Raw genomic sequence first — 224917 nt, 5'->3', positions numbered from 1 at the left:
GCAGAGGTCGACCCCGGCGGCCACCCCGGCCGAGGTGAGGACGTCCCCGTCGTCGACGAAGAGCACCTCCTCGTCGAGCTGGACGCGGGGGTACGCCCGCCGGAACTCGGGGGCCAGGTTCCAGTGGGTGGTGGCCGGGCGCCCGTCCAGCAGACCGGCGGCGGCGAGCACGTAGGACCCGGTGCAGATGGACACCAGGCGGGTGCCGGGCCGGATCCCGGCGATGGCCCGCGCCACCTCGGGCGGCAGCGGGCCGCCCTGCCCGAGCTCCGGCATGGCGTGCGTCGGCGGGACGACGACGGTGTCGGCGGCGACGAGCGCCTCGGGGCCCGCCGCGGGCTGCACGACGAAACCGGCGTCGCTGAGGACCGGCTCACCGTCCGCGGTGCAGACGGTCACCTCGTACAGGGGGCGGCCCCGGTCGTCCTCGGCGCTGCCGAAGACGCGCGAGGGGATGCCGAGCTCGAAGGGCGGCACGCCGGGCAGCGCGAGGACCGCGACGCGGTGGGGGCGGAGGGCCGCCGGGTGCGGGGTCGTCTCGTCCATGGCCAAATCCTGACACATAGTGGCCCGAGGGCCAACACCGTGGAGGACCGCGGGACGGGAGGGTGAACGGGTCGACGTCGGAGAGGTTCCGGCGGACACCGGTCGAGAAGGAAGAAGGCGGAGAACATGCGCGCGGTGGTCGTGGAGCAGTGGGGCGGTCCCGAGAAGCTCGTCGAGCGCGAGGTGGAGCGCCCGGAGCCGGGCCTGAACGAGGTCCTCGTGCGGGTCCACGCCGCCGGGGTGAACCCGGTGGACTGGAAGACCCGGGCGAGCGGCGGGCTCATCGAGTGGGGCGCTCCGGCCGTGGTCGGCTGGGACGTGTCCGGCACGGTCGAGGCGGTGGGGCCGGGCGTGGGCGGTCTCCGCCCGGGGGACGAGGTCTTCGGGATGCCGCTGTTCCCCCGCCAGGCGGGCGGATACGCCGAGTACGTCGTGGCACCGGCCCGTCACCTGGCCCCCAAGCCGGCGTCCCTCAGCCACGTGGAGGCCGCGGCGCTCCCGCTGGCCGCGCTCACCGCCTGGCAGGCCCTGGTCGACGCGGCGGACGTACGGCCCGGCGAGCGGGTCCTCGTGCACGCGGCGGCCGGCGGCGTGGGCCACTTCGCCGTCCAGATCGCCAAGGCGCGCGGCGCGTACGTCATCGGCACGGCCAGCGCGGCCAAGCACGGGCTGCTGCGGGAGCTCGGCGCGGACGAGGTGATCGACTACCGCGAGGCCCCGTTCGAGGACGTCGTCTCCGAGGTCGACGTCGTCCTCGACGGGCTCGGCGGCGAGACGGCCGAGCGCTCCCTGAAGGTGCTGCGGAGCGGCGGGCGGCTCATCACGCTGCCCGGCCCGGACGACGTGCCGGCCGCCCCCGACGGCGTGCGGGCCGTCTGGGTCCTGGTCGAGCCGGACCACCTCGGTCTGCGCGAGATCGCCGCCCTGGTCGAGAGCGGCGCGCTGCGTCCCGTGGTGGACACCGTCCTGCCGCTGTCCGAGGCGGCGAAGGCCCATGAGCTCGGCGAGCGCGGCCGCACGACCGGCAAGATCGTCCTGTCGGTCGTCTGACGCCGCGCCGGCCGGTCTCCCGCCCGTCGGCCGCCTCCTCGGGGAAGGCGGCCGACGGGGATCCCCCTCGGGAGCGTCAGGCGACGTTGACCGCGGTCCAGGCCTTCGCCACGGTGGCGTACTCGGTGCCGGTGGCGCCGTACAGGTCCTTCGCCGCGCTCAGGGTCGCCGCCCGCGCGCCCTTGTAGTCGGTGGTGGAGGTCATGTAGACGGTCAGCGCCCGGTACCAGATGGCGGAGGCCTTCTTGTTGCCGATGCCGGTGACGGTGGAGCCGTTGTACGTGGGGCTGTTGTAGGCGACGCCGTTGATGGTCTTGCTGCCGCTGCCCTCGCTGGCGAGGTAGAACCAGTGGTTGCCGACGCCCGAGGAGTTGTGCACGTCGAGCCGGCCCACGGACTTCGACCAGTAGTCGGCCGAGCGGCCGTCCAGGGAGGGCTTGTCCATGCGGCGCAGCCACGGCGGGGTGGACTGGTCGCTGAAGAGGTAGTCCGGGGTGTCGACCGTGTTGTTCGCGTACCACTCGACCATCGTGCCGAAGATGTCGCTGGTGGCCTCGTTGAGGCCGCCGGACTCCCCGCTGTAGCGGAGGTTGGCGGTGGCCGAGGTGACGCCGTGGGTCATCTCGTGGCCCATGGTGTCGAGGTCGACCTGCTCGGGGTCGACGCTGCCGTCGCCGTCACCGGTCATCATGCAGAAGCAGGCGTCCGACCACTGGGCGTTGTCCCAGTTGGTGCCGACGTGGACGAAGACGGTGGCGCCCCGGCCGTCGTTCTTGATGCCGCTGCGGCCGAAGGTGGACTTGTAGTAGTCGTACGTCTTCGCGGTGTTGGCGTGCGCGTCGACGGCGGCGGTGGCGCGGTCGGTGGAGAACTTCCGGCCGTCTCCCCAGATGTTGTCGGCGTCGGTGAACAGGGTGCCCGAGGAGCTGTTCAGGGACGAGGACGAGACGTTGCGCGCGTCCTTGGTGACGTGGCCGCGCACCGGGTCGATCAGGGCGAAGGTGCCGTTGGCCTGCTGGGTGGTGTCGAGGGTGATGTCCCCGGTGTACTCGGAGTGGCCGGTGGCCGTCGCCTCGCGCTCGGTGTCGTAGTTCTCGATGGAGGCGCCGGTGGTGGCGTCGGTGACGAAGACCTCGCCGTGCGGCTGGCCCTTGTCGCCCAGCCCCTGCACCGTGGTGCGCCAGGCGAGGCGCGGGGTGCCGTCGGCGGCCCACACGATCAGCTCGGGGGTGGACCGGGCCTCGTCGACGACTCCCTCGGAGCGCTTCAGGGCGCCGGCGGCGGTGCCCCTGGCGTCGATCCCGGGGGTGACGGAGGCGACGGCGACCCGGTGCGCCCTGGCGTGGGTGGAGCCCTTGAGGGAGCCGTCGGCCTTCTGGTGGACGACGAAGTCGCCGCCGACGACCGGGAGGCCGCGGTAGGTCCGCTCGAAGCGGACGTGCTGGGTGCCGTCGGCGTCGAGCACGACGTCCTTGACGTGGAGCTTCTGGCCGGCGCCGAAACCGAAGGTGGCGGCGTGCCGGTTCACGTTCGCCTCGGCCCGGGATATCGCCGTGTCGCGGGCGGAGGTGCTCCGCCGGGCCGCGTCGGGCTGCGACCAGGCCGGCACGGCCAGGGCGCCCGTGGTGATGACGGCCGCGGCGACCATCGTGGAGAGAGCAAGGAGAGGACGGGACATGACGGGGTGTTCCTTCGCTCGTCGTGGGGGGGTGACGACGTCCTGGGACGTTGACGCGAAGTGTTCACCAGGTGACATGTTCCTGACGTGATCCCAGGTGGGATACAACCGCGGGGTTATAGGGGGCGGCGCACGGGCGCACGGAAGACCGAGGAGGCGGTACGGACGGGCGGCCGGAGACCCGGGCCGGAGGGGGTCAGCCGTCCGTGCCCAGCGCGAACTCCGCTCCGCCGTCCTCCCACCAGGCGAGGTACCGGGGCCGCTCGCGCACCAGCGACAGGTACGCCGCCGACAGCCGCTCGCCGACCGCCTCGGCGAGTGCGGGCGGCACCGAGGCCGGGTTCCAGGCCAGTTGGAGCCGGCGGTGGAAGGGCACGTCCACCAGGGGCCGCTGCACGGTGCCCTGGGCGGGGACGTCGGCGCTCGGCCACACGCCGCAGACGGCGCGACGGCCGGCGACCAGGATCCGCGCCACGGAGAGGTCCGTCGTCACGTGCGCGACGCGCGGGGTGAACCCCGCCGCCTGGCACGTGAGATGGAGGTACGCGTGCACCCCGCTCTCGTCCGCCTCCGGCATGACCCACTCCTCGTCGCGCAGGTCACCCAGCCGGACCCGCTCCCGGCCCGCCAGCGGATGGTCCTCGGCGAGGAGGACGAAGACCGGCTCGCGCAGCAGCGTGCGGGTCACCACCGACTCGCCGACCGGCAGGGGGAAGCCCGGGAACTCCCCGTAGACCGCGATGTCGCACTTCGACCGGCTCAGGGCCTTCACCAGGGTGTGCACGGAACGCCTGGCGTCGATCGTGAGCCGGCTCTCCGGGACGAGTTCGAAGAGGGCCGACACCAGCAGCGAGACCAGGGGTCCGGCGGTGCCGCCCGCCCGCAGCGGCGCGACGGTCCCCGGGTCCGCCTCCGCGGCGGACCGCGCGTGCTCGCGCAGCCGGTCGAAGCCGACCACCAGGTCGCGCGCGCAGCGGAGCACGTACTGCCCGTTCTCGTTCGGCTTCACGCCCTCGGCGCTGCGGACGAAGAGCGGGCCGCCCAGCTCGTGCTCGATCCGCTTCAACTGCGCGCTCGTGGCGGGCTGCGAGAGCTGGAGGCGTGCGGCGGCCTTCCGGATGCTGCCGGCCTCGGCGACGGCGAGCAGGACACGGAGGTGCCGGAACTCGAGCTGCATGAACATTCCCCGCTCAGGGCGCAGGGCCCCTGCGCACCCCCCGTGACCAGCAGAACCAGCTGCCCGAAAGCATGGTGACCAAGATCCGACGGGGCTCTCGACGCGGCAACCACGGGCGGGCAAAATCTGCCGGCCCGGCGCCCGGTCCCCTCCGGCGTGACCGGGCCCTGCCCGTGATCAGAGGAGTCAGAGGCGTACGAGTGCCTCGCGGGTGAGGTCCGACAGCGCCGGATAGCCGTCCACGGCCATGATCAGGTCGGCCTCGGCGAGCAGCGACCGCAGGACGTGGACGACGCCGTCCGTACCGCCGAGCGCGAGCCCGTAGGCGTACGGGCGGCCGACGCCGACGGCGGTGGCGCCGAGGGCGAGGGCCTTGACCACGTCCGCGCCGCTGCGGACACCGGAGTCGAAGAGGACGGGCAGGCCGTCGGCCGCGTCGACCACGGCGGGCAGCGCGTCCAGCGCGGGCAGACCGCCGTCGGCCTGGCGGCCGCCGTGGTTGGAGCAGTAGATCCCGTCGACCCCGCCGTCCCTGGCGCGGCGGACGTCCTCCGGGTGGCAGAGGCCCTTCAGGATGATCGGGAGGTCCGTCAGGGACCGGAGCCAGGGCAGGTCGTCCCAGGTCAGCGGGTTCCCGAAGACGCTCACCCACTCCAGGACCGCCGCGCCCGGGTCCTCCTCGGGCGCCTTCGCGAGGCGGGCCCGGAAGACCGGGTCGCTGAGGTAGTTGGCGAGGCAGTGGCCGCGCAGCTGCGGGAAGTTGCTCGCGGCCAGGTCGCGCGGGCGCCAGCCGGTGACCCAGGTGTCGAGGGTGACGACGACGCCCTTGAATCCGGCCGCCTCCGCGCGGTGGACCAGGCTGGCGGCCAGGTCCCGGTCGGTGGGCGTGTAGAGCTGGAAGAAGCCGGGGGTGTCACCGAACTCGGCGGCCACCCGCTCCAGCGGATCGACGGTCAGCGTGGAGGCCACCATCGGCACGCCGGTGCGGGCGGCGGCCCGGGCGGTGGCCAGGTCGCCGTGGCCGTCCTGGGCACAGAGCCCGATCACCCCCACGGGCGCCATGAAGAGCGGCGAGGGCAGGGTGAGGCCGAAGAGGTCCACCGTCATGTCCCGGCGGCTCGCGCCGACCATCATCCGCGGGTACAGGCCCCACCGCTCGAAGGCCCGGACGTTGGCGCGCTGGGTGAACTCGTCCCCGGCGCCCCCGGCCACGTAGGAGAGGACCGACGGCGGGAGCGCGCCCCGGGCCTTCGCCTCCAGGTCCGCGTAGGTCATCGGCAGGTCGGGGGTCACCCCGCCGAGGCCGTTGAGGTAGATCTCGTTCTGGTAGTCGCCGAACTGCGGGTGCGTCATGGCGTGTCTTCCTGTGAGGAGGGTCGGCCCACGGGGGCGTGCCTCCGGCGGAACCGCTCGGCGACCCCGACGGAGATCCGCGTCGCGCAGGCTACCCCGGGGCGGGGTCGCCCGGACGGCTGAACCGGGACCGGGGGTCCGGACGCCCCGAGGTGGACGCCCGGACGGCGGGGACCGCGCGCGGGCGGCGCGGGACCGGCGCGCGGGCGGGCGGATCCGCGGGCGGGCACGGCGGGATCCGGGCACGGGTTCCGCGGCCCGCGCGCCGACCTGCGCCGGGACCGGCCGGAGGCGGGCCGGGAGCGGCTCGTTACAGTGGGTGGCATGCCTCGTACCTCTCCTGCCGTCGCCCTCGACGCCCTGCTGTCCGGCAACAAGCGCTTCGTCGCCGGGACGCCCGAACACCCCAACCAGGACGCCGCGCGCCGCGCGCAGCTCGCACCCGGGCAGGAGCCGTTCGCGGTCATCCTCGGGTGCTCCGACTCGCGGCTCGCGGCGGAGATCATCTTCGACCAGGGACTCGGTGACCTGTTCGTCGTGCGCACCGCGGGTCACGTGCTGGGCGCCGAGGTGCTGGGCAGCGTCGAGTACGCCACGAGCGTGCTCGGCTGCCGGCTGGTCGTCGTCCTCGGCCACGACTCGTGCGGCGCCGTCGCCGCCGCCCGCAGCGCGGTGGAGGACGGTCTTCCGGCGGTCGGCTTCGTCCGGGACGTGGTGGAGCGCGTGACGCCGAGCGTGCTGGCGGCCCGCGCGGCCGGCCTGACCGAGGACAGCGACATCATCGACGAGCACATAAGGCACACGGTGCAGCTGCTCATGGACCGCTCCCGGGTCCTGTCGGATCAGGTGCAGGGGGGCGAGGTGGCGGTCGTCGGACTGGCGTACCAGCTCGCCGAGGGCAGCGCCCGCCTGGTGACCTCGCACGGCGTCGAGGACGCCACGTGAGCGGCCCCGCGGCGCGCCGCTTCGACTGCGCGGACGCGGCGGAGCGGTCGGCCGGCATCGAGGCGGCGGTGGCGGCCCTCGGGGAGGGGCGTCTCGTCGTCCTCCCGACCGACACCGTCTACGGCATCGGCGCGGACGCGTTCGATCCCCGGGCCGTGGCCGGTCTGCTGGCCGCGAAGGGGCGCGGGCGGCACAAGCCGTCCCCCGTGCTCGTCGGCTCCAAGGAGGCGCTCGACGACCTGGTCGCCGAGCTGCCGAAGACGGCGGAGGACCTGATCGGGGCGTTCTGGCCGGGCGGTCTGACACTGGTGCTCCGGCACCGGCCCTCCCTGGCCTGGGACCTGGGCGAGACCGGCGGCACGGTGGCCGTCCGGATGCCCGACCACGCCCTCGCCCTGGACCTGCTGGCCTCGGCCGGTCCGATGGCCGTCTCCAGCGCGAACCTCACGGACCGGCCGTCGCCCGAGGACTGCAACGCGGCCCTCGGGATGCTCGGCGACTCGGTGGCCGTGTACCTCGACGGCGGGCGGACCGCCGGGCCGCTGTCCTCGTCGATCGTCGACCTGACGGGCGACGTCCCGGTCCTCGTCCGGGAGGGCGTCCTGTCCGCCGAGGTGCTCCGCACGGTCGTGCCCGCGCTCGTCGCGCGCTGACCGCCCTGCCGACCGCTCCCGGCCCCTGAGGGGTCGGGAGCGGTCGCGCGTCCGGCCGACGCACGTCCCCGGGCGGCCGCTCCCGCGTCTCCGGGGTCAGGAGCGGTCGCGCTTCCGGGCGCTGGGCACGTCCAGGCGGTCGCCGGGGAACGGCTCCGGGCCCAGGAGCAAGTCGCGCCTCCGGTCGGCGTGGATGTCCGGACGGCCGCTCCCGCGCCTCCGGAGTCAGGAGCGGTCCCGCCGCCGGGCGCTGGGCACGTCCACGCGGTCGCCGGGGAACCACTCCGGGCCCGGGGGCAAGGCACGTCGCGCCTCCGGCCGTCGTGGATCTTCGGACGGCCGCTCCCGCGTCTCCGGGGTCAGGAGCGGTCGCGCGTCCGGCCGCTGCGCACGTCCACGCGGTCGCAGGGAGACCTGTGCGGGATCAGGAGCGGTCGCGCCTCCGGCCGGCGTGGATCTCCAGGCGGTCGCCGGGGAACCTCTCGCGGAAGCCCCGGTCGTGGGAGACCGCGACGACCGCTCCCGGATAGCCTGCGAGCGCCGTCTCCAGGTCCTCGACGAGGTCCGGCGCGATGTGGTTCGTCGGCTCGTCGAGGACCAGGAGGTCCGCGGGCCGGGTCACCAGCCGGGCGATCTGGAGGCGCCGCCGCTGGCCGACGGACAGCGCCTCGACCCGGACCTCCAGGTCCTGCTCGCGGAACAGGCCCAGGGCGAGGAGCTGTGCGGTGTGCTCCTCCGGCGGTCCCGGACGGCCGGCCGCGAAGGCGGCGAGCAGCGGGAGCCGGAGGGAGTGCGCGGGCAGCTCCTGCGCGAGGTAACCGATCCGCGCGGGGCGGCGGACCGTGCCCGCGTCCGGTTCGAGATCGCCCGCGAGGACCCGTAGCAGGGTGGTCTTGCCCGCACCGTTCCCGCCCGTGACCAGCAGCCGCTGACCCGGGTCGACGGCCAGCGGGCCGTCCAGGCGCAGCCGGTCGCCGACGGTGACCCCGTGCAGCTCGGCGAGGGGACCGTCGCCGGGGTCCGTGCCGTCCGCCGTGAGCGGTGTCGCGGTGAACCGCAGCGGTTCGGGGGGCGCCGCCACCGGCTCGCGCCGCAGGAGGGCGAGGCGCTCCCGGACCGCCCGGACCTGTCCGCCGAGCTTCGCCTCGTGGGAGCGGCGGTGCTTGCCGAAGCCCTGCCCCGGGTCCTTTCCGGTCGTGGCGAGCCGCCGCCCGGCGGCTTCGAGCAGCTCCTCGGTGCGGGCCGTCTCCAGGAGCCAGGCCGCGTGCTCCTGCTCGGCGCGGCGGCGGGCCGCGGCCTTCGCCGCCCGGTAGCCGGCCCAGCCGTCCCCGTACCGCCGCACGGTCCTCGTGTCCCGGTCCACCTCCAGGACGGTGGTGGCGACGCGCTCCAGGAAGCCCCGGTCGTGCGTGACGGCGACGACGGTGCCTCGGTGGGCGCGCAGCCGTTCCTCCAGCCAGCGCACGGCCGACGCGTCGAGGTGGTTGGTCGGCTCGTCCAGGAGCAGGAGCTCCGGGGCGGCGGCGAGGACCCCGGCGAGCGCGAGGCGGGACCGCTCGCCGCCGGAGAGCGAGCCGAGCTCGCGGTCGCGGCCGATCCCGGCGAGCCCCAGGCCGTGCAGGGCGGCGTCGACGCGGGCGTCCGCCTCGTATCCGCCGCGCTCCTCGTAGGCGGTGAGCAGTTCGCCGTACGCGGTGAGCTCCTCCGGCGACGCCGTGCCGAGGCCCTCCTCCGCACGGCGCAGCCGGTCCTCCATGGCGCGGAGTTCGTGGAGGGCGAGGTCGACGGCGTCCTGCACGGTGCGGTCCGCCGCGAGGTCGAGGGTCTGGCCGAGATGACCGGTGCCGCCGGGGAATTCGACGGTGACCTCCCCGGTGTCCGGGGTCTCGGCGGCGGCGAGCAGCCGCAGGAGGGTGGATTTTCCGGAGCCGTTCTCACCGACGACGGCAGCCCTCTCGCCCGGGCGGACGGTGAAGGTGACCTGGTCGAGGACGGTTCGGAGGCTGTAGGACTTGGTGACGTCCTTGACGGCGAGTTGTGCGCGTGCACGCATGGCGGAACTTCCTGAGTCGGGGTGTCGAGGGACAGCGGGTACGGCGGCGACGGCCGTGCCCGGACTCAGAGGAAGTAGTGGTGGCGCATGGCCCCACCGTAGAAGACGAGACGTTTCGTCTGCATCCCCTTTTCCGTACAGGGGGGCCCGGAAATCCGTGGACGTGCCCGAGGAAGATCGCCTACGGTGTGGCTTCACGCCCTGACACCTCAGGAAGGAGGCGAGTGCCGTGCAGTCCACACCTTTCCCGCGCTCCCTCTTCCGCTGTCCCGGCGTGGTCCGACCGTTCTGACCGGGAGCGCTCCGCACAGCCTTTCCCGGAGGAATCCATGACCGGTCCGGTCATCCGCACGCTCTCCGCGAGCGACGCCCCGCTCTTCGACGCACTGCCCGACCCCCTGGGCGCCCGCGAGGGCCATCGGCTCACCCGCTTCCGTCCCGACTGGAAGCGCGTCGCCCTGCGCGACGGCCGGGTCGTCGCGCGCGGCGCCTGGTGGGGCGGCCCCGACGACGCGGAGCCCGTCAACATCAACTGGTTCGACGTGGCCGAGGGCGAGGAGGAGGCCGGGGCCGCCCTCCTGCGGTCCGCCCCCTGGCAGGTCGAACTGGAGATCAACCTGCCCGCCGACTGGCGGGAGACGCCCGGCCTGCGCGCCGCCGCCGAGGCGCGTTTCGCCGCCGCGCGCGCCGCGGGGTACGCACCCCTCGTGGAACGCCTCCTGTACCGCTGGACCCCGGAGCGGGGTCTGCCGGAGCGGCCCGGACGCCTGCGCTTCTCCGCCGAACCCGACGACGGCGTGTTCTTCGACGCCCTGCGCCGCATCCACTCCGCCACCCTGGACGCCCACGCGCTCCGGGCCGTCGCGGAGGGCGGTCTCGACCAGGCCGCCCGGGAGGAACTCGCCTTCTTCCACTGGTGCCCCTCCCCCCGGGAGTGGTGGCAGACCGCGCACACGCCGGAGGGCGACCTGGTGGGCATCCACATCCCGGCCCACAACCCCTCGGGCCCGGTGATCGGCTTCATCGGGGTCGTCCCGGAGCACCGCGGCCGGGGCTACGCCTTCGACCTCCTCGTGGAGTGCGCCCACGTCCTCGTCGCGGAGGGCGCGGAGTCCATCGGCGCGGCCACCGACCGGGGCAACGTCCCCATGGCCGCGAACTTCGCGCGGGCCGGCTTCCCGGTGGTCAGGGAACGCGTCAACCTCCACCCGGCGGGCCGAACGGTCTAGCCACGCGCGGTACTTGGTGAGCGAGCAGCCCGGTCCTCGGTGAGGGGCGGGCCGCTCGTCCGCGCCCGGGGCCCCGCTCGCGAGTGCCCCGCAGGCTGCTCCCACTCCCACTCCCAAGAATTGACGTCACCTTCCCGGTGAGCGGGAATCGGCCCCTGCGCCCGGACCTCCCTCCCTGACAGGCTCCGATCCGCTGTGGTTCCACCGCCCGCGCCCCGCCGGGGGACGGGGCAGCAGGGAGGACGTGACAGATCATGAGGGGCGCGCAGACCATCGCCCGGCTCGCGGACTGGGCCGCGGAGCGGTACGGGGATGAGGAGGCCCTCGTCTTCGGCGAGGAGCGCTGGACGTTCGCGGACCTGCGCGAGCGGGTCGACCGGGCGGCCCGCGCGGTGATCGCGCGGGGGGTGCGCCCGGGCGAGTCGGTCGCGGTGTGGGCGCCCAACAGCGCGCGCTGGGTGGTGGCCGCGCTCGGCGCGGTGGCGGCCGGAGCGGTGCTGGTCCCGGTGAACACGCGCTACAAGGCGGCCGAGGCCGCCGACATCCTGCGCCGGTCCCGCACCCGGCTGCTGTTCACCGAGCACGACTTCCTGGGGACGGACTACCGGGCGCTGCTCGCGGAGTCGGGTGAGGAACTCCCGCTCCTGGCGGGGACGGTGACCCTGCACTCCGCCGACTGGCCGGCGTTCCTGTCGGGCGCGGACGGGGTGAGCGCCGAGGAACGGCTGGCCCGCACGGCCGCCGTGGACCCCGACGACACCGCCGACATCCTCTTCACCTCCGGCACCACCGGCCGCCCCAAAGGCGTGCCCACCACCCACGGGCAGAACCTGCGCGTGTACGACGCCTGGGCCCGCACGGTCACGCTCCGGCGCGGCGACCGCTACCTGCTCGTCAATCCCTTCTTCCACACCTTCGGCTACAAGGCCGGCGTCCTCGCCTGTCTGCTGCACGGGGCCACGATCCTGCCGGAGCGGGTGTTCCACGCGGACACCGTGCTCCGCCGGATGGAGGAGGAGCGGATCTCCGTCCTGACCGGCGCGCCGACGGTCTTCACCTCGCTCATCCACCATCCCCGGCGCGCGGCGCACGACCTGAGCGCGATGCGGATGGCGGTCACGGGCGCGGCCAACATCCCGACCGCGCTGATCGAGGAGATCAGGGCGAACCTCGGTGCGCGGAGCGTCAGTACGGCCTACGGACTGACCGAGTCCACGGGCGTGGTCGCGATCTGCCCGCCGCACGAGTCGCCCCGGACGCTGGCACGGACCTCCGGGAAGGCGCTGGAGGGCACGGAGCTGCGCATCGACGCGCCGCCCGGGGAGCCGGGCGAGATCCTCACCCGCGGCGGGCACGTGATGCGGGGCTACCTCGACGACCCGGAGGCCACCGCGCGGGCCGTCGACGCGGACGGCTGGCTGCACACGGGGGATGTCGGGGTGCTCGACGAGCGCGGCTTCCTGAGGATCACCGACCGGCTGAAGGACATGTTCGTGGTGGGCGGGTTCAACGTGTACCCGGCCGAGGTGGAGCAGGTGCTGCGCGGTCACCCCGACGTCCTGGAGGCGGCGGTCGTCGGCGCGCCCGACCCCCGGCTCGGGGAGGTCGGCGTCGCGTACGTCGTGGCGGCGGCCGGGGCCCCGGTCGACGCGGCGGGGCTGACCTCGTACACGCGCGAGCGGCTGGCCAACTTCAAGGTCCCGCGCGCCTTCCACACCCTTGCCGCCCTCCCCCACAACGCGGCGGGCAAGGTCGACAAGAAGGCGCTGCGGCGGTCGGCGGAGAACACCACCACCCGATGAGGAGAGTACGAACGTGAACGACAGCAAGATCCAGTCCGGCGGTGCCGTCGATGCCGTCGGTGTTGTCGATGTGGTCGATGTGGTCGATGTGGTCGTCGTCGGAGCGGGCGTCACCGGCCTGTACGCCGTGCACCGGCTGCGCGGTCTCGGTCTCGCCGTGCGCGGCTTCGAGCGGGGCGAGGACGTGGGCGGCGTCTGGTACTGGAACCGCTACCCCGGCGCCCGCTGCGACGTGGAGTCCGTGGACTACTCGTACTCCTTCGACGAGGAGCTCCAGCAGGAATGGGACTGGAGCGAGAAGTACGCGACGCAGCCGGAGATCGTCCGCTATCTGCGCCATGTCGCCGACCGCTTCGACCTGCGCCGCAGCTACTCCTTCGGCACCTCCGTGACCTCGGCCGAGCTGGACGAGGAGACCCTGCGCTGGACCGTCCGCACGGACGCCGGAGAGGTGGTGTCGGCCCGGTTCTGCGTGTTCGCCGTCGGGTGCCTCTCCAGCGCCCACGTGCCGGACATCCCGGGGGCCGGCGACTTCGCCGGCGCGATCCACCACACCGGCGCCTGGCCGCACGGGGGCGTAGACTTCGCGGGACAGCGCGTCGGCGTGATCGGCACCGGCTCCTCCGGCATCCAGGCGATCCCGCTGATCGCCGAGCAGGCGGCGCACCTCACCGTCTTCCAGCGCAGCGCCAACTTCAGCATCCCCGCGGGCAACAGCCCTCTGGACGACGAGACGCGCCGGCGGCAGAAGGCCGGCTACGCCGAGCGGCGGCGCCTGTCGCGGCTGAGCGGCGGCGGCTCGCCGCACGCGGCGCACCCGTCTCCCACCTTCGCGGTCTCCCCCGAGGAGCGGCGGGCCGCGTTCGAGGAGCGGTGGGAGCTCGGTGGGGTCCTGTACTCGAAGACCTTCCCGGACCAGCTCACCGACCGCGCGGCCAACGCCGAGGCGCGGGCGTTCTGGGAGGAGAAGGTCCGCGCGCTCATCGAGGACCCGGCGGACGCCGACCTGCTGGTGCCCACGGACCACCCGATCGGCACGAAGCGGATCGTCACGGACTCGGACTACTACGAGACCTTCAACCGTGACGACGTGCGGCTCGTGGGCCTGCGGGAGAATCCGATCGAACGGATCGACGGTGGCGGGGTCGTGCTGTCCGACGGGACCCGGGTGGAGCTGGACGCGATCGTGTTCGCGACCGGGTTCGACGCGATGACCGGCGCGCTCGACCGGGTGGACGTCCGGGGGCGCGGCGGGCGGAGCCTGAAGGAGGCCTGGAGCGGCGGTCCCCGCACCTATCTGGGTCTGGGCGTCGACGGCTTCCCGAACCTGTTCAGCCTGACGGGCGCGGGCAGCCCGTCCGTCATGGCCAACGTCGTGCTCTGCGCCGAGCAGCACGGCGACTGGCTGGGCGACTGCCTGCGCCATCTCGACGAGCACGGCTACCGGGCGATCGAGGCGAGCGCGGAGGCCGTCGAGCAGTGGGTGGCGCAGTGCCGCGACCGGGCGGCGGCCACGCTGTTCCCGGAGGCCGACTCCTGGTACCTGGGGGCCAACATCCCGGGGAAGCCGCGGGTGTTCATGCCGTTCATCGGTGGCTTCGGGCTGTACGGGGAGATCATCGCGGACGTCGCGGCCTCGGGATACAAGGGGTTCGAGCTGATACGCGGCTGACCCGGGCCGCCGCGCGCGTACGCCCCGCCCCTCACGCGATCGGTGAGGGGCGGGGCGTACGCGCGCGTGGCGGCGGATCAGGGCGCGGCGAGGGCCCGGCGCAGGGCGGCGAAGGCGGTCGCGCGGGCCTCGGCCGCCTCGGGCAGGGCGCCCGCCATGGAGAGGAAGCCGTGGAACATCCCGGCGTGGTGCCGGGCCTCCACGGGGACTCCGGCGGCGGCGAGGACCTCCGCGTACGCCAGGCCGTCGTCGCGCAGCGGGTCGAAGCCGGCGGTGACGAGCTGGGCCGGCGGGAGCCCGGAGAGGTCGCCGCCCGCGAGGGGTGCCGCGTAGGGGCTGGTGCGGTCGACGGGGGACGACAGATAGCCGTCCCAGTACCAGCGCAGGTGGTCGGCGGTGAGGAAGTACCCCTGGGCGTTCTCGCGGTGCGAGGGGCGCGAGCGGGTGGGGTCGAGCATCGGGTAGTAGAGCGCCTGGCAGACGATCTCGGGGCCTCCCCGGTCGCGGGAGAGCAGCGTGAGGACGGTGGCGAGGTTCGCGCCCGCGCTGTCCCCGGCGACGGCGAGGCGGCGCCCGGGGAACGTCGCCGCCGTCCAGAGGAGGGCCGTGTAGGCGTCCTCGGGGGCGGCGGGGAAGGGGTGTTCGGGGGCGCGGCGGTAGTCGACGGAGACGACCGTCGCGTCCGTGGCGAGGGCGAGGGAGCGGCAGAAGGCGTCGTGGCTGTCGAGGTCGCAGAGGACGAAGCCGCCCCCGTGACAGAAGACGATCACGGGGGCGGTCTCGTGGACGCCCGGGTCGTAGACGCGGACGGGCACGCCGTCGGCGTCCTCGTCCGTGACGCGTGCGACGGGCGGCGGGGCGGCGGCCGGTCCGGAGCGGGCGGCGAAGAAGGCGCGCACCTCGGCGATGTCCGTCATCTCGGTCGCCAGCGGCGGGAATCCGGCGGTGGCCAGGTCGATGACGGCCTGGACGTCGGGGGCGGGCCGGTTCACGCGCCGGCTCCCTTCGGGGTGCGGTTCACTGGTGCTCTCCCTTCGGTGCGAGGGCCGGCATGCGGCCCGCCGACGCGCCGCCGTCCACGGCGAGTTCGGCGCCGGACAGGTACGAGGACTCGTCGGAGGCGAGGAAGGCGACGAGGCGGGCGACCTCCTCGGGCTCCCCGACCCGGCCGAGCGGCGCGGCGGGATGGTCCTTGGTGCCCAGGTGGGCGGTCATGGCCGTGGCGATGGCGCCGGGGTGGACGGAGTTGACCCGGATGCCGTCCCCGCCGAGTTCCAGGGCGGCCGTCCTGGTGAGGCCGCGCAGGCCCCACTTGGCTGCCCCGTAGGCGCCGTGGCCCCAGATGCCCTGGAGGCCGGCCTGCGAGGAGATGTTGACCACGGACCCCCCGCCGCCCGCCCGCATCGCGGGGGCGACGGCGCGGATCCCGAGGAACGGGCCGACGAGGTTGACCCGGAGGATCGTCTCCAGGCGGGCGGGGTCCTCCTCGGTGATGAGCGCGGTGGAGTAGACGGCGGCGTTGTTGACGAGGACGTCGAGCCGTCCGAAGGCGTCCAGGGCGGTGTCCACGGCGGCCGCCCAGGACGTCTCGTCGGTGACGTCGTGCCGTACGAAGCGGGCCGCGGCGCCGAGGGAGGCGGCCGTCGCCTCGCCCTCCGCCGCCAGGACGTCGGTGAGGACGACCTTCGCGCCGAGGGCGGCGAAGAGCCGGGCCTCGGCCTCGCCCATGCCGCGTGCCGCGCCGGTGACCAGCGCGACCTTTCCTGTCAGGTCGACGGGCATCAGAGCGTCTCCTTCTTCGGTCGCGGGACCGGGCCGGCCGTCCAGCCGCCGTCGACGGCCAGTTCGGCGCCCGTGACATACGAGGCGGCGTCGGAGAGCAGGAAGGCGACGGCCCGCGCGATCTCCAGGGGCTCGCCGACCCGGCCCATGGGTGTGTCCGGGTACTTTCCCTCTCCCCGCTCGATGCCCACGTGGGCCGTCATCGGGGTGTGGATCATGCCGGGGTGGACGGAGTTGACGCGGATCCGGTCGGCCGCGAGCTCCACGGCGCCGAGTCTGGTGAGCCCGCGCACCCCCCACTTGGCCGCGCCGTACCCAGCGGTCCCGGCCAGGCCCATGAGGCCGGCGGCGGAGGAGACGTTGACGACGGAGCCGCCGCCGTTCTCCCGCATCGCCGGGATCACGGCCCGCAGGCCGAGGAACACGCCCGTGAGGTCGATGTCGAGGACGCGGCGGAAGTCCTCGGGCGTCTGCTCCTCCAGGCGGTGGGAACCGCCGGAGATCCCGGCGTTGTTGACGAGCCCGTCCACCCGTCCGAAGGCGGTCGCGGTGAAGTCGACGACCGCGCGCCAGTCGTCCTCGGAGGTCACGTCGTGGCGCAGGAACCGGGCGCGGTCGCCGAAGCGCTCCGCCGCGGCCCGGCCCTCGTCCTCCCGTACGTCGGTGAGGACGACCCGGGCGCCGCACTCGACGGCGACCCGGCCGGCCTCCGCGCCGATGCCCCGGGCCCCACCGGTGATGATCACCGTCCTGCCGCGCAGGTCCGTCACGGGGGCGTTCACCGCGCCCCGGCGGAGCGCGTGCGGGAGATGTGGTCGGCCGCGAGCCAGCTGAAGGTCATGGCGGGGCCGATGGTCGCGCCGGGGCCGGGGTAGGTCTCGCCCATGACGGCGGAGGAGACGTTGCCGGAGGCGTACAGGCCGTCGATGGCGCTGCCGTCCTCCCGCAGGACGCGGGCCGTGGCGTCGGTGACCAGTCCGCCCTTGGTGCCGATGTCGCCGGGGTGCACGGGGATCGCGTAGTACGGGCCCTTGTCGAGCGGGGCCAGGTTCGGGTTGGGCAGCGTCGGGTCCCCGTAGTAGCGGTCGTAGACGCTCTCGCCGCGGTGGAAGTCCTCGTCGCGGCCGGTGCGGGCGAAGCCGTTGAACCGTTCGACGGTGGCGCGGAGCCGCTCGGGGGCGGCGCCGATGCGGGCGGCCAGCTCCTCGACGGTCGCCGCCCGCTTCACGAAGCCGCTCTCCAGCCAGGCCTTGGGGAAGGACTGGCCCGGGAAGAGGCCCATGAAGAGGTAGCGGGACTTCGCGGTGGCGTCGAGGATCAGCCAGGACGGCACCGTGCCCGCCCCGGGCCGGTCGTGCGCGTACATGGCGTCGACGAACTCGTGGTAGGGCGCCGCCTCGTTGGCGTACCGCTCCCCCGCCTCGTCGACGATGATCATGCCGGGGATGCCCCGGTCGGCGACCAGGAAGAAGGGCCTCCCCTCCGGGGGCACCACCGACGGCGCGCCCCAGACCTTGTCCATCAGGTCGGTCGCGGCGCCGAGGGCGACGGCCGGTTCGAGGGCGTCGCCGGTCTGTCCTTCGGAGGCGGAGCTCCACGCGGTGGAGGTGGGCGCGGGCAGGTACTTCTCGCGGAGCCGCTGGTCGTGGGAGAAGCCGCCGGAGGCGAGGACGACGCCGCCGGCCGCCCGGACGGTCAGCTCCCGCCCGTCCCGGGTGACGCGGACGCCGGTGACCCGGCCGTCCTCCTCGACGAGCCCGGTCAGCGGGGCGGAGAGCCACAGGTCGGCGCCGAGGGCGTCGAGGGAGTGGCGCATGCGGGCGATCAGCGCCTCGCCGAGGGACAGTGGCTCCCGTCCGGAGAGCCGGGCCCGGACCGCCCGGGCGCCCACCGTGACGGCGGTGCGGCGGCCGGCCCAGGTGCGTCCCACCATGTTCAGCTGCCGGAAGTCCTTGGAGGTGATGGTGAGGCCGTACGTGGGGAGCCCGGCGCGCCGCATGGTGGCGCGGTGCTCGGGGCCGAGCGTGCGGAAGTCGAAGACCTGCGGTTCGATCGAGCGGCCCTGCGGGTAGCCGCCGAGCCGCTCGGGGTAGTAGTCGGAGTAGCCCGGCGTGTAGACGAAGCGCACGGCGGTGCGGTCGTGCAGTTCGCGGACCATCCGGGGGCCGTGGGTGAGGTAGGCGTCCTTGCGGGCGGCGGGGACCCGGTCGCCGACGGTGGCGTCCAGGTAGGCGCGGGCCTTCTCGGGGGTGTCGCCGAGCCCGGCCTCGTCGAGGTGGAAGTTGTCCGGGACCCATATCGCGCCGCCGGACAGGGCGGTCGAGCCGCCGTAGACCTCGGTCTTCTCCACGACCAGGGCGGTCAGGCCGCGCAGCCGTGCGGTGAGGGCCGCGGCCATGCCGGCGGCGCCGGAGCCGACGACCACCACGTCGTACGTGTGGTCCCACGTGTCGTTCATCGTGTTCTCCCTGGTCGTGACGGGGCCTGTCCGGCAGGCCCCGGGTGGGTCGACGGCCGGGGCGGACCGTCCTCCGCCCCGGCCGCCGGGTCATCGGGCGGTGATCCGCGCGTCGGTGAGGACCGGCGCGTCACCCCGGTCGGCCGACGTGGCGGTCAGCCGGTGGCCGTCGGGGGTGTCCCAGACGCGCAGCCGCAGGGTCTCGCCGGGGAAGAAGACCCCGGCGAAGCGGGTGCGGCAGGAGGCGACCGCGCTCGCGTCGCCGCCGAGCAGGCGGTCGGTGACCGCCTTGACCGCCATCCCGAAGGAGCAGAGCCCGTGCAGGATCGGCCGGTCGTGGCCCGCCCGGCGGGCGGTGGCCGGGTCGGCGTGCAGCGGGTTCCAGTCCCCGGTGAGCCGGTAGAGCAGGGCCTGCTGACGGAGCGTCGGGATCTCGACCACCAGGTCGGGGGCCCGGTCGGGCGCGGGGAGCCGCTCGGAGGGTCCCCGGTCGCCGCCGAAGCCTCCCTCGCCGTGGACGAAGATCTGGTTGCGCTGGGTGATCAGCGGCTCCTCGTCCTCGCCGAGCAGGGTGGACTCCTGGACGAGGACCGCGGCCCCGCCCTTGTCGTACACGGCCGTGGCGCGGGTGACGGCGGTCGCCCGCGCCGCGGCGGGCAGCGGGCGGTGCACGGTGATCTCCTGGCCGCCGTGCAGCACGTGCGCAAGGTCGATGTCGACGCCCGGCAGGTCGAAGACCTGGAAGCCGACGCCGCCGGTGCCGCCCGCGACCACGCCGAAGGTGGGCAGGACCTGGAGGCCCCGCGCGTGCCCTTCGTAGACGTAGCGCAGTTCGCGCGGATCGGTCTCGGGGGCGCCGGCGCCGAGCGCCAGGTGGTAGAGCCGTACGTCGCGCTCGTCCCAGGCGACCTCCGTGCGGACCGGCGGAGCGGAGGTCGCCTTCTCGGGGTCGAGCGGCATCAGAAGGCTCCCACGGCGTAGCGGCTGCGGAAGAAGAGCAGCGGCCTGCCGTCCTCGCCGGCGTCGAGCGCCACCACCTGGGCGGTCACCAGGTGGTGGTCGCCCGCCTCGTACACGGCGTCGAGCTCGCACTCCACGTGGGCCAGGGCCCCTTCGACGCGTACGGTGCCGTGTTCGCCGGTGCTCCAGGGCACCCCGGCGAACTTGTCGGGGCCGCTGCGGCCCAGCGCGGCGCAGGTGGCCTGCTGGTCCTCGGCGAGGATGTTGACGCAGAAGCGGCCGGCCCGTTCGATCCTCGGCCAGCTGCTGGAGTGCTTGCCGACGGCCAGCATGACCAGCGGAGGGTCGAGGGAGAGCGAGGCGAAGGACTGGCAGGCGAAGCCGACGGGCTCCGCGGTGTCGGCGTCGAGCGTCGCGACGACGGTGATGCCGCTGGCGAAGCGTCCGAGGACGTCCCGGAACTCGGCGGGCGGGATCAGCCGTTCCACTGGTGGCCCCAGAAGCTGTCGGCGGTGATCTCCTTCGCGACCCAGGTGGCGGGGTCGACGACGAGTCCGTCCCAGCCGTACTCGACCTGGAAGCCGCCGGGGGCCTGGGCGTAGAAGGAGACCATGCGGTCGTTGGTGTGGCGGCCGAGGCTGGAGGCGATGGGGATGCCCGCCGCGTGCATGCGGTCGAGGCCGCGGCCCACGTCGTCGAGGGTCTCCAGCTCGACCATGAAGTGCACGATGCCGGGCGGCAGGGAGCCCGGGTAGAGGCCGAGGCTGTGGTGGCGGCGGTTGGGGCTGAGGAAGTGCATCCAGTGGAAGTCCCGCTGCTCGGTGGCGGTCGGGACGGCCTGCGGGGGCAGCTTCATGGAGTCGCGCAGCTGGAAGCCGAGCAGGTTCTCGTAGAAGTCGAGGGCGGCCTCGATGTCCGGCACCGGGAGGACGACGTGCCCGAGGCCGAGGTCGCCGGTGACGAAGCGGTTGCCGTACGGGGTGCCGAGCGCGCTGTGGTCCTGGGCCTGGCCCCAGTAGATCTCCAGCGGGTTGCCGCCCGGGTCCGTGACGTGGATCAGGCCCTGGACGCGGCGCTCGGCGAGCACGGCGGGGTCGGCGGCCTTGACGGCGACGCCGGCCTCCTCCAGCTCCTCGGTGACGCGGGCCAGGGCGGCGGCGTTCGCCACCTCCCAGCCGGCGGCGAGGAGCCGGTCGCTCTCGCCGGCCTGGACGACGAGGCGGTAGGCGCGGTCGTCCAGACGGAGGCAGAGGGTGTCCTCGGTGGTGCCGGTCGCCTCCACCATGCCGAGGACGTCGAGCGCGTAGCGGCGCCACTCGTCCAGGGTGGTGGTCTCCAGGCGGAGGTAGCCGAGAGCACGGATGTCCATGGTGTGCACCTCTTCGGTGGAAGGTTCAGGACGTTCAGTGGGAGAAGAAGTCGACGGCGAGGCGGTTGAACTCGTCCGCCTGCTCGGTCTGGGCCCAGTGGCCGCAGTGCGGGAAGACGTGCAGCCGCGCGTCGGGGATGGTCTTGAGGGCGACCAGGGCGCCGTCGAGGGGATTGACGCGGTCCTCGCGGCCCCAGGTGAGCAGCACCGGCTGGGTGATGCGGTGGGCCTCGCGCCAGAGCATCGTGGCCTCGGCCCAGGCGGGGTTCGCGAAGGAGGCGCCCATCCGGGCGCTGCCGAGCCGGGTGTCGGGGTCGGTGGCCGAGGCGAAGCGTTCCTCGACGAGCGCGTCGGAGACGATCGACTGGTCGTACGCCATGACGCCGAGGAAGCCGCGCATCTGCTCCCTGGTGGGCGCCGGCGAGGCGTTGAACTCGAAGAGCCGCTTGATGCCCTCGGTCGGGTCGGGCGCGAAGAGGTTGACGGAGACCCCGCCGGGTCCCATCAGGAGGAGCTTGCCGGCCTTGTCCGGGTGGTTCAGCGCGATGCGGACGGCCGTGCCGCCGCCGAGCGAGTTGCCGATGAAGTGGGCGCGCTCGATGCCCAGTTCGTCCATCAGGGCGGCGACCGCACGGGCGCTGAAGCTGAAGTAGTCCCGGTCGAGCTCCGGCTTGTCCGAGCGGCCGAAGCAGGGCTGGTCGACGAGGATCGTGCGGAACTGCTCCGCGAAGACGGGGAGGTTGCGGCCGAAGTTGCTCCAGCCGGAGGCTCCGGGGCCGCCGCCGTGGAGCATGATCACGACGGGGGCGTCGTCCTGGCCGGCGGGAGCGGCCTCGTGGTAGTGGAGGGTCAGCCCGGCCGCCTCGACGGTGCGGGAGGTCGACTCGTGGGTGAGCTCTGCCATCGTCAACGCCTCTCAGGCCATGGTGTCTTGGATGTCGATGCCGAGCGCGGCCTGGCCGTACATGACCAGGGCCCGCTCGGGGTCGTTGGCGGCGTGCCCCCGGCCGGTGTGGGCGTCGCGCCAGGCGCGCTGGACGAGGCCCGGGCCGGTGCGCATGGCGTTGCCGCCGGAGTTCTCCATGAGCAGGTCGACCGCGGCGACGGAGCGTTCCGTGGCGAGGACCTGGTCGCGGCGGGTGCGGGTGCGCAGCTCCATCGGGATCTCGTCGCCGCGCTCGGCGAGGGCGTACATCTCGCCCATGTTGCGGCTCAGTTGCAGCCAGCTCGCGTCGATGTCGCTCGCGGCGCGGGCGATCCGGACCTGCGCGAAGGGGTCCTCGGCGACCTTCTGCCCGTACGAGACGCGGATCCGCTCCCGGGTGGCCTCGGCGTACGACGCGAAGGCGCCCTCGGCGATGCCGACGATCGGGGTCGAGATGGTGGTGGTGAACACCCCCGCGTAGGGCAGCCGGTAGACCGGCTCGGGGTTGATCTCGTGGCCGGGCACCTGGAGGGAGGTGACGGGACCGAAGCTCAGGGCGCGGTGCTCGGGGACGAAGACGTCCTCGACGACGACGTCGTTGCTGCCGGTGCCGCGCAGGCCGACCGTGTCCCACACGTCGTCGACGCGGTACTCGGACCGGGGGACGAGGAAGGTGCGCATGTCGACGGGGTTGCCCTCGCCGTCGGTGATGATGCAGCCGAGGAGCGCCCACCGGGCGTGGTCGCAGCCGGAGGAGAAGTGCCACCGGCCGGAGAGCCGGAAGCCGCCGTCGACGGCGGTGGCCTTGCCGGTGGGGGCGTACGAGGAGGCGATGCGGGTCTTGGGGTCCTCGCCCCAGACCTCCTGCTGGGCGCGGGGGTCGAACAGGGCGACGTGCCAGGGGTGGACGCCGACCACGGAGGCGACCCAGCCGGTCGAGCCGCACGCCTTGGCGATCTCCTTGACCGCCGTGTAGAAGAGCACCGGGTCGGCGGCGCGGCCGCCGAAGGCCCTGGGCTGGAGCAGCTGGAAGAAGCCGGTGTCCTCCAGCTCCTTGACGGAGGTGTCGGGCACGCGGCGCAGCGTCTCGGCCTCGGCCGCGCGGTCGCGCAGGGCGGGGGCGAGGTCACGGATCGCTGCCAGGACGTCATCGGCCATGGGGCATCCCCTTTCGGGTCGTGGTGGGGGAATGCCAGGACCGTACGGCGTGCGGTACGGCGGCGAAATGCGCTGCTCCCACTGAGCGGGAACCCCCGCCGGGCGGCTCCGCCGGGGGTCGCGAGGGGGGCGGGACGCCGGGAGCGGGAGCGGGGCGCCTGGGGCGGGAGAGGCGGGCCTGTACGTCGGTGCCGGGCCTGTGCGCCGGGGGCGGGGCGGTCCTGCGTCGGGCGGGGCCGGGGCCGCGCCGGTGTGCCGGGGGCCGCGCGGGGGCGGGTTGCCCGCGGGGCGGAGCAGTGGCGGTCGGCCCGGCCGGTCAGAGCATCGGGTCGTGGACGTCCATGCCGAGGGCGTCCTGGGCGTAGAGGACCAGGGCCCGTTCCACGTCGTTGGCGGCCTGGCCCCGGCCGGTGTGCAGGTCGCGCCAGGCCCGCTGGAGGACGTCGTCGCCGACGCGCAGCGGGCCCCGGCCCGCGTTCTCCATGAGCAGGTCCACGGCGGTGATGGCCCGTTCGGTGGCGAGCGCCTGGTCCCGGCGGGCGCGGGCGCGCAGTTCCTTCGGGATCTCGGCGCCGTCGCGGGCGGCCGCGTAGAGGTCGGCCGTGGTGCGGGCCAGCTGGAGCCGGGCCGCGTCGATCTCGCCGGCGGCGCGGGCGACGCGTACCTGCGCGAAGGGGTCCTCGGCGGCCGGGCGGCCCGGGGCGGTCCGCAGGCGGGCGCGGGCCGAGCCGAGCTGGTCCTCGTGGGCGCCCTCGGCGATGCCGACCATCGCCGTCGAGATGGCGGTCGTGAAGAGGGCCGCGTAGGGCAGCCGGTAGAGCGGCTCGGGGTTGGTCTCCTGGCCGGGGCAGCGCAGCTGGGTCACCGGGCCGTAGCCGAGCGTCCGGTGGGCGGGGACGAAGGCGTCCTCGACGACGATGTCGTTGCCGCCGCTGCCGCGCAGCCCGACGGTGTCCCACACGTCGTCGACGCGGTACGCGGACCGGGGGACCAGGAAGGTGCGCATGTCCACCGGGCGGCCGTCCACGTCGTCGACGACTCCGCCGAGCAGCGCCCACCGGGCGTGGTCGCAGCCCGCGGAGAAGTGCCAGCGGCCGGAGAGCCGGTAGCCGCCGTCGACGACGGCGACCTCCCCGGTGGGCGCGTGGGAGGAGCAGATCAGGGTGGAGCCGTCCGCGCCCCAGACCTCCTCCTGGGCCCGTGGGTCGAGCTGGGCCACGTACCAGGGGTGGACGCCGAGGACGGAGGCGGCCCAGCCGGTCGAGCCGCACGCCTTGGCGATCTCGTGCACGGCGGCGTAGAAGACGGCCGGGTCGGCGGCGAACCCGCCGTACGCCCGGGGCTGGAGCAGCCGGAAGAAGCCGGCGTCCGCCAGCTCCTCGACGGAGGCGTCGGGGAGGCGGCACAGCGCCTCCGCGTGGGGCGCGCGGGCGCGCAGGACGGGGGCGAGGGCGCGGACCGCCGTGAGGACGTCCTCGTCGCGCATGGGTGCCCCTCCCGGAATCCGGTCTCGTCCTGCCGTGACGACAGGGAACCTACGCTTTACTGATCCGAGACGGAACTCCCTCTTCACAGCGCTGTCATCCTCTGGCAATCTCCACGCAATACCGGAGATTACGGGCCCAGCCAGGGACGGTCGGCTGTGCTGTCCGTGTGGGAGGTGCCGATGACGACCACCGCTGTCGAGGCTGTCGAGGCCGGGATGCCGCCGCTGTCCCTGTTGGAGAAGGCGGCGAAGGTGCTGAGCGCCTTCGAGAGCGCGGGGCCGAGACTCACCCTGACCGAGGTCGTGCAGCGCTCGGGCATCCGCAGGTCCTCCGCGCACCGGATCCTCGATCAGCTGGTGCAGCTGCGCTGGCTGGAGCGCGAGGGCCGTGACTACCGGCTGGGCATGGGCATGCTGGAGCTCGGTGCCATGGCCTCGCACCACAACCGGCTCCGCAGGGCCGCGCTGCCCCATCTGCACGCGCTGCACGAGTCCACCGGCCACCTGGTGCACCTCACCGTGCTCGACGGGTCCGAGGTGGTCTACCTGGAGCGGATCGGCGGCTCGGACGACTCCGTGGTGCCCTCGCGCATGGGCGGGCGCCAGCCGGCGTACTGCACGGCCTCGGGCAAGGCGATCCTGGCGTTCGGCGACGGCGCGCCGGTGGAGCGGGTGATCCGGGACGGGCTGCGGCCGCGCACCCCGCGGACCCTCACCCGGCCCGAGTCCTTCCGCCGCGAGCTGGCGGTGACGCGGGAGCGCGGTGTGGCCTTCGACCACGAGGAGGGGTACCGCGGGGTCTTCTGCGTGGCCGCTCCGCTGCGCGGTTCGGGCCGGGCGATCGCGGCGATCTCGGTGAGCGGCCACGGCGTCCACCGGGAGATGGAGCGGCTCGCCCCGGCCGTGCGCGGCTGCGCGCGGTCGGTGTGGCAGTCGATGTTCGGTCCGGGACGGCAGCCGGAGAAGCGGGACCCGGCCGGTCAGGGGTCCCCCGAGCCCCTGCCGCAGCCGTCCATGGACAACATGATGGCCTGGCTGCGGTTCAGCGACTGGATGTGAAGCGCGTCCGCAGGGCGGCCAGGCCGGTGCCGTAGGTGCCGTCCCCGAAGACCGCCTCCACCCGGGCGGCGACGTCGTCCGTGCTCCGGTAGGCGGCCGTCCAGCGGACCTCGGCGCCGTCGGGGTGCGGACGCACCTCCAGGGTCGCCACGTAGGCGTCGACCGGGAGCGGGACGGGGTCGAGGAGGGTGTAGCGGTACGAGCGTCCGGCCGGGTCGCGGTCGAGCAGCCGCTCGCGGGCGACGGGCACGCCGTCGACGGCGAAGACCCGGACGGCGCCGGGCGCGTCGGGGGCCGCGCCGTCCTCCAGGCCGCACGGCGGCAGATGGGGGTGCCAGTCGGCGAGGGCCCCGAAGTCGCCGACGACCGCCCACACGGCGTCGGGAGTGGCCGGGAGGACGGCGGAGCGTTCGAGCGTACGGGGATTCACGGGCGTCTCCTCGTGAGGGTGCGGACAAGGGGGGTACGGGCGCGGGGTGGGGATGTGCCGTCAGGGGCACCCGCGTGGGTGCCCCTGACGTTGCGGTCCCGGTGGGCTCACCAGACCTGGTCGCCCCTCAGGACCGCGTCGGCGCCCCCGTCCACGAAGACCACCTGCCCGGTGACGAGGGCGTTCTCGGGCGAGGCGAGCCAGGCGATCAGCGGGGCGATCTGTTCGGGGCGGGCGTGGCCGTGCAGGGGCATGGGCACGCTCCGCTCGACGAGCCCCCGCATCTCGGGGTCGTCGAGCAGCGGCCGGGTCAGGGGCGTGACGACCACGCCCGGGGCCACGGCGTTGAGCGGGACGCCCGCGCCGGCCCAGGCGCCGGAGGGGGCGGCGCGGCGGACCCAGCGGGAGATCGCCGCCTTGGACGAGGAGTAGAGGAGGTGTCCCTCACCGCGTTCGACGGCGGCGCGGGACGCGGCCACGGCCGCCTCCTCGTCCCCGGCCAGCGCGGCGTCCACGATCGCGGGGTCGGTCGGATGGACGGAGTCGACCGACCCGACGACCACGGCCCGCGGGTCGGTGCCGGCCGTGAGGAGCGGGAGCAGACCGTCGAGCGTGGCCACGGCCCCGAAGTGGTTGACCTTGACCGTGAGCGGGTCGAAGTGGGCGACGCCCGCGCAGGAGACGACGGCGTCGAGCCGGCCTCCGGTCAGTTCGCGCGCTCGGTCGACGAGTTCGGCCCGGCCCTCGGGCGTGGACAGGTCGGCGTGGATGTCGGCGTCGGCGAGGTCCGCGCCGATGACGGTGTGGCCCCGCTCGCGCAGGAGCGCGGCGGTGGCCCGGCCGATGCCGGAGGCCGCTCCGGTGACCAGACTGGTTCGGGACATGGCGGGTTCCTCGTCAGGAGTAGGTGATCTCGACCCGGTCGGTGAGCGGCAGGGCCTGGCAGGCGAGGACGTACCCCTCGGCGATGTCCTGGTCGTCCAGGACGTCGTTGCGGAGCATCTTCACCTCGCCCGCCACGACCCGGCAGGTGCAGGCGCTACAGGCGCCCTCCCGGCAGGAGTACGGGGCGTCCACGCCGGCGGCCAGGAGCACGTCCAGCAGGGGTGCCGTCGCGGGCCAGGCGACGGTGCGGGTCTCGCCGTCGAGCTCGACCTCGGCCGAGGCGCCGCCCTCCGCCGCCGTGTCCGCCGGCACGGCGGGGGCGTCGAAGACGTCCGCGCCGAGGGAGAAGAAGCGTTCCCGGTGGATGCGGTCGCCGGGCGCGCCGAGCGTGCGCAGGGCCTGCTCGACGGCGTCCATGAGCGGCTGTGGTCCGCACACGAAGGCCTCGCGGCCGGCGTACGGGGCGAGCGCGGCGGCCAGCCGGTCCACGGAGGGCAGGCCCTGGAGCGACTCCAGCCAGTGGAGCACCAGCAGCCGGTGCGGGTGGTCCTGGGAGAGGGCCCGCAGTTCGTCGCGGAAGACGACCGAGGACTCGTCGCGGTTGGCGTACAGCAGCACCAGCCTGCCCCGGCCCTCGGCCAGCGCCGACTTGGCGATCGACAGGACGGGGGTGATGCCGCTCCCCCCGGCGACGAGCAGCAGGTCGCCGTCGAGGGAGTCGGGGGTGAAGGTGCCGGCCGGGGGCAGCACCTCCAGTTCGTCGCCCGCCGCGAGCCGGTCGCAGACCCAGTTGGAGCCGTACCCGCCGGCGACGCGCTTGACGGTGATCTTCAGGGGCTCGCCGGTGTGCGGCGAGCTGGCGAGGGAGTAGCAGCGGGCGGCCGGTCTCCCGTCCGCCCCGGGCAGCCTCAGGGTGAGGAACTGCCCGGGGCGGTACGTGAAGCGGTCGGCGCTCTCCGGCGGTGCCTGGAGCACCAGGGAGTGCGCGTCGGCCGTCTCGGCGATGACCTCGACGACGCGCAGCCGGTGGGTGCGGGCCCCGGTGCCGGGCTCAGACATCGAGGGCCTCCGGGGTCCCGGACTCCAGGGTGCTCACCGTCAGGCCCCCGTCCTCGACGGCGCGGGCGATGCTCGCCCGCAGGGACCCGCAGGTCCGCATCCGGGCGGTGGTCCCGCCCGGCCCCACCCGGTCGCGGAACTCCGCGCAGGCGACGGCCGCGTCGGCCGTCCACTGCACGGAGGTGTGGGCGACGCTGTACTTCTCGCACAGGACCTGGTTGCCGCAGGCCGCGCACTCCACCGCTCGCATGTCAGGCTCCGGCTTCCGTCTCCGCCGCGCGGCGCGCGAGGTTCTCCTCGACCTCGGCGCGCCAGGCCGTGTTGGCGCGCTCGGTGTCGATCTCGAACTCGAAGCGGCGGGTCATCTCGTCCTTGACGTCGGCGACGTCGACGTAGAACTGCTCGTACCAGCGGCGCAGCTGGTAGACCGGGCCGTCCTCCTCGGTGAGCAGGGGGTTGTCGATCCGGGTCTTGTTCCGCCAGATCTCCACGTCCTGCTCGAAGCCCACGGCGGCGCCCTCCGCGGCGAGCCGCGCGGCCTCGGCGGCCTGTTCCTCCGTCATCCCCGGCAGCCGCCGGACGATGGCCCCGTACTGGAGCAGGAAGCTGTTCGCGTCGATCGGGTAGTGGCAGTTGATCAGGACGATCTCCATCTCCACGCCGCCGCCGACGTCGCTGTAGAGCTGGTCGATCATGTAGGAGGGGCCGAAGTAGGAGGCGTCGGAGCGCAGGCGGCCGGAGCTGAGGGTGCCCAGTTCCATGTCCGGGCGGGGGCTGCTCTCCATGTACTGCGTGGCGACGTGGCCGTCGAAGACGTTCTTGAAGTACTCGGGGAACCCGTAGTGGACGTAGTAGAAGTGCGCCATGTCCACGACGTTGTCCACGATCTCGCGGCAGTGGGAGCCCTCGACACGGAGGGTCTTCCAGGTCCAGTCGCTCCACTCGGCCGCGTCCGGGCCGTGGACGCCCGCGATCTCGGGGACGGTGACCCCGGGGGGCGGCGGGTTGCCCTCGGGGTCGTGCCAGACGAAGAGCTGCCCGTTCCGCTCCAGGGAGACCCAGGCACGGGTCCTGGCGCGGGGCGGGACCCGGCGGGCGTACGGGATGCCGGCGCAGCGGCCGTCGCCCGACCAGCGCCAGTCGTGGAACGGACAGGCGACGGCGTCGCCCTTGACGGTGCCCTGGGCGAGGTTTCCGCCCATGTGGGGGCAGTAGGCGTTCAGGACGTGCAGCTGTCCGTCGTCCTGGCCCCGGAAGACCACCAGCTTGGTGCCGAAGGCCTCGATCTCGTGCGGGGTGCCGTCCTCGAAGGTCTCGGCGAGGCCGAGGCAGTGCCAGCCCCGGGCGAACCGCGTCGGCGGCGTGCCCGCGTCGATGACCCGGACCTCGTCGTTGAGAGCAGTCATCTCGTCCCTCCTGATTTCTGTCGTGTCGGTTCAGCGCTGTGCGGCGAGTTCGACGGCGATGTCGATGAGCTGGTCCTCCTGGCCTCCGACCAGGCGGCGTTCGCCCGCGCGCAGGAGGATCTCGGCGCCGGAGACGCCGTAGCGCTCGGCCTGCCGGTAGGCGTGCTTGAGGAAGCTGGAGTAGACGCCGGCGTGGCCCATCAGCAGGGCGAGCCGGTCGAGCCGGCACTCGTCGTCCATGACCGGGCGGACCGCGTCCTCGGCCGCGTCGATGATCTTCAGTACGTCGATGCCGGTGCGGATGCCCATCTTGGCGCAGACGGCGACCAGCGCCTCGACGGCGGTGTTGCCCGCGCCCGCGCCGAGGCGGCGGGTGGAGCCGTCGATCTGGAGGGCTCCGGCCTTGATCGCGGCGATGGAGTTGCCGGTGCCGAGGGCCAGGTTCTCGTGGCCGTGGAAGCCGACCTGGGCGTCGTCGCCGAGCTCGGCGACGAGAGCCTGGACACGGTCGGTGACGTCGTCCATGACCATGGCGCCGGCCGAGTCGACCACGTACACGCACTGGCAGCCGGCGTCGGCCATGATCCGGCCCTGCCGGGCCAGCTTCTCGGGGGTGGTGGAGTGGGCCATCATCAGGAACCCGACGGTCTCCAGGCCCCTTTCCCGGGCGAGTCCGAAGTGCTGGTCGGCGATGTCGGCCTCGGTGCAGTGGGTGGCGATGCGGCAGATGCCCGCGCCGTTGCCGTGGGCGGCGCGGATGTCGTCCTTGACGCCGAGCCCGGGGAGCATCAGGAAGGCGATCGTGGCCTGTCGGGCCGTGTCGACCGCGGTCTTGATGAGGTCCTGTTCGGGCGTCCTGGAGAAGCCGTAGTTGAACGAGGATCCGCCGAGTCCGTCGCCGTGCGTCACCTCGATCACCGGGACGCCGGCGTCGTCGAGGGCGGCCACGACGGACCGCACGTCCTCGATGGTGAACTGGTGGCGCTTGGCGTGCGAGCCGTCGCGCAGCGAGGAGTCGGTGACGCGGATGTCGAGGGTGTCCGAGTAGGGCATGCGGTGTGCTCCTTACGCGCCCGGGGCGAGGATCGCCCGGGCGAACTCCTCGCCGACCTTGGTGGCGGCGGCGGTCATGATGTCGAGGTTTCCGGCGTAGGGCGGCAGGTAGTCGCCCGCGCCCTCCACCTCCAGGAAGATCGCCACGCGGGCCATTCCGCCGTTCTCGGGGCTCGGGTCGTCGAACTGCGGCTCCGCGCGCAGCCGGTAGCCGGGCACGTAGGTGGCGACCTGCTCGGCGATCTCCTTGACGGAGAGGGCGACGGCGGCCCGGTCGGCGTCCTCGGGGACGGCGCAGAAGACGGTGTCCCGCATCATCACGGGCGGCTCGGCCGGGTTGAGGATGATGATGGCCTTGCCCCGCTCGGCGCCGCCGATGGTCTCGATGCCGCGCGAGGTGGTGCGGGTGAACTCGTCGATGTTCGCGCGGGTTCCGGGTCCGGCCGAGACGGACGCCACCGAGGCGACGATCTCCGCGTAGGCCACGGGGACGACACGGGAGACCGCGTACACCATGGGGATGGTGGCCTGCCCGCCGCAGGTGATCATGTTGACGTTGGGCCGGTCCAGGTGCTCGCGGAGGTTGGCGGGCGGGACGACGGCGGGGCCGACGGCCGCCGGTGTCAGGTCGACGGCCTTGATGCCGAGCTCGGCGTAGCGGGGGGCGTTGGCCCGGTGGACGGAGGCGCTGGTGGCCTCGAAGACGATGTCGGGCCGCTCGTCCTGGGCGAGGAGCCAGTCGACGCCCTCGGGGCTGGCCTCCAGGCCGGCCCGGGCGGCGCGGGCGAGGCCCTCGCTGTCGGGGTCGACGCCGATCATCCAGCGGGGTTCGACGTGTTCGGAGCGCAGCAGCTTGTAGAGCAGGTCGGTGCCGATGTTGCCGGATCCGACGATGGCGGCGGTCGCCTTGGTCTTGATGGTCATGATCACCTCAGATGAACGAGAGCGAGACGGAGCCGAGGCCGTCGAACCCGGCGGTGAAGGTCGAACCGGCGGCCACGTCGACGGCCCGGGTGCACGAACCCGGCAGCACCACGTGCCCCTTCCGCAGCGGCACGCCGAAGCGGGCGACGGTCCGGGCGAGCCAGGCGACGGAGCGGGCCGGGTCGCCGAGCACGGCGTCGCTGCGGCCCTCGGCGAGGAGTGCGCCGCCGCTGCTGAGCCGGGCGTCGATGGCCTTCAGGTCGAGCTCGCGGGGGTCCCGGCCCTCACCGATGACGTATCCGGCGGAGGAGGCGTTGTCCGCGATGGTGTCGGCGATGGTGATCCGCCAGTCGCGGATCCTGCTGTCGATCAGCTCCAGCGCGGGTACGACGCGTTCGGTGGCCGCGAGGACGTCCTCGGGGGTGCAGCCCTCGCCGGGCAGGTCGGCGCCGAGGACGAAGCCGACCTCCACCTCGACGCGCGGCCGGCAGAAGCGGGCGGCGACGACGGGGACGTCGGGGCGCAGCTCCATGTCGTGGAGGAGATGGCCGTAGTCCGGTTCGTCCACGCCCATCATCCGCTGCATGACCGGGGAGGACAGGCCGACCTTGTGACCGCGCACCTCCGCGCCGGCCGCGAGGCGGTGCCGGATGTTGAGGAGCTGGATCTCGTACGCGTCCTCGGTGTCGATGCCGGGGAAGGACTCGGTCAGCGGGTCGATCGGCGTGACGGCGTGTTCGGCGGAGCGGAGCAGCTCGGCCGCCTCGAGCCTCTGGCGGTCCGTGAGCATGGCGGGTCCCTCCTGCGGGCGGTTGGGGCTGTGCGGCGAGGCTAGGACGGGGCGGGGGGCGGGAGGGAGCGCGCGTTCCCGGTGAGCGGGAAACCTTGCCGGGGGCTGCGGGTCGGGGGCGGGCCCACCGACTGGGGCCGGGCCGTCGTGAGCGGCGCGGTCGGCGGTTTGGACCCGCGCCCCGCCGTTGTGGGCGGCGCCCCCGCCGGGCCCCGTTGTGGGCATGCGTTCCGCCGGGGCGGAACGGGTGGGCACAACGGACGGCGCCCTTGCCGGCGCCAGAGGCTCCCGCGCCCCGACCCGCACCACCGGTGACGGCACCCGGGCGGCGCGGGCCCAGGCACAGGACGCGGAGGCGCCGCTTGAGGGCGCCGTCCCGTGTGCCCACCCGTCCCGCCCAGCGGGACGATTGCCCACACGGCGGGCGGGGCACCGTCCCGCCTGGGCGCGGGCCCCGTGCGGCTCGGGCGCGCGTGGCAGAGCCCGTACGGGCAGGGGCCAAGGGCCCGCACGGGTCCGGGCGGAGCCGTACGGGCCGGGCGCCAAGGCCCGTACGGGTAGCGGGTGGAGGCCCCGTGACGCGCCCCGGGTCAGCGCGTGCCGTACACCGGGTGCGGGGGCTCCGAGGTCGCCAGGAGTTTCAGGGTCGTCTCGCCCGCTTCCCTCGGGGTCCAGCGGCCCCCCTTGTCGGCCGTCGGGCCCGGTCGCCAGCCCTCCATGACCGTGATCCGGCCCGCCTCGGTCTCGAAGACCCGGCCGGTGACGCCGGCCGAGGCCGCGGAGCCCAGCCAGACCACGAGGGGCGAGACGTTCTCCGGGGCCATCGCGTCGAAGGCGGCCCCCGTGGGCGCGGCCATGGTCTCGGCGAACGTCTGCTCGGTCATCCGGGTGCGGGCCGCGGGGGCGATGGCGTTGACCTGGACCCCGTACCGGCCCATCTCGGCGGAGGCGACGAGCGTGAGGCCGACGATCCCGGCCTTGGCGGCGGCGTAGTTGCCCTGGCCGACGCTGCCGAGGAGGCCCGCGCCGGAGCTGGTGTTGATCACGCGGGCGACGGGCTCGCGCCCCGCCCTGGCCTCCGCTCGCCAGTGCGCGGCGGCGTGCTTGAGCGGCAGGAAGTGGCCCTTGAGGTGGACGCGCATGACGGCGTCCCAGTCGTCCTCCCCGAGGTTGACGAGCATGCGGTCGCGCAGGAAGCCGGCGTTGTTGACGAGGGTGTCGAGCCGTCCGAAGGCGTCGAGGGCGGTGGCGACGAGCGAGGCCGCGCCGTCGGTGGTGGCGATGTCGCCGCCGTGGGCGACCGCCTCGCCGCCCGCCGCCGTGATCTCGTCGACGACCTGCTGGGCGGGGCCCGCGCCGCCCCCGGTGCCGTCGAGGCCGACGCCGAGGTCATTGACGACGACCTTGGCGCCCTCGGCGGCGAAGGCGAGCGCGTGCGCGCGGCCGAGGCCGCGCCCGGCGCCGGTGACGATGACGACGCGTCCGTTGCACAGTCCGGTCATGGTGGGTGCCTTTCGGTGAGGGGTTCAGTGATTGACGGTGGCCGCGTCCAGGAAGGCGGGGCGTTCCCCGCCTCCGTGCACGAGCAGGCTGGCGCCGCTGATGTAGGCGGCCCGTCCGGAGGCCAGGAAGACGCAGGCGTCGCCGATGTCCCCGGGCTCGGCGAGCCGGCCGAGCGGCACGGTGCGGCCGACGGAGGCGACGCCGTCCTCGTCCCCGTAGTGCAGGTGGGAGAGTTCGGTGCGGACCATGCCGGGGACGAGCGTGTTGACCCGCACCAGCGGCGCCCATTCGACCGCCATGGACCGGGCGAGGTTGTCCAGGCCGGCCTTGGCGGCCCCGTAGGCCGCGCTGCCGGGTGAGGGGCGGGTGCCGCTGACGCTGCCGATCATGATGACGGACCCTCCCCGGGGCTGGTGCCGCATCACCTCGTACGCGGCGAGGGAGGCGGTCAGGGGGGCCACGAGGTTCAGTTCGAGGACCCGGGCCTGCTGCTCGGCCGATCCCTCGCCGAGCATCCGGAAGGGCGTACCGCCCGCGTTGTTGACCAGGACGTCCAGCCGTCCGTGGTCCTCGCGGACCCGTGCGAAGAATCCGGCGACGGCGGCCGGGTCGCGCAGGTCGACGGGGAGGAAGCGGGCCGTGCGCCCGCCGGCCTCGACGGGCTCGTCCGGGGCACGCCGCGCGCAGGTCACGACCTCCGCTCCGGCGTCGAGCAGGGACCGGGCGATCCCGGCGCCGACGCCCCGCGTGCCGCCGGTGACGACGGCGACGGATCCCGTCAGATCGATGGTGACTGGCAAGGGACACCTCCCGCAGCGTGCGAACCGCTGCTATCTTCCACCTAACAAACGTTTGGTGGAAAGGTAGCTGATCTGCTCATGGGTGTCTCCACCTCCGCCCCGGACAAGGGCATCGCCGTCGTCACCGTCGACTTCCCACCGGTCAACGCCCTCCCCGTACAGGGCTGGTACGACCTCGCCGCCGCGGTCCGCGCCGCCGGCGCCGATCCCGGGGTGCGCTGCGTCGTGCTCGCCGCGGAGGGCCGCGGCTTCAACGCCGGCGTCGACATCAAGGAGATCCAGCGCACCACGGGGCACGACGCCCTGCTGGGCGCCAACCGCGGCTGCTTCGAGGCCTTCGCCGCCGTCTACGACTGCGAGGTGCCGGTGATCGCCGCGGTGCACGGCTTCTGCCTCGGCGGCGGCATCGGGCTCGTCGGCAACGCCGACGCGATCGTCGCCTCCGAGGACGCCACCTTCGGCCTGCCCGAGCTCGACCGGGGAGCCCTCGGCGCGGCCACGCACCTGGCCCGGCTCGTCCCGCAGCAGCTGATGCGGACCCTCTACTACACCTCGCGCACCGTCACCGCCGAGGAACTGCACCGGCACGGCTCGGTCTGGCGGGTCGTCCCGCGCGAGCGGCTGCGCGACGCGGCGCTCGCACTCGCGCGGGAGATCGCCGCGAAGGACGGACAGCTGATCCGGCTCGCCAAGGCCGCGATCAACGGCATCGACCCGGTGGACGTCCACCGCAGCTACCGCTTCGAACAGGGCTTCACCTTCGAGGCCAACCTCAGCGGTGTCGCCGACCGGGTCCGCGACACCTTCGGCACGCACCCCGAGGACGAGAAGGAGCAGCAGTCGTGAGCAGGGACAAGACGATGACCGCCGAGGAGGTCGTGGGCCGCCTCCGGAGCGGGATGACGATCGGCATCGGCGGCTGGGGATCACGGCGCAAGCCGATGGCCCTGGTCCGGGCGCTGCTGCGCTCGGACCTCACCGACCTGACCGTCGTCTCGTACGGCGGACCCGACGTCGGGCTCCTCGCCGCGGCCGGGAAGATCCGCAAGCTGGTCGCGGCCTTCGCCACGCTCGACTCCGTCCCGCTGGAGCCGCACTTCGGCGCGGCCCGGCAGCGCGGCGAGTTCGAACTGGTCGAGCTGGACGAGGCGATGGTCATGTGGGGCCTGACCGCCGCCGTGCACCGGCTGCCGTTCATGCCGATCCGCGCCGGGCTCGCCTCGGACGTGATGACCGTCAACCCCTCGCTGCGGACGATCACCTCCCCGTACGAGGACCGGGAGGAGCTCGTCGCCGTCCCCGCGCTGCGCCTGGACGCCGCGCTCGTCCACGTCAACCGCGCCGACGCGCACGGCAACGGCCAGTACCTGGGCCCCGACCCGTACTTCGACGACCTCTTCTGCGAGGCCGCCGACACCGCGTACGTCTCCTGCGAGCGGATCGTGGAGACCCAGGAGCTGCTCAAGGACGCGGGGCCGCAGTCGCTGCTGCTCAAGCGGGCCTTCGTCGACGGGGTCGTCGAGACCCCGAACGGCGCGCACTTCACCTCCTGCGCCCCCGACCACGACCGGGACGAGGCCTTCCAGCGCGCCTACGTCACGGCGGCCCGGGACCCGGAGGGCTGGCGGGAGTTCACCGCCCGGTTCCTGTCCGGGGACGAGGACGCCTACCAGGCCGCCGTCGCGGCGTTCCACGAGGAGGAAGCATGAGCGGCACCGGCACGTCCACGACGGCCACCCGCGCCGAGTACTGCGTCGTCGCCTGCGCCGAGGCGTGGCGGGACGCCGGCGAGGTCCTCGCCAGCCCGATGGGCACCGTGCCGACGATCGGCGCCCGGCTCGCGAAGCTCACCTTCGCCCCCGAGCTGCTGCTGACCGACGGGGAGGCCCTGCTCATCGCCGACGTCCCGGCGGTCGGCGCGGCGCCCCGGGTGGTGGAGGGCTGGCTGCCCTACCGGCAGCACCTGGCCATGGTCACCACCGGCCGCCGGCACGTGATGATGGGCGCGAGCCAGATCGACCGGTACGGCAACCAGAACATCAGCTGCATCGGGGACTGGGCGCGCCCGAGGCGCCAGCTCCTGGGCGTGCGCGGCGCACCGGTCAACACCCTGAACAACCCGACCAGTTACTGGGTGCCGAAGCACTCGACGCGGGTCTTCGTCGAGCGGGTCGACATGGTCTGCGGCGTCGGCCACGACCGGGCCGCCGCGGCCGGCCCCTCCGCGACCCGGTACCACCGGATCCCGGACGTCATCAGCGACCTGGGCGTCTTCGACTTCGAGACCCCGGACCGCACCCTGCGGCTCCGCTCGCTGCACCCCGGCGTCACCGTCGACCAGGTCCGGGAGGCCACCGGCTTCGCGCTGACCGTCCCCGACGAGGTGCCGTACACCCGCGAGCCCACGGCCGGGGAACTGCGGCTGATCCGCGAGGAGATCGACCCGAAGGGGCTGCGCGACCGGGAGGTCCCCTCGTGAGCGACGCCGTCATCGCCACCCGGCTCACCGAACTCGTCGGGGTGCGCCACCCCGTCGTGCAGACCGGCATGGGCTGGGTCGCGGGCCCCCGCCTGGTCTCGGCCACCGCCGAGGCCGGGGCGCTCGGCATCCTGGCCTCGGCGACGATGACCGTCGACCAGCTCCGGTCGGCCGTACGCGAGGTGAAGTCCCGTACCGACGCGCCCTTCGGCGTGAACCTGCGCGCCGACGCCGGGGACGCGGCCGAGCGGGCCCGGATCATCATCGACGAGGGCGTGCGGGTCGCCTCCTTCGCGCTCGCCCCGTCCCGCGAGCTGATCGCCCGGCTCAAGGACGCGGGGGTCGTCGTCATCCCCTCCATCGGGGCCAGACGGCACGCCGAGAAGGTCGCGGCCTGGGGCGCCGACGCGGTGATCGTGCAGGGCGGGGAGGGCGGCGGCCACACCGGCAGTGTCGCCACCACCGTCCTGCTCCCCCAGGTCGTGGACGCCGTGGACATCCCGGTCGTCGCGGCGGGCGGCTTCCACGACGGGCGCGGCCTGGTCGCGGCCCTCGCCTACGGCGCGGCCGGCGTCGCCATGGGCACGCGCTTCCTGCTCACCTCCGACAGCACGGTCCCCGACGCGGTGAAGGCCCGCTACCTCGACGCGGCGGTCACCGACATCACGGTCACCACCAAGGTGGACGGGCTGCCGCACCGGATGCTCCGCACCGAGCTGGTCGACGCGCTGGAGCGGTCGGGCCGGGCCGCCTCGCTGCTGCGGGCGGTCCGGCACGCGGCGGCCTTCCGGCGCGAGTCCGGCATGAGCTGGCCGCAGATGGTCCGCGACGGCCTGGCGATGAAGCACGGCAAGGACCTGACGTGGAGCCAGATCCTGCTCGCCGCGAACACGCCGATGCTGCTCAAGGCGTCCATGGTCGAGGGCCGCACCGACCTCGGCGTGATGGCCTCCGGGCAGGTCGCCGGACTGATCGACGACCTGCCCTCCTGCGCCGAGCTCGTCGACCGGCTGATGCGGGAGGCCCACGCCACGCTCCGGGCGCTGACCGCCTGGGACTGACCGCGCCCCCGCCGGGGGCCGACCGCGGCACGCACAGGTCCGCCGGGGTGCTTTCACCCCGGCGGACCTGAGTCGCTCCACCCGAACCGAACCGAACCGAACCGCACCGCACCACACCTGACCGAACGGAACCGCCATGCCCATCCAGCGGCTGAACCACGCCGTCCTCTTCGTCTCCGACCTGGAGCGGAGTCTCGCCTTCTACCGTGACGTCCTGGAGTTCCGGCCGCTGCCGCAGGCGTTCCCCGGGGCGGCCTTCCTCCAGGCGGCGGGCTCCGCGAACGACCACGACCTCGGGCTGTTCCGGTCCCCCGGGGGCGGCGCCGGGTCCGCCACGGGGCGGGTGGGCCTCTACCACCTGGCCTGGGAGGTGGACACCCTCGCCGAACTACGGCGGACGCGGACGCGGCTGGCGGAGGCGGGAGCCCTGACGGGGGCGAGCGACCACGCCTCCACGAAGGCCCTGTACGCCCGGGACCCGGACGGCATCGAGTTCGAGGTGTGCTGGCTGGTGCCCGACCACGCGGTGGCCGGGGAGCTGACGACGATGACCTCTCCCACGCTCCCTCTGGACATCGAGGCGGAGATCGAGGTGTACGGCGCGGAGACCCCGGGAGGCCCCCGCACCGATCACACGGTCTGGCAGCGGGTCTTCGGCGGCGGCGTCACGGACGCCGGATGACCGCTCCGGCGCGCGGCCCGTGGGGCGTCACAGCCGCTCGATGATCGTCACGTTCGCCTGACCACCGCCCTCGCACATCGTCTGGAGGCCGTACCGGCCGCCGGTGCGCTCCAGTTCGTGGAGGAGGGTGGTGGTCAGCTTGGTTCCGGTGGCGCCGAGCGGGTGGCCCAGCGCGATGGCGCCGCCGTTGACGTTGACCTTCTCCGGGTCGGCTCCGGTCTCCTTGAGCCAGGCCAGGACGACCGAGGCGAAGGCCTCGTTGATCTCCACCAGGTCGATCTCGTCGAGCGTCATCCCGGCCTTCTTCAGGGCGTACGCCGTCGCCGGTATCGGGGCGGACAGCATGCGGATCGGGTCCTCGCCCCGCACCGACAGGTGGTGGACGCGGGCGCGGGGCGTCAGACCGTGCTCGCGTACGGCGCGCTCCGAGGCGATCAGCATCGCCGAGGCCCCGTCGGAGACCTGCGAGGAGACCGCGGCGGTCAGCCGGCCGCCCTCGACCAGCGCCTTCAGACCGGCCATCTTCTCCAGGGTGGTGTCCCGGCGCGGGCCCTCGTCGGTGGTGACGTCGCCGTAGGGGACGATCTCGCGCGCGAAGCGGCCCTCGTCGATCGCGCGGGCGGCCCGCTGGTGCGAGCGGAGGGCGAACTCCTCCATGTCGCGGCGGGAGATGTCCCACTTGGCGGCGATCAGTTCGGCGCCGTGGAACTGGTTGACGGGCTGGTCGCCGTAGCGGGCGCGCCAGCCCTCCGAGCCGAGGTACGGGCCGTCGGTGAGGCCGAGCGGGTCGGCGGCCTGACGGCTGGCGAAGGCGATCGGGATCATCGACATGTTCTGCACGCCGCCCGCGACGACCAGGTCCTGGGTGCCGGACAGGACGCCCTGCGCGGCGAAGTGCAGGGCCTGCTGCGAGGAGCCGCACTGCCGGTCCACGGTGGTGCCGGGGACCTCCTCGGGCAGTCCGGCGGCCAGCCAGCTGGTGCGGGCGATGTCGCCGGCCTGCGGGCCGACGGTGTCCAGGCAGCCGAAGACGACGTCCTCCACGGCGGCCGGGTCGGCGCCCGAGCGTTCCATCAGCGCCTTCAGGACGTGTGCTCCGAGATCAGCCGGGTGGACGGCGGACAGTCCGCCGTTCCGCCGCCCGACCGGGGTGCGTACCGCTTCGACGATGTAGGCCTCGGCCATGGTCACTCCTTGTTCGTACGTCATTCGTCCGTCCGATGTCCGTCACGGAGGGCGACGCCCTCCAGCACCATGGACAGGTACTGGCGGGCGATCTCCTCCGGGCTGTGCTGTCCGCCCGGCCGGTACCAGGACGCGGCGACCCAGACGGTGTCGCGCACGAAGCGGTAGGTGAGCCGGACGTCGAGGTCGGCGCGGAAGACCCCGGCGGCCACGCCGCGCTCCAGGGTCCTGAGCCAGGCCTCCTCGAACCTCCGCTGCGAGCCCGCGAGATAGCCGAAGCGCGGCTGCTCCCGCAGGTGCCGGGACTCCTTCTGGTAGATGGCGACGGCGGCGCGGTGCCGGTCGATCTCCCGGAACGACTCGGTGACGAGGGCCTCCAGGGTCTCCCGGGGGCCGAGCAGCGCGGCGAGCACGGCGTCGTACCGGGCCCACAGCCCGTCCAGGAAGGCGCGGAGGATCTCGTCGAGCATCGACTCCTTGGAGTCGAAGTGGTAGTAGAGGCTGCCCGCGAGCAGGCCGGCGGCGTCGGCGATGCGGCGGACGGTGGTGGCGTCGTACCCCTGGGCGGCGAAGACCTCGGCCGCCGTGTCCAGGATCTCGCGGCGCCGCTCCGGCGCCGGTCTCACGGGTGCTGGCTGCTGACGGAGAGGACCTCGCCCGTCAGGTACGAGGAGTAGCCGCTGGCCAGGAAGACGATGACGTTGGCCACCTCCCACGGCTCCGCGTGGCGTCCGAAGGCCTCGCGGGAGGTGAGTTCCTCCAGGAGTTCGGGGGTGGTGACCTTCACGAGGTGCGGGTGCATCGCCAGGCTCGGCGAGACGGCGTTGACCCGTACGCCGTAGGCCGCGGCCTCCAGGGCGGCGCAGCGGGTGAGGGCCATCACTCCGGCCTTGGCGGCGGCGTAGTGCGCCTGTCCCCGCTGGGCCCGCCAGCCGACGACCGAGGCGTTGTTGACGACGACGCCGCCGGCGCCCTCGGCCTTCATGCGGCGCAGGGCGGCGCGGGTGCAGCGGAAGGTGCCGTTGAGGGTGACGTCGAGGACCTTGTCCCACTGGGCGTCGGTCATGTCGACCAGGTCGGCGGTGCCGCCGAGGCCGGCGTTGTTGACGACGATGTCGAGCCGCCCGTGGCGGTCGACGGCGAGGTCGAACAGGGCGGCGACCTGGGTCTCGTCCGTGACGTCGCAGGGCAGGGCGGCGACGCGGTCGGGGCCGAACTCGGCGGCGAGTTCGGCCTCGGACTCCTTCAGCCGGCGGGCGTGGGCGTCGGAGAGGACCACGCGGGCGCCTTCCTCCAGGAGCCGTCGGGCGGTCGCTCCTCCGATGCCGGCGCCGGCGGCGGCGGTGACGACGGCGGTGCGGCCGGCGAGCAGACCGTGGCCCGGCAGGTAGGGGGGTGGGGCGCCGGTCATGGGCGGACCTCCTTGGGCAGGCCGAGGACGCGCTCGGCGATGATGTTCCGCTGGATCTCGTTGGAGCCGGCGTAGATGGTGTCGGAGCGGGAGAAGAGGTAGAGCCGCTGCCAGTCGGTCAGGTCGTACGGCGCGCCGTCGGCCAGCATGCCCGCGGCGCCGCAGACGTCCATGGCGAGTTCGCCCAGCTCCCGGTGCCAGGTGGCCCAGAAGATCTTCCCGATGGAGGCCTCGGGGCCGGGGGCTCCGGCGGCGGCGCCGTCGAGCATCCGCAGGGCGTTGAAGCGGATGGTCTCCAGGCCGATCCAGGCGCGGGCGATGCGGTCGCGGACGAGCGGGTCGGCGGCGGCGCCGTTGCGCCGGGCCAGCTCGACGACGGCCTCCAGTTCGCGGCGGAAGCCGACCTGCTGGCCGAGGGTGGACACGCCCCGCTCGAAGCCGAGGGTGGCCATGGCCACCCGCCAGCCGTCGCCGGGGGCGCCGACGACGTGGGAGGCGTGTGTGCGGGCGCCGTCGAAGAAGACCTCGTTGAACTCCGAGGTCCCGGTGAGCTGGACGATGGGTCGGATCTCGACGCCGGGCTGGTCCAGGGGGACGAGCAGGTAGGACAGGCCGTGGTGGCGGGTCGATCCCGGCTCGGTGCGGGCGACGACGAAGCACCAGTCTGCCTCGTGGGCGAGTGAGGTCCACACCTTCTGGCCGGTGACGACCCAGTCGTCGCCGTCGCGCTCGGCGCGGGTGCGGACGTTCGCCAGGTCGGAGCCGGCGTCCGGCTCCGAGTAGCCCTGGCACCACTGCTCCGTGACGGTGACGATCCCCGGCAGGAAGCGGGCGCGCTGCTCGGGGGTGCCGAAGGCGATGAGGGTGGGTCCCAGGAGCTGTTCGCCGATGTGGCTGACGCGGGCGGGGGCGTCGGCGAGGGCGTACTCCTCGTGGAAGGCGACCTGCTGTTCGAGGGTCGCGCCCCGTCCGCCGTACTCCTCGGGCCAGCCGACGCAGGTCCATCCCGCGGTGGCCATGTGTCGTTCCCAGGCGAGGCGTTCGGCGTGCGCCTCGTGTTCCCGTCCGGGGCCGCCGCGGCCGCGCAGGGCGGCGAACTCGCCCGTGAGGTTGGCGCTCAGCCAGCCGCGGACCTCTCTGCGGAACTCCTCGACGTTGCTCATGGCCGTACGTTAACCTACCAAACACTTGTTAGGGAAGGAGGGCGGATGTCCGCTGCCCGCACCGCATCCACGGAGCCGGTCCGCTACGAACGCCTCGGCCCGGTGGCCGTCGTCACGATGGACCGGCCCGATTACCGCAACGCCCAGAACTCCGCGATGACGTACGCCCTCGACCGCGCCTTCTACCGCGCGGCCGAGGACGACGAGGTCAAGGTCGTCGTGCTCGCCGGAGCGGGGAAGCACTTCTCCGCCGGCCACGACATCGGCACCCCCGAGCGGGACGCCCACCTGCCGTTCGACCGGAAGGCCGGACTCTGGTGGGACCACTCGGACAAGCGGGGCGCGGAGAGCCGCTTCGCCCGCGAGTCCGAGGTCTACCTGGGCATGTGCCGACGCTGGCGCGAACTGCCCAAGCCCATGGTCGCCTCGGTCCAGGGCGCCTGCGTCGCGGGCGGGCTGATGCTCGCCTGGGTCTGCGACCTCATCGTCGCCGCCGAGGACGCGTTCTTCGCCGACCCCGTCGTCCGCATGGGCATCCCCGGCGTCGAGTACTTCGCCCACCCGTGGGTGATGCCCCCGCGCGTCGCCAAGGAGTTCCTCTTCACCGGCGACCGGATGGGCGCCCGGCGCGCCTACGAGCTCGGCATGGTCAACCGGGTCGTACCGCCCGGGGAACTCACCGAGCGGACCATGGAACTGGCCCACCGGATCGCCGAGATGCCCCGCATAGGCCTGGCCCTGACCAAGCGCGCCGTCAACCAGGCCGAGGACCTCCAGGGCCTGCACACCGGCATGGACTCGGTCTTCGGACTGCACCACCTCGCCCACGCGCACAACGCCGAGACCGCCCCCGACGCGCTGGGCGGCATGGACATCGCCTCGATGAAGGCGGCGGGAGCCTGATGGACCTCGACTTCTCCGCGGCGGACGACGCCTTCCGGGCCGAGGCCCGGACCTGGCTCGCCGCCCATGTGCCCGACACGCCCCTGCCCTCCCTGGAGACGGAGGAGGGCTTCGCCGCCCACCGGCTCTGGGAGCGGACCCTGTCCGACGCCCGCTGGTCGGTGGTCTCCTGGCCCGAGGAGTACGGCGGCCGGGGCGCCTCGCTCCTGCGGTGGCTGGTCTTCGAGGAGGAGTACTACGCGGCCGGCGCCCCCGGCCGGGTCAGCCAGAACGGCATCAACCTCCTGGCGCCCACGCTCTTCGAGCACGGCACCGACGAGCAGCGCGCCCGCGTCCTGCCCTCGATGGCGAGCGGCGAGGTCATCTGGGCCCAGGCCTGGTCCGAGCCCGAGTCCGGTTCCGACCTCGCCTCGCTGCGCTCCACGGCCCGGCGGACCGACGGCGGCTGGCTGCTGAGCGGCCAGAAGACCTGGTCCTCCCGGGCGGCCTTCGCCGACCGCGCCTTCGGACTCTTCCGCAGCGAACCCGGCACCCCGAAGCCCCACCAGGGCCTCACCTACCTGATGTTCCCGCTGGACGCCGACGGCGTGACCGTCCGGCCCATCGGGCGCCTCGACGGCAAGCCCGCCTTCGCCGAGCTCTTCCTCGACGAGGTGTTCGTGCCCGACGAGGACGTGATCGGCGCGCCGGGACAGGGCTGGCGGGTCGCCATGAGCACCGCGGGCAACGAGCGCGGGCTCACCCTGCGCAGCCCCGGCCGGTTCACCGCCGCCGCCGAGCGGCTCACGGCGCTGTGGCGGGAGTCCGCCGACCCCTCCGACACCGCTTTGCGCGACCGGGTCGCCGACGCCGTCATCGGGGCGCGCGCCTACCGGCTGTCCGCCTACGGAGGCGTCTCGCGGCTCGCCGCCGGGGGCGCGATCGGCGCCGAGTCCAGCCTCAACAAGGTCTTCTGGTCCGAGCTCGACATCGCGCTCCACGAGACCGCGCTCGACCTGCTCGGACCCTACGGCGAACTGTCCGACGCGGCCGGGGACGCGCCCGCGCACGGCGGCTGGGCCGAGGGCCACACCTTCTCCCTCGCCGGACCCGTCTACGCCGGAACCAACGAGATCCAGCGCGACATCATCGCCGAGCGGCTGCTCGGCCTCCCGAAGGGACGCCGGTGATGCGGTTCCTCCTCGACGACGAGCAGCGGGAGTTCGCCCGCTCGCTCGACGCCATGCTCGCCTCGGCCGACACCCCCGCGGCCGTACGGGCCTGGGCCGGGGGCGACCCGGTGCCCGGCCGCGCGCTCTGGTCACGGCTCGCCGAGGCGGGGGTGTTCGCCCTCGCCGTGCCGGAGCGGCACGAAGGACTCGGCCCGCTGCCGGTCGAACTCGCCGTCGCCTTCACCGAGCTGGGCCGCCACGCCGTGCCCGGACCGGTGGTGGAGACCGTCGCCGCGGCGGCGCTCCTGGACCGGCTCGGCGACGGCGCCTGCGCGGCGCTGCTGCCACAGATCGCCTCGGGAAAGACGGTCGTGTCCCTGTGCGTGCCGGACGCGGGAAGCCCCTACGCCCTGGACGCGGACACCGCCGACGCCGTGCTCGTCGTCGAGGGCGACACGGTGCGCCTGGCGGAGCGGGCCGGCCCCGTCCAGCCCTCGGCCGACCCCGCGCGCCGTCTGGCCCGGCCGCTCGGCGGCGGTGTCCTGGCGCGCGGCCCGGCGGTGGCCGCCGCCGCCTCGCACGCCGCCGAGGTGGCGTCCCTGGCCACCGCGGCCCAGTGCCTGGGCCTCGGCCGGGCCCTGCTCGACCGGACCGTCGCGTACGTGCGGCAGCGCACCCAGTTCGGCGTGGCCATCGGCTCCTTCCAGGCCGTGAAGCACCGCCTCGCCGACACGCTGATCGCGCTGGAGTTCGCCCAGCCGCTGCTCCACGCGGCGGCGCTGGCCCTGGCCGAGGGGTCGGGCCGTGCCTCCGTCGAGGTCGCCGCGGCGAAGGTCACGGCGGGTGAGGCCGCGTACGCCGCCGCCCGCACGGCCCTCCAGCTCCACGGGGCCGTCGGCTACACGGAGGAGCTCGACCTCGCCCTGTGGATCCGCAAGGCACGCCCCCTCCGCGACGCCTGGGGCACCCCCGCGGCCTGCCGCGCCCGGGTCCTCGCCCCTTGACCGACCGCCCCGCGCGGTGCCCGACGATCCGGGCCGGGCATCCCCGCCCGGCCCGCTCGCCGTCGAGTGCGGTCCGGTGACCGCGCTCGCCGTGTGGCGCACCGCCGGGACCCGGGGCCGGGACCTCTCCGTGGAGGACCCGACGCCCGAGCACTCCCCCACCCGTACCGCATCGAGAGGAGCAGAGGCATGAGGCCGACGGAGGAACAGGAGGAACTGCGGTCCGCCGTACGGGCCGTGCTCGCCCGCCACCAGGGGGAGGCGGCCTGGCGGCCGCTGACCGAGCAGGTCGGCGTCGCGGGGCTCGCCGTCCCCGAGGAGTACGGCGGCGCCGGGTACGGGGCCGGGGAGGTCCACGTGGTGATGGAGGAGCTGGGGCGGGGGCTGAGTCCCGTCCCGTACCTCGGCTCCGCCGTCCTCGTGGTGCCCGCGCTGCTCGCGTCGGACGATCCGGAGGCGTGCGCGCGGCTGCTGCCGGAGCTGGCCTCGGGCACCGGGGTGGGGGCGCTGGCCTGGGCGGAGAACGGTTCCTGGGATCCCTCGGCCGTACGCGCGGAGGCGACGGCGGGGCCCGGCAGAGAGTGGCGGATCACCGGGACCAAGGAGCACGTCCTCGGCGGTGCGGAGGCCGGGTTGCTGCTCGTGGCGGCCCGTACGGAAGCGGGGGTCTCGCTCTTCGAGGTGCCCGTGGACGGCGACGGCGTGACCCGCTCGCCGAGGGTGACGATGGACTCCACCCGGGCGCAGGCGCGGGTGGAGCTCACGGGGGCGCGGGCGCGGCTCGTCGGCGCGGAGGGCGCGGGCGGCCGGGTCCTCGCGCACGTCCTCGACCTGGCCTGCGCGGCGCTCGCCGCCGAGCAGGTCGGCGCCGCCGCGCGCTGCCTCGACCTCACGCTGGCCTATGCCCGGGAGCGGGTCCAGTTCGGCCGGCCGATCGGCTCCTTCCAGGCGGTCAAGCACCGTCTCGCGGACGCCTACGTCCTGGTCGAGTCGGCCCGCTCGGCGGCGCTCGGCGCCTCCTTCGCCGCGGCGGCGGGCGATCCGGGCCTCACCCGGCTCGCGGCGGCGGCCAAGTCGGCCTGCTCGGAGGCGTTCTCGTCGGTGGCGGGCGAGATGATCCAGCTGCACGGCGGCATCGGCATCACCTGGGAGCACGACGCCCACCGCTACTTCAAGCGGGCGCACGGCGCGGCGCAGCTCTTCGGCCCACCCGCCTGGCACCGCGCCCGTCTCGCGGCGGACCTGGGCCTGACCGCGGCCTGAGGAGCGGGGGGGCCGGCTTTCACGCAGGCACCCCCGCCCTCCGCCACTCCAGGCTTGACCTCGACTTAACTTCAGGTTCTACGGTCTTCGTCATCGCCCACAACACCCCCGAGGAGCACCGGACATGACGACTTCCCCGCTCACCGACACCCAGCTCGCCACCCAGCCGGCCGCGTACTGGACCGGACTGGCCTACGAGGCCCTCATCGCCTTCACCCGCGAGCGCCAGGCCGAACACGGCTTCACCCAGCCCCAGTTCTGGCTCCTGCGCAACCTGTCGGCGAACGACCTGTCGGCCGACGGCCGGGGCATGACCGTCCCCGAGCTGCGGGAGGCGATGCGCTCCTACCTCAGGCCGGAGGACGACCTCACCACCGCGGCGCACACGCTCGTCGAGCAGGGCAGACTCCGCCTCGACGACGAGGGCCTGCTGTGGATCACCGAGGCGGGCGAGGCGGCCCGCCTCGAACTGAAGCGGTACGGTCCGGCGATCCGCGCCCGCATCCACGAGGGCATCGACGACGCCGACTACGTCACCACGCTGAAGGTCCTCCGCCAGATGCTGCGGAACACCGGCCGGCCCGTGGACTAGGTCGGGTGGCCGCCCCGGCCCGCGCGTTCGGGCCCCCGTCGGTCAGGCCAGTCTCGCGAGGTGGGCGAGCACCGCGCCCGCGCCGTCCTCCGCGGTGATGCCCCGGGCGAGTTCGGCCGCGCGGTGGCGCAGGGACGGTTCGGACACGCAGGCCGTGATCGCGTCCCCGAGGGACCGCGCGGTCAGGTCCCCGAACGGTACGGGCCGGGGGGCGACTCCCAGGTGGTGCAGCCGGGCCGCCCAGAAGGGCTGGTCGGCCATGACGGGGACGGGCACGGCGGGGACGCCGGCCCGCAGCGCGGCCCCGGTGGTGCCCGCGCCGGCGTGGTGGACGACGGCCGCCGTGCGCGGGAACAGCCAGTCGTGCGGCACGTCGCCGATGGACAGCACGTCGGCGCCCGCGCCGCCCAGCTCCGCCCAGCCCGCCTGCACGACGGCGCGCACGCCCGCCCGCCGTACCGCCTCGGCCACGACGGCGCTGAGCCGCTCCCCTTCTCCCGGCGCCATGCTGCCGAAGCCGAGGAACACCGGCGGCGGACCGGCCTGGAGGAAGTCGGCCAGCTCGGCGGGGGGCCGCCAGCCGTCCGGCCGGGCCGGCCACCAGTAGCCCGACACCTCGACCCCGGCGGGCCAGTCGTCGGGGCGGGGCAGCACCAGCGGGCTGTAGCCGTGGAAGGCCGGCCGGATGTCCGCGGCCGCCGAGGGCGTGTCCTCGGGCAGCCCGAGGCGGTCGCGCAGCCGGGTCACGGCGCCCGCGACGACGTTCTCGGCGCGCCTGAGGACGTCGCGGCCCTCGGCGAGGTTGCCCTCCGGCCCCGGTTCCTCGGTGCCCCGGGAGTTGGGCAGCGGGAACCTCCGGGTGGCGAACGACGGGACCAGGAAGGTGCCGAGGACGGGGAGGCCGTAGGCCTCTCCGGCGGTACGGCTCAGCGGCGCCGGGCCGTGGGCGGTGAGCAGCAGGTCGGCTCCGGCCGCCACCGCGTCGGCCACGCCGTCGGCGAGCCCGTCCGCGTACGCCCTCGTCAGCGCCCCTCTCTCGGCCGGGGACGCGGCCCGTGCCCAGCCCCGGATCAGCGCCTGCGGGTCCCCGGGGACGGTGCGGTGTTCGAGTCCGCACCCTCGGACGAGCGGGGCGAAGGAGGCGTGGGCCGCCACCGCGACCTGATGGCCCGCGTCGAGCAGCCGCCGCCCCAGGCCCGTGAAGGGCGCGACGTCGCCCCGGGAACCGGCGGTGATGATCAGAATGCGCATGGCCGTGATTCTCCTCGCCGGGGGCCGCCGCGTCTCACGGAAGGGCGGCCTGCCCCCGCACGGCCGCCGCCGACCGTGTCCTCAGGAGGGGCGTCGCGCCATGACCACCACGCCCGGGCCGGTGTGTTCGTCGGCGGGGACGCGGAGTTCGGCGACCGGACGCAGGCCGGCCTCCTCGATCAGGGCGACGAGTTGCTCCGGACGCCACTTGTGGGTGGTCCAGCGGACGGGGACGCCGCCGTAGGCCTCGGTGCGCCGGAAGTCCTCGTCGCCCACGTGGGTCGCGGTGATGAAGTGGCCGCCCGGCTTCAGGGCGCGCGCGAACATCGCGAGGACCTGGGGGAGCACCTCCCTCGGCAGGTTGAACAGCGACCACCAGCCGAGCACGCCGGCGAGGGACTCCTCGGCGAGGTCGAGTTCGGTGACGGAGGCGACGTCGAAGCGGCACCCGGGGTGGAGCCGGCGCGCGTTCTCGATCATGCGGGGGGAGAGGTCGACCCCGGTCACGTCGAGTCCGCGCGCGGCGAGGTACGCGGTCACGGTGCCGGGTCCGCAGCCGGCGTCCAGGACGGGCCCGGAGTCGCCGACGCTGTCGGCGAAGGCGTCGACGGCCGCCTTGAACCACGGATGGCGGCGGATGTCGCCCACCCCCGTCGTCAGCACCATCTCCACGTAGTTGTCGGCCACGCGGTCGTAGGAGTCACGGACCACGTCGAGATCTGACGGACGGTCGATTCGGTGGGCGCACATCAGTCCATCATAGGAGCGCGCCGCCCCTCGCCGACGCGGTGTGGATCGTGTGGGGATCGACGGCAGGTCTTGCGCCCGGGGACCTCCCGAAGAGGCGATTTCACCCCAACCGCCCCGCCCATAGCGGGCATTGGCGACGCCCCGGCCGGGTGGCCTTCCGCTCCGGCGTTCTGGAACGCTCCGTTCGCACTTGTTCGACACACGACCGACGGAGGCAACCCCGCATGCCCTCAAGGCGAATACGCCGCGCCTGGCTCACGGCGGCCGTCGCGGCCTCGCTCGCGCTCACCGCCCTGGTCTCCCCGGCCCGGGCCCAGGACGTCCCGGCGGGCTCCTCGGACCCGACGGTCCAGGAGCCGCTGGCGACCGAGGCGCCGCCCGCCGCGTTCACGGCCGCCGCGAGCGTGCCCGGCGGCCCGGCCTCGCCCGGCGACTTCACCCTGTCGCCCGGCGCCCTCAACGCCGAGACCACCTCCCGCGTCGCCCGCCTGGACTCGGTCCTCCCGAAGTCGGGCGTGCAGAACCTGCTGACCGGGGCGAACCGCACCGTGCAGCCGTGGTGCTCGCGCGACCCGTTCGGCACGGCACCGGACCCGGACATCAAGTACTGCCTTCAGAACGACGACTCCGTCTCGCGGGAGTGGGTCCCCCAGGGCCTCACGGGCGTCTCCGACGCGCAGGACGACGAGCTGTGGGGCTCGGCCGGGAACATCCAGCTCTTCGCCTCGTACGACGGCTGGGACCCGGGCCGGGAGGACGACCCGGACCCAGCGACCGGTGACTGCACCGAGGCGGAGCTGGAGGCCGACGACGCCTGCAACCAGAAGGGCGTCCGGATCACCTTCGTGCAGAGCCGGGTCAACCCGGCCTCGGGCGTGTCGGAAGTCAGGTACCGGCACGTCCTGCTGGGCTGGACCTACGTGAACTCCGCCGACCACGTCTCCTTCGACGGCCTGCACGCCTCCGAGTACCCGATCCAGAAGGGCGTCCACGCCGGCGGGATCGTCTGGTACGGCAACTACCTGTACGTCGCCGACACCCGCAACGGCCTGCGCGTCTTCGACCTGCGCACCATCATGGACCTCGACCCCGACGGCGACCCCACCACGCACGACGCGATGGGGAGCGACACCGACGGGGTGAGGACGACCGCGAACACGGAGGACAAGACCAAGGTCGGGCGGCACGACAACGTCTGGTACAGCTTCGGCTACCGCTACGTCATGCCGCAGGTCGCCGCGTGGAAGTTCAAGGCGAAGCAGGGCAATCCGGCGGGTTCGTACGCCTGCGTCGACACCGGCGCGCCCAAGGCCTCGTACATCTCGCTCGACCGCAGCACCACGCCGGACCGTCTGCTCATGGGCGAATACTGCCGTCCGCAGGGCGACCTGAAGTCCACCGGCCGCATCGCCTCGTATCCCGTCGCGGACCTGGAGGGACGCTCCGCCGACGTGACCGCGCAGGGCTGGGCGAACTACCTGCCGCTCTCCGGCGGCGGCGCCCAGGGCGCGGCGGCCCAGGACGGCACGCTGTACGTGAACGAGTCGAAGGGCACGGACGAGCCGGGCAACCTCTGGCGGTTCAACTGGAGCGGCGGCTCGCTGGTCGCGAAGGGGGCGGCCGTCAAGACGGCCCGGGGCGCCGAGGACCTCTACGTGGAGCGCGGCACGGGCCGGTTGTGGTCGCTCTCCGAGCACCGCCCGGCGTCGGCCTCCGACTGCACGGCGAACCGTGACTCCGCCGACCCGGCGGGCACGGACTACTGCCAGCGCGTGCTGTACGGACACAAGCTGAGCTGGCTCGACGCCCGCCCGTAGCGGCGGCGGGCGGAGCGCGGCGCCCTGTCGGCCGTCTCCGTGCTCCGTACCCGGGACGACACCCGCCCCGCCGGCCGTTTCCGTACCCGGGACGACACCCGTCCCCGGTACGGAAACGGCCAAGAGGAAGGGCGCGCTCCCCCGCCCGGACGCGGGTCCGCGAAAAGCCCGTGGGGACTGCCCCGGGCACGGTCCGAGGGACCCTCCGTCGCGCAAGGATCGCCCCGCCGTCATGGTCCGGTCACACTCCCATCGTGGCCCCATCGCACGCGGGCCTCGCACGGTGGCCGGAAACCATGGGAATCAACGCCCCGCTCCCCCACCCGCGTTGATCACGCCTTCCGGTCCTCACATACTGCGCTGACCGGTGACGGGCGCCCTCGCGGCCCCGGCCGGAACACCTCACCCGACCTCATCCCAAGCTCCTGGGGGAGACTTGCGCGCACAGGTGCAGAGAGCACGCGCCTTCACCGTCGCGGCGGCCACATCGGTGGCCCTCGTGGCAGGCATGACAGGCCCCGCGACGGCGGTCGCCGTCGCCACGGCGACCCCGCCCGGCGACACCGCACGCCCCGGCGGGACGGAGCGGATCCCGCTCGTCACCGGCGACCGCGTGGTGGTGGACGCCGCCGGCCGGATGGTGGGCTTCGAGGCCGCCAAGGGCCGCGAACGCATACCCGTCCAGGTGCAGCGCACCGGGGACCACACGCTCGTCGTACCCGCCGACGCGCGGCGGCTGATCTCCACGGGCCGCCTCGACCAGCGGCTCTTCGACCTCGACGTGCTCACCGATCCGCGCCTGCGCAGGAGCCACCGCGCCGGGCTCAAGCTGATCGTGCAGTACGAGGGGGGCGCCGGAGCGGCACGCGCCGGGGTCCGCTCGGCCGGGGACACCCAGCTGCGCCGTACCTTCCCGACGCTCGGCGCCGACGCCGTCCGCACCTCCCCGGCGGACGTGGCCCGGGTGTGGGAGGCGCTGACCGACCCGCGGCCCGGCGGGCTGCGGGCCACCGCCTCCGGCATCGCCAAGGTGTGGCTGGACGGGGTGCGCGGCGCGAGCCTCGACCGCAGCGTCCGGCAGATCGGCGCCGACAAGGCGTGGGCGTCCGGCTTCGACGGCACGGGCGTGAAGATCGCCGTCCTCGACACCGGGGTCGACCGGACCCACGAGGACCTGAGGACCCAGGTGGTGGGCGAGAAGAACTTCTCCGCCTCCGCCGACGCCGTGGACCGCGTCGGCCACGGCACGCACGTCGCGTCGATCGCCGTCGGCACCGGCGCCCTGTCCGGCGGCCGGTTCAAGGGGGTCGCCCCCGGCGCCAGGGTGATCAGCGGCAAGGTCCTCGACGACGACGGCTTCGGGGACGACTCGGCCGTCATCGCGGGCATGGAGTGGGCCGCCGCCGAGGGCGCGGACGTGGTCAACCTCAGCCTCGGCAGCCCCGACAGCCCCGGCGTCGACCCGCTGGAGGCGACGGTCGACCGGCTGTCCGCCGAGAAGGGCATCCTGTTCGCCGTCGCGGCGGGCAACGAGGGCGAGATGGGGTCGTCCACCGTGGGTTCCCCGGGCAGTGCGGACTCCGCGCTGACCGTCGGCGCCGTGGACGCGGACGACCGTCTGGCCCCCTTCTCCAGCACCGGTCCGCGCGTCGGCGACGGCGCCGTCAAGCCGGACCTGACCGCGCCCGGGGTCGGCATCACCGCGGCCGCCGCCCCCGGCAGCGCCATCGACACGCGCCCCGGCACGCCGCACCCCGCTCCGGGCTACCTCGCGATCGACGGCACCTCCATGGCCACCCCTCACGTCGCGGGCGCCGCCGCCCTCCTGAAGCAGCGGCACCCGGACTGGAAGTCCGGCGAGCTCAAGGGCGCCCTGACCGGCTCCACGAAGGGCGGCGCCTACACGGCCTTCCAGCAGGGCACGGGCCGCGTCCAGGTCGATCAGGCGCTGAACGTGGACGTCATCGCCGAGCCGGTGTCGCTGAACTACGGCACGGCGCTCTGGCCGCACCAGGACGACAAGCCCGTCGCCAAGAAGGTCGCCTACCGCAACCTCGGGGACACGAACGTCACCCTGGACCTCTCGGTGTCCACCGTGGACCCGTCGGGCAAGCCCGCCCCGGCCGGGTTCTTCACGCTGGGCGCCTCGAAGGTGACCGTGCCCGCGGGCGGCACCGCCGAGGTGGACCTCGTCGCCGACACCCGCGTCGGCGAGGCCGACGGCACCTACTCGGGCTACGTCACGGCGACCGGCGCGGGCCGGTCCGTGCGCACGGCCGCGGTGGCGGTCCGGGAGGCGGAGTCGTACGACCTCACGGTCCGGACCCTCGGCCGCGACGGCGCCGACGCGCGGAACTTCGCCACCACGCTGACCGGCGTCGGCGGTCCCGCGGCGCAGTTCCAGGCCCGTGTCGACGACGAGCCGGGCGCCCACACGATCCGGGTGCCCAAGGGCTCGTACACCCTGAACACGGCCGTCTACCAGGACCCGTCGGACTACACGGCGGGCACCGACTGGATCGCGCAGCCGAAGCTGGAGATCACCGGCGACACCACCGTCATCTCCGACGCGCGCACCACCAGGCCGGTGGACCTGACCGTGCCCGGCATCGCCAAGGCCGACTACGCGGGCACCTACTACGAGGTCGCGACCGCCGCCGGCCGCGTCGGCAACGGCTGGGTCCTGCGGGGCTTCACCGGCTTCCGCACCGCGCACATGGGGCCGGCGGTCACCGACGGCTCGATGCTCCAGACCTGGGACGCGCACTTCCTGAAGGACGCCACCAGTCAGTACTCGGTGGCCTACGGCGGAAAGACGAGCACGGTCGCGACCGGCTACACGAAGCACGTGAAGGCGAGCGAGCTGGCCACGCTCAAGGTCGGGCTCGGTGCCTCCGCGCCCGGCAAGACCGCGCTGGCCTCCCCGTACGCCCATCTGCCGGGCGCGCCGGAGGGCAACGGGTTCTCCGCGCCGCAGCCGGCGCCGGGCACGCGCACCTTCTACGTCTCCACCGGTGACGGCGCGAGGTGGCTCACCCGGTACAACCAGCTGGGCGACAAGGACGAGTGGGGCTACCCGGCCTTCGAGGGCGCCTGGGAGATGGTCGCGCCGAAGCGCTACGAGGCCGGCCGGACGTACCGCGAGACCTTCGGCACCGGTGTCGTGGGCCCGCTCCTGGGCGAGGGCATGGGCGTCTTCCGTACGGTCGACCCGGTGACGGGCGCGCAGCGGATCGTCGGCGCCGTGCCGCTCTCCTCCGACGGCGCGGGCCACGCCGGGACCGTCCCGTACACCTCGTCCACCTCGACGCTGTACCGCGACGGGATGAAGGTCGCCGAGAGCACCGACCCGCTCAGCGGCTACGAGCCGTTCGCGGTGGACGCCGCGGACGCCGAGTACCGGCTGACGACCTCCGTGGAGCGTCCGGCGAAGGCGAGCGCGGTCTCCACCCGGATCGAGACCGGCTTCACGTTCCGTTCGGGGCAGGTCGCGTCCACCACGGCGCTGCCGGTGTCCACGGTCCGCTTCGCGGCCCCCGTCGACCTGGGCTCGCGGCTTCCCGAGCGCGTCCCGGTCCTGGTCCCGGTGACCGTGCAGGGCGCGGCGGCCGGAGCGAACCTCACGTCGCTCGCCGTAGCGGTGAGTTACGACGACGGGAAGACCTGGCAGTCCGTGAAGGTCGTGGGCGGTCTGATCTCCGTGAAGAGCCCGGCCAAGGACAGCGGCATCGCGCTGTCCGCCAAGGTCACGGACAAGCGGGGCAACACGTCGACGGTGACCGTCCACCACGCGTGGCTCGGGAAGTGACGTCCGGCCGGTGACCCCGGTCGCCGGGAGCGGCGCCCCCACCTCAGGGTGGGGGCGCCGCTCCTCCGTGGGGCGTCAGGCCCGGCGGAGCGCCGCGCCGCCCGCGTAGCGCGCCGCCTCGCCCAGCTCCTCCTCGATCCGGATCAGCTGGTTGTACTTGGCCGTGCGGTCGGAGCGGGACAGCGAGCCGGTCTTGATCTGGCCGCAGCCGGTCGCCACCGCGAGGTCGGCGATGGTGGTGTCCTCCGTCTCGCCCGAACGGTGGGACATGACGGCGGTCCAGCCGGCCCGGTGCGCCGTGGCCACGGTGGCGAGCGCCTCGGTGAGGGTGCCGATCTGGTTGACCTTGACGAGGACCGAGTTGCCGACGCCGGTGCGGATGCCCTCGCCGAGCAGCTTCTCGTCGGTGCAGAACACGTCGTCGCCGGTGAGCTGGCAGCGGTCGCCGACGCGGGCGGTGAGCTCGCGCCAGCCGTCGAGGTCGTCCTCCGCCATCGGGTCCTCGATGGAGACGATCGGGTAGGCGTCGATCAGCTCGGCCAGGTAGTCGGCGTTCTCGGAGGGGGTGCGGCGCACCCCTTCTCCGGCGTAGTCGTACACCCCGTCGCGGAAGAACTCCGACGAGGCCGGGTCCATGATGAGGCCGATGTCCGTGCCGGGGCGGTAGCCGGTGCGCTCGATGGCGGACACCACGAAGTCGAGCGCCTCCTCGGCGGTGCGCAGCGCGGGCGCGAAGCCGCCCTCGTCGCCGACCGCCGTGGAGTGCCCGGCGGCCAGCAGGTCCCGGCGCAGGGTGTGGAAGACCTCGCTGCCCATGCGGACGGCTTCGGCGAAGCTGTCCGCCCCGACGGGCGCGATCATGAACTCCTGGAAGTCCAGCGGGTTGTCGGCGTGGGCGCCGCCGTTGACGATGTTCATCATCGGCAGCGGCAGGAGGTGGGCGTCGGGCCCGCCGAGGTAGCGGTAGAGCGGCAGCCGGTGGGCCGCGGCGGCGGCCTTGGCGGCGGCGAGGGAGACGCCGAGGATCGCGTTCGCGCCGAGGCGGGACTTGCCGGGCGTGCCGTCGAGGGCGATCAGGGCGGCGTCGAGACCCGCCTGGTCCGCCGCGTCCCGGCCGCGCACGGCCGCCGCGATCTCGCCGGCGACGTGGGCCACAGCGCGGTCGACGCCCTTGCCGTGCCAGCGCGCCGCGTCACCGTCCCGCAGCTCCAGGGCCTCCCGCGCGCCGGTGGAGGCGCCGGAGGGGACGGCCGCCCGCCCCAGGGAGCCGTCCGTGAGGACGACGTCGACCTCGACGGTGGGGTTGCCCCGGCTGTCGAGGACGCTGCGGGCGGTGACGGTCTCGACGGTGGCGTCGACGGTCGTGGATTCCGTGCTGGGCATGGTGGTTCCTCCCCGTGGTCGTGTGCCGCGGCCCCGGTGGCGTCCGTGTCGGCGCCGGGCCCGGCAGCACCAGACTCTACAGCAATGCTGTTCAGTTTCTCTGTTCAGTTCTGCTGTACATCATGTCGGTGCAGGTCAGCCGCACCGGGGGCGCGAACCCCGGGGTAAAGTGCCGTATGCCCACCCCGGACGCCGCCGCCATCGCCACCGAACTGCGCACCGCGATGGGCAAGCTCACCCGACGCGTCAAGGACGAGGACCGCATTCCGCTCGGCCAGGCCGCCGTGCTCGGCGCGCTCGACCGGAACGGCGCCATGACCACCAGCGACCTCGCCGCCGATCAGCGCGTGCGGCCCCAGTCGATGGCCCGCGCGGTGGGACTCCTGATGGAGCAGCACCTGGTCACGCGCCGCGCGCACCCCACGGACGGCCGCAAGGCGCTGGTCGAGCTGTCGGACGCGGGGCGCGCCGCGCTGGAGGCCGAGCGGAGCCGGCGGGCCGGCTGGCTCGCGCAGGCCATCGAGGCCGAACTCAGCGACGAGGAGAGGGCCCTGCTGGCCCGGAGCACCACGCTCCTGGAGCGGCTCGCCGGACGCTAGGGGGTATCGGTCGAGCCCGGCGCCCCTTCGGCCGGACGCTAGTGGGTGTCCGGTCGAGCCCGGCGCCCCTTCGACACGGCATTCCCTACTCCGCGGTTCGCCCGCCGAGCACGCGTACGGCCTCCACGATCAGGTCCCAGAAGGCCTCCGTGTCGACCTCCATGCCGACCTCGGTGAGCGCCGGGCGGTCCGTGACCCCGTGCAGGTCCACCACGGTCGCGCCCCTGGTGTGGGTGCCGTTCAGCTCCACGGTCACCGCGGCCCGTACCAGGCTGACCAGCGAAGGGTTGATCAGGTGGGCGACGGTGAGCGGATCGTGCAGCGGGGGCGCGTCGAAGCCGTACACCTCGCGGTAGGTGGACGCGAAGTAGGTCAGCAGGTCGACGCAGAGCGCGCTCAGCGGGGTGCCGAGCGCGGCGATGCGGGCGACGACCTCGGTGGTGGCCCGGACCTGGTGGGTCGCGTTGAGGCCGAACATGGTCACCGGGAGACCGCTGCGGAAGACGATGTCGGCGGCCTCCGGATCGCAGAGGACGTTGAACTCGGCGGCGGGCGTGGTGTTCCCCCGGCCCGTCGAGCCGCCCATGAGCACGATCCGCTCGATCCGTCCGGCGAGCTCGGGATGGGCGAGCAGGAGGACGGCGATGTTCGTGAGGGGACCGGTGGGGACGAGCGTGACCGGTGCCGGGTGTGCCAGGAGGGTGTCCCGCACGAGGGTGAGGGCGTCCCGCGGGTCGAGCGGCACGTCGGGCTCGTCCCGCGCGAAGCCGGGCCCGTCCAGACCGGACTCGCCGTGGATGTTCCCGGCGACCCGGGGCGGGCCGTGCAGCGGCCGGTCGCGTCCCGCCGCGACGGGCACGCCCCGGATCCCGGCCACCGAACAGACCCGGCGGGCGTTGAGCGTGGTCTTCTCCAGCGTCTGGTTGCCCGCGACGGTGGTGATCGCGAGCAGGTCGATCGCGGGGTGCGCGGCGGCCAGGAGGATGTTGAACGCGTCGTCGTGACCGGGATCGCAGTCGAGGATCACGGGAACCGGCATGTCCTCACCGTGCCACATCGGGACCGGCAGGCGAAGGACCCGGGACCGGGACGAGCCACGGCCGCCCCGGCGACGCGCCACGGACCCGCCGACGCGCCACGGACCGGGCGGCGCCCGCCCGCCGGCCCGGGCGTGCGCGGAACACGCCCGTCCGGCCGTGCGGGCGTCCTAGCGTGCTCGGCATGACCTCGCTCAGGAACTGGCGGGCGCCGCTGCTCGCCCTCGTGGCCGTCCTGTCGCTCTCCTCCCCGGCCCCCGCGGCGCAGGAACCCGTGAGTGACCGCGCCGCCGGGCCCGCGGCGCAGGAACCCGTGGGCGACCGCGCCGCCGGACCCGCGGCGACGCCGGACCGCCCCTCCTACGACGTACGGCTGCGCGCGGACGCGGACGGCTCGCACTGGACGGGCCGCCAGACGGTGTCGTTCCGCAACGCCTCCCGGACCGCGCTGCGTTCGGTGGACGTACGGCTGTGGGGCAACGGCACCGACGGCTGCGGGGCGCCGGGCGCGCCGTCCCCGGTCCGGGTGAGCCGGGTCGCCGGCGGCACCCCCCGGCCGCCGGCCGTCGGCTGCACCGCGCTGCGGATCGACCTCCCCGAGCCGCTGCCGCGGGGGGCGCGGGCGCGCGTCTCGTTCGACCTCGCGATCGCCGTCCCGGACCGCGTCCACCGCTTCGGCCGGGACGGCGCGTACCGCTTCCTGGGCAACGCGCTGCCGCTGCTGGCCGTGCGGGACGCGCGGGGACGGCACCTGGACCCGGACGTCGGCTTCGGGGAGAGCTTCCACAGCCTCGCCGGTGACTTCCGGGTCGTACTGGACCACCCGGCCGCGCTCGTCGTCCCCGCGACGGGCACCACGGCCCGGCGCGCGGGCGCGCCGGGCCGCACCGTCAGCACCAGCGTCGCCCGCGGGGTGCGCGACTTCGCCTGGGCGGCGGGCCCCTTCCGGTCGAAGCGGGTGACCACGCCGGGCGGGGTGCGGCTGAACGCGTACTGGACCGCCACCACGTCCCCGGCGGGCGTCGCCGCCGGGCTGAGGGACGGCGCCGGGGCGGTCGACTCCTTCGGGAAGCGGTTCGGGCGCTATCCGTACGGCGAGCTGGACCTCGTCATGAGCGACCACCTCGACGACTTCGGCAGCATGGAGTTCCCCGGTCTGGTCCTGCTGTGGACCGAGCCGGACGGATCGGCCGTGGTGCACGAGATCGCCCACCAGTGGTTCTACGGCATCGTCGGCAACGACCAGTTCACGGCGCCGTGGCTGGACGAGTCCTTCGCGCAGTACGCGAACCAGTCGTACGCCGGGGAGGACACCGCGGGCTGCTGGGAGGACCAGGGCATGTGGCCCAGCGACACGGCGGGCCTCACCCGGACCATGGGCTACTACGCGGACGGTCACCGTGCGGAGTACGTCCGGGTCGTCTACGGCCGTGGCGCCTGCGCCCTGCACGACCTGGAGCGCGTCCTGGGCGGCCCGGGGATGGCCGCCGTGCTGCGCGGGTACGTGCGGGACCACTGGCTGGGCGTCGCGACCACCGCGGACTTCCGGCGCGCGGCGCAGGCGGCGACCGCGACGGACCTCGGTCCGTTCTGGGCGGAGCACCGGATCGGCTGACGGCCGTCAGGCGTCCCAGGTGACCGGGAGGCTCTTCACCCCGAAGATGTCGGCGGTCTCCGGGCGCAGCGGGACGTCCTCGGCCGGGACGGCCAGGCGCAGCGTGGGGAAGCGCGCGAGGAGCGCGGCGAACGCGACCCGCATCTCGACGCGGGCCAGTTGGGCGCCGAGGCAGAGGTGGATGCCGTGGCCGAAGGCGAGGTGCCCGCCGGCGTCCCTCCGCAGGTCGAGCGCGTGGGGGTCGGCGTAGCGCTCGGGGTCGCGGTCGGCGGTGTGGTACGAGAGGACGACCGTGGTGCCGGCCTCGACGACGACGCCCCCGATCTCGACGTCCTCGAGGGCGGTCCGCATGAAGGTCTTGGCGACGGTGAGATAGCGCAGGAGCTCCTCGACGGCCCGGTCGACGAGTGCGGGGTCGGCGCGCAGCGCGGCGAGCTGGTCCGGGTTCCGCAGGAGGGCGAAGGTGCCGAGGGAGAGCATGTTGGCCGTGGTGTCGAAGCCGGCCGCGAGCAGGATCAGGCTGATCCCCTTGAGCTCCTCGTCGGTCAGGTCGCTGTCGGTGAGTTCGCTGAGCACGTCGTCGGTGGGGTTCGCGCGCTTGGCGGCGACCAGCCGGGCGAGGTACTCCTGGGTGGCGGTGTAGGCCGCGATCAGCTCCTCGTCGCTCGTGCCCCCGCTCATGAACGTGTCGATCTGCTCCTGGAAGGAGTCCCGGTCCTCGTACGGCACGCCGAGGATCTCGCAGATGACGATGGTGGGGATGGGCTTGGCGAAGGCGGTGACCAGGTCCGCCGAGGGGCCGGCCGCCTCCATGGCGTCCAGGCACGCGGCGGTGATCTGCTCGACGCGCTCCGTGAGCAGACGCATCCGCCGGGCGGTGAACCTGCCGACGAGCGGCTTGCGGTAGCGCGAGTGCTCCGGTTCGTCCATGAGGAGGAACTCGCCGGGCGGAGCCGGCGGCAGCTCGAAGTCCACCACGTTCATGAGGTCCTTGCGGGAGCTGAAGCGCGGGTCGGCCAGGATCGAGCGGACCTGCTCGTGTCCGGTGACGATCCAGCCCGGCTTGCCGCCGGGGTGGGTGTAGCGGCTGATCGGGCCGTGCGCGTGGGCCTCGGTCAGCCGCGCCGGCGGGTCGAAGGGGCAGCCGGCGGGGCGCTCGGTGGGCAGATCGGTGACGGTGTGGACGGTCTCGCTCATGGCCATTCCCTCGATCTCGCGGCATCGGTTGTTCGAAGCATCACGAAAGCTACGTTGCGTTCATGGTCCGGTCAATCAAGATGAAGCCGTAACTGCACTTCAGAGCGGCATTTTTGATGCAATGACACTGCCCCTTAACGCAATGCCACGTTGCAATGGGTCGTTGCTTCAGGGTCCGTCGGGCGGTCGGCGCCCGGGGTGACCGCTCTTGACCGCCGTGATCGCCGGGCATTAATTTGCGGGTCTGCGTCGACCCACGACGACCGAGAGGAGGCGACCGGCGGATGAACACCAGCTCCGACCTGACCCGCCTCGCCCACATCACGGTCTGGGTTCCGGGACGCATCGCCCACGGCTGCTGACCACGCCGTCCCCCGCGCCCCTCTCGGGGCGCGCCGAGCGTTTCCCCACACCTTTCCCGGCACGCCACCGTCGCGTGCCGTTCCGCGCCCGACCCTGTCCCGCGGCGCGTCCGAGCACAGAAAGCTGCCCGACCTTGGCGAACATGAGCAATCGACCCATCGCGCACCGAATCGAGGGCCCGTCATGGTAGAGGCGCGGATCACCGTCAACGGCGAGGAGACACCCCTCGCACCGGCCGCACCCCACACCACGGTGCTGGACTTCCTGCGCGAGCGCGGCCTCACCGGCACCAAGGAGGGCTGCGCGGAGGGCGAGTGCGGCGCCTGCTCGGTCCTGGTGGCCCGCCCCGGGGTGGACGCGCCCACCGACTGGGTCGCGGTCAACGCCTGCCTCGTCCCGGCCGCCTCGCTCGACGGCCAGGAGATCGTCACCTCCGAGGGCCTCGCCACCGCCGGCGCACCGGGCACCCCGCCCACCCTGCACCCCGTGCAGGAGGAGATGGCGGTCCGCGGCGGATCCCAGTGCGGCTACTGCACCCCGGGGTTCGTGTGCAGCATGGCCGCCGAGTACTACCGGCCCGGCCGCCGCCCCCACCCGGAGACGGACGGCGGAAACGGCTCGGATCACGCCGAGCACGCCGAGCACGGCCCGAACGGCTTCGACCTGCACGCGCTGAGCGGCAACCTGTGCCGCTGCACGGGCTACCGCCCGATCCGCGACGCGGCCTTCGCCGTCGGCACGCCCACCGACGAGGACCCCCTCGCGCGCCGCCGCGAACTGGCCCCGCCCGCACCGGTCGCCACCCGGTACGCCCGCGGCGACGCCGAGTTCGTCCGCGCGCAGACCCTGCCGGAGACGCTGCGGCTGCTCCGCGAGCGGCCCGACGCGGTGGTGGTGGCCGGCTCCACCGACTGGGGCGTGGAGGTGAACATCCGCTCCCGGCGCGCCGGCTGCGTGGTCGCCGTCGACCGCCTCCCCGAACTGCGCGACCTGCGCGTCGGCCCCGACCACGTCGAGATCGGCGCCGCCCTGACCCTCACCGAGATCGAGCGCCGCCTCGACGGCGAAGTACCGCTGCTCGCCGAGTTGTTCCCCCAGTTCGCCTCGCGGCTCATCCGCAACGGCGCCACCCTCGGCGGCAATCTGGGCACCGGCTCCCCGATCGGGGACAGTCCGCCGGCGCTGCTCGCGCTCGACGCGTCGGTGGTGCTCGCCGACGCCGACGGCGAGCGGGAGGTCCCGCTGTCCGCGTACTTCACCGGCTACCGGCAGAGCGTGCGCCGGCCCGGGGAGCTGATCCGCGCCGTGCGCGTGCCGCTTCCCCTGGCGCGTGTCACGGCCTTCCACAAGATCGCCAAGCGGCGCTTCGACGACATCTCCAGCGTCGCCGTCGCGTTCGCCCTCGACGTCGAGGACGGGATCGTCCGCACGGCGCGGATCGGGCTCGGCGGCGTGGCCGCCACCCCGATCCGCGCGCTCGCCACCGAGGCGGCCCTGGAGGGCCGGCCGTGGACGGCCGGGACCGTCGAGGCCGCGGCCGCGGTGCTGCGGGAGGAGGGCACGCCGATGGACGACCACCGGGCCAGTGCCGCCTACCGCTCCGCGATGCTCGGCCAGAGCCTGCTGAAGCTGTACGCGCGAACCACCGAGGCGGTGTCGTCATGAGCCAGTTGTCCGAACGTCCCGAGAAGCCTGTCGTCGGCCTCTCCGTGCCGCACGAGAGCGCCACCCAGCACGTCACCGGCACCGCGCTCTACACCGACGACCTGGTGCACCGCACCAAGGACGTGCTGCACGCCCACCCGGTCCAGGTCATGAAGGCCCACGGCCGGATCACCGCGCTGCGCACCGCGCCCGCGCTGGCCGTGCCCGGCGTGGTGCGGGTGCTGACCGGTGCCGACGTGCCCGGCGTCAACGACGCCGGGATGAAGCACGACGAGCCGCTCTTCCCCGACGAGGTCATGTTCCACGGACACGCCGTCGCCTGGGTCCTCGGCGAGACGCTGGAGGCGGCGCGGCTCGGAGCGGCGGCCGTCGAGGTGGACCTGGAGGAACGGCCCTCCGTGATCACCCTGGCGGAGGCGATCGCCGCCGACAGCTTCCACGGCGCCCGGCCGGTGATGGAGACCGGCGACGTCGACGCCGGCTTCGCCGACTCCGCCCACGTCTTCACCGGCGAGCTCCAGTTCTCCGACCAGGAGCACTTCTACCTGGAGACGCACGCGGCACTCGCCCACATCGACGAGTCCGGCCAGGTGTTCGTCCAGAGCAGCACCCAGCACCCCTCCGAGACCCAGGAGATCGTCGCGCACGTGCTCGGCCTGCACAGTCACGAGGTGACCGTGCAGTGTCTGCGGATGGGCGGCGGCTTCGGCGGCAAGGAGATGCAGCCGCACGGCTTCGCCGCCGTCGCCGCGCTCGGCGCGCTGCTGACCGGCCGGCCCGTCCGGGTCCGGCTCAACCGCACCCAGGACCTGACGATGTCCGGCAAGCGGCACGGCTTCCACGCCGCGTGGCGGATCGGCTTCGACACCGAGGGCCGCATCCAGGCCCTCGACGCGACGCTGACCGCCGACGGCGGCTGGAGCCTGGACCTGTCCGAGCCGGTGGTGGCCCGCGCGCTGTGCCACATCGACAACACGTACTGGCTGCCGCACGCCCGCGTCACCGGCCGGATCGCCCGGACCAACAAGGTCTCCAACACGGCCTTCCGGGGCTTCGGCGGCCCCCAGGGCATGCTGGTGATCGAGGACATCATGGGCCGGTGCGCACCGCTGCTCGGCCTCGATCCGGCGGAGCTGCGGGAGCGCAACTTCTACCGTCCGGGCCAGACGACGCCGTACGGACAGCCGGTCGTCCAGCCGGAGCGGATCTCCGCCGTCTGGGAGCAGGTCAAGACCAGCGGCGGCCTCGCCGACCGTCGGCGGGAGATCGCCGCGTTCAACGCCGCGCATCCGCACACCAAGCGGGCCCTGGCGCTGACCGGCCTCAAGTTCGGCATCTCCTTCAACCTCACCGCCTTCAACCAGGGCGGCGCGCTGGTGCTGATCTACAAGGACGGCTCCGTCCTGATCAACCATGGCGGCACCGAGATGGGCCAGGGCCTGCACACCAAGATGCTCCAGGTGGCGGCGACCACCTTGGGCATCCCGCTGCACAAGGTCCGCCTCGCCCCGACCCGTACCGACAAGGTGCCCAACACCTCCGCCACCGCCGCCAGCGCGGGCACGGACCTCAACGGCGCGGCGGTGAAGAACGCCTGCGAGCAGCTGCGCGACCGGCTGCTCCAGGTGGCCGCGACGCGGCTGGGCACCAACGCCTCGGACGTGCGCATCGTCGAGGGCGTCGCCCGCGGCCTGGGCGGTGACGCGGAGCTGGGCTGGGACGAGCTGGTGCGCACCGCGTACTTCCAGCGCGTGCAGCTGTCGGCGGCCGGCTTCTACCGGACCGAGGGGCTGCACTGGGACGCGAAGTCGTTCCACGGCTCGCCGTTCAAGTACTTCGCGCACGGCGCCGCCGCCGCCGAGGTGGAGGTGGACGGCTTCACCGGCGCGTACCGCGTGCGACGGGTGGACATCGTGCACGACGTCGGCGACAGCCTGTCCCCGATGATCGACATCGGTCAGGTCGAGGGCGGTTTCGTGCAGGGCGCGGGGTGGCTGACGCTGGAGGACCTGCGCTGGGACGCCGGCGACGGGCCGCACCGGGGGCGCCTCCTCACGCAGGCGGCGAGCACGTACAAGCTGCCCAGCTTCTCCGAGATGCCCGAGGAGTTCCACGTCACGCTCCTCCAGAACGCCCGCGAGGAGGGCGCGGTCTACGGCTCCAAGGCGGTGGGCGAGCCCCCGCTGATGCTGGCCTTCTCCGTGCGGGAGGCGCTGCGCCAGGCCGCCGCCGCCTTCGGACCGGGCGGGATCAGTGTCGAACTCGCCTCGCCCGCGACGCCGGAGGCCGTCTACTGGGCGATCGAGGCCGCCCGCCGGAGCGGCGGAGCGGCCACCGTCGGGGCCGGTGCGGAAGCGCTCAGCAGTGCCTGACATGACGTGGTTCGCCGCGGTCGCGCGGCTGCGGGCACGCCGGGAGGCCGGCGTGCTCGTGACCGTCGCGGCCGTGCGCGGACACGCCCCGCGCGACGCCGGCGCGAAGCTCGTGGTCGGGCGGACCGAGACCTGGGGATCGATCGGCGGCGGCAACGTGGAGGCCGTCTCGATCGACCGGGCCCGGGAGATGATCGCCGCGACCGCGGCGGAGCCCGAGCTCATCGACTTCGCCCTCAACGACAAGGTGACCAACCGCCACGGAGTCCAGTGCTGCGGCGGCACGGTGTCGGTGCTGCTCGAACCCCTGCCGGTGGTACGGGCGGTGGCGATCTTCGGCGTCGGGCACGTCGGTCTGGAACTGGCACGGATCCTGGCCCGGCACGACCTCGATCTCCATCTGGTCGACAGCCGCGCCGACACCCTGGCCGAGGAGCGGCTCGGCGTCCTCGCGGACGCGGTGGCCCAGGTGCGGGTGCACCACACGCCGCTGCTGCCCGAGGAGGTCCTGGACGAACTGCCGCTCGGCACCCACGTCCTGATCATGACCCATGACCACGCCGAGGACGCGGCGCTGTGCGACGCCGCGCTGCGCACGAGCCACCTCGGCTCGATCGGGCTGATCGGGTCGGCGGCGAAGTGGTCGCGGTTCCGCAGGCGGCTTGCCACCGAGGGCGGTCACGACGAGGCCGTCATCGACCGGATCAAGACCCCGATCGGCCTGGCCGACATCACCGGCAAGGAGCCCGCGACGATCGCCGTGAGCGTGGCGGCCGATCTGCTGCGCACCTTCGAGTCCGCCGTCTAGCGGCCGGAATCGGCATCCCCGCCCGGGCCGCCGGGCTCGCTCCCGCGCCCCGGCTCGTGACCGGGGCGCGGGGGCGTGCGTGCCTCCGGGTGGTCCTCTACAGGCCGTCGGTGAACAGGAGCCGGTCGGGCGATTCCGCTGCGACTCCGCTCAGGACTCCCTCCGTCGCGTGCGCGTCGATCCACGCGGCGACCTCGTCCGGGCCCGCCGTGGGGTGCTCGGCCTCGTAGAGCGCGGCGACGCCGGTGACGTGCGGGGCGGCCATGGAGGTGCCGCTCTCGGTGAGGGAGCCGCCGCCGAGGCGTGCCGAGACGATGTCCTGGCCGGGCGCGAAGATCTCCACGCAGGGGCCGTGGTTGGAGAAGGACGCCTGCCGGTCCCCGATGTCGGAGGCCGCGACGGTCAGCACCCCGTCGGCCGAGGCGGGGGACACCTCGCAGGCGTCCTTCGCCGAGTTGCCCGCCGCCATGACGGGCAGCACGCCGGCGGCCCGGAGCACGGTGGCGGCGTCGTTCAGGGCCGCGGACCTGTCGCCGCCGAGGGAGGCGTTCAGGACGGCGGGGTGACGGGCGTTCCTGGCGACCCAGTCGAGTCCGGCGATGATGCCGGAGTACGTGCCGCGCCCGTCGCAGCCGAGCACGCGGACGCTGACCAGGGCGGCCTCCCGGGCCACCCCGTAGGTGGCGCCGGCGACGGTGCCCGCGACGTGCGTGCCGTGGCCGTTGCAGTCCTGGCCGAGGCGTCCGTCGCCCACGGCGTCGAAGCCGGCCTCGGCACGGCCGCCGAACTCGGTGTGGCCGTAGTCGATGCCGGTGTCGAGGATGTACGCGGTGACGCCGGCGCCGGTGCCCCGGGTGGTGAAGTCCTGATCGAGCGGAAGCTGCCGCTGGTCGATCCGGTCCAGGCCCCAGCCGGCGGCGGGACCCCGGGAGGCGGAGGGCGTGACCGGCCGGGGCGGTGCGGCGGCCACCGCGTCCTCCTCCACCGAGGTCACGCCCGGGGTGCTCCGGACGGCCGCCAGCTGATCGCCGGTCAGTGGGGCCGCGAAGCCGGTGAGGGCGCTGTCGTAGACGAACGTGGGCCGCAGGCCCAGCTCCCCGGCCACCGCTTCGGCGTCGGCGGTCGCGTCGAGGGTCACGATGTACTGGCCGGGCACCGCGTCGGCGGCGGTGACGAGTGGCGCCGGGGTCGGCTCGGGGCCTGCGGCGGACGCGGACGGCGCCGTCGGGGCGGTGGCGGCGAGGGCGGTCAGGGCGGCGCTCGCGAGCGCGAGTCCGGTACGTGTGTTCATGCCCGCGAGGTCATCATGCGGAAACGATCAGAGCCCACGACATCTCCGTGCGATTCCGCTCGATTCCCACGGATACCGCACAGATCATCGGGCCGGATCCGGCCGCGGCCGGGACGGGGCTGACGCTCCCCTTGAGCGGAACCGCCTCCGCGTCGTCCTGGCCGAACCCGTCTCGTCGGAGGTCAGAGACTCCAGCAGTAGAGGCCACCCCCCGTGTTCACCGCGGACGCGGCGAGCCGGGCCACTCCCCGCAGGACCGCCAGGAGATCATCGTCGGTCATGTCGTCCCCGTCCTCGGACCGGAGGCGCGCGGTCCAGCGGGCCGTGAGCTCTTCCAGCTCGGCGGTGGTCGCGCCGGCCAGCGCCCGGGTCAATCGCCGCGGCACAGCGAACACCTCGATGCCGTCGTTCAGGGGCGCGGTGACCCACTCCGGCCACGGCCGCCAGGCATGGATCCGCTCAGGAGGCGGGACCTCGGCCGAAGGCTCCTCGAAGTACATGTCCCACGGACGCCGACGAGATCGCCGAACCTTCAGTGCGACAGTAGAGCTGTGGGTCAACTCTCCCGCCGCTGAATCGAGTTCATGGTCTCCGGAGCGCTTCGGCGGCATCGTCGGCATCCGGCGACCGGGGCGGAGCCGGGGGCACCGCGCGGGCGGGAGGTACTGGCGCCGTGCGGCGGAGGTGTGTTCTCCTGGGCGCATGAGCCTTCTCGTGACGCGCCGACACGTGGACTACGTGCGCGTCACGACCATGGCGTGTTCCCGCTGACACCGAGGCCCCGACCCGGCGTCCGGACATCGACGCGCTCGCCCCGGTGGCTCCCGGGCGCCCCCTGACGGCCTCGTCCTGCCCCGCGCTCCCCCGTGCCCTCCGCTCCTGGCGGACCTCGCACGACCGCGCGCCCATCCCTCACCATCCACTCCCGCAGGAGGAGACGCATGAGCGTCCGTGACCTTTCCGCCGTCCCCGAGACGACCGACGCCGACCCCGGGCTGTTCGCCGCCGCGTGGGAGAAGTGGCACCTGGAGAAGGACGCCCGGCTCGCCTCGGAGCACGGCTTCCTCGCCATCACCGGTCTGCACTGGCTCTCCGACGAGCCGCAGACCTTCCCCGGCGCGCCCGGGGCCTGGACGACGGGGCCCGAGGGCGTCGTCGTGGAGCTCGGCGAGGGGGAGGAACTCGTCGTCGGCGGCGCGCCGGTCCGCGGACGGCACGTCTTCGGCGTCATCCCCGAGCGCGGCGGCGTCGACGCCGTCTGGGGCGACACCGTGATCGAGGTCGCCAAGCGCGGCGGCAACGACGTGATCCGCCCGCGCGACCCCGGCCACGCGCTGCGCGTCGCCTTCTCCGGGACGCCCGCCTACGAGCCCGATCCGCGCTGGGTCGTCACCGGCCGGTACGAGGCCTTCGACGAGCCCCGGCCGACGACGGTCGGCGCCTCCGTCGAGGGGCTCCAGCACGTGTACGACGCTCCCGGCCGGGTCGTCTTCCGGCTCGACGGGCAGGAGCTGAGCCTGACCGCGTTCAACGGACACGCGCCCGGCAGCCTCACCCTGCTGTTCACCGACGAGACCTCCGGCGTCACCACGTACGCGGCGAACCGGAACCTCACGGTGGAGAGCCCGGGGTCCGGCGACGAGGTCGTGCTCGACTTCAACCGGGCGACCAATCTGCCCTGCGCCTACACGGACTTCGCGACCTGCCCGCTGCCACCGGCCGAGAACCGGCTGCCCGTCGCGGTCGAGGCCGGTGAGCGGATCCCGCACGAGCGCGGACCAGTCTCCTAGACCCCTCCCTGCCGCCATGTGGCGGCTGCGTGGCCACCCCGTGGCGCGCACGTCCGGATCCGTCCCGTCCGGCGGGACTCCCCCGGGCATCCCCTGAGCCGGCCCCGTGGCCACCGCGGGGCCGGCTCCCCCACCGTGCAAGGACAGGTTCCCCATGACTGCTTCCCTCGACGTCGACGACGCCCTGAGACGGCTGCCCGAGCTGTACGTGGTCGACGTCCGGACCCCCGGAGAGTTCGCCTCCGGACGGCTTCCGGGCGCCGTCAACGTCCCGCTGGACCGCATCGGCGACGGCCTGGCGGACCTGCGCCGGGCCGCCGGGTCCGGCACGCTGCTCCTGGTGTGCGCCTCCGGCGCCCGCTCCGACCGGGGCGCCGCGGTCCTCGCCGCCCACGGGATCGCCGCCGCGAGCCTCACCGGCGGCACCCGGGCCTGGGCCGCCGCCGGACACGGGCTCGAACGTCCGCCGGGGCCGGTCCGGTCGGTCTGGGGCATGGAGCGTCAGGTGCGGTTGGCCGCCGGGACGCTGGTGCTGCTCGGGCTCGTCCTCGGGCTCTTCGTGCACCCGGCGTTCCCGCTGCTGTCGGCGGCGGTCGCCGGGGGCCTGGTGTTCTCCGCCCTGACCGACACCTGCGGCATGGCGGTGGCCCTCGGCCGGCTCCCCTTCAACCGGCGGGGCCCGGCCCCCCTCCGCTGACCGCCGGGGTCCTCACTCCCGTGGGGGCGTCCCCGGCGCGGAGGGGGCGCCGCTCCCCCGGCCGACCAGGCCCAGCAGCGCCGTCAGGACCACCGCCGTCAGGGTTCCCGCGACGACGCCGCTGCCCAGGATCGTGCGGGCCCAGCCGGGGAAGCCCGCGTACAGGTCCGGGGTGAGCAGCGGCAGCAGACCCGCGGTGAGCGCGAGCGCCGCCGTCAGCGAGCCCGGCCCTGTGCCGGACAGATCGGCCCGGCGGAGCATCTCGACGCCCATGACCGCGATCACCGCGTACACGACGAGCGCCGACCCGCCCACGACGGCCTCCGGGATGCCGGCCAGCAGCCGTGACACCGGCGCGGCCAGGCCCAGGACGACCAGGAGCGCTCCGGCCCCGGCGGTCACGAACCGGCTGCGGACCCCGGTGAGGCGGCCGATGCCGATGTTCTCGGCGCTGGTGACCATGAGCGAGGTGCCGAAGAGGCCGCCGGCCAGGGACACCAGGGCGTCGGCGCGGGCCACGCGCGGGACGTCGCGCTCGGGGGCGGGAGTCCGCCCGACGGTCTCGCTGTTGAGCACGGTCTGCCCGGTGATCTCGGCGAGCGTGGTCAGGCTGAAGACGAGCAGCGGCAGCGCGGCGACGAGGTCGAACCGCGGAGCGCCGAAGGGCAGGAGGACGGGCAGGGCGAAGCCGCTGCCGGCGGCGGGGGCGAAGGAGCCCAGGCCGGTGACCACCGCGACGAGCGTTCCCGCCGCCATGCCCAGGAGGACGGACGTCTGCCGCCAGACCCCGCGCAGGAACACGTACGCGGCGAGGGTGGCCGCCACGGTGAGCGCGGCGAGGAGCACCGCGCGCGGCTCGCCCGTGCCGTCGGGGCCGGTGACGAGCCGGGCCGCGACTCGGATCATCGCGATGCCGATCAGCAGCACGGTCACGCCCATGACCAGGGGCGGGAAGAGCCGTACGACACGGGCGTAGAGGGGCAGGACGGCGAGCAGCAGCGCGGCCGCCAGGAGGACGGCGCCGGTGGCGGTCGCCGGGCCGTGCTCCTGGGCGATCTGGAGGAACAGCGCGGTCGCGGCGCCGCCGGGCAGCATGACGAACGGCAGCCGTCCGCCGATCCGCCACACGCCGAGGGACTGGAGCAGGGCGCCCGCCCCGCACAGCAGCAGGACGGTGCTGAGCAGCGAGGCCGTCGCGCCGGGCGACATCTTCAGGCTGCCGGCGACGAGGAAGACGGTGGAGACGGGGGCGGCGATCATCGCGAGGACGTGCTGGGTCGCGAGGGGGATCAGGCGCCGCCACGGGACGGGGGCGTCGACGGCCTCGGCGGGTTCGGCCACGGGCGCCTCGGCGGGTGTGGTCGTCATGCCGTCGCCTCCAGCCACGGGATCTCGGCGGCGGTGTAGCGGTAGGCGCGGAAGACGGCGTTGGGCTCGGACGGGAAAAGGCCGCGGACCTCGCTCTCGCCGTACCCGGCGAAGTACGGGACGACGTACTCCCAGCACAGGTAGCCGTCCTTCGTCACCTCGAAGAGCCGGCCGGACGGGGAGTCGGTGACGAGCGTGTTGCCGTTCGGCAGGCGCTGCGCGGAGCCCATGAAGGGCGCGAAGAAGAACTCGCGGGCCGGGTCGTGGTACTCCCAGACGATCTCGCCGTCCGTCCGGTCGATCTCGATCACGCGGGAGTAGGGGACGTCGCTCCCGGGCCGGAAGACGCCGTTGTCGAAGACGAGGAGGCGGCCGTCGTCGAGTTCGGTGGGGGCGTGCTGCTGGCTGACCGTGCCGGGGCGGCTCCGCCAGAGGATCTCCCCGGTCTCGCGGCTGATGACGACGACGGCGGAGACGCTGCGGAGGCTGGCGAGGATGTTGCCGTCCCGCAGGGGCGTCACGCTGTTGATCAGCGGCCAGTGCTCGCGGGCGTAGGCCTCGTGGAGGGGGAAGGCGTCGCGGTCGAGGTGCTCCGCGGCGCGCCAGGACCAGAGGAGCTCGCCGTCGGGGCCGACCTCCTTGATGGTGTCGGCCCAGACGAGGCCGTCGGCGGCCTCGGAGCCGGGCACTCCGCCCCGGACCGCCGCGGCCTCGTCCCCGGCGAGGGCCTCCAGGGCGGTGTAGAGGATGCGGCCGTCGTCGAGGTGGTGGGCGTCGTGGTGCTGGAGGGGGTCGCGGTGCTCGCTCAGCACGGTGCCGTCGGGTGCCGCGCGGAGCATGACGCCGCCCCGGTACTTGTGCCACATCGGGAAGAGGGCCTTCTCGCCGGGGAGGACGCCGTTGTAGGCGAGGGTCCCGTCGGCGAGGAGCCGGGCGTGGCGGCCGGGGCGGTAGGGGAGGTTCCACCGGTGGACGGTGCGTCCGTGGAGGTCGACGAGGTGGACCTCGCCGGTGCCGGTGAGCGGGGCGTAGAGGGTGTAGCCCTCGGACGCGGCCGTCTCGTCGAGGGCGATGAGGCCGGTGGGACGGCGGCGGCGTGAGTTCTGGTCGATCGTGGGCACGTCGGAGCTCCTCCTTCAAACTTTCTTTGATGAGAACAACCGACTTTGACGTTAGGGCCGTTGTGTGACGGGCGTGTGTCGGGAGTACGAAACCGTCTCCGGTCCCGGAACGCGCGCCGCGTAGGGTGCGGTCATGCGCCGTGGAACAGGACGAACGGCGCCACGGGGCGGGAAGGGACGGGACCGACCATGGAGACCGCGAACACACCGCGGGTGGGCGCCGCCGTGCGCCGCCGGCGACGGGCACTGGACCTGACGCTCGCCGAGGTGGCGAAGGTCAGCGGGCTCTCGTCCCCGTTCCTGAGCCAGATCGAGAACGACCGGGCGCGCCCCAGCATGCGCTCGCTCCAGCGGATCGCGGACGCGCTCGGGACGACGGCGGTCCAGCTGCTGGCCGCCTCCGACGAGACCCGCACGGTCGACGTGGTGCGCGCGGACGACGACAGCGGCCTCGACCGCGAGGCGCGCGTCCGGCCGGTGGTCCGCGGCCGGCACCAGCTGCACGCGCTGGAGTTCGTCGGCGCGCACGAGGCGGACCGCGAGTTCCGGCACCGGAACGACGAGCTGCTGTACGTGGCGGACGGCTCCGTGGAGGTGGAGGCCGACGGCCGCGTCCACCGGCTCGGCCGCGGGGACACCCTGCTGCTGTCCGGCGGCGTCCGGCACCGCTGGCGCACCACGGAACCGGGCTCACGGGTCCTCGCGGTCGCGATCGGCGACCACGTGGAGGTGCTGGAGACGTGACGTGGACGGCACCGCGGGTCGTGCGGGCACGAGGGCTGGGCGAGCTGGGAACCGTGACGGAGCGCGGGATGCTGGAGGGCTGGCTGACCTGGCACCGGGAGACGCTGCTCGCCAAGTGCGCCGGTCTCGGCCCGGAGGCGCTGGCGCGGGCGGCGGTCGAGCCCTCGGGCCTCACCCTCCTGGGCCTGGTCCGGCACATGGCGGAGGTGGAGCGGTCGTGGTTCCGGCGCGGCTTCGCCGGTGAGGACGTCGGCGAGGTGTTCACCGGTCCGGCGGACGGCGACGAGGGACTCTCCGGTGTCCGGGCGGCCGACGCGGAGAGGGACTTCGGGGTGTACCGGGCCGAGGTCGAGGCGTGCGACGCCGCCGTGGCCGGGCGCGGCCTCGACGAGACGTTCACGTCCTCGCGCGGGGTCGCGCTCAGTCTGCGCTGGGTCTACCTGGTGATGATCCAGGAGTACGCCCGCCACAACGGCCACGCCGACTTCCTGCGGGAGCGGACGGACGGGGTGACCGGGGACGCGTGATGTCCGGTACGGCTCCGGGAGGGCCGTACCGGACGGGCCGGGGCGGGGCTGGGGCGAGGCCGGGCAAGGCCTGGGTGAGGCGCGAGCGAGGCCGGGCAAGACCGGGGCGAGGCCTGGGCCAGGCCGGGCAAGCCCTGGGCGCGGCCCGGGGGTTCAGGCCTCGCGGGCTCCCTCGTACATCGCCTCCACGGCCTCGGCGTAGGCGCGTTCCACGACCGGGCGCTTCACCTTGAGGCTCGGGGTGAGTTCGCCGTGCTCGATGTCGAGGTCGCGCGGCAGCAGCGCGAACTTCTTGATCGTCTGCCAGCGTTGCAGGTCGCCGTTGACGCGCCGGACGAAGCCGTCGATCAGCGCGCGCACCTCCGGCGCGGAGACGACCTCGGCGTATGCCCGGTCCCCGAGGCCGTGCGAGGCGGCCCAGGGCATGATCGCGGCCTCGTCGAGCGCGATCAGGGCGGTGCAGTAGTTGCGGCCGTCGCCGATGACCAGGATGTTGCTGACGAAGGGGCAGACGGCCTTGAACCGGCTCTCGATCTCCGTGGGCGCGACGTACTTGCCGCCCGAGGTCTTGAACAGGTCCTTCTTCCGGTCGGTGATCCGGAGGAAGCCCTCCTCGTCGAGCTCGCCGATGTCCCCGGTGCGGAACCAGCCGTCGTCCTCCAGGACTTCGGCGGTCTTCTCCGGGAGGTTGTGGTAGCCGCGCATGATCCCGGGGCCGCGCAGGAGGACCTCACCGTCCCCGGCGATGCGCACCTCGGTGCCGGGCAGCGGCCGGCCGACGGTGCCCACCCGGAAGTCGTCGGCGGGGTTGACGGTGCAGCCGGCGCTGGTCTCCGTCAGGCCGTAGCCCTCCAGGACCGGCACGCCCGCGCCGGCGAAGAAGTAGGCGATGTCGGGCGCGAGGGCGGCGCTGCCCGAGGCGCTGCCCCGGAGCGCGCCGCCGAAGGCCGCCCGGATCTTCCCGTAGACCAGCCGGTCGGCGAGGGCGTGCTGCACCGTCAGCCGCAGCGGCACGGTCCGGGTCCCCGTCGCGACCAGGCTCTCCTGACCGGTCCTGGCGTGCTCGCGGGCGACCTTCGCCGCCCACCGGAAGATCCGGTACCGCGCGCCGCCCTCGGCCCGCGCCCTCGCGGCGATGCCGTTGTAGACCTTCTCGAAGACCCGCGGCGCCGAGGCCATCACGGTGGGCCGGACGACGGGCAGGTTGGCGACGATGCGGTCCAGGCGGCCGTCCACCGCGATCACGTGGCCGGTGCGGATCTGGCCCGAGATCAGGGCCTTGCCGAAGACGTGGGACAGCGGCAGCCACAGGAACTGCACGTCGTCGGGTTCGAGGAGTCCGCTGACCTCCTGGGCGACGCCCTGGTAGGCCCAGCAGTCGTGGACCAGGCGCACGCCCTTGGGGCGGCCGGTGGTCCCGGAGGTGTAGATGAGGGTGGCGAGCTGCTCCCGTTCGATGGCGCCGACGGCCTCCCGGACCGCATCCGGATGCTCCTGGAGGTACGCCGTGCCGCGCTCCTCAAGACCGGCGAGGCTCAGCACCTCCAGGCCTTCGACGCGCGGGAGTTCGTCCTCCGCGTCGAAGAGGATCGCGTGACCGAGCCCCGGCAGCCGGTCCGCGTGCGCGGCGACCTTGGCCAGCTGGGCGGCGTTCTCGACGAAGACCGCCCGGCTGTCGGAGTCGGCGAGGATGTACGCCGTCTCGTCGGCGTTGGTGCTCGGATAGACGGCGGTGGCGGCGGCGCCCGCGCACATCACGCCCAGGTCGGCGAGGATCCACTCCATCCGGGTCGAGGAGGAGATGGCCACCCGCTCCTCGGTCCGCAGCCCGAGGGCGAGCAGGCCGGCCGCGATCGCCGTCACGCGCTCGGCCGTCCGGGCCCAGGTCAGGGAGCGCCACTCCTCGGCGCCGGACGCGCCCGCGCCCGGTGCCACGGGGTAGCGGTAGGCCTCGCGGTCGGGCGTGGCCGCGACCCGTTCGAGGAGGAGGTGCGCCACCGAGCGCGGCCGGTTGTCGAGCTGGTACTGCGCGGAACTCATGGCGACCTCCGGGCCCGTGCGGCCGCCCACGTTGTTGACCGGCCGGTAACTTGTGCGCAGAGGTGAGGGTAAGGGGAAACCCGTCACGGCGTAAGGGGGCGGCCGGCGGCGGTTTCGTCGCGGGGCGGACGGGAGGGTGACGACGCTCCCTGTGACGACACGCCCTAGGAGTGCGGCTTCCCCTGCCCCGGACGCCGGTCGTCGAGGAGGGCGCAGACGAACTGCTCCTCGACCGCGCGCAGTCGGGCCAGGAGGGCGGGGTCCAGCGGGACCTGGCTGGTGACGGAGACCGTGATCGTGCGCCGGCCGTCCCGGGTGGACGCGGCGAACTGCGTGTAGCCCGGGGTGTTGCCGGTGTGGCCGAGGACCGTGCCGCACCGGGTGGTGTAGCGGAAGAGCGCCAGACCCGCCGCGTTGGCCCCGGGACCGGCCGGCTCGGAGGCGCCGCCGGGGAGGAAGTCCTGCTGCGCGCGCCGGGTGGCCGGGGTCAGCAGCTCCGGTCCCGCGTAGCCCCCGATGAACCGGCTCAGGTCGGCGGGGGTGGAGACGATGCCGCCGGAGGCCCAGGCCCCGGAGGCGCTGATCGCCTCGCTCACGTCCTCGGGCGGCTCTCCCGGAGTGGTGTCGTAGCCGTGCAGGAAGGGGCGGGGCAGCAGGTAGCCCTGGGGAAGGCTGGTCCCGGTCAGGTCGAGCGGGCGGTACACGAGCCGGCGCAGCAGCGACTCGTAGGGGCGCCCGGTGGCCTGTTCGGCCATCAGGGCGACCGCGATGTTGTCCGAGTTGGAGTAGGCGTACCGGCTGCCGGGCGGGAAGGCGAGCGGCCGGTCCGCCACGAAGTCGAGCAGCCGCCGGGAGTCGAAGTGGTGGCGCGGGTCGGCCCGGACGATGTCCTGGAAGGCCTGGCTCCTGCTGTAGTCGGGGAGTCCGCTGGTGTGCTGGAGCAGCTGACGTAGAGTCACGGCATGCCAGGCGGCGGGGAGTCGCGGCAGGCGGCGACCGATCGTGTCGTCCAGGTCGAGGGCTCCGCGGTCCACCAGGCTCAGCGCGACCGCGCCGCTGAAGGCCTTGGCCGCACTGGCGATCCGCATGTGGTCGTCGGGCCGGGGCGGGCGTCCCGTGCCGATCTCGGCGGTGCCGGCCCGGTAGACCTGGCGCGCGCCGTCCCGGGTCAGGATCGCGATCGCCCCGGGCGGACCGCCCGTCGCCGCGACGAGACCGGCGAGCGCGCGCTGGAGGGCCGGGTCGCCGTGGCCGGAGTCGTACGGCACCGGGCCGGCCGGGGCCGCCGCCGCGGGCACCGTCGCGGCGCCGCCCAGGACGGCGGCGGCCGTGACCGCGCCGACGGCCGCCGCGCGCAGCCGGCGGCCGGGGCGAGGTGCGGTGCGGCCGGGGTCGGAGCTCGTGGCACTCCGGCCGCCGTGCGCGGCGGGGACACGTCGGGGCATGCGCTACCTCCTCGGTTGTGGGACGGAGGAACGGCGCGCGGTCCGGGGGCGGTCGCACGACCGGGCGTCCGGGTGCTCCTCGGCCACGGGGCCGTGTCGTCCCGGGGTCCGGCCACGATCTCGCGGGGCGGGTCACGCCGCGCGGCGCCTGCGCCATCCGGCCCACACCTCCGCCCGGTCGGCGCCCTCAGGCGCCGGTGGCGGTCCGCCTCCCGGCCGCCGCGCCCCGGTACCCGAGGACGACCAGGACCGTGGCGGCCAGGACGACCGTGCCCGCCGTGCGCAGCGCCGGGCTCATCGCGTCGGCGAAGGTCCCGGCGACGGCGTCGCTCCGGTGCGCGGCGAGCACGGTGCCGGTGACGGCCACGCCGAGGGCGGCGCCGATCTCGCGTGCCGAGGTGCCGAGGCCGGAGCCGAGGCCCGCCTGGTCCGTGGGGAGGGAGGTGACGACGCCGACGGTCAGGACGGGCATGCACAGGCCGGTGCCGGCCTATATGACGAGCAGCCAGCAGGCGTACAGCGCGTACGGGGTGTGCGCTCCGGCGGTGGAGACCCCCAGGAGTCCGGCGCCGATGAGCAGGAGTCCGGTGGCGACGGCGGGGCGCGGTCCCGAGCCGGCCTGCCAGCGGGTCGCCACCTTGGGGAAGAGCGCCATGCCGAGGGTGAGCGGCACGATGGCGAGCCCGGTCAGCGCGGGGCCGTACCCCTTGACGTACTGGAGGTACTGCGCGTTGGCGTAGAAGAGCGAGAAGAGGCCGAAGAACCCGGTGGCGGTGCCCAGGACGGCGGCGCGCAGCGGGCGGGAGCGGAAGACCCGCGGGTCGAAGAGGGCGGCGGGCGAGCGGAGCGCGTACCAGGTGAAGAGGCCGGCCAGGGCCGCGCCCACCGTGAAGAGGACCAGGATGCGGAGGGAGGTCCAGCCGTGCGTCGGGCCCTCGATGATCCCGGCGAGGAGGGCGACCAGGGCCGCGACGAGCAGCAGCGTGCCACGGGGGTCGGGGCGTCCGTGCGGGGAGCGCTCGGTGCGCGGGACGGTGACCGCGACGGCCCAGGCCAGGAGCGCGGCGAGCGGGACCATCAGCCAGAAGAGGGCGCGCCAGGAGAGGAACTGGCCGACCGCTCCCCCGCCGACGTTGCCCGCCAGACCGCCCAGGCCGACCGCGAGGGTCCAGGAGGCGAGGGCCCCGGCCCGGCGCTCCGGTCCGGCCAGCCGCACGAGGATCGACATGGTGGCGGGCATGACGCAGGCGGCCCCCGCCCCGGACACGCCTCGGCCCGCGATCAGCAGCGCCGGTGTGGTCGCCAGGGCGCTGGTCGCCGCCCCGGCCGCGAACAGCGCGAGTCCGGCGAGCAGCACGCCCTTGCGGCCCCGGCGGTCGCCCAGCGCCCCGGCGGGGACGAGCAGTCCGGCGAAGACGATGACGTAGGCGTCGACGGTCCACAGCAGTTCGGTGGCGGACGGATGGAGGGCGGAGGCGGCCAGTTGCGGGATGAGGAGGTTGATGGCGGCGACCATGCTCTGCGCGACGAGGACGCAGGCGCAGAGGGCGAGCAGCGTCGACCGCGTGAGCGGGCCGGGCGCGGGACCGGCCGGGGCGGCGGGCGGCGGTGCGAGGGCAGGCGAGGGCATGGCTCCTCCGGGGAGCGTCGTGGTGAGGGGATCTGCGCCCACCGTAGGCTCGGCCCGTGGATTACTTCCAGTGCATCTTTCGCAAGGGGTGAGTGCGTGTGACGCAATCCGTGGAGGCAGGCGGTCTCGACCTCAATCTTCTGCTCGCGCTCGACGTGCTCCTGGAGGAGCAGAGCGTCCGGGGAGCGGCGCGGCGGCTGCATCTGTCCGAACCGGCCACCAGCCGCACGCTGGGCCGGATCCGCAAGGCGCTCGGCGATCCGATCCTGGTGCGCGCCGGGCGGGCGATGGTGCCGACGCCGTACGCCCTGTCCGTGCGGGCCGAGGTCGGCGCGGTCGTGGAGCGGGCCCGGGCGCTCTTCGCGGCCTCGGGTCCCTCCGATCTCCGCACGGTGGCGCGGACGTTCACGGTGCTGGGCCAGGACGCGCACGCCGCGCAACTGGGCCCCGCCCTGCTCGCCCGGGCGGCGCGCGAGGCGCCGCTGACGCGGCTGCGGTTCCTGAACGAGAGCCACGTCGACGCGCCGACGCTCCGGGAGGGCGTCGCCGACCTGGAGATCGGCGTCATCGGCGCCGTGCATCCCGAGGTGCGCACCGAGCACGTCCTGGACGACCGCATGCTCGGCGTCGTCCGGGCCGGACACCCGCTCCTGCGCGGGCGGCTGACGCGGCGGAGGTTCGCGACGGAGGCGGACCACCTGGTCGTCTCGCGCCGGGGGCGGCTGCACGGTCCGGTCGACACCACGCTGGCCGAGCACGGGCTGCGGCGCCGGGTCGTCGCGGGCGTCGGCACGTACACGGCGTCGCTCTTCGTCCTGCGGGACACCGACCTCGTCGGGCTGGTCGGCGCGCGGAGCCGGGTGCTCGCCGAGTCCCTCGGCCTGGTGACCTTCGACGTCCCCCTCGGCCTGCCGCCGCTGTCGCTGGGCCTCGCCTGGCATCCGCGTCACGACGCCGACCCGGCGCACGCCTGGCTGCGCGGGTGCGTGCGGGACCTGCTGCTGGACCGGTCCGGGTGACAGCGCGGGAGTGATCCGCCGCCGGACCGGTCCCGCTGAGCGCGGGACCGGTCCGGCGGCGGGCGCGTCAGGACGCGCGGTCGGCGGCGAGCCGCGCGGCGAGGGCGGGGATGCCGAGGGCCTGCTCCTGGGCCGGTGTCGCCTGGTACAGCTTGTTGGTCAGCTGGTACGGGTCGTTCACCAGGTCGTAGTACTCGCGGAACTTGACCTGGCCGGTGCCGGTCACGGTGCCGCTCCCGTCGGTGGTCAGGTCGTAGTACTCCGTGTACTGCTCGTCCTTGGCCACGTACGAGGACCAGGTGGGGGCGCCGCCGGCGCCGGTGCCCTGCTTCCACCACTCCACCAGGAGGTGGTCCCGGCTGTGGCCGGAGAGCAGCGACCGGCCGTCCTGCGGGGCGGCGGGGGTGATGCCGGCGGCGTCGAGGATGGTCGGCGCGATGTCGATGTTCGCGACGATGCGGTCGTCCTGGGTCCCGGCGCCGAGGCCGCCGGCCGGCCAGGAGAGGTAGAACGGCACCTCGTGCGCCGGGCGGTAGGGCACCGACTTCGCCGTCCAGCCGTGGTCGCCCCAGCTGAAGCCGTTGTCGCCGATGTAGATGACCAGGGTGTTCTCGAGCTGGCCGAGGGCCTGGAGCTTGTCCTTGAAGGCCTGGACGGCGTCGTCGACGGAGAGCAGGGTGCGCAGCTGTTCGGCGCGGATCCTGCGGCCGTCGGCGAGGGTGCCGGTGGCGTCCTTGATGTAGCCCGGCTTGTCGGCGCGGTCGCCCTCGGGGACGGACGGGCGGCCGTTCCAGGCCGGGACCTCGGTGCCGGCGTACTTCGCCTCGGGGGTGCGCGGGCCGTGGGACGCGTAGGGCGTGACGTAGGCGAACCAGGGCCGGGGGTCGGCGGCGGCCTTGTCGAGGAACCTCAGGGTGCGGTTCTTGACGATGGTGGTGGTGTAGCCCTCGATCGTCTGGACGGTGCCGTCGACGTTCCAGCGGGCGTCGACGTACCCGGGCTGGAGGAGGGCGAACTCCTCGAAGTGCGGCGGGTTGTCGGCCAGGGTCCAGGAGTTGAGGTACTTGCCGAAGAGGCCGGTGCGGTAGCCGGCCTGCTTGAGGTACTTCTGGACGGTGGTGCTCTGGTCGAGGGAGTACGAGGCCTTGTTGTTGCGCACCCCGTGGTGGTGGGCGTGACGCCCGGAGAACACGCTGGAGCGCGAGGGCGCGCAGAGCGGGGTGGTGACGTGGCCGTCGGTGAACCGCACGCCCTGCCCGGCGAGCCAGGCGACGGTCTTGGGCAGGGCCCACTCGGTGTGCTTGGGCTGGTCGTCGGTGACGATCAGCAGGATGTTCGGCCGGGCGGCGGCAGCGGCGGGGGAGGCCGCGGCGGCGTGCGCGACGGTGGGCACGGCGGTCGCGGCCGCGACGGCGGCGGCGCCGCCGATGAAGCCTCGCCGGCTCACCTGCGGGCGTCGGTTCTCGCTCATGATGTCCGTTCCTCTGGGTGCGGGGCACAGGGGGACGCCCGCGCGCGAGCGGCCGTGCGGTCCGCCGGTCGGCGCGGTGCGGGAGGGGAAGAGACGGGAGTCGGGCGGAGGCCGCCGGGTGGGGATCCCGTGGGGGAAGGGGGCGCGGTCAGCGCGCCGGGGCGACCGTACACAGGGCGCTCGCCACGTGTCCCTGGTCGACGTGGCGGCGCACGGTGAGGATTCCTGCTGCCATGGCCACGACAATAGGCGGAGGGGGTCCCCGGTTCCATGTACGGCGGATGAAATGACCCGCGAGGCGGCGGCCGACGGGCAGGCGGCGGTGTCCGGTGCCAGGCTGGGCCGTACTGGATCCGCGAAAGGGAATCACCATGCTCACCACCGCCTTCGTACCGGGCTCCCCCTGCTGGCTGGACCTCGGCGCCCCCGACGTGCGGGCCGCCGCCGCCTTCTACGGGGCCGTGCTCGGCTGGGAGTACGAGCCGATGGGAGAGGGGGAGGACGCGGAGGGCGGGATGTTCCGCAAGGACGGGAAGGTCGTCGCCGGTCTCGGGAAGCTGACCGAACCCGGCGCGCGCCCGGCCTGGATGATCTACTACTCCGTCACCGACGCCGACGCCACGACCCGGGCCGTGGAGGACGCCGGCGGCACGGTCCGGGTGGCGCCGAAGAGCTTCGGCGACCAGGGCCGGATGGCCCAGTACACCGACCCGCTGGGGGCGCAGTTCGCGGTCTGGCAGGGCGGGGAGATCAAGGGCGCCGATCTGGTGGACGAGCCGGGCTCGCTGAGCTGGACCGAGCTGTACACGACGGACGCGGCCGCCGCGAAGGAGTTCTACGGCGGGGTCCTCGGCTGGTGGTTCGGGGAGATGGAACTGCCGGAGGGCGCGGGCACGTACAGCCTCATCACCCCCGCGGGGCTTCCCGCGGAGCGCATGCACGGCGGCCTCATGCAGCTGACCGAGGAGGACCTCGACGTCGCGGGCGGACGGCCGTACTGGCACCCCGTCTTCGCCGTCGCCGACTGCGACGCCACGGTGGCCGAGGTCGCCCGGAGGGGCGGCAGCGTGCAGATGGGCCCGGTGGACATGGAGGGGGTCGGCCGGCTCGCCGTCTGCCTCGACCCCTCGGGCGCCGACTTCGTGGTCCTCACGCCGCCCGCCGGCTGACCCCGGTCTGGAAACGGGGCCGCCGCGCCCCGAGAATGCCCCCATGACCGATGCAGCAGCGACACCGGACGCGCGGGACGCCGTCCGCGTCGAGCGCGACGGACCCGTCACCACGGTGATCCTCTCCAGGCCCGCCGCCCGGAACGCCGTGGACGGGCCGACCGCGGAACGCCTGGCGGACGCCTTCCGCTCGTTCGAGGCCGACGAGGACGCCTCCGTCGCGGTGCTGTGGGGCGAGGGCGGGTCGTTCTGCGCGGGCGCCGACCTCAAGGCCGTCGGGACCCCGCGCGGGAACCGGGTGGCGCCCGACGGCGACGGTCCGATGGGGCCGACCCGGCTGCGGCTGACCAAGCCGGTCATCGCGGCCGTGAGCGGCCACGCCGTGGCCGGCGGCCTCGAACTGGCCCTCTGGTGCGACCTGCGCGTGGTCGAGGAGGACGCCGTCCTCGGGGTGTTCTGCCGCCGGTGGGGCGTGCCCCTGATCGACGGGGGCACGGTCCGGCTGCCCCGGCTGATCGGCGAGAGCCGGGCGATGGACCTGATCCTGACCGGCCGGCCGGTCCCGGCCTCCGAGGCGTACGGGATCGGGCTCGCCAACCGTCTCGTGCCGGTGGGCCGGGCCCGGGAGGCGGCTGAGGAACTGGCCCGGGAGATCGCCGGCTTCCCCCAGCTGTGCCTGCGCCACGACCGTCTTTCCGTCCGCGAGCAGCACGGCCTGCCCGAACCGGAGGCGCTCGCGTCCGAGTTGCGACACGGCATGGTGCCGCTGACGGCGGGTGAGACCCTGTCCGGCGCCGCGCGCTTCGCGGCCGGCGCGGGCCGGCACGGAACCTTCGGCTCCTGAGGCTACGGCCGTACGGTCACTTCGACATGATGAAGTCCAGGGCGACGCCGGACGCGGTCGTCCAGTACGTGACCAGCTGGCCGTCGTCCGCGTAGAGCCTGGCGACGGGCAGCGGGACGTCGACCGGGCCGCCCGCGCGGCTCCCGGGCGCGCGGCCCTGGAGGGTGAGGGTGATGCTCGTGGCCTCGTACTCGTCCCGGCCGCCGCCGCTGACGAGCAGCGCCGCGTAGGCCTCCTCGCCCCGGCCGAGGACGACGGGCCGCCCGGGGTCCGGGTCGCTCTCCTCGATGACGGGGACCATGGTCCGGGCGGTGGCCCCGAGCTTCACGTGGGGGTAGCGGTAGAGCTTGCACGGGGCGTCGCCGGCGTTCTGGACGCCGAGGAGCAGATGCCGGTTCTCCTTGCTGTCCGCGGGCTCCTTCACGGCGGAGACGGCGAGCTGTTCCGTGGTGCAGTCGGCGACGGCCCGGGTCCCTCCGGTGGCACTCGGGGAGCCGCCGGGCTTCGCCGGTGCCTTCGTCCCGCCCGGCTTCTCGCTCGGCGTCGCGCTCGGCGTCCCGCTCTTCGCCGGAGGCGTCGCGGTCGCCGTGGGCGTGGCGGGCGCGCCGGTGCTCGGGCGGGCCGTGGGGGCGGCCCCGCCCCCGTCCGACCGGCACGCCGTGGACGTGAGGAGCGCGGCGACCACCGCCGCCCCCGCGGCACAGGACTTCCAGCCCCTGGTGCTCCCCCGGTCCCGGCAGGCAGACGTGTCCATGATGATTCCCCCGTGCCCGGCCGTACGAGGCCGCTGTCGGCTGATTCTGGCGAGACGGTTCTGCTCGGGCGGCCGCGCCGGAACGCCCGCCTCCCGTGTCTGTTACCGAGGAGGGACAAGGAGGGGTCGGTTCCGCCGGTAACCGTCCGCTGAGCGCACCTCCACCGCCTCTGACCGGCACACACCCCCTGGTGGATCCTCCAGCCCCCGGCGCGCGCGGGCGGCGATTTCCGGCCTCCGCACCAGTCGTCCGGCCTCCCTCCGGCGGGCTTCACTGGCTGGAATGCAGTGACCGGGAGGCGTTGGGGAGACATGGACCTGAACACGGTGACGGACGTACGGGACGCACGGCTGCGCGAGCCGTGGCGCCCGGGCGACGCGTGGCTCGGCGGGGGCACCTACCTGTTCTCGGAACCGCAGCCGCACCTGCGCCGGCTGATCGATCTGAGCCGGATGGGCTGGGAACCGCTCACGCCGCACCCGGACGGTTCCCTGGAGATCGCCGCGACCTGTACGGTCGCCCGGCTGTCCCGGTACGGGCGGACGCTGGACGCGCCGGCGGCGCCGCTGTTCGAGCAGTGCTGCCGGGCCTTCCTCGCCTCCTTCAAGATCTGGAACATGGCGACCGTCGGCGGGAACCTCTGCAACGGGCTTCCCGCCGGGCCGCTGATCTCGCTGACCGCGGCCCTCGACGGCACCTGTCTGCTCCGCGCGCAGGACGGCTCGTCGCGCCGGGTGAAGGTGGTCGACTTCATCACCGGCGCCGGCCGCAAGGACCTCGCGGACGGCGAGCTGCTGCGTTCGGTGACGCTCCCGGCGCGCGCCCTGGGCTTCCGCACCGCCTTCCGGCAGGCCTCGTTGTACGGGCTCGGCCGCTCGGGCGCGCTGGTCATCGGCACGCTGGACCCGGTCGACGGCTCGATGGCGGTCAACATCAGCGCGGCGACGGTGCGGCCGTTCCGGTTCTGGTTCCCGCTGCCGCCGACCCGCGAGGAGCTGCGGTCGACGATCGCCGACGCCGTCCGGGACGACGAGTGGTTCGACGACATCCACGGACTGCCCGAGTGGCGGCGGCACATGGGCTTCCGCCTCGCCGGGGAAGTCCGCGACGCACTGGTCCGCACCGCCGAGGAGGACGCCCGATGAGCTTCGAGATCCGTGTCAACGACCGTTCCTTCGCCGAGGAGCCGCGCGCCGGCCAGTGCCTGCGCACCTATCTGCGCGAGCGGGGCTGGTTCGGCGTGAAGAAGGGCTGCGACGCCGGGGACTGCGGCGCCTGCACCGTCCACGTCGACGGGGAGCCGGTGCACAGCTGCCTGTACCCGGCGGTGCGGGCGGAGGGGCGGGCCGTGACGACCGTCGAGGGGCTCTGCTCCCCGGACGGCGAACTCCACCCGGTGCAGAAGAAGTTCCTGGAGGCCCAGGGCTACCAGTGCGGCTTCTGCACGGCCGGCTTCCTCATGACGACGGCCGCCCTGGAGGCGGAGCGGGGCACCGCCCACGACGACGGCAAGCTCGACGACCTGCCGCGCGCCTTCAAGGGCAACATCTGCCGCTGCACCGGCTACCGCGCGATCGAGGACGCGGTCCGGGGCGTGAAGCACACCGAGCGTCCCTGCGCGGGCAAGGCGGTCGGGCGGAACGTCGGCGCTCCGGCCGGTCCGGACGTCGTCACGGGGCGGGCCCGCTACACCTTCGACGTCACGGTCCCGGGTCTGCTGCACATGAAGCTGCTGCGTTCCCCGCACCCGCACGCCCGGATCGTCGCGATCGACACCTCGGCCGCGCTCCGGGTGCCGGGGGTCCACGCCGTGCTCACCCACGAGGACGCCCCGGCGACCCTGTACTCCAGCGCCCGGCACGAGCACCCGACGGAGGACCCCGACGACACCCGGGTCCTGGACGACGTCGTCCGGTACGTGGGCCAGCGGGTCGCCGCCGTGGTCGCCGACAGCGAGCAGGCCGCCGAGGAGGGCTGCCGCCGGATCGAGGTGACGTACCGGGAACTGCCCCACGTCACCGACCCCGAGGCCGCCATGCGGCCCGGCGCCCCCGTGCTGCACGCCGGCAAGGGGCCCGAGGTGCGCATCGCCCGGGTCGAGAACAACGTCGCGGGCGAGGTGCACGGCGAGATCGGCGACGTCGCGCGGGGGTTCGCCGAGGCGGCGGTCGTGTACGAGGAGACCTTCCGGACCCAGCGGGTGCAGCACGCCAGCCTGGAGACGCACGGCTGCGTCGCGTACTTCGAGCCCAAGGAGGACGGCACCGGCGAGCGGCTGACCGTCCGCTCCTCCACGCAGACCCCGTTCCTGACCCGGCGGGCGCTGTGCGCGCTGTACGGCCTGCCGGAGGACGAGGTGCGGGTGGTCGCGGGCCGGGTGGGCGGCGGGTTCGGCGGCAAGCAGGAGATGCTCACCGAGGACATCGTCACGCTGGCCGCGCTGAAGCTGCGGCGGCCGGTGAAGCTGGAGTACACCCGCGCCGAGCAGTTCTACGGTGCCACCACCCGGCACCCGTTCACCATCCGCATCAAGGTCGGGGCCCGCTCCGACGGCGTCCTGACGGCCGTGCAGATGCGGGTCGTGTCCAACACCGGGGCGTACGGCAACCACGGGCCGGCCGTGATGTTCCACAGTGTCGGCGAGTCCTTCGCCGTCTACCGCGCCCCGAACAAGAAGGTCGACGCCTTCTCGGTCTACACGAACGTGGTCCCGGCCGGCGCGTTCCGGGGCTACGGGCTCGGGCAGGTGACCTTCGCGGTCGAGTCCGTCATGGACGAGCTGGCCCGGCGGCTGGGCATGGACCCGCTCGTCTTCCGCGAGAAGAACATCATCGGCCCGGGCGAGGGCATGCACAGCCCGATCGGCGAGGAGGAGGACCTCCACATCGCGTCCTACGGCCTCGACCAGTGCCTGTCCGTCGTGCGCAGGGCCCTCGCCGAGGACCGGAGCGCCGAGGACGCCCCGGAGGGGTGGCTCGTCGGCCAGGGCACCGCGATGGCGATGATCGCGACCGGGCCGCCCGGCGGCCACTACGCCGACGCCCGGGTGTCCCTGCTGGACGACGGGACGTACGACATCGCCGTCGGCACCGCCGAGTTCGGCAACGGCACCACCACCGTGCACAAGCAGATCACCGCGGGCGCCCTGAACACCACCGAGGACCGCCTGACGGTCCGGCAGTCCGACACGGACGTGGTCCGGCACGACACGGGCGCCTTCGGCTCGGCCGGCACGGTCGTCGCGGGCAAGGCGGTGCTCCTCGCCGCCACCTCGCTGGCCGAGCGGCTGCGCACCCTCGCCGCCCGGCACACCGGCGTGGCCCGGCACCTGTGCGTGCTCGGCGCCGAGGCCTTCGACTGCGCGGGCCGCACGGTGCCCCTGAAGGAGCTGTACGAGGCGGGGCACGCGATGGGCGCGGCGGAGGAGCTGCGGGCGGACGGGCACTGGGGCGGCTCGCCGCGGTCGGTGGCCTTCAACGCCCAGTGGTTCCGGCTCGCGGTCGATCCGGACACCGGGGAGATCCGCATCCTGCGGAGCGTGCACGCGGCCGACGCCGGCAAGGTCATGAACCCGATGCAGTGCCGCGGCCAGGTCGAGGGCGGCGTCGCGCAGGCGCTCGGCGCGACGCTCTTCGAGAACGTGCGGATCGACGGGAGGGGCGAGGTCACCACGGCCGCGTTCCGCCGCTACCGGCTCCCCCAGTACGCCGACATCCCGCGGACCGAGGTCCACTTCACGGAGACGACCGACGCCATCGGGCCACTCGGCGCCAAGTCCATGAGCGAGAGCCCGTTCAACCCCGTCGGCCCCGCCTTCGCCAACGCCCTGCGCGACGCCACCGGGATCCGCTTCACGGAGATGCCCCTCACCCGGGACCGGGTGTGGAGCGCGCTCGACCGACAGGCCCGCGCCCTTGGTCGATGAGCCTGGCGTCTGCGTACGGTGATCTCGTAGCAAGCTCACAATTGCGGGGACGAGAGACCGATTCACCCGGCAATCACGGTTCCGGCCCCGCGCGGTCGGGTATCACTGGGCGCAGTCACCGCACCGAGCGTCCGAGGGAGATTGACCATGAGTCGCCGCACCGGAGCCTTCGCCATCTGGGGGGACGTCGCCCTCCCGACCTCGCTCACCGTCGCGGACCTGCGCGGGGAGTGGGCCCAGCACCGGGCCGAGGTGGTGTTCGACTGCGCGACGAACGGTCCGCAGCGCCACACCTTCGAGGGGCCGCTGCTGCGGGACGTCGTGGCGGCGGCGCGTCCGGGGTTCGACCCGGCGCGCCGCAAGGAGCGGTCGCGGTTCCTGCTGCACGTCAGTGGCGGCGACGGGCACCACGCGCTGATGTCGTGGGCGGAGATCGACCCCGACTTCGGGGGCGCTCCGGTGCTGCTCGCGACCCGGATGGACGAGCGGTGGCTCGACACGCCGGGCACGCAGCTCGTCGTCCCCTCGGACCGCTGCGGCGCCCGGTACGTGAGCGCGGTGACCGGCATCTGGATCGGCGGCTTCCGGGCGCCGGTCGCCCCGGAGCCCGGTCTCACCCACGCGGCGGGTAGAGCCTGATGCCGCCGTTCACGAAGAGGTGGACGTAGCCGCACGTCCAGCAGATCAGGCCGGTGGCGGACTCGTTCGCCCAGGCCAGGTTGAAGAACTCCATGCCGGTGCTGTTCAGTTTCACCTCCCGTTCGCGGAAGGTGTCGTGGTCGCACATCTGGCAGCGGATCGGCCTGTCACCGATCGCCGCGTGCACCGGCTTCGCCATGCGGGGTCTCGCTCTCTCCGCCGGTCGCGGCGGTCCTCGGGTGCGGGTGGCGTGCCTCGGTGGCACGGAGGATGGCGGTCTCGACGGCCGTGACGCGGTCGGCGAGGAGGCCGAGGGCGGCGACCGCCCGGGTCAGGGCGTCGTCGCCCGGGACCCCGAGGGCGCGGGCCCGGGCGGCGGTCAGCTCGGCCCGGCGCGCGGCCTGCGCCGGGGTGAGGGTGCCGCGCAGGGCGGCGAGCCCGAGCAGGTTGGCCTCGGCCTCGGTGGTGAGCGTCTGGGCCTCGGCCGTGTAGTGGTCGTCGAGCAGGGCGGAGAGTTCGGCGGCGTCCATGACCGGCGAGAGGCGGGCGGCGATCCTGTTCATCGTGCGGTAGGACCCCTGGAGCCGGAACGGCGGTTCCGTGCGGGCCTCGTCGGCGGTGGCGGCGGAGGCGATGTACGCCTCGTTGACGGCGAGGACCGTCGAGCGGGCGGTGAGGAGGTGCCGCAGGACGGCGAGGACCTCGTCGAGTTCGGCCGGGGCGTAGGGGTGGACGAGCCGGTCGCGCCGGGCGGCCGGGTCCCCAGCCGCGAGCCGGGTCAGCAGCTCCAGGTCGGCGCGGTCCCGGCCGGCGAGCGGGGCGAGCACCGGGTGGGAGGTGAGGGCGTTCTCGACGAAGCTGAACGCGAAGGCCTCCTCCTTGCCGGTCAGGACGTCGCCGAGGTTCCACACGTCGGCCCGGTTGGCGAGCATGTCCGGGACGCGGAAGGCCCGTCCGGACTCGGTGTACGGGTTCCCGGCCATGCAGACGGCGAAGCGCTTGCCGCGCAGGTCGTGCCCGTCGAGGGTGCGGGTGGCGTCGCAGAGCGGGATGAACTTCTGGAGGAACTCCGGCGAGGTGTGCTGGATGTCGTCGACGTACAGCAGGACGTTGTTGGCGGCGGTCAGGGCGAACGCGATCTTCTCCAGCTCCCGGCGGGCGGCCGTGTCGGGGGCCGCCGCGGGGTCGAGGGAGGTCGTGCGGGGGCCGAGGGCGGGTCCGTCGACCTTGACGAGGAGCAGGCCGAGGCGCTCGGCGACGTACTCGACGAGGGTCGTCTTGCCGTAGCCGGGCGGGGACAGGAGCAGCAGCAGTCCGTGGGAGTCGGCGCGCTTGGCGTCCCCGGCCGCGCCGAGCTGCTTGGCGAGGTTGTCGCCGACGAGCGGGAGGTAGACCTCGTCCACGAGCCGGTTGCGGACGAAGGACGGCATGACCCGGGGGCGGTACGCGTCCACGCGGAGCCGGGTGCGCTCGCGGACGAGGAGTTCGGTCCGCTGCCGCTGGTAGGCGCGGAAGGCGGGGGCGTCGTGCGCCGCGAACTCCCGGGTCCTGGACAGGAACTCGTCGAGCCGCAGCTCCATCGAGCGGGCCCGCACGCGGGGATGGGAGCCGAGCAGTCCGGTGACCGTCGTGGTGGTCGGGGCGGTGACCTCGTAGCGGTCGAGCCCGGGGCACAGTTCGACGGCGACGGCCTCGGCGAGGACGCCGGGGTCGTGCGGTTCCCCGGACGCGGAGGCGTACGAGGTGAGCCAGGCCTCGGCGAGCTGGCGGCGCGCGTCGGTGCCGGTCAGGGCGGCGAGGGCGTCGTCGTAGACGGAGGAGCCGACGGTGCGCCGGAACTTCTCCAGCAGGGTGCGGGCCGCGCCGGAGACGGCGAAGCCCTCCGGTCCCGAGGCGAGTTCGGCGGTGAGGTACGCGGCCGCTGCGGGGTCTCCGATCGCCCGGGCCAGCTCCTCGCGGAGCCCGTCGAGGGCGGACTCGGTGCCGAAGAGGTCGCGGGCCCGGGTCAGGGCGACCGCGCGGTGGGTCCACTGCTCGCGGTCCTCGGCGGTGGTGGCGTGGGCCCAGAAGAGCTGGGCGGCGGCGCGGGCCGCCCCGGTGTGGCCGAGCGGTCCCGCTGCCTCGCCGAGCGCCAGGACGGCCGCCAGGATCAGGGCCGCGTCGTGGTCGTGGACGCCGCGCTCGTGGCCCTCGTCGGGGGCGGCCTCGGCGGCCCGGCGGGCGAGCTCCCCGAGGTCCGCGCCGGCCAGGCCGTCGGTGCCGTGCTCGGCCAGGAGACGGGCGGCCAGGTGTTCGGCGCGGTAGACCTCCGGCGACTCGGAGGGCAGGGTCCTGCCCCAGAGCGGGCGGGTCGCGGCGAAGACCGGGTCGGTGACGGGCGCGCGGTAGTCGGTGCCGGTCAGGGCGAGGACGAGCGTGTCGTCGTGCGGGACGAGCGTCAGCTCGGGCGCCTGCCGGGTGACGGCGAACCGGTGCCGGCCGAGCCGGATGGTGTCCCCGCCGTCGGAGAAGAGCTCGGTGCGGTCCCTCAGGGCGCGTCCGGCCTCCTGCCGGGCGGCGGCGAGCCGGCTCTCCAGCTCCTCCGCCCGTACGGGATCGCCGAGTTCCCGCAGCTCGGCCGTGGTGCGGCGGATCCTGGCGACCATGGGGTCGGAGGAGAAGTACGTGTGCACCTCGTCCAGGCCCGGCAGGCTCACGGCCCGCCGGGCGACGGCGTCCAGGACGCGGGCGGCCGAGCCGGCGAGGCGTTCGGCTCGGCGGGAGCGGTCGTCCTGGAGGGACTGGCGGCGCCCGGTGAAGGCGTCCTGGATCTCGGCGCGCCGCTCGGCGAGGCCGTCGAGGAAGCCGTCGTGCTCGGCGAACCGGGACTCCAGGTTCTCCAGCTGGAGCAGGATCCGGCCGAACTGGTCGTCGCAGCGCTCGGGGGTGTCGGCGGCGGCCAGCGCGCCCGTGACGGCCTGGCCGAGCAGGGCGAGCTCGGCGGCGAACTCGGCCCGGCCCTCCTGGTCCAGGAGCTCGGCGCGACGGGCGGCGAGGAGGGCCCGGGCGCGGTTGAGCGCGCCGAGGACGTCGGCGATCCGGGCCAGGACGGAGGCGCGGACCGTCGCGTCGCCGATGTCGAGCCCGGTGACGACCTCGCTGAGGGTGCGCAGCTCCTGGGTGCGTCCGTCGATCCGGTCGGCGACCGGGCCGGTGCCGGCGACGGTGGTCACGGCCCCGGCCTCGGCGGCGAGCCGTTCCGCCTCGACGTGGTGGTCGGTGAAGGCCTCGTCGCCCTGGAGGAAGGCGACGGCCCGGCGGGCGGCCGAGACGATGTCGGCCTCGACGTCGGCGGCGAGGGCGTCGATGGCCTCCGTGTCGGCGTACCGCAGGTCCCGCAGGGTCACCAGGTGGCCCTGGGCCCGGCGGAGTTCGGTGATCCGGGAGGTCCACTCCCCCGCCGTGGCGGGTGCCTCGCCGCGGATGCGGCGGACCAGGCGGCCGATGTCCTCGGCGGACGCGGCGAGGGCCTCGGCGGCCTGCCGGCTGAGCGCGGAGACGGTCCCGAACTCGTCGAGGACCTGGGCGGCGGTGGCCCGCAGTTCGGCTAGCGGCGTGCCCAGGTCTCCGGCCTCGGGGTCCCCGAGCCAGTGATGGGTGTCGCCGGCGCGCACGCAGGCGGCGACGAGTGCCTCGTAGACGGCGGTGGCGGGGGTCTGTTCGGCGGCCTGCCGGGCGATCGCCAGGCAGTCGGCGATGCCCCGGACGAGATCGGCGTTGCCGATGCGGGTCAGCGGGCCGGTCCCGGCGGGGCGCGCCCGGGTGTCGGAGACGTACGGGGTGCGCCAGATCTGGACCGGGTGGACCCGGCCGGGCTCGTCGGGCCCGTCGCGGAGCACGGCCATCGTCCCGTCGTCGAGCAGCGCGTAGCCGCGGCAGACGACGGGGCTCGCGATCTCCTTGCCGATCAGGTCGTACGGAAGGAGCAGGGTCCGTCCCTCGGTCCGGGCGCGGAAGACGAAGAGGAGGTGCCCCCCGTCGGGGGAGCGGACCGTCCGGTCGAAGGCGAGTCCGTCCGTGTCGGTGTCGAAGGTGCGCACGGTTCCGGAGGCCAGGCAGGAGCCGCCGGGGAAGACGATCCCCTCGTCGTCGGGGAGCCGCAGGCAGGCCTGTCCGATGCCGTCGAGCCGGACGACGGTGCCGGTCAGGGTGTTGAAGACGAGGTGGCGGCGGACCTCCTCCTTGTAGGGGCGGATCCGCGCGAGGACGAGGGCTCCGACGGTGGCGTACGCCACCTCGGCGTCGGCGAGGGACTGCAACGGCTCGTCGACGGGTTCGGTGTGCACGGCCCCGGCCGTGTCGGTGTCGTCGTCGGTCCGGACGGTCAGCGTCCCGCCGGCCGTGGAGACGTAGAGGAGGCCGCCGAGGGAGATGCGGGGGTGCCGGCCGGGCAGGTGGTCGTCGCGGGTCGTCTCCACCCAGCCGATGTCGTCGGAGGGCGGCAGGACGTGGTCGCGCTCGCCGCGCGCGTCCAGGAAGCGCGTCTCTCCGGCGGGGCCGAGCGACCAGCGCAGCACCCGCAGGTCGTCGGCCTGCTCCCCGGTCCGGAAGACGGCGAGGATCCGGCCCTCCGTCCTGCGCAGCCGGACCAGCCGCGCGCCCCGGTAGTAGCGGTGCAGCGCGGAGAACTCCCGGACGAAGTCCGGATCGTCGAGGAGTCCGGGGAGCGCGTCCGCCGGGAGCGGGTTCAGCTCGCGGTCGTGGACGGTGAGGACGTCGGCGATCGCGACCTCGGAGAGCGCCGCGCCGGACGGGCGGCAGCCGAGGAGCAGCAGGCCGTCGCCGACCGCGACGAGGTCCTGGGGTACGCGGGGCCGCTCGCTGCCGAGGTGCCGCGTCTCGGCGAGGGCGAGCTCGCCGGAGCCGAAGGCGGCGATCCGGGCCTCGTTGAGGGCTCCGGCGCGGCGGGCCAGTTCGGCGGCGCGGGCGGTGAGCCGGTCGCGCAGCACCGTGTACGTGTCCTGGTCGATTCCGGCACCCATCTCGTCCCGCTCCTAGTACCGTGGTGAATACGGGTCCGGTGCCGCCAACTCCCCCGTTTGCCGGCGCCGGACCCTCTGTGACCGCTCCCCCGTGGCGGTCAGTTCTGGGCGGCCCCGTTCAGCGCGGCCGATTCGGCCGGTGCCGGGCCGGGGACGGGCCCGTCGAGCAGGCCGGACTTCATGACCTTCGCGAGGAGCGCGGAGACGCCGAGGTTCTGCACGTCGGCCGTGGACAGCGAGCCGAGCACCTTGGTCAGGTCCTCCGTGAAGGACTCCGTACCGTCCAGCCACGGTCCGGCCAGCGTCCGCGCGGTGGCGGAGTGGTCCATGAAGCCGTCGACCGAGCGGCCGAGGGCGACCGACTCCACCAGCCGGTCGAGGAAGACCGACTCCCCGCCCACGATGTTGATGTCGGCGTTCTCCAGGCCGGTCGCGAGGACCGTGGCCTGGGCCTCCGCGACCGCGCGCTGGACGTCGAGGCCGGCGAGCCGGATCTCCTTCTCGGCGGCGAGGCGGAGCCGGTACTCCTCGTGGGTGCGGGACGCCTCGTCCAGGGCCGCCATCGCCGCGGCCTTCTCGGTAAGACCGGCCGCCTCGGCCTTCAGCTTCTCGCCGATCGCCGTGGCGTCGGCGAGCGCCTTCTCCCGCGTGCCCTCGGCCTCGGCGAGGGCCTTCTCGCGGGCGCCCGCCGCCTCGGCGCGCAGCCGTGCCTCGGTGGCCTCGGCCTCCGCGCGGCCCTCCTTCCCGATGACGTCCGCCTCCATGTCGCGCACCCGCACGGCCGCGAGGCCCTCGGCGGCCGCCTCGGCCTGGACCCCCTCGGCGAGCCGGATCTTGGCGCGGGCGTCCATCTCGGCCGCCCGGTTGCGCGCCTCGGCCAGGGTCAGTTCCTCGGCGGCCCGGTGGACGGCGGCCTGCTCGGCGGCCTCCGCCGCCTTGATGTCCTTGACGAGCCGCTCCTGCGCCTCCGCCTCGGCGGCGATGACGACGGCCTGCCGGGTGCGCTCGGCCTCCTCGACCACGCGGAGCCGCTTGATGGACTCCTCCTGCTCGGCGACCGTGCGGTCCACGGCGACCCGCTCGCGGATCACCTCGGCGATCTCCCGGCGCTCGGCCTCGACCTCCTTGTCGGCCGCGATGCGGGTGAGTTCGGTCTCCCGGTCGCGGGCGATGACCTCCAGGAGGCGGTCCTTCTCGATGCGCTCGTTCTCGACGGCGATGACCCGCTCGCGGTTCTTCTGCGCGACGGCGACCTCGCGGGCCTGGTTCTCGCGCTGGACGCCGAGCTGCTCCTCGGTCCTGAGGAAGGCGCTCTGGGCCCGCAGCCGCTCCTCCTCCACGACGCGCGCGGTCTCCGCCTCCTCGCGGGCCCGGGCGGTGTCGATCTCCCGCTTCTGCTTGATCTCGGCGTCAGCCTGGCGCCGCTCCAGCTCCAGGATGGCCTCGCGGGCGTCGACGTTCTGCCGGGTGATCTCCTTCTGCTCGTTCTGGCGGTACTCGTTCGTCCGGACGTTCTCGACGGCCGTCAGCTCGGTGATCTTGCGGATGCCCTGGGCGTCGAGGATGTTGCCGGGGTCGAGCTGGCTCAGCGGCGTCTGCTCGACGTGGTCGATGGCGGCGTCCTCCAGGTGGTACCCGTTGAGGTCGATGCCGATGAGCTCGATGATCCGGAAGCGCAGTTCCTCGCGCTTGGTGTAGAGGTCGGTGAAGTCGAGCTGCTTGCCGACGGTCTTGACGGCCTCGGAGAACTTGGCGTGGAACAGCTCCTGGAGCGTCGCCTTGTCGCTGGCCCGGGCGGTGCCGATGGCCTGCGCGACCTTGATGACGTCGTCGACGGTCTTGTTGACCCGGACGAAGAACGAGATCCGGATGTCGGCGCGGATGTTGTCCCGGCAGATCAGTCCGTCGCGGCCGGTCCGGGAGATCTCGATGGTCTTCACCGAGATGTCCATGACCTCGGCCTTGTGCAGGACGGGCAGGACGATCTGGCCCGTGAAGGTGACGTCGACCTTCCGCGTCCGGGAGACGATCAGGGCCTTGCCCTGCTCCACCTTGCGGAACAGCCGTCCGACGAGCAGGAGCACGGCGACGGCGATGATCAGGCCGACGGCGACCAGCACGCCGATGCCTCCGGTGATGGCATCCATGAGAAACCCCCGTGTCACTGTGTCGTGGCTCGACGGAAGCGGGACGCTCGCTGTTTCCGTCCCCCGGCACCGGGTCCCCGCCCGTGCCCTCCCGTGCGGCCATCCTGCGCCACGGCCGCCTGGAGATCATTGCCGGGATCCGGCAGTCTTTGACGTGTTCTTGATGCCGGTGACGAACCCGGGCGAACGGCATGTCACCCTAGGTCATCGCGTGGTCGGGAACGCGCGGGATGAGGGGGAAGCGTGTCGGAGCAGGGGCCGGCCGAGGAGTACCTGGAGGGGTACGCCGCGATCCTGACGGGGGTGTGCGCGACGCGGCGCAGGCTCACCCGGGAGGAGCGCGAGGCGCTGGGCGCGCTCGGGGAGCGGGCGGCGGAGGCCGGGCTCGGCCTGCGGGGCCTGGTGCGGGCCCATCTCGCGGCCGCCGAGCGGCTGCGCCCCGGCCTGCCGCAGTCCGCGGCCGACCACCTGCTGACCGCCGTCGAGCAGGCCGTGGACGCCTTCGCGGAGGGCCACGAGCGGGCCCAGCGGCTGGCGGTGCGCCAGGAGGAGGCCGCGCGGCGCGAGTTCATCGACGACCTGCTGTACGGCCGGAGCGACCTCGGCCGTCTCGCGGAGCGGGCCGAGCGCTTCGGGCTGCTCCTCTCGCACGCCCACGCGGTGGCGGTCGCCCAGGGCCCGGAGCCGTACAGCGACGGCTACGCGGTCACCCGCGCCGTCGAGTCCTCGCTCGTCGCCCGGTTCGGCGACCGCCGGATCCTGCTCACGACCAAGGACGGGCGGCTGATCTGCGTCGCCCCGGCGGACGAGCCCGAGGTGCTCGCCCACTTCGCCAAGCAGGCGTACGCGGCGACCGACGGCGGCCGGGTGGCCGTCGGGCGCCCGCACGCGGGCGCGGGCGGGGTCGTCCACTCGTACGAGGAGGCCCTCAACGCCCTCGCGCTGGCGGCCCGCATGGACCTGACCGAACCGGTCCTGTACGCGGCCGACCTGCTCGTCTATCCGGTCCTGACCCGGGACCGGCAGGCCATGGCCGACCTCGTCCGGACGGTGCTCGGCCCGCTCAGGGACGCCCGGGGCGGCGCGAAGCCCCTCCTGGACACCCTCACGGCGTACTTCGACACCGGCTGCGTCACCGCCCAGGCGGCCCGCAGCCTCAGCCTGAGCGTGCGGGCCATGACCTACCGGCTCGACCGGATCCACCGGCTGACCGGCGCGGACCCCGGTGATCCCGTCCAGCGCTACACCCTCCAGACGGCCGTGATCGGCGCCCGCCTCCTGGACTGGCCGGACCAGCCCCTGTGATCCGGCCCCGCACGCACCAGAAGGATCGTTCCTTTACGCCTGTGATCCCGAACTGATCGACAGCGATGGCCAGTTGTCGGTTTCCGGTCGTCCCTGGCGGGCAGGTTTGGAGAGCCGTAGGGCGGGCAGCGACCCGCCTCGCGGCACACCGGCGCGGGCCGAGGACACAAGGAGGTCGGTCCCCATGTCAGTGCGTGCCGTCGAAGTCCCCCTGCTGTGGATGCCCTACGCGCTGCGGGTCAACCCGCATCTGTCCGCCCTGCACCGGGAGAACGAGTCCTGGGCCCGCTCCATGGGCATGCTGGAGGGTCACCAGGATCCCTCGAACCGCCCCGCGATTTGGACCCTGGCCGCCTTCCGTGCCATGACCGTCGACCAGCTGACGGCCTGGACCCTTCCCGACGCCTCGCTCGCCGACCTCCGGCTCAACCACCGCTTCAACATCTGGGCCCTGGCCTGGGACGACCACTTCGCCTCCGCCTTCAAGCGGACCGGCGACCTCGCCGGGGCGCACTCCTTCACGCTCCGGCTGCACGCCTTCCTCGGGCCCGAGCGCGGCGCCCGGGCGCCCGAGCCGGCGAACGCCGTCGAGCGGGGGCTCGCCGATCTCCAGCAGCAGCTCTTCCCGCCGCGGCTGGCGCACTGGCGGACGGAGTTCAACCGGGCGCTGGCCCGCTACATCGACGCGGGCGTCGAGGAACTGGCCAACAGCCGCAGCGGCCGCATCCCCCATCTGATCGACTACGCGCCGTTCCGCCGGGAGAGCTTCGCCGCCTACACGGCCCCCTACTCCGTCGAACTGGCCACCGGCGCACGGATACCCGAGCAGATACGCCACACCCGGACCGTCCGGGCCCTGCTGGACGCCTTCATGGACTTCATGGGCCTCGCGAACGACATCGCCTCCTACGAGAGGGAGGTGCACGAGGAGAGGGACGTCAACAACCTGGTGCTGGTCGTCGGGACGTCCCTCGGCATCTCGCTCCGCGACGCCGTACCCGCCGCGCTGAACCTGGTGAACGCCCGCCTGCGGGACTTCGAGCACCTCCGGCGGAGCGAACTGCCGCCGCTCGTCCGCCGGTCCGGCCTCGACCGCGACGAGCGGGCCGAGCTGGAGACCTGGCTCCGGGGCGCCTGCGGCTTCCTGTCCGGCCTCCACGCCTGGTACACCGGGGCGCCCCGCTACGCCTCCGGGGATTCGTTCCCGGAGTGAGGGCGGCGGGGCGCCCCGGTGCGCGCCCTACCGTCCGCGCAGGAAGCGCAGGACGCGCGCCGCCCAGGACACCCGGGGTGCCGGACCCCGCACCGCCGCCCCCGGCCCCGCCGCCGTCCCGGGACCGCCCTCCTGCGGCGGCAGCGGCACGGGCCGCACGTCGCTGCGCACCGGCGGGGCCGGCAGCGGGGCCGGGAGGTCGTCGGCCTGCGGAGGACGCGGGGCGAAGGACACGGGCAGGGCCGTCAGGTGCCGGGCCCAGGTCGAGGAGCGCCAGCTGAGGCTCTCCTCGGGGACGGACAGGGCGATGTCGGGCAGCCGGGTGAGCAGCATGTCGATGCCCGCGTCGGCGATGATGCGGCCGATGTCCTGACCGGGGCACTCGTGCGTGCCGGCGCTGAAGGACAGGTGCGCCCGGTTGTGGTGCACGGGGGTGGCCGCGTCCGGCCGGATGGCCTGGTCGACGTTGCCCGCGGCCAGACCGAGGAGCAGCATGTCCCCCGCCTTGATCTCCTGGCCGCCGAGCGTGGTGTCGTCGTTGGCCCAGCGGCCCGGGCACACCATCAGCGGCGGCTCGTCCCACAGGACCTGCTCCACCGCCTCGGGCAGGGTCATCTGTCCGCCCGCCAGCGAGCCGCGGAAGCGCGGGTCGGTGACGACCATGCGCAGCACGTTCGACATGAGGTTCGCGGTCGTCTCGTACCCGGCGAGCAGGATGAGCCTCAGGTGGTGCTGGACCTCCTCGTCGGTGAGGCCCGCGGGGTGGGCCATCAGCGCCGAGGCGATGTCCTGGCCCGGGCGGGACCGCTTGGTGACGACCAGCTGGGCCAGGCACTCCAGCACGAAGGCGTTGCTGGCGAGCGAGGTCTCCGTCGCCTTGAAGAGGTCCCGGGCGGCGTGCACCAGCTGGGGGGCGTCCTCGTCGGACATGCCGAGCAGGTGGGTCAGGGTGAGCATCGGCAGGTGCTCGGCGAACCGCTCGACCAGCTCCACCTCGCCGTCCTCGCAGAACGAGTCGATCAGCTCGTGCGAGAAGCGGGTGATGGTCCGCCGCACCCCCCGGTGGTCGAACTGGCTGAGGGAGGCCGTGACCGCGCCGCGCAGCCGCTGGTGCTCCTCGCCGTCCGCGCAGACGCAGTCCGGGCGCCAGCCGATCATGGGGATCAGCGGGGAGGTGGCGGGGTCGATCTCGCCACTGCGCCAGCCGTGCCAGACGCGGGGGTCGCGGGAGAACTGGGTCGGGCGGCTGGCCACGTCCCGGTTCTCCAGGTACCCGAGGACGAGCCAGGCGCGGACGTCGCCGTCGAGGAGCACGGGCGCCACCGGTCCGTGGGCGGCGCGCAGCTCCTCGTACAGGCCCATGGGGTCCGTCTCGGCGGCGGGACCGTAGAGGCGGGTGGCTCCGCCGGGGCCGTTGTGCAGGTGGGCCGGGCAGCCCGGGGGCGGGACCGCCCCGGACTGCGCGGTGTCGTGTGCGGAGGGCGGGAGGGTCATGCGTTCTCCTGGGCGGCGGCGAGGGTGCACAGATAGCCCATCAGCGAGAGCAGGGCGTCGCGGCAGGACCCGCGGTCCCGTGCGTCACAGGTGACGATGGGCACGGTCTCGCCGAGGGCCAGCGCGCTGCGCAGATCGGCGAGGGGGTACTGGGGGGCCTCGGGGAAGGTGTTCACGGCGACGACGAACGGGACGCGGCGGTCCTCCAGGCGGGTGATCACCTCGAAGGAGACCTCGATCCTGCGGGTGTCGACGAGGACGACGGCGCCGAGCGCGCCCTCGAAGATGCCGTTCCACAGGAACCAGAAGCGCTCCTGTCCGGGGGTGCCGAACAGATAGAGGATCAGCTCCTGGTTGATGCTGATCCGGCCGAAGTCCAGGGCGACGGTCGTGGTCTTCTTGTCCCGGGCGCCGGGGTTGTGGTCGATCCCGACGCCCGCCTGCGTCATGGTCTCCTCGGTGGTCAGGGGCGGGATCTCGCTCACCGCCCCGACCAGGGTCGTCTTGCCGACCCCGAATCCGCCGACGACGACGACCTTCACGCCCCGGGCGCCGTGCGGCAGCAGCAGGTCGGTGTCGCGCCGGCCGGCGGCGAGCACGTCAGAGTTTGCGTAGTCCATGGATCACCGCCTCCAGCAGTCCGCGATCGGGATAGGCCGCGACGGGCACGGGCGCGATGGCCTCGACCCGTTCCTCCTCGACGAGTTGGGTGAGCAGCACGGTGACGATGCTGAAGGGCAGGCTGAGGTAGGCAGAGACCTCGGCCACCGAGAGCGGGTACGTGCACAGGGTGAGGATGGCCGCGTGCTCGGGCTGCATGGCGGGGTCGGGTTCGGACCTCGTCGCGATGAGGGTGACCAGGTTGAAGGTCCCGGACGTGGGGTCCGGGCCTCCGGTAATGACGTAGAGCGGGACGGGTGTGCCTTCATTCCAGGGGCCCTGGTTCTCCGATGTCACATCGCCTGCCCGACGTCCTCACGGGGCGGGCTGGTCATGTGCTGGCCGATGCGGATGACCAGCGTCCGCATCCGGTCGCCGAGGAGGCCGGCGTCGACCTCCTGGTCGGCGAGGACCGCGAGATAGGCCCCGGGACCGGCGGCCATCAGGGAGAAGTAGCCGCCGTCGGCCTCGATCCCGACCATGCGCGTCGATCCGTCCCCCTGCGGGAACATCTGCGCGATGGCCCGCGCCAGGCTCTGGATGCCGGAGCAGGCGGCGGCGAGCGCGTCGGCGGTGTCGGGGGCCGTGTTCGCCTGCCCGATGCACAGGCCGTCCGACGACAGGACGACCACGTGTCGCACGTACGGGACGCTGCTCACCAGGTCCGTGAGCATCCAGTCCATGTTCGGCAGTGGCTGCATGTTACTCGTCCTCATCTGACGGCTCGCTGGGGGAAGGGGAGGGTTCGGCGACCGTTCTCCTGTCGCCTCTCTTGTCGCCGTTGAACGCCTCCCACATCAGTCCCGGCTGGCGGGAGCCGCCGGAGGTGCCCCGGGAGGCCGCCGGATCGACCGGCGCGGGTCCCGTCTGCACGACGGGGGTCGGTACGGGCGACTCGCGTCGGCGCTGCGGGAGCGAGGGCGAGGGGGTCTCCCGTCGTCGTTGCGGGAGTCCGTTGGGGGTCCTCCGGATCTCGACGGTGTCGCCGCCGGTGCCGGGCACGGGGGTCGGCCGGGGCAGGACGGGGCCGCCGATGCGCCGGCGGAGCAGCTCCGGGTTGCGCAGGGGGGACTGCGGCACGGTGGTGATCAGGCGCCGGGGCACGAGCACCACGGCGCGTACGCCGCCGTAGGCGGAGGTGCGCAGGTCGACCTCGCAGCCGTGCTCGCGGGCCAGCCGGCTGACGACCGGGAGGCCGAGCTGCGTCAGTTCGCCCAGGCCCGACAGGTTGACCCCGTTCCGCGACTGCGCCATGACGCGCTCGACGCGGCTGCGGACCTCCTCGGTGAGGCCCACGCCCCGGTCCTCGATCTCGATCGCGATGCCGGTGGGCACCTCGCTGGCGGTCACCTCGACGGGGGTGTGCGGCGGCGAGAACGTGGTCGCGTTGTCGAGGAGTTCGGCGAGGAGGTGCATGAGCGGCTCGGCGCCGGGGCCGACCACGGCGACCTCCGTGACCGACGTCAGCTTCACGCGGGGGTAGTCCACGATGCGGGACATGGCGCCGCGCAGGACGTCGTAGAGCGGGATCGCCTTGGACCACTGGCGGCCGGGGCGGGCGTCGCCGAGCACCGCGATGCTGGCCGCGAGGCGGCCGATGAGGGCGTTGCGGTGGTCGACGTCCTGGAGGCCCCGGGAGACCACGAGGTCCGTGCCGTGCAGGATCTGCATGGCGTGCAGGTCCTTGGCGAGCTGGTGGACGATGGCCTGGACGCGGCGCGCGACGGCCACCAGGGCGCGCTGGGAGGCGTCCCGGGTGTTCTCCTCGGCCTCCACGGCCTCCAGGAAGGTCTGCAAGGTGCCCATGAGGGCCTCGGCGTAGTCCGGGTCGATGTGCTGGCCCAGCCTGACGGCCCTGAGGATCTCCCGGGAGGAGTCGCCCCTCTGGAGCCGGGCGACGGCCGCCGGCAGGAGCTCCTCGGCGAGCCAGACGACGCTGGCGCGCTGGTCCGCGAGGCGTCCGAGCAGCTCCGCCTCGCGCTGGGCGTGCCGCTCGGCCGCCTCGGCGACCGTCCGCGCGTGCCGGTCCGCGACGGCCGCGCGCGTGCGGCGCGCGGCGGCGGCGGAGGTGACGAGCGTGAGCAGGACCGAGGCGAGTCCGCACCAGGCGACGGGTGTCCGTATCTGCGCGGGGGAGAACAGCAGCGCTGTCGCGGAGGCCACGGCGAGGACACCGGGCGGGAGGAGCCATACCCGGTCGGCGGCGGCCGGACCGGATCTGGAGAGTGAGCCTGCACGAACCATCAGGGGGTCCCTAAACCGTCTGAAAACGAACGGACTGAGGTGAGGTGATGCGCCGACGGGTCGCTTCGAGAGCGCGTGACGACCGCTTTCCCGCACGGCCGCGCTCCCGCCCGCGCCCTCCCAGCGTTCATGACTCGCTGTGAGCGCGCCGCAACACATCGGGGAGCATAGTCAGTTCGGGTTCCCCATGTGACCTTGCTGGAAGGACAGCCTCCAGCGGTCAATTCAGACCCAGAAAGCGACCGGCAGCCGAAGGAAAAGGCAATGAACCGGTCGCGTTCTGACGTACGGACAGAAGTCCGCCCCCGGCCCGTCGCGGGTGCGACGAGGACCGGGGGCGGACCGGGAGACGGGCTCCGTCAGACCGGCGTACGGGCACCCCGCGCGCGACGGCGGAGGTGGATCGCGCCGCCCGCGAGCGCCCCGGCGAGCAGGACCCCGCCCACGGCGAGCGGCGTGCTCGGGGAGTCCTCCTCGGCCGCGACCGTCCCGGCCGGCCCGGCGGCGCCCGCGGCCCAGCCCGAGCCCGCGTCGACGCCGCCGTGCGGCCGGCCCGCGATGCGGTAGGACACGGTCTGCTTGATCCTCGGCGGACACTTCAGCGTGATCGTGTCGGTGCCGGCCCTGGTGCCCTCCGGCACCGTGAACTCACCCGTCAGGACGCCCTTCCGGTTCCCCGGCAGGAGGTGGAACTGGCCGCCGGCCGCCGACTCGCCCTTGCCGTAGGTCTCCTTCCCGCAGGCGGTGGTGCTGACCGTGACGGTGGTGCCCGGAGCCGCGTTCAGCGGGCTGATCCGGACGTCGGGCTCCCCGGGCGCGGCGAGGGCCGTGGGGGCGGACAGGACGACGGCGCCGACGATCAGGCTGATCCGCAGTCCGGTACGTGCGCGACGCATGCTCATCTCCTTCGGGGAGCGTTCCGGCCGGCTCCATCGCGCGGCACGTGTGCTGTTGCTCCGTGCACGAGGCAAAGGCCCCCGCGCGGCCCCCGCAACGCGAGGAGCGCGTTCGGCCGCCCGCCGGTCGGACGCACGACCGCGCCCGCCCCGAGCCGTCCCGGCAGGTCACCGCCGTGCGGACGCCGCCGCCCGGGTGATCCCGCCCGGCACGCGAACGGCGCAGCTCCCCCGACGCCGCCCCGCGGGGCCCCCGGTCGGCCCCGGCCCACCCGGGCGATCAGCGGTGGCGGGCCGGAACGGGCGCTCATAACTTCGCGATATGACGAAACGACAGATCGCCCTCCTGGCGTGCACCGCGGCCCTCACGGCCTCGGGTCTCGGCGCCGCCGCGCCGACGGCCGGCCACGGGACGGTGCACCGGGTGAAGCCGGGCGAATCGATCCAGAAGGCCGTGGACTCGGCGCGCCCCGGCGACACGGTCCTGCTGGCCCCGGGCACGTACCGCGAGAGTGTCCGCATCACCACCCCGCGCCTCACGCTCCGCGGTTCGAGCGTCTTCCCGACCGTCATCGCGCCGGCCGCCGTCCCCGGCACCGACGCGTGCGCGAAGGCGGGCAACGGCGTCTGCGTCACCGGCACCGAGGCCGCCCCCGTGGCGCACGTGACCGTCCGCTCGCTGACCCTCCGGGGCTTCGCCGCGAACGGCCTGTGGGCCAAGTGGACCGACCGCCTGGAGGTGCGGGGCGTCACCGCCGAGTCCAACGGCACCTGGGGCATCGCCCAGGAGCGCTCCGTACGCGGCGTGCTGCGCCACAACGTCGCCCGGAACAACGGGGACGCCGGCCTCTTCCTGGCCAACACCGTCACCGAGGAGGGCGGGGCCACCGACACCCTCGGCACGGTCGTCAGCGGCAACCGCGTCTCCGGCAACCGCATCGGCATCACCGTGCGCCGGCTGCGGAACCTGACCGTCGACCACAACGAGGCGACGGGCAACTGCGCCGCCGTGTTCGTGGTGGGCGACGAGTCCACCCCGCGCGCCGGGGCCATGACCGTCCGCCGCAACCACCTCCACGCGAACAACAAGCTGTGCCCGAAGACCCCCCGGCTGCCCGCCCTCCAGGGCTCGGGCATCGTCCTCACCGGCGCCGAGGACACCGTCGTCGAGCACAACCGGGTCGAGGACAACGTCGGCAGCTCGCCGCTGTCCGGCGGCATCGTGCTCTTCAAGAGCTTCGTGGGCGTCCCCAACGAGCGCATCCGGATCCGCGACAACGTGGCGCTGCGCAACGGCTCCGCCGACCTCGCCGACCGCGACACCGGAAAGACCAACACCTTCCAGGGCAACACCTGCGGGGTCTCCCAGCCCGCGGGCCTGTGCTGACCCCGCCCTCCCCTCCCCCACCCGCAGGCACGACAGCAAAGGCAAGGCGACCCAGATGACGACCGTCGAATCCGCCGAATCCGCTCCCCCGCCGCCCATGCGGCTGAGAGAACTCGTCTTCGGCGCGGCCTGCGCCGCCGCCGTGCGCGCCGCCGCCCGCCTGGGCGTGGCCGACGCGCTGGACGAGGCGCCCATGACAGCGGAGGACCTAGCGGCCGCCGTGGACACCGATCCGCGCACCCTGCGGCGGCTGCTGCGCGCCCTGTCCTGCCAGGGCGTCTTCACGGAGCGGCCCGACGGCACCTTCGCGCACACGGAGATGTCCCGGCTGCTGCGCGAGGACGACCCGCACAGCCTGCGCTACATCGCGCTGTGGTGCACCGAGCCGTGGACGTGGGACGTGTGGCCCAAGCTCGACGAGGCGGTGCGCTCCGGCCGCAACGTCTTCGAGGACGTGTACGAGCGGGAGTTCTTCTCGTACCTCAACGAGGACGCCCCGGAGTCCGCGTACGTGTTCAACCGGGCCATGACGACGTCCAGCCGGCAGTCCGCCGAGGACGTCGCCGGTCTGCTCGACCTCGGCGACGCGTCCTCCGTCGCGGACATCGGCGGCGGCCAGGGCCACGTCCTGGCGAGCCTCCTGGAGAAGCACCCCGAGCTGCACGGCACGCTGCTGGACCTGCCGGCGGTGGTCGGCAACGCCGACCCGCGGCTGCGCGAGGGCGGCTCGCTGGCCTCCCGGGTCACGATCGTGCCCGGCGACTGCCGGCAGTCCATCCCCTTCCGGGCCGACGTCTACGTCATCAAGAACATCCTGGAGTGGGACGACGACAGCACCCGCAGGTGCCTGGCGAACGTCCGCAAGGCCGCGAAGCCCGGGGCCCGGGTCGTCGTCATCGAGAACCTCGTGGACGACACCCCGTCGATGCGGTTCACGACGGCCATGGACCTGCTCCTGCTGCTCAACGTCGGCGGTGCGAAGCACACCCGGCAGAGCATGGTGGAGCGGCTCACCGACGCCGGGCTCGTGATCGACGAGATCCGGCCGGTCAACGCGTACCTGCACGCCTTCGAGTGCACCGTGCCCGCCTGATCCGCACCGGCCGGAAACCCGAGGCCGCCCGCTCCGCGTCGTACGCGGGGCGGGCGGCCTCGGGTTTCACCGGGTCCCTGCTCAGGAGCCGGCGTCCCGCTCCCAGCGGTAGAAGCAGTGCGCCATGGCGTCCTTGGGGCCGCGCCAGGTCTTCGGGTCGTACGCGCTGACGTACGCCTCCAGACGCTCGCTGACGCCCCGGAACTCGGGGTGTCCGACCAGCCGTGCGACGTTCGGCGCCGGGTCCTGCTCGGACTCGATGAGGTGCAGGTAGACGTCGCCGAACTGGAACAGGCTGCGCCGGGCGACCCCCACCAGGTGCGGCAGCTCACCGCGGTCGGAGTCGGCGAACACGTCCGCGATCGCGGGCGCCGAGCCGGGCGCCATGCGGGCGACGATCAGTGCGTGGTGCATCGTTTTCCTCTCTGGATCGGACGGGTCCGGGCCGTCAGGCGGGCCGGACCGGCGCCTTCCGGCCCTCGCGCGCCGCCTCGACGAGACGGTCCCGGATGAGGGCCATCTGGATCTGGGAGTTGCGGTTGATGTTGTCCGTCATCCAGTCGTCGTCGACCGGCGCGTCGGGCTTCATCGCGAAGTCCTGGACCCAGCGCATCTGCACGCCGCCGGGCAGCTCCTCGTACTCCCACGCGATGTCCATGTGCGCGAACGGTCCGGTCTCGACGCGCCGGGCCCGGACCGTGCGGTTCACCCGGTCCGTGGTGCGCTCCGACACCCAGCTCCAGACCGTCCCGTTCTCGTCCGGGTGCATGGTCAGGCGGAACTTGGTGGTGTCGCCCTTGCGCTCGATGACCTCGACGGAGGCGTACTCGCTGAAGAGCTGCGGCCAGTTCTCGATGTCGTTGGTCATGTCCCAGACGAGATCGAGGGGGGCGTCGATGGTGATGCTGTTGTCGGTGTGTCCGGACACGTCAGACTCCTGCCAGGGTGTTGTTGACGAGGGCGACGAACTCCGCCGGCGTCTTGCAGCGCTCGGCGTCGGTGGGCAGCGCCACACCGTGCCGGTTCTCCAGCTCTCCGACGATGCCCAGCAGGCCGAGCGAGTCGACGCCGAGGCCGCTGAAGGGGGTCTCGGGGGACGCCTCCAGCTGGACCGGGTCGACGGTGACGCCCGCCGACTGCTTCATCAGCGAGGCCAGGTCGCCGAAGGTGAGCTGCGTGGTGATCATCTTCCTTCTCCTTCCTCGCCCGGTCCTACCGGGCGAGTCCGCCGCCGCGGCGCACGACGAGCGCCGCGTTGGATCCCATGAGTCCCCGGCTGAGGACGAGGGCCGTGCGCAGCTCGGCCGGGCGAGCCACGGACATGACCACGTCGAGGTCGCAGTCGATGTCGAACACGTTGGGGGTGGGGGGCACCAGGCCGTGCTCCATGGCGAGCACCGCGGCCGCGGTGTCCAGGACGGGTGCCCCGCAGTAGGCGCGGCCGTAGCCGGTCTTGGGCGCCGTCACCGGGACGCGCGTGGCGTGCGCGCCCAGGGCGTCGGCGATCGCGAGGGCCTCGGCGCGGTCCGCCTCCGGCACGCCCAGGGCGTCGGGGAAGACGACGTCGATCTCCTCCGGGGCGCAGCCGGCCTCGTCGAGGGCGACCCGGATGGCGCGGGCGAGTCCCTCCCGGGACTCCTCCCAGCGGGAGGCGCCGGTGAAGGTGGCGCCGTGTCCCGCGATGGTGGCCCGGACGGCCGCGCCCCGGTCCAGGGCGCGGGCCTCGTCCTCGACGACGAGCATGGCGCCGCCCTCGGCGGGGACAAAACCGCAGGCCTTCGCCGTGAAGGGACGGTAGGCCCGGTCCGGGTCGTCGACGGTGCTGAGCTCCGGATAGCCGAGCTGGCACACCATCGAGTACGGGGCGAGCGGTGCCTCCGCCGCGCCGACGACCACGGAGCCGGTCCCCCGCCGGACGGCCCGGGCCGCGTGTGCGAGGGAGTCCAGGCCGCCGGCCTCGTCGCTCGCGACCACCCCGCACGGCCCCTTGAAGCCGTGCCGGATGGAGATCTGGCCGGTGCTCGCGGCGTAGAACCAGGCGATGGACTGGTACGGGCCGACGAACTTGGAGCCCTGCCCCCACAGCTTCTGGAGCTCGCGCTGGCCGAACTCGCCGCCGCCCGATCCGGCGGCGGTGACGACGCCGATGGAGAAGGCCTCCTCGGGGTCGTCGTCGTGGCCGAGACCGGCCTCGTCGAGGGCGAGCGAGGCCGCCGCCATGGCGTAGTGGGTGAACCGGTCCGTCTGGACGAGGAAGCGCTCGTCGATGAGGTCGGAGGCGTCGAAGCCCTCGACCTGGCCGGCGACCTTGAGGGGCAGGTGTTCACAGCCCTCGCGGCTGATCCGGCCGAGGACGCCGAGGCCCTCCCGGACGGACTTCCAGTACGCGTCGGCGCGCAGTCCGTTGGGGGCGACGACACCGATCCCGGTGACGACCGCCCGCGGTGACCGCTGTGTGCTCATCGTGTCCTCCCGCCCGGCCCGGTCAGGAGCACGGCGGACTGGAAGCCGCCGAAGCCGCTGCCGACGGAGAGCACGTTCCTGAGCTTCCGGGGGCGGGCGGTGCGCGGCACGTAGTCCAGGTCGCACTCGGGGTCGGGGATCTCGTAGTTGGCCGTCGGGGGCACCACCTGGTGCTTCAGGGCGAGCACGCAGGCGGCGACCTCGATCGCGCCGATCGCGCCGAGCGAGTGGCCCACCATGGACTTGATGGAACTCATGGGCGTGTCGTACGCGTGGGCGCCGAGCGACCGCTTGACGGCGGCGGTCTCGTGCCGGTCGTTCTGGCGGGTGCCCGAGCCGTGCGCGTTGACGTAGTCGATCGACGTGGGGTCGATCCTGGCCTGGCCGAGCGCGGTGTCGATCGCCCGGGCCATCTCCAGTCCCTCACCGGTCAGACCGGTCATGTGGTACGCGTTGCCGTAGGTGGCGTAGCCGCTGATCTCGCAGTGGATGTGCGCGCCCCGGGCCCTGGCGTGCTCGTACTCCTCCAGGACGAGGACCGCCGCGCCCTCGCCCATGACGAAGCCGTTGCGGCGGTTGTCGAAGGGCTTGGAGGCGTGCTCGGGGTCGTCGTTGTCGGGCGAGGTGGCCTTGATGGCGTCGAAGCAGGCCATGGTGATCGGGGAGATCGGCGAGTCCGACGCCCCGGCTATGACGACGTCGGCCCGGCCCTCCTCGATGGTGTGGAAGGCGTAGCCCACGGCGTCGAGGCCGGAGGTGCAGCCGGTGGAGACGGTCTGCACCGGGCCGCGGGCCCCGAACCGCTCGGCGACCACGGCCGCGAGCGTGCTGGGCGAGAACGCCAGGTGCAGCTGGGGTTCGGCGGCGCGGTGGTCGACGTCCCAGCGCCGGCCGCCGGCGCTGACCAGGACGTAGTCGCTCTCCAGCCGGGTGGTGCCGCCGACGGCGCTGCCGAGGCTGACGCCGACGCGCCAGGGGTCCTCGGTATCGGTGTCGAGCCCGGCGTCGCGGACCGCCTCGTCGGCGGCGACGGCGGCGAACTGCACGTACCGGTCGGTGTGTTCCGCCAGGTCGGGTGGCAGGCCGTGGGCGTACGGGTCGAAGTCGCACTCCGCGGCGATGCGGGAGCGCAGACCGACGGGGTCGAACAGGGTGATGCCGCGGGTCGCCGTACGTCCCTGCGTGAGGAGGTCCCAGAAGGCCGCCGTGCCGGAGCCGCCCGGGGCGACCACTCCGATTCCGGTGACGGCCACGCGCCGGGTCACTCGAGCGCCCCCTCGACGGCTTCCTCGGTGTCGACGTGGCCGAGGCTCGGGTGCGGGGCGAGCGGCCCCAGGTGGAAGACCATGCGGGCCTCCACGTCCCCGACGTTGCGGAAGCGGTGGCGCATGCCGATCGGGATCAGCAGGCCCTGGTCCGGCTCCAGCGTGTGCGTGTCGCCGTCCAGGTCCACCTCGAACCGGCCCGCGACGACGAACACGAACTCCTCGGAGTACGGGTGGTAGTGCTCGGCGATGCGCTCGCCCGGCTGGGCGATGGCCAGCCCCATGAAGCCGCTGGTCGACTTCACCGTGGCGGGCGTGAGCACGGCCCGCACGTCACCGCCGCGTCTGCGGTTGGGCTCCGTGTCGCTCAGGTTCACGATGAGCCGGGTCTTCTCCAGCATGAAAGTACCTCCGAGTGTTGTGCGGTGGGACGGACGGCCGGGCCGGGCGGCACGGCACCGGGGCCCGGGGAGGGGTTCGGTCCCCCCGGGACGGCGCCGGGCCGTGGCCCGGGACGTCGTCTCAGGAGTCGGCCGCGCGGCGGTCGGTGACCGGCAGCATGTCGGCGTGCGACAGGAGCCGGTTGAGGTTGCGCTCGTTGTCCAGGGAGCCCTCGACGCCGATCGCGGCCCCGTCGAGGAGGCGCTCCAGCACCTTGGCCTTCCTGGCGCCCTTGACGCCGAGTGCGGCGACGGGGTCCAGGTCGAGCTCGCCCGCGACGTCCACGAGACGCACCACGACGTCGTCGCGGAGGAAGACCGTGCTGCCGTACACGGGGCTGTCGGGGTCGACCGCCGCCTCCGCGTCCTGCTGGGCGAGGAGCCGGGCCAGGTCGGTGCCGCGGCCCGCCTTCGCCGGGTAGTACAGCGCGTGGCGCCGGAGGTCGGCCGGCTCGGGGCCGTCGGCGACCACGTGGTGCACGGCCGGCAGGGCCGCCCGGGTGAAGAAGAGCCGGGCCGACTCGGGGTCGGTGAGGTCCCGGTCCTGCTCCAGGTAGGGGTTGATGGCCTCCTCGACGGCCCGGACTCCGGGCTGCCGGGCGACGTGCCGCAGCGCGGACAGGAGGTCGCCCTCCACCTCGACGGCCCGCACGACCCGGTTGCCGTGCATGAACAGCGAGGTGCGGCGCAGCCGGGTGTTCTCGTCGACCTGGGCCTCGGGCGACTCGTAGCCGGCCAGGAGCTCCGCGACCTTCGACTCGGAGCCCGGCTTGACGGTGAAGGTGAGCGCGTGGCGCGTCACGCCGTCGCCCACCCGGGCCGCCACCTCCTCGCCGGCGGCCGTCTCCGGCGTGAGCGGCCGCTGGGCGCCGGTCTCGCGGAGGATGCTGTAGCGCATGGACCGGGTGTCCCGTACGCAGCTGTGCATCGGCTTGACCACCTCGACGTGGTCCTCGCTGTTCACCCAGGCGAGGAAGGGCGGGGCGCTCTCCCACTCACTGGTGATGAGCCACTGCGAGGGGTTCTCGATGGACTGGCAGAGCTGGTCGCTGACGTGACCGGGCACGGCCGCCACCTGCTTGCGCATGACCTCGTAGGCCTCGAGGAACTGCTGCTGGGCTCCTTCGTACAGGTCGAGCAGCAGGATCACCCGCAGCCTGGAACCGTCGAAAACCGACTGCGATATGCGTGCCGTGCTGGTCATACGGCGCACCTCTTCTCGTCTGCGAGAGCGGGGAGGGACCGCCCGGCTCCGAAGGCCGGGGTCGTCATGTACCGAACGTTGGCTCGGGCGCACGTTCTCCGCGAGCCCCACGGAGCGGATGAGTGAACAACGCGTCATTCGGGTGCCCCCCGCGCAGGGTCCGGGGCTCCGCCGGGCAGGCATCTGCATCCCATCCCCGACCCGCGTCACCGGTGACGCTGGAGGCCATCGATGAACCGAAGCGAAGCGACCGGTGAGATCGGACACCGCACGCCCGTCCTCATCGTGGGCGGCTCGCTGGTGGGCCTGTCCACCTCGCTCTTCCTGGGGCGTCTCGGCGTGCCGCACACGCTCGTCGAACGCCATGCGGGCACCTCGATCCATCCGCGCGGCCGCGGCAACAACGTGCGCACGATGGAGGTCTTCCGCGGCGCCGGTGTCCGGGGGCGGATCCACGAGGCCGCGAAGATCCTCTCCTCGAACAACGGGATCCTCCAGACGCCGACCCTGGTGGGCGACGCCGGCGAGTGGCTCTTCCGGCAGATCGACCCGGGCGGCGGCCTGGGCCGGTTCAGCCCGGCCGAATGGTGCCTGTGCAGCCAGAACGATCTCGAACCGGTGCTCCTGGAGAGCGCGCGGGAGCTGGGCGGGGACCTGCGGTACTCGACCGAGCTCATGTCCTTCGAGCAGGACGCCGAAGGGGTGACCGCGCGGGTCAAGAGCCGGGAGACCGGCGAGCACACCACCATCCGGGCCGACTACCTGGTCGCGGCGGACGGGCCGCGCAGCCCCGTCCGCGAGGAGCTCGGCATCGGGCACACGGGCCCGGGCGACCTGTTCCACAACGTCAGCATCACGTTCGCGTCGCGGGATCTCGCGGCCGTCGTCGGCGACCGCCGCTTCATCGTCTGCTACCTGACGAGCCCGGAGGGCGACGGGGCGCTGCTCCCGGTGGACAACGCCGAGCGGTGGGTCTTCCACGCCCCCTGGCATCCCGAACGCGGCGAGACCCTGGAGGAGTTCACCGACGAGCGGTGCCGGGAGCACATCCGGCGGGCCGTGGGCGTACCGGATCTCCACGTGGAGATCACGGGCCGCGCCCCGTGGCACGCCGCGGAGCGGATCGCCGAGCGGTACGCGGCCGGGCGTGTCTTCCTCGCCGGCGACTCGGCCCACGAGATGCCGCCCACGGGGGCCTTCGGCTCCAACACGGGCATCCAGGACGCGCACAACCTCGCGTGGAAGCTCTCGGCGGTGCTGGACGGCTGGGCGGGCCCGGACCTCCTCGCGTCCTACGACGCGGAGCGCCGGCCGGTGGCGGAGGCGACCAGCGCCCGCGCCTCGTCGCGTTCGGTCGAGCACAGCCACCCGGGGTACGCGCCCGGGCCGGGGGCGGGCGGCAAGCGGGGCGGGATCCTCAACGTGGCGCTGGGCTACCGCTATCCGCGCGGGGCGGTGCTCGGCGCGAACCCGGCCGTGCCGGTCGTGCCGGACGGCCTGGACCTGTCGGGCGAGCCCGGCAGCCGCGCGCCGCACCTGTGGCTGGACCGGGCGGGCGAGCGGGTCTCCACCCTGGACCTGTACGAGCGGACTCCGGTGCTGCTGAGCACGGCGGGGACCGTCGGCGGCTGGCACACCGCGGCGGCGCGCGTGGCGGAACGGCTCGGGGTGCCCCTCGCCTCGTACCGGATCGGCACGGGACCGGACGCGGAGCTGTCCCCCGTCGACGGCGCGGACTGGGCGCAGGCGCACGGCGTCACCGCGCACGGGGCGGTGCTCGTCCGCCCGGACGGGTTCGTCGCCTGGCGGTCCGAGGGGTCCTCGGAGGACCCGGAGTCGGCCCTGCGGGCCGCCCTCACGGCGGTCCTCGGTCTGGACTCCCGGCCCGGCACACGCTGAGCCGACGCCAGGGCGGGCCGTACCCCTCGGGGTACGGCCCGCCCTGGCGTACGTACGGGCGGCTTCGGTGTACGGGCGGCCTTGGCCAGCGGGCGGCCCGGCGTACGGGCGGCTCTGGACGTCCGGCCGTGGCGTACGGGCGGTGGGATGGCCGCATCGGGGCCGTCGGGCCGCCCCGGGCCGTTGCGAGGGCGCGCGTTAGGGTGTGGGGTGCTTCCGCGAACCCTTCTCACCGGCCCGTCGCTCGCCGACGCCGCCCTCCTCGGACACAGGGAGGGGGGACGCGAGTGGCCGCTCCTCGTGTGGGCCCCCGGCCCGGGCGTCCGGATGGTGTCGAGCGCCGTCCTCGGCGGAGGCATCGGCGAGCGGGGGTGGGTCGTCAACGCCCAGGTCCCGCCCGGCTACGCCCGGCTCGATCCCGTCGCCCACCTGCGGGAACTGGCCTGCGGGGCCGGGCTCGACGGCGCGGGCGTGGGACTCATGACGGCCGCCTCGGTCACGGACCGCAGGTACGCGGCGGACGGCGGCGCCCAGGCCCTGGTGACCGCCGGGATCGGGGTACGGGGCTGGGCCGCGGTCCCGGGCGCGGGCGGCTTCACTCCCCCGCGCCCCGGGACGATCAACATCATCGTGTCCCTGCCGGTGCCGCTGACGGACGCCGCGCTCGTGAACGCGGTCGCCACCACCACCGAGGCCAAGGTGCAGGCCTTGGTCGAGCTGGGCGCCGACGCCTCGGGCACGCCGACGGACGCGGTCTGCGTGGCCGCGCCCGCGCGGGGCGCGGACCCCGCCGAGTCCTTTGCCGGGCCGCGTTCCCTCTGGGGTGCGCGGCTCGCGCGGGCCGTGCACGCGGCGACCCGCGCCGCCTGCGCGGACCTGCTCGCGGCCCCGGCCGCGCACCCCTGAGGCGGCCCGGCCGCCCTCAGCCGTGCGCGAGCAGCGCCGCCGTGAGCTCGGCCGCGCGCCGGTGCCAGAGGTCCGCGCCCCGGAGCATCGCGTGGCCGCCGGCCGGCATCGGGATGCCCGCCGCGTCGGCGCCCGCCGCCCTGGCCCGCCGGACGAACTCCCAGGACTGACGGGCGGAGGTGACCCGGTCGGCCTCGTCGTGCAGCAGGTAGAGCCGACGGCCGCCGAGGTGGTCCACGGGCTCGTCGGCGGGGCACCAGGGCGCGAGCGCGACGACCCCGCGCACGGCGGGGTCACCCGCCGCCCGGAGCGCGGCACGGGCGCCCATGGAGTGGCCGAGGAGCACGACGGGCACGGGTCCGGCCTGCTCCCGGAGGCGTGCGAGGGCCGCCTCGGCGTCCTGGGCGGCGTCGGCCCGCGCGCCGTTCCAGCCCCGGTGGCGGTAGCGCACCTCGGCGATCAGCACGCCCCGGCCCCGGACGGCCCGGGTGACGGCGCCGACGAAGGGGCGCATGCGGAGCGCCGGCAGGTTGAGGGCGGGCGGCGGCTCGGGACCGTCGGCGCGGCCGCCGTGGAGCAGCAGCACGGCGGCGGTGGGCTCGGCGGGAGCGCTGCGGACGAGGAGCGCGGTCGGGTCGGCCCGGCGGGTGCGGCAGAGCGTCATCGCGCGGCCCTTCCGCTCGTGCGCCGCCCGCGCGGGGCCGGGGGGACGTGCCCGCCGGTGCGGACCGGGTGACCGGGCCGCGGCCGCTGCGCCATGGGGCCTCCAGGAGTAGGGGGTCGGAAGGAACTCGGGGGCCGAAGTCTGCCAGGCGTACCCGTGGACAGGTACACCGCGCCGCCCGCGCCGCCGCTCCGGCGCCGGACGGCCGGGCGGCCACCCCCCGCTGATCTGTCACCTCGGGCCGACCGGCGGCGGAACGGGGCCCCGGCAGCCACCGCGAAGGGCGCGGCCTCCCGGACGGGCCCGGCTCGCACGCACCCGGCCCGTACACACCCGGCTCGCGCGTACCCGACTCATCCGTACCCGGCTCATTCGCGCCCGGGACCCGAACGCGCGCACCCACAAGGATGAGCGCCGCCGGTCCCCGGCTCCGCTTGCCGGGCCGGGGGTAGGGAGCGTCGGAGAGTGGTCGCCCGGGGCCTGCCCTCCGGACCGGGCCGGACCGGCGCGTACGCCGGCGCGGTCCGGGAGGCAGGTCCCGAGCCGCCGTCCTGTTCGAGCAGGGAGCCTGATGGGCAGCCGTCTGATCCGTCGTTGCCGCACCGCCTTCACCGTCGCGGTGCTCGCCGTCCTGGCCACCGCCGTCCCCGGCGTGCCGGCCCCGCCGGGCGGCGCCGCCTCCGCCGCGGCGCCCGCCTTCGACCCCGGGCCCGCGCGGGCGGCCCTGGAGCGCCTGCTGGCCTCCCGGGCCGCGCAGTTCACCCTCGTACCCGTCGAGGAACCGGACTCCGGGGACTACTTCTCGGTCTCCGGCACGGACGGGGAGATCGAGGTACGGGGCACCTCGCCCGCCACGCTGCTCACGGGAGCGGGCTGGTACCTGGAGCGGGTCGCCGGGGTCGACGTCGGCTGGCCGGGCGACAGCCTCGGCCGGCTGCCGGCCGTGCTGCCCGCGGTCCCCGGGACGGTCTCCCGGTCCGCGGCCGTGCCCCACCGCTACGCCCTGAACGACACCGACGAGGGCTACTCCGGCCCGTACCGGGACTTCGCCGCGTACCAGCGGGACATCGACCTGATGGCGCTGCACGGGGTGAACGAGGTCTTCGTGCCGACCGGCGCCGAGTACCCGTACTACCGGGCGCTCCAGGAGTTCGGCTACGACGCGGCGGAGCTGCGGGCCTGGATCCCCGGACCCGCGCACCAGGCCTGGTGGCTGCTCCAGAACATGTCGGCCTTCGGCGGGCCGGTGTCCGAGCGGCTCATCGAGGGCCGGGCGGTGCTGGGGAGCCGGATCGCGGGGCACCTGCGCGCGCTCGGGATGACCCCGGTGCTGCCGGGGTTCTTCGGGACGGTGCCGCCCGGCTTCGCGGACCGGAACCCGGGCGCGGCGACCGTCCCGCAGGGCAGGTGGGTCGGCTTCGCGCGGCCCGACTGGCTGGACCCGACGGGCCCCGTCTTCGGGGAGCTCGCCGCCGCCTACTACCGGGCGCAGCGGCAGCGGTTCGGTGACACCGACCTGTTCAAGATGGACCTGCTGCACGAGGGCGGCACCGCGGGTCCGGTCGACGTGGCGCGGGCGGCGGGGGCCGTCCAGAGGGCTCTGGACACCGCGCACCCCGGGGCCACCTGGGTCATGCTCGGCTGGCAGAAGAACCCGTCGCCGGCGCTCCTGAGCGGCGTGGACCGCGACCGGGTGCTGATCGTCGACGGGCTCTCCGACCGCTACGACGGGCTCGACCGCGAGGCGGCGTGGGGCGGGACTCCGTACGCCTTCGGGACGATCCCGAACTTCGGCGGACACACCACCCTGGGCGCCAACACGGGCGTCTGGGCGGACCGCTTCCCGACGTGGCTGGCGCGCCCCGACAGCGCGCTGAGGGGCATCGCGTACCTCCCGGAGGGCACCGGCGGCGACCCGGCCGCGTTCGACCTCTTCACCGAACTCGCCTGGGAGCCCGGCCCGGTCGACCAGGGCGCCTGGTTCGCCGCGTACGCGGCCCGGCGGTACGGCGGGGCGGATCCGCACGCGGCCGCCGCCTGGGAGCAGCTCCGCCTCGGTCCGTACAGCGGCGCGTCCGGCACCTGGAGCGAGCCGCAGGACAGCCTCTTCACCGCGCGGCCGGGCCTGACGGCGGCCTCGGCGGCCCGCTGGAGCCCGACCGCGATGCGCTACGGGGCCGGGACGGTGGAGCGCGCCCTGGCGGAGCTGCTCCGGGTGGCTCCGGCGCTGCGGTCCTCGGGGGCGTACCGCTCCGACCTGCTGGACGTGGCGCGCCAGGCGCTGACCAACCGCTCCCGCGTGCTGCTGCCGCGCATCAGGGCCGCGTACGACGCGAAGGACCTGGAGGGGTTCCGGGCGCTGGTGCGCGAGTGGAACGCGGACGAGGAGTTGCTCGGGCGGCTCGTGGCCTCCGACCACCGCTTCCTGCTGGGGCGCTGGCTGGCCGACGCCCGGTCCTGGGGCGCGGACGCGGCGGAGCGCGACCGGCTGGAGTACGACGCCCGCGCGATCCTCACCACCTGGGCCGACCGGGGACCGAGCGAGACCGGGGGGCTGCGCGACTACGCGAACCGCGAGTGGGACGGTCTCGTGCGGGACGTGTACGCGCCGCGCTGGGCCGCGTACTTCGCGGGGCTCGACACCGCGCTCGTACGGGGCACTGCGCCGGCCGCGGTCGACTGGTTCGCCCGGGACGACGCCTGGGCACACGGCCGGCAGACCTACCCGACCGCGCCGACGGGCGACCCGGTCGCCCTGGCGGGCGAGGTCGCGGCGGCCCTGTCCGTGACCTCCCGGGCCGGGCTCCACTGAGCGGCGCGGCGGCGCCCCCGGCCGGGGCGCCGCCGCTCGCCGCCGGCCGGGTCCGGCGGCGGTGTCCCGGTGGTCAGTCCCGGCCGCGCGAGAACCAGTTCCGTCGTGCTCCGGGCTCCGACCCCTTGTCCGGCCAGGCGGGTGCGCCGGGGGCCGCGAACGGGACGGGGGCCGAGGCGCCCGGCGGGGCCGGGGGCAGGGGGCGGGTCGGCGGCTGAAGTCGCTTCAGCCGCGCACGCCAGGGGCCGTCCGCCATCTCGAACTGGACGACGAGCGGGCCCTCGGGCAGCGGGACGGTCTCGCGCCGCTTCCCGATCTCGTTGACCGCGTTCTCGTACCGGGGCAGGGTCGTGGGGTCGTCGTGCTCCGCGAGTTCGTAGACGTGGACGATGAGGTTGTCGTCGCCCCGGTAGTGGACGGCCAGGTCGGCCACGCCTCCCGTGTGCAGCAGCACCTCGGGGCCCCGGAACTCCGCCTCCTCCTCGGTCAGCCGGTGGGCCGAGGCGAGCGGTGACACCTGGACCTGCCAGGGCCCCTCGGCCTGGAGCTTCAGGCGCAGCGTGCCGTGCGACGGCACGGTGGCGAGCAGCCGGCCCCGGAAGTCCTCCTCGGTGCTGTTGACGAGGTTGTCCTTCTCCTTGTTCCGCCGGTCGAGCACCCAGAGCCCGGTGTAGCCGTCGCCCCTGACGTCGAGCTGGACGACGACCGGCCCCGGCGGCAGCCCGGCCACGGTGATGACGTCGTTGTCCCGGCCCGTCTCGGTGTACGGCGCGAAGAGGGGCCCGTACGTCCAGTGCTCGGCGCCGCCGTGCGGCACGGGCGGGGCCGCCGCCGGGGGGACCGCCGCGGCGGGCGGCCCGTACGCGGGGACGGGCCCGGCGGCCGGAGGGACGGGCCCGCGAACGCCGGGTGGCGCGAAACCGGGAGGCCCCGGGGGCGCGAAGGCGGGTCCGGCCGGGGGCGCGAAGGCGGGCCCACCCGGGGGCGTGTGGCCGGGAACGCCGGGAGGCGCGAAACCGGGAGCTGCCGGAGGCGGAACGGCGGGGGCCGCCGGAGCCGCGTAGCCCGGGGCCGCCGGGGGCGCGAAGCCGGGCGCGGAAGGTGTCGCCGGTGCTCCCGCCGGCGGCGCGGAGTCGGCCACGTCCACGCCGTGGTCCGTCGCCAGACCCGCGAGTCCGCTCACCCAGCCCTGGCCCACGGCGCGGAACTTCCAGCCGCCCGCCCGCCGGTACAGCTCGGCCAGCACCATCGCCGTCTCCGGTCCGGCGTCCGTGACGTCGTACCGCGCCACCGAGGTGCCGTCGGGCGCGAAGGCCTCCACCGCGAGACCGGCGGCGTCCCGCAGGGCGCCCCGCTCCGTCGAACCGACCAGGAGCACGCGGGTGATCAGCTCCTCCACGCCGGGCAGCGCGACCTCCAGCCACTGGGTGCCGGCGTCCGCCCCGGTCAGCCGGACCGCGCCGGAGGGGTGCACCGGGGCGCCGTGGAAGACGACGTCCCCGTCGCCCCTGACCGTGCCGGCGTCGACGAGCAGCAGCGCCATGGCGTCCACCGCGCCGTGCACGACGATCCTCAACGGCACCGACGGAACGTACCCGTTGCTCCCCTTCGTCATCTCCCCCACCGCACACCGGCCCTTCCCTCGTCGTTGCCTGCCGAGACCCTCACGCGGAAGATCTTGCAGCGCCGGGGCGGTCCCGGACAAGGTCCGGCCCCCGGACGCCCCCGGCGTAGGCTGCCCCCGACACACCCGGGGCAAGAGGGGGGCGCATGACGGTCGGTACGGCGCGGAGGTGGGGGTCCGCCCTCGACGCGGTCGTGGTGTACGCGCAGGGCGCGCTGTGCCGGCGGCTGGCGCGGGGCACGGTGCCGCCGGACGGCCGGGTGCGGGTGACGGGCCTGCCCCGCACGGTCGATCCCGGTTCCCTGCGGGTCCGGGTCCTGGGCGGCTCCGCCGTGCGGGTCACCGAGGCGCGCGTGGAGGTCGAGGCGGAGCCCCGGGGCGCCGCCGCTGCCGACGGACTGCGGGGCGAGGCCGACCGGCTGGGCGAGGCGCACGCGGCCGCGGTGGCGCGCCGCGACCGGCACCGGACGCTGATCGCCGAGGTCGAGGGCCTGCGCCCGGTCCCGCCGCCCCGCAAGCGCGAGGACCCGCACCGCCGGACCCCGGTCGAGGCGTGGCTGGAGCTCGCCGCCTTCGTCGACGAGCGGTTGACGGCGCTGCACGCCCGGCTGGCCGAGCTCGACGCGGCGGTGGTGCGTGCCGAGCACGAGCTGGAGGTCGCCTTCGACCGGCTCGAACGCGCCTCCACCGACGCGGCGGCCGCGCACGTCGAGACCACGGTCTGCGCCGTGCTGACCCTCGACGGAGCGGGTGCGGAGGAGCAGGTGGAGCTGGAGGTGGAGTACGGCGTGCCGGGTGCCGTGTGGGTGCCGACGTACCGCCTCACCCACCGTCAGGGCGACGGCGGCGGCCGCCTCGTGCTGCGCGCCTCGGTCGCGCAGCGGACCGGCGAGGACTGGACCGGGGTGCGCGTCGCGTTCGCCACGGCCGACCTGCGGCGGCGCACCGATCTCCCGGCGCTCCGCTCGGTCCGGATCGGCCGCCGCCAGTCGGCGCCCGCGCCCTCGGGCTGGCGGGAGCCCCCGGCGGGGCTCGCCGACCTGTTCACCGGGTACGAGGCGGCCGGCCCGGCACCGGAGCGCTACGCCGGGGGTTCGGCGGTCGGGGGCGCTGTGCCCCTGCCCGTGGCGGCGCCCGCTCCCGTCACGGCCGCACCGCCGCCCCCGCCCCCGCCGCCGCCTCCCGCTCCCGCGCAGCCGGGTGCCACGTACGGCGCCGCTCCGGGGTTCGCCGGCGGCCCGCCGGCCCGGGCACGGAGCGCGGCGCCGCGCCCCGGCGGCCGGCCGGCCGGCGGTGGCGCGGGCTTCGTGGCCCACCCGCCCCAGGCCTCGGCGCCCCCGGCCCCGCCGGGGGCAGCGCCGGCTCCGCCGCCGGTGGGTCCGCCGCGGCCGAGCGGCACCGAACTCGACTACGCCGCCCTCGTGCTCGCCGGACCCGAGGAGCCGGGCGCCCGGCGCGGCCGGCTGTTCCCCGGCGGCTCCTCGGACGCCGTCGCCGACGAGTACCGGCGCCGCGCCGAGGCGGTGGCCTCGCTGCCGCTGCCCCGGCACGCGGTCCGCCCCCGCACGTCCGCGGGTTCGTTCGACCACCGGTTCGACGCCGCCGCCCGGGCCGACGTGCCCTCGGACGGCACCTGGCACACCGTCACCGTCGGCGAGATCCCGGTCGTCCTGCACACCGAGCACCTCTGCGTGCCGTCCGTGGACCCGACCGTGTACGCGACCCTCGCGGTCTCCAACACCACCCGGCAGGCGCTGCTCGCGGGACCGGTGGAGGTCACCGTCGACGACGACTTCCTCGTCACCGCCGCCCTGCCCACCCTCGCGCCCGGCGGCGTCCGCCGGCTCGGGCTCGGGCCCGCCGAGGGCGTCCGCGTCACCCGCCGCACCCATCTGAAGGAGTCGACCGCGGGCCTGCGCAACAACGTCACGGTGCTCGACCACCGCGTCCACGTCGAGCTGGCGAACCGCCTCGCGGGCCCCGTCAGCGTCGAGGTGCACGAGCGGGTGCCGGTCTCCTCCGAGCCCGACGTCCGCATCGAGGAGCGCGCCGACTGGTCGGAGCCCGACGAGGGCGCGACGGCCGAGGCGCACGCCCCGGGCACCCGCGTCTGGCGGGTGGAGCTGCCCCCGGGCGGCACCGCCGCGCTGGACGGCGGCTACGAGATCCGCATACCGGCCGGCAAGGCCCTGGTCGACGGCAACCGCAGGAGCTGACACCCACCATGACCTCGGAATCCCGGCCGATCCCCCTGCCCGTCACCGCCGTCACCTGCCTGGAGGACCGCGCCCACGTCGAGCGCACCGCCGCGCTCGACCTGGAGGCGGGCGTGCGGCGGCTGCGCCTCGGGCCGGTCGGCGCGCTCGCCGCCGACCGCACCCTCCACGCCGAGCTGTCCTGCGACCACCCGGCCACCGTGCTCGACGCGCGGATCGTCCGCACGTGGACGCCACGGCCTCCGGCGACGCCCGCCGAGGACGACTCGCCGCTCCGCCGCCGCGCGCACGCCCTGGAGGAGGAACGCCTCGCCGCGGAGCACCGGCGCGACCGGCTGCGGGCCCGTCTCGACCTGCTCGGGCGGCTCGCCGCCGACCTGCTGCGGGAGATCGCGGAGGGTGCCGGCCTCGGCGAGTCCGAGGGGGCCCGCTGGGGCCGCGAACTGGACCGCGTGGACGCCGAGCGCGACCTGCGCGGCGAGGAACTGCGTACCGTGGAGGCCCGGTCGGCGGAACTCCACGTCGAACTCGGCGCGGTCCGGCGGGCCCTGGAGCTCGCCGAGGAGGAGCCCGCCGAGCTGGTCGCCCATGTGGAGCTGACCGTGGAGGCCTCGGTCGCGGGACCGGCGCGGCTGCGGGTGAGCCACCTCAGCCCGTGCGCCCTGTGGCGGCCGGCCTACCGGGCCGCGCTGGACGGCGAGTCCCTGACGGTGGAGACCGAGGCCGTGGTCTGGCAGCGCACCGGCGAGGACTGGACGGACGTGCGGCTGACGCTGTCGACGGCGCGGTCGGCGCTCGCGACCGATCCGCCCCGGCTCACCGAGGACCGGCTGACGCTCAGGGACCGCGGCGCCGCCGAGCGCCGCACGATCGACGTCGAGGTCCGCGAGGAGGAGATCGCGACGCTCGGGCCGGCCCCGGTGGTCGGTCTGCCGGGCGTGGACGACGGCGGGGAGGCCCGTGTCCTGCACGCCCCCGCGCCGGTCTCGGTGCCCTCGGACGGGCGTGCCCACCGGGTACCGCTGTCCTCCTTCACGACCGCCGCGAGCAGTGAGCACGCCTGCTCCCCCGAGCTGTCCCCGCTGGTCACGCAGGTGGTGCGGGGCGACAACCGGTCCGGTCACGCGCTGCTCGCCGGGCCCGTGGACCTCGTCAGGGGCGGCGGGTTCACGGGCCGGGGCTCGCTGGACTTCACGGCTCCGGGCGCCGCCTTCGAGCTCGCCTTCGGCAGCCGCGACGACCACCGGGTGGTCCGGGAGACCGAGGAGTCCCGCGACACCACGGGCCTCACGCAGCGGACCGTGGTGACCCGCACGGTCCGGCTGCACGTGTCCCGCTTCTCGCCGCCCGGCGAGCAGGGCGACCGGGTGATCGTGCTGCGCGAGCGGATTCCCGTCTCCGAGGTGTCCGCGGTGGAGGTGCGGCTGCGCGAGGAGGCCTGCTCCCCGGCACCGGCGTCCGTCGACGCCGAGGGCATCGTCCGCTGGGACGTCCCGCTGCCGCCCGGCGGGCGGCAGACGGTCACCCTGGTGTACGAGCTGTCGGCGGCGGCCAAGGTCGCGGGGCTCTGAGCGCCCCGGGGCCCGGGCGGTGCCCGGCCTCCGGGGCCGGGCACCTTACCAGGACACCGGCTCTCCCGTACGAATGTCCCGTTACTCTCCACAATCACCTGGATGCGTGCGGTAGTCATGGGTGCGGGAGGGAAACACCTTGGTCTTCAGTCTGGGTCGCCGCCGCAAGGCCGCCGCTGTCAGCGCCTGTCCGTACACGTCCGCTTCCCCGTCCGACGGGCCGGACGGGCCCTCGGCGGCGCCCGCACCCCGGGTGACGGACCGCGCGGAGGCGGAGGACTTCCTCCGGCAGTTCCACCGGGAGCAGCCGGGCGGGGACGTGGAGCGCCGGGTCCGTGAGGCGCTGGCCGAGATCGGCCGCACGGGCACGTACACGCACACCCCGGCCGAGCTCTCCTTCGGCGCCCAGGTCGCCTGGCGCAACGCGGCCCGCTGCATCGGCCGGCTCTACTGGCGCAGCCTGGTCGTGCGGGACCTGCGGCACGTCACGACGGCCGACGGGATCGCCGCGCAGTGCTTCGAGCACCTGCGGCTGGCGGGGAACGGGGGCCGGATCCGTCCGGTGATCTCGGTGTTCGCCCCGGACCGGCCGGGGCGTCCCGCGCCGAGGATCGTCAACGACCAGCTCGTGCGGTACGCGGGCCACCGCACCGCCGAGGGCCGCTGGACCGGCGATCCGCGCGGCGCCTCGTCGACGGACCGCGCCCTCGGCCTGGGGTGGAAGCGGGGCGAAGAGCCCTTCCAGGTGCTGCCGTTGATGGTCGAGGAGCGGCCGGGCGCGCGGCCCGAGTGGTACGAGGTGCCCGACGGCTGCCTCCTGGAGGTGCCGCTGCGGCATCCGGACCACGCGTGGTTCGCCGACCTCGGACTGCGCTGGTACGCGGTGCCGGCGATCAGCGACATGACGCTGGAGATCGGCGGGGTGCGCTATCCGGCGGCGCCGTTCAACGGCTGGTACATGGGCACGGAGATAGGCGCCCGCAACCTCGCCGACGCCGAGCGGTACGACCTCCTCCCGGTGGTGGCCGACCGGCTGGGCCTGGACCGCTCCTCGGAGCGGACGCTATGGCGGGACCGGGCGCTGGTCGAGCTGAACGTGGCGGTGCTGCACTCCTTCCACGAGGCCGGGGTGACGATGGCCGACCATCACACCGAGTCCGAGCGGTTCCTGCGGCACATCGCGCGGGAGAGCAGCCACGGCAGGCCCACGCCCGCCGACTGGAGCTGGATCGTGCCACCCGTGTCCGGCTCCGCGACCCCGGTCTTCCACCGGTACTACGACCCGGTGGACACGTCCCTGCGGCCCGCGTTCCTGGCCCGGGGGCAGTAGCGGGGCGGGCCGTCACGCGGGCTTCGGGCGGCCGACGTAGCGGAAGACCTCGCAGTCGTCGAGGATCACCAGGCCCTCCCCGACCATGGCGTCGAGCTCGGGCAGGAAGCCGCGGACCTTCTCCTCGGTGTCGACGACGACCACGGCGACCGGGAGGTCCTCGCTCAGGGACAGCAGCCGCTGGGTGTGGATCAGTGAGGACGCCCCGAAGCCCTCGATACCGCGGAACACGCTCGCGCCCGCGAGCCCGGCCTCCCGGGCGCGCGCCACGATCTGGGTGTACAGCGGCTTGTGGTGCCAGGTGTCGGACTCGCCCACGAAGACCGTCACCCGCAGTGCTCTGCCCCTCAGCCTGGTCATCGCCGCCTCCCTGCCGTACGGCCTCGCGCGGCCCCTCGCGCGGCGGCGAGACGGGCCCGCACTTCGAGTCTACGGTCGTGCCGGCCGAGCGGCGGGGCGCCGAGTCGGCCACGGGCGGGGCTTGCCCGGCGGCGTGTGCGCGGAGCGCGCCGGGCGCACGGCTGCCGAGGTCAGGACGGACGCGGCCGAGGTCGCGGGCCACCGGTAGGGTGCCCTCCGGCAAACAGTGTTCTGCGTGGGGAGACATGGGCTCATGGGCGGTCAGCAAGCGGACCGGGACGGCTCCGGGGTGTTCCAGCCTCTGGCGGCGGACGACCCGACGACGGTCGCCGGATATCGGCTCGCGGCCCGGCTCGGCGCCGGCGGCATGGGCAAGGTGTACCTGTCGTACACGCCCGGCGGGCGGGCCGTGGCGATCAAGCTGATCCGTCCGGAGTTCGGCGAGGACGCGGAGTTCCGGCGCCGCTTCGCCCAGGAGGTCCGCTCGGCGCAGCGCGTCCAGGGTCTCTTCACCGCGCCCGTGATCGACGCGGACCCCGACGGCGCGCAGCCGTGGCTGGCCACCGCGTACGTGCCGGGCCCCTCGCTCGCCGACGCGGTCGTGGCACACGGGGCGCTGCCGGTGGAGACGGTGCTGCTGCTCGTCGCGGGCATGGCGGAGGCCCTGCACGTCATCCACGGCGCGGGCATCGTGCACCGCGACCTGAAGCCGTCCAACGTGCTGCTCGCCGCGGACGGTCCCCGCGTCATCGACTTCGGCATCGCCCACGCGGCCGACGCGACGTCCCTGACGGGCAGTGGGGTCACCATCGGGACGCCGTCGTTCATGGCGCCCGAGCAGGCGGCGGGGCGGCCGGTCACCGGGGCCACGGACGTGTTCGCGCTCGGCCAGGTCGCGGCGTACGCGGCGACGGGCGTCCCGGCCTTCGGCGAGGGCACCGGGCACGGGGTGCTGTACCGGATCGTGCACGAGCAGCCGGACCTGAGCGCGGTCCCGGAGCGTCTCGCCGAGCTGGTGACGCGCTGCCTGGCGAAGGATCCGGAGGACCGGCCGACGCTGACCGAAATCATCCGGCTCTGCCAGGCCGCGAACGCGGCGACCGTGCTGCGGCGGCCGGAGGACTGGCTGCCGGGCGCGGTGTCCGCCGAGATCTCCGCCCGTACGGCGGCCCCCGCCCCGCCGCAGGCGCCCCCGCCGCCGACGGTCGCCCCGTCGGCCGCGCCCGCGGGCTGGTCGCCGACGGTGCCGGCCGCACCGTCGAGCCCGCCGTCGGCCCCTCCTTCGAGCCCGCCGTCGACCCCGCCGCCCGGATTCGGCCCGCCGCCGAGCACGTCGCCCGCTGCCCCGTCGGCCCCGGTCGCGCCGCCGGCTCCCGCCGTCGCCTACGCCCCGACGCAGGGCCCCGGCGGGCCGGGGTACGCGCCCGCGCACGGCCCCGTCGGTCCTCCGCACCCCCCGCAGCAGTGGCCCGGCCGTCCCGCCCCGGCCGGGTACGGGACGCGGCCGCCGCAGCCGCCCGGGCAGAAGAAGAGCGGCGGGCGCGGTCTCCTCATCGCCGTGGCCGCGGTGCTCGCCTTCGCCGTCGCGGGCGGCGCGACGGCCTATGTCGTGCTGAAGGACGAGGACGGGGGGACGGCCTCCGGGCCCGACGGCACGAGCTCGCCGGGCACGCGCGGCAGCGGGGGCACAGGGACCGGTACGGGTACGGGTACGGGTACGGGTACGGGCAAGGGGAGTTCGACCCCCGGGCCGTCCAAGGCACCGGCCCCGCAGGCGGCCACGTACCAGGACATCAACCTCACGGCCGGCTACCACCTGACCCTCGGGGACGACACCGTCCGTCCGCAGGACGGGGAGGACAACAACTACGACCTGTCCTACGACACGGGCGGCTATCTCGACGCCGAGAGCAGCGGCGGCAACCTGGTGCTGCTCGACCCGGGCCAGAAGGGCGGTCTGGAGGCGTGCCGCGCGGAGACCCGGTTCGCCACGAACATCTACGTGAACAAGCTGTCTCCGGGGCGTCAGGTCTGTGTCACGACGGGCACGGGTCATCTCGGCCTCGTCACCGTCAAGGCCTTCTCGCCGGAGGATTCGCCGAGCACCTACCTGACCCTCGATCTGACGGTGTGGCGGAACGCGGCCCCAACGGCCGCCACCAACTGAACAATTCCGCAACACATGCCGTGATCTGCATACCGATCCGATCAAGGGAGGTTCCGAACCGATCAAGATCGGATCTATAGTGCCGTCGTTACGACTCCCCACCCCGCGTGCCTGTTCTCGAGAGTCTGGTTGATGTCGGCGCCGTCCACCCCCTTCCGCCCTGCCCTGCTCGCCTCGTCGCTGACAGCCGTCGCGGGTGGTGCGCTCGCCGTCGCCGCGACCGCCGCGGCGCCGGCCGAGATCCGTTCCGCACTCGGCTGGTTCGCCGGCTGCGGCGTGCTGCTCCTCGCGGCCGCCGCCTGCGCCGTCACCTGGTACGGCCGGACCTCGCGCTCGCTGAGCCGCAAGGTCGAGACCCTCACCGCCGAACTCACCTCCGCCCACGCCTCGGCCGCCCGGCGGACCGCCGAATCGGCGCGCGAGAGCGCGGCCCTGACGGAGCGGTACGAGACGCAGGCCGCCGCGGCCGAGGCGGCCCACACCGCCACGGCCCGCGAACTGACGCGGGCTCATACCGCCCGGACCGAGGAGCTGGTCCGGACCCGGACGGAGGAGGTGCGACGGCTGGAGGGCCGGCTGCGCCGCGCCGAGTCCGGACGCTCCGCCGCCATGGCCGCCGCCGCCAACGCGGCCGGCCGCATGCAGGCCCTGGCCACGAGCATGCTCGCCGACCTGCGGGAGATGGAGCACCGGCACGCCGACGAGGACGTGCTGACCGATCTGCTCCACCTCGACCACCGCACCGCCCAGGCCGGCCGCCTCGCCGACTCCGTCGCCGTCCTCACCGGCGCCCGGTCCGGCCGCCGCTGGGCCCGGCCCATCGTCATGGAGTCGATCCTGCGCGGCGCCATGGGCCGGATCGGCGGCTACCAGCGGGTGCGGCTGCACTCCAGCAGCGACGCGGCCGTCGCCGGGCACGCGGCCGAGGGCGTCATGCACGCCCTGGCCGAACTCATGGACAACGCCGCTAACTTCTCGCCGCCCACCGCCGAGGTCCACGTCTACGTCGAGGAGGTCCCGGCCGGGGTCATCATCGCGGTCGAGGACAGCGGCCTGGTGATGAGCGACGTGCAGCTGCGCCGCGCGGAGGCCGCGGTCGGCTCGACGACGCAGGATCTGGCCGGTCTCTCCGGCACCCGGCTCGGTCTGGCCGTCGTCGGCCGGCTGGCCCGCAAGCACGGTCTGACCGTGTCCTTCCGCCCCTCGGCCCGCGGCGGCACCGGCGCGCTGCTCATGCTGCCCCAGGAGCTGATCAGCCACGTGCCCGCCGAGCCGGCCACCGCCCCCGCCACCGGTCTGCCGCCCGTGACGGGCCGCGCTCCGGCGGCGCCCGCGCCCGCCGCCCCGGCGCCGCTCCCCGCTCCGGCCGCCGAGCCCGGGACCAGCCACGACAGCGCGGCCGACAGCACCGGCGAGCACCCCCGGTTCGGTGAGAGCGGCCTGCCGCGCCGCCGTCGCGGCCGCGCCATGGCCGCCGCCCACCCCGACGGCCCCGAGGCCGCCCCCAAGCCGCGTGCCGAGAGCCCGCGCACGGGCGCCGCGGCCGGGGCCGCCACCCGCTTCGGCACCTTCCGCCAGGCGGTCCGCGGCACCGGGACCCCGGCGGCCGGCCCGCGGACGGAGCCCGGCCCGGAGCCCGTCGTCGAACCCCCCGTCGACGCGCCGAGCGACGACACCCCCCGCACGAACCCCCCGTACCCGGAAGGCACCCCGTCATGACCGGCACCACCACCGACGAGAAGCTCAGCTGGCTCCTGGAGGGCCTGCTGGAACGCACCCCGGGCACCCGTCACGCCCTGGTGCTCTCCCGTGACGGGCTCAAGCTCTGCCGCACCCCCGAGCTCTCCGTCGACCAGGCCGACCAGCTCGCCGCGATCGCCGCCGGCATCCAGAGCCTGTCGCACGGCGCCTCGGTGGAGTTCGGCGACGGCACGGGCGGGGTCCGCTCCGCGATGGCCGAGTTCTACGGCGGCATCCTGTTCATCGTGGAGGCCGGCGAGGGCGCCCACCTCGCGCTCGTCGCCGACGAGGACGCCGACGCCGGGCTCGTGGGCCACAACATGTCCGAACTGGTGGAGCAGCTGGGCGAGTACCTGGTCGCGAGGCCCCGGGGATGAGCCGCGGCAGGCCGGGCCGGGACGACTCTCCCGACCGGCTCTACACCCTGACCGGCGGGCGCACCCGCGCCGGGTCCGACTCCTTCGACCTGGTGACGCTCGTGGTCGCCGAGAGCGATCCGGTCGTCGGCATGCAGTCCGAGCACGCCGCGATCCTGCGCATGTGCCGTTTCCCCACGGCCGTGGTGGAGGTGGCGGCGGGGCTCGGCCTGCCGGTGTCGATCACGCGGATCCTCCTCGCCGACCTGCACGACACCGGCCGGATCAGCGCGCGGCACCCCCGCGCCGCGTACCGCCTTCCCGATCACGACATCCTGGAGCAGGTGCTCGTTGGACTCCGTAACCTCTGAACAGCGCCAGACCCTGCACAGCACCGCCGACAACGGCCTGAAGATCGTCGTCGTCGGCGGTTTCGGAGTCGGCAAGACCACCCTGGTCCGCTCGGTCAGCGAGATCCGTCCGCTGAACACCGAGGAGACGATGACCCAGGCCGGCGAGGGCGTCGACGACACCGTCGGCGTCGCCGCGAAGACGGCCACCACGGTCGCCTTCGACTTCGGCCGGATCTCGCTGGACGCGCACAACGTCCTGTACCTGTTCGGGGCGCCCGGCCAGGAGCGGTTCTGGTTCCTGTGGGACCGGCTGTTCTCCGGGACGCTCGGCGCGGTCGTCCTCGTCGACACCCGCCGCCTCGCCGACTCCTGGTACGCGATCGACCGCCTGGAGCACCACGGCACGCCGTTCGTCGTGGCCTGCAACGACTTCGGCGGTCCGGCCCACACCCCCGCCCAGATCCGCGAGGCCCTCGACCTCCCCGACGCGGTCCCGCTGGTCTTCTGCGACGCCCGGTCGCGCGAGTCCAGCAAGCAGGTGCTGATCTCGCTCGTGGAACACCTGCGGACCGTCGTCGCGGCCTCCCGGCCGACCCCCCATCCCCTCCCGGAGCCCACCCCGTGACCCTCCCCGAGCCCCAGCCGGTCCCGCTGAGCGGGCCCCGGTTCCAGACCGACCCCACCGAGCTGTACCGGCAGATACGACGCGAGCACGGGGCCGTCGCCCCGGTCGTGCTCGACGGGGGCGTGCCGGCCTGGCTGGTCCTCGGCTACCGCGAGCTGCACCAGGTCACCAGCGACCCGGTCCTCTTCTCCCGCGACTCCGACCTGTGGAACCAGTGGGACGCCATCCCGGCGGACTGGCCCCTGCTGCCCATGATCGGGCGCAAGCAGCCGTCCATCCTCTACACGGTCGGCGAGCGCCACCGCGAGCGCGCCGGGGTCGTCTCCGACGCGCTGGAGGCGATCGACCCGTTCGTCCTGCGGGAGCGCACCGAGCGGTTCGCCGACGAGCTCATCGACGCGCTGTGCGGCAAGGGCTCCTGCGACATCATCGCCGAGTACGCGATGCTGCTGCCGGTCCGCGTCCTCGCCAGCTGCTACGGCTTCGCCGACGAGCAGGGCCCCGGCCTGGTCACCGCGATGAACGACATGATCAACGGCCAGGAGGGCGCGCTGGAGGGCCAGCGCCACCTGGCGGAGTCGATGTTCGCGCTGCTCGCCGCCAAGTCCGCGGACCCGGGCGACGACGTCGCCTCGCGGATGCTCGGCAACACCGCCGGGTTCACCGTCGAGGAGGTCGCCCAGGACCTCATGGTGATGATGGCGGCGGGCCACCAGCCGACCGCCGACTGGATCGGCAACTCGCTGCGCCTGATGCTCACCGACGACCGTTTCGCGGCCTCGCTGGCCGGCGGCCGGCACAGCGTCGGCGAGGCGATGAACGAGGTCCTGTGGGAGGACACCCCGACGCAGAACGTCGCCGGACGGTGGGCCTCCCGCGACACCCACCTCGGCGGGCGCCGGATCGGCGGCGGCGACCTGCTGCTGCTCGGTCTGGCCGCGGCCAACTCCGACCCCCATGTCCGCACCGACTCCGGCGCGTTCACCGGCGGCAACAACGCGCACCTCTCCTTCGGCCACGGCGAGCACCGCTGCCCGTTCCCGGCCCAGGAGGTCGCCGAGACCATCGCAAGGACCGGGATCGAGGTGCTGCTCGACCGGCTCCCGGACGTGGACCTCGCGGTCGCCGAGGGCGCGCTCGCCCGTCGCCCCTCCCCCTGGCTGCGCGGCCTGACCGCGCTCCCCGTGACGTACACCCCGACCCCCGCCCTTGGAGCCCTCGGATGAGCTGCCCGTACGACCACACCGCCGTGTCCGGCACCGACGTGATCGAGCTCGACCCCTTCGTCACCGACCTCGACGGCGAGAGCGCGCGGCTGCGCGCCGCCGGTCCGCTGGCCCGTGTCGTCCTGCCCGGCGGGGTGCCCTGCTGGGCCGTCACCCGGCACGCCGAGGCCCGCAAGCTGCTCACCGACGCCCGTCTCGTGAAGGACATCGACGTCTGGGGCGCGTGGCAGCGCGGTGAGATACCCCTGGACTGGCCGCTGATCGGCCTCGCGAACCCCGGCCGTTCGATGCTGACCGTGGACGGCGAGGAGCACCGGCGGCTGCGGACGCTGGTGGCGCAGGCGCTGACGGCGCGCCGGGTGGAGCGGCTGCGCGCGGGCATCGAGTCCCTCACGGAGGGGATGCTGGACCGGCTGGCCGAGCGTCCGGCGGGCGAGGTCGTGGACCTGAAGGCGGAGTTCGCCTACCCGCTGCCGATGAACGTGGTGGGCGAGCTGATGGGCGTGGACCCGGCCGACCACCCGCGGATGAAGGCGCTGTTCGACACGTTCTTCTCGACGCAGACGCCGCCCGAGGAGGTCCCGCGGATGATGGCGGACCTGGGCGCGCTCTTCGCCGGGATCGTGGCGGGCAAGGCGGAGCGGCCGGGTGACGACCTCACGAGCGCGCTGATCGCGGCCTCGGAGGGCGGTGACCGGCTGAGCACGGAGGAGATCACCAACACCCTCCAGCTGATGGTGGCGGCCGGGCACGAGACGACGATCAGCCTGATCGTGAACGCCGTCGTCGCCCTGGAGACCCACCCCGAGCAGCGGGCCCTGGTGCTCAAGGGCGAGGTGCCGTGGGAGAACGTGATCGAGGAGACCCTGCGCTGGTCGACCCCGACCTCGCACGTCCTGATCCGCTTCGCGACCGAGGACATCGAGGTCGGTGACGGGGTCCTGCCGAAGGGCGAGGCGCTGATCGTGTCGTTCGGCGCGATCGGCCGGGACGAGGAGCAGCACGGGCCGACGGCGGACGCCTTCGACGTGACCCGGACGCCGAACCGGCACATCTCCTTCGGGCACGGCCCGCACGTGTGCCCGGGTGCGGCGCTCTCCCGTCTGGAGGCCTCGGTGGCGCTGCCCGCGCTGTACGAGCGATTCCCGGAGCTCCGTCTCGCGGTGGGCCGCGAGGAGCTGCGCAACAAGCCGGTGGTGACCCAGAACGACCTCTTCGACCTGCCGGTCGTCCTGTCCTGACGGGTCGGGCGCGTCCTGCTCGCAGCGCCCCGTGGCTCCCGGCCGCGGGGCGCTATGCTGGCTCCATGCATCTGTCGTCGTGCCTCAGCTGGTGGCGCTCCTCCTAGGAGCGGCCGTTCCTCGCGCACGACCGGGCCGTTCGGACGAACGGCCCTTTCGCTTTTCCCTGGTCATGGGTCCTGTCGTCCCGACGGCGCCACCGACCCTTTCCAGGAGACCTCATGAGCACCCTCGCCCCCTCACTTCCCTCCTCCCTTCCTTCCTCTCCTCCCGGTGCCCCCGGCGCGCTCGGGACCGCCGCCGCGCGGGCCCGCAGCGCGGTCCTGGAGCAGCGGATCCGCCAGGATCCGGGACGCTTCCGCGTGCTGACCGGCGACCGTCCCACCGGGCGGCTGCACCTGGGGCACTACTTCGGGACGCTGCACAACCGGGTCCGGCTCCAGGACCTCGGGGCGGAGCTGTTCGTGATCGTCGCGGACTACCAGGTGCTGACCGACCGCGACGTGGCGGACCGCCTCCCCGAGCACGTCGAGGAGCTGGTGCTCGACCATCTCGCCGTGGGCGTGGACCCGGAGCGCAGCACGGTCTTCACGCACAGCGCGGTCCCGGCCCTGAACCAGCTGCTGCTGCCGTTCCTCAGTCTGGTGTCGGTGGCCGAGCTCCAGCGCAATCCCACGGTCAAGGACGAGATCGCGCACTCCCGGCAGTCCGCCGTCAGTGGTCTGATGTTCACCTATCCCGTCCACCAGGCCGCGGACATCCTCTTCTGCAAGGCGAACCTGGTCCCCGTCGGCCAGGACCAGCTGCCGCACCTGGAGATCACCCGTACCGTCGCCCGCCGGTTCAACGACCGCTACGGCAGCGGCGGCGCCGTCTTCCCCGAACCCGAGGCGCTGCTGTCCGAGGCGCCGCTGCTGCTGGGCACGGACGGCACGAAGATGAGCAAGAGCCGGGGGAACGCGATCCAGCTCGCCGCCGATGCCGACGAGACCGCCCGGCTGATCAGGGGCGCGAAGACGGACTCCGAGCGGCACATCGCCTACGATCCGGCCGGCCGGCCCGAGGTGGCCTCCCTGCTCCTGCTCGCGGCGCTCTGCCAGGGCCGGACCCCGGAGGAGGTGGCGGCCGGGATCGGCTCCGCGGGGTCCGCCGCGCTGAAGCGGACGGTGACGGAGTCGGTCAACGAGTACCTGGCGCCGATCCGGGCGCGCCGGGCCGCGTACGCGGAGGACCGCGGGTACCTCCGCCGGATCCTGCGCGAGGGCAACGAGCGGGCCCGTGAGGTGGCGGACCGGACGCTGGGCGAGGTGCGGGCGGCGATGAACGCCGACTACTGACGTATGTTTCCGGCATGGGAATGACGGAGGGGACCGTGGACGCCATCGACCGGGCGCTGCTCGCCGAGCTCCAGCGTGACGCCACGCAGGCGTACGCGGCCCTGGGCCGGGCGGTGGGGCTGTCGGCGGGTGCCGCGCACGAGCGGGTGCGCAAGCTGCGGGAGCGGGGGGTCATCCGCCGCACCACGGTCGACGTCGATCCGGCCGCGCTCGGGCAGGACGTGCTCGCCTTCGTCATGGTCGACTCGTCGGCGTGGATCGGGGACTCGGCGGCGGCCTTCGCCGCGATCCCCGAGATCCAGGAGGCGCACGTCATCGCCGGCAGCGCCTCGGTCCTGGTGAAGGTGCGCACCGGGACGACGGTGCAACTCCAGGACGTGCTGCGGCGGTTGTACGCGATCGAGGGGGTGAGCGGCACGCAGGCGACGGTGTCGCTGGAGACCTTCTTCGAGCGGCCGGTCGCCGCGGACCCCCTGCCGGGAGAGCCGGCCCGGTCCGAGTAGGCGCAGGCGCGCGCGTGCGCGTGGCGAGGCGGCACTCGATCGTCACGGAGGGTGACCGATGGTCGGCGTCTCACCCGCTTGCCGGTCCGGAGGTTGCGGCTAATGTCGATATATAGGCCATATGTACATCCTCGTTCCGCGCTCACGAGGTGAGGGACAGGGGGCGTACGAAAGGAGCCTCCGATGACCCGTACATTGCGGAGCGCGATCGCCCTGGCCGGAGCCGCGGCCCTCTCCCTCGGAGTGATGGCGACGAGCGCGACGGCCCTGGGCGCGGGGAGCCAGAAACAGGAGATCCGGATCGGACTGCTGCTGCCGGAGAGCAAGACCACCCGGTACGAGACGTTCGACCGGCCCTACATCGAGCAGAAGATCAAGGAGCTGGCGCCCGACGCCCAGATCGACTACTACAACGCGGCGGAGAGCGCGACCACCCAGCAGCAGCAGGTCAACACCGCGCTCGCCAAGGGCGACAAGGTCCTGATCCTCGACGCGGTGGACGCCAAGTCCATCCAGTCCTCCGTGCAGAAGGCCCATGACGCGGGCGTCAAGGTCGTCGCGTACGACCGCCTCGCGCAGGGACCCGTCGACGCCTACGTCTCGTACGACAACCACAAGGTCGGCGAGCTCCAGGGCAAGGCGCTCCTCGCCGCGCTCGGCGACAAGGCCAAGAGCGGCGAGATCGTGATGCACAACGGGTCTCCGACGGACCCGAACGCGGCCGAGTTCAAGGCCGGCGCCCACTCCGTCCTCGACGGCAAGGTGAAGATCGGCAAGGAGTACGACACCCCCAACTGGGACCCGAACAACGCCAACCAGCAGATGTCCGGCGCCATCAGCTCCCTGGGCCGGGACAAGATCGTCGGCGTCTACTCGGCCAACGACGGGCTGGCCGCCGGCATCTCCACCGCCCTCAAGGCGGCCGGCATGAACGTGCCGTTGACCGGCCAGGACGCCCAACTGGACGCGATCCAGCGGATCCTGCTCGGCACCCAGACCATCACGATCGAGAAGCCGTACAAGCCGGAGGCGGACATCGCGGCCACCATGGCCGTCAACCTGGCGGAGGGCAAGAAGCTGCCGGCCGACCTGGTCCCCACCACCGTGACCAACGGCAGTGACCACAAGGTCGCCGCCCAGCTGCTCGACCCGGTCGTCGTGAACAAGGACAACATCAAGGACACCGTCGTCAAGGACGGTCTCTACACGGTCCAGCAGATCTGCACGCCGACCTACGCGGCGGCCTGCAAGGACGCCGGACTCACCTAGGGCCGGCCCTCGTCCACCCCGTCCCGGACAGCCGGTCCGGTCCCGGCTCGAACAGCCGGGTCCGGCCGGTCCCGTCCGGAGCGGTTCGCGCGAGCGGAGGAGGCGGTTCCGTTGCCGGAGCCACCCGTGCTCACCCTGCGGGGGATCTCCAAACGGTTCGGCGCGGTGCAGGCGTTGAAGGACTTCGACCTGGAGGTCCACCCCGGTGAGGTCGTCGCCCTCGTCGGCGACAACGGCGCCGGGAAGTCCACCGCCGTCAAGTCCATCGCCGGCGTCAACCCGCCCGACGAGGGCGTCATCGAGTGGGAGGGCCGCGCGGTCGCCATCAACCGGCCGCACGACGCCCAGAGCCTCGGCATCGCCACCGTCTACCAGGACCTCGCCCTCTGCGACAACCTCGACGTGGTCGGCAACCTCTTCCTCGGCCGCGAGCTGCGCCGCTTCGGCGTCCTGGACGAGGTCCGCATGGAGCAGCGCTCGCGCGAGCTCCTCGACACCCTCTCCATCCGGATCCCCAGTGTCCGGATCCCGGTCGCCTCGCTCTCCGGCGGCCAGCGCCAGACCGTCGCGATCGCCCGCTCCCTGATCGGCGACCCCAAGGTCGTCATCCTGGACGAGCCGACCGCGGCCCTGGGCGTGGAGCAGACCGCCGAGGTCCTCGACCTGGTGGAGCGGCTCCGGGAGCAGCGCCTCGGCACCATTCTGATCAGCCACAACATGGTCGACGTGATGGCGGTCGCCGACCGGATCGCGGTGATGCGCCTCGGCCGGAACAACGGCTTCTTCGACAAGCGCTCCACGACCACCGAGGAGATCATCTCGGCGATCACCGGTGCCACCGACAGCGCCGTCACCCGCCGCCAGGCCCGCAAGCGGGAGGAGGAGCGATGAGACGCGACCGCGCCCCCGGCGGCTCCGCCGCCCAGGAACCGGCCCCCGACTCGATGCCCGCGGTGGACACCCGGCTGCTCGTCCGCGAGGAGGGTCTGAAGGGGTACCTCAGGGAGTTCCGCCGCAAGATGCGCAGCGGCGAGCTCGGTTCGCTGCCCGTCGTCGTCGCCGTGATCATCATCTGGACGGTCTTCGGCAGCCTCAACAGCACCTTCCTCTCCGCCCAGAACCTCTCCGACCTCAGCCAGCAGATCGTCGGGACCGGCATGATCGCGGTCGGCATCGTCTTCGTGCTGCTGCTGGGCGAGATCGACCTGTCCGTCGGCTCCGTGAGCGGCCTGTGCGCCGCGATCTTCGCCGTGCTCAACGTCCTGAACGGCATGAACCAGTGGCTGGCGCTGCTCGTCGCCCTCGCGGGCGGAGCGGCCGTCGGGCTCATCCAGGGCTTCTTCTTCGCGAAGGTCGGCGTGCCGGCGTTCGTGGTGACCCTGGCGGGCAACCTCGCCTGGAACGGTCTGATGCTCCAGATCCTGGGGTCCAGCGGCACGGTCAACATCCCGAGCGAGAGCATCGTCTCGAAGCTCTACTCGACGGTCTACCACAGCCCCGCCGCGGCCTATGTGGCCGCCGCCGTGGGCGTCGGGCTCTTCCTCGCCGCCTCGCTCCTGGACGCGGGACGCCGCCGGGCCGCCCGGGTGCCGTTCCGTCCGGTCTCCGAGATCGTGCTCCGCACGGTCGTGATCGCCGCGCTCGCGTTCGTCACGGCGTACATCCTCAACCAGTACCAGGGGCTCCCCCTCGCCCTCCTCGTCTTCCTGGTCCTGCTGGTCGTCCTGGACTTCGTGCTCCGCCGTACGACGTACGGGCGGCGGATCTTCGCCGTCGGCGGCAACATCGAGGGCGCGCGCCGCGCCGGAATCAGCGTGGCGTTCGTCCGGATGAGCGTCTTCTCGATCGCCGGGACGATGGCGGCGGTCGGCGGTCTCTTCCTGGCCGGTCAGATCCAGTCCGCGAGCCAGACGTCGGGCGGCGGCAACCTGCTCATGAACGTGATCGCCGCGGCCGTCATCGGCGGCACGAGCCTCTTCGGCGGGCGGGGTTCGGTCTGGTCCGCGCTCCTCGGCGCGCTGGTGATCGGGTCCATCCAGTCGGGCATGAACATCATGGGCGTCAGCAACGCCGTCCAGTTCATGATCACCGGCTCGGTCCTGCTGGCCGCCGTGGTCGTCGACTCGCTGTCCCGGCGGAGCCAGAAGGCCGCGGGCCGGGCGTGACCCCGGGATCCCTGGGAAAGAGGCCCGCATGGAACAGATATCGAACACGCAGGGCGACCAGCCGAGACAGGGCCGCGACGAGACCGAGGAGGAGCGGGCCGACCGCCGCTGGACGGACATCATGCAGGAGATCCGGGTCGCGCAGACCGGCGTGCAGATCCTGCTCGGCTTCCTCCTCACGGTCGCGTTCACGCCGCACTTCCAGAGCCTGGACGACACCGACCGGACGATCTACGTCATCACGATCGTCCTCGGCTCGCTGGCCACCGGCGCGCTGATCGGGCCGGTGCCCTTCCACCGGCTGGTGTCGGGCCGACGGCTGAAGCAGGAGGCGGTCGTCTGGGCCTCGCGCCTCGTCTTCACCGGGCTCGTCCTGCTCCTGGCGACACTGACGTCGGCCCTCTTCCTCGTCCTGCGGGTGGTCACGCACGACGTGTTCGTGCCCTGGCTCGTCGCCGGCGTCCTCGTCTGGTACGTGGGCTGCTGGTTCGCGCTGCCCCTGTGGGCCCGGGCCCGCTACGCCAGCGACGAGTGACGCCGGCGGATCCGGTCAGGGGCGGCCGTCCGGCTCCGAAGACCCGGGACCGATCCTCAGCTCGAAGTCCCCGTCGTACTTCTCGTGGCCCGCGATGACCGCGAGGTCGACGGCCTCCTCCCCCAGCTCGCCCCGGACGATGAGCGGGTCCTTGCGCAGGTCCCGCATGAGCGCCACGCACATCCCGATCATCACGAGCACGAAGGGCGCCGCGACCAGGATCGTGAGGTTCTGCAGGCCGGCGAGCGCGTCGCCCTGACCGTCCCCGATGAGCAGCATGATCGCGGCGACCGCGCCGGTCACCACACCCCAGAAGACCACCACGAGCCGGGTGGGCTCGAAGGCGCCGCGCTGCGAGAGCGTGCCCATCACGATGGAGGCGGCGTCGGCGCCCGAGACGAAGAAGATGCCGACGAGGATCATCACCAGCAGGCTCATGGCCCCGGCGATCGGGAACTCCTGGAGCACACCGAAGAGCTGTCCCTCGGGCGTGCTCTCGGCGGCCAGTTCGCCCTGCTCGCTGAGCTTCATCGCCGTCCCGCCGAAGATGGCGAACCAGACGAGGCTGACGGTGCTGGGGACCAGGATGACCCCGCCGACGAACTGCCGGATGGTCCGGCCGCGGCTGATCCGGGCGATGAACATGCCGACGAAGGGCGTCCAGGAGATCCACCAGGCCCAGTAGAAGACGGTCCAGGAGCCCAGCCAGCGGTGGATGTCGTCGCCGCTGGTGGCCTCGGTGCGGCCGGCCAGCTGCGGCAGGTCGCCGACGTACGCGGCGAGGGAGGTGGGCAGCAGGTCGAGCACGATGATGGTCGGACCGGCGACGAAGACGAAGACGGCGAGGATCGCGGCCAGCACCATGTTGATGTTGGACAGCCACTGGATGCCCTTCTCCACCCCGGAGACCGCCGACAGCACGAAGGCCACGGTGAGGACGGCGATGATGGCGACGAGCAGCCCGGTGCCGGTCTTCTCCATCCAGCCGAGCTCCTCGAATCCGCTGCCGATCTGGAGCGCGCCGAGGCCGAGCGAGGCGGCGGAGCCGAAGAGGGTCGCGAAGATGGCCAGGATGTCGATGAACCGGCCGGGTCCTCCGTACGCCCTCTTCTCGCCCATCAGCGGGACGAACACCGCGCTGATGGTCTGCCGACGACCGCACCGGAACGTCGAGTACGCGATGGCGAGTCCGACGACGGCGTAGATCGCCCACGGGTGGAGCGTCCAGTGGAAGAGCGTGGTGGCCATGGCGGTCTGCATCCGCTCGGCCGAGTCGGCGGGACGGGTGCCGGGTGGCGGGGTGCCGTAGTGGGCGAGCGGCTCGCTCACGCCGTAGAACATCAGGCCGATGCCCATGCCGGCGCTGAACATCATGGCGATCCACGACACCGTGCGGAACTCGGGGCCCTCGCTCTCCCGGCCGAGGGTGATCCGGCCGTAGCGGCTGATGGCCAGCCACAGCGCGAAGATCACGAAGCCGGAGGCGGCCAGCATGAACGCCCAGCCCCCGTTGCGGATCAGCCCGTCGAGGAGGGTGCTGGAGGCGTCCTCCAGGCTGTCGGTGGCCGTGGCTCCCCAGACGACGAAGGCGACGGTGAGGACGGCCGTCACACCGAACACGATCCGGTCGGTACGGGCGCGCTCGTGGTGCTCCGGACGGTCGGGGAGGTCCGCCGTCACCGGCAGCGCTTCCCGGCCGGCCCGCTCGGCGCCCTCCCCACGGCCTTCCGGCCTCTGATCTTCCTGTGACACAGGCGGCACCTTTCACGGCATTACGGGACGAACAGCACGATGTCTCCGTAAGGCAGTACCACAGGCGCGGCCCGACTCCGTGGAACGACGGCCGCGTCCCGCGCCGTCACCGCAGGGCCCGGGCGCACACCCCGGGCCCGGGCGGCGCGCGACGGGCTCAGAACACCGGCGAACCGGCGAAGAGTTCCCTCACCCAGTGGGCGCTCGCCTCCGCGCACCCCGTGGTCGGCGTCCCGGGGAAGAGCCGGAACCAGGACACCGCACGGCCCAGTGCGGCGAGCCGGGTGGCGAGCTCCGCCGCACGGCGCAGCTCCGGCAGGGGGCCCAGGTCGCTCCAGGGCTCCAGATAGGCCTCGCGCAGCCGGTGCACGTGCTCGGGGCCGTGGCGCTCCCGGACGGCCTGGGCGGGGACCAGGAGGCTCGCGAAGGGGTGGGCGACTTGGGCGTCGCCCCAGTCGAAGAAGGTGAAGCGCCCGGCGGCGGGCGCGAGGAGCTGCGCGTCGTGCAGGTCGCAGTGGTCGAGCGAGTCCGGTACGCCGTACGCGTCGAGCTCATCGCACCAGTCGAGGAGGCGGGGCCGCTGCTCCCGGAGGGCACGGCGGGCGTCCGGGTCCAGGGTGGCGTTGCCCTCGACGAGCGCGTCGAAGACGTCCGGCAGCTGCACGGTCCGGCCGCCGGGCACGCCGAGACCGGTCATCCGGTCCGTGTACGGGGTGAGGGCCCGCTGCATCCGCGCGTACTGGCCGAGGGCCTCCGCCCAGGCCTCCGGCCCGGCGCCACCGGCGTCGAGGACGTGCCGGAAGAGGGGCCCGCCGTCGGGGAGCAGCGACCAGCCGCGCTCCGCGTCGACCGCGAGCGGCGTCACGACGTGCTCGGGCGCCCAGGCACCGAGCGCGTCCCCGAGGGCGGCCTCGAAGGCGGCGTCGGGCGCGCTCGCCTTGAACCAGACGGCGTCGCGCTCCCCGTCACCGATCCGGAAGCGGATCAGGACCGACCAGGGCCGCAGCCTGACCTCACGGGGACCGGTCTCCTCCAGGGCGTGGCGGGCGAGCCCCCGCTCGCACCAGCCGAGGGCGGCCGTCCGCCACCGCTCTTCCTCCCAGGGCGTGACCGCGTCCGTGAAGCGCCCCCGGTCGACGGTCGTCGTGGATCGTGCGTGTCCCATCGGGCGATTGCACCACCGGGGGCGAGCCGGGCGCACGCGAATATCGGCGGCGCCGAGGAGCGAAACGGAACGGCGCCGGAACTATTCGTATACCAAATGGGCGGGCTTCCGCATCCCTGCGGGACGTCTCATGGCAGGCAAGCGGAACTCAGGGATCTTCACCCTTGCCCACCCCCGCATCTTGGTATACAAAATGCGGAGCCGTCGGCCCACTCCCCCAAGGAGCTCCCATGTGCCTCGAAGCCATCCCGCCGCCCCCCGCCTCGGTGACCCGTCGCGGTGTCCTCGCCGGGGCCGCCGCGCTCGCCGGCACCGCGGCCCTGTCCGGCACGGCGACCGCGGCCTCCCCCTCGGCGGACCCGGCACGCGGCGGCGGAACGCCGGCCGGAGGCGACCTGGTGATCCGCGGCGGCACCCTCCTCGACCCCGCCACCGGCGAGGTCACCGAGAACGCCGTCGTCGTGATCACCGGCGGAACCGTCCTCGCGGCGGGCCGCGCGGGCACGGTCGCCGTGCCGCCGGGCACCCCGGTCCTCGACGCCCACGGGCAGTGGGTCCTGCCCGGTCTCGTGGACGCGCACATCCACCTCAGCACCGCCGCCGAGGCGCGCTCCGCCCTCCACCAGGGCGCGACCAGTGCCCGCAGCGGATCGACCACCTTCTTCCAGGACATCGCGGTCCGCGAACTCGCCCGGCACAGCCCGGCGCTCGCCCCCCGCCTCACCGCGGCCGGCGTCTTCGTCACCCCCGACCTCGGCGACACCGTCCTCGCCGACCCCGACCTCACGCCGCTCGCGCGCCTGAAGGACGGCGTCCGGTCGGCCGAGGCGCTGCGCCGCGTCGTCGAGGTGAACCTCGCCCGGGGCGCGGACGTCATCAAGACCCGCGTCAACGAACGCGCCGGACTTCCGGAGCAGGACCCGCTGGCCCAGGTGTACTCGCGCGAGCAGCTCGCCGAGATCGTCTCCGCGGCCCGGCGGCGCGGCAAGGGCGTCCTGTGCCACAGCTACAGCGAGCGGGGCTGCCACGACGCGGTGACCGCGGGCATCCGCTCCCTGGAGCACGGGGTGTTCGTCGGCGAGCGGACGCTGCGGGAGATGCGCCGCCGGGACACGTACTTCACGCCCACCCTCACGGCCATCGCCGGGCTCGCCGAGTCGGCGGACCCGGTCCTCGCCGAACGCGGCCGCGCCTACCTGCCCGTCCTGAAGCAGGCCGTCCTCGCCGCGCACGAGCTCGGCGTCCCGCTCGCCGCGGGCACCGACTCCTCCGGCGGCACCGTGCGCCCGATCGGCCGCGAGGTCGAACTCATGCGGGCGGCGGGCCTCCCGGCGCTCGACGCCCTCCGCACGGCGACCACCGGCGCGGCACGGCTGCTCGGCACGGAGCGCACGGTGGGCCGGCTGGCCCGGGGCTTCGCGGGCGACGCGATCCTCGTCGCCGGGGACCCGCTGTCGGACCTGACGGTCCTGAAACACCCGACGCGCGTGATCCGCGCGGGCGTCCCGATCTGACGACGCGGGGCCGCGCCGCGGGCCGCTGCCCGTGCGGTCCCCGCGCCTCCTGCTCGTGCGGCCGGTGCGCCCGTTGCCCGGGTGGGCCTTCGGCCCGCGTCCGTGGGCCCGCGCGGTGCGTGCGGGGCCGCACCACCGCCCCCGTCGGCCCGCGTCCGTCGTGGGCCTTCGCCCCCCGCCCGTGTGGGCCCGTCGCCCGCTGCCGTGTGGGCAATCGTCCCGCTGGGCGGGACGGGTGGGCACACGGGACGGCGCCCTTCGCGGCGCCTCCGCCTCCGGTGCCTTGGCCCGCACCACGCGTGACGGGCACGAATCGGTGCGGGTCCAGGTCCAGGAGCCTCTGGCGCCGGCAAGGGCGCCGTCCGTTGTGCCCACCCGTTCCGCCCCTTGCGGAACGCCTGCCCACAACGGGGCGGGGCGCGGGCACACCACAACCAACCAAGGAGCCCCCATGCACTCGTCCCCCTCCCGCCGCACCGTCCTCGCCGGTGCCGGCGCCGCCGCACTCGCGGGGGCCGCCGCCTCGTCCGCCCAGGCCGTGCCCTCGGCCACCCAGGCCGCCGGCCGGCCCGCCAAGGCCGTCGTCTTCCGTGACGTCCGGCCGTACGGCGCCGCGAAGGCCAGGGATCTCGTCGTCGTCGACGGCCGGATCTCCGACCGCCCCGCCCCGCACGGCGCGCAGGTCGTCGACGGCGGCGGCCGCATCGCGCTGCCGTCCCTCGTCGACGCGCACATCCACCCCGACAAGACCACCTGGGGCGGCTCCTGGGTGAGCCGCCGCCCCGCCTCGGCCATCGCCGACTACGTCGCGCAGGACGTCGAGCTGTTCCGCGCCCAGCGGCGCCCCGTGGCCGAGCGGGCGTACGGCCTGATGAGTCACGCCGTCGCCCGCGGCACCCGCGGCATGCGCGCCCACGCCGACGTGGCCCCGGCGTACGGCCTGGCCGGGGTCGAGGGCCTGGCGGAGGCCCGCGCCCGGCTGCGCCACGCCCTCGACGTCCAGATCGTGGCCTTCCCCCAGCACGGCGTCGTCCGTACCCCCGGCACGGCCGCGCTCCTGGAGCGGGCCGCCCGCCAGGGCCTCGTCGACATGATCGGCGGCATCGACCCGATCGGCTTCGACGGAGCCCTGGACGAGCAGCTCGACGTCGTCTTCGGCATCGCGGACCGGCACGGCGTGGGCGTGGACATCCACCTCCACGACCAGGGCGAGAAGGGCATGAAGGCGATGCGCGGGATCGTCGAGCGCACCCGCGCGCTCTCCCTCGCCGGCAAGGTGACCGTCAGCCACGTCTTCTGTCTCCCCGGCCTGACGGACCGCGAACTGGGCTCCATCGCCCAGGACTTGGGCGAGCAGGACATCGCCCTCACCACCGTCGCGCCGTCGGACTCCCTGGTCCTTCCGATCGCGCGGCTGCGTGAGCACGGCGTCCGGGTCGGGCTCGGTTCCGACGGGGTGCGGGACTCCTGGAGCCCGTTCGGGGACGCCGACATGATGCACCGCGCGCACATCCTGGGCTGGGTGACGGACGTACGGCTCGACGACGAACTGAACGACTGCTACCGGGTCGCGACCCATGGCGGCGCGGACGTCATGGGGATCCCCCACGCGGACTTCCGGCCCGGCGCCCCGGCCGACTTCGTCCTGGTGCGGGGCGAGTGCCTGCCACAGGTCGTCGTCGACATGCCGCGCCGGGACGTGGTCGTGCACGGCGGCGTGGTCGTGGCGCGGGACGGGCGGTTCCTCGCCTGACGGAGCCGCCGACGGAGCCGATCCGGGTGTGCCCCCGACGACGTCGGGGGCACACCCGCGGCACGGCGCCGCGTCTACAGGTACGGCCGTGTGATCAGCTCGATCGCGTGACCGGAGGGGTCCTTGAAGTAGACGCCCCGGCCGCCGTGTTCGGTGTTGGTCTCGCCGGGGCGCTTCATCTGCGGATCGGCCCAGTGCTCGACGCCCCCGTCGCGCAGGCGCTGGTACGCCCGGTCGAAGAGCTCGTCGTCCACGAGGAACGCGTAGTGCTGCATCTGGATGTCCACCGGGGGCTCGGCGAACTGGAGCAGGACGCCGTCGGCGAGCTGGATGTTGCGGAAGGGGCCCCAGGACGGCGCCTCGGGGATCTCCAGGAGTTCGCGGAAGAAGCGCGCGGACGCCTCGCGGTCCTTCGAGGCGATGATGGTGTGGTTGAACGTGACTGCCATGTGGATGACCTCGCTGTGGGTTCGGCACGGAGAAGGGACGCGCAGTGCTTCCGCACCGGGGAGGTCCGCGTGCCGAACCGTCGGGGTGCCTGTCGCGCACCCGTCGAGCGATCAGTCGTCCACCGGATGGCCCGTCTGTGCGTGGCGTGTCGCCGGTCCGGTGTTCATGACGGTGGACGCTACTTGATCCACCGCACCCGGGCAAGATCCGGCCGGAGCCGTACCCGTCGGGAGGCCACGGGACCGGTCGGCGAACTCCCGCATCTCGTAAGCCGTTTGGATCCGGCCGTCGGGGCGGCGTCGCCGGGCGCCGCGCGCGGGTCGCTCACCCGCGCGCCCGCCCGTCGGCGCGTGCCCACCGGCTGCCCGTCCGTGGATCAGCCGTTGGGGAGGATGACCGCCCGGCCGTCGATCCGGCCCTCGTGGAGCCGTTCGTACGCCTTCGGCGCCTCGTCCAGGGCGTAGGTCTCGACGTGGACGTCGACGGCTCCGGCGCGGGCGAGGTCGAGGACCTCGATCAGCTCGGCGCGGGTGCCCCAGTAGGGGGAGGTGACGGAGACCTCGTAGGGCAGGGCGCCGAAGCCGACGGGCAGGGCGCCGCCGCCGAGGCCGACGATGGTGACGTCGCCCTCCACCGCGGCCATCGCGCCGGCGGCGGTCACCGTGGGCCCGGCTCCGACGAAGTCGAGCACGACCTCGGCGCCCCGGCCGCCGGTCAGTTCCCGGACGGCGGCGGCGGCCGACGCGTCGGACAGGACCGTGTCGTGGGCGCCGACCCTCCGCGCGAGGGCGAGCTTCTCCTCGGTGACGTCCAGGGCGACGACCCGGGCCGCGGTCATGGCGCGCAGCAGCTGGATGGCGACGTGGCCGAGCCCGCCCGTGCCGATGACGACGGCGGTGCTGCCGGGGACGAGCTTGGGCAGGGAGCGCTTGACCGCGTGGTACGGGGTGAGTCCGGCGTCGGTGAGCGGCGCGGCGCGCACGGGGTCGAGGTCGCCGAGCGGCACCAGGTGGCGCGGGCTGTCGACGATCATGTACTCGGCGATGGCGCCGGGCGCGCCGAGTCCGGGCGGGCGGATGCCGAGTTCGGTGGCGCGCAGGCAGTAGTTCTCCTTGCCCTGGGCGCACAGGTGGCAGGTGCCGCAGCCCCAGGGGCCGTACACGGCGACGGCGTCGCCGACGGCGTACCCCTCCGCGCCCGGGCCGAGCGCGGCGACGGTGCCGACGCCCTCGTGGCCGAGGGTCAGGGGCAGCGGGAACGGCAGCTGCTCGGCGCTCCAGCCCATGACGGCGATGTCGGAGTGGCAGACGCCGGCGGCAGTGACCTTCAGGAGCACCTGTCCCGGGCCGGGTTCGGGGTCGGGGACGGTGACGACCTCGGGCGGGGCGCCCACGGCGCGGTACTGGAGGGCCTTCATGACGTTGTCCTTTCCGGTGGGGTCCGGCGGGTGGCGCGGGCGCCGTCGCCGGGGTGGTGGGCGGGAGCGGGGGGACGCGCTCCCGGGAGGAGGGGCGCGGGCACCGTCGGGGCGGGTGGTGGTTCCGCCGCGAGCAGGGCGAAGGCCTCGTCCACCAGGGCGGGGAACGTCGCCCGGGCGTCCGGGAGCGTCCAGGCGCGGGCGGCGGCCATCAGCGCGGCCGCCCCGCTCCCCACGGCGACGGCCGGACGCAGGTCGCGGCGCGGGTCGGTCCCGAGCCGCCGGGCGACCAGGCGCACGGAGGCGGCCTCGCCCTCCAGGAGGACGCGTCGCAGCACCGCGCGCAGGGGCGGCTCGCGCTCGGCGAGGAGGAGCAGCTCGCGCACCCCGTCGCGCCGGTGCCAGGCGGGGACGACCGGGTCGGCGAGCCAGCTCCGCAGGGCCGCGCGGTAGGCGGTGAGCGGGGACTCGGTCTCCGGGCGGGCGGCGAGCGCCTCGTTGATCCGGGCGCAGTCGGCGCGGATGCCGTCGACGACGGCTTCCTCCTTGGAGGAGAAGTACCGGCTGAAGGTGCGCCGGGAGACGCCGACCGCGTCGGTGACGTCCTCGACGGAGACCTCGGCCGGTCCGCGTGCCAGGACGAGCCGCAGGGCGGCCTCGCCGAGCGCCTCGCGGGTCCGCGTGCCCTTGGGGCCGAGGCGCGGGTCCCGAGGCTGTCGTTCCGTACCCATAAATGCACCATACACCTACTAATGTCCCACTGGGACATTTATGACGACTTCTCGCCAAGTGGTCACTCCTCCGCACCGCTCGGTGCAAAGTGGGACGGATCTCCCGCGGACCTGCGGTGGTCCGCGTGAAAGGAGTGGTGCCGTGCTGTTCGACTTCTTCGACCGGTTCCGCCGGAGCGGCAACGGTCCCGGTGGGCGCGGTCCCGCGGCCGCCCCCGCGCAGCTGGTCCTCGACGCCGACTTCTCCTCCGCCCGGCAGTGGGTCGCGGGCCATTCGTGGGCCTATCCCGACGGCGGACCCACCAACCGGGGCGACAACAAACTCGACTACCTGGTCGCGGACCCCTCCTACAGCCGGACGGGGACCTTCCGCGCCACCCGCAGGACCGACGGCCTCTGGAACGCCGGCCTGCTCACCACGGAGGGCAGCGACGAGGGCTTCCTGGTGCGGACGGGCGACGTCCTGGAGGCCCGGGTGCGCCTGCCCAGGGAGACCGGCGCGTGGCCGGCGATCTGGACCTGGCTCGACGGCGGCCAGGAGATCGACATCTTCGAGTACCACCCCGACAACCCGGATCTGCTGGAGCTGTCGAACCGGGTGCGCGGCCGGTACCTCTACTACCGCGACCCGGCGATCCGGCCGGGTGCCTGGGTGGACCTCCGGGTGGAGCTCGGCGCCCGCTCCGTCGTGTGGTGGGTGAACGGCGCCCGCGTCTTCGACGACCGCCGCGGGGTGGGGCGTTCCTGGCGGGCGCACCTCATCGTGAACCTGTCGGTGTGCGCGGGCCGCTACCACCCGGCGCCCGGCCCGGAGGCGAAGGAGATGTCGTACGAGGTCGCGGCGTTGCGCGTCTACCGGGCCTGACCGAGCGCGCCTCCCCGCCCCCTCCGCGTCAGCCGTCCGCGAGCAGCCCGCGCAGGGCGGCGGCGAGGCGCTCGTACTCCTCGGCGCGGTTGTAGATCTGCGCCGAGATCCGGATCCCGCCGCCTTTGGGCCAGGGCCAGATCAGGACCCGGAAGCCGAGCCGGGCGGCGATCTCCTCCCGCAGCGCGGCGGCCTCCCGCTGGGTGCGGGCGACGCCCCGGGGCAGGCGCAGCGCGCGCATGGCCAGCCCCTCGGTGTGCGGCAGCGGCGTCAGACCGGGGACGCCGGCCAGCGACTCGGCTCCGTGGCGCACGAGTTCACCGTTGTGGGCGCGGACCCGCGCGGCGCCGAGCCCGGCGATCAGGTCGAGTCCCTCGGGGGCGGCCAGCCAGCCGGTGTAGTCGGCGGTGGCCCGGTACTCGACGGAGCGCGGGAAGCCGCGGTCGTCCTCCCACGAGGGCACGGGCGCGGGCACCCGGTCCCGGTGGCCGGGGGCCACCGCCAGAACGGCGCTGCCCGGTGGGGCGTAGGCCCACTTGTGCAGGTTGCCGAACCAGAAGTCGGGCCGTCCGGCGAGCGGCGCGGCGAGCATGCCGGGCGCGTGGGCGCCGTCGACGACGGTGGTCACCCCGCGCTCCCGGAGCGCGGCGAGCAGTCGCGGACCCGCGAGCGTGCGGGCGGTGGGTGAGCTGATGTGGTCGAGGAGCGCCACCCTGGTCCGGGGGGTCAGCCCGGCGAGCACCGCCTCGCACACCGCGTCCTCGTCCGGCAGCGCGGGATCGAGGGCGACGGTCACGGTCCGGGCGCGCCGGGCCGCCGCCGCCACGACCGTGCCGTAGCCGTGGTCGGTGACCAGGATCTCGTCGTCGGCGTCCAGGCGCAGGGCGTCGAGGGCGAGTCCCGCGGCCTCGGTGGCGTTGGTGACGAAGGCGATGCCCTCGGGGTCGGCGCCCAGATGGGCGGCGACGCGACGGCGGGCCTCGGCGACGCGGTCGGGGACGGCGAGGAAGAAGGCGTCGGGGTCGGCCGCCGCCTCGGCCGCCAGGTCCTGGTGGACCCGGGCGACCGGGAGGGGCACGGCGCCGAAGGAACCGTGGTTGAGGTGGGCGACGCCGGGCGCGAGCCGGAAGAGCCCGGGGCCGCCGGGGAAGGCCGCGGGCCGGCTCATCGGACCTCCACGGCGACGGTGCGGCCGGGGACGGCGCGTGGGGAAAAGACGGTGTGGGTCACGCCGTCGATGATCTCGGTACGGGCCGCGCGGCGCACCCCCTCGGCGACGACGACCGGACGACTCCTCATGTTCACCGCCCCGACGGCCCTCTGACGGCGCGACGGGGCCCGGTCGCCCGCCCGGCGCCCCGGACGTTGCGTAGGCTCGAACGGAGCGTTCCGCACGACGCCGTCCCTACGCCGAGGAGGACCCTGTGAGCACCGCCGGAGAAGGACGGCAGCAGCTGGACGAGGCCAGCGTCCTCAACGCCAAGAGGACCCTCCTCCAACTGCTCGCCCGGGCGGGGGTCTGGTCCGGCGACGCGGAGGAGCTGATCGGTTTCGTCGAGGCGGGCGCACTGGCCCTCGCCTACGAGGAGATCGGCGCGGCCGGGCGGAGCGCGCCCGAGGGGAAGGGCGAACCGTACGCGTCCGGCTGGCTCGACGGGGCGCGGGCCGTCACCGAGGCGGTGGGCGCGGTCTCCGAGCGGGCGCTGCGGCGCGCCGTGGCGGCGGACCCCTCGGCCGCCTCGCCGGACGACCGCCCTCCCGTCGGGCGGACGGAGCTGGAGCGGACGCACGTCGCGGTGACCCCGCTCTACCTCTCCTTCACCGACGTCTCCGACCTCGACCCGGAGGTCACCGAGCAGGTGCTGCGGGCCCTGCTCGGCACGATGAGCTCGCGCCAGCGGGCCGGGTACGCGGGCCGGCTCGCCGCCTTCACCTCGGAGCACCGGACGCGTCTGGAGCGGCTGTACGCCGAGTACGGGCCCGGCAGCGCGATCGCCATCCACGGCCGGTACTCGCTGATCCACTCCCCCACGAGCGTCGCCGTGCTCGAACGGCTCGCCACCGCGCCGGGCGACCTCCACGAGGAGTGGGACGCCGCAGAGCTCCCGCCGGCCTGGCTGGACGGACTGACGACGGCCTGGGAGGCCTCGGTCTGACGGCGGGCCGGGCGAGGGACCGGGGAGTCTCCGGCCGGCGGCCCTCTCCTGCCGGGGCGGGCCCGTCGGCCCCGGCCCCGCCAGCGAAAACGGAATAGGTTAGGCTCACCTAACAAGCACCCCGCGACGGCCGCTGCCCCGGCACCTCCATGCCCGCGGAAGCGGCGGGCGGGGCGTGCGCACACCTCTGCACGGAGACAAGGATCCACCATGCCTGCACTGTTCACCCCCCTTCGCCGCCGCGTCCTCGTGGCGGGTGCCGCCGCGGTCTCGCTCGGCCTCATGGTGACCGGGTGCGGCTCGGACGACCAGAAGGGCGACACGAAGGACTCGGCGGGCAAGGCTCCGGCGGGGGCGTTCCCCGTCACGATCAAGAGCGCCCTCGGCGAGGCCGTCATCAAGGAGAAGCCGAAGCGCGTCGTCACCCTCGGCCAGGGCTCCGCCGAGACCGCCATCGCGCTCGGCGACGTCCCCGTCGGCATCGAGAGCTACCCGTGGGGCAGCGACAAGACCGGCTACCTGCCGTGGATCCACGACGCCGTGAAGAAGTCCGGCGCCCCGCTGCCGAAGCAGTTCGACGGCGGCGAGCAGCTCGACATCGAGGCCATCACCGAGCTGGAGCCCGACGTCATCCTCGCTCCCTGGTCGGGCCTCACGCAGAAGCAGTACGACGTCCTCAAGGACATCGCCCCGACGGTCGCCTACCCCGACAAGGCGTGGAGCACCGACTGGGACCAGCAGATCGAGATCGTCGCGAAGGCGCTGGGCCAGCCGGAGAAGGCCGCGGAGCTCACGTCCAAGATCGACAAGCAGCTGGCCGACGCCGCCGCCACGCGCCCGAACTACAAGAACGTCACGTTCTCGTACATCTACAACACCGGCCCCGGCACCCTCGGCATCTTCAAGCCCGAGGAGCAGCGCGTCGCGATGGTCTCCAAGCTGGGCCTCAAGGTCGACCCGGTCGTGAACACCTTCAAGGAGACCGAGGGCACCGACTCCGCCCTCATCGGCCTGGAGAACGCCAACAAGCTCTCCAAGAGCGACATCGCCTTCACCTTCTACATGGACGACAAGGCCCGCAAGGAGATCGAGGCGCAGCCGCTGTACGCGGCCATCCCCGCGGTCAAGAAGGGCGCGCTCGTGTACAGCGCCGACCAGCCCTTCGTCACGGCCTCGTCGATGATCAACCCGCTGACGGTGCCCTACAGCATCGAGCGGTACCTCCCCATGATCGACAAGGCCGTCGCCAAGGCCGGGAAGTAGCGGCGGGTCCCCTCGTGACCACTCTCTCCCGGATCGGCCAGGGCCCCGCCGTCGTACGGCGGGGCCCTGCCCGGCACATCGCGGCCGGCGTCCTGTGCCTGGTCCTGCTCGCCCTCGCGGTCCTCGCCAGCGTCATGTTCGGCAGCAGGCCGACGTCGGCGGGCGACGTCCTCAAGGTCGTCACCGGCGGCGGGGACGACTACCTGCGGACGGTCGTCGAGAGCCGCTATCCGCGCACCGCCCTCGGGGTGCTCGCCGGGCTCTGTCTCGGGGTCGCCGGCACCCTGATGCAGGGCATCACGCGCAATCCGCTCGCCGAGCCGGGACTGCTCGGCATCAACGCGGGCGCGTCCGCGGCGATCGTGGCCGCCACCGCCTTCCTCGGTGCCTCCGGACAGCGCGAGAACATCTGGTGGGCGCTCGTCGGCGCCCTCGTGACCGGTGTGCTCGTCCATGTGATCGGCACGGTCGGCGGCGGGGGCGGACCGGTCCGCCTGGTGCTCGCCGGCGCGGTGCTCTCCGCCGTCCTCGCCGCCTTCATCCAGGCCGTCGCACTGTCCCGGCCGCGGGTCTTCGACACGTACCGCTACTGGGTGGTGGGAGCGCTCGGCGGCCACGGCTTCGACGCCTTCTGGGCCGTCCTGCCCTTCGCCGCCGTCGGCTTCGTCCTCGCCGCGCTGCTCGCTCCGGGGCTCAACGCCATGGCGATGGGCGACGACAAGGCCGCGTCCCTCGGCATCAGCCCCGCCCGCGTCAAGGGCGCCGGTCTCCTCGCGGCGACGCTGCTCAGCGCCGCCGCGACGGCCGCCGTCGGCCCCATCGCCTTCGTCGGGCTCGCCGTCCCGCACCTGGTCCGGGCCCTGGTCGGCGCCGACTTCCGCCTCCAGATCCTCTTCACCTCGCTCGCGGGGCCCACGCTGCTGCTGTTCGCCGACGTCATCGGCCGTGTGCTGCTCCGTCCGCAGGAACTCATGGTCGGTGTCGTCACCGCCTTCGTCGGCGCGCCCGCGCTGCTCTTCGCCGTCCGCCGCATGAGGGGAGCGGCATGAAGACCGCAGAGCGCAACGACCCGCAGGCCGTGCCCACGTCCCCGCCCCCCGTACGGCCCGGGGGCCGCTCCCTCGTGCGGATCGGCCCGTGGATCGCCGTCCCGGTGCGGCGCCCCACCCTGGTCGCCGCCGCGGTGGCGGTCCTGCTGCTCCTCGGCGCGGCCGTGGCGACCCTCTCCCTGGGCAGGCTCGGCATCGACCTGCCCGATCTGCCGTCGGCGCTGAGGGGCGAGGCCACCGGCAAGAACGCCTTCGTGCTGAACCGGCTGCGCGGGCCGCGGCTGGTCGTCGCGATCGGCGCGGGCGCGGCCTTCGGCCTGTCCGGCGCCCTCTTCCAGTCCGTCACCCGCAACCCGCTGGGCAGTCCCGACGTGATCGGACTCTCGGCGGGTTCCGGGGCGGGTGCCGCGGCCGCCGCGCTGTTCTTCCCGGACACCGTGCCGGTGCCCGTCGGCGCGCTGCTCGGCGCGGTGCTGTCGATGGTGGTCGTCTACGTCTCGACGGGGACCGGGTTCCGCAATCCGGGCCGGGTGGTCGTGGCCGGGATCGGCGTGACCGCGATGTCGACGGCGCTCACCCAGTACGTGGTCTACGCCGTCGAGCGGGACAAGGCCAGCGCGCTGACCGCGTACATCAACGGCAGCCTGGTCGCCCGCTCCTGGGACGACGCGACCACGATCGGGCTGGTGCTGCTCGTGTGCCTTCCGCTCGCGGCGCTCCTGGCGCGGCCCCTGAGCATCGGCGAGATGGGCGAGGACCTGTCGACCGGCCTGGGCGCCCGCCCGGCCCGGACGGCGACCGCGGCGGTGACGCTGTCGATCGTCCTGTCGGCCGGCGCGGTCAGTGTCGCGGGACCGATCGCGTTCATCTCGCTGACGGCGCCGCAGATCGCCAAGCGGGTCACCCGCGGCGGCGGCCCCCACCTGGTCATGTCGACGCTCCTCGGCGCCCTGCTCCTGGTCCTCGCCGACCTGACTGCCCAGCAGCTGCCGCTCTTCGACAACCTGCCGGTCGGCCTCTACACGATGGCCGTCGGAGGGGCGTACCTCGGATACCTGCTGCTGCGGGAGTGGAAGCGCCCGGCCGCCTGACCCACGGGTACGGCCGGGCAGGGGGGACCGCGACGCGGTCCCCCCTACGGCTGCCCGAGCGGCTCCCCCGCGCGCAGGTTCCAGCGGCCGGCGCGGCCGGTGAGGTGGACGGCGGTCAGGGGACGGACGTCCAGGCGCCAGGCCATGGCGTCCGGCGCCGCGAGGGCGTGGACCGTCGCGGCGCGGATCACGTCCGGCTCGGCCACCACGGTCACCCGGCCCGGGTCGTCCCCGAGGCCGTCCAGCCAGGCGCCGACCCGGATCCGCAGGTCCCGCAGGGACTCCCCGCCGTGCGGGGCCGCCGCCGGGTCCGACAGCCAGGCGGTGATCCCCGCCTCCTCCGCGGCGGCCACGGCCTCCAGGGTGCGTCCCCGCCACCGGCCCATCACGCAGCCCGCGAGCGCCTCCACGGGCTCGGCCGCGAGCCCCAGGGCCTCCGCCGTGCGACGGCACCGCCGGGAAGGCGAGACATACGCGCGGGAGGACGGGCCGACGGAGGGCGCGAGGGCCTCGGCGCGGGCGATGCCCGCCGGGTCCAGCGGGCCGTCGTCGTCGAACCGGACCGCGCGCAGCGCCTCGCTCGTCGCGGGCGAGACCAACGTCAACCGGACAGTCATCGAGTTCCTTCGCGGCGGGTGGAGCACGGACCAGGGCCGGACGGACACGCAGCGGGCGTACGGCAGTGATGCATGCCTCACGCCCTTGGCGGCGGTCCCCGCGCGCGGTACCGTCAGGCGACATTTGAACAGCGTGACGACGGCGAGACGGAAGCCCGGTGAGAATCCGGCACGGTCGCGCCACTGTAAGCCGCGGCGTCCCCGAGCGTGACGCCGCGGTGAGTCAGACCCGTGGACCGTCGTCCTGCACCACCGTCTGGGACGCGAGTTCCCGCAGGAGGTTCCATCATGGCCGAGGCCGTCGTCTCCGCTGCCGTTTCCACCCCTTCCGTCGCCGTACCGGCTCCGCTGCCCGTGCGTGCGGTGCTGCCCTGGGCCTTCTTCGTCGGGCTGCTCGCGCTGATCGCGCTGTACTTCGTGGGTGCCGAGCAGGGCGCCACGTCCGTGTTCGCGGGCACCGACGTGCACGAGTGGGTGCACGACGGCCGCCACCTGCTCGGCTTCCCCTGCCACTGAGAGGCGACCGCACCATGCACGCCTCAACTGTCAGATCCCTGCTGGTCCGCGGCATGCTCGCGGGCCTGATAGCCGGGCTCTTCGCCTTCGTCGTGGCCTACGCGGTGGGTGAGCCGCCCGTGAACGGCTCGATCGCCGTCGAGGAGGCCAACGCCGCCAAGGAGGCCCCGGCCGAGCCCGCCGCCCACGGGGCGCACGCGGGTCACGCCGGCGGCGCGGCCGCCGCCGAACCCGCCGCGGAAGAGGAGGAGATCAGCCGCTCCACGCAGTCGACCTTCGGCCTCGCGACCGGCGTCCTCGTGTACGGCGTGGCGCTCGGCGGCATCGCCTCGCTCGCGTTCTCCTTCGTGCTGGGCCGGGTCGGCCGGTTCAGCCCGCGGGCGACGGCGGCGCTGACCGCCGCCGCGGCGTTCACCACCGTCTATCTGGTGCCGTTCCTCAAGTACCCGGCGACCCCGCCGGCCGTGGGCAATCCGGACACCATCGGGAAGCGCACCACGCTGTTCTTCCTGATGATCCTGCTCAGCGTGCTCCTCGGGATCGGCGCCGTGATCGCCGGGCGCCGGCTCGCGCCGCGGCTGGGGAACTGGAACGCGACCCTGGCCGCCGGCGCCGGGTTCGTGGCCGTGACCGCGATCGCGTTCGCCGTCCTGCCGGACAACACCGACGCCGTCGCGGCGGGCTTCCCCGCCGCCCTCCTCTGGGAGTTCAGGGTCGCCTCGCTGGCCATCCAGGTGGTGCTGTGGGCGGTGTTCGGGATCGTCTTCGGCGTCCTCGCGCAGAAGGCGCTCGCCGCCCGGACGGCCGCCTCCGACCCGGAGGACCGGCTCGCGGCGCCCGCCGCCGGCTGACCTCCCGGTCGTCACGACGAGGCCGCCCCGCCCACCCTCGGTGGGCGGGGCGGCCTCGTTCCACAGCGGCTACCGGGTACCGTGCCCGCGTGCCCAGGCCTCCTCGAACAACTCGTGGAGGGGGACGGTCGGCAGGATCCGCACGAACGGGGAGCGGATCCACCGGTCCCCCGTCGACCGCACCAGGTGGGTCCCCAGCTTCACGGTCTCCAGGGGCCGGGACGGCACCCGAGAGGGCCCGGTCCCTCATCCGCGCGAGCCCCCGGGCCTCGTCCCTCAGCCGGGGCCATGGCACCGCCCCGGGCGAAGAGCAGCCCGTCGGCCCTGCGGTAGGCGGGATCGACGGGCAGACCGTGCTGCGCCTCGGCCGCGCGCGGCGACGTAGGCCCGCCCGCCCGGCCTGCTCCCGTAGCCGATCAGCCGGTGGCCCACGGTGTCCCAGAACCACGGCAGATGCGCCGGCGGCAGCTGCCGCGCCCGCCGCGCCACGGCGTCGACGAAGGCGCCCGGCCTGGTCCAGGAGCGGTGGAGCTCGGCCCCCATGCCCTGGACCAGCGCACGCGCGGCGTCGACGGCCCCCGGGTCGTGGGCGGCGACCCGGTCGGCGTAGGTGGTCGACACGTGCGTGCCGGTCGCGGGCAGCAGGGCATCCAGCGAGACGGTCTGGCTCGGATCGCCGCACGCCCCACCGAAACCACCCGAGGGAGCGGACCGCCGTCACCGAGGGACGGCGGCGGGGTGCCACCGGGTCACGTCACCGTCGGGCGGCCCGCGTCGGATCCGCGATCAGCCAGTGCCCCGAGGTGGTCCATCCGGTCAGGCGCCGGGCCCGACCGCCGTCGGCCACGCCGTCGGCGCCGAACGCACCCCCGTCCGCCACGAGCCGCAGTCCCGCCAGGGCCGGTGCGAGGCGGGCGGCCACGTGGAAGGGGTGACGGGCCGTCTCCTCCGGGATCCACCCCAATACCCCGGCCGCCGCGGCCTCGTCGCACGTCGACAGGTGGAAGAGCATCTGCCGCCAGGCGTACGCCGCGTCCTTGACCGTGGCGAGCGGGCTCGGCGCGTGGTGCGCCCGGGCCGTCAGGCGGCACACGGTCACGAAACAGCGGCGTGCCAGGTCCTCCCGGGCGGAGGCGGGAGTGATGCCGACGCGGTGGACGAGGGTGGCGAGGTTGTGCGTGGTGAGGATCTGTGCCTGCTCGATCACCGTGCCGTTGGCCGCGACGCCCGGTGAGGAGGGCCGGCCGGCCCGCTCGTGGCACAGCGCGGCGAATCCGGGCGCTGTCCGGGCGCGACGCCCCGAGGCGTCCCCGGCGAGGGCGAGAACGCCCGCGTAGTCGATGCCGTAGTACCGCTCGTACAGCGTTCCGCCGCCGAGGAGTTCGGCGGCCACGGCAGCGGCCGACAGGAACTTCGGGCTGAACGTGCCCATGAAGATGTCGGCCGCGAGTTCCTCGACGAGCGGGGCGTCCACATCCGCCCGGTCGGCGAGCACGCCGAGTTCCCGCACGAGGGGATTGGGCAGCAGGGTGCCGGGGAAGCCGTCCACGGCCACCTCGCCGAGCTGCCGCAGCGTCGCGCGCGCGGAGTCCTCGGTGCCCGCGTCCTCCCGGCGCCGGTCCGACACCGCGCGGACCCAGGGGAGTTCACCGGGCCGGACCTGCCGCGCCAGGTCGAGCAGCAGCAGCGAGCGGCGCCTGCGGAACGCCCGGTAGTGCGCGGCCATGAGCGCGCGCAGCGCTCCGTCCTCGTACACCGCCGCGGTCTCGGCGGCGACCAGCTGGGGCACCAGCTCGGCCATCACCTCGGCGGACGGGACCACCCCGAGGGACACGAGGGTGGCCAGCGGGGCGCTGCGCGCCCCCTCCACGACGCGGCGGACCGCGGGCGGTACGGCCGTGCCGGCGGGCAGGCCGGTGCTGCGGTGCTCGGCCTCGGTCACCGGGGCGACGAGCGGGGTGACGTCGGCGGCGCCGGCGTCCTGCGGGAGGCCGGAGAGGCGCTCGGCCACGAGGTGTGCCAGGGCATGGTGGGAGGGCAGCGCGGCCTGGTCCGCCTGGGTGGCGCGCAGTGCGGTGTGGCGCTCCGATCCCGGCAGGCCCCGCTTGCGGACCATGGAGGCGACGGCGTGGCGCAGCAGTCCGGTCCTTCGCGCGTCGAGCGTGCGTCCGGCCGTGGTCTCCTCCAGTGCTCCCCGCAGGATCCCCATGTTGCCCTTGGGGTCGCGGTGTCCCCCGCACAGCGTGTGTGCGCGGGCCAGTTCCCGGTACCGGTCGAGGAGCGCCGCGCCGCGCGCGTGCCACCCGGCGTCCGGTGCGCGGCCGAGCACCCGGTGCTCGGGGTCGGCCGTCTCCAGCCAGTGCCGGAGCAGTTCGTCCGCGAAGGGCCGCCACACGGCGAGCGCCTCGCGCTGGGCCTCGACGCGGCTGTGAGGGCCGCGCCGGGCCAGCGCGGCTCCGGCGTCCGCGACGGTACGGCGGTGGACGGAGCCGCTGTCCGGCGCCGGGGCCTGCGAGGGGCGCGGGGTGAAGCGGAGGCGCCCCGCGAACGGGCGCAGTTCGTCGACGAGTCCGAGGGCCGCGTCGGCCGCGTCGGCGCGGACCAGCCAGGCCACCGTGAGCAGCGCGGCCTCCTCGGGGACGGCGACCTCGTAGTGGGCCGAGTCCAGCAGGGCCCACAGCTCCGTGAGCCCGGCCTCGGTGAGGGAGTGGGCGAAGAGCGCCGCCCGCTCCTGCGGGAGTCCCGCTCTCCGGGCGGCCTCGACCTCGTACGGCAGCAGGGGGCCGCCCGCGCTCGGGGCGCCGGTGGCGAAGCCGCCGCGCAGCACCTCGGGCGTCACCCAGGCGGGCAGGCCCTCCACGGGGGTGCGCGAGCCGATGCGCAGCGTGCCGTCGGCCAGGCCCGCGAGCACGCGACGCCAGCCGCGGGCCCGGTCCTCGGCGCGGGCCCGGGTGGCCGGGTCGGCGTCGGTGAGCGCGGTGACGAAGGCCCTGGCGAGGTGGGCCTCGGCGTAGGAACCGGATATCTTCGGCGGCTGCTTGTCAGCGTGGGCGTCCATAAGCCGACGTGGCGGGTTCCGCCCCCGCGCCCTCCGGGTCCCGAGCCCGGCGCTCTGCTGCTGAGCTACACGTCGTAGAGCAGGGACGGTAGTCACGGTGGCGGGTCAGGGGCAACGGGGTTTTGGCACCCGTGCTGGGGGCTCGGAGGGTCCGGCCACCGCCGCCTTGGGAGCGCTCTCAGCCTGTGGGGGTTGCGGATATCCTGGTCCGCGCAGGACCGCACAGCACCTTTCGGACCCGCACACCGCACACCCCGTCCAGCCGACGCAGCCGAGGAGCGCCCGCCTTGCCCGAGCAGACCACGGGGTCCCGCCCCACGCTGGAAGCCGTCGCCGCACGTGCCGGGGTGTCGCGCGCCACGGCCTCCCGGGTCGTCAACGGGGGCGCGGGGGTGCGCGCCCCGCTGGTGGAGAAGGTGCTCAGGGCCGTGGACGAGCTGGGCTACGTGCCGAACCACGCGGCCCGCACCCTGGTCACCCGGCGCAACGGTGCGGTGGCCGTGATCATCGCGGAGCCCGAGTTCCGGATCTTCTCGGACCCGTTCTTCGAGCAGCAGGTGCGCGGGATCAGCCGTGAGCTGACCGCCCACGACTCGCAGTTGGTGCTGCTGTGGGTGGAGGGGCCCGGCGACCACGAGCGGATCTCGCGCTATCTCGGGGGCGGGCACGTCGACGGCGCGCTGGCCTTCTCGCTGCACAGCGACGACGCGCTGCCGACCGTGATCGAGCGGGCGCGGATCCCGGTGGTCTTCGGCGGGCGGCCCGCCCCCGGCATCGATCCGGCCGTGCCGTTCGTCGACTGCGACAACCGCGGGGGCGCCCGGGAGGCGGTGCGGCACCTGGTGGGTCTGGGACGGCGGAACATCGCGCACATCTCGGGCCCCGCCGACCAGACGTCCGCGATCGACCGGATCCACGGCTACCGCGACGTGCTCCTGGACGCCGATCCCGCGCTGCTGTGCCGGGGCGACTTCACCGTGGAGAGCGGCGCCCGCGCGATGGCCGAGCTGCTCGACCGGCGGCCGGACGTGGACGGGGTGTTCGTCGCCAACGACCTGATGGCGTCCGGGGCGTTGCGGACCCTGCGGGAGCGCGGGGTCCGGGTGCCCCGGGACGTGGCGGTCGTCGGCTTCGACGACATGGCCTCGGTGGCCGCCGGGACGGACCCCGCGCTCACGACCGTGCACCAGGACATCGAGGGCATGGGACGGCTGATGGTGAAGCTGCTGATGCGGCTGCTCGACGGCACCGGTCCCGGGGTCCCGGGATCCGTGATCACCCCGACCTCGCTGGTCCGCCGCGCCTCCGCCTGAGCGGCACGCGGCGGACCGGCGGGCGCACGCGCGGAGGAGGCGCCGGACCGGAGGAAGCCCGCACGGCCGAGGCGGCGGGCTCCGGGTGAGCGTCCCGGGCCCGCCGCCTCCTCCGCGCGCCGGTCAGTCGTACGGGATGACGAGGACGGACCGGTCCGTGCCCGTCTGGAGCCGTGCGTCGGCGTTCCCGATGGCGCTCCAGACCTCCAGGCGGACCGTGCCGCCGCGCAGGTTCCCGAGCGTGCCGGTGGCGGACTTCAGGCCGCGCGTCTGGGCGTACTCCTCCCAGCCGGTGACCGGGTCCGTCGCGAAGTACTGGTAGGTCTCGGTGCGGTCGAAGGTGCCGTCGCCGGTGAGGTCGTAGCTGACGCGGGCCTGCTGACCGAGGCCGACCGAGGTGCCCGCGTCCACCTGGAGCCGGAAGGCCGTGGAACCGCCGCTCCTGAGCGTGCCGTTGACGTTCCTCACCTCGTACACGCGCGGCTGGTACGGGGTGCCGTCGTGGTTGGCGCCCTGGGCGGAGGCGAGGGTGTCGCTGCCCGCCGTGGCCCCGCCGGCCGTGGTGAGGGTGCCGCCCGTCCGGAGCTGGAAGGTGTTCCCCGTGGAGGGTTCGGGGTCCGGGCCCGGGTCCGTGCCGCCGGTGCCGGTGCCGCTCGCGGTGGAGCGGGCCGGGACGGTCAGGGACTTCCCGTCGGAGAAGGTGACGGTGCGGGCGGTCGTGCCGGGGTTGTGGGCCACGTACGTGCGGGTGGTGCCCTTCAGGAAGACCGCCGAGGTGGGGAGGGATCCGGTGACCGTGGGGTCGGGTGCGCCGAGCGTGTCGAGCGCCGTGATCCAGTGGTACGTGTGGGCCTTCGACTCGCCCGCCTCGGGGGTGTAACCGCCGTTGCCCGCGTCCCACTTGGCCTTGGCGGCGGCGGGGTCGGCCAGGGACTGGAACTCCCAGAGGATGTCGCGCCATTCGACGGCGGGTCCGCCGTTCTCCCGCTCCATCTCGGCGAGGTTGCGCCGGACGGCGTCCTTGCGTCCGGCGAGCTGGAGCGAACCGCCGGTGACCGGGAGGACGTTGATGCCGTGGATCTCCTCCGGGTTCGCGGTCCACCAGGTGGAGTACGCGGCGCCGCTGCCCCAGACCATGCCCACGGTGTCGTGCTGGAAGGCGGCGGGGAAGACCTGCTGGTCGGCGTCGAACCAGTACTGGGAGACGGCCTCGCCCTCGGTGGTCAGGAGGTAGGTGCCGAGGTCGCGGAGCTGGGTGTCGCCGGTGGCCGAGCCCCAGAGCACGAGCGCAGCGCTGAGGTTGGTGGACTCCGAGGAGGACTCCTGGTTGTTGCCCGCGGCGAAGCCCTGGTGGCCGCTGGCCCAGCTGTGCCCGGCGTAGACGTCGAAGCCGCGCAGGAAGGGGAAGGCGCCGTCGGTGCGGCTGGGGTTGGCGGTGTCGCGCACGAGGGTCTTCACCATCGTGCCCCAGGCGGAGTCGGCGGCCCAGGCCGGATCGTACTGGGCGACGATCGCCGCCGCGTACACGTAGTAGCCGTAGTGGAAGTGGTGGTCGTTGAGCTCGGTGTCGCTGCCGTAGGAGGCGGGGTAGCCGGTGAGGGTCTTCCAGGCCTGGTCGTACGAGAACTCGTTGGCGCCACCCGCCGTGAACCAGTCCTGGAGGCGGCCCTTGATCAGGCCGAGCAGCTTGTCGCGGATCGCTCCTTCGCCGATCTGGTCGGCGAGCGGGACGAGCTGGGCGAGCTTGCCGAGCGCCTTGCCCGTCCAGTACGTGTCGACCGCGCCGGAGAAGGGGTCGGAGGAGTTCGCCACCTCGTTCAGGTATCCGCGCAGCCGTGCTGCGTCCACCCCCGCGCCGGGGAGCGCCGGAAGGGTGGCGGCCGCCCGCTGGGAGGTCGTGAAGGAGGCGGACTCGCGGACCTTCATGGTGCCCCGGGGCGAGACGTACGTGTACGGGGTGAGCGGGTCGGTGGTGTGCAGCCACTGGTGGCGGTAGAGCGCCTGGAGGGTGCCGCGCTCGGTGCCCTCCTTCGCCTCGGTGGTGAGCGCGTAGGTGGCGCGGACGGTGCCGGCGTCGTAGCTCCAGCTGACGGCGGACCCGGTGACGAAGCTGTAGGCGTACTTCCGGTAGGTGGCGAGGGCGTCGGTGGAGGGCAGGACGGCGACGGAGAAGTAGTCCTTGCCGCCGAGCCCGGCGGTGACGGTCTGCCCGGAGACGTTCCAGTCGGTGCCGGTGGGCGCGAAGAGGGCGTAGTGGTGGCCCGCGACGGTGATGCCGAGGACGTTGCCCTGGTCGGCGAAGACCGTGGGGGTCTCGGCCGTGGTGATGCGGGCGTCGCCGCCGGTGCCCCTGGCGTACACGAAGGGCAGGCCGTGACCGATGGTGGTGCGCAGGGTGCGGGCGCCGTCGGACCAGTAGGGGGTGACGGTCCAGTCCGACCAGGCGTCGGCCTTCGTGTCGGGCGAGTTGAGGCCGGTGAGGCCGAGGGTGAGGTCGCGCTTGTGGGCGAACTCGTACTGGCGCCCGTCGCCGACGACGGCGGGAGTCGTCGGGTAGCCGATCTCCAGGCCGCCGGCGACGGCCTGGTAGGTGAGGGGGTGGCCGTACATGGGGGTGGAGTAGGGGTTGTCCCCGTAGCGCTGGAAGGCCAGGGAGGACCACCAGTCGTTGGTGGGGACCGGCTTGCCCTGGGCGGCCGGGGTGACCTTGGGGGTGACGGGGGTGCCGGTGTTGGTGGTGGGGCCCGACGTGCCGGCGGGGCGCGTGTCGGAGTAGCTTCCGGCGCCCGCCGGGACGGTGGCGGCGGCCGCGGGGACGGCGGCGGGGCCGAGTCCCAGGGCGGCGAGGGCGGAGACCAGGACCGCTGCTGCGGCCGGCCTGGTGCGGGGGGCTGGCATGAAGGAGCACCTCGTGTCGTCGTCGCGACGGATGGGGGTGTGCACGGGGAGCGGTGCGAGAGCGCGGCGGGGAGGCCGTGAGAGCGCTCTCAGAACGTCGGCAACGTAAAACCCGCGAAACGACTGTGTCAATGGGTTGAACACAAGCGGGAGTTGGGCTCACCTCTCGTCCGATACGCCTTCGAGCCTTGACGGATCCCCCTCTCCACGGGCACGCTCCCCCCGCAGGCTTGAGAGCGCTCTCAGACGTTCTCGCTCGTTCCGGAGCCAAGGAGGCTTCCCATGACCATCGCCCGAGCCGCCAGAAGAACCGCCGCCCGCCTGGGGGCGGTCGTGCTCACCGGGGCGCTGCTCGCCGCCTGCGGAAGTTCGACGGACGGCGCGTCCGGGGACGGCGCCGGGGGCGAGGTCACGGTCACCGTGGACCTGTTCGGCTCCTTCGGATACAAGGAGGCCGGCCTGTACGCGGAGTACGAGAAGCTGCACCCTGGCGTCACCATCAAGCAGACCGACACCGAGGACGAGGCGGACTACTGGAAGTCCCTCCAGACCCGGCTCGCCGGCGGCGGGGGCCTCGCCGACGTCCAGGGCATCGAGGTCGGCCGGATCGCCTCCGTCACCCAGCAGCAGTCCGAGCGGTTCGAGGACCTCAGGACGTACGGGGCGGAGAAGCTCGAGGACCAGTTCGCCCCGGCCAAGTGGGCCGCCGCCACCGGGAAGGGCGGCGAGGTCCTCGGCCTCGGCACGGACGTCGGCCCGGAGGCCCTGTGCTACCGCACGGACCTGTTCGCGAAGGCCGGACTGCCCACCGACCGCACGGAACTGGCCGCGAAGTGGTCCACCTGGGACGGCTACCTCGCCCTCGGCAAGCAGTACAAGGCCAAGGCGCCCGGCGGCAGCGCCTGGATCGACAGCGTCGGCAGCCTGTACTCGATCATGATCGGCCAGGAGAAGGAGCGGTACTACGACGCCTCCGGCAAGCTGATCTGGGAGGACAACCCCGCCCTGCGCACCGCCTGGGACCACGCCGTCGAAGCCGCCCAGGGCGGTCTGAGCGCCAAGCTGGACCAGTGGTCGCCGCAGTGGAACCAGGCCTTCGCCGCCGGCTCCTTCGCCACGATCCCCTGCCCCGCCTGGATGCTCGGCTACATCAAGGGCCAGGCCGGTGAGACCGGCAAGGGCAAGTGGGACATCGCCCCGCTCCCCGGCGGCGCCGGCAACTGGGGCGGCTCCTACCTGGCCGTGCCCAAGGCCGCGCGGCACAAGAAGGAGGCGTACGAGCTGATCAAGTGGCTCACCGCGCCCGAGCAGCAGACCCGGCTCTTCGAGAAGCAGGGCAACTTCCCCTCCGCCACCGGCGCCATCGCGAAGGTCTCGGGCGCGAAGGACGCGTACTTCTCCGACGCCCCGACCGGGAAGATCTTCGGCGACGCGGCGAAGGCGGCACCCGTCCAGGTCCTCGGCGTGCACGACCAGAACATCGCCCAGCAGATCACCAACGCGCTGAGCGAGGTCGAGCGCAAGGGCATCTCGCCGGAGAAGGCCTGGTCCAACGCGCGGAAGGGCGTCGAGAACACCATCGGCTGACGCGCGCCGCCCCGGGGCTCCGCCGCGCGGAGCCCCGCCGGACGCCACGCCACGTCCCCGCCGCCTCCCCGCTCCGTCCTCTCCGTCCTCACCGAAGGGCCGCATCGTGACCCTCACCGCACCCCGGGCGCCGGCCCCGCCGCGTGCCGCCCCGCCGCCCCGGCCGGGGGCCGCGCGGCGGGCCTGGCGGACGGCCTCGCCGTACGCCTGTCTCGCCCCGTTCTTCACCCTCTTCGCCGCCTTCGGGCTCTTCCCGCTGCTCTACACGGCCTTCGTCTCGCTCTACCGCGTGGAGTTGCAGGATCCCGGCGCCATGGAGTGGCGCGGCCTCGGCAACTACACCGCGCTCTTCGGCGACGCGTACTTCTGGACCGCGCTGCGCAACACCTTCACCATCGGCGTGCTGTCCACCGTGCCGCAGCTGGTGATGGCCCTCGGCCTCGCGCACCTGCTCAACTACCGGATGCGCGGCCGCACGTTTCTGCGGACGGCGGTCCTTCTCCCCTACGCGACCTCGGTCGCCGCCGCCACCCTCGTCTTCGCGCAGCTCTTCGGCCGGGACTTCGGGCTGATCAACTACGCACTCGGACTCGTCGGCGTCGATCCCGTCGACTGGCAGAACGGCACCGTCGCCTCGCAGATCGCCGTGTCGAGCGTGGTCGTCTGGCGCTGGACCGGCTACAACGCGCTGATCTACCTGGCCGGCATGCAGTCGATCCCCGACGAGCTGTACGAGGCCGCCGCCATGGACGGGGCCTCGCGGTGGCGCCAGTTCTTCCACGTCACCCTGCCGGGGCTCCGGCCCACGATCCTCTTCACCGTCATCGTCTCCACGATCGGCGCGACCCAGCTCTTCGGCGAGCCGCTGCTGCTCGAGGGATCGATCTCGGGCGGCATCTCGCACCAGTACCAGACCCTCGGCCTCTACATGTACGAGCAGGGCTGGGGCTTCTTCCACCTCGGGCGGGCCGCCGCCATCGCCTGGGTGATGTTCCTGCTCATCGTGGTGCTCGTCGGGCTCAACGCCCTGATCGCGCGGCGCCGTTCACGCAAGGAGGCCGGCCGATGACCGCGCTCGTCCGCCCGGCCCGGCGCGGCCCCGCACGGGCCGGCCGCACCCTGCACGCCGGTCCCGTCGCCTACGCGGTCCTGATCGTCGCCGTCCTGGTCTCCGCCTTCCCGTTCTACTGGACGATCGTGGCCGCGAGCCGGTCCAACGCCGACCTGGCGAAGGTGCCCCCGGCTCTCCTTCCGGGCCGGAACCTGATGCGCAACTTCGAGGCGGTCCTCGAAGAGGCCGACATCGGCAAGGCGCTGCTCAACTCGCTGCTCGTCTCCGGGTCGATCACCCTCGGCACCGTCCTGTGCTGCACGCTCGCCGGTTTCGCCTTCGCGAAGCTCCGCTTCCGGGGCCGGGGCGCGCTGCTCGCGGTCACGGTGGGCACCATGATGATCCCGCCGCAGCTGGGCGTGATCCCGCTGTTCATGCTGATCGCCGAGCTGGGCTGGGTGAACCAGCTCCAGTCGGTGATCCTGCCGGGGCTCGTCTCGGCCTTCGGGGTGTTCTTCATGCGGCAGTACCTGGTGCAGTCGCTGCCGGACGAGCTGATCGAGGCCGCCCGGGTCGACGGGGCCTCCACCGCCCGGATCTTCTGGTCGATCGTGGTCCCGATCGCCCGCCCCGGCATGGCCGTCCTCGGACTGCTGACCTTCATGGCCGCGTGGAACGACTTCTTCTGGCCCGTCGTCGCGCTCTCCTCCTCGGAGCCCACCGTCCAGGTCGCGCTGCGCCAGCTCGGCGGCGGCTACGTCCACGACCAGTCCGTGATCATGGCGGGCACCCTCCTGGGCACCCTGCCGGTGCTGCTGGTCTTCGGCCTCCTCGGCCGGCAGATCGTCGGCGGCATCATGCAGGGCGCGGTCAAGGGCTGACGTCCGCCCCGCCCTCCTCCTCCTACCGCCCTCACACTCCAGGGAGTTGCCTTCCCATGACCGCGCTCGATTCCCGCACCGCCCTCACGACCGCCCCGCGCTTCCCCGAGGGCTTCCGCTGGGGCACGGCCACCGCCGCCTACCAGATCGAGGGGGCGGCGGCCGAGGACGGCCGCACCCCGTCCATCTGGGACACCTTCAGCCGTACGCCCGGCAAGGTCCGCAACGGCGACACCGGCGACATCGCCGCCGACCACTACCACCGGGTCGACGAGGACGTCGCCCTGATGCGACGGCTCCGGGTGACCGACTACCGCTTCTCCGTCTCCTGGCCACGGGTCCAGCCCACCGGGCGCGGCCCGGCCGTGCGCAAGGGCCTGGACTTCTACCGGCGTCTCGCCGACACGCTCCTGGAGGCGGGGATCCGGCCGGTGGTGACGCTCTACCACTGGGACTTGCCGCAGGAGCTGGAGGACGCGGGGGGCTGGCCCGAGCGGGAGACCGCGTACCGCTTCGCCGAGTACGCGGGGATCGTGGCGGACGCGCTCGGTGACCGGGTCGCCACCTGGACCACGCTCAACGAGCCCTGGTGCGCGGCCTTCCTGGGCTACGGCAACGGCGTACACGCGCCGGGCCGGACCAGCGACCTCGCCGCGCTGCGTGCCGCCCACCACCTGAACCTGGCGCACGGCCTCGGGGCGCGGACGCTGCGCGGCGCGCTGCCCGCCTCGGCGGAGGTGTCCCTGACGCTCAACCTGCACGCGGTGCGGGCCCTTTCGCAGGCGCCGGAGGACCTGGACGCGGCGCGCCGGATCGACGCGGTCGGCAACCGGATCTTCCTCGACCCGGTCTTCCACGGCCGCCTTCCGGAGGACCTGGTGCGCGACACGGCGTCGGTCACGGACTGGTCGTTCGTCCGGGACGGCGACCTGGCGACGGCGGCCGCGCCGATCGACTCCCTCGGCCTCAACTACTACGCGCCGGCGGTCGTCGCGGCCGGGGTCTCGGAGTCGCCCTCGCCGTGGGCGGGAGCCGAACGGCACGTACGGTTCGAGCCGGTGCCCGGCCCCCGGACGGCCATGGACTGGCCGGTGGACGCGGACGGACTGCACGAGCTGCTGGTGCGGCTGCGGGACGAACTGCCGGGCGTCCCCCTGGTGATCACCGAGAACGGGGCGGCGTACGACGACTACGCGGACCCCTCGGGGAACGTGAAGGACCCGGAACGGGTGGCCTATCTGCACGCGCACCTGGCGGCGGTGCACCGGGCCCTCGCGGACGGCGCGGACGTGCGCGGGTACTTCCTGTGGTCGCTGCTCGACAACTTCGAGTGGGCGTACGGCTACAGCAAGCGGTTCGGCGTCGTCCACGTGGACTTCGCGACGCAGCGCCGGACCCTGAAGGACAGCGCCCGGTGGTACGCGGACGTCATCGCCCGGGGCGGCCTCGGCGAGGACTGAGGCCGCCCGGCCGGGCCGGCTCCCGTCGGCGGGCTACTTCTTCAGGGCTCCGGCGACGAAGTCCTGGGTGAGCCGGGCGGCCGACGCCACCGGGATGTACTGGTCGTCGAAGGGGAAGAAGTCGAGGACGCCGACCGCCCCGTAGTTCGCCCAGAGACAGGTCGTCATGGGGAAGGTGTCGGTGACGTTCTGCCGGCACTTCACGACGAGGGACGCGCTGGTGACGGTCTCCGTCCCGCCGGTGAGGTTGCGCCCGTAGCCCTCGGCGAGCTTCATGGACGCGTCGAAGACGCGGTCCAGGGAGGCGGCGGGGTCCGGCACGTTCGCGTACAGGTGCGTCCTGGCGGTGAAGGTGGGCGCGGAGGCCGACATGGTGCCCTTGCGCAGGACGGTGCGGGGGCTGCCGAAGCAGGACACCTCGTCGGCGACATCCTGGCCGTCGTCCTCGATCTCCTTCAGCCCGTCGTCACCGGTGACGGTCATGTCGAGGTCGCTGCCGAAGTGGAAACCGCCGTCGCCCTCGTCGCAGACGAGGCCCTCCATGGCCGGCACGGCGACGGTGGTGTACCGGGTGCCGGGGTCGGCGGCGAGCGTCCCGGCCGTCGGCCCGCTCCCGGATCCCCCTTCCGCGGGCGCCGTGCCGGCCGGCCGGCCCGCCGGGCGCTCGGCGTCGGCCGTTCCACCGGATCCGCAGCCCGCCAGCACCGACGCCAGTACCACCGTGGCGACGGCCGTCCCCCACTTGTTCACGTGCTCCCCCGGGATGTCGCCGAGTCGATCAAGGTCCTGGTGATCATACGGGGGCGGGCTCCGGTGCCTCCGCGCTCTTCGGCCCGCTCCTCGGGGCGACGGGAACCCCGTCGGGGATCCCGATCGTCCTCCAGTGCGTACGGGCGGCTCGGTGAGCGGGGAAGGGGCCGGGCGCCGGAGGCGGTCGAGGAGAGGGAGTGCCCGTGGCGGTCACGCTGGCGGAGGAGATCATGCTGCTGTCCCTGGACGACGAGTCCGGGGCGGCCAAGGAGCGTCAGTCCGTCGCCTGGGCGGTCGCGGGCGGCATCCTGCTCGATCTCGTCCTGGCCGGGCGGGTGGTCGTCGAGTCCGGGCGGCTGAGCGTGGCCGACCGGACGCCCACGGGGACGCCGCTGCTCGACGAGCGGCTGGACCTGATCGCCGCGTGGGCGGGCCGTGGGCGCCGGGACCCGAAGGTCACCGAGTGGCTCACCCGGGACCACGGCAAGGCCGTGACGGCCACGACCGGGAGCCTGTGCGCGCGGGGGCTCGTGCGGGAGGAGCGGCGCAGGATCCTGGGCGTCCTCCCGGTCACCCGCCACCCGGAGGCGGACGGTGCGCCGGAGCGCGAACTCCGCGACCGGCTGCGGGCGGTGGTCCTCGAAGGCGCCGAGCCCGACACCCGCACCGCGGGGCTCGTCGCCCTCGTCCACGGCGCGAAGCTGCACCGCCTCGCCTTCCCCGGCGTCCCCCGCAAGGAGATCGCCCCGCGCCTGGACGAGATCGCGAGCGGCCAGTGGGCCGCCGAGGGCGTCCGGCAGGCCGTCCGCGACATGCAGGCCGCCATGGTCGCGGTCATGACCGTCACGGTGCTGACGGTCACGTCCTGACGGTCAGGCGGCGTTCGGGCCCACGTCCGCCGACGTGAGGGGGCGGCGGACCGGGGCCAGCGTGGAGTACTCGTCGGCGCCCACGTCCCGCGCCGTGCCCCGGGCGTGCCCGTCGATGTCCTCCGGGACCGGCGTCGTGGTGAGGGTCGCGGCGCCGATCGCGGGACTGCCCGCCGCGAGCCGGTGCACGCCGTCCGTGGACGGCGTCAGACGGGGGTCGACGCGGGTGTAGCCGGCGTTCGGGAGCGTGCCGTCGGAGGCCGCGCCCCAGAGGATGTTGCCCTGCCAGAGGAAGCCGGCGTCGGCGCCGAGCGCGACGAGGCTGCCGCTGTCGCCGACGAGGAGGTTGTCGGCGACGACCACGTCGCGCGGTTCAAAGGCGCGGGTCTCCCCCGAGAGGGAACTCTTGTTGGCACGCAGGGTGTTGTGGACGATGACCGCGCGGTCGCAGGCGTCGTTGCCGCGCCGCTGCTCGGTGGTCTCGCCCGCGTGGTGGTCGCGCGTGGTGCCGCTGCCGATCACGAGGGCCCGGCCGGTCAGGCCGGCCAGGTGGTTGTTGACGACCAGGTGGTCGTTGCCGTACAGGCGGATGCCCTCCTTGCCGCCGAGGAGCCAGTTGCCGTCGACGGTGGTGCCGTTGCCGTGGCGGAGCACGATGCCGCCCTGGCTGTCGCGGATCGTGTTGTAGCGGACGGTGTTGCCGGAGGACTTCACCGAGATGGCCTCGGGGTCGCCGTCGCACCGCTCGAAGAGGTTGTACTCGACGATCGCGTCGGCGACGGACAGGGCCCGGCTGCTGACGCCGAGCCGGATGGACTCGCCGCCGTTGGCCCCCGTGTAGGCGTGGCCGGAGAAGTGGTTCCTGAGGACGTGGAGGCGCTGGGCCACGGCGGTCGTGCCGGGCCCGTCGACGACGAGGAAGATGCCCTGGCTGGTCCGGTCGTGGAAGTGGTTCCGGTCGATCTTGGCGTCGTTCCCCTCGACGAGCACCCAGTCGAGTCCGTCCACGTCGGCGAAGCGGATGTCGTTGCGGGTCAGCCGGATACCCGTGCTCGTGGCCGGGATCTCCAGGGTGCCGCTCTGCCGGAGAGCGAAGCCGCTGATGGTGACCGCGCTCGCGCCGTCGAGGACGAAGCTGCGCTCGCCGCGCAGGACGGCGCCGCCTCGGGTCTGCGAGACGATCGTGATGCCGCTGCGTCCCGAGACGTCGATCGCGCCGCCCGGGGGCACGGTGTACGTGCCGTCGGCGAGGACGATCCGGTCGCCGGGGACCGCGCGGGCGATCGCGCTCTGCAACGCGCCGAGGGAGGTGACCGGGGCCGGTTCGGCCGCGGTCGCGCCGGGGGCGAGCAGGGTGTCGAGCGGGACGGCGGCGGCCGCCGCGCCCAGCAGCGAGCCCCTGAGGAAGGTACGTCGTCGCATGATGCCTCCTGGAGAAGGTGGAAGGTCGTCGTTTCCGTGTCCTGCGCCCAGGAAGCCGTGCCGACGGGACGCGAGGCGGGCCCCGACCGGCCGGGACCCGGTGCGGGCCCCCACGGCCCGCACCGGGTCCCGGCCGGTCGGGGCCGGTTGCGGACGCCGCCTTCCGGCGGCCTCGGCCCGTCCTGCCCGGTGCGGCCCCCCGACGGCACCCGCCAGGACGACGGCCGCCACGGCGCCCGTCACGGTCCCGCCCGTTCCGGCCCGCTCCTCGGAACGCGCCGGCGGACCCGCCGGGCGGTGGGTCACCCCGCCCCGGCCTGCCGGCGCCCACCACCCTGCCCGGCGCCGCTCACGTCTCGCTCACGTTCCGCTAACGCCCGCCCGGACCCGGGCCGGCGGGAGATGTCACCCGGTGTGCGGGGCGACTCCTCCCGCCCGACCGGGAGACAACGCCCGGCGCGCGGGGCTCCGGGTCCGCGAGGTGACGGATCGTCCCGCGACGACGGGAGTCCGGGCCGGGCCGCGCGGTACCCTGCTGGCCCTTCGGAGCACGTACCGCACCTCTCAGCGAAGCGAGCGTTCACGGATGACCGAGCCGGGCCGGATCCACGCGGACGCGTGCCTGCGCGGGGACCGCGGGCTCGCCTCCGCCGTCGCGCGGGCCGAGCTGCCCCCGGCCTTCGAGGCGGCCTGGCGGCCGCACCTGCTCCCTCGGCCGTGGTTCCTGCCGGCCGAGGAGACCGCGGCGTTCGCGCGGGACCTGGAGGACCTCTTCGACCTGCTCGTGTCCCTGCCGGAGCGGCTCTTCGGCGGGGACGTCGAGCGGTACGCGGCGGAGATCGGGATCCCGCCGCCGCTGGTGGCGCTGCTCCGACGGGCCGGCACGGGTGTCCCGGCCAAGCTGGGCCGCGCCGACGCGTACCACGACGGCACCGCGTTCAAGCTGCTGGAGTTCAACCTGGGCAGCGAGATCGGCGGCCTGGAGATGGACGTCCTCGGCCAGGCCCTGCTGCGGGTCCCCGCGTTCGCGGGCTTCGCGCGCGAGCACGGCCTCGGGCACGTCGACATCGCCGGGCGGATGGCGGCAGTCCTGCGCGACCGGGCCCGCCCCGCGCTGTCCGGCACGGCGGAGCCGGTGATCGGGCTCATCGAGGGACACGGCGGAGTGGGCCCGTACGGGCGGCTGATGCGCGCCACCCAGGAGGCGATGGCCGTGCACGGCCTCGACCTGAGGATCGGCGAGATCGGCGACGTACGCGCGCGTGCCGACGGAAAACTCACCCTGGACGGCACCCCGCTCGATCTGGTGCTGCGGAACTTCGCGGCGAGCCAGCTCTTCGACGACCCGGCGGGCCCGGCGGCGGCGGAGCCCTTCTTCCGTGCCCACGAGGCGGGCAGGACCGTGCTGTTCACATCGTTCGAGAGCGGCCTGTACTCCCACAAGAGCGCCCTCGCGCTCCTGTCCGACCCGGCCCGGAGCGACGCCTTCGACGCCCGCGAGCGGGCCCTGGTCGAGCGGGTCCTGCCGTGGAGCCGCACCCTGCGCGCCTCCGGCCCGGCGGAGCTGCTCGACCTCTGCCGGGAGCGGCGGGAAGCGCTCATCCTGAAGCCCGGGGCCGGGTACGGCGGTCTGGACACGTTCGTGGGCTGGGAGTGCACCGAGGCCGACTGGGCGAAGGCCCTCGACCTGGCGGTGGAGCGCGGCGGCCACGTGGCCCAGGAGCGGGTCGTGCCCCGGCCCGAGCCCGTGTACGACCCGGCCACCGGAACCGTCGAGGACTGGATCGCCGCGCTGGGTCTCTTCGTCACCGACGGCGGCTACGCGGGCGCGCACGCCCGGGTCAACCGCGCCGACGGCGGTGCGATCGTCGGGATGAGCAGCAATCCGGACACCCGCATGACCGGGGTGTTCACCCACGCCTGAGGGTGTGGTGCCGGGCGGCGCGGAGCGGGCCTGGCAGGATGGCGGCATGGAACGTGTTCGTGGAATCGGTGGGTACTTCCTGCGGGCCTCCGACCCGGCGGCGCTGGGCGCCTGGTACCGCGACGTCCTGGGCCTCGACGCCGACGAGCACGGCCTGTGGCAGCAGGGCGCGGGGCCGACGGTGTTCGCGACCTTCGAGTCCGGGACGGACTACTTCGGCTCCCGCGACCAGCGAACGATGCTGAACTTCCGGGTCGACGACCTGGACGCGATGCTCGCGCAGCTGCGCGCCGCCGGTGCGGACGTGGACGGGGAGACGCAGGAGATGGCCGGCGTCGGCCGGTTCGGCTGGGTCGCCGATCCGGAGGGCAACCGCATCGAGCTGTGGCAGCCCGCCTGACCGTCCGTTCGGCCCTCCCCGCGCCGACGGTCCGTCAGCCGGTGCCGAATCCGACGTAGTTCTCGGCGAGGGAGGCAGAGGCGGCTTCCGAGCCCGCCAGGTAGCGCAGGTGCGACAGACGGAGCGCGCGGTCGAAGCCGGACTCGGCGGGGTCCGCGTGCAGCAGCGTGGTCATCGTGTACGAGAAGTGCTCGGCCCGCCAGATCCGGCGCAGCGCGGTCTCCGAGTACGCGTCGACGGCGCTCTCGTCGCCCCGCGTGTGGTGCAGGGTGAGCGCCCGGGCCAGCAGGGTGACGTCGGCGACGGCGAGGTTGAGGCCCTTCGCGCCGGTGGGCGGCACGATGTGGGCGGCGTCGCCGGCGAGGAACAGACGCCCGTGGCGCAGGGGTTCGGCGACGAAGCTGCGCATCGGCGTGATGCCCTTCTCGGTGATCGGGCCGCGCCGGAGGGTCCAGTCGCCGTCGACGGCGAACCGGGTGTCGAGCTCGTCCCAGATCCGCTCGTCGGACCAGTCGTCGACGCTGTCGTCGGGGTCCACCTGGAGGTAGAGGCGGCTGACCCGCTCCGAGCGCATGCTGTGCAGGGCGAAGCCGCGCTCGTGGTGGGCGTAGATCAGCTCGTCGCAGGAGGGCGGGACGTCGGCGAGGATGCCGAGCCAGGAGAAGGGGTAGGTGCGCTCGGTCACGGTGAGCAGGCCGTCGGGGAGGGACCGGCGGCCGATGCCGTGGAAGCCGTCGCAGGCGACGACGTACGCGCACTCCAGGGTCTCCTCCTCGCCCTCGTGGCGGTAGCGCACGGTGGGCCGGTGGGTGTCGGCGCCGTCCACGGAGAGGGCCTCGGCCTCGAAGAGGAGCGTGCCGCCGTCCTTGAGGCGCAGCTCGATGAGGTCCTTCACGACCTCGGTCTGGGCGTAGACCATGACGGAGCGGCCGCCGGTCAGGGACGGGAAGTCGATGCGGTGGGAGCGGCGGTCGAAGCGGAGCTCGATGCCGTGGTGCTCCAGGCCCTGGCGGTCCATCCGGGCGCCCGCGCCGGAGGCGCGGAGCACGTCCACGGTGTCCTGTTCGAGGATGCCGGCGCGCTGGCGGCGTTCGACGTACGCCCGGTCGCGGCGTTCGAGGACGACGCTGTCGATGCCCTGCCGGTGGAGCAGGTGGGAGAGGAGGAGTCCGGCGGGACCGGCTCCGATGATGCCGACGGTGGTGGTGCGGGGCATGGGTGACTCCAGGAGACGTCGGAGGGGGTCAGGGGGTCAGCCGGTCGTGTCCTCGGCGAGGACGCGCTGGGCCGTGGCGAAGGCGGCGTTGGCGGCGGGGACGCCGCAGTAGACGGCGGAGTGGAGCAGGACCTCGCCGATGTCCTCGGGGGTGAGTCCGTTGCGCAGGGCGGCCCGGACGTGCAGGGCGAGCTCCTCCAGGTGGCCGTGGGCGACCAGGGCGGTGAGGGTGATGCAGCTGCGGGTGCGGCGGTCGAGGCCGGGGCGGGTCCAGATCTCGCCCCAGGCGCAGCGGGTGATGTAGTCCTGGAAGTCGGCCGTGAGGGCGGTGGTCCGGGCGACGGCCCGGTCGACGTGCGCGTCGCCGAGGACCTCGCGGCGGACGGCCATGCCCCGGGCGTGCCGGCCGCCGTCGCCGTCGTCGCCGGAGGGGGCGCCGAAGTGGTCGAGGAGCGCGGTGAGGACGGCCTGCGGGCGTTCGGCGGGGGCGAGGTGGGCGGCTCCGGCGAGCTCCAGGAGGCCCGCGTCGGGGATGCCGTCGGCGAGCTCCCGGGAGTGGGCGGGCGGTGTGGCGGGGTCGGCGCGGCCGGCGACGACGAGGGTCGGGGCGGTGATCCGGCCGAGGGCGTCGCGCAGGTCGTGGGCGGCGAGGGCGTCGCAGCAGGCCGCGTAGCCGTCCGGGTCGGCGGCTCGCAGGTCGGCGAGGAGCCGGCCGGCGGTGGGGGTGGTCGCGAAACCCGGGGTGAACCAGCGCGTGGCGGTCGCCGCGGCGAGGGGTTCGGTGCCCTCGGTACGGACGAGCGCGGCCCGTTCGCGCCAGGCCTCGGGCGCGCCGAAGCGGGCGGAGGAGCAGACGAGGGCGAGCCCGGTGATCCGCTCGGGGTGGTGGACGGCGAGGTGGGCGCCGACGGCGCCGCCGAGGGAGATGCCGGCGTAGCCGAAGCGCTCGGCGCCGAGCCGGTCGGCGAGCGCGAGGACGAGGTCGGCGAGGTCGGCGACGGTGGTGGCCCCGGGGGCGGTGGGCAGGACTCCGGCCGGGGTGCCGCCGTGTCCGGGCAGGTCCCAGCGGACCACCCGGTGGTGACGGGCGAGGGCGGCGGTCTGCGCGTCCCAGACGGCGAGCGAGGTGCCGAGGGAGGGCCCGAGGAGGAGGACGGGCGCGTCCGGGGGCCCGTCGACGCGGTGGTGGAGGACGGGGGCGCGGTGCCCGTCGGTGGCGCGTTGTCCGTCGGTGGCGCGGGATCCTCCGGGGGCGGCGGGGGCGGGGGCGGGGGTGGTCGGTGTGGCAGCGGAGGTGGTCGTCGCGGGCGCGCCGGTCGGTTCCGGGATGTGCGGGGGCTGCGGGTGGTCGGGGGTCATGCGGGGCCTTCCGGGGCTGCGGAGGGGGTGCGGCGGAGGGCGCGGTCGACGAGTCGGGGGGCCGCGCCCGTCGCGGTGGACGGGTCCGTGAGGGCCTTGAGGCGGTGCGGTGAGAGCCGGCCGGTGAGTTCGGGGGCCTCGGACAGGACGTCCGCCAGGTCGCGGCGTTCCGTCAGGGCCCGCCGGGCGGCCTCGTCGAGGACCCGCCGGGCGGCGGCCCGGCCGAGGAGGCCGGTGAGTGCGGCGGCGAGGCGTTCGCTCGCCACGAGGCCCCGGGTCAGGTCCAGGTTCTCCCGCATCCGGCCGGGGAGGACCCGGAGGTCCTCGGCGAGCGCGGCCAGGTGGTGTGCGGCGCCTCCGGCCAGGCGGAGGAGTTCGCGCAGGGTCTGCCACTCGGCGTGCCAGGCACCGGCGGGGCGTTCGTCCTCGGCGGTGAGCGAGCCGAGGAGGATCCCGGCGAGCGCGGGCGCCTGCCGGGCCGAGGCGGCGACGAGGGTGGCGTGGACCGGGTTGCGCTTGTGGGGCATCGCGGAGGACCCGCCGCCCTCGCCCTCGGCGACCTCGCCGGTCTCGGTGCGGCTGAGCAGCAGCACGTCGGTGGCCGGTTTGCCGAGCGCCGCCGTGGTGAAGGCCAGCGCGGTGCCGAGGTCGGCGACCGGGGTGCGCAGGGCGTGCCAGGGCAGGACCGGCGCGGCCAGGCCCAGTTCCCGGGCGTAGGCCTCGACGAGGGCGGGTCCGCTGCCGGGTGCCTCCGCCAGCTGTTCGAAGGCGGCCAGGGTGCCCGCGGCGCCGCCCAGTTGGGCCGGGAGGGTGAGCGCGGCGAGCCGGTCGGCGGCGTCCAGGACGAGGCTGCGCCAGCCCGCGGCCCTGAGCCCGAAGGTGGTGGGGACGGCGTGCTGGGTGAGGGTGCGGCCGGCCATGGGGGTGTCGCGGTGCTCGGCGGCGAGCCGCCCGAGCGCGGCGGCCGCGCGGTGCAGCGGGGCCGTGACGAGGGGCAGGGCGCGGGCCGCGACGAGCATCGCGGCGGTGTCCATGATGTCCTGGCTGGTCGCGCCCCGGTGGACGTAGGGGGCGGCCTCCGGCGGTACGGCGGCGGTCAGTTCGGCGACGAGCGGGATGACCGGGTTGCCGCCGGCCCGGGCGCGGAGGGCGAGCGCGCGGGGGTCGAAGCGTTCGGTGCGGGACGCCGCCTCGGTGACGGCGGCGGCCGCGTGGGCGGGCGCGTGGCCGAGGGCGGCCTGGGCCCGGGTGAGGGCGGCCTCGGCGTCGAGCATGGCCCGGAGGAAGGCGCGGTCGCCCGTGGCGGCCTCGACGCCGGTGCCGGCCCGGACGGGGGCCAGGAGCCCGACCTCGTACGGCTCCTCCTCCTCGTACCGCGCGGTCCGGGGGTCAGCGGAAGTCAAGGAACACCGTCTCCTCCGGGCCCTGGAGCCGGATGTCGAAGCGCAGGGTGCGGGCATGCCCGGCGGCGAGCAGGGTACGGCGCCGGTCCGTGGGGAGGGAGGCGAGGAGCGGGTCGGCGTCGGTGTCCGGGCCCGGCAGGTAGATCCGGGTGAAGAGGTGGTGCAGGAGGCCCCGGGCGAAGACGCAGACGGAGAGGTAGGGCGCTCCGGCGGGCGGCAGGGTGCGGATCGCCCAGCGGCCGTCGGCGTCGGTGGCGACCCGCCCGAACCCGGTGAACGTCACGCCGTCCCGGCCCGCGTGGCCGCCGGTGACGGGGTCCTTGCGGAGGGAGCCGGGGGCGCCGGCGCGGTCGCCGTCGGGGCCGGGCTGCCAGATCTCCAGGAGCGCGTCGGGGACGGGCGCGCCGGCTCCGTCGTAGACGTGGCCGTGCACGGTGAGGGTGTCCGGGTGCCCGGCGGGGGCCAGGTCGGGGCCGCCGGGGAAGGGCAGCGCGTATCCGTAGAAGGGGCCGACGGTCTGGGCGGGCGTCGGGGGCGCGGGGGTGGACCTCCTGGTCATCGGCGTCATCGGCCTTCCTCGATCCAGGTCGCGGCGGGTCCGTCGAGGACGATGTCCCAGCGGTAGCCGAGGGCGTGTTCGGGGGTGGTGAGGTCGTGGTCGTAGGCGGCGACGAGCCGGGCGCGGGCGGCGTCGTCGGTGACCGACTGGAGGATCGGGTCGTAGGCGAAGAGCGGGTCGCCGGGGAAGTACATCTGGGTGACGAGCCGCTGGGTGAAGGCGCTGCCGAAGAGGGAGAAGTGGATGTGCGCGGGGCGCCAGGCGTTGGCGTGGTTGCGCCAGGGGTAGGCGCCGGGGCGGATCGTGGTGAAGCGGTACGTGCCGTCCCCGTCCGTCAGGCAGCGGCCGGCGCCGGTGAAGTGGGGGTCGAGCGGGGCCGGGTGCTGGTCGAGCCGGTGCGCGTAGCGTCCGGCGGCGTTGGCCTGCCAGATCTCGACGAGCTGGCCGCGCACCGGGCGGCCGTCGCGGTCGAGGACCCGGCCCGTGACGGTCATCCGCTCGCCGAGGGGCTCGCCGGCGCCGCCGCGGGTGAGGTCGGCGTCGAGCGCGGTGACGTCGGTGACGCCGAAGACCGGTCCGGAGAGTTCGACGGCCTCGGGGTCGTGGACGGGGAGCGGCGGCCGGCGCGGGTGGCGGAGGGCGCTGCTGCGGTAGGGCGGGTAGTCCCGGGCGGGGTGGTGCCGGGTCGTGCCCGCGCGGAGGTACTCCTGCCGCTGGGCGTCGATCTCCCGGGAGATGTCCTGCTGGGTCGGGTTCATGCCGGGGTGTCCGCCTTCACGGGAGCCGCCGTCAGGCGGACGAGGTCCTCGGGGGTGACGCCGGGGGCGGTCTCGACGAGTCGGAGTCCGTCCTCGGTGACGTCGAGGACGCCGAGGTCGGTGATGATCCGGTCGACGCAGCCCCGGCCGGTGAGGGGCAGGGAGCACTCCTCGACGATCTTGGGCGTGCCGTCCTTCGCGGTGTGCTCGGTCAGGACGACGACCCGGCGGGCTCCGTGGACGAGGTCCATGGCGCCGCCCATGCCCTTGACCATGCGGCCCGGGATCGTCCAGTTGGCGAGGTCGCCCCGGGCGGAGACCTGCATGGCGCCGAGGATCGCGGTGTCGATGTGGCCGCCGCGGATCATGCCGAAGGAGAGCGCGGAGTCGAAGAACGCGGCGCCGGGCAGGACGGTGACCGTCTCCTTGCCCGCGTTGATCAGGTCGGGGTCGACCTCGTCCTCGTACGGGTAGGGGCCGACGCCGAGGAGTCCGTTCTCGGAGTGGAGCACGACGTCGACGCCGTCGGGGAGGAAGTTCGGTACGCGGGTGGGGAGCCCGATGCCGAGGTTGACGTACGAACCGTCCGTCAGCTCGCGGGCGGCGCGGGCCGCCATCTCGTCCCTGGTCCAGCTCATCGGGTGCGTACCGTCCTTCGTTCGATGCCCTTGTCGGCGGCCTGTGCGGGGGTGAGCGGCAGGACCCGCTGGACGAAGACGCCCGGCAGGTGGACCTGGTCGGGGTCGAGTGCGCCGGGTTCGACGAGCTCCTCCACCTCGGCGATCGTGATCCGGCCGGCCATGGCGGCGAGCGGGTTGAAGTTGCGGGCGGCACGGGCGAAGACGAGGTTGCCGTGGCGGTCGCCGCGGGCCGCGCGGACCAGCGCGAAGTCGGTGGTGATGCCGTGTTCGAGGACGTGCGGACGGCCGTCGTACACGCGGATCTCCTTGGGCGGGGAGGCGACGGCGACGGTGCCGTCCTCGGCGTACCGCCAGGGCAGTCCGCCGTCGGCCGCCTGGGTGCCGACGCCGGCGGGGGTGAAGAAGGCGGGGATGCCGCAGCCCCCGGCGCGGAGCCGTTCGGCCAGGGTGCCCTGGGGGGTGAGCTCCAGTTCCAGCGCGCCGCCGAGGTAGCGGCGGGCGAACTCCTTGTTGTCGCCGATGTAGGAGCCGGTGACGCGGACGATCCGGCCGGCCGCGAGCAGGACGCCGAGGCCTCCGCCGTCGACGCCGCAGTTGTTGGAGACGACGGAGAGGTCTCCCGGGCCGTGGGCGTGCAGGGCGCGGATGAGGACGTCCGGTACGCCGCTCAGCCCGAAGCCTCCGACGGCGAGGGAGGCGCCGTCCTCGATGTCCGCCACCGCTTCGGCGGCACTGGCGACCACTTTGTCCATGTGACGAGCCGTTTCACTCGGGATTGACGCTCTGGGTGTTCGCCTGCTGAACTTCAGTTCAGAATTTCGGCGGGGGTGAGTGTCCATCCACGCCCCGGGCCGTGTCAACGGCGCGGGTACGGTTCTCCCGCGCGTCCCGCCGCGCCCGCACCACCGTCACCACACCGAGGAGTCCGGACGATGCCGCAGCCCACCGAGGCCCCGGACGCACCTGACGAGCTGGTCGGACCGCTCGAACGCGGGCTCGCCGTGCTCCGCGCCGTGGCCGCCGGGCCCGACGTCCGGCACCGGCCCGGCGACCTCGCCCGGACGACCGGCCTCGCCCGCTCCACCGTCGACCGCGTCGCCACCACGCTCGTCCGCCTCGGCGTGCTCCGCGCCGAGGGCCGCGACCTGCTGCTCGCGCCCGGAGCCGCCGCGCTCGGCAACGCCTACCTGGCCTCCTGCGGACTGCCCGAGCTGCTCGGCCCGCACGCCGTCGCCCTCGCCGACACGCTCGACGAGTCCGTGTCGGTGGCCGTGCCCGACGGCGACGGCGTCCGCTTCCTCACCCAGGCCACCCGGCGCCGGGCCATGGCGATCTCCTTCCGGACCGGGGACCTCCTGCCCGCCGAACGGTGCGCTCCCGGGGCGCTGTTCGCCGCGCGGTGGGACGCGGCGGACCTCGACGGATGGCGGGCCCGTCGCGCGCGGGACCCGCTGGACGCCGGCTTCCCCTCCGTACCGCCCCGGCCGTCGGCCCCGCCCGGCCCGGTCGAGGCGGAGTTCCTCGACCGGGTGCGGGAGGCCCGCGAGACCGGACTCGCGGTGGACGACCAGCTGATCGAGCCGGGGCTGCTCGCCGTCGCCCTGCCGGTCCGGGGGCCCGACGGCGCGGTGGTCTGCGCCGTCAGCGTCGTGAGCCACAGCAGCCGGCACAGCGCCGCCAGCCTCACGGAGCGGGCCCTGCCGCCGCTCCGCCGCGCGGTCACGGCGATGGAGGAGGCGCTGGCGGTGGCGGCGGGGCCCGGCGGGGCGGCGAGTGCCGCGCCGGTGCCGTCGGCGCCCGGGCTCAAGGAGGAGCTCGGATCGGGCTTCCTCCAGTCGCTCGCGCGCGGCCTCGACGTCCTGCGCGCGTTCGCGTCCGTACGGGGCCCGGCGCGGCTCTCCGAGCTCGCCCGGCTGACCGGCCTGCCCCGGGCGACCGCCCGCCGGTCGCTGATCACCCTGCGCCATCTCGGTTACGTACGGGAGGAGCCGGAGGGATTCGTCCTCCTCCCCCGGGTCCTGGAGCTCGGCCACGCCCGCCTCTCCGGCCTGAGCCTGCCGGAGATCGCCACCCCGCACCTCGTCGCCCTCGTACTGCGCGTCCACGAGTCCGCGTCCGTCGCGGTCCTGGACGGGGACGACATCCGGTACGTCGCCCGCGTCGCGAGCACCCGCATCATGCACATCGACATCACCGTCGGCACCCGGCTGCCCGCGTACGCGACCTCCATGGGCCGCGTCCTGCTCGGCGCCCTCCCGGCGGCGGAACGCGCCGAGCGGCTCGGCCGGATCACGCCCGAGGCGCTCACCCCGCGCACCGTGACGAGCCGCGCGGGGCTCGACGAGGCCGTGACGGCGACCGCCGCGCGCGGCTACGGCTGGGTCGAGCAGGAGCTGGAGGAGGGGCTCCGGTCGCTCGCGGTGCCCGTCACGGACGGCACGGGGCGGGTGGTCGCGGCGGTCAACGTGGCGCTGCACGCGGGGCGGGGGCCGGCGGAGGCGAGCTTGGCGGCGCTGCTTCCCGCGCTGCGGGAGACGGCGGCGCGGATCAGCACGGACCTGTCCACGGTGAGCCGCTTCTCCCCGACGGCCCCGAGCTGACGCGGCCGGCCCGTCGTGGGCCTGCGCCCTGCCCGCTGCGGGCCTGGGCCCCGCACGTTGTGGGCCCGCGTCCGCCCGTTGTGGGCAGGCGTTCCGCAAGGGGCGGAACGGGTGGGCACAACGGACCCGCGCCCTGCCGGCGCCAGAGGCTCCAGGGCCTGAACCCGCACGGATCGTGGCCGTCACGCGTGGTGCGGGCCAAGGCACAGGACGCGGAGGCGCCGCGAGAGCGCGCCGTCCCGTGTGCCCACCCGTCCCGCCCCAGCGGGACGATTGCCCACACGGGGGGCGGGGCGAAGGCCCAGCACGGGCGGCGGCCCAAGAGGCCGGGCGTCAGGCTTGGTCCGGGGGCAAGGACGCGATCGCGTTCAGCGTCAGTTCCAGGGCGAACGGGTACCCGCTGCCCCGCATGTCCGCCGCCAGCAGCGGAAACGTCGCCGCGATGTTCGGATGCGTCTCGGCCGCCAGCCTGCCGTAGACCGCGTGCCACACCTCCGCCTCCTTCTCCCGGGCCGCCGCCGGCAGCGCGAGCGCGGCCGCGTCCTGGGCGGCGAAGGCGAGCGCCTGGTCGACGAAGGCGTGGTAGACGCGGACGGCCAGGGCGTCCGGGAAGCCCGCGGAGCGCAGGACGCCGAGGATCCGCTCGACCGCCCGGGTCTCGTGGTGCCGTCCGGTGGTGCGGTGCGCCGCGAGCGCCGCCGCCTGCGGATGCGCCTGGTAGCAGGCGTGGATGCGCAGTCCCAGGTCGCGGAGGTCCGCCCGCCAGTCGCCGGTGGCCTTCCAGCCCTCCTGCGCCCGGCCGATCAGCTCGTCGGCGACCGCGAGGAGCAGCGCGTCGGTGTTCCGGAAGTACCGGTAGAGGGCGGTGGGGTCGGCTCCGAGCGCGGCGCCCAGCCGCCGTACCGACAGGGCCTCCGCGCCGTGCTGGGCGATCAGGCGCAGCGCGGTCTCGACGATGAGCCGCTCCGAGAGGACGGCGCCCTGCTTGGTGGGGCGGCGGCGCTGCCGGCTGCCCTCGGGGACCACGCGTTCGGACATGGCCGGAACCTTACGTCAACGCCATTGACGTGTAAACGGCCCGACCGCTTGCATGGCGCCCACCGACCGCCCCTCACCACCCTCTTCTGGAGCGCCCATGACCACGGCCGATCTGGTCTTCACCCGCGGACCCGTCTTCACCGCGGATCCGGCCCGCACCCGCGCGTCCTCGCTCGCCGTCGTCGGCGAGCGGATCGTGGCCGTCGGCCACGACGAGGTGCGGGATCTCGTCGGTCCCGGCACGGAGGTCGTCGACCTGACCGGGAAGCTGCTGCTCCCGGGGTTCCAGGACGCCCACGTCCACGCCGTCTCGGGCGGCAAGGAGCTGGCCGAGTGCGATCTGACCGGCACGGTCGGCGTCGCCGACTACCTGGAGCGGATCCGGCGGTACGCGGACGCCCACCCGGAGCACGCCTGGATCACCGGCGGCGGCTGGTCGATGGAGAGCTTCGAGGGCGGTCTGCCGACCCGGCAGCTGCTCGACTCCGTCGTACCGGACCGGCCGGTCCTGCTGTCCAACCGGGACCACCACGGCGCCTGGGCCAACTCCCGGGCGCTCGCACTCGCCGGGCTCGCCGCGGAGAGCCCCGATCCGGCCGACGGCCGGATCGAGCGCGAGGCGGACGGTTCCCCCAGCGGCATGCTCCAGGAGGGCGCGATCGGTCTGGTCGCCCGGCTGGTGCCGCCGGCCACCGCCGCGGACCGGCTCGCCGGTCTGCTGCGGGCGCAGCGGCTGCTGCACTCGCTCGGCATCACGGCCTGGCAGGACGCGCTGCTCGGCTCCTTCGGCGGGATGGCCGACCCCTCGGACGCGTACCTGACGGCGGCCGAGGACGGTTCGCTGACGGCGCGGGTGACCGGGGCGCTCTGGTGGGACCGGGAGCGGGGCGCCGAGCAGATCCCGGAACTGGTGGCGCGGCGGGAGAAGTTCAGCTCCGGACGGTTCCGCGCCGGGTCGGTGAAGATCATGCAGGACGGCATCGCGGAGAACTTCACGGCCGCCATGACCAGCCCGTACCTGGACGGCTGCGGCTGCGCCACCGCGAACAGCGGGCTGAGCTTCGTCGATCCCGGGGCGCTGCGCGGGTACGTGGCCGCGCTCGACGCCCTCGACTTCCAGGTCCACTTCCACGCCCTGGGCGACCGGGCGGTCCGCGAGGCCCTGGACGCGGTGGAGGCGGCGATCGCCGCGAACGGCCGCCGGGGCAACCGGCACCACCTCGCCCATCTCCAGGTCGTCCACCCCGAGGACGTCGCCCGGTTCGCGCGGCTCGGCGCCATCGCGAACATCCAGCCGCTGTGGGCGGCGCACGAGCCGCAGATGGACCAGCTGACGATTCCGTTCCTGGGTCCCGAACGGGCCGCCTGGCAGTACCCGTTCGGCGACCTGGTGCGCGCCGGGGCCACCCTCGCGGCGGGCAGCGACTGGCCGGTCAGCAGCCCGGACCCGATCGCGGGCCTCCACGTCGCGGTCAACCGCCGTGACCCCGGGGCCACCGACGACCGGGTCTTCTACGCCGAGCAGCGGCTCGACCTCACCACGGCGCTCGCGGCCTACACCGCGGGCACCGCGCACGTGAACCGGCTCGACGACACCGGCAGTCTGCGCCCCGGCCACCTCGCCGACCTGGTCGTCCTGGACCGCGACATCCTGACCGGCCCGCCGGAGGAGATCGCCGAGGCCCGGGTCGAGCGGACGTACGTCGGCGGGCGGCTGGTGCACGCCGTCTGAGCGGCGCCTACGACGGCGGCCCGGCCGGCGGGGAAGCGTCCGAGCGGGACCTGACCGACGAGGCCCGTACGTCGAGACGCGTCGCCACGAGCGTCCCGGCGGGCTCCCGGCGGCCGTGCTCCAGGACCTCCACGAGCTGTTCGACCCCGGCCTCGGCGATCGCCTCGGGCCGCAGGCTCAGGGTGGTCACCGGCGGCTCGGTGTGCGCGGCCGCTGCGTCCTCGCTGAACAGCACGACGAGCAGGTCGTCCGGGACCTCGTACCCGTGGCGGCGCGCCACGTCGAGCACGAGCGGCGGGCTCGCCTCGGCCACCACCAGCAGGGCGTCGGGCCGCCCGGAATCGGCCAGGGCGGACTCGACGGCGCGCACCACCGGGCCGTTGCCGGGTTCGGCGACGCGCACCACGCGCTCCGGCAGGCCGTGGGCGGCGCACCATTCCCGGTGCGCGGCGACGGCCTCCACGTGGAAGAGGGTGCTGGAGTCCGGCACGACGAGGACGGGCGCGGCGGCCCCCTGCCCGCGCAGGTGGTCGAGGGCCTCGCGGACGGCGCCGGCCGCGTCGACGTCCACCCAGGAGGCCCCGGGCCTGCCTTCGACGGACCGGTCCGTCGAGACCGGGATGCCGGCGGCGAGGAGGGCCTCGACGACCGGGTCGTCGGCGACGGGGTCGGCGACGACCACGGCGTCGAGGGACAGGTCGGCCCACTCGCTCTGCAGCGTTCCGGCCGGGAGCAGCACCATCGCGTAGCCCCGGCGGAGCGCGGCGGCCGCGGTGGCGCCGGTGAGCCGGGCGAAGTACGGGGACTCGAGAAAGGTGGTCCAGGGAGTGGCGGCGAACTCGCCGACCACGTATCCGATCAGCCGGGCCCGTCCCGCGCGCAGGTGGCGCGCGGTGGCGTTGGGCCGGTAGCCCATTCTGCGCGCGGTCTCGCGGGCCTTCTCCCGCACCTCGGGGGAGAGCCTTCCGGTGCCGTTGAGCGCCGCCGAGACGGTGGTCTTGGACAGGCCCGCCTCGCGGGCCACGTCGACGAGGCGGACGCGCGGGACGGGCGGCGAGGGCTGCCCGCCGTGCCGTGAAGCTTCGGTCATGAGGTGATGGTGCCACCCCCGTGACCTCTGCAAAACCGTTCCCGCAAAGTCGCCCGCAGGCCTTGTGCGGGAACGTTCCCGCACCAATACTCGCTCCATCCCCCCGAGCCCGTCACTACACCCGTAAAGGGGTGGGTCCCCATGCGCATGCCCCGAGCCATCGCGCTCCTCGCCTGTACCGCCGCGCTCGCGGCCACCACCGCCGCCTGTAGCGGCGCCACGCAACCGCCCGCGGTCGGCGGCGGCACGAACGCCGCGCTCAGCCCGCTCTCCCCGCCCGCGCAGGGCCCGCTGGACTCCTTCACCTGGTCGCTGTACGCCGAGCCGTACACGCTCGACTACGCCCTCGCGTACGACTACCCGCCGAACACCGTCCTGGCCAACGTGTGCGAGAGCCTGCTGCGGGTCACGCCCGACATGAAGATCGTGCCCGGTCTCGCGGAGAAGTGGTCGCGGCCCGACCCGCGCACCCTCGTCTACACGCTGCGGCCCGGGGTGAGGTTCCACGACGGCACCCGCCTGACCGCCGACGACGTGGTCGCCTCGCTCAAGCGCCAGATGGATCCGAGGACCGGCTCCCCCTGGGCGTCCTCCTTCAAGACCGTCGACTCCATCGAGAAGACCGGCCCGCTGGAGGTGACGATCCGTCTCGGCAAGGCAGACATCCTCTTCCACGAGCTGATGGCCGCCTCCCCCGGCACCGTCGTCAGCGCCGCCTCGCTGAAGAAGGAGGGCAAGGACTACGGGACCGCGAAGGGCGAACTGAACTGCACCGGCCCGTACTCCCTGGAGAGCTGGGCCCAGGGCGACAGCATCACCCTGAGGAAGAACCCCGCCTACTGGGACAAGACCCTCACCCCGAAGTCCGAGAGGGTGAAGTTCACCTTCGTGGAGGACCCCGCCGCACGGGCCAACGCCCTCCTCTCCGGCGCCGCCGACGGCGGCTACCTGCTCCCTTCCTCCTCCTTCGGACAGCTGCGCGCCAGCACGAAGGGCACGCTGCTCTTCGGCCCCAACACCGCCGTCGCCGACCTCGCCGTCCTCGGCTTCCACGGAACGCTCGGCAACCTCAAGGTCCGCCGGGCCCTGTCGATGGCCCTCGACCGGAAGAACATCATCAAGGCGGCGGCCGGCGGCGTCGGCGTCCCCGCCAAGGCCCCCGCCGCGCGCGGCGCCTGGGCGCTCGCCCCGGAGCGGACGGCGGAGCTCTTCGACTCCCAGCCCGAACCGGTCTACGACGTCGCGGCGGCGAAGAAGCTCGTCCAGGAGGCCCACGCGACCGGCCGGACCGTCACCCTCGTCACCAGCACCCTCGCGCCCGAGATCAGCGTGGTCGCGAACGCCGTCCAGGCCGCCGGCCGCCAGATCGGGCTCAACGTCGTGCTGAAGCCGGTCTCGCCCGACGCGTACAGCAGCCTCTTCGTCGACCCCGACGCGCGCGAGGGCCTCGACCTCGTCATCACCAACGGCTACGACAACACGCCCGACCCGCTGGAGTTCTACCAGTACCTGCGCAGCGGCGACTTCGGGAACTACGGGCGCTGGTCGAACGCGGAGTACGACGTCGCCTTCGACCGCGCCAACTCCGAGCCCGACCCCGCCGAGCGCGCCGGACTCACCGCGCGGCTCCAGAAGATCGCGCGGGACGAGCTGCCGATCATCCCCGTGTACGAGGCCCCCTACACGGTCTTCCTCGGCAAGCGGATCACCGGCGCCCCCACCGGCATCGCCCAGCTCTACTTCCCGTGGGCCGCGACGATCGGGGCCTCCCAGCGATGACGCGCTACCTCGTCGGACGGCTCCTCGGCCTGGCGGCGGTGCTCTTCGTCACCTCCCTCGTGGTCTTCGGCTCCGTCCATCTGGCCCCCGGCGACCCGGTGTCGTTCCTCCTGCACGGCCGCCCCGCGACCCCCGCGACGGTCGCCGCCCTGCGGGCCGAGCACCATCTCGACGACCCGCTGGTCACCCAGTACGCGAAGTGGCTCGGCGGCGTCCTGAGCGGCGACTTCGGCCGCTCCGCCCAGTACCACCAGGACGTGTCCTCGCTCATCGGCTCGCGGCTGCCCGGGACCGCGCTGCTCGTCGGCTACGCCGCCGTACTCGTCGTCGTCCTCGGGGTCGCGGCCGGGATCCTGGGCGCGCTGCGCCCCGGCGTCCCGGACCGGGCGGTGCTCATCGGCACCGGCGTCGCCACCGCCACGCCCTCGTTCGTGACGGCCATCGCGCTCGTCTCGCTCTTCTCCGTGCGGCTCGGCTGGTTCCCCGGGCCCGGCGGCGGAACGCCGGAGGGCCTCGCCGACCGGCTCCACCAGCTGACCCTGCCCGCCTTCGCCCTCGCGCTGTCCTTCGCGGGGCTCCTCGCCCGGGTGACCCGCTCGGCGATGCTCGACGAACTCGGCCGCGAGCACGTCGAGGTGGCGCGGGCCCGGGGTGTCGCGGGCCGGGCCGTGGTCCGCCGGCACGTGCTGCGCAACGCGCTCGGCCCGGTCGTCACCGTCGGCGGCACGATGCTCGCCGGCCTCCTCGTCTCCACCGCGATCGTCGAGACCGCCTTCGACGTCCCCGGGCTCGGCTCGCTGCTCGTGCAGTCGGTCACCGCGAAGGACTTCGCCGTCGTCCAGGCGATCACCCTGCTCAGCGTCGCGGCCTTCGTCCTCGTCAATCTCGCCGTCGACCTGCTCGCCCCGCTCATCGACCCCCGTCTCTCCCTCGGGGAAGGCTCCTCATGACCTCCACCACCTCCGCGCCGCCGTACCGCAGGCCGGGGCTGCGCGTCCTGCGCCCGTTCGGCCGCGGCCCGCTCTTCGCGGTCTCGGTCGCGGTGCTCGCCCTGCTCGTCCTGGTCGCCGTGCTCGCGCCCGTCCTCGCCCCGTACGACCCCGAGGCGCTCGACCTGTCGGCGAGCCTCGTCGGCACCACCGGCGACCACCCGCTCGGCACGGACCAGTCGGGCCGGGACGTCCTGTCGCGGCTGCTCCACGGCGCCCGCACCGGACTGCTCGGACCGCTGCTCGTCGTCGCGGTCTCCACCCTCCTCGGCACCGTCCTCGGTGTGGTGGCGGCCTGGCGGGGCGGCTGGGTGGACACCGTGCTCTCCCGCTCGATGGACATGGTCTTCGCGATCCCGGGCCTGCTGCTCGCGATCCTGCTGGTGTCGGTCGTCGGCTCCGGACTCACCGCGCCCGTGATCGCCATGTCCGTCGCCTACACCCCGTACGTGGGCCGGCTCGTCCGGAGCATCGCCCGGCAGGAGAAGGCCCGGCCGTACATCGAGGCGTACCGGGTGCAGGGCTGGTCCGGCTGGACCGTCTGCGCGCGCCACCTGCTGCCCAACATCGCGCCGACGGTCTTCGCGCAGTCCGCGATGAACTTCGGGTACGCGCTGATGGACCTGGCGGCGCTGTCCTTCCTCGGCTTCGGGGTGCAGCCGCCGGCCGCCGACTGGGGCGCCATGATCAACGAGGGGCAGGCGGCCGTCCTCCAAGGCGCGATGCTGCCGGCCCTCGCGCCCTCCGCCTGCATCGTGCTCGCGGTGGTGGCGTTCGGCATCGTCGGCGAGGGGCTCGCCGACCGGATCGCGAAGCGGGAACGGTGAAGGCGATGAGTACGGTGGCGCAAGCACCGGTCCTGGAGATCGAGGGCCTCGGCGTCCGGCTGGCCGGCGACCGGGCCGCCCGGCCCGTCCTGGACGGCGTGAGCCTGACCGTCCGGCCGGGCGAGACGGTCGGCCTGGTCGGCGAGTCCGGCTCCGGCAAGTCCGTGGCCTGCCGCAGCGTCCTGGGGCTGCTGCCCGGCGGCGCCCGCGCCGAGGGCGAGGTCCGGGTCGCCGGGCGGGACGTGCTCTCGATGAACCGCGCCGAGCTCACCGCCCTGCGGTCGCGGCGGGTCTCCATGGTCTTCCAGGACCCGCGCGCCTCCGTCAACCCGCTGCGCCGGGTCGGCGACTTCCTCACCGAGGGGCTGCGCGCGGCCGGGACGCCCGCCGCCGAGGCGACCGCACGCGCCGAGGAACTCCTCGCCTCTGTCGGCATCCGAGACCCACGCGGCGCCCTGCGCCGCCATCCCCACCAGTTCTCCGGCGGCATGCTCCAGCGGGTCGTCATCGCGGCGGCCCTCGCGAGCGAGCCGGACCTGCTCGTCGCCGACGAGCCGACGACTGCGCTCGACGTCACCACCCAGGCCGAGATCATCTCGATCCTGGCCCGGCTGCGGGCCGAGCGGGGCACCGGCATGCTGTTCGTCACCCACGACCTCGAACTGGCCGCCGCCGTCTGCGACCGGGTGTACGTGATGTACGCGGGCCGGATCGTGGAGACCCGGTCCACGGACGACCTCTTCGACCGGCCCCGCCACCCGTACACCGCCGGCCTGCTCGCCTGCACCCCGCGCATCGAACCGGGCGCGCCGGCCCCCCGGCCGATCCCCGGCCGTCCGGTCTCCCTCGCGGAGGCTCCGCCCGGCTGCTCCTTCGCCGCGCGCTGCGCGCACGCGCTGCCCCGCTGCACCGAGGAGACGCCCGCGCTCGTACGCCACGGGGACGGGCTCGCCGCCTGCCACCGCGCCGAAGAAGGGATCACGCCATGACCGTCGCAACGAAGGAGGGTCTGGTCGTCGAGGGCCTGCGCAAGCGGTACGGGGACCACACCGCGGTCGACGGCGTGTCCTTCGCCCTCGCCCCCGGGTCCTCGCTCGCCCTCGTCGGCGAGTCCGGCAGCGGCAAGACGACCACGGTCCGCATGCTCGTGGGCCTGGAGCGCCCGGACGGCGGCACGGTCCGGCTCGACGGACGGGACCGCTCCGCCCGGCCGCGCGGCCGCGCCGAACGGCTCGCCCGGGCCCGGGAGATCCAGATGGTCTTCCAGGACCCGTACCTGTCGCTCGATCCCCGGGTGTCCGTCTCGGGCTGTCTCGACGAGGTGCTCCGCCTCCACACCGACCTCGGCCCGGCCGGCCGGCGGACCCGGGTCTCCGAGCTCCTCGACCAGGTCGGTCTCGGCGCGCGCGAGGCCTCGGCGCTGCCCCGGGGGCTCTCCGGCGGGCAGCGCCAGCGGGTGGCGATCGCCCGCGCCCTCGCCGTGGAGCCCCGGGTCCTGGTGCTCGACGAGGCGGTCGCCGCGCTCGACGTGTCGATCCAGGCGCAGATCCTCGAACTCCTCGGCACGATCCGCCGCGCGTCGGGCATCGGCTACCTGTTCGTCACGCACGACCTCGCGGTGGTCCGGCACATCGCGGACGAGGTACTGGTCCTGAAGTCCGGCCAGGTCGTGGAGACGGGCCCGGCCGGGCGCGTCCTGGACGCGCCGGAACACCCGTACACCCGGCTCCTCCTGGACTCCGTGCCCCGGCGCGGCAGGCGGCCGGCGGAGGGCGGGCGGACGGAAGGCTGACCGGCCGAGGGCCGACCGGACGCCGGGGAGGGCGGTGGCTCCGCTCTCCCCGGCGCGCGCCCCTCTCCGGCCCCCCGCCGTCGCCTCAGTCCCGCAGGCGCGCGAGGACCGCCCGCATCGACCGCTCCACCACCTCCCGCGACTCGTCGGTGCGATCGACCAGTTCGAAGCCGTGGTGGGCGTGCGGCGCGTCGACGACCTCGACGTCGGCGCCGCGCTCCTTCGCCGCCGTCAGGAACGCCTCGACGGTCGACGTGAAGGCCTCGTGCTCCAGACCGGCCCGGGTCAGCACGACCGGCGGCCCGTCCGCCGTGCCCACAGTGTCCACCGGACGGAAGCGTTCCTCCACCGCGTCCCAGCCCGGCAGCGGCGCCAGGGCCGGGTAGTTCGCCGCCACGCACCGCAGCCACGGAGGCGGCGCGGCCAGCCAGTCCGCGGCCAGGAGTCCGCCGCCGGAGAAGAACCAGAGCGCCACGCGCCCCGCGTCGACGCGGGGGTCGGCCCGGACCAGTTCGACGGCCTCGGCGAGGTCGCCCGCGGCGAGGGCGAAGTCGGCGAGCCCGTACAGCCGGTGGTCCAGGGTGACTCCCACGACGCCCAGGCTCGCCGCGTAGCCGCCGTATCCCCGGAAGAACGGCGTGTCCCGCGGGGTCGGCTGCTGGTCGGCGGCGATCGGGCCGCCGTGGACGAAGACGACCGCGGGCCGGGGTCCGTCGGCGTCCGGGAGGTGGAGGTCGAAGCGGCCGACGCGCTCGCGGGGCCGCTCGGGCACGTCGAGGAGGAAGGGCTCCAGGTGGGGCGGCCCGCCGCACGCGCTCTCGGGCGCCGTCACCCGGTGGCCCCCGCCGTCCGCCGCGCGCAGCAGCACCTCGGCCAGGTCCCCGGGCGCGGAGAGCATCGGCCAGTGCCCGGTGGGCAGTTCGAAGAAGCGGAAGCGGTCCTCGGTGAACACCCGCAGGTGGGGCGGGCCCGAGGCCACGGCCATCTCGACCAGGGCGATGCTCTGCCCGTTGGCGGCGCACAGGACGCCGGTGGTGGGGAGCGCCGATCCGGCGCCGGTCAGGACGAGCGGATCGGTGAGGGTGCCGGCCGGCTGGGGCGCGGCCTCCCGCTCCAGGCGGGCGAGGGCCTCGGCGGGGACCCCGTCCAGGCTGCCCCACCGGGTCCAGCCGCCCGGTGCCGGGGGCGGGACCGGAGCGCCGGGCCGTGCGGCGAGCAGCTCGCGGACCCCGGGGTCGGGCAGGGAGCGGACGGCGGCGTCGCCGCCCCGCGGGGGTCCCGTGTCGACGGAGACGACGCGTGCGACGCGGCCGGACCGCCGGTCGGCGGCGCCGAGGACCGGGTGCAGGCCGTAGCCGTGTCCCACCAGGACCACCTCGTCCGCCGTGATCGCGTCGACGAGCCGGACCAGTTCGCCGATGTGGGTCTCCAGGCCGGTCCCGGGCCCGGCCTCGGCGCGCCGGTCGCCGGTCCCGGTCAGGGTCACGGGGTACGCCTCGGCGCCCGCCGCGCGCAGCCGGGCGGCGGTCTCCTCCCACACCCAGCCGCCGGTGAACACGTCCGGTACCAGTACGAAGGCCGTCATGACCGTCTCCTCGCCTCTTCTCGGGGACCTCTCGCGGTCACGCTAGGAACTCCCCCAGCGGGAGATTCAAGGCGGCGGCCCGGGGCGGTCCGACGGGGGACGGGACGTCAGAATGGGGGTGCCCGGCGTCGATCGCGCCCCGTCCGAGGAGGTTCACCCCGTGCCGTCCGACGGTCTGTTGAGCATCGGGGAGCTGGCCGAGCGGGCGGGCGTCACCGTCAAGACCGTCCGGTTCTACTCGGACCGGGGCCTGCTGCCCGAGGCGGGCCGGAGCTCCGGGGGACACCGCAGGTACGGGGCGGACGCGCTCGACCGGCTGCGGTTCATCCGGTCCCTGCGCGCCCTCGACCTGCCCGTTCCCGACGTGGAGCGGGTCCTCGACGCCGAGGGGCCCGACGCGGCCGGCGAGGCGATGGAGGAGGCCGTCGCGGGGCGGCTGCGGGACGTGGGCTCGCAGCTGGTGGCGCTGCGCTGGAAGGAGGCCTCGCTCCGGCTGCTCCGGGACTGCGCCGCCGGAGAGCGTCCGGAGCGGCTGCGGCTGCTCGGCGCGCTGCCCGCCCCGCCCGACACGGACGCCCTGGTCCGGTTCTGGCGGCGCGCGCTGCCGGCGCGGCTGCCCCGGCCGGTCGTCTCGACGGTCCTCGACGCGGTGGTGCCTCGGCCGCCGGAGGAACCGGAGCCCGGGCAGGTCCTCGCCTTCGCCCGGCTGCACGCGCTCGTCACCGATCCGCGCCTGGAACGACCGGAGTTCCGGCCCGGGCCGCCGCTCCCGGACGGCGCGTACCGTCCGGTCGTGCTCTACGAGGGGCTGGCCGAGGCCTACGGTCTCGCCTCGGCCGAGGTGCTGGCCGGGCGGGCGCCGCACGACGGCGGGGCCCTGGACTGCTTCGTCGCTGCCTACGCCCGGGCGCGCGGGGAGGCGGACACGCCGGACTTCCGGCGCCGGCTCGTCGGGCTGCTCGCCCTGGACGACAGTCCGGTGCTCCCCCGGTACTGGAAGCTCGCCGCCGGTCTCTTCGCCCCGGACGAGCCGGTCCTCGGCCTGCTGCACCACCATCTGTCGGTGGCGCTCCGGCTCCAGGTCCACGGGCCGACGGTCTGACGTCTCCCGGATGGTGGGCTGCCCGCTGTCCACGGGCTGGGCGCCGGGGTGGCGGATCTCGCCGGGCTCTCGCCGTCCCCGCAGGTCAGGGGCGTACGGAAGGGGTGTCAGGTGGCGCAATACTGCGGCAACACCATCGGGGCCGGTCCGCCGCTACGTTCCCTGCCATGCCCGCCGAACCCGCTCCCGCCGCCCGTCCCGTCGCCGCCGCCCGCCGCCGGCGGCTGCGCGCCGACCGGGCGCGGCAGCTCGCCGACCTGCTGCGGCACCAGATCCTGGCGGGCGGCTTCCCCGGTGGGGTGCTGCCCCTGGAGGACGTCATCGCGGCCGACTACCGGGCCAGTCGCAACACCGTCCGGCAGGCCCTGGACCTGCTGCGCGGCGAGCAGCTGGTCGCCCGGCAGCCGGGCGTCGGGACGGTCGTGGTCTGCGAGAAGTACCCGCACGGCCTGGACCGGCTCCAGGGTCTCGCGGAGACGCTGCGCGAGCACGGCCGGGTCACGAACGAGGTCCGGACCATGGGCCCGGTCGGCGCGCCCGGGCCGGTGGCCCACCGGCTGGGCCTGCCGGAGCACACGGACGTGCTCTGCATCGAGCGGCTGCGGCGTCTGAACGGGCTGCCGCTGTCGCTCGACCTGTCGTACCTCCCGATGGACATCGGCGGTGAACTCCTCGGCTGCGACCTGGAGAACACGGACGTCTTCCGGCTCCTGGAGCAGCTGACCGGCGGTCCGCTCGGGCACGCGGAGATCACCCTGGAGGCCGTCAACGCCGACGCGCACTCCGCCGCCGTCCTCCAGGCGCCGCGCGGCGCCGCCGTCCTGATGCTGGAGCGGCTGACCCGTCTGCCCGACGGGCGGCCGGTGGACCTGGAGTTCATCCGGTTCCGCGGCGACCGCATCACCATGGGCGGCGTGCTCCGCCGCTCCCTCTGATCCCGTCGGCTCCCCCGTACACCCCCTTTCCTGGAGACAGCCATGCCTGTGGTCCCCCAGCGCGTCGACGTGCCCGTGACCGTCGACGAGTCGAAGTGCATCGACGGCTGCACGCTCTGCGTCGACATGTGTCCGCTCGACTCCCTCGCGATCCGCGAGGAGGACGGCAAGGCCTACATGCACGTGGACGAGTGCTGGTACTGCGGCCCGTGCGCCGCCCGCTGCCCGACCGGCGCGGTGACCGTCAACATGCCCTATCTGCTCCGGTGAAAGGCCCCGCTCCCATGCAGTCGCGAAGACTCGCCCCGGCTCTCCCGCTCGCCCTGGTCCTGACGCTCGCCACCGCCTGCGGCGGGGGCACCGACGATCCGGCGGACGGGAAGGCGGTCACGGTGACCGTCGGCTACCAGTCGAAGACGATCAACACCGTCACGGCCGGCACCCTGCTGCGCTCGCTCGGCTACTTCGAGGAGGAGCTCGCGGCGCGCGGCCGGAAGGACGGCGTCACCTACCGGGTCGTGTGGCAGGACTACGCGACCGGTGCCCCGATCACCGCCCAGATGACCGCGGGGAAGATCGACATCGGGTCGATGGGCGACTTCCCGCTGCTGATCAACGCGGCGCGCGGCAAGCAGCTCAAGGAGCCGACGCGGCTGGTCGCGGTGACCGGGTACAACCTGCGCGGCGGTCTCAACACCGTCGTCACCAAGCCCGGTTCGACGCTGCGGTCGCTGAAGGACCTCAAGGGCCTCAAGGTCTCGACGAGTGTCGGCTCGGCCGCCGACGGCACGCTGGTGCGGGCCCTGCGGCGGGCCGGCCTCGACCCGGCGAAGGACGTCCAGAAGGTCAACCAGCAGCCGAGCGTGGGCGCTTCGGCGCTGACGGCCGGATCCGCCGACGCGCTGTCCCAGTTCGTCGCGTGGCCCGGCCTCCTCGCCTTCCAGGGCCGGGCGACGGCGCTGTACGACGGGGCCGAACTGGACCTGCCGACCTTCCACGGGGTCACCGTCCGCGAGCGGTTCGCGCAGCGGCGGCCCGAGGTGCTCGACGCGTTCCTGCGCGCGCAGCGCAGGGCCACGGACGAGCTGCGCCGCCGGCCGGTGGCGTCCGCCGAGTCGGTGGCGAAGGAGACCGGGCTGCCGGCCGAGGTGGTGTACCTCTACAACGGCGCCCAGGGCATCGCGACCTTCGATCCGGCGCTGCGCCCCGAGCTGGTCGCCGCGCTCAAGGAGGACGTGCCGGTCCTGAAGGAGGCCGGTCTGGTGAAGGACGTCGACGTGGACGCCTTCGTCGACCCGGCTCCGCTGCGGCGCGCGGTGCCGGGCGCCGCGTACCCGGCGGCGGGCGCCGCGCGGTCCGAACTGTGGCTGCGCGGCGCGGAGTCGACCCGGTCCTTCGACAGCCCGAAGGCGCTCCTGAAGGCCGTCGCGGGGGCCCGGGTGCGGGCGGCGTACGTGCCGGACGCGGTGACCGGGACACTCTGGTTCGCGGACCGCGCGGTGTGGGTCCTGGACGGCGGGGAGTTCCGCGCGTTCGTGACGCGGGAGGGCGCGGAGCGGTACGTCTCCGGGCACGCGGGCTCCCGGATCCTGTCGTACGCGGACGCCGTGGGGCTCGCGTCGTGAGGGCCACGGGTCTCGGCCGCCGCCTGGTCCGGCTGGCCTCCCCCCTCGTGGCGCTCGGCGTCTGGCAGCTGCTGACCTCCCTGGACGTCAACCTGTGGCTGCGGTTCGAGCAGTTCCCCACGGTCGTCGAGGTCGCCTCCGCGCTCGCCGACCGGATCGACACCGAGGCGTACTGGCAGGACCTCGGCCACAGTCTGCGCCGGATCGCGCTGGGCTTCCTGCTCGCGGCCGTCCTCGGGGTGGCCGCCGGGACGGCCGTGGCCCGCTCCCGGTGGGCGGCGGACGTCCTGGGGCCGCTGGTCGAGGTGGTGCGGCCGGTCCCGGCGATCGCCCTGGTGCCGGTCGCGATCCTGCTGCTGCCGACGAACGAGCAGGGCATCGTCTTCATCACCTGCGCCGCCGCCTTCTTCCCCGTGCTGGTGTCGACCCGGCACGCGGTGCGGGCGCTGGACCCGGCGTGGGAGGAGGCCGTGCTCACCCTGGGCGGGAGCAGGGCCCGGGTGCTGTTCTCGGTGGTCCTGCCGGGCTCTCTGCCGGGCGTCTTCGGCGGTCTGTCGGTGGGCATCGGCGTCGCGTGGATCTGTGTGATCTCGGCGGAGATGATCTCCGGCGAGTACGGGGTGGGCTACCGCACCTGGCAGGACTACACGGTCGTCGACTACCCGGGGGTCTTCGTCGGCATGGCCACCATCGGCGTCCTGGGCCGGCTCACGTCCACGGCGGTCGAGGCGCTCGGCCGCCGGGTCACGGCCTGGCTGCCGAGCCCGGCCGAGGCCGTCGCCGCCGGCCCGGCCCGCCCGGCGCCCTGGGGCCGCACGGCTCCGGCGGACGCGGAGCGCCCGGCCTCACCGGACGCGGACCGTGCGGCCTCGCCTGACCCGGGCCTCAGAGTCTCGCCGGACCCGGACCGCTCGGCCTCGCCGGACGCGGACCGCGCGGCGGACCATGACGGCTCCTCGGCCCCGGGCTCCGTCCGCACCCCCGCCGCCCCTCCCGTACCCGACAAGGAGCCGGTCCGATGAGCACCACGAGTCCGCCCGCCCCGGTGCCGCACGGCGCCGAACTCGCCCTGGACGGCGTGCGGCTCGGCCGTCCGGACGGTGCCGTGGTGTCCGGTCCCGTCGGCTTGCGGATCGCGCCCGGCGAGCTCCTGACGGTGGTCGGCCCGTCCGGCTGCGGGAAGACGACGCTGCTGCGGACCCTCGCCGGGCTGCTGCCCCCGCTGGAGGGCCGGGTCACCCAGGACGGGGAGCCGGTCCGGCGGCCCGGCGCGGACCGGGCGCTGGTCTTCCAGCACGACGCCCTGCTGCCCTGGCGTTCGGTCCGGGCCAACGTCGAACTGCCGCTCGCGATCCGCCGCGTCCCCCGGGCCGAGCGGCGCCGCGAGGCGGACGCCTGGCTGGAGCGGGTCGGTCTCGCCGGGCACGCGCACCGGCTGCCGCACCGGCTGTCCGGCGGGCAGCGTCAGCGCGTGCAGCTGGCGCGGGCGCTCGCCGGGCGGCCCCGGGCGGTGCTGATGGACGAGCCGTTCGGCGCGCTCGACGCGACGACCCGGGCCGGGATGCAGGACCTCCTGGTGGAGATCCTGCGCGGCACGGGCGCGACCGTCGTCTTCGTCACCCACGACGTGGACGAGGCCCTCCATCTCGGCGACCGGGTCGTCCTGTTCGCCTCCGGGGAGGTCCTGGACGTGCCGCATCCGCGGGTCCGGGACGCCCGGAGCGCCCCCGCGACGGAGGCGCTGCGCCGCCGCGTCCTCGACTCCCTCTGACCGTCCTCCGAAAGGTCCCTCCCCGTGGACATGGCCACCCCCCTGACCGTCCCCGATCCGGCCGACGCGACCGAGCTCTCCTGCGACGTGCTCGTCATCGGCGGCGGCACCGCCGGCACGATGGCGGCCCTGACGGCCGCCGAGCGCGGGGCGGACGTCCTGCTCCTGGAGAAGGCGCACGTCCGGCACTCCGGCGCGCTCGCGATGGGCATGGACGGCGTCAACAACGCGGTCGTGCCCGGCCGCGCGGAACCCGACGACTACGTCGCCGAGATCACCCGCGCCAACGACGGTCTCGTCGACCAGTCCACCGTCCGGCAGACGGCCACCCGCGGCTTCGCGATGGTCAGGCGCCTGGAGTCGTACGGGGTGAAGTTCGAGAAGGACGAGCACGGGGAGTACGCGGTCCGGCAGGTGCACCGGTCCGGCTCGTACGTGCTGCCGATGCCCGAGGGCAAGGACGTCAAGAAGGTCCTCTACCGGCAGCTGCGGCGGCGCGAGATGCGGGAGCGGATCCGGATCGAGAACCGGGTGATGCCGGTCCGGGTGCTCACCCACCCCGAGGACGGGCGGGCCGTCGGCGCGGCCGGTTTCCACACCCGCACCGGGGAGTTCGTCGTGGTCCGCGCGGGGGCCGTGATCCTGGCCACCGGCCCCTGTGGGCGGCTCGGCCTGCCCGCCTCCGGATACCTCTACGGGACGTACGAGAACCCGACGAACGCCGGTGACGGCTACGCGATGGCGTACCACGCGGGCGCGGCGCTCACGGGGATCGAGTGCTTCCAGATCAACCCCCTGATCAAGGACTACAACGGTCCGGCCTGCGCCTACGTGGCCAACCCGTTCGGCGGGTACCAGGTGAACCGGCACGGCGAGCGGTTCGTGGAGTCCGACTACTGGTCGGGGCAGATGATGGCCGAGTTCGCGGCCGAACTCGCCTCGGACCGGGGGCCGGTGTACCTGAAGCTGAGTCATCTCCCGGAGGAGACGATCGGCGCCGTCGAGTCGATCCTGCACACCACGGAGCGGCCCACCCGGGGCACCTTCCACGAGAACCGGGGGCACGACTACCGGACCCACGACATCGAGATGCACCTCTCGGAGATCGGCCTGTGCGGCGGCCACTCGGCCTCCGGGGTGCGGGTCGACGACCACGCCCGCACGACCGTGCCCCGGCTGTACGCGGCCGGCGACCTGGCCTCCGTACCGCACAACTACATGATCGGCGCGTTCGTCTTCGGGGACCTGGCGGGCGAGGACGCGTCCCGGTACCGCGCCTACCGGGGCGCGCTGGACCCGGCGCAGGTCGCCGCCGCGCACGAGCTCGTCTACCGGCCGCTGCGGCATCCCGACGGGCCGCCGCAGCCGCAGGTCGAGTACAAGCTGCGCCGGTTTGTCAACGACTACGTGGCGCCGCCGAAGACGGGCGCGAAACTGTCCCTGGCTGTGGAGGCGTTCGACCGGATGTCCACGGAGATCGCCGCCATGGGGGCGCGGACGGCGCACGAGCTGATGCGGTGCGCGGAGGTGTCGTTCATCCGGGACTGCGCCGAGATGGCGGCGCGGGCCTCGCTCGCCCGGACGGAGTCGCGGTGGGGCCTCTACCACGAGCGGCTCGACCATCCCGAGCGCGACGACACCGGCTGGCTGCACCACCTGGACCTGCGCAAGTCCCCTTCCGGCACGATGGAGTTCACGGCGCGGCCCGTCGAGCCCTACCTCGTGCCGGTGCCGGAGTTCGCGCCGCCCGGCGGCCCCGAGCGGCTCCTGGGCGAGGTGGAACTCGTACCGGTGGCGACGGCCGGGGCACGGGACGCGGTCCCGGCGGTCCCGCATGCCCGTCCGGCCGCCGCGACCGGGGCCGGGGCTCCGGCGCCCTCGGGGCCGCACCCCCGGCTGCTCCGGCTGCTCGCGCTGGTCGAGGACTCCCCCGGTCTGGCGGCGCTCGGCCCGTTCCTGGAGGACGCCGATCCCGTGGTGCGGGCGGCCGCCGTGACCGCGCTCGGGGAGACCGCGCCGGCCGGGGCCGGGCCGGTGCTCGCCGCCCGGCTGCGGGACGGGGCGGAGCCGGTGCGGGCCGCCGCCTCGGCCGCGCTGCGGGAGCTGGTGGAGGTGCTGCCCGCCGAGCCGGCGCTCGGGGACGGGCTCCGGGAGGCCCTCGCCGTGCCGGATCCGGCCGTGCGGGCCGCCGCGCTCGACGTCCTGCGGGCGCTGCGGCTCGGCGACGCGCCGCTGTTCGCGGACGCCCTCGCGGACGACTCCGTGGAGGTGCGGGTCCAGGCCGTCCGGGCCCTGGTCTCGGTGGACGCGGTCGGGGAGCTGGCTCGCGGAGCCGCCGACCCGGCGCGCGAGGTCCGGGTCGCGGTGGCGCGGGGTCTCGCGGCCGTGCGGGCCCCCGCGCCGGAACCGCTGGCGCCGCTGCTCGACGACCCCGACCCGCTGGTCAGGGGCGCCGCCCTGGCCGCGTTGGCGGGCACCGGATGCCCGCCGCCGTACGCGGCGGGGGCGGGGGCGGCGCTGGCGGACGGGGCCTGGCAGGTGCGGTCGGGGGCGGCGACCGCCCTGCGCGCCGCCCCCGCGGAGCTCGCCGTGCCCGCGCTGGCGGGGGCGCTCGCCGATCCGAACGCGGACGTGCGCAAGGCGGCCGTCCTGTCGCTCCTGGCCCACCGGGCCGAGCGGGCGGCCCGGGACGCGCTCGCCGGGGCGGCGGCGGACCCGGACGCGGACGTCCGCGCGTACGCGGCCCGCGCGTCCCGCTGACCGGCCGCCGCGTGCCGTCCCGCACGGGCGGGTGGTGTTCGGCGGCAGCCGGGTGAACGTCCGCTTGGGGGGCGGCGGAGCGGGGAAGGGGGCGCACGGACTCAGGACGACGACGAGGAGGTGGTGCCGGTGTCGGGGCCGACGACCGGGGACGCGGGCGGTGCACCGTGCTGGCTGAATCTTTCCGCGCGCGATCCGGAGGCGGCGCAGCGCTTCTACGGGGCCGTGCTCGGCTGGACGTTCCGGCCGAGCGACCTCGCTGACGGGTACGTGGTGGGTGAGCGGGACGGGGTGCCGGTGGCCGGGATCGCGCCGGTGGCCGCCGAGCCCGCGGTACCGGTGGCCTGGACGGTGTTCTTCGGGGTCGACGACGCGGACGCGGCGGTGGCCCGGATCCGGGAGCGCGGCGGCACGGTCGGCGTGGGGCCGATGGCGTATCCGCCCCGGGGCCGTGCCGCGTTCGCCACGGATCTGGAAGGGGCGCTCTTCGCCGTGTGGGAGGGGCGTCTGGTCTCGCGTTGGCACGTCGGTGAGCGGCAGGCGCCGGCCTGGCTGGAGCTGCACAGCCGTGACGCGTTCGACGCGGCCGTGTTCTACAGCGGGGTGCTCGGCTGGGCGGACGGACGCCCGGGCGCCAGTGAGGTGTCGTACGAGCACGACCGCGTGGTGCTGCGGCGGGACGGCGAGGCCGTCGCCCGGCTCAACAGCGGTCCGGTCGAGTCCGCGTCGCCCAACCCGCAGCTGAGGCCGCGCTGGCTGGTCCGCTTCCGGGTGCGGGACCTGGAGGCGGCGCAGGCGGCGGTGGTGGAGCACGGCGGGTCGGTGGTGCCGGGGGGCGAGTGGGCCGGGGCGCGACCGCCGGGTGCCGACGACGAGCGCCGGGTGGTGGTGCTCGACCCGGACGGGTCGCTGTTCACCGTGGAGGCGGAGGGGGCGGGGTGACGCGGCGTCGGTGATCCACCGCTCCCTGTTCGACTGTGATCCACAGCTCTCTGTTCGGCGACTTCTTGTGTGAACCATAGATGATCCTGCAATCTGCACCTTGAGCAGGATCAGGTTCAGCATGAGCTGTGGTTGTCAGGGAGGGAAGGGCCATGAGCGGTGAGCGCCCGGAGCTGTACGAGACGTTCGACGAGCGGTTCCTCACGGGGCGGTGCGCGTACGGCGACGACGCCCTGGAGGTCCTGTACGCGGGGTGCCGCTGGGCCGAGGGGCCGGTCTACCTGCCCGCCTGGCGGCAGCTGGTCTGGAGCGACATCCCGAACGACCGGCTCCTGCGCTGGGACGAGGAGACGGGGGCCGTCGCCGTCTTCCGCCGCTCCGCCGGGCACGTCAACGGCAACACCCTCGACCGGGAGGGGCGGCTGGTCTCCTGCGAGCAGGGGAACCGGCGCGTGACGCGCACCGAGCACGACGGCACGGTCACCGTGCTCGCGGACCGGTGGCGGGGCCGTCGCCTGAACAGCCCGAACGACGCGGCGGTGAGGTCCGACGGATCGGTCTGGTTCTCCGACCCGGACTTCGGCATCACCAGCGACTACGAGGGCCACCGCGCGGAGAGCGAGATCGGATCCTGCAACGTCTACCGTGTCGATCCCCACAGCGGTGAGGTGCGTCTGGTCGCGGACGGGTTCGGCGCGCCGAACGGTCTCGTCTTCTCGCACGACGAGCGGCGGCTGTTCGTCTCCGACACCCGGGCGGGCCTCATCCGGGTCTTCGACGTGCGCGCGGACGGCACGCTCTCCGACGGCGAGGTCTTCGCCGACGCCTCGGCACGGAAGGGGGCCCGCTTCGACAACCTCCGCCTCGACGCGGACGGACGTCTCTGGGCCGCCGCGATGAGTGACGGGGTGCACTGCTACGACCCCGACGGGACCCTGATCGGGCGGCTCGCCGTGCCCGAGCCGGTGGCGAACATCGCCTGGGGCGGCGCCAAGCGCAACCGCCTCTTCATCGCGGCCCAGACCACCCTGTACTCGCTCGTCATGAGCGTCACGGGCACCCACCCGACCGGTCCGGGCCGCCGGCCCTGGCTGGGCCCGGCGGCCTGAGGCGGTCCGTCCGCCGCTCAGTTCGCGGCGGTCCGGGCGGCCACGCGGGCCAGCAGCCGCTCGCGCTGGGCCGGATCGGTCGCCAGGTCGATCGCGGTCCACGCCATGGCCAGCCCGCCGTCCAGGACGGCGCGGTCGGCGGCGGCCGTGGTGCCGTACCGGGTGAAGTCCGGGTGGTGCATGATCGTGTCGCCGCAGTCGTACCCGATGGAGGGGTGGATCGTCGGGACGAGGTGCGAGACGTTCCCCATGTCGGTCGAACCGGCGCGCAGACCGGGGTCGTTCGGGAGGACGGCACGGCCGAGCGCCTCGGCGGCGGCCTGGTAGCTCCGGCCCATGGCGAGGTCCTGGCGGAGGTCGGCGTAGTCGTTCCCGACGGTCTCAAGCGCGAGCTCGGCGCCGGTGGCGAGGGCCCCGGCCTCGAAGCAGGCCCGGACCCGCGCCTGGAGCTCGGCGAGCTCCTCGCTGGTGCCGGCCCGGACGTCGTAGGTGGCGGTGGCGCGGCCGGGGATGACGTTCGCCGCGTCCCCGGCCGAGGTGACGACGCCGGAGACGACGGCGCCCGGGATCATCTGCTGCCGGTGGGCGGCGATCGCGACCTGGGCGATCATCATCGCGTCGGCGGCGTTGACGCCCCGGTGCGGCATCGCCGCGGCGTGCGCCGGGACGCCCGTGTACGCGACGGAGAGGCTGCTGATGGCGAGGGTGGACAGGCCCACGGCGTCCTGCGGTGCGGCGTGCACCATCATGGCGGCGGCCACGTCGTCGAAGGCCCCGGCCCGCAGCATGTCGACCTTGCCGCCGCCCGACTCCTCGGCGGGGGTGCCGAGGAGCGCGACGGTGAGGCCCAGCTCGTCGGCGAGGGGCGCCAGGGCCAGGGCCGCGGCGACGGACGCCGAGCCGTTCACGTTGTGGCCGCAGGCGTGGCCGATCCCGGGGAGCGCGTCGTACTCGGCGCAGATCGCGACCACCAGGTCGCCGGTGCCGGCGGTGGCCCGGAAGGCGGTGGGCAGTCCGTACGCGCCGCGGGTCACGTCGAAGCCGGCGCGCTCCACGAGGTCGGTGATGCGGCGGGCCGCCCGGTGCTCCTCGTAGGCGAGCTCGGGGTCGGCGTGCAGGGCGTGGCTGAGCCCGATGACCGTGTCCTCGTGGCGGCTCAGGGTGGCCCGGCTGTGCTCGCGGGCGGTGGTGGTCGTGGTCATCGGAGGTCCTTCGACGGGGTGCGGTAGAGGAGGGAGGCGGCGCCGCCGGCGACGGAGATCGCCGCGCACAGCACCCAGGAGGTGGTGTAGGCGCCGAGGTCCGGCAGGGTGTGGCCGGCGGCGGTGTGCCCGGCGAAGACGGTGAGGACGGCGGCGGCGCCGAGCGAGCCGCCGACGTTGATGATCAGCTCGTTGATGCCGGAGCCGACGGACGTCCGGTCGTGCGGGACGGACTCGACGGCGAGGGTGCGCGTGGAGTGCTGGAGGAAGCCGTTGCCGAGTCCGGCGAGCGCCGTGCCGAGGAGGAAGAGCGGCGCCGAGGCGTGCGTGGCGAGGACGATGACGTATCCGGCGGCCATCAGGGCGGAGCCGGTGACGAGGGTGAGGCGGTCGGTGATGCGGGCGGCGACGGCGGGCGCGGCGAGCGCGCCGAGGGCCATCGCGAGGAGGTTGGGGAGCATGCCCAGGCCGATGACGGCGGGGCCGTAGCCGAAGCCGTAGCCGGTCTCCTCGGCGCTCGTGCCGAGGAAGACGGGGTGGGCGACCTGGAGCCCCAGCATGCAGAAGCTGAAGGAGAGCGTCACGACGGAGACGACGACCACGTTGCGCCGGGCGAACATCCGGACGTCGATCATCGGCTCGGCGGTACGGAGTTCCACGAGGACCCACAGGGCGGTGACGAGCACGCCGCCGACGAGGGTGACCAGCGTCCGGGCCGAGGTCCACTCCCAGCCGGGGGTGCCGCCGAGACCGAGCGCGAGCATCAGGGCGACCAGACCCACGCAGAGCAGCACCGCACCGGCCCAGTCGACGGAGCCGCCGGGGCGGTTCTCGGACTCCGGGAGGAGGGGCCAGGTCACGGCCAGCGCGATGCTCACGCCGACGGCGGGGACCCACAGGGCGGCGGTCGGGCTGTCGACGGTCGCGGCGATGAAGCCGCTGGACAGCAGACCGAGGGTGAGGCCGCCGATCAGCGCGGCGACCATGCGGCTGATGCCCCGGCGGCTCTCCGCGTCGCCGCCGTCGGGGCGGTTGCGCAGGATGCCCACGAGGAGCGGGAAGAAGCCGGCGATGGCCCCCTGGAGGATCTGGCCGGCGAGCAGCACCGGGAAGGAGCGGCTGAGTCCGACCAGGACGGACCCGGCGATGACGATCGCGAGGTTCCAGCGGAGCAGGCGGCGGTGGCCGTAGAGGTCGCCCATGCGGGCGAGGACCGGCGTGAAGGCGACGCTGGCCAGCAGGTTCGCGATGCTGATCCAGTTCAGATCGGCCGCGGTGACCCGCAGGGTGTCGGTGAGGCCCTTGAGCAGCGGGGAGAGGAAGCCCTGGGTGATGCCGCTGGAGAGCTCGACGAGCACGACCGAGGCGATGACCGCGCCGGCGGGGACGGGCCGTACGGCCCTTCTCCGGCCGGGGGCGGTGCGGGTACCGACGTCCGTCATACGTACTACCTCTTCGGGAGGGCCGCGGGGGCTCGATGGGGAGGGGGCCGCCCGACGGTGGGGAACGGGGGCGGAAGATGCACCACAATGTGGCGACCGAACAGCACTTCGGGCAAGACTTGACGGTGAAGACGGCCGATTGCGGCAGCGGGTGGGGGCGCCGCGGCGGATTCGGGCAGGAGCGGGCCGGGTGGGGCGCCTTCGGGCGGGCCCCGGCCGCGAGGAGGACGACACGATGACGACGGATCGGACACCTGGGGCGGGGGGCGGCGGGGCGCCGGGCGGGGGCGGCGGGTCGGGCTTCGGGGCTGGTGGGGGCGGTGCGGCGGGCCCCGGAGGCGGTGGGGGCGGTGTCGGGGGCGATGGGTCGGGCTTCGGGGCTGGTGGGGCCGGTGCGGCGGGCCTCGGGAGCGGTGGGGCCGGTGTCGCAGCGGGTGCGGCGGGCTTCGGAGGTGGCGGATCCGGGCAGGCGGGCGGCCTGGACGCGCTGGACCACGGGATCCTCAAGGTCCTGCACCGCGACCCGCGCGCGCCCTTCGCCGAGGTCGCGGCGGCCGTCGGGGCGCACGAGCGGACCGTCGCGCGGCGCCTGGAGCGGATGACCGCGGACGGGCGGGTCGCGTTCGTGGCGGCGCTCATCCCCGAGTACCAGTACGAGGGCGTGACGGCGGAGATCGCCGTACGGTGCGCGCCGGGCCGCGTCCACGAGGTGGCCCTGACGCTCGCCGCCCTGGACGAGACGCGGTCCGTGGAGGTGGCCACCGGGGCGCTCGACGTGTTCGTGGAGCTCCAGGCCGCCGGGCACGACGCGCTGCTCACGCTCCTGGACACGGCCATCGGCCGGCTCGACGGGGTCGTGGACGTCCACTCGGCGGTGGTGCTGCGGCTGCTGCTCACGGCCAGCGACTGGGCGCCCTACGACGACGAGCCCACGGCCGTGCGGCGCCATGCCGTGGAGGGCACGGCGCTCCCCGAGCCGCCCGTCGTGGACGAGCTGGACCGGCGGCTCGTCGAGCTGCTCCGGCGCGACGCCCGCATGTCGACGACCCGCCTCGCGCGGGAGCTGAGCGTGGGCGAGACGACGGCCCGGCGGCGCCTGGCCCGGCTGACGGCCTCGCACGTGCTGCACCTGCGGCTGCACGCCGATCCGGCGGTCCTCGGGTATCCGGTGGAGGGGCGGTTCCGGCTCGGAGTGCCGCACCGCGGGCTGGACGCCGCGATCCGGCTGCTCGCACGGGAGCCGGCCGTGCGGCACCTGGTGGTCACGAGCGGCGGGACGAGTCTGCTGGGCTACTCCAGCCACCGCGACACGCGGGACTTCCAGGAGTTCACGGCACGGGTCTTCGCGCGCCTGGAGGGCGTGACGTCGACGGAGACGGCGCTGCTGATGCGGACGTACAAGCGGGCGGGGTTCACGGCGGTCGAGGCCTGAGCGACGGCCGGGGCGCGGGCCCGACGGAGCGCGCGCCGCGCACTCGCCCTCGCCTTCGGCCCCCGGGGGGGCCCACGCCGAGGGCCCCGCCGGCCGACTGCGCGGCCGGCGGGGCCCCAGGGGTCCGGCGTACGCCTCCACAGCTCGCCGCCGGACGGGCGGCGGCGTCGCGGGACCGTCCCCACGTCCCCCGCGGCGCCGCCGCCCGGTCTCGCAGCCCTCAGGCGGTCGTGGCCCGCGGCGCGGGGAGCGGGTCCGCTCCCGGTCCGGCGTCCCGGGCGGTGTCGCCGGGAGCCGCCGCGGCCTTCGCGGGGATCAGGGCCGCGACCACCGAGGCGACGAGTCCGACGCCGCAGCCGATGAGCATCGCGACGCGGAAGCCGCCCTCGGAGGGCAGGACGTGACCGCCGAGGGTGGTGGTCATCTGGGCGAGGACGACGCCGATGACCGCGGCCGACACGGAGGTGCCGATGGAGCGCATCAGGGTGTTGAAGCTGTTGGCCGAGGCGGTCTCCTCCTGCGGTACCGCGCCCATGATGAGCGCGGGCATGGCACCGTAGGCGAGGCCGACGCCGGTGTTGCAGATGAGGGTCACGGTGAGCAGGCCCCAGGTGGAGCCCATCAGGGCGAGGGAGGAGCCGTACCCGGCGGCGATGACGAGCGCGCCGACGGAGAGCGTGACCTTGGGGCCGCGGGCGGCCGAGAGCTTGGCGCCGAGGGGCGCGAGGATCATCATCATGAGGCCGGCGGGGGCCATCCAGAGGCCCATGGCCATCATCGACTGGCCGAGTCCGTACCCGGTCGCCTCGGGCAGCTGGAACAGCTGGGGCACGACCAGGGACTGCGCGTACATGGCGAAGCCGACGAGGACCGAGGCCGCGTTGGTCATCAGGACGACCGGGCGGGCGGTGACGCGGAGGTCGACGAGCGGATCGGCGATGCGCAGCTCCCAGACGCCCCAGCCGAGCAGGACGACGACCGCGACGGCGAAGAGGCCGAGGGTGGTGCCGCTGCCCCAGCCCCAGGTGGCGCCCTTGGAGACGGCGAGCAGCAGGGCGACGAGTCCGACGCCGAGGCCGAGCGCGCCGGGGACGTCGAAGCGGCCGGGGGCGGCGGCGCGGCGGCCGTCGGGGACGACGCGCCAGATCAGCACGCCGACCACGAGGCTCAGCGCGGCGGCGACCCAGAAGAGCACGCGCCAGCTGGCGTTCTCGGCGACGGCGGCGGAGAAGGGCAGGCCGAGGGCGCCGCCGACGCCCATGGAGGCGCTCATCAGGGCGATGGAGCCGCCGAGCCGCTCGGGCGGGAGGACGTCCCGGAGCAGGCTGATGCCGAGCGGTACGACGCCCATGCCGAGGCCCTGGAGGCCGCGTCCGACGATCATCGGGACGACGGACGAGGCGAGCGCGCAGACGACGGAGCCGGCGACGAGCGGGACCACGGAGGCGAGCAGGACGCGCCGCTTGCCGAGGGTGTCGCCGAGCCGGCCGGCCACGGGGGTGGCGACGGCTCCGGCGAGGAGGGTCGCGGTGATCACCCAGGAGGCGTTGGAAGCGGTGGTGCCGAGCAGCTTCGGGAGGTCACCGATGAGCGGCACCACCAGGGTCTGCATGAGCGCGGCGACGATGCCGGCCATGGCGAGGACGCCGACGACGCCACCGGGGCGGGCGTCGGGCTTGGAGCCGTCCACGGGTTCTCCCTCACAGGTTCTTCGATCGACTGATATGCATCATGCACATTCATTGCTCTATACACAAGCCATGCAGGATGCACATGGTCGCGCGACAGGAGAGAATGCCCCCATGGACAAGCCCACCCACCTGGTCGAGTTCGAGAGCATGCTGCTCGGACGGCACGCCCACCTGTACGGACCGCGCCGCGCGGCCGGGGCCCAGCTCGACCGCAGCGCGTACGTGCTCCTCACCCGCATCCGGATGCACGGGCCGATGTCCATCGGGCAGCTCAGCGAGGCCTTCGGCCTCGACGCGTCCACCCTCAACCGGCAGACGGCCGCGATGCTCCGCGCCGGCGTCGTGGAGCGCATCCCGGATCCGGACGGCGGGATCGCCCGCAAGTTCCGCATCACGGAGGAGGGCGAGCGCCGCCTGGAGGCCGACCGCGCCTCGAACATCGAGGGCCTGGAGCGGGTGCTGGAGGAGTGGGACCCCGAGGACGTGTCCCGCTTCGCCGCCTATCTGGAGCGCTTCAACCGCGACATCGAACGCCTGGAAGGCCGCCCCTGGCCCCGGCCCTAGGCGATGCCCCGTCCGGGGGTGCGCCGCGCGCCCGCCCCCGCCGACAGGACACCCCTGGCGGAGCTCACACCCCGCGCCGCGCCGCCATCCGCCGGTCCGCCGTCGCCAGGGTCGTGTTGACGAGCGTCACGGCGGCGAAGGCGAGGGCCCACGCCGGGCGGCCCAGGTCGGCGAGGGCGAGTGCCGCCGTGCCGAACACCAGGGCCTTCACGAGCAGGACGGCCGCGAGCGGTACCCGGAAGCGGGCCTTCGGCGCGGCGAACAGGCCCCATACGGCGGCCGCCAGAGCGGGCGCGGCGACGGCGAGCAGCAGTCGTAGCGCGGTGTTCTCCGTGGCCTCCCACCCCCACCAGGCCAGCGCGGCCAGGGCCGCGAGTTCCAGCAGGAAGGCCAGACCCTCGTTGGCCACGCGCAGCGCGGCGGGCAGCTTCATCGGGTCCCTCTCGACGTGATCACGCTCGGCCGGACGGCACGAGCGTAGACGCCGGGCACCGCTTTCGGTCAGAAGTCTTCCCTCCCCCGCCCGTCGGCGGTAACTTCCGCCGGACGCAAGACGTTTCAGAAACTTTCCGATCGCGTTTCCATGCGGTGCCGATCCCCTCTCCTCCCCGCCGGCCCGTACGGAACGCCTCCGTCTGGAGCTTCAGATGAGCCGCATCCCCGTCCCCCGGACCGGACGCACGGTGGCCGTCCTGGCCCTGGCAGCCGGTCTGCTCGGTCTGCTCGGCGCGCCGCCCGGCGCCCCCTCGCCCCTCCGGTCCTCGCCCGTCGCGGCCGTCGCGGAGAACACCACCACGGTCTTCTACTGGACGAGGACGAAGAACTGGGCCTCACCGCACCTGCACTACGCGCCCGACGGCGGTTCCTGGACGACGGTCCCGGGCGTCGCCATGGAACCCGCCTGCACGGACTGGGTGAAGAGGACCGTGAACCTCGGCACGGCCACCGGGCTCCGGGCCACCTTCAACGACGGCGGCGGCACCTGGGACAACAACGGCGGCAGGAACTACGCCCTGGGCACGGGGAGCGTCACCGTCAAGGACGGGGTCGTCGCCCACTCCGACCCCTGCTCGGGCACCACGCCCTCCCCCGCCGCCGAGGCGACCGTCTACTACTCGACCGAGGCGCTCGGCTGGTCCACCGTCAACCTCCACCACCAGCTCGCAGGAGGTGCCTGGACCAGCGTCCCCGGAGTCGGCATGCAGGCGGCCTGCCCCGGCTGGTGGAAGCGCGCGGTCGACCTCGGGACGGCCGGCTCGCTCCGGGCCGCGTTCAACAACGGCAACGGGACCTGGGACAACAACGGCGGCTCCGACTACACGATCGGCACTGGTGTCTCGACCGTGCGGAACCGCGTGGTGACCGCGCACGCCGCCGATCCCTGCGCCGCGACCCCGCCCGACACCCGGGCCCCCACCGCGCCGGCCCGGGTGACCGCGACCGCCGACGGGGTCTCCGTGCTGCTCTCCTGGGACCCGGCCACGGACGACCGGGGCGTGACGAAGTACCAGGTCACCCGGGTCGGCGGCAGCGGCGGCACCGTCGTGACCGACGTGACCTCCACGGTGTACTCCGACACCGGACTCGCGGAACGGACGGCGTACACCTACACGGTGAGGGCCGTGGACGCCGCCGGGAACGTCTCCGCGGCCTCGGCCCCCGCGACCGCCACGACCGGCGACCGGCCGGCCACGCCCGCGACCGGGAAGCCGCTCGGCACGGACCCGCGCAAGGACCCCATCTACTTCGTCCTCACCGCCCGCTTCAACGACGGCGACGCGTCGAACGACCGGGGCGGCAGCCAGCACGTGAAGTCGGGGAACGCGGCGCACGGCGACCCCATGTTCCGGGGCGACTTCAAGGGCCTCATCGAGAAGCTGGACTACGTCAAGGGCCTCGGGTTCTTGGCGATCTGGGTGACCCCGGTCGTCCTCAACCGCTCGGACTACGACTACCACGGCTACCACGGCTGGGACTTCTACAAGGTCGATCCCCGCCTGGAGTCCGCAGGCGCCTCCTACCAGGACCTGATCGACGCCGCCCACGCCAAGGGCATGAAGATCTACCAGGACGTCGTCTACAACCACTCCTCCCGCTGGGGCGCCAAGGGCCTCTTCGTGCCGACCGTGTACGGCGTGCGGGACAGCCAGTGGAGCTGGTACTACGACGAGAGGCAGCCCGGTTTCGAGTACGACGGCCTGACCGTCGACGCGAAGAGCGGCACGTCGTACTACAACGGCGACCTGTGGTCGACGGCCGAGCCCGCCGGCAACACGTGCGTCAACTGGGGCAGGCCCACCGGCGGAAAGAGCGCCGAGGGCTACACGGTCTACAACTGCCAGTGGCCGAGCCCGACGTCGGGCATGTTCCCGAAGGCGCTCTACCACCAGTGCTGGATCGGCAACTGGGAGGGCGAGGACTCCCGTTCCTGCTGGCTGCACGAGGACCTGGCCGACTTCGACACCGAGAGCCCGGCCGTCCAGAGCTACCTGATCGGCGCGTACGACAAGTACATCGACATGGGCGTCGACGGCTTCCGCGTCGACACGGCCGTGCACATCCCGCGCACCACCTGGAACCGTCGCTTCCTTCCGGCGATCCAGGAGCGGGTGACGCAGCGTCACGGAGCGCAGGCCGCGGCGAACTTCTTCGTCTTCGGCGAGGTCGCCGCCTTCGTCAACGACAAGTGGAACCGGGGCTCGGTGAACCACTCGGCGCAGTTCTACACCTGGAAGGAGCGCAAGGAGTACGACGCGGACGACGCGAAGGCGGCCCTGGAGATGTACGCCTACGAGCAGCAGCGGGGCACCGGCGACCAACCCACCTCCACCAACGCCTTCCTGGACGGGAACAGCTACCACACGCCCGACCACAGCCGCTTCTCCGGCATGAACGTCATCGACATGCGCATGCACATGAACTTCGGCGACGCGCAGAACGCCTTCTCCAACGGCAAGGACTCCGACGACAGCTACAACGACGCCACCTATAACGTCGTCTACGTCGACAGCCACGACTACGGCCCGAACAAGTCGAGCGAACGCTATGCGGGCGGCACCGACGCCTGGGCCGAGAACATGTCCCTGATGTGGACCTTCCGCGGCATCCCGACGCTGTACTACGGCTCCGAGATCGAGTTCCAGAAGGGGAAGAAGATCGACTGCGGGCCGTCCTGCCCGCTGGCCGACACGGGCCGCGCCTACTTCGGTGACCACGTGGCCGGCTCCGTCACGGCCACCGACTTCTCGCAGGTCTCCGCGGCCTCGGGCGCGGTCGCCGACACCCTCCGGCAGCCCCTCGTGCGGCACGTGCAGCGGCTCAACCAGATCCGCCGCGCGATCCCCGCGCTCCAGACGGGGCAGTACTCGACGGAGGGCGTCACGGGCGGCATGGCGTTCAAGCGCCGCTGGACCAGCGGCCCGACCGACAGCTTCGCGCTCGTCACGGTGTCGGGCGGCGCCTCCTTCAGGGGCGTCCCGAACGGCACGTACGCGGACGCAGTGACCGGCGACGTCCGCACCGTCACCGACGGGACCCTCTCGGTCGCGGCCCCCGGGAAGGGGAACCTGCGGGTCTACGTCCTGAACGGTCCCGGACGGATCGGCGAGGCCGGCCCGTACCTCAAGTAGCCCGCACGGCCTGCCCGTACCGCAGGCAGCCCGCAGCACGACGCGTACCGCAGGTGGCGACGAGGGGGAGGAGCGAAATCCACCCCTCGTCGCCATGTTCAAGTCAAGATTCTGTTACGTGAACGGGCTTGTCGGACAGAACGCTTCCTTCCGCTCCGTCCGTCTGGGATCTTGCGTCCACCCCACACATCACAGGGCCCGGCCGGCGCCACCCGCGCCACCGGGTCATCGGAGGACGCATTGTTTTCCCAGATATCCGGCCGCGTGAGACTCGCGGCGACCGTGCTCGGCACCGCCCTCGCGCTCGCCGGGCCGGTCTCCCTCGCCCAGGCCGCCCCGCTCGACAACGAGCCGCTGGCCGCCTTCACCGCGGCCGCCCGGACGAACACCGCGGCACCCGCCGCCTGGGCCGCGGGCACCCGCGCCTACCTGGTCATCACGGCCCCCGGTGACACCACCGCCGTCCGTACCGCCGTCGCGAACAACGGCGGCTCGGTCTTCGCCTCGTACGACGCGATCGGCGTGATCGTCGCGCACTCGACCTCCGCCTCCTTCGCCGCCACGATGCGTGGCGTCTCCGGCGTCCAGAAGGTCGGCGCGACCCGCACCTCCGACGTCCCCGCGGACGCCTACAACCCGGCGCTCCCGGCCAACCCGTCGCAGGCGACGGCGCCCACGACCGAGCCCGTGCGCTCGGACATGACGCAGATCAAGGCCGACCAGGCCTGGGCCGTCAACCCGGGCTCGGCCTCGGTCAAGGTCGGCATCCTGGACACCGGCGTGGACGACCAGCACCAGGACCTGGCGCCGAACTTCAACGCCGCCGACTCGGTCTCCTGCGCCTACGGCAAGACGGACACCCGCGCCGGGGCGTGGCGGGACGTCGACCAGCACGGCACCCACGTGGCCGGCACGGTCGCCGCCGCCAGGAACGGCAAGGGCGCCATCGGCGTCGCGCCCGGCGTGAAGATCTCCTCGGTGCGGATCGCCGAGCCGGGCACCACGCTCTTCTTCGCGGAGAACACGATCTGCGGCCTCGTGTGGGCCGGTGACCACGGCTTCAAGGTCACCAACAACAGCTACTACACGGACCCGTGGCAGTTCAACTGCCCGAACGACCTCGACCAGGCGGCCATCCTGGAGGGCGTGGGCCGCGCCCAGGCGTACGCCGACGGCAAGGGCTCGCTCCAGGTCGCGGCGGCCGGCAACTCGAACGTCGACCTGGCCAACAAGACCAGCGACTCGTCGAGCCCCAACGACTCGACGCCGGTGAACCGGACGATCACCAACGACTGCCTCGACATCCCGGCCGAGCTGCCGGGTGTCGTCACGGTCGCCGCCAACGGCACCAACGGCTCGTCCAAGGCCTCGTTCTCCAACTACGGCCGTGACGTCATCGAGGTCTCGGCGCCCGGCGAGTCCGTCTACAGCACCGCCCCCGGCGGCAAGTACGCCTCGCTGAGCGGCACTTCGATGGCCTCCCCGCACGTGGCGGGCGTGGCCGCGCTGCTCGCCAGCGCCAACCCGGCGTACACCCCGGCGGACATCCGCGCGAAGCTCGGCCAGCAGGCCACCGACCTGGCCTGCCCGTCGGACGCCCGCTGCACCGGCACCACGGCGAAGAACAGCTTCTTCGGCGAGGGCCGCGTGGACGCCCTGAAGGCCGTCTCCGGCTCCACCCCGCCGGCCGGGGCGTACTTCGAGAACCTGACGGACGTCGCGATCGCGGACAACGCCACGGTCGAGAGCTCCCTCACGGTCAGCGGCGTCACGGGCAACGCGCCGGCCACCCTCAAGGTGGGCGTCGACATCAAGCACACCTACATCGGTGACCTGAAGGTCGACCTGGTGGCCCCGGACGGCAGCGTGCACACGCTGCACAACCGGACCGGCAGCGGCACGGACAACATCGCCCAGACCTACACGGTCAACGCCTCCTCGGAGGTCGCGAACGGCGTCTGGAAGCTCCGCGTCAACGACAACGCGAGCCAGGACACGGGCAAGATCGACGCCTGGAACCTGACCTTCTAGCACGTCCCGACCCGGGAGACGGGGCCGGAGCCGCATGGCTCCGGCCCCGTTCGCGTGCCCCTGACCAGGACGGCGGAAGAAAGTCCGTACCGGGGGGTAGGCCTTGCCGGGGCCCTTGTTGTACGTTCCGTCTAACAAGCTTGCTAGACGCAGCGTCTAACAAGAGCCCGAGCCGCTCGCGCGACCCCGAGGAGCCGCACCATGGCACGCAGCACCGTCCGCCCGGACCACGAGAACGACGACGTCGCCGCGCGGCTGCTGCTGTCGGCCGCGAAGCTCTCCTACGACCCCGCCACCGAGGTCGACTGGGACACCCCCCTCGACAAGGACTTCCACGGCCAGAGCCCGGAGTGGAACAGCCTCTACGGGACCGCCTACTGGAACGAGATGAGCGAGGAGCAGCGCAAGGAGCTGACCCGTCAGGAGTCGGCCTCGGTGGCCAGCACCGGCATCTGGTTCGAGATGATCCTCCAGCAGCTGATGCTCCGTGACATCTACCGGATGGACCACACCGACCCCCGGTTCCAGTGGGCGCTCACCGAGATCGCCGACGAGTGCCGGCACTCGATCATGTTCGCCCGGGGCTCCCAGAAGCTCGGCGCCCCCGCCTACCGGCCCCGGCGGTCGGTGCTCGAACTCGGCCGGTTCATGAAGACCGTCGGCTTCGGCGAGGCCGCCTACGCCGGCATCCTCGTCGCCGAGGAGGTCCTCGACGTCATGCAGCGCGACTGGATGCGCGACGAGCGGGTCGTCCCCTTCGTCCGCACCATCAACAACATCCACGTCGTCGAGGAATCCCGGCACATGAAGTTCGCCCGGGACGAGACCCGCCGCCACCTCGCCCGCGCGAGCCGGGCCCGCCGCCACTTCCAGGCCCTCGTCGTCGCCGTCGCCGCGTACTACATCATCACCAGCCTGGTGAACCCCGAGGTGTACGTGCGCGCCGGGCTCGACCCCGAGCGCGCCCGCCGCGAGGCCGCCGCCAACGAGCACTACAAGGGGCTCCTGCGCGCCAGCTGCGCCGGACTGATGGAGTTCCTCGCGGACGTCGGGATGCTGACCCGTCCCGCGCTCTTCTTCTACCAGCGCGCGCACCTCGTCTGACCCGCCCCCGTCCCCCGGATCCGAGCCGAGGCCATGACCTACGCCATCACCCAGACCTGCTGCAACGACGCCACCTGCGTCGCCGTCTGCCCGGTCAACTGCATCCACCCGACGCCCGACGAGCCGGACTTCGGCACGACGGAGATGCTGTACATCGACCCGAGGTCCTGCATCGACTGCGGTGCCTGCGCCGACGCCTGCCCCGTCGACGCGATCTTCCCCGCCGACCGGCTGCCCGAGCCGCTGCGGGAGTACGAGGAGATCAACGCCGCCCACTACGCGGGACGCGAGCCCGCCCCGGTCCTGGCGTCGCCCACCTTCCACCCCTGGGGCGCGCCCTCCTTCACGCGCTCGCTCCCCGCCGACTTCGCCCCGATCCGGGTCGCGGTCGTCGGCACCGGTCCGGCCGGGATGTACGCCGCCGAGGACCTCCTCCTGCACACCAACGCCGAGGTGACGCTGATCGACCGCCTGCCCGTCGCCGGCGGACTCGTCCGGTACGGCGTGGCCCCGGACCACCCCGCGACCAAGGGCGCCGGGGACACCTTCGCCCGCTTCCACGCCCACCCCAGGGTCCGGATGCGGCTCGGCGTCCAGATCGGCGTGGACGTCACCCCGGGCGAACTCGCCGCGCACCACGACGCCGTGGTCTACGCGGTCGGCGCGCCCTCCGACCGGCGCCTCGGCATCCCCGGCGAGGACCTGCCCGGCAGCGTCTCGGCGACCTCCGTCGTCTCCTGGTACAACGCGCACCCGGAGACCGGCGCGGACGCGGTGCGGCCCGCCGCCGACCGGGTCGTCGTGGTCGGCAACGGCAACGTGGCGCTCGACGTGGCCCGGGTCCTCCTCACGGACCCCGAGGCCCTCGCCCGCACCGACATCGCCGACCACGCCCTCGCCGCCCTGCGCGACGCCCGGGTCCGCGAGGTGGTGCTGCTCGGCCGGCGCGGCCCCGAGGACGCCGCGTACACCGCCTCCGAGCTGCTCGCCCTGAAGCACCTGCCCGGGGTCGACCTGGTCGTCGACGACCGGGACCCGCGCACCGGCGCCGCCGTCGACGCGGCGGAGCCCGGGACGAAGGCCGCGCTCCTGCGGGGCGTCGGCCGGGAGACCGTGGACTGGACGCGGCCCCCCGCACCGGGCCGGCGCCGGATCGTGCTCCGCTTCCACTCCGCCCCGGTCGAGGCGCTCGGCGCGGAGCACGTGCGGGCGGTACGGGTGACGGAGCGGGACGCGGCGGCCGGGACGGAGATCGCGACGGGACTGCTCGTCCGGGCCATCGGCTACCGGGGCGTGCCGCTCGCGGGGCTGCCCTTCGACGAGGCCACCGGGACCGTGCCGCACGAGGCGGGCCGGGTGGCGGGGCTGCCCGGCAGCTATGTGGTCGGCTGGATCAAGCGGGGTCCTTCGGGGGGCATCGGGGCCAACCGGGCCTGCGCGGAGGAGACGGTCGGGACGCTGCTCGCGGACGCGGTCGCCGGGGCCCTGCCGAAGCCGACGGGCACGGCGCAGGAGTTCCGTCGCCTCGCGAGGAGCCGTAGCGGAGGGGGGCTCGTCGACGCGCGCGGTCTGGCCTCCATCGACCGGGCCGAGCGGGCACGGGGCCGGGAGGCGGGACGTCCCCGCGTCAAGCTGGCGACGCTGCCGGAGCTCGTCGCGGCGGCCCGGGGCGGCAGGCCGCGGCTGCGGGGCTGAGGGGTCGCGCGCTCCTCGGATCCGGCCCGGGACGGCGGGCCGGTGCGGAGCGGTGCGGGCCGGGCGTCCGGCCGGGTGCCCTCGGGAGGGCGTACGGGGTGGGCCCGTACGGTCAGACCGCGACGCTCAGCGCCTGGCGGACCACGATCGCGTTCAGCCGTACCGCGAAGGGCACGATGTCGGTCAGGGCGAGCGCCACCGTCTCGGCCTTCGGCAGCTCGACGGTGACGTCGACGCAGAAGGCCAGGGCGTACATGTGGTCCCCCGTCTCCTCGTCCTGGAGGGCGAAGAACAGGTCCCGGTAGAAGCGGGTGCGGTCCCCGGACTCCTCGTAGAAGGAGAGTCCGGGCTGCCCCTCCTGCGCGGCGAGCCCGGTGAAGGCCTGGACGAGCTCCCGCTCGACCGTGGCCCAGAACCCGGCCTCCGCGCACTCCGGCGGCAGCGCCTGGCGGACGGCCTCCTTGAGGGAGAGGACCATGACCAGGACGGGGGCGTACTCCTGGAGCCCCCAGCCCCGGACCATCTTCACGACGTCGCTGTCCGGGACGGCCGAGGCCGCCTTGTGGATCGCCTCGAAGTCGAAGTTGACGGTCGCCGGGGCGATCGCCTCCTGGAACACCCGGTCGATGGACCGTGCCTGGTCGAGGTGGTCCGGTGCCACCTCGACGACGGTCCTGAAACTGGCGGCCAAAGCTCCTCCTGGATGATCTCGGTGATCAGGAGGGGTCAGTATGCCGAGGGCGGCGGGGCCGGGCGCGGGGCGTCCGCCGTGCGGACGGTTCAGCCCCGGCCGCGGCGCGGCTTCCCGGCGCGGCCGGAGCCGGAGCCGCCCTTGCGGGGCGCCGAGGGGCGGCCCGCCGTGCGGGAACCGCCGCCCTGCTTGCCGGACCTCGCCGGCTTCGCGGCCCGCTGCTCCCGGGGCTGCTTCTGGCCCTTCTTCTCCTCGGCGCGGCGGCCCCGGGTGCTGTTCACCGTGCGGCCGCGCACGATGCCGATGAACTCCTCCACCAGGTCGGGCGCCTCGTCCGCGGCCGGCCAGGACAGGGCCACCCGTGACTGCGGGACGCCGAGCAGGGTCCGGTAGGTGAGGTCCTTGCGGTGGTGCAGCCGGGCCAGCGACTGCGGCACGGCGAGCACACCGACGCCCGCGGCCACCAGTTCGACGGCGTCGGCGGTCGTCTCGGGGCGCTCGATCGCAGGGCGGCCGGGCGGCCGCTCCCAGCCCAGGGTGTCGTCGAGGGGGTGCAGGACGAGCTCCTCGGCGAGGTCCTCGGCCGAGACCTCCTCCGCCGCGGCGAAGAGGTGGTCCTTGGGGACGACGACGACGGTCGTCTCGGTGTAGAGAGGGATGGCGCTGAGGTCGTCCCCGTCCACGGGGAGCCGGACGAGACCCGCGTCCGCGGTGCCCTCCCGGAGCGCGCCGAACGCCTCGGCGGGCGTGACGGCGTGCAGGGTCAGGGGCACGTCGGGCAGGCGCTCGTGCCAGATCCGCACCCACTTCGCGGGTGTCGCTCCCGGCACGTAGGCGAGCCGGAAGGAGGTGGGGGAAGTGGGGGAATCCGCGGGGGAAGCGTCCGAGCCTGTCACCCGGCCAGATTACCGGTAGCAGCCGTGGTCGGAGCCCGGCCGCATGCTCGATACCCTTGACACCATGACGTCGCACCAGAACACCCAGACGATGAAGCCCGCGACCGCGGCGAAGAAGCTGGGTGTGTACCTCGAGGCCACCCCCGCAGAGTTCCAGGAGGGTGTCGTCTCGCGCTCCGAGCTGACCGCACTCCAGGCCGACCCGCCCGCCTGGCTCCAGGAGCTGCGCGAGAAGGGGCCGCACCCCCGCCCGGTCGTCGCCAACAAGCTGGGCGTCTCCATCGCGGGCCTCGCCCGCGGCGGGATCACCGAGCCGCTCACCACCGAGCAGATCGAGGCGATCAAGCAGGAGCTCCCCGAGTGGCTGCGGAAGGAGCGCGCCACCCAGTCGGAGGTCCGCAAGGAGACCGTCCGCATCAAGGAGCGCGACGCCGAGCGGGCGCGCCGCGGTCAGGGCGCCTGACCGCACCCCGGCACCAGCGACGCCACGCCGGTCCGGCCCGAACCGCTTCGGGCCGGACCGGCGTGGCGTCCGCGCGTGTGCGGGAGTCATTCCCGCATGAGTGACACCAGCACCGCGTACGAGCCGCCGGTCGTCGTCGGCGTGGACGGGTCCGAGCACAGTCTCCGGGCCCTGGAGTGGGCGCTGGGCGCCGCGGAGGGCCTGGGCGTGCCGCTGGTGGTGGCCCATGTGCGCTCCGACGCGCTCCAGCTCGGCGCCGCCCGCATCGCCTCCCTGGGGACCGCGCCGGAGCCCCAGGACACGGTGGCGCGGGGCGTGCGCGCGGTGGTCGAGGAGCGGGGGCACCGGGTCCCGGTGCGGTACGACTCGCTGGACGGGTCGGTGACGGACGCCCTGCCGGAGGCGGCCCGGGGGGCGCGGCTGCTGGTGACGGGGTCCCGGGGGCACGGCGGCTTCGCCAGCCTGCTGCTCGGTTCGACGAGCCGCACCCTGGCCATGACGGCGCCGTGTCCGCTGGTCGTCGTGCCGCACGAGGCGCGGACGGCCGCGCTGGGGAGCGGGGCGGGGGCGGGCCGGGTGCTGCTGGGGCTGCACCCCGAGGAGACCTCGGACGAGGTGCCGGCCTTCGCGTTCGAGGCGGCCCGTCTGCGGGGCGTTCCCCTGGAGGTGGTGACCGCGTTCCGGCTGCCGCCGCCGCAGGGCGCGCTCCTCACGGCCCCGTCGCCCGCGCTCCAGGTCCCCCCGCCGCTGCCGCTCGCCGAGGACGCGGAGGACCTCATGGGGGACGCGGGGCGGGAGCAGGAGGACCGGCTCCGGCCGTTCGCGGCGCGGTGGCCGGAGGTGGAGGTGGTCCCGGTGGTGGTGCCGGGGGACGCGGCGGGCCGGCTGGTCGAGGGCTCGCGGGACGCGGGCCTGGTGGTCGTGGGACGGCACCACCGGCACCGGCTGGGCACCCTGCTCATCGGTTCGGTCGCCCACGCGGTGCTGCATCACGCGCACTGCCCGGTGGCGGTGGTACCACCCGCCCCGGAGGCTCCCCGGGGTGAGCGTCCCGGCGGGGTGCGGTTCCCCTGAGGGGGACGGTCCCCGGCGTGCGGCTCCCACGGGGGTGTCCGTGGCGCCTGCTACACAGGACCCATGACGACCGCAGACCACGCCGACACCGCCCGCCGCAACGTCCAGCCGCCCGCCCCGGGAGCCTCGCTCGGCGCGGGCATCGTGGTGACCGACGGGGACGGGCGCGTCCTCCTGGGCCTGGACCGCTCCGGGGTGTGGGAGCTGCCGGGCGGGAAGGTCGAGCCGGGCGAGTCCATCGAGGAGGCGGCGGTGCGCGAGCTGGCCGAGGAGACGACGCTGGTCGCGGACGCCCGTGACGTGGAGGTCCTCGGTCTCCTCCTGGACACGGTCACCTCGACGGCGCTGACCCGGCTGACCGCGGCCACCGCCGTGCGGATCGTCCGGGGCGAGCCCGCCGTGGCCGAGCCGGAGAAGATCGAGCGCTGGGAGTGGACGGACCCGGACGACCTGCCGGGGGCCCTGTTCCTGCCGTCGGCGCAGGTGCTGCGGGTGTGGCGGCCGGGGATCGCGGTCCCGGACGCCCCCTTCCACCGGTACTCCCTGGGCCGGCTGCCCGGCTGATCCGGGCGGCGGCGGTGCGTCGCCGCGCGGGCCACCGCGAGCGTGACTAGCGTGGCGGGAGGAACACGTCATCGAATCGGAAGTGGGAGTCACCGTCATGGCCGCACGACCTGAAGGCACGCCGGTCTGGACCGACGCGATGTTCACCGACGTCGAGGGCGCCAAGACGTTCTACGGCGATGTCCTGGGCTGGACGTTCGGCGAGTCCTCCTCGGAATTCGGCAATTACACCCAGGCGTTCAAGGGCGGCAAGGCGGTCGCGGCCGTCGTTCCCCCGATGCCGGGCCAGGACGGCGAGCCGCAGTCGGCCTGGTGTCTGTACTTCGCCTCGCCGGACGCCGCGGCGACGGCGGAGAAGATCCGGCGCGCGGGCGGCACGGTCCTGATGGAGCCGATGCGGGTCGGCGACTTCGGGACGATGTGCCTCGCGCAGGATCCCTCGGGCGTCACGTTCGGTGTCTGGCAGGGCGGCACGCACGAGGGCTTCGAGCGGGAGGGCGAGCCGGGTGCGTACGCCTGGGCCGAGGTCTTCACCCGGGAGCCCGGGAAGGCGGACGCCTTCTTCACCGAGGTCTTCGACTTCGGCTCCAAGAAGATCAAGGACGAGCACATGGACTACCGGGTCTTCGACCTCGGCGGTCCGGAGCCGGTCCTCGGGCGGATGGTGATGTCGGACGAGGACTTCCCCGCCGAGATCCCCGCCTACATCCAGGTGTACTTCGCCGTCGACAACTGCGACAAGGCCGTCGAGCGGGCCGAGGCGCTCGGCGGGCGGAAGGTGTTCGGGCCGATGGACAGCCCCTTCGGCCGGTTCGCGGCGATCCTGGACCCGCAGGGTGCCGCCTTCGCGGTGATCGACGAGAAGACGACCGTCGGGGACATGCCCGAGTTCGTGTAGGCGGGCCGACGGCGCGGCGCCACGGGGGCGCCGCGCCCGTCCCGCGTCAGGCCGTGTCGCGGACGGCGACGATGCCGTTGAAGACGCCCACGTAGGCGGTGCCGTCGGGGCCGATGGTGATCGGCGCCCAGTTGTTGTCATAGGACAGGCCGGTGCCGGTGAAGCGCGAGAAGGCGCGCTTCCCGGTGCGGAAGTCGACGGCCGTCAGGTACCAGGCGTCGATCCCCCAGGCGCTGGGGCGCTTCTCGTAGAAGTAGAGCAGCCCGTTCGCGGTGGACAGCTTCGGGACCGTGGAGGGCGAGCGGACGTCGCTCTCCCAGACGGTGTCGCAGCCGCTGCCGTCGGCGCGGACGTCGATGCGGGTCGCACCGCCCACGACGCTGCGGCCCAGGAGGAGCGTGCTCGGGTTCTCGTAGCCGTAGTTGTTCTCGACGACGAGGCTGTTGCCCCAGCTGATCAGGGAGTTGTCGGTGGTGGACGCGCCGGAGCCGAAGACCGGCACCTTGCAGACGAGGCGCTCGGCGGCGGGGACGCCGGCGCCCCTGCGGTAGACGAGGACGTTCATGCGGTCGTCGGCGTTGTCGGTGATCGCGACGTACTGGTCCCGGTCGCCGAAGAGGTCCGGGGTGGTGCCCGAACCCTGGTTCACCGAACCGGGCTTGGTGCCGGTCCCCCGGTCGTACGCCTCGCGCCACTGGACGCGCGGGACGCCGTCGGCGTCGGCGCGGAAGCCGTACAGGGCGTGGTCGGTGACGATGGAGACGCCGTCCTCGGCGACGGAGAAGGAGTTCTGGATCTCCTCGCCGTCGAGCCGGAGCACGCGCAGGGCACCGGTCGCGGGATCGACGGTGCCGACGCGGCCGAGGCGGGTCACCCACCAGATGCGGCCGTCCCAGTCCGGCATGACGGAGGTGACGGGGTCGCAGACGCCGCTGGGGAAGAGGTTGGTCCAGCTGACGCAGTCGTGCGGGACGAGCGAGGTGAGGTCCCAGTCGTTCTCCACCTGGAACTCCCAGGCGCCGTCCGCCTTCTGGCGGTGGGCGATGCGCAGGACGTGCTGGCGGGAGTCGGCGAGGACGACCCGGTCCCGGTCGTCCAGGTAGAAGTAGGCGCCGCCGGACGTGTCCTTGAAGATCTTCTCGAAGTCGAGCCGGGTGATGGCCTCGACCGTGGAGGAACGCTGCGGCAGCTTGTACTCGGCGAGGGTGTCCAGGGTCCGCGGGTCGAGCAGCTTCAGGAGGAAGCCGCTGAACGTGCCGCAGACGGTGACGAGACGGCCGCCCGTGTCGAAGGTGACGGTGGCGCACTCGCCGCCGACGGCGGCGATCTTCGCGCTGCGGACCTCGGGATCGCGCCCGAGCGGCCCGGAGAAGGGATGGGTTCCGCTGCCGGCCCCGTCGGCGTGCATGCCGCTGCGGCCGTTGGGCGCGAGGTACGGGTGCTGGGCGGGCCCCTTGCCGGGAACGGGCCGGGCGGTGGCGGGTGCACCCTCGTAGGGGGCGACGAGCCGGTGACCGGGCGCGAGGGGTATCTCCTCGGCGGCCTGGGCGACGGGCGCGCCGCCCGCCAGGAGAACCGCCGCGAGCGCGGTGATCAGCGCGCACGCGCGAACGCGTCCGCGGGACGGTGGGGTGGTCAAAGCGGCTCCTCGGGTTACTGACGGGTGTCACGCCGGCGCCCGACGCTAGGCCCGAGGGCGTGAAATGTACATGGCACTGCTCCGCGTTTCACGGGCCGTTCACGATGCCGCAACGATCAAGGTCGGAGGCTGGGAACTCGTCGACATGCGGCGCCCCCGGAGCCTTGGCGAGAAGGCGCGACCTCCCTGCCGGCCGGGCGACGGAATCGGTGCGGGGGTGCGGGCCGGACGAACGGAGGGCTGACGCCCACCGTGCCCCTGGCCCGGTGCCGAAGCACGGGGGCGGCTCCGGGCGCCGCGGTACGTACCGGTCTCGACACGGACGATGACGGGACGGGAACCAGGTTTGAGTCACCCGTACGAAGGTGAGGCGCACCGGTGGCGGGGGGACCGCGACTCCCGAGAGGAAACGCATCGTGCCATCCGATGGAACGCTCGAAGGACGGAACGTCCTCATCCTCACGACGAACTACGGCACCGAGCAGGACGAACTGACGAGACCGGCGGCAGCCCTGCGCGCGAGCGGTGCCAGGGTCACGGTCGCCGCGCAGAAGGCGGAACCCGTTCAGACCCTCGTCTCCGACCGCCACCCCGGCGACCTGGTCCCCGCGGAGACGACCCTCGCGCGGGCGACCGCCGACGGGTACGACGTCGTACTGGTCCCGGGCGGCACGCTCAACGCCGACCAGCTGCGGACCGACGCCGACGCGCGGCGCCTCGTCTCGGCCTTCGCGGCGGCCGGCAAGCCGGTCGCCGCGATCTGTCACGGGCCGTGGCTCCTCGTCGACAGCGGGCTCGCCGCGGGTCGCGAACTCACCTCGTACCCCTCGCTCCGCCCGGACCTGGAGAACGCCGGTGGCACCTGGCGGGACCGGGAGGTGGTCGTCGACACCTCGGGTGACCACCCTCTGATCACCTCCCGGAGGCCGGACGACCTGGACGCCTTCTCGTCGGCGATCATCCGGGTGCTCGCCGGGGACGACTGACCGGGCAGGGGCATGCCCCGCCCCGACCGGGTCGCCGTGCGGCGGCATCCCGCGCCGGCCTCATCGGGGCGGGCGCGGCGGCCGTGTACGACGACCCGGCCGATCTCCTCGCCCGCCTGCGCACCAGCCCCCTTCCCTGCTCCCGCCTGAGCGGAGAGACACGGGGGGCGGTGGACGGCACCCGGGACCCGGCTCCGCAGCGCCTTGCCGGTGCGGATACCCGAGGACCGAGCCCGGTTCGACCGCCCGGACAGGTCCTAGTCGACGCGTCCCGAGGCAACGGCGCGCGACGCGTCGGAGCCGGCGCCGGGCGACGTCGCCAAGGGCCGGCGCAGGGCGGTGAGCCCCCTGGTCCAGGCGGAGCGGATGTGGTCGGCGAGGCGGTCCTCCAGGAGGACGGTCGCGGCGCAGCCGAAGGCGACGTCGGCCTCCAGGTCCGGTTCGTCGGCGAGGAGTCCGCCGATGACCTCGCGCCGTACGACCTGCTCGTGCACGGCGTCGGCCTCCACGTGTTCCGCGTAGAAGTGTTCG

Annotated in this window: 195 protein-coding genes, 1 tRNA gene and 1 riboswitch (1 of these 197 cut by a window edge); of the genes, 101 read left to right on the top strand and 95 right to left on the bottom strand. The window is 74.1% G+C overall.

The genetic code is table 11. From position 1 onward, the window contains the following. On the bottom strand, positions 1-546 hold the 5' portion of the coding sequence (locus ACFYXU_RS19050; protein WP_389458744.1) for a GlxA family transcriptional regulator. It extends 471 nt beyond the left edge of the window; only the first 546 of its 1017 coding nucleotides appear in the window; the start codon lies at positions 544-546; the stop codon falls past the left edge of the window. A 126-nt stretch (positions 547-672) separates the two neighbouring features. Here ACFYXU_RS19050 and ACFYXU_RS19045 point away from each other — a divergent pair, with 126 nt between their 5' ends. Then, the gene (locus tag ACFYXU_RS19045) at positions 673-1596 is read left to right on the top strand and encodes an NADP-dependent oxidoreductase (protein ID WP_389458742.1); all 924 of its coding nucleotides are present in this window, start codon (positions 673-675) and stop codon (positions 1594-1596) included. Between the two features lie 76 nt (positions 1597-1672). On the opposite strand, the gene ACFYXU_RS19040 is transcribed toward ACFYXU_RS19045, so the two are convergent. The 3 genes from ACFYXU_RS19040 to ACFYXU_RS19030 form a co-directional block, all read right to left on the bottom strand. Beyond that, positions 1673-3274 (bottom strand): M4 family metallopeptidase, encoded by a 1602-nt coding sequence (locus tag ACFYXU_RS19040; RefSeq protein WP_389458740.1) that lies wholly within the window; start codon positions 3272-3274, stop codon positions 1673-1675. A gap of 196 nt (positions 3275-3470) precedes the next feature. Next, on the bottom strand, positions 3471-4451 hold the full coding sequence (locus tag ACFYXU_RS19035; protein WP_389458738.1) for a LysR family transcriptional regulator: 981 nt from the start codon (positions 4449-4451) through the stop codon (positions 3471-3473). A gap of 186 nt (positions 4452-4637) precedes the next feature. Further along, positions 4638-5804: an alpha-hydroxy-acid oxidizing protein gene (locus ACFYXU_RS19030; protein ID WP_389406018.1), complete on the bottom strand. Its 1167-nt coding sequence runs from the start codon at positions 5802-5804 to the stop codon at positions 4638-4640. A gap of 324 nt (positions 5805-6128) precedes the next feature. On the opposite strand from ACFYXU_RS19030, the gene ACFYXU_RS19025 reads away from it, so the two are divergent. Together ACFYXU_RS19025 and ACFYXU_RS19020 are read left to right on the top strand one after the other, a co-directional pair. Continuing rightward, positions 6129-6749 carry a carbonic anhydrase gene (locus ACFYXU_RS19025; protein WP_376516271.1) on the top strand — a complete coding sequence of 207 codons (621 nt, stop codon included), beginning with the start codon at positions 6129-6131 and terminating at the stop codon, positions 6747-6749. After that, entirely contained in the window at positions 6746-7402 is a 657-nt protein-coding gene (locus tag ACFYXU_RS19020) for an L-threonylcarbamoyladenylate synthase (protein WP_389458736.1), read from the top strand. The genes ACFYXU_RS19025 and ACFYXU_RS19020 overlap by 4 nt, the downstream gene beginning before the upstream one ends. Positions 7403-7826: 424 nt before the next feature. Here ACFYXU_RS19020 and abc-f read toward each other — a convergent pair whose 3' ends face one another. After that, a complete protein-coding gene (abc-f, locus tag ACFYXU_RS19015) occupies positions 7827-9455 on the bottom strand; it encodes a ribosomal protection-like ABC-F family protein (protein ID WP_389458734.1) in 1629 nt (542 codons plus the stop codon). A 329-nt stretch (positions 9456-9784) separates the two neighbouring features. On the opposite strand from abc-f, the gene ACFYXU_RS19010 reads away from it, so the two are divergent. The 3 genes from ACFYXU_RS19010 (at position 9785) to ACFYXU_RS19000 (ending at position 14158) form a co-directional block, all read left to right on the top strand. Beyond that, complete coding sequence (locus ACFYXU_RS19010) at positions 9785-10684, top strand: GNAT family N-acetyltransferase (RefSeq protein WP_389458732.1); 900 nt, start codon at positions 9785-9787, stop codon at positions 10682-10684. Positions 10685-10938: 254 nt separating this feature from the next. After that, positions 10939-12486 (top strand): FadD3 family acyl-CoA ligase, encoded by a 1548-nt coding sequence (locus ACFYXU_RS19005; RefSeq protein WP_389458730.1) that lies wholly within the window; start codon positions 10939-10941, stop codon positions 12484-12486. 13 nt (positions 12487-12499) lie between these two features. Then, complete coding sequence (locus ACFYXU_RS19000; RefSeq protein ID WP_389458728.1) at positions 12500-14158, top strand: flavin-containing monooxygenase; 1659 nt, start codon at positions 12500-12502, stop codon at positions 14156-14158. 77 nt (positions 14159-14235) lie between these two features. Here the strand turns inward: ACFYXU_RS19000 and ACFYXU_RS18995 are convergent, their stop codons facing one another. The 10 genes from ACFYXU_RS18995 to hsaA (ACFYXU_RS18950) form a co-directional block, all read right to left on the bottom strand. Then, positions 14236-15150, bottom strand: coding sequence for an alpha/beta hydrolase (locus ACFYXU_RS18995; protein ID WP_389458726.1), 915 nt, complete (start codon positions 15148-15150; stop codon positions 14236-14238). A 25-nt stretch (positions 15151-15175) separates the two neighbouring features. Beyond that, on the bottom strand, positions 15176-15940 hold the full coding sequence (locus tag ACFYXU_RS18990) for a glucose 1-dehydrogenase (RefSeq protein ID WP_376517726.1): 765 nt from the start codon (positions 15938-15940) through the stop codon (positions 15176-15178). Then, complete coding sequence (locus ACFYXU_RS18985) at positions 15940-16710, bottom strand: glucose 1-dehydrogenase (RefSeq protein ID WP_361391172.1); 771 nt, start codon at positions 16708-16710, stop codon at positions 15940-15942. Before ACFYXU_RS18985 ends, ACFYXU_RS18990 begins: the two co-directional genes overlap by 1 nt. Positions 16711-16718: 8 nt before the next feature. Then, complete coding sequence (locus ACFYXU_RS18980) at positions 16719-18398, bottom strand: FAD-dependent oxidoreductase (RefSeq protein ID WP_389458724.1); 1680 nt, start codon at positions 18396-18398, stop codon at positions 16719-16721. Between the two features lie 90 nt (positions 18399-18488). After that, positions 18489-19358, bottom strand: a complete 870-nt coding sequence (locus tag ACFYXU_RS18975; RefSeq protein ID WP_389458722.1) for a MaoC/PaaZ C-terminal domain-containing protein — start codon at positions 19356-19358, stop codon at positions 18489-18491. Continuing rightward, entirely contained in the window at positions 19358-19846 is a 489-nt protein-coding gene (locus ACFYXU_RS18970; protein ID WP_361391163.1) for a flavin reductase family protein, read from the bottom strand. Before ACFYXU_RS18970 ends, ACFYXU_RS18975 begins: the two co-directional genes overlap by 1 nt. Then, on the bottom strand, positions 19834-20727 hold the full coding sequence (locus ACFYXU_RS18965) for a VOC family protein (protein WP_389458720.1): 894 nt from the start codon (positions 20725-20727) through the stop codon (positions 19834-19836). The genes ACFYXU_RS18970 and ACFYXU_RS18965 overlap by 13 nt, the downstream gene beginning before the upstream one ends. A gap of 34 nt (positions 20728-20761) precedes the next feature. Beyond that, on the bottom strand, positions 20762-21631 hold the full coding sequence (gene hsaD, locus ACFYXU_RS18960) for a 4,5:9,10-diseco-3-hydroxy-5,9,17-trioxoandrosta-1(10),2-diene-4-oate hydrolase (protein ID WP_389458717.1): 870 nt from the start codon (positions 21629-21631) through the stop codon (positions 20762-20764). 12 nt (positions 21632-21643) lie between these two features. Continuing rightward, a complete protein-coding gene (gene hsaA, locus ACFYXU_RS18955; protein ID WP_389406027.1) occupies positions 21644-22810 on the bottom strand; it encodes a 3-hydroxy-9,10-secoandrosta-1,3,5(10)-triene-9,17-dione monooxygenase oxygenase subunit in 1167 nt (388 codons plus the stop codon). A gap of 316 nt (positions 22811-23126) precedes the next feature. After that, on the bottom strand, positions 23127-24296 hold the full coding sequence (gene hsaA / locus ACFYXU_RS18950; RefSeq protein ID WP_389458715.1) for a 3-hydroxy-9,10-secoandrosta-1,3,5(10)-triene-9,17-dione monooxygenase oxygenase subunit: 1170 nt from the start codon (positions 24294-24296) through the stop codon (positions 23127-23129). A 180-nt stretch (positions 24297-24476) separates the two neighbouring features. Here hsaA (ACFYXU_RS18950) and ACFYXU_RS18945 point away from each other — a divergent pair, with 180 nt between their 5' ends. Continuing rightward, positions 24477-25355 carry an IclR family transcriptional regulator gene (locus ACFYXU_RS18945; protein WP_389406028.1) on the top strand — a complete coding sequence of 293 codons (879 nt, stop codon included), beginning with the start codon at positions 24477-24479 and terminating at the stop codon, positions 25353-25355. Here the strand turns inward: ACFYXU_RS18945 and ACFYXU_RS18940 are convergent. The 10 genes from ACFYXU_RS18940 to ACFYXU_RS18895 form a co-directional block, all read right to left on the bottom strand. Beyond that, positions 25339-25785, bottom strand: a complete 447-nt coding sequence (locus tag ACFYXU_RS18940) for an SRPBCC family protein (RefSeq protein ID WP_376515481.1) — start codon at positions 25783-25785, stop codon at positions 25339-25341. The two genes, ACFYXU_RS18945 and ACFYXU_RS18940, sit on opposite strands and share 17 nt — an antisense overlap. Positions 25786-25892: 107 nt before the next feature. Then, positions 25893-26669 (bottom strand): SDR family oxidoreductase, encoded by a 777-nt coding sequence (locus tag ACFYXU_RS18935; RefSeq protein WP_389458713.1) that lies wholly within the window; start codon positions 26667-26669, stop codon positions 25893-25895. 13 nt (positions 26670-26682) lie between these two features. Further along, positions 26683-27729: a 2Fe-2S iron-sulfur cluster-binding protein gene (locus ACFYXU_RS18930; RefSeq protein ID WP_389458711.1), complete on the bottom strand. Its 1047-nt coding sequence runs from the start codon at positions 27727-27729 to the stop codon at positions 26683-26685. Next, complete coding sequence (locus tag ACFYXU_RS18925; protein ID WP_389458709.1) at positions 27722-27979, bottom strand: hypothetical protein; 258 nt, start codon at positions 27977-27979, stop codon at positions 27722-27724. The genes ACFYXU_RS18930 and ACFYXU_RS18925 overlap by 8 nt, the downstream gene beginning before the upstream one ends. A gap of 1 nt (position 27980) precedes the next feature. Beyond that, positions 27981-29135, bottom strand: a complete 1155-nt coding sequence (locus ACFYXU_RS18920; RefSeq protein WP_376515473.1) for a Rieske 2Fe-2S domain-containing protein — start codon at positions 29133-29135, stop codon at positions 27981-27983. Positions 29136-29165: 30 nt separating this feature from the next. Further along, positions 29166-30188: a 4-hydroxy-2-oxovalerate aldolase gene (gene dmpG, locus ACFYXU_RS18915; protein WP_389458707.1), complete on the bottom strand. Its 1023-nt coding sequence runs from the start codon at positions 30186-30188 to the stop codon at positions 29166-29168. 12 nt (positions 30189-30200) lie between these two features. Next, positions 30201-31112, bottom strand: coding sequence for an acetaldehyde dehydrogenase (acetylating) (locus ACFYXU_RS18910; RefSeq protein ID WP_376515468.1), 912 nt, complete (start codon positions 31110-31112; stop codon positions 30201-30203). Between the two features lie 7 nt (positions 31113-31119). Then, positions 31120-31902, bottom strand: a complete 783-nt coding sequence (locus ACFYXU_RS18905; protein WP_389406033.1) for a 2-keto-4-pentenoate hydratase — start codon at positions 31900-31902, stop codon at positions 31120-31122. A gap of 590 nt (positions 31903-32492) precedes the next feature. Next, the gene (locus ACFYXU_RS18900) at positions 32493-33404 is read right to left on the bottom strand and encodes an SDR family oxidoreductase (protein ID WP_389458705.1); all 912 of its coding nucleotides are present in this window, start codon (positions 33402-33404) and stop codon (positions 32493-32495) included. A 24-nt stretch (positions 33405-33428) separates the two neighbouring features. Next, positions 33429-34205: an SDR family oxidoreductase gene (locus ACFYXU_RS18895; RefSeq protein WP_329852572.1), complete on the bottom strand. Its 777-nt coding sequence runs from the start codon at positions 34203-34205 to the stop codon at positions 33429-33431. A gap of 78 nt (positions 34206-34283) precedes the next feature. Between ACFYXU_RS18895 and ACFYXU_RS18890 the strand changes: the two genes are divergently transcribed. The 5 genes from ACFYXU_RS18890 to ACFYXU_RS18870 all read left to right on the top strand — a co-directional run bounded on the left by ACFYXU_RS18890 (position 34284) and on the right by ACFYXU_RS18870 (position 38427). After that, positions 34284-35051 (top strand): enoyl-CoA hydratase family protein, encoded by a 768-nt coding sequence (locus ACFYXU_RS18890; protein WP_389406034.1) that lies wholly within the window; start codon positions 34284-34286, stop codon positions 35049-35051. Between the two features lie 14 nt (positions 35052-35065). Then, positions 35066-35914 (top strand): CoA transferase subunit A, encoded by an 849-nt coding sequence (locus ACFYXU_RS18885; RefSeq protein WP_389459640.1) that lies wholly within the window; start codon positions 35066-35068, stop codon positions 35912-35914. Next, on the top strand, positions 35911-36684 hold the full coding sequence (locus tag ACFYXU_RS18880) for a CoA-transferase subunit beta (protein ID WP_389458703.1): 774 nt from the start codon (positions 35911-35913) through the stop codon (positions 36682-36684). Before ACFYXU_RS18885 ends, ACFYXU_RS18880 begins: the two co-directional genes overlap by 4 nt. Beyond that, positions 36681-37745: an NAD(P)H-dependent flavin oxidoreductase gene (locus ACFYXU_RS18875; protein ID WP_389458701.1), complete on the top strand. Its 1065-nt coding sequence runs from the start codon at positions 36681-36683 to the stop codon at positions 37743-37745. The genes ACFYXU_RS18880 and ACFYXU_RS18875 overlap by 4 nt, the downstream gene beginning before the upstream one ends. A gap of 136 nt (positions 37746-37881) precedes the next feature. Next, the gene (locus ACFYXU_RS18870) at positions 37882-38427 is read left to right on the top strand and encodes a VOC family protein (protein WP_389458699.1); all 546 of its coding nucleotides are present in this window, start codon (positions 37882-37884) and stop codon (positions 38425-38427) included. A gap of 27 nt (positions 38428-38454) precedes the next feature. Here ACFYXU_RS18870 and ACFYXU_RS18865 read toward each other — a convergent pair whose 3' ends face one another. The 4 genes from ACFYXU_RS18865 to ACFYXU_RS18850 are packed head-to-tail and all read right to left on the bottom strand — an operon-like array spanning position 38455 to position 42186. Then, positions 38455-39612 (bottom strand): acetyl-CoA C-acetyltransferase, encoded by a 1158-nt coding sequence (locus ACFYXU_RS18865; RefSeq protein ID WP_383789812.1) that lies wholly within the window; start codon positions 39610-39612, stop codon positions 38455-38457. A gap of 20 nt (positions 39613-39632) precedes the next feature. Continuing rightward, the gene (locus ACFYXU_RS18860; protein ID WP_389458697.1) at positions 39633-40238 is read right to left on the bottom strand and encodes a TetR/AcrR family transcriptional regulator; all 606 of its coding nucleotides are present in this window, start codon (positions 40236-40238) and stop codon (positions 39633-39635) included. Next, positions 40235-41023: an SDR family oxidoreductase gene (locus ACFYXU_RS18855; protein ID WP_389458694.1), complete on the bottom strand. Its 789-nt coding sequence runs from the start codon at positions 41021-41023 to the stop codon at positions 40235-40237. Before ACFYXU_RS18855 ends, ACFYXU_RS18860 begins: the two co-directional genes overlap by 4 nt. Next, complete coding sequence (locus ACFYXU_RS18850) at positions 41020-42186, bottom strand: acyl-CoA dehydrogenase family protein (RefSeq protein WP_389406039.1); 1167 nt, start codon at positions 42184-42186, stop codon at positions 41020-41022. Before ACFYXU_RS18850 ends, ACFYXU_RS18855 begins: the two co-directional genes overlap by 4 nt. Positions 42187-42231: 45 nt before the next feature. Here ACFYXU_RS18850 and ACFYXU_RS18845 point away from each other — a divergent pair, with 45 nt between their 5' ends. The 5 genes from ACFYXU_RS18845 to ACFYXU_RS18825 all read left to right on the top strand — a co-directional run bounded on the left by ACFYXU_RS18845 (position 42232) and on the right by ACFYXU_RS18825 (position 47099). Continuing rightward, complete coding sequence (locus tag ACFYXU_RS18845) at positions 42232-43089, top strand: enoyl-CoA hydratase (RefSeq protein WP_389458692.1); 858 nt, start codon at positions 42232-42234, stop codon at positions 43087-43089. Beyond that, positions 43089-44258 (top strand): acyl-CoA dehydrogenase family protein, encoded by a 1170-nt coding sequence (locus tag ACFYXU_RS18840; protein ID WP_389406040.1) that lies wholly within the window; start codon positions 43089-43091, stop codon positions 44256-44258. Before ACFYXU_RS18845 ends, ACFYXU_RS18840 begins: the two co-directional genes overlap by 1 nt. Next, the gene (locus ACFYXU_RS18835) at positions 44258-45244 is read left to right on the top strand and encodes an acyl-CoA dehydrogenase family protein (RefSeq protein ID WP_376515492.1); all 987 of its coding nucleotides are present in this window, start codon (positions 44258-44260) and stop codon (positions 45242-45244) included. The genes ACFYXU_RS18840 and ACFYXU_RS18835 overlap by 1 nt, the downstream gene beginning before the upstream one ends. A gap of 189 nt (positions 45245-45433) precedes the next feature. Beyond that, positions 45434-46507 (top strand): acyl-CoA dehydrogenase family protein, encoded by a 1074-nt coding sequence (locus tag ACFYXU_RS18830; RefSeq protein WP_389458690.1) that lies wholly within the window; start codon positions 45434-45436, stop codon positions 46505-46507. A gap of 124 nt (positions 46508-46631) precedes the next feature. Then, positions 46632-47099: a MarR family transcriptional regulator gene (locus ACFYXU_RS18825; RefSeq protein ID WP_376515435.1), complete on the top strand. Its 468-nt coding sequence runs from the start codon at positions 46632-46634 to the stop codon at positions 47097-47099. 42 nt (positions 47100-47141) lie between these two features. Here the strand turns inward: ACFYXU_RS18825 and ACFYXU_RS18820 are convergent, their stop codons facing one another. Next, on the bottom strand, positions 47142-48350 hold the full coding sequence (locus ACFYXU_RS18820; protein WP_389458688.1) for a glycosyltransferase: 1209 nt from the start codon (positions 48348-48350) through the stop codon (positions 47142-47144). An 81-nt stretch (positions 48351-48431) separates the two neighbouring features. After that, the gene (locus ACFYXU_RS18815; protein WP_376517451.1) at positions 48432-49100 is read right to left on the bottom strand and encodes a class I SAM-dependent DNA methyltransferase; all 669 of its coding nucleotides are present in this window, start codon (positions 49098-49100) and stop codon (positions 48432-48434) included. Between the two features lie 224 nt (positions 49101-49324). On the opposite strand from ACFYXU_RS18815, the gene ACFYXU_RS18810 reads away from it, so the two are divergent. After that, positions 49325-50917: a hypothetical protein gene (locus ACFYXU_RS18810; protein ID WP_389458685.1), complete on the top strand. Its 1593-nt coding sequence runs from the start codon at positions 49325-49327 to the stop codon at positions 50915-50917. Between the two features lie 508 nt (positions 50918-51425). Beyond that, on the top strand, positions 51426-54725 hold the full coding sequence (locus ACFYXU_RS18805) for a S8 family serine peptidase (RefSeq protein WP_389459638.1): 3300 nt from the start codon (positions 51426-51428) through the stop codon (positions 54723-54725). A gap of 75 nt (positions 54726-54800) precedes the next feature. On the opposite strand, the gene eno is transcribed toward ACFYXU_RS18805, so the two are convergent. Next, positions 54801-56108 carry a phosphopyruvate hydratase gene (gene eno, locus ACFYXU_RS18800; RefSeq protein ID WP_389406049.1) on the bottom strand — a complete coding sequence of 436 codons (1308 nt, stop codon included), beginning with the start codon at positions 56106-56108 and terminating at the stop codon, positions 54801-54803. 176 nt (positions 56109-56284) lie between these two features. On the opposite strand from eno, the gene ACFYXU_RS18795 reads away from it, so the two are divergent. Next, a complete protein-coding gene (locus ACFYXU_RS18795; RefSeq protein ID WP_329852589.1) occupies positions 56285-56707 on the top strand; it encodes a MarR family transcriptional regulator in 423 nt (140 codons plus the stop codon). 85 nt (positions 56708-56792) lie between these two features. Here ACFYXU_RS18795 and ACFYXU_RS18790 read toward each other — a convergent pair whose 3' ends face one another. Next, positions 56793-57746: a nucleoside hydrolase gene (locus tag ACFYXU_RS18790; protein ID WP_389458682.1), complete on the bottom strand. Its 954-nt coding sequence runs from the start codon at positions 57744-57746 to the stop codon at positions 56793-56795. Between the two features lie 182 nt (positions 57747-57928). Here ACFYXU_RS18790 and ACFYXU_RS18785 point away from each other — a divergent pair, with 182 nt between their 5' ends. Then, entirely contained in the window at positions 57929-59359 is a 1431-nt protein-coding gene (locus ACFYXU_RS18785; protein WP_389458680.1) for a M1 family metallopeptidase, read from the top strand. A gap of 6 nt (positions 59360-59365) precedes the next feature. Here the strand turns inward: ACFYXU_RS18785 and ACFYXU_RS18780 are convergent, their stop codons facing one another. Further along, on the bottom strand, positions 59366-60556 hold the full coding sequence (locus ACFYXU_RS18780; RefSeq protein ID WP_376513217.1) for a cytochrome P450: 1191 nt from the start codon (positions 60554-60556) through the stop codon (positions 59366-59368). Positions 60557-61102: 546 nt separating this feature from the next. Here ACFYXU_RS18780 and ACFYXU_RS18775 point away from each other — a divergent pair. Genes ACFYXU_RS18775 through xdhC form a run of 3 tightly spaced genes read left to right on the top strand, consistent with a single transcriptional unit; the run spans position 61103 to position 65764 of the window. After that, positions 61103-62584 (top strand): xanthine dehydrogenase small subunit, encoded by a 1482-nt coding sequence (locus ACFYXU_RS18775; protein ID WP_376513215.1) that lies wholly within the window; start codon positions 61103-61105, stop codon positions 62582-62584. After that, positions 62581-64956 carry a xanthine dehydrogenase molybdopterin binding subunit gene (gene xdhB, locus ACFYXU_RS18770; RefSeq protein ID WP_389458678.1) on the top strand — a complete coding sequence of 792 codons (2376 nt, stop codon included), beginning with the start codon at positions 62581-62583 and terminating at the stop codon, positions 64954-64956. The genes ACFYXU_RS18775 and xdhB overlap by 4 nt, the downstream gene beginning before the upstream one ends. 1 nt (position 64957) lies before the next feature. Beyond that, positions 64958-65764 (top strand): xanthine dehydrogenase accessory protein XdhC, encoded by an 807-nt coding sequence (gene xdhC, locus ACFYXU_RS18765; protein ID WP_361391057.1) that lies wholly within the window; start codon positions 64958-64960, stop codon positions 65762-65764. A 97-nt stretch (positions 65765-65861) separates the two neighbouring features. Here the strand turns inward: xdhC and ACFYXU_RS18760 are convergent, their stop codons facing one another. Both ACFYXU_RS18760 and ACFYXU_RS18755 read right to left on the bottom strand, forming a co-directional pair. Beyond that, positions 65862-67055 (bottom strand): S8 family serine peptidase, encoded by a 1194-nt coding sequence (locus tag ACFYXU_RS18760; RefSeq protein ID WP_389458676.1) that lies wholly within the window; start codon positions 67053-67055, stop codon positions 65862-65864. Positions 67056-67237: 182 nt separating this feature from the next. Beyond that, positions 67238-67441 carry a hypothetical protein gene (locus tag ACFYXU_RS18755; RefSeq protein WP_389458674.1) on the bottom strand — a complete coding sequence of 68 codons (204 nt, stop codon included), beginning with the start codon at positions 67439-67441 and terminating at the stop codon, positions 67238-67240. 555 nt (positions 67442-67996) lie between these two features. Between ACFYXU_RS18755 and ACFYXU_RS18750 the strand changes: the two genes are divergently transcribed. After that, complete coding sequence (locus ACFYXU_RS18750) at positions 67997-68845, top strand: DUF1684 domain-containing protein (RefSeq protein ID WP_376513208.1); 849 nt, start codon at positions 67997-67999, stop codon at positions 68843-68845. A 154-nt stretch (positions 68846-68999) separates the two neighbouring features. Continuing rightward, complete coding sequence (locus ACFYXU_RS18745) at positions 69000-69542, top strand: rhodanese-like domain-containing protein (RefSeq protein WP_376513206.1); 543 nt, start codon at positions 69000-69002, stop codon at positions 69540-69542. A gap of 12 nt (positions 69543-69554) precedes the next feature. Here ACFYXU_RS18745 and ACFYXU_RS18740 read toward each other — a convergent pair whose 3' ends face one another. Continuing rightward, positions 69555-70910: a solute carrier family 23 protein gene (locus ACFYXU_RS18740; protein ID WP_329852600.1), complete on the bottom strand. Its 1356-nt coding sequence runs from the start codon at positions 70908-70910 to the stop codon at positions 69555-69557. After that, positions 70907-72031 carry an aryl-sulfate sulfotransferase gene (locus tag ACFYXU_RS18735; protein ID WP_389458671.1) on the bottom strand — a complete coding sequence of 375 codons (1125 nt, stop codon included), beginning with the start codon at positions 72029-72031 and terminating at the stop codon, positions 70907-70909. Before ACFYXU_RS18735 ends, ACFYXU_RS18740 begins: the two co-directional genes overlap by 4 nt. 189 nt (positions 72032-72220) lie before the next feature. Between ACFYXU_RS18735 and ACFYXU_RS18730 the strand changes: the two genes are divergently transcribed. Together ACFYXU_RS18730 and ACFYXU_RS18725 are read left to right on the top strand one after the other, a co-directional pair. After that, positions 72221-72775, top strand: coding sequence for an XRE family transcriptional regulator (locus tag ACFYXU_RS18730; RefSeq protein WP_329852602.1), 555 nt, complete (start codon positions 72221-72223; stop codon positions 72773-72775). Then, on the top strand, positions 72772-73302 hold the full coding sequence (locus ACFYXU_RS18725) for a DinB family protein (protein ID WP_376513202.1): 531 nt from the start codon (positions 72772-72774) through the stop codon (positions 73300-73302). The genes ACFYXU_RS18730 and ACFYXU_RS18725 overlap by 4 nt, the downstream gene beginning before the upstream one ends. A 153-nt stretch (positions 73303-73455) precedes the next feature. On the opposite strand, the gene ACFYXU_RS18720 is transcribed toward ACFYXU_RS18725, so the two are convergent. The 4 genes from ACFYXU_RS18720 to ACFYXU_RS18705 form a co-directional block, all read right to left on the bottom strand. Further along, entirely contained in the window at positions 73456-75342 is a 1887-nt protein-coding gene (locus tag ACFYXU_RS18720) for an AMP-dependent synthetase/ligase (protein ID WP_389458668.1), read from the bottom strand. A 164-nt stretch (positions 75343-75506) separates the two neighbouring features. Next, complete coding sequence (locus ACFYXU_RS18715; RefSeq protein ID WP_389458666.1) at positions 75507-76787, bottom strand: serine hydrolase domain-containing protein; 1281 nt, start codon at positions 76785-76787, stop codon at positions 75507-75509. 187 nt (positions 76788-76974) lie between these two features. Then, the gene (locus ACFYXU_RS18710) at positions 76975-77259 is read right to left on the bottom strand and encodes a hypothetical protein (protein WP_389458664.1); all 285 of its coding nucleotides are present in this window, start codon (positions 77257-77259) and stop codon (positions 76975-76977) included. 18 nt (positions 77260-77277) lie between these two features. Beyond that, a complete protein-coding gene (locus ACFYXU_RS18705) occupies positions 77278-78417 on the bottom strand; it encodes an MFS transporter (protein ID WP_389458662.1) in 1140 nt (379 codons plus the stop codon). A 92-nt stretch (positions 78418-78509) separates the two neighbouring features. Between ACFYXU_RS18705 and ACFYXU_RS18700 the strand changes: the two genes are divergently transcribed. Further along, positions 78510-79436, top strand: coding sequence for a LysR family transcriptional regulator (locus ACFYXU_RS18700; protein ID WP_389458659.1), 927 nt, complete (start codon positions 78510-78512; stop codon positions 79434-79436). A 67-nt stretch (positions 79437-79503) separates the two neighbouring features. Here ACFYXU_RS18700 and ACFYXU_RS18695 read toward each other — a convergent pair whose 3' ends face one another. After that, positions 79504-80907, bottom strand: a complete 1404-nt coding sequence (locus tag ACFYXU_RS18695; RefSeq protein ID WP_389458657.1) for a sulfatase — start codon at positions 80905-80907, stop codon at positions 79504-79506. A 371-nt stretch (positions 80908-81278) separates the two neighbouring features. Here ACFYXU_RS18695 and ACFYXU_RS18690 point away from each other — a divergent pair, with 371 nt between their 5' ends. Then, on the top strand, positions 81279-82076 hold the full coding sequence (locus tag ACFYXU_RS18690) for a VOC family protein (protein ID WP_389458655.1): 798 nt from the start codon (positions 81279-81281) through the stop codon (positions 82074-82076). 43 nt (positions 82077-82119) lie between these two features. Continuing rightward, positions 82120-82920: a crotonase/enoyl-CoA hydratase family protein gene (locus ACFYXU_RS18685; protein ID WP_389458653.1), complete on the top strand. Its 801-nt coding sequence runs from the start codon at positions 82120-82122 to the stop codon at positions 82918-82920. A 16-nt stretch (positions 82921-82936) separates the two neighbouring features. Here the strand turns inward: ACFYXU_RS18685 and ACFYXU_RS18680 are convergent, their stop codons facing one another. Next, positions 82937-83674, bottom strand: coding sequence for a DUF4232 domain-containing protein (locus ACFYXU_RS18680; RefSeq protein WP_389458651.1), 738 nt, complete (start codon positions 83672-83674; stop codon positions 82937-82939). A gap of 312 nt (positions 83675-83986) precedes the next feature. Here ACFYXU_RS18680 and ACFYXU_RS18675 point away from each other — a divergent pair, with 312 nt between their 5' ends. The 3 genes from ACFYXU_RS18675 (at position 83987) to ACFYXU_RS18665 (ending at position 88239) form a co-directional block, all read left to right on the top strand. Then, positions 83987-84820, top strand: a complete 834-nt coding sequence (locus ACFYXU_RS18675; RefSeq protein ID WP_389406066.1) for an FAD binding domain-containing protein — start codon at positions 83987-83989, stop codon at positions 84818-84820. Beyond that, positions 84817-87600 (top strand): molybdopterin-dependent oxidoreductase, encoded by a 2784-nt coding sequence (locus ACFYXU_RS18670; protein WP_384573610.1) that lies wholly within the window; start codon positions 84817-84819, stop codon positions 87598-87600. The genes ACFYXU_RS18675 and ACFYXU_RS18670 overlap by 4 nt, the downstream gene beginning before the upstream one ends. A 147-nt stretch (positions 87601-87747) precedes the next feature. Next, positions 87748-88239 (top strand): molybdopterin-dependent oxidoreductase, encoded by a 492-nt coding sequence (locus ACFYXU_RS18665; protein ID WP_361400030.1) that lies wholly within the window; start codon positions 87748-87750, stop codon positions 88237-88239. On the opposite strand, the gene ACFYXU_RS18660 is transcribed toward ACFYXU_RS18665, so the two are convergent. The 3 genes from ACFYXU_RS18660 to ACFYXU_RS18650 form a co-directional block, all read right to left on the bottom strand. Next, complete coding sequence (locus ACFYXU_RS18660) at positions 88214-88438, bottom strand: hypothetical protein (RefSeq protein WP_389406069.1); 225 nt, start codon at positions 88436-88438, stop codon at positions 88214-88216. The two genes, ACFYXU_RS18665 and ACFYXU_RS18660, sit on opposite strands and share 26 nt — an antisense overlap. Then, a complete protein-coding gene (locus ACFYXU_RS18655; protein ID WP_389458648.1) occupies positions 88407-93260 on the bottom strand; it encodes a DNA repair ATPase in 4854 nt (1617 codons plus the stop codon). The genes ACFYXU_RS18660 and ACFYXU_RS18655 overlap by 32 nt, the downstream gene beginning before the upstream one ends. A gap of 98 nt (positions 93261-93358) precedes the next feature. Next, complete coding sequence (locus ACFYXU_RS18650; RefSeq protein ID WP_376513182.1) at positions 93359-95407, bottom strand: flotillin family protein; 2049 nt, start codon at positions 95405-95407, stop codon at positions 93359-93361. A gap of 243 nt (positions 95408-95650) precedes the next feature. Between ACFYXU_RS18650 and ACFYXU_RS18645 the strand changes: the two genes are divergently transcribed. Continuing rightward, entirely contained in the window at positions 95651-96712 is a 1062-nt protein-coding gene (locus ACFYXU_RS18645; RefSeq protein WP_376513180.1) for a PucR family transcriptional regulator, read from the top strand. Positions 96713-96896: 184 nt separating this feature from the next. After that, entirely contained in the window at positions 96897-97925 is a 1029-nt protein-coding gene (locus tag ACFYXU_RS18640) for a hypothetical protein (protein WP_376513178.1), read from the top strand. Positions 97926-97952: 27 nt separating this feature from the next. Here the strand turns inward: ACFYXU_RS18640 and ACFYXU_RS18635 are convergent, their stop codons facing one another. The 6 genes from ACFYXU_RS18635 to ACFYXU_RS18610 form a co-directional block, all read right to left on the bottom strand. After that, the gene (locus ACFYXU_RS18635) at positions 97953-99419 is read right to left on the bottom strand and encodes a cytochrome P450 (RefSeq protein WP_376513176.1); all 1467 of its coding nucleotides are present in this window, start codon (positions 99417-99419) and stop codon (positions 97953-97955) included. Further along, the gene (locus ACFYXU_RS18630; protein WP_329852620.1) at positions 99416-100039 is read right to left on the bottom strand and encodes an ATP/GTP-binding protein; all 624 of its coding nucleotides are present in this window, start codon (positions 100037-100039) and stop codon (positions 99416-99418) included. The genes ACFYXU_RS18635 and ACFYXU_RS18630 overlap by 4 nt, the downstream gene beginning before the upstream one ends. Next, a complete protein-coding gene (locus tag ACFYXU_RS18625; RefSeq protein ID WP_329852621.1) occupies positions 100020-100376 on the bottom strand; it encodes a DUF742 domain-containing protein in 357 nt (118 codons plus the stop codon). The genes ACFYXU_RS18630 and ACFYXU_RS18625 overlap by 20 nt, the downstream gene beginning before the upstream one ends. Beyond that, entirely contained in the window at positions 100373-100780 is a 408-nt protein-coding gene (locus ACFYXU_RS18620) for a roadblock/LC7 domain-containing protein (RefSeq protein WP_329852622.1), read from the bottom strand. The genes ACFYXU_RS18625 and ACFYXU_RS18620 overlap by 4 nt, the downstream gene beginning before the upstream one ends. A gap of 1 nt (position 100781) precedes the next feature. Next, on the bottom strand, positions 100782-102242 hold the full coding sequence (locus ACFYXU_RS18615) for an ATP-binding protein (protein WP_376513173.1): 1461 nt from the start codon (positions 102240-102242) through the stop codon (positions 100782-100784). A 440-nt stretch (positions 102243-102682) separates the two neighbouring features. Then, a complete protein-coding gene (locus ACFYXU_RS18610) occupies positions 102683-103219 on the bottom strand; it encodes a sortase (RefSeq protein WP_376513171.1) in 537 nt (178 codons plus the stop codon). A gap of 322 nt (positions 103220-103541) precedes the next feature. Here ACFYXU_RS18610 and ACFYXU_RS18605 point away from each other — a divergent pair, with 322 nt between their 5' ends. Together ACFYXU_RS18605 and ACFYXU_RS18600 are read left to right on the top strand one after the other, a co-directional pair. After that, a complete protein-coding gene (locus ACFYXU_RS18605) occupies positions 103542-104606 on the top strand; it encodes a nitrous oxide reductase family maturation protein NosD (protein WP_376513169.1) in 1065 nt (354 codons plus the stop codon). A 55-nt stretch (positions 104607-104661) separates the two neighbouring features. After that, positions 104662-105699 carry a methyltransferase gene (locus ACFYXU_RS18600; RefSeq protein ID WP_329852626.1) on the top strand — a complete coding sequence of 346 codons (1038 nt, stop codon included), beginning with the start codon at positions 104662-104664 and terminating at the stop codon, positions 105697-105699. Positions 105700-105780: 81 nt separating this feature from the next. Here the strand turns inward: ACFYXU_RS18600 and ACFYXU_RS18595 are convergent, their stop codons facing one another. From ACFYXU_RS18595 to ACFYXU_RS18565, 7 genes are all read right to left on the bottom strand, one after another. After that, positions 105781-106113 carry a TcmI family type II polyketide cyclase gene (locus ACFYXU_RS18595; protein WP_329852627.1) on the bottom strand — a complete coding sequence of 111 codons (333 nt, stop codon included), beginning with the start codon at positions 106111-106113 and terminating at the stop codon, positions 105781-105783. A 34-nt stretch (positions 106114-106147) separates the two neighbouring features. Beyond that, positions 106148-106627 carry an SRPBCC family protein gene (locus tag ACFYXU_RS18590; protein WP_376517535.1) on the bottom strand — a complete coding sequence of 160 codons (480 nt, stop codon included), beginning with the start codon at positions 106625-106627 and terminating at the stop codon, positions 106148-106150. 1 nt (position 106628) lies between these two features. Then, entirely contained in the window at positions 106629-106886 is a 258-nt protein-coding gene (locus ACFYXU_RS18585) for an acyl carrier protein (RefSeq protein WP_329852629.1), read from the bottom strand. Between the two features lie 25 nt (positions 106887-106911). After that, positions 106912-108162, bottom strand: a complete 1251-nt coding sequence (locus tag ACFYXU_RS18580; protein ID WP_376517537.1) for a ketosynthase chain-length factor — start codon at positions 108160-108162, stop codon at positions 106912-106914. Next, the gene (locus ACFYXU_RS18575) at positions 108159-109427 is read right to left on the bottom strand and encodes a beta-ketoacyl-[acyl-carrier-protein] synthase family protein (RefSeq protein WP_329852631.1); all 1269 of its coding nucleotides are present in this window, start codon (positions 109425-109427) and stop codon (positions 108159-108161) included. Before ACFYXU_RS18575 ends, ACFYXU_RS18580 begins: the two co-directional genes overlap by 4 nt. After that, positions 109424-109828 (bottom strand): cupin domain-containing protein, encoded by a 405-nt coding sequence (locus tag ACFYXU_RS18570; protein ID WP_329852632.1) that lies wholly within the window; start codon positions 109826-109828, stop codon positions 109424-109426. The genes ACFYXU_RS18575 and ACFYXU_RS18570 overlap by 4 nt, the downstream gene beginning before the upstream one ends. Before the next feature lie 121 nt (positions 109829-109949). Continuing rightward, the gene (locus tag ACFYXU_RS18565; RefSeq protein WP_389458644.1) at positions 109950-111071 is read right to left on the bottom strand and encodes a SchA/CurD-like domain-containing protein; all 1122 of its coding nucleotides are present in this window, start codon (positions 111069-111071) and stop codon (positions 109950-109952) included. Positions 111072-111302: 231 nt separating this feature from the next. Between ACFYXU_RS18565 and ACFYXU_RS18560 the strand changes: the two genes are divergently transcribed. Together ACFYXU_RS18560 and ACFYXU_RS18555 are read left to right on the top strand one after the other, a co-directional pair. After that, positions 111303-112970 (top strand): FAD-dependent oxidoreductase, encoded by a 1668-nt coding sequence (locus ACFYXU_RS18560; protein WP_389458642.1) that lies wholly within the window; start codon positions 111303-111305, stop codon positions 112968-112970. Between the two features lie 210 nt (positions 112971-113180). After that, the gene (locus ACFYXU_RS18555) at positions 113181-113876 is read left to right on the top strand and encodes an adenosylcobinamide amidohydrolase (RefSeq protein ID WP_389458640.1); all 696 of its coding nucleotides are present in this window, start codon (positions 113181-113183) and stop codon (positions 113874-113876) included. A 16-nt stretch (positions 113877-113892) separates the two neighbouring features. Here the strand turns inward: ACFYXU_RS18555 and ACFYXU_RS18550 are convergent, their stop codons facing one another. Next, positions 113893-114540 carry an alpha/beta fold hydrolase gene (locus ACFYXU_RS18550; RefSeq protein ID WP_361400075.1) on the bottom strand — a complete coding sequence of 216 codons (648 nt, stop codon included), beginning with the start codon at positions 114538-114540 and terminating at the stop codon, positions 113893-113895. A 571-nt stretch (positions 114541-115111) separates the two neighbouring features. On the opposite strand from ACFYXU_RS18550, the gene ACFYXU_RS18545 reads away from it, so the two are divergent. Further along, a complete protein-coding gene (locus ACFYXU_RS18545; RefSeq protein WP_389458637.1) occupies positions 115112-117352 on the top strand; it encodes an alpha-N-acetylglucosaminidase in 2241 nt (746 codons plus the stop codon). 73 nt (positions 117353-117425) lie between these two features. Here ACFYXU_RS18545 and ACFYXU_RS18540 read toward each other — a convergent pair whose 3' ends face one another. Further along, positions 117426-118934 carry a TerD family protein gene (locus tag ACFYXU_RS18540; protein ID WP_389458635.1) on the bottom strand — a complete coding sequence of 503 codons (1509 nt, stop codon included), beginning with the start codon at positions 118932-118934 and terminating at the stop codon, positions 117426-117428. Between the two features lie 188 nt (positions 118935-119122). Between ACFYXU_RS18540 and ACFYXU_RS18535 the strand changes: the two genes are divergently transcribed. From ACFYXU_RS18535 to ACFYXU_RS18525, 3 genes are all read left to right on the top strand, one after another. Then, positions 119123-121192 (top strand): DUF4139 domain-containing protein, encoded by a 2070-nt coding sequence (locus ACFYXU_RS18535; protein ID WP_389458633.1) that lies wholly within the window; start codon positions 119123-119125, stop codon positions 121190-121192. A gap of 8 nt (positions 121193-121200) precedes the next feature. Next, positions 121201-122763, top strand: coding sequence for a mucoidy inhibitor MuiA family protein (locus ACFYXU_RS18530; protein ID WP_389458631.1), 1563 nt, complete (start codon positions 121201-121203; stop codon positions 122761-122763). A gap of 139 nt (positions 122764-122902) precedes the next feature. Then, positions 122903-124093, top strand: coding sequence for a nitric oxide synthase oxygenase (locus ACFYXU_RS18525; RefSeq protein ID WP_376514099.1), 1191 nt, complete (start codon positions 122903-122905; stop codon positions 124091-124093). A 12-nt stretch (positions 124094-124105) separates the two neighbouring features. Here ACFYXU_RS18525 and ACFYXU_RS18520 read toward each other — a convergent pair whose 3' ends face one another. Further along, positions 124106-124453, bottom strand: a complete 348-nt coding sequence (locus tag ACFYXU_RS18520; protein WP_389406080.1) for a DUF190 domain-containing protein — start codon at positions 124451-124453, stop codon at positions 124106-124108. A gap of 253 nt (positions 124454-124706) precedes the next feature. On the opposite strand from ACFYXU_RS18520, the gene ACFYXU_RS18515 reads away from it, so the two are divergent. From ACFYXU_RS18515 to ACFYXU_RS18455, 13 genes are all read left to right on the top strand, one after another. Further along, positions 124707-126620 carry a serine/threonine-protein kinase gene (locus tag ACFYXU_RS18515; protein ID WP_389458628.1) on the top strand — a complete coding sequence of 638 codons (1914 nt, stop codon included), beginning with the start codon at positions 124707-124709 and terminating at the stop codon, positions 126618-126620. A gap of 132 nt (positions 126621-126752) precedes the next feature. After that, complete coding sequence (locus tag ACFYXU_RS18510; RefSeq protein WP_376514094.1) at positions 126753-128339, top strand: sensor histidine kinase; 1587 nt, start codon at positions 126753-126755, stop codon at positions 128337-128339. Further along, positions 128336-128737 (top strand): roadblock/LC7 domain-containing protein, encoded by a 402-nt coding sequence (locus ACFYXU_RS18505; protein WP_030690508.1) that lies wholly within the window; start codon positions 128336-128338, stop codon positions 128735-128737. The genes ACFYXU_RS18510 and ACFYXU_RS18505 overlap by 4 nt, the downstream gene beginning before the upstream one ends. Continuing rightward, the gene (locus ACFYXU_RS18500) at positions 128734-129087 is read left to right on the top strand and encodes a DUF742 domain-containing protein (protein ID WP_329852643.1); all 354 of its coding nucleotides are present in this window, start codon (positions 128734-128736) and stop codon (positions 129085-129087) included. The genes ACFYXU_RS18505 and ACFYXU_RS18500 overlap by 4 nt, the downstream gene beginning before the upstream one ends. Beyond that, positions 129068-129694: an ATP/GTP-binding protein gene (locus ACFYXU_RS18495; protein WP_376514092.1), complete on the top strand. Its 627-nt coding sequence runs from the start codon at positions 129068-129070 to the stop codon at positions 129692-129694. Before ACFYXU_RS18500 ends, ACFYXU_RS18495 begins: the two co-directional genes overlap by 20 nt. Next, positions 129691-130920 (top strand): cytochrome P450, encoded by a 1230-nt coding sequence (locus ACFYXU_RS18490; protein ID WP_329852645.1) that lies wholly within the window; start codon positions 129691-129693, stop codon positions 130918-130920. The genes ACFYXU_RS18495 and ACFYXU_RS18490 overlap by 4 nt, the downstream gene beginning before the upstream one ends. Then, entirely contained in the window at positions 130917-132161 is a 1245-nt protein-coding gene (locus ACFYXU_RS18485) for a cytochrome P450 (RefSeq protein WP_376514090.1), read from the top strand. The genes ACFYXU_RS18490 and ACFYXU_RS18485 overlap by 4 nt, the downstream gene beginning before the upstream one ends. A 221-nt stretch (positions 132162-132382) precedes the next feature. Next, on the top strand, positions 132383-133498 hold the full coding sequence (trpS, locus tag ACFYXU_RS18480; protein WP_389458625.1) for a tryptophan--tRNA ligase: 1116 nt from the start codon (positions 132383-132385) through the stop codon (positions 133496-133498). Positions 133499-133533: 35 nt separating this feature from the next. Then, complete coding sequence (locus tag ACFYXU_RS18475) at positions 133534-134001, top strand: Lrp/AsnC family transcriptional regulator (RefSeq protein ID WP_389406450.1); 468 nt, start codon at positions 133534-133536, stop codon at positions 133999-134001. Between the two features lie 183 nt (positions 134002-134184). Further along, entirely contained in the window at positions 134185-135270 is a 1086-nt protein-coding gene (locus ACFYXU_RS18470; RefSeq protein WP_376514086.1) for a sugar ABC transporter substrate-binding protein, read from the top strand. A gap of 111 nt (positions 135271-135381) precedes the next feature. Then, positions 135382-136161 (top strand): ATP-binding cassette domain-containing protein, encoded by a 780-nt coding sequence (locus ACFYXU_RS18465; RefSeq protein WP_376514084.1) that lies wholly within the window; start codon positions 135382-135384, stop codon positions 136159-136161. Further along, entirely contained in the window at positions 136158-137435 is a 1278-nt protein-coding gene (locus ACFYXU_RS18460; protein WP_376514082.1) for a sugar ABC transporter permease, read from the top strand. Before ACFYXU_RS18465 ends, ACFYXU_RS18460 begins: the two co-directional genes overlap by 4 nt. A 28-nt stretch (positions 137436-137463) precedes the next feature. Continuing rightward, positions 137464-137970 carry a DUF6328 family protein gene (locus ACFYXU_RS18455; RefSeq protein WP_361400114.1) on the top strand — a complete coding sequence of 169 codons (507 nt, stop codon included), beginning with the start codon at positions 137464-137466 and terminating at the stop codon, positions 137968-137970. A gap of 15 nt (positions 137971-137985) precedes the next feature. On the opposite strand, the gene ACFYXU_RS18450 is transcribed toward ACFYXU_RS18455, so the two are convergent. Together ACFYXU_RS18450 and ACFYXU_RS18445 are read right to left on the bottom strand one after the other, a co-directional pair. Beyond that, on the bottom strand, positions 137986-139722 hold the full coding sequence (locus ACFYXU_RS18450; RefSeq protein ID WP_376514080.1) for a BCCT family transporter: 1737 nt from the start codon (positions 139720-139722) through the stop codon (positions 137986-137988). Between the two features lie 157 nt (positions 139723-139879). Beyond that, positions 139880-140887: an aminoglycoside phosphotransferase family protein gene (locus tag ACFYXU_RS18445; protein WP_389458623.1), complete on the bottom strand. Its 1008-nt coding sequence runs from the start codon at positions 140885-140887 to the stop codon at positions 139880-139882. A gap of 230 nt (positions 140888-141117) precedes the next feature. On the opposite strand from ACFYXU_RS18445, the gene ACFYXU_RS18440 reads away from it, so the two are divergent. Together ACFYXU_RS18440 and ACFYXU_RS18435 are read left to right on the top strand one after the other, a co-directional pair. Continuing rightward, complete coding sequence (locus tag ACFYXU_RS18440; protein WP_389458621.1) at positions 141118-142401, top strand: amidohydrolase family protein; 1284 nt, start codon at positions 141118-141120, stop codon at positions 142399-142401. Between the two features lie 451 nt (positions 142402-142852). Beyond that, positions 142853-144154 carry an amidohydrolase gene (locus ACFYXU_RS18435; RefSeq protein ID WP_389458619.1) on the top strand — a complete coding sequence of 434 codons (1302 nt, stop codon included), beginning with the start codon at positions 142853-142855 and terminating at the stop codon, positions 144152-144154. Between the two features lie 74 nt (positions 144155-144228). Here the strand turns inward: ACFYXU_RS18435 and ACFYXU_RS18430 are convergent, their stop codons facing one another. The 3 genes from ACFYXU_RS18430 to ACFYXU_RS18420 form a co-directional block, all read right to left on the bottom strand. Next, the gene (locus ACFYXU_RS18430; protein WP_376514073.1) at positions 144229-144603 is read right to left on the bottom strand and encodes a VOC family protein; all 375 of its coding nucleotides are present in this window, start codon (positions 144601-144603) and stop codon (positions 144229-144231) included. 377 nt (positions 144604-144980) lie between these two features. Continuing rightward, the gene (locus tag ACFYXU_RS18425; protein WP_389458617.1) at positions 144981-146021 is read right to left on the bottom strand and encodes an NAD(P)-dependent alcohol dehydrogenase; all 1041 of its coding nucleotides are present in this window, start codon (positions 146019-146021) and stop codon (positions 144981-144983) included. Then, positions 146018-146752, bottom strand: a complete 735-nt coding sequence (locus ACFYXU_RS18420) for a TetR/AcrR family transcriptional regulator (protein ID WP_389458615.1) — start codon at positions 146750-146752, stop codon at positions 146018-146020. The genes ACFYXU_RS18425 and ACFYXU_RS18420 overlap by 4 nt, the downstream gene beginning before the upstream one ends. Before the next feature lie 223 nt (positions 146753-146975). Here ACFYXU_RS18420 and ACFYXU_RS18415 point away from each other — a divergent pair, with 223 nt between their 5' ends. Next, entirely contained in the window at positions 146976-147617 is a 642-nt protein-coding gene (locus ACFYXU_RS18415) for a beta-glucanase (protein ID WP_389406451.1), read from the top strand. Positions 147618-147645: 28 nt separating this feature from the next. On the opposite strand, the gene ACFYXU_RS18410 is transcribed toward ACFYXU_RS18415, so the two are convergent. Then, complete coding sequence (locus ACFYXU_RS18410; protein ID WP_389458613.1) at positions 147646-148785, bottom strand: aminotransferase class V-fold PLP-dependent enzyme; 1140 nt, start codon at positions 148783-148785, stop codon at positions 147646-147648. Next, the gene (locus tag ACFYXU_RS18405; protein WP_376514065.1) at positions 148782-148916 is read right to left on the bottom strand and encodes a hypothetical protein; all 135 of its coding nucleotides are present in this window, start codon (positions 148914-148916) and stop codon (positions 148782-148784) included. Before ACFYXU_RS18405 ends, ACFYXU_RS18410 begins: the two co-directional genes overlap by 4 nt. A 125-nt stretch (positions 148917-149041) precedes the next feature. On the opposite strand from ACFYXU_RS18405, the gene ACFYXU_RS18400 reads away from it, so the two are divergent. The 4 genes from ACFYXU_RS18400 (at position 149042) to ACFYXU_RS18385 (ending at position 153176) form a co-directional block, all read left to right on the top strand. After that, entirely contained in the window at positions 149042-149773 is a 732-nt protein-coding gene (locus ACFYXU_RS18400; protein WP_376514063.1) for a hypothetical protein, read from the top strand. Between the two features lie 210 nt (positions 149774-149983). Further along, positions 149984-151036, top strand: a complete 1053-nt coding sequence (locus tag ACFYXU_RS18395; protein ID WP_329852662.1) for an iron-siderophore ABC transporter substrate-binding protein — start codon at positions 149984-149986, stop codon at positions 151034-151036. A 14-nt stretch (positions 151037-151050) separates the two neighbouring features. Next, entirely contained in the window at positions 151051-152085 is a 1035-nt protein-coding gene (locus ACFYXU_RS18390; RefSeq protein WP_376514059.1) for a FecCD family ABC transporter permease, read from the top strand. Beyond that, positions 152082-153176, top strand: coding sequence for a FecCD family ABC transporter permease (locus ACFYXU_RS18385; RefSeq protein WP_389458610.1), 1095 nt, complete (start codon positions 152082-152084; stop codon positions 153174-153176). The genes ACFYXU_RS18390 and ACFYXU_RS18385 overlap by 4 nt, the downstream gene beginning before the upstream one ends. A gap of 44 nt (positions 153177-153220) precedes the next feature. Here ACFYXU_RS18385 and ACFYXU_RS18380 read toward each other — a convergent pair whose 3' ends face one another. Beyond that, positions 153221-153793, bottom strand: coding sequence for a histidine phosphatase family protein (locus tag ACFYXU_RS18380; RefSeq protein WP_389458608.1), 573 nt, complete (start codon positions 153791-153793; stop codon positions 153221-153223). A 149-nt stretch (positions 153794-153942) separates the two neighbouring features. Beyond that, positions 153943-154022, top strand: a riboswitch (cobalamin riboswitch). A 59-nt stretch (positions 154023-154081) separates the two neighbouring features. On the opposite strand from ACFYXU_RS18380, the gene ACFYXU_RS18375 reads away from it, so the two are divergent. Further along, positions 154082-154309, top strand: coding sequence for a CbtB-domain containing protein (locus tag ACFYXU_RS18375; protein ID WP_329852665.1), 228 nt, complete (start codon positions 154082-154084; stop codon positions 154307-154309). A 14-nt stretch (positions 154310-154323) separates the two neighbouring features. Beyond that, complete coding sequence (locus tag ACFYXU_RS18370; protein WP_361400150.1) at positions 154324-155160, top strand: CbtA family protein; 837 nt, start codon at positions 154324-154326, stop codon at positions 155158-155160. Positions 155161-155436: 276 nt separating this feature from the next. On the opposite strand, the gene ACFYXU_RS18365 is transcribed toward ACFYXU_RS18370, so the two are convergent. From ACFYXU_RS18365 to ACFYXU_RS18355, 3 genes are all read right to left on the bottom strand, one after another. Then, complete coding sequence (locus tag ACFYXU_RS18365; RefSeq protein ID WP_389458606.1) at positions 155437-155781, bottom strand: hypothetical protein; 345 nt, start codon at positions 155779-155781, stop codon at positions 155437-155439. A gap of 133 nt (positions 155782-155914) precedes the next feature. Continuing rightward, a complete protein-coding gene (locus ACFYXU_RS18360) occupies positions 155915-158218 on the bottom strand; it encodes a hypothetical protein (protein ID WP_389406094.1) in 2304 nt (767 codons plus the stop codon). Between the two features lie 3 nt (positions 158219-158221). Next, a tRNA-Pro gene (locus ACFYXU_RS18355) sits at positions 158222-158293 on the bottom strand. A gap of 212 nt (positions 158294-158505) precedes the next feature. Between ACFYXU_RS18355 and ACFYXU_RS18350 the strand changes: the two genes are divergently transcribed. Beyond that, entirely contained in the window at positions 158506-159531 is a 1026-nt protein-coding gene (locus ACFYXU_RS18350) for a LacI family DNA-binding transcriptional regulator (protein WP_389406095.1), read from the top strand. Positions 159532-159654: 123 nt separating this feature from the next. Here the strand turns inward: ACFYXU_RS18350 and ACFYXU_RS18345 are convergent, their stop codons facing one another. Continuing rightward, positions 159655-162429: a glycosyl hydrolase gene (locus ACFYXU_RS18345; protein WP_389406096.1), complete on the bottom strand. Its 2775-nt coding sequence runs from the start codon at positions 162427-162429 to the stop codon at positions 159655-159657. Between the two features lie 282 nt (positions 162430-162711). Between ACFYXU_RS18345 and ACFYXU_RS18340 the strand changes: the two genes are divergently transcribed. The 4 genes from ACFYXU_RS18340 (at position 162712) to ACFYXU_RS18325 (ending at position 167408) form a co-directional block, all read left to right on the top strand. After that, the gene (locus ACFYXU_RS18340) at positions 162712-164016 is read left to right on the top strand and encodes an extracellular solute-binding protein (RefSeq protein ID WP_376513082.1); all 1305 of its coding nucleotides are present in this window, start codon (positions 162712-162714) and stop codon (positions 164014-164016) included. 106 nt (positions 164017-164122) lie between these two features. Then, on the top strand, positions 164123-165085 hold the full coding sequence (locus ACFYXU_RS18335; RefSeq protein ID WP_389458604.1) for a carbohydrate ABC transporter permease: 963 nt from the start codon (positions 164123-164125) through the stop codon (positions 165083-165085). Then, a complete protein-coding gene (locus tag ACFYXU_RS18330) occupies positions 165082-165948 on the top strand; it encodes a carbohydrate ABC transporter permease (protein ID WP_361400167.1) in 867 nt (288 codons plus the stop codon). The genes ACFYXU_RS18335 and ACFYXU_RS18330 overlap by 4 nt, the downstream gene beginning before the upstream one ends. Positions 165949-166004: 56 nt before the next feature. After that, positions 166005-167408, top strand: a complete 1404-nt coding sequence (locus tag ACFYXU_RS18325; RefSeq protein ID WP_389458602.1) for a GH1 family beta-glucosidase — start codon at positions 166005-166007, stop codon at positions 167406-167408. Positions 167409-167441: 33 nt separating this feature from the next. On the opposite strand, the gene ACFYXU_RS18320 is transcribed toward ACFYXU_RS18325, so the two are convergent. Then, complete coding sequence (locus ACFYXU_RS18320) at positions 167442-168158, bottom strand: hypothetical protein (protein ID WP_389458600.1); 717 nt, start codon at positions 168156-168158, stop codon at positions 167442-167444. Positions 168159-168361: 203 nt separating this feature from the next. Between ACFYXU_RS18320 and ACFYXU_RS18315 the strand changes: the two genes are divergently transcribed. Next, entirely contained in the window at positions 168362-169027 is a 666-nt protein-coding gene (locus tag ACFYXU_RS18315) for a GPP34 family phosphoprotein (protein WP_389406097.1), read from the top strand. Positions 169028-169030: 3 nt separating this feature from the next. Here the strand turns inward: ACFYXU_RS18315 and ACFYXU_RS18310 are convergent, their stop codons facing one another. After that, positions 169031-170449, bottom strand: a complete 1419-nt coding sequence (locus tag ACFYXU_RS18310) for a chondroitinase-B domain-containing protein (RefSeq protein WP_389458598.1) — start codon at positions 170447-170449, stop codon at positions 169031-169033. Between the two features lie 586 nt (positions 170450-171035). On the opposite strand from ACFYXU_RS18310, the gene ACFYXU_RS18305 reads away from it, so the two are divergent. Further along, a complete protein-coding gene (locus ACFYXU_RS18305) occupies positions 171036-172373 on the top strand; it encodes a hypothetical protein (RefSeq protein WP_389458596.1) in 1338 nt (445 codons plus the stop codon). Positions 172374-172419: 46 nt separating this feature from the next. Next, the gene (locus tag ACFYXU_RS18300) at positions 172420-172773 is read left to right on the top strand and encodes a VOC family protein (RefSeq protein ID WP_361400185.1); all 354 of its coding nucleotides are present in this window, start codon (positions 172420-172422) and stop codon (positions 172771-172773) included. Positions 172774-172807: 34 nt separating this feature from the next. Here the strand turns inward: ACFYXU_RS18300 and ACFYXU_RS18295 are convergent, their stop codons facing one another. The 7 genes from ACFYXU_RS18295 to ACFYXU_RS18265 are packed head-to-tail and all read right to left on the bottom strand — an operon-like array spanning position 172808 to position 179461. Then, positions 172808-173989, bottom strand: coding sequence for a 4-hydroxybenzoate 3-monooxygenase (locus ACFYXU_RS18295; RefSeq protein ID WP_389406100.1), 1182 nt, complete (start codon positions 173987-173989; stop codon positions 172808-172810). Between the two features lie 36 nt (positions 173990-174025). Further along, on the bottom strand, positions 174026-175348 hold the full coding sequence (pcaD, locus tag ACFYXU_RS18290; protein WP_389458594.1) for a 3-oxoadipate enol-lactonase: 1323 nt from the start codon (positions 175346-175348) through the stop codon (positions 174026-174028). Next, entirely contained in the window at positions 175345-176751 is a 1407-nt protein-coding gene (gene pcaB, locus ACFYXU_RS18285; protein ID WP_389458592.1) for a 3-carboxy-cis,cis-muconate cycloisomerase, read from the bottom strand. The genes pcaD and pcaB overlap by 4 nt, the downstream gene beginning before the upstream one ends. Beyond that, a complete protein-coding gene (pcaG, locus tag ACFYXU_RS18280; protein ID WP_376513060.1) occupies positions 176738-177319 on the bottom strand; it encodes a protocatechuate 3,4-dioxygenase subunit alpha in 582 nt (193 codons plus the stop codon). The genes pcaB and pcaG overlap by 14 nt, the downstream gene beginning before the upstream one ends. After that, entirely contained in the window at positions 177316-178068 is a 753-nt protein-coding gene (pcaH, locus tag ACFYXU_RS18275; RefSeq protein ID WP_389406103.1) for a protocatechuate 3,4-dioxygenase subunit beta, read from the bottom strand. The genes pcaG and pcaH overlap by 4 nt, the downstream gene beginning before the upstream one ends. Next, on the bottom strand, positions 178065-178706 hold the full coding sequence (locus ACFYXU_RS18270) for a CoA transferase subunit B (protein ID WP_376513057.1): 642 nt from the start codon (positions 178704-178706) through the stop codon (positions 178065-178067). Before ACFYXU_RS18270 ends, pcaH begins: the two co-directional genes overlap by 4 nt. Beyond that, positions 178703-179461: a CoA transferase subunit A gene (locus ACFYXU_RS18265; protein ID WP_376513056.1), complete on the bottom strand. Its 759-nt coding sequence runs from the start codon at positions 179459-179461 to the stop codon at positions 178703-178705. The genes ACFYXU_RS18270 and ACFYXU_RS18265 overlap by 4 nt, the downstream gene beginning before the upstream one ends. Before the next feature lie 180 nt (positions 179462-179641). Here ACFYXU_RS18265 and ACFYXU_RS18260 point away from each other — a divergent pair, with 180 nt between their 5' ends. After that, entirely contained in the window at positions 179642-181309 is a 1668-nt protein-coding gene (locus ACFYXU_RS18260) for an IclR family transcriptional regulator C-terminal domain-containing protein (RefSeq protein ID WP_389458590.1), read from the top strand. Between the two features lie 333 nt (positions 181310-181642). Here ACFYXU_RS18260 and ACFYXU_RS18255 read toward each other — a convergent pair whose 3' ends face one another. Beyond that, entirely contained in the window at positions 181643-182347 is a 705-nt protein-coding gene (locus tag ACFYXU_RS18255) for a helix-turn-helix domain-containing protein (protein WP_389458588.1), read from the bottom strand. A gap of 97 nt (positions 182348-182444) precedes the next feature. Here ACFYXU_RS18255 and ACFYXU_RS18250 point away from each other — a divergent pair, with 97 nt between their 5' ends. Then, complete coding sequence (locus ACFYXU_RS18250) at positions 182445-184079, top strand: amidohydrolase (protein WP_389458585.1); 1635 nt, start codon at positions 182445-182447, stop codon at positions 184077-184079. Between the two features lie 7 nt (positions 184080-184086). Here the strand turns inward: ACFYXU_RS18250 and ACFYXU_RS18245 are convergent, their stop codons facing one another. Then, complete coding sequence (locus ACFYXU_RS18245) at positions 184087-185169, bottom strand: LacI family DNA-binding transcriptional regulator (RefSeq protein ID WP_389458583.1); 1083 nt, start codon at positions 185167-185169, stop codon at positions 184087-184089. A 141-nt stretch (positions 185170-185310) separates the two neighbouring features. Between ACFYXU_RS18245 and ACFYXU_RS18240 the strand changes: the two genes are divergently transcribed. Genes ACFYXU_RS18240 through ACFYXU_RS18220 form a run of 5 tightly spaced genes read left to right on the top strand, consistent with a single transcriptional unit; the run spans position 185311 to position 190556 of the window. Continuing rightward, complete coding sequence (locus tag ACFYXU_RS18240; protein WP_389458581.1) at positions 185311-186948, top strand: ABC transporter substrate-binding protein; 1638 nt, start codon at positions 185311-185313, stop codon at positions 186946-186948. After that, complete coding sequence (locus ACFYXU_RS18235) at positions 186945-187898, top strand: ABC transporter permease (protein ID WP_376513046.1); 954 nt, start codon at positions 186945-186947, stop codon at positions 187896-187898. Before ACFYXU_RS18240 ends, ACFYXU_RS18235 begins: the two co-directional genes overlap by 4 nt. Next, entirely contained in the window at positions 187895-188764 is an 870-nt protein-coding gene (locus ACFYXU_RS18230) for an ABC transporter permease (protein ID WP_376513044.1), read from the top strand. Before ACFYXU_RS18235 ends, ACFYXU_RS18230 begins: the two co-directional genes overlap by 4 nt. 5 nt (positions 188765-188769) lie before the next feature. After that, on the top strand, positions 188770-189753 hold the full coding sequence (locus ACFYXU_RS18225; protein WP_376513043.1) for an ABC transporter ATP-binding protein: 984 nt from the start codon (positions 188770-188772) through the stop codon (positions 189751-189753). Then, the gene (locus ACFYXU_RS18220) at positions 189750-190556 is read left to right on the top strand and encodes an ABC transporter ATP-binding protein (protein WP_389458577.1); all 807 of its coding nucleotides are present in this window, start codon (positions 189750-189752) and stop codon (positions 190554-190556) included. Before ACFYXU_RS18225 ends, ACFYXU_RS18220 begins: the two co-directional genes overlap by 4 nt. 85 nt (positions 190557-190641) lie before the next feature. Here the strand turns inward: ACFYXU_RS18220 and ACFYXU_RS18215 are convergent, their stop codons facing one another. Continuing rightward, positions 190642-192141 carry an alpha/beta hydrolase gene (locus tag ACFYXU_RS18215; protein ID WP_389458575.1) on the bottom strand — a complete coding sequence of 500 codons (1500 nt, stop codon included), beginning with the start codon at positions 192139-192141 and terminating at the stop codon, positions 190642-190644. 160 nt (positions 192142-192301) lie between these two features. Between ACFYXU_RS18215 and ACFYXU_RS18210 the strand changes: the two genes are divergently transcribed. From ACFYXU_RS18210 to ACFYXU_RS18170, 9 genes are all read left to right on the top strand, one after another. After that, complete coding sequence (locus tag ACFYXU_RS18210; protein WP_376513037.1) at positions 192302-193243, top strand: MerR family transcriptional regulator; 942 nt, start codon at positions 192302-192304, stop codon at positions 193241-193243. 167 nt (positions 193244-193410) lie between these two features. Beyond that, positions 193411-194178 carry a GntR family transcriptional regulator gene (locus tag ACFYXU_RS18205; RefSeq protein ID WP_376513035.1) on the top strand — a complete coding sequence of 256 codons (768 nt, stop codon included), beginning with the start codon at positions 193411-193413 and terminating at the stop codon, positions 194176-194178. A 42-nt stretch (positions 194179-194220) separates the two neighbouring features. Next, a complete protein-coding gene (locus ACFYXU_RS18200) occupies positions 194221-194448 on the top strand; it encodes a ferredoxin family protein (RefSeq protein ID WP_376513034.1) in 228 nt (75 codons plus the stop codon). A 14-nt stretch (positions 194449-194462) separates the two neighbouring features. Further along, positions 194463-195803 (top strand): ABC transporter substrate-binding protein, encoded by a 1341-nt coding sequence (locus ACFYXU_RS18195; protein WP_389458572.1) that lies wholly within the window; start codon positions 194463-194465, stop codon positions 195801-195803. After that, complete coding sequence (locus tag ACFYXU_RS18190) at positions 195800-196825, top strand: ABC transporter permease subunit (RefSeq protein WP_389458570.1); 1026 nt, start codon at positions 195800-195802, stop codon at positions 196823-196825. The genes ACFYXU_RS18195 and ACFYXU_RS18190 overlap by 4 nt, the downstream gene beginning before the upstream one ends. Beyond that, positions 196822-197574, top strand: coding sequence for an ABC transporter ATP-binding protein (locus ACFYXU_RS18185; RefSeq protein WP_389458568.1), 753 nt, complete (start codon positions 196822-196824; stop codon positions 197572-197574). Before ACFYXU_RS18190 ends, ACFYXU_RS18185 begins: the two co-directional genes overlap by 4 nt. Positions 197575-197604: 30 nt before the next feature. Next, a complete protein-coding gene (locus tag ACFYXU_RS18180; protein WP_389459636.1) occupies positions 197605-200334 on the top strand; it encodes a fumarate reductase/succinate dehydrogenase flavoprotein subunit in 2730 nt (909 codons plus the stop codon). Positions 200335-200463: 129 nt separating this feature from the next. After that, complete coding sequence (locus tag ACFYXU_RS18175; RefSeq protein WP_389406115.1) at positions 200464-201276, top strand: VOC family protein; 813 nt, start codon at positions 200464-200466, stop codon at positions 201274-201276. 152 nt (positions 201277-201428) lie between these two features. Next, positions 201429-202385 (top strand): SMP-30/gluconolactonase/LRE family protein, encoded by a 957-nt coding sequence (locus tag ACFYXU_RS18170; RefSeq protein WP_389458566.1) that lies wholly within the window; start codon positions 201429-201431, stop codon positions 202383-202385. 17 nt (positions 202386-202402) lie between these two features. Here the strand turns inward: ACFYXU_RS18170 and ACFYXU_RS18165 are convergent, their stop codons facing one another. Both ACFYXU_RS18165 and ACFYXU_RS18160 read right to left on the bottom strand, forming a co-directional pair. Beyond that, positions 202403-203587 carry a M20 family metallopeptidase gene (locus ACFYXU_RS18165; protein ID WP_329852702.1) on the bottom strand — a complete coding sequence of 395 codons (1185 nt, stop codon included), beginning with the start codon at positions 203585-203587 and terminating at the stop codon, positions 202403-202405. After that, on the bottom strand, positions 203584-205029 hold the full coding sequence (locus ACFYXU_RS18160; protein ID WP_389458564.1) for an MFS transporter: 1446 nt from the start codon (positions 205027-205029) through the stop codon (positions 203584-203586). The genes ACFYXU_RS18165 and ACFYXU_RS18160 overlap by 4 nt, the downstream gene beginning before the upstream one ends. A 235-nt stretch (positions 205030-205264) precedes the next feature. On the opposite strand from ACFYXU_RS18160, the gene ACFYXU_RS18155 reads away from it, so the two are divergent. Continuing rightward, entirely contained in the window at positions 205265-206461 is a 1197-nt protein-coding gene (locus ACFYXU_RS18155; RefSeq protein WP_389458562.1) for an Lrp/AsnC family transcriptional regulator, read from the top strand. 220 nt (positions 206462-206681) lie between these two features. On the opposite strand, the gene ACFYXU_RS18150 is transcribed toward ACFYXU_RS18155, so the two are convergent. Next, positions 206682-208151 carry an MFS transporter gene (locus ACFYXU_RS18150; protein WP_389458560.1) on the bottom strand — a complete coding sequence of 490 codons (1470 nt, stop codon included), beginning with the start codon at positions 208149-208151 and terminating at the stop codon, positions 206682-206684. Positions 208152-208263: 112 nt separating this feature from the next. On the opposite strand from ACFYXU_RS18150, the gene ACFYXU_RS18145 reads away from it, so the two are divergent. Next, positions 208264-208716, top strand: coding sequence for a MarR family transcriptional regulator (locus tag ACFYXU_RS18145; RefSeq protein WP_329852706.1), 453 nt, complete (start codon positions 208264-208266; stop codon positions 208714-208716). A gap of 64 nt (positions 208717-208780) precedes the next feature. On the opposite strand, the gene ACFYXU_RS18140 is transcribed toward ACFYXU_RS18145, so the two are convergent. Then, positions 208781-209149 carry a YrdB family protein gene (locus ACFYXU_RS18140; RefSeq protein ID WP_389458558.1) on the bottom strand — a complete coding sequence of 123 codons (369 nt, stop codon included), beginning with the start codon at positions 209147-209149 and terminating at the stop codon, positions 208781-208783. 214 nt (positions 209150-209363) lie between these two features. Here ACFYXU_RS18140 and ACFYXU_RS18135 point away from each other — a divergent pair, with 214 nt between their 5' ends. The 4 genes from ACFYXU_RS18135 (at position 209364) to ACFYXU_RS18120 (ending at position 217175) form a co-directional block, all read left to right on the top strand. Next, positions 209364-212345, top strand: a complete 2982-nt coding sequence (locus ACFYXU_RS18135; RefSeq protein WP_389458556.1) for a carbohydrate binding domain-containing protein — start codon at positions 209364-209366, stop codon at positions 212343-212345. A gap of 240 nt (positions 212346-212585) precedes the next feature. Further along, a complete protein-coding gene (locus ACFYXU_RS18130) occupies positions 212586-214376 on the top strand; it encodes a S8 family serine peptidase (RefSeq protein WP_389458554.1) in 1791 nt (596 codons plus the stop codon). 201 nt (positions 214377-214577) lie between these two features. Further along, positions 214578-215480 (top strand): diiron oxygenase, encoded by a 903-nt coding sequence (locus tag ACFYXU_RS18125; RefSeq protein WP_376517237.1) that lies wholly within the window; start codon positions 214578-214580, stop codon positions 215478-215480. A 33-nt stretch (positions 215481-215513) separates the two neighbouring features. Continuing rightward, the gene (locus tag ACFYXU_RS18120; protein WP_389458552.1) at positions 215514-217175 is read left to right on the top strand and encodes an FAD-dependent oxidoreductase; all 1662 of its coding nucleotides are present in this window, start codon (positions 215514-215516) and stop codon (positions 217173-217175) included. Between the two features lie 112 nt (positions 217176-217287). Here the strand turns inward: ACFYXU_RS18120 and ACFYXU_RS18115 are convergent, their stop codons facing one another. Continuing rightward, positions 217288-217866, bottom strand: coding sequence for a Type-2Aa cytolytic delta-endotoxin (locus tag ACFYXU_RS18115; protein ID WP_376517234.1), 579 nt, complete (start codon positions 217864-217866; stop codon positions 217288-217290). An 89-nt stretch (positions 217867-217955) separates the two neighbouring features. Beyond that, positions 217956-218762 (bottom strand): LysR family substrate-binding domain-containing protein, encoded by an 807-nt coding sequence (locus ACFYXU_RS18110; protein WP_376517231.1) that lies wholly within the window; start codon positions 218760-218762, stop codon positions 217956-217958. 64 nt (positions 218763-218826) lie between these two features. Between ACFYXU_RS18110 and ACFYXU_RS18105 the strand changes: the two genes are divergently transcribed. The 4 genes from ACFYXU_RS18105 to ACFYXU_RS18090 all read left to right on the top strand — a co-directional run bounded on the left by ACFYXU_RS18105 (position 218827) and on the right by ACFYXU_RS18090 (position 221761). Continuing rightward, complete coding sequence (locus ACFYXU_RS18105; protein ID WP_376517229.1) at positions 218827-219225, top strand: DUF5997 family protein; 399 nt, start codon at positions 218827-218829, stop codon at positions 219223-219225. A gap of 96 nt (positions 219226-219321) precedes the next feature. After that, entirely contained in the window at positions 219322-220299 is a 978-nt protein-coding gene (locus ACFYXU_RS18100; RefSeq protein WP_376517700.1) for a universal stress protein, read from the top strand. Between the two features lie 63 nt (positions 220300-220362). Next, positions 220363-220863, top strand: coding sequence for an NUDIX hydrolase (locus tag ACFYXU_RS18095; protein ID WP_389458549.1), 501 nt, complete (start codon positions 220363-220365; stop codon positions 220861-220863). Positions 220864-220960: 97 nt separating this feature from the next. Beyond that, positions 220961-221761: a VOC family protein gene (locus ACFYXU_RS18090; RefSeq protein WP_389458547.1), complete on the top strand. Its 801-nt coding sequence runs from the start codon at positions 220961-220963 to the stop codon at positions 221759-221761. A gap of 46 nt (positions 221762-221807) precedes the next feature. Here the strand turns inward: ACFYXU_RS18090 and ACFYXU_RS18085 are convergent, their stop codons facing one another. Further along, the gene (locus ACFYXU_RS18085; protein WP_376517707.1) at positions 221808-223400 is read right to left on the bottom strand and encodes a hypothetical protein; all 1593 of its coding nucleotides are present in this window, start codon (positions 223398-223400) and stop codon (positions 221808-221810) included. Between the two features lie 416 nt (positions 223401-223816). On the opposite strand from ACFYXU_RS18085, the gene ACFYXU_RS18080 reads away from it, so the two are divergent. Then, entirely contained in the window at positions 223817-224386 is a 570-nt protein-coding gene (locus tag ACFYXU_RS18080; RefSeq protein WP_389458545.1) for a type 1 glutamine amidotransferase domain-containing protein, read from the top strand. Positions 224387-224643: 257 nt separating this feature from the next. Here the strand turns inward: ACFYXU_RS18080 and ACFYXU_RS18075 are convergent. Next, positions 224644-224917: iron-containing redox enzyme family protein (locus ACFYXU_RS18075; protein WP_389458543.1), on the bottom strand; the 274-nt coding region annotated here is incomplete at its 5' end.

Source organism: Streptomyces sp. NPDC002232 (genome assembly GCF_042890295.1).
In the GTDB taxonomy this organism is placed as follows: domain Bacteria; phylum Actinomycetota; class Actinomycetes; order Streptomycetales; family Streptomycetaceae; genus Streptomyces.
The sequence above is the reverse complement of the archived record's forward strand: the minus strand, read 5'-3'. Positions and strand labels throughout refer to the sequence as shown.

Excerpts from the sequence above, each read along its gene's own strand:
- ACFYXU_RS19045 (WP_389458742.1), top strand. The coding sequence starts at position 673 with ATGCGCGCGGTGGTCGTGGAGCAGTGGGGCGGTCCCGAGAAGCTCGTC.
- ACFYXU_RS19040 (WP_389458740.1), bottom strand. The coding sequence starts at position 3,274 with ATGTCCCGTCCTCTCCTTGCTCTCTCCACGATGGTCGCCGCGGCCGTC.
- ACFYXU_RS19035 (WP_389458738.1), bottom strand. The coding sequence starts at position 4,451 with ATGCAGCTCGAGTTCCGGCACCTCCGTGTCCTGCTCGCCGTCGCCGAG.
- ACFYXU_RS19030 (WP_389406018.1), bottom strand. The coding sequence starts at position 5,804 with ATGACGCACCCGCAGTTCGGCGACTACCAGAACGAGATCTACCTCAAC.
- ACFYXU_RS19025 (WP_376516271.1), top strand. The coding sequence starts at position 6,129 with ATGCCTCGTACCTCTCCTGCCGTCGCCCTCGACGCCCTGCTGTCCGGC.
- abc-f (WP_389458734.1), bottom strand. The coding sequence starts at position 9,455 with ATGCGTGCACGCGCACAACTCGCCGTCAAGGACGTCACCAAGTCCTAC.
- ACFYXU_RS19010 (WP_389458732.1), top strand. The coding sequence starts at position 9,785 with ATGACCGGTCCGGTCATCCGCACGCTCTCCGCGAGCGACGCCCCGCTC.
- ACFYXU_RS19005 (WP_389458730.1), top strand. The coding sequence starts at position 10,939 with ATGAGGGGCGCGCAGACCATCGCCCGGCTCGCGGACTGGGCCGCGGAG.
- ACFYXU_RS18990 (WP_376517726.1), bottom strand. The coding sequence starts at position 15,940 with ATGCCCGTCGACCTGACAGGAAAGGTCGCGCTGGTCACCGGCGCGGCA.
- ACFYXU_RS18980 (WP_389458724.1), bottom strand. The coding sequence starts at position 18,398 with ATGAACGACACGTGGGACCACACGTACGACGTGGTGGTCGTCGGCTCC.
- ACFYXU_RS18975 (WP_389458722.1), bottom strand. The coding sequence starts at position 19,358 with ATGCCGCTCGACCCCGAGAAGGCGACCTCCGCTCCGCCGGTCCGCACG.
- ACFYXU_RS18965 (WP_389458720.1), bottom strand. The coding sequence starts at position 20,727 with ATGGACATCCGTGCTCTCGGCTACCTCCGCCTGGAGACCACCACCCTG.
- hsaD (WP_389458717.1), bottom strand. The coding sequence starts at position 21,631 with ATGGCAGAGCTCACCCACGAGTCGACCTCCCGCACCGTCGAGGCGGCC.
- hsaA (WP_389406027.1), bottom strand. The coding sequence starts at position 22,810 with ATGGCCGATGACGTCCTGGCAGCGATCCGTGACCTCGCCCCCGCCCTG.
- hsaA (WP_389458715.1), bottom strand. The coding sequence starts at position 24,296 with ATGCGCGACGAGGACGTCCTCACGGCGGTCCGCGCCCTCGCCCCCGTC.
- ACFYXU_RS18945 (WP_389406028.1), top strand. The coding sequence starts at position 24,477 with ATGACGACCACCGCTGTCGAGGCTGTCGAGGCCGGGATGCCGCCGCTG.
- ACFYXU_RS18935 (WP_389458713.1), bottom strand. The coding sequence starts at position 26,669 with ATGTCCCGAACCAGTCTGGTCACCGGAGCGGCCTCCGGCATCGGCCGG.
- ACFYXU_RS18930 (WP_389458711.1), bottom strand. The coding sequence starts at position 27,729 with ATGTCTGAGCCCGGCACCGGGGCCCGCACCCACCGGCTGCGCGTCGTC.
- ACFYXU_RS18925 (WP_389458709.1), bottom strand. The coding sequence starts at position 27,979 with ATGCGAGCGGTGGAGTGCGCGGCCTGCGGCAACCAGGTCCTGTGCGAG.
- ACFYXU_RS18920 (WP_376515473.1), bottom strand. The coding sequence starts at position 29,135 with ATGACTGCTCTCAACGACGAGGTCCGGGTCATCGACGCGGGCACGCCG.
- dmpG (WP_389458707.1), bottom strand. The coding sequence starts at position 30,188 with ATGCCCTACTCGGACACCCTCGACATCCGCGTCACCGACTCCTCGCTG.
- ACFYXU_RS18910 (WP_376515468.1), bottom strand. The coding sequence starts at position 31,112 with ATGACCATCAAGACCAAGGCGACCGCCGCCATCGTCGGATCCGGCAAC.
- ACFYXU_RS18905 (WP_389406033.1), bottom strand. The coding sequence starts at position 31,902 with ATGCTCACGGACCGCCAGAGGCTCGAGGCGGCCGAGCTGCTCCGCTCC.
- ACFYXU_RS18900 (WP_389458705.1), bottom strand. The coding sequence starts at position 33,404 with ATGACCGGACTGTGCAACGGACGCGTCGTCATCGTCACCGGCGCCGGG.
- ACFYXU_RS18890 (WP_389406034.1), top strand. The coding sequence starts at position 34,284 with ATGGGTGTCTCCACCTCCGCCCCGGACAAGGGCATCGCCGTCGTCACC.
- ACFYXU_RS18885 (WP_389459640.1), top strand. The coding sequence starts at position 35,066 with ATGACCGCCGAGGAGGTCGTGGGCCGCCTCCGGAGCGGGATGACGATC.
- ACFYXU_RS18880 (WP_389458703.1), top strand. The coding sequence starts at position 35,911 with ATGAGCGGCACCGGCACGTCCACGACGGCCACCCGCGCCGAGTACTGC.
- ACFYXU_RS18870 (WP_389458699.1), top strand. The coding sequence starts at position 37,882 with ATGCCCATCCAGCGGCTGAACCACGCCGTCCTCTTCGTCTCCGACCTG.
- ACFYXU_RS18865 (WP_383789812.1), bottom strand. The coding sequence starts at position 39,612 with ATGGCCGAGGCCTACATCGTCGAAGCGGTACGCACCCCGGTCGGGCGG.
- ACFYXU_RS18855 (WP_389458694.1), bottom strand. The coding sequence starts at position 41,023 with ATGACCGGCGCCCCACCCCCCTACCTGCCGGGCCACGGTCTGCTCGCC.
- ACFYXU_RS18850 (WP_389406039.1), bottom strand. The coding sequence starts at position 42,186 with ATGAGCAACGTCGAGGAGTTCCGCAGAGAGGTCCGCGGCTGGCTGAGC.
- ACFYXU_RS18845 (WP_389458692.1), top strand. The coding sequence starts at position 42,232 with ATGTCCGCTGCCCGCACCGCATCCACGGAGCCGGTCCGCTACGAACGC.
- ACFYXU_RS18840 (WP_389406040.1), top strand. The coding sequence starts at position 43,089 with ATGGACCTCGACTTCTCCGCGGCGGACGACGCCTTCCGGGCCGAGGCC.
- ACFYXU_RS18835 (WP_376515492.1), top strand. The coding sequence starts at position 44,258 with ATGCGGTTCCTCCTCGACGACGAGCAGCGGGAGTTCGCCCGCTCGCTC.
- ACFYXU_RS18830 (WP_389458690.1), top strand. The coding sequence starts at position 45,434 with ATGAGGCCGACGGAGGAACAGGAGGAACTGCGGTCCGCCGTACGGGCC.
- ACFYXU_RS18825 (WP_376515435.1), top strand. The coding sequence starts at position 46,632 with ATGACGACTTCCCCGCTCACCGACACCCAGCTCGCCACCCAGCCGGCC.
- ACFYXU_RS18820 (WP_389458688.1), bottom strand. The coding sequence starts at position 48,350 with ATGCGCATTCTGATCATCACCGCCGGTTCCCGGGGCGACGTCGCGCCC.
- ACFYXU_RS18815 (WP_376517451.1), bottom strand. The coding sequence starts at position 49,100 with ATGTGCGCCCACCGAATCGACCGTCCGTCAGATCTCGACGTGGTCCGT.
- ACFYXU_RS18810 (WP_389458685.1), top strand. The coding sequence starts at position 49,325 with ATGCCCTCAAGGCGAATACGCCGCGCCTGGCTCACGGCGGCCGTCGCG.
- ACFYXU_RS18805 (WP_389459638.1), top strand. The coding sequence starts at position 51,426 with ATGACAGGCCCCGCGACGGCGGTCGCCGTCGCCACGGCGACCCCGCCC.
- eno (WP_389406049.1), bottom strand. The coding sequence starts at position 56,108 with ATGCCCAGCACGGAATCCACGACCGTCGACGCCACCGTCGAGACCGTC.
- ACFYXU_RS18795 (WP_329852589.1), top strand. The coding sequence starts at position 56,285 with ATGCCCACCCCGGACGCCGCCGCCATCGCCACCGAACTGCGCACCGCG.
- ACFYXU_RS18790 (WP_389458682.1), bottom strand. The coding sequence starts at position 57,746 with ATGCCGGTTCCCGTGATCCTCGACTGCGATCCCGGTCACGACGACGCG.
- ACFYXU_RS18785 (WP_389458680.1), top strand. The coding sequence starts at position 57,929 with ATGACCTCGCTCAGGAACTGGCGGGCGCCGCTGCTCGCCCTCGTGGCC.
- ACFYXU_RS18780 (WP_376513217.1), bottom strand. The coding sequence starts at position 60,556 with ATGAGCGAGACCGTCCACACCGTCACCGATCTGCCCACCGAGCGCCCC.
- ACFYXU_RS18775 (WP_376513215.1), top strand. The coding sequence starts at position 61,103 with ATGGTAGAGGCGCGGATCACCGTCAACGGCGAGGAGACACCCCTCGCA.
- xdhB (WP_389458678.1), top strand. The coding sequence starts at position 62,581 with ATGAGCCAGTTGTCCGAACGTCCCGAGAAGCCTGTCGTCGGCCTCTCC.
- xdhC (WP_361391057.1), top strand. The coding sequence starts at position 64,958 with ATGACGTGGTTCGCCGCGGTCGCGCGGCTGCGGGCACGCCGGGAGGCC.
- ACFYXU_RS18760 (WP_389458676.1), bottom strand. The coding sequence starts at position 67,055 with ATGAACACACGTACCGGACTCGCGCTCGCGAGCGCCGCCCTGACCGCC.
- ACFYXU_RS18750 (WP_376513208.1), top strand. The coding sequence starts at position 67,997 with ATGAGCGTCCGTGACCTTTCCGCCGTCCCCGAGACGACCGACGCCGAC.
- ACFYXU_RS18745 (WP_376513206.1), top strand. The coding sequence starts at position 69,000 with ATGACTGCTTCCCTCGACGTCGACGACGCCCTGAGACGGCTGCCCGAG.
- ACFYXU_RS18740 (WP_329852600.1), bottom strand. The coding sequence starts at position 70,910 with ATGACGACCACACCCGCCGAGGCGCCCGTGGCCGAACCCGCCGAGGCC.
- ACFYXU_RS18730 (WP_329852602.1), top strand. The coding sequence starts at position 72,221 with ATGGAGACCGCGAACACACCGCGGGTGGGCGCCGCCGTGCGCCGCCGG.
- ACFYXU_RS18720 (WP_389458668.1), bottom strand. The coding sequence starts at position 75,342 with ATGAGTTCCGCGCAGTACCAGCTCGACAACCGGCCGCGCTCGGTGGCG.
- ACFYXU_RS18715 (WP_389458666.1), bottom strand. The coding sequence starts at position 76,787 with ATGCCCCGACGTGTCCCCGCCGCGCACGGCGGCCGGAGTGCCACGAGC.
- ACFYXU_RS18710 (WP_389458664.1), bottom strand. The coding sequence starts at position 77,259 with ATGCCCGTCCTGACCGTCGGCGTCGTCACCTCCCTCCCCACGGACCAG.
- ACFYXU_RS18705 (WP_389458662.1), bottom strand. The coding sequence starts at position 78,417 with ATGCCCTCGCCTGCCCTCGCACCGCCGCCCGCCGCCCCGGCCGGTCCC.
- ACFYXU_RS18695 (WP_389458657.1), bottom strand. The coding sequence starts at position 80,907 with ATGAGCGAGAACCGACGCCCGCAGGTGAGCCGGCGAGGCTTCATCGGC.
- ACFYXU_RS18690 (WP_389458655.1), top strand. The coding sequence starts at position 81,279 with ATGCTCACCACCGCCTTCGTACCGGGCTCCCCCTGCTGGCTGGACCTC.
- ACFYXU_RS18685 (WP_389458653.1), top strand. The coding sequence starts at position 82,120 with ATGACCGATGCAGCAGCGACACCGGACGCGCGGGACGCCGTCCGCGTC.
- ACFYXU_RS18680 (WP_389458651.1), bottom strand. The coding sequence starts at position 83,674 with ATGGACACGTCTGCCTGCCGGGACCGGGGGAGCACCAGGGGCTGGAAG.
- ACFYXU_RS18675 (WP_389406066.1), top strand. The coding sequence starts at position 83,987 with ATGGACCTGAACACGGTGACGGACGTACGGGACGCACGGCTGCGCGAG.
- ACFYXU_RS18670 (WP_384573610.1), top strand. The coding sequence starts at position 84,817 with ATGAGCTTCGAGATCCGTGTCAACGACCGTTCCTTCGCCGAGGAGCCG.
- ACFYXU_RS18665 (WP_361400030.1), top strand. The coding sequence starts at position 87,748 with ATGAGTCGCCGCACCGGAGCCTTCGCCATCTGGGGGGACGTCGCCCTC.
- ACFYXU_RS18660 (WP_389406069.1), bottom strand. The coding sequence starts at position 88,438 with ATGGCGAAGCCGGTGCACGCGGCGATCGGTGACAGGCCGATCCGCTGC.
- ACFYXU_RS18655 (WP_389458648.1), bottom strand. The coding sequence starts at position 93,260 with ATGGGTGCCGGAATCGACCAGGACACGTACACGGTGCTGCGCGACCGG.
- ACFYXU_RS18650 (WP_376513182.1), bottom strand. The coding sequence starts at position 95,407 with ATGGATGCCATCACCGGAGGCATCGGCGTGCTGGTCGCCGTCGGCCTG.
- ACFYXU_RS18640 (WP_376513178.1), top strand. The coding sequence starts at position 96,897 with ATGTCAGTGCGTGCCGTCGAAGTCCCCCTGCTGTGGATGCCCTACGCG.
- ACFYXU_RS18635 (WP_376513176.1), bottom strand. The coding sequence starts at position 99,419 with ATGACCCTCCCGCCCTCCGCACACGACACCGCGCAGTCCGGGGCGGTC.
- ACFYXU_RS18630 (WP_329852620.1), bottom strand. The coding sequence starts at position 100,039 with ATGGACTACGCAAACTCTGACGTGCTCGCCGCCGGCCGGCGCGACACC.
- ACFYXU_RS18620 (WP_329852622.1), bottom strand. The coding sequence starts at position 100,780 with ATGCAGCCACTGCCGAACATGGACTGGATGCTCACGGACCTGGTGAGC.
- ACFYXU_RS18610 (WP_376513171.1), bottom strand. The coding sequence starts at position 103,219 with ATGCGTCGCGCACGTACCGGACTGCGGATCAGCCTGATCGTCGGCGCC.
- ACFYXU_RS18605 (WP_376513169.1), top strand. The coding sequence starts at position 103,542 with ATGACGAAACGACAGATCGCCCTCCTGGCGTGCACCGCGGCCCTCACG.
- ACFYXU_RS18600 (WP_329852626.1), top strand. The coding sequence starts at position 104,662 with ATGACGACCGTCGAATCCGCCGAATCCGCTCCCCCGCCGCCCATGCGG.
- ACFYXU_RS18595 (WP_329852627.1), bottom strand. The coding sequence starts at position 106,113 with ATGCACCACGCACTGATCGTCGCCCGCATGGCGCCCGGCTCGGCGCCC.
- ACFYXU_RS18585 (WP_329852629.1), bottom strand. The coding sequence starts at position 106,886 with ATGATCACCACGCAGCTCACCTTCGGCGACCTGGCCTCGCTGATGAAG.
- ACFYXU_RS18580 (WP_376517537.1), bottom strand. The coding sequence starts at position 108,162 with ATGAGCACACAGCGGTCACCGCGGGCGGTCGTCACCGGGATCGGTGTC.
- ACFYXU_RS18570 (WP_329852632.1), bottom strand. The coding sequence starts at position 109,828 with ATGCTGGAGAAGACCCGGCTCATCGTGAACCTGAGCGACACGGAGCCC.
- ACFYXU_RS18565 (WP_389458644.1), bottom strand. The coding sequence starts at position 111,071 with ATGACCAGCACGGCACGCATATCGCAGTCGGTTTTCGACGGTTCCAGG.
- ACFYXU_RS18560 (WP_389458642.1), top strand. The coding sequence starts at position 111,303 with ATGAACCGAAGCGAAGCGACCGGTGAGATCGGACACCGCACGCCCGTC.
- ACFYXU_RS18550 (WP_361400075.1), bottom strand. The coding sequence starts at position 114,540 with ATGACGCTCTGCCGCACCCGCCGGGCCGACCCGACCGCGCTCCTCGTC.
- ACFYXU_RS18545 (WP_389458637.1), top strand. The coding sequence starts at position 115,112 with ATGGGCAGCCGTCTGATCCGTCGTTGCCGCACCGCCTTCACCGTCGCG.
- ACFYXU_RS18535 (WP_389458633.1), top strand. The coding sequence starts at position 119,123 with ATGACGGTCGGTACGGCGCGGAGGTGGGGGTCCGCCCTCGACGCGGTC.
- ACFYXU_RS18530 (WP_389458631.1), top strand. The coding sequence starts at position 121,201 with ATGACCTCGGAATCCCGGCCGATCCCCCTGCCCGTCACCGCCGTCACC.
- ACFYXU_RS18520 (WP_389406080.1), bottom strand. The coding sequence starts at position 124,453 with ATGACCAGGCTGAGGGGCAGAGCACTGCGGGTGACGGTCTTCGTGGGC.
- ACFYXU_RS18515 (WP_389458628.1), top strand. The coding sequence starts at position 124,707 with ATGGGCGGTCAGCAAGCGGACCGGGACGGCTCCGGGGTGTTCCAGCCT.
- ACFYXU_RS18510 (WP_376514094.1), top strand. The coding sequence starts at position 126,753 with ATGTCGGCGCCGTCCACCCCCTTCCGCCCTGCCCTGCTCGCCTCGTCG.
- ACFYXU_RS18505 (WP_030690508.1), top strand. The coding sequence starts at position 128,336 with ATGACCGGCACCACCACCGACGAGAAGCTCAGCTGGCTCCTGGAGGGC.
- ACFYXU_RS18500 (WP_329852643.1), top strand. The coding sequence starts at position 128,734 with ATGAGCCGCGGCAGGCCGGGCCGGGACGACTCTCCCGACCGGCTCTAC.
- ACFYXU_RS18485 (WP_376514090.1), top strand. The coding sequence starts at position 130,917 with ATGAGCTGCCCGTACGACCACACCGCCGTGTCCGGCACCGACGTGATC.
- trpS (WP_389458625.1), top strand. The coding sequence starts at position 132,383 with ATGAGCACCCTCGCCCCCTCACTTCCCTCCTCCCTTCCTTCCTCTCCT.
- ACFYXU_RS18470 (WP_376514086.1), top strand. The coding sequence starts at position 134,185 with ATGACCCGTACATTGCGGAGCGCGATCGCCCTGGCCGGAGCCGCGGCC.
- ACFYXU_RS18460 (WP_376514082.1), top strand. The coding sequence starts at position 136,158 with ATGAGACGCGACCGCGCCCCCGGCGGCTCCGCCGCCCAGGAACCGGCC.
- ACFYXU_RS18455 (WP_361400114.1), top strand. The coding sequence starts at position 137,464 with ATGGAACAGATATCGAACACGCAGGGCGACCAGCCGAGACAGGGCCGC.
- ACFYXU_RS18445 (WP_389458623.1), bottom strand. The coding sequence starts at position 140,887 with ATGGGACACGCACGATCCACGACGACCGTCGACCGGGGGCGCTTCACG.
- ACFYXU_RS18440 (WP_389458621.1), top strand. The coding sequence starts at position 141,118 with ATGTGCCTCGAAGCCATCCCGCCGCCCCCCGCCTCGGTGACCCGTCGC.
- ACFYXU_RS18435 (WP_389458619.1), top strand. The coding sequence starts at position 142,853 with ATGCACTCGTCCCCCTCCCGCCGCACCGTCCTCGCCGGTGCCGGCGCC.
- ACFYXU_RS18430 (WP_376514073.1), bottom strand. The coding sequence starts at position 144,603 with ATGGCAGTCACGTTCAACCACACCATCATCGCCTCGAAGGACCGCGAG.
- ACFYXU_RS18425 (WP_389458617.1), bottom strand. The coding sequence starts at position 146,021 with ATGAAGGCCCTCCAGTACCGCGCCGTGGGCGCCCCGCCCGAGGTCGTC.
- ACFYXU_RS18420 (WP_389458615.1), bottom strand. The coding sequence starts at position 146,752 with ATGGGTACGGAACGACAGCCTCGGGACCCGCGCCTCGGCCCCAAGGGC.
- ACFYXU_RS18410 (WP_389458613.1), bottom strand. The coding sequence starts at position 148,785 with ATGAGCCGGCCCGCGGCCTTCCCCGGCGGCCCCGGGCTCTTCCGGCTC.
- ACFYXU_RS18405 (WP_376514065.1), bottom strand. The coding sequence starts at position 148,916 with ATGAGGAGTCGTCCGGTCGTCGTCGCCGAGGGGGTGCGCCGCGCGGCC.
- ACFYXU_RS18395 (WP_329852662.1), top strand. The coding sequence starts at position 149,984 with ATGCCTGCACTGTTCACCCCCCTTCGCCGCCGCGTCCTCGTGGCGGGT.
- ACFYXU_RS18385 (WP_389458610.1), top strand. The coding sequence starts at position 152,082 with ATGAAGACCGCAGAGCGCAACGACCCGCAGGCCGTGCCCACGTCCCCG.
- ACFYXU_RS18380 (WP_389458608.1), bottom strand. The coding sequence starts at position 153,793 with ATGACTGTCCGGTTGACGTTGGTCTCGCCCGCGACGAGCGAGGCGCTG.
- ACFYXU_RS18375 (WP_329852665.1), top strand. The coding sequence starts at position 154,082 with ATGGCCGAGGCCGTCGTCTCCGCTGCCGTTTCCACCCCTTCCGTCGCC.
- ACFYXU_RS18370 (WP_361400150.1), top strand. The coding sequence starts at position 154,324 with ATGCACGCCTCAACTGTCAGATCCCTGCTGGTCCGCGGCATGCTCGCG.
- ACFYXU_RS18360 (WP_389406094.1), bottom strand. The coding sequence starts at position 158,218 with ATGGACGCCCACGCTGACAAGCAGCCGCCGAAGATATCCGGTTCCTAC.
- ACFYXU_RS18345 (WP_389406096.1), bottom strand. The coding sequence starts at position 162,429 with ATGCCAGCCCCCCGCACCAGGCCGGCCGCAGCAGCGGTCCTGGTCTCC.
- ACFYXU_RS18340 (WP_376513082.1), top strand. The coding sequence starts at position 162,712 with ATGACCATCGCCCGAGCCGCCAGAAGAACCGCCGCCCGCCTGGGGGCG.
- ACFYXU_RS18330 (WP_361400167.1), top strand. The coding sequence starts at position 165,082 with ATGACCGCGCTCGTCCGCCCGGCCCGGCGCGGCCCCGCACGGGCCGGC.
- ACFYXU_RS18325 (WP_389458602.1), top strand. The coding sequence starts at position 166,005 with ATGACCGCGCTCGATTCCCGCACCGCCCTCACGACCGCCCCGCGCTTC.
- ACFYXU_RS18310 (WP_389458598.1), bottom strand. The coding sequence starts at position 170,449 with ATGCGACGACGTACCTTCCTCAGGGGCTCGCTGCTGGGCGCGGCGGCC.
- ACFYXU_RS18305 (WP_389458596.1), top strand. The coding sequence starts at position 171,036 with ATGACCGAGCCGGGCCGGATCCACGCGGACGCGTGCCTGCGCGGGGAC.
- ACFYXU_RS18300 (WP_361400185.1), top strand. The coding sequence starts at position 172,420 with ATGGAACGTGTTCGTGGAATCGGTGGGTACTTCCTGCGGGCCTCCGAC.
- ACFYXU_RS18295 (WP_389406100.1), bottom strand. The coding sequence starts at position 173,989 with ATGCCCCGCACCACCACCGTCGGCATCATCGGAGCCGGTCCCGCCGGA.
- pcaD (WP_389458594.1), bottom strand. The coding sequence starts at position 175,348 with ATGACCCCCGACCACCCGCAGCCCCCGCACATCCCGGAACCGACCGGC.
- pcaG (WP_376513060.1), bottom strand. The coding sequence starts at position 177,319 with ATGACGCCGATGACCAGGAGGTCCACCCCCGCGCCCCCGACGCCCGCC.
- pcaH (WP_389406103.1), bottom strand. The coding sequence starts at position 178,068 with ATGAACCCGACCCAGCAGGACATCTCCCGGGAGATCGACGCCCAGCGG.
- ACFYXU_RS18270 (WP_376513057.1), bottom strand. The coding sequence starts at position 178,706 with ATGAGCTGGACCAGGGACGAGATGGCGGCCCGCGCCGCCCGCGAGCTG.
- ACFYXU_RS18265 (WP_376513056.1), bottom strand. The coding sequence starts at position 179,461 with ATGGACAAAGTGGTCGCCAGTGCCGCCGAAGCGGTGGCGGACATCGAG.
- ACFYXU_RS18260 (WP_389458590.1), top strand. The coding sequence starts at position 179,642 with ATGCCGCAGCCCACCGAGGCCCCGGACGCACCTGACGAGCTGGTCGGA.
- ACFYXU_RS18255 (WP_389458588.1), bottom strand. The coding sequence starts at position 182,347 with ATGTCCGAACGCGTGGTCCCCGAGGGCAGCCGGCAGCGCCGCCGCCCC.
- ACFYXU_RS18250 (WP_389458585.1), top strand. The coding sequence starts at position 182,445 with ATGACCACGGCCGATCTGGTCTTCACCCGCGGACCCGTCTTCACCGCG.
- ACFYXU_RS18245 (WP_389458583.1), bottom strand. The coding sequence starts at position 185,169 with ATGACCGAAGCTTCACGGCACGGCGGGCAGCCCTCGCCGCCCGTCCCG.
- ACFYXU_RS18240 (WP_389458581.1), top strand. The coding sequence starts at position 185,311 with ATGCGCATGCCCCGAGCCATCGCGCTCCTCGCCTGTACCGCCGCGCTC.
- ACFYXU_RS18235 (WP_376513046.1), top strand. The coding sequence starts at position 186,945 with ATGACGCGCTACCTCGTCGGACGGCTCCTCGGCCTGGCGGCGGTGCTC.
- ACFYXU_RS18230 (WP_376513044.1), top strand. The coding sequence starts at position 187,895 with ATGACCTCCACCACCTCCGCGCCGCCGTACCGCAGGCCGGGGCTGCGC.
- ACFYXU_RS18225 (WP_376513043.1), top strand. The coding sequence starts at position 188,770 with ATGAGTACGGTGGCGCAAGCACCGGTCCTGGAGATCGAGGGCCTCGGC.
- ACFYXU_RS18220 (WP_389458577.1), top strand. The coding sequence starts at position 189,750 with ATGACCGTCGCAACGAAGGAGGGTCTGGTCGTCGAGGGCCTGCGCAAG.
- ACFYXU_RS18215 (WP_389458575.1), bottom strand. The coding sequence starts at position 192,141 with ATGACGGCCTTCGTACTGGTACCGGACGTGTTCACCGGCGGCTGGGTG.
- ACFYXU_RS18205 (WP_376513035.1), top strand. The coding sequence starts at position 193,411 with ATGCCCGCCGAACCCGCTCCCGCCGCCCGTCCCGTCGCCGCCGCCCGC.
- ACFYXU_RS18200 (WP_376513034.1), top strand. The coding sequence starts at position 194,221 with ATGCCTGTGGTCCCCCAGCGCGTCGACGTGCCCGTGACCGTCGACGAG.
- ACFYXU_RS18195 (WP_389458572.1), top strand. The coding sequence starts at position 194,463 with ATGCAGTCGCGAAGACTCGCCCCGGCTCTCCCGCTCGCCCTGGTCCTG.
- ACFYXU_RS18185 (WP_389458568.1), top strand. The coding sequence starts at position 196,822 with ATGAGCACCACGAGTCCGCCCGCCCCGGTGCCGCACGGCGCCGAACTC.
- ACFYXU_RS18180 (WP_389459636.1), top strand. The coding sequence starts at position 197,605 with ATGGCCACCCCCCTGACCGTCCCCGATCCGGCCGACGCGACCGAGCTC.
- ACFYXU_RS18170 (WP_389458566.1), top strand. The coding sequence starts at position 201,429 with ATGAGCGGTGAGCGCCCGGAGCTGTACGAGACGTTCGACGAGCGGTTC.
- ACFYXU_RS18165 (WP_329852702.1), bottom strand. The coding sequence starts at position 203,587 with ATGACCACGACCACCACCGCCCGCGAGCACAGCCGGGCCACCCTGAGC.
- ACFYXU_RS18160 (WP_389458564.1), bottom strand. The coding sequence starts at position 205,029 with ATGACGGACGTCGGTACCCGCACCGCCCCCGGCCGGAGAAGGGCCGTA.
- ACFYXU_RS18155 (WP_389458562.1), top strand. The coding sequence starts at position 205,265 with ATGACGACGGATCGGACACCTGGGGCGGGGGGCGGCGGGGCGCCGGGC.
- ACFYXU_RS18145 (WP_329852706.1), top strand. The coding sequence starts at position 208,264 with ATGGACAAGCCCACCCACCTGGTCGAGTTCGAGAGCATGCTGCTCGGA.
- ACFYXU_RS18140 (WP_389458558.1), bottom strand. The coding sequence starts at position 209,149 with ATGAAGCTGCCCGCCGCGCTGCGCGTGGCCAACGAGGGTCTGGCCTTC.
- ACFYXU_RS18135 (WP_389458556.1), top strand. The coding sequence starts at position 209,364 with ATGAGCCGCATCCCCGTCCCCCGGACCGGACGCACGGTGGCCGTCCTG.
- ACFYXU_RS18125 (WP_376517237.1), top strand. The coding sequence starts at position 214,578 with ATGGCACGCAGCACCGTCCGCCCGGACCACGAGAACGACGACGTCGCC.
- ACFYXU_RS18120 (WP_389458552.1), top strand. The coding sequence starts at position 215,514 with ATGACCTACGCCATCACCCAGACCTGCTGCAACGACGCCACCTGCGTC.
- ACFYXU_RS18105 (WP_376517229.1), top strand. The coding sequence starts at position 218,827 with ATGACGTCGCACCAGAACACCCAGACGATGAAGCCCGCGACCGCGGCG.
- ACFYXU_RS18100 (WP_376517700.1), top strand. The coding sequence starts at position 219,322 with ATGAGTGACACCAGCACCGCGTACGAGCCGCCGGTCGTCGTCGGCGTG.
- ACFYXU_RS18095 (WP_389458549.1), top strand. The coding sequence starts at position 220,363 with ATGACGACCGCAGACCACGCCGACACCGCCCGCCGCAACGTCCAGCCG.
- ACFYXU_RS18090 (WP_389458547.1), top strand. The coding sequence starts at position 220,961 with ATGGCCGCACGACCTGAAGGCACGCCGGTCTGGACCGACGCGATGTTC.